General features: G+C 68.6%; 161 protein-coding genes, 1 tRNA gene and 1 pseudogene (1 of these 163 running past the window's edge). 68 read left to right on the top strand and 95 right to left on the bottom strand.

The genetic code is table 11. The annotated features are described in order from the left end of the window. Nucleotides 1-9: 9 nt before the first annotated feature. Nucleotides 10-216 carry a cation transporter gene (locus AB0I19_RS13140; RefSeq protein ID WP_357148093.1) on the top strand — a complete coding sequence of 69 codons (207 nt, stop codon included), beginning with the start codon at nucleotides 10-12 and terminating at the stop codon, nucleotides 214-216. A gap of 42 nt (nucleotides 217-258) precedes the next feature. Here AB0I19_RS13140 and rsmA read toward each other — a convergent pair whose 3' ends face one another. The 5 genes from rsmA to AB0I19_RS13165 form a co-directional block, all read right to left on the bottom strand. Continuing rightward, on the bottom strand, nucleotides 259-1,128 hold the full coding sequence (gene rsmA / locus AB0I19_RS13145; protein WP_357148096.1) for a 16S rRNA (adenine(1518)-N(6)/adenine(1519)-N(6))-dimethyltransferase RsmA: 870 nt from the start codon (nucleotides 1,126-1,128) through the stop codon (nucleotides 259-261). Between the two features lie 34 nt (nucleotides 1,129-1,162). Next, nucleotides 1,163-2,305: a lipase family protein gene (locus tag AB0I19_RS13150; protein WP_357148098.1), complete on the bottom strand. Its 1,143-nt coding sequence runs from the start codon at nucleotides 2,303-2,305 to the stop codon at nucleotides 1,163-1,165. Between the two features lie 61 nt (nucleotides 2,306-2,366). Beyond that, complete coding sequence (locus AB0I19_RS13155) at nucleotides 2,367-3,497, bottom strand: alpha/beta fold hydrolase (RefSeq protein ID WP_357148595.1); 1,131 nt, start codon at nucleotides 3,495-3,497, stop codon at nucleotides 2,367-2,369. 116 nt (nucleotides 3,498-3,613) lie between these two features. After that, entirely contained in the window at nucleotides 3,614-4,741 is a 1,128-nt protein-coding gene (locus AB0I19_RS13160; protein ID WP_357148101.1) for a transglycosylase family protein, read from the bottom strand. Between the two features lie 173 nt (nucleotides 4,742-4,914). Further along, nucleotides 4,915-5,748, bottom strand: a complete 834-nt coding sequence (locus AB0I19_RS13165) for a TatD family hydrolase (protein ID WP_357148104.1) — start codon at nucleotides 5,746-5,748, stop codon at nucleotides 4,915-4,917. Between the two features lie 22 nt (nucleotides 5,749-5,770). Between AB0I19_RS13165 and metG the strand changes: the two genes are divergently transcribed. Then, nucleotides 5,771-7,336, top strand: a complete 1,566-nt coding sequence (gene metG / locus AB0I19_RS13170; RefSeq protein ID WP_357148107.1) for a methionine--tRNA ligase — start codon at nucleotides 5,771-5,773, stop codon at nucleotides 7,334-7,336. Nucleotides 7,337-7,387: 51 nt separating this feature from the next. On the opposite strand, the gene rsmI is transcribed toward metG, so the two are convergent. Beyond that, nucleotides 7,388-8,215, bottom strand: a complete 828-nt coding sequence (gene rsmI, locus AB0I19_RS13175; RefSeq protein WP_357148110.1) for a 16S rRNA (cytidine(1402)-2'-O)-methyltransferase — start codon at nucleotides 8,213-8,215, stop codon at nucleotides 7,388-7,390. A gap of 150 nt (nucleotides 8,216-8,365) precedes the next feature. Here rsmI and AB0I19_RS13180 point away from each other — a divergent pair, with 150 nt between their 5' ends. Continuing rightward, entirely contained in the window at nucleotides 8,366-9,961 is a 1,596-nt protein-coding gene (locus AB0I19_RS13180) for a phospholipid carrier-dependent glycosyltransferase (protein WP_357148113.1), read from the top strand. A 4-nt stretch (nucleotides 9,962-9,965) separates the two neighbouring features. Here AB0I19_RS13180 and AB0I19_RS13185 read toward each other — a convergent pair whose 3' ends face one another. Together AB0I19_RS13185 and arcA are read right to left on the bottom strand one after the other, a co-directional pair. Continuing rightward, nucleotides 9,966-10,322 (bottom strand): GntR family transcriptional regulator, encoded by a 357-nt coding sequence (locus tag AB0I19_RS13185; RefSeq protein WP_181696698.1) that lies wholly within the window; start codon nucleotides 10,320-10,322, stop codon nucleotides 9,966-9,968. Then, nucleotides 10,322-11,557, bottom strand: a complete 1,236-nt coding sequence (gene arcA, locus AB0I19_RS13190) for an arginine deiminase (RefSeq protein WP_067485485.1) — start codon at nucleotides 11,555-11,557, stop codon at nucleotides 10,322-10,324. Before arcA ends, AB0I19_RS13185 begins: the two co-directional genes overlap by 1 nt. A gap of 121 nt (nucleotides 11,558-11,678) precedes the next feature. Here arcA and soxR point away from each other — a divergent pair, with 121 nt between their 5' ends. Both soxR and AB0I19_RS13200 read left to right on the top strand, forming a co-directional pair. Further along, entirely contained in the window at nucleotides 11,679-12,164 is a 486-nt protein-coding gene (gene soxR, locus AB0I19_RS13195; protein WP_067485487.1) for a redox-sensitive transcriptional activator SoxR, read from the top strand. 32 nt (nucleotides 12,165-12,196) lie between these two features. Then, a complete protein-coding gene (locus AB0I19_RS13200) occupies nucleotides 12,197-12,949 on the top strand; it encodes an isocitrate lyase/phosphoenolpyruvate mutase family protein (protein ID WP_357148117.1) in 753 nt (250 codons plus the stop codon). Nucleotides 12,950-12,964: 15 nt separating this feature from the next. Here AB0I19_RS13200 and AB0I19_RS13205 read toward each other — a convergent pair whose 3' ends face one another. The 6 genes from AB0I19_RS13205 to AB0I19_RS13230 all read right to left on the bottom strand — a co-directional run bounded on the left by AB0I19_RS13205 (nucleotide 12,965) and on the right by AB0I19_RS13230 (nucleotide 20,363). Then, nucleotides 12,965-14,092: a glycosyltransferase gene (locus AB0I19_RS13205; RefSeq protein WP_357148120.1), complete on the bottom strand. Its 1,128-nt coding sequence runs from the start codon at nucleotides 14,090-14,092 to the stop codon at nucleotides 12,965-12,967. A 78-nt stretch (nucleotides 14,093-14,170) separates the two neighbouring features. Further along, a complete protein-coding gene (locus AB0I19_RS13210; RefSeq protein ID WP_357148123.1) occupies nucleotides 14,171-15,139 on the bottom strand; it encodes a GAF domain-containing protein in 969 nt (322 codons plus the stop codon). Beyond that, nucleotides 15,140-16,957, bottom strand: a complete 1,818-nt coding sequence (locus AB0I19_RS13215; RefSeq protein WP_067485939.1) for an EAL domain-containing protein — start codon at nucleotides 16,955-16,957, stop codon at nucleotides 15,140-15,142. It lies immediately after the preceding gene. A 68-nt stretch (nucleotides 16,958-17,025) separates the two neighbouring features. Continuing rightward, nucleotides 17,026-19,173 carry an Rv1355c family protein gene (locus AB0I19_RS13220; RefSeq protein WP_357148126.1) on the bottom strand — a complete coding sequence of 716 codons (2,148 nt, stop codon included), beginning with the start codon at nucleotides 19,171-19,173 and terminating at the stop codon, nucleotides 17,026-17,028. A gap of 309 nt (nucleotides 19,174-19,482) precedes the next feature. Continuing rightward, on the bottom strand, nucleotides 19,483-19,923 hold the full coding sequence (locus AB0I19_RS13225; RefSeq protein ID WP_067485474.1) for an AraC family transcriptional regulator: 441 nt from the start codon (nucleotides 19,921-19,923) through the stop codon (nucleotides 19,483-19,485). After that, entirely contained in the window at nucleotides 19,920-20,363 is a 444-nt protein-coding gene (locus tag AB0I19_RS13230; protein WP_067485472.1) for a GyrI-like domain-containing protein, read from the bottom strand. The genes AB0I19_RS13225 and AB0I19_RS13230 overlap by 4 nt, the downstream gene beginning before the upstream one ends. Nucleotides 20,364-20,545: 182 nt before the next feature. On the opposite strand from AB0I19_RS13230, the gene AB0I19_RS13235 reads away from it, so the two are divergent. Further along, a complete protein-coding gene (locus AB0I19_RS13235; RefSeq protein WP_357148129.1) occupies nucleotides 20,546-22,723 on the top strand; it encodes a hypothetical protein in 2,178 nt (725 codons plus the stop codon). Here the strand turns inward: AB0I19_RS13235 and AB0I19_RS13240 are convergent. Next, nucleotides 22,716-23,642, bottom strand: coding sequence for an alpha/beta hydrolase family protein (locus AB0I19_RS13240; RefSeq protein WP_167353258.1), 927 nt, complete (start codon nucleotides 23,640-23,642; stop codon nucleotides 22,716-22,718). The genes AB0I19_RS13235 and AB0I19_RS13240 overlap by 8 nt on opposite strands. Before the next feature lie 291 nt (nucleotides 23,643-23,933). On the opposite strand from AB0I19_RS13240, the gene AB0I19_RS13245 reads away from it, so the two are divergent. Further along, entirely contained in the window at nucleotides 23,934-25,424 is a 1,491-nt protein-coding gene (locus AB0I19_RS13245) for an MDR family MFS transporter (protein ID WP_357148133.1), read from the top strand. 60 nt (nucleotides 25,425-25,484) lie between these two features. On the opposite strand, the gene AB0I19_RS13250 is transcribed toward AB0I19_RS13245, so the two are convergent. After that, nucleotides 25,485-26,114, bottom strand: a complete 630-nt coding sequence (locus AB0I19_RS13250; RefSeq protein ID WP_357148136.1) for a hypothetical protein — start codon at nucleotides 26,112-26,114, stop codon at nucleotides 25,485-25,487. Nucleotides 26,115-26,264: 150 nt separating this feature from the next. On the opposite strand from AB0I19_RS13250, the gene AB0I19_RS13255 reads away from it, so the two are divergent. After that, nucleotides 26,265-29,408: a BTAD domain-containing putative transcriptional regulator gene (locus AB0I19_RS13255; protein ID WP_357148139.1), complete on the top strand. Its 3,144-nt coding sequence runs from the start codon at nucleotides 26,265-26,267 to the stop codon at nucleotides 29,406-29,408. On the opposite strand, the gene AB0I19_RS13260 is transcribed toward AB0I19_RS13255, so the two are convergent. Both AB0I19_RS13260 and AB0I19_RS13265 read right to left on the bottom strand, forming a co-directional pair. Continuing rightward, on the bottom strand, nucleotides 29,392-30,168 hold the full coding sequence (locus AB0I19_RS13260; RefSeq protein ID WP_357148142.1) for an ABC transporter permease: 777 nt from the start codon (nucleotides 30,166-30,168) through the stop codon (nucleotides 29,392-29,394). The genes AB0I19_RS13255 and AB0I19_RS13260 overlap by 17 nt on opposite strands. After that, on the bottom strand, nucleotides 30,165-31,109 hold the full coding sequence (locus AB0I19_RS13265) for an ATP-binding cassette domain-containing protein (protein WP_357148145.1): 945 nt from the start codon (nucleotides 31,107-31,109) through the stop codon (nucleotides 30,165-30,167). Before AB0I19_RS13265 ends, AB0I19_RS13260 begins: the two co-directional genes overlap by 4 nt. Before the next feature lie 142 nt (nucleotides 31,110-31,251). Here AB0I19_RS13265 and AB0I19_RS13270 point away from each other — a divergent pair, with 142 nt between their 5' ends. Then, nucleotides 31,252-31,728, top strand: coding sequence for a GtrA family protein (locus AB0I19_RS13270; protein ID WP_357148147.1), 477 nt, complete (start codon nucleotides 31,252-31,254; stop codon nucleotides 31,726-31,728). A gap of 8 nt (nucleotides 31,729-31,736) precedes the next feature. On the opposite strand, the gene AB0I19_RS13275 is transcribed toward AB0I19_RS13270, so the two are convergent. Both AB0I19_RS13275 and AB0I19_RS13280 read right to left on the bottom strand, forming a co-directional pair. Then, the gene (locus AB0I19_RS13275) at nucleotides 31,737-32,585 is read right to left on the bottom strand and encodes an SDR family NAD(P)-dependent oxidoreductase (protein ID WP_357148150.1); all 849 of its coding nucleotides are present in this window, start codon (nucleotides 32,583-32,585) and stop codon (nucleotides 31,737-31,739) included. A gap of 159 nt (nucleotides 32,586-32,744) precedes the next feature. Continuing rightward, nucleotides 32,745-34,706, bottom strand: a complete 1,962-nt coding sequence (locus tag AB0I19_RS13280) for an AfsR/SARP family transcriptional regulator (RefSeq protein WP_357148152.1) — start codon at nucleotides 34,704-34,706, stop codon at nucleotides 32,745-32,747. Nucleotides 34,707-34,760: 54 nt separating this feature from the next. Between AB0I19_RS13280 and AB0I19_RS13285 the strand changes: the two genes are divergently transcribed. Further along, nucleotides 34,761-35,630, top strand: a complete 870-nt coding sequence (locus tag AB0I19_RS13285) for an alpha/beta hydrolase (protein ID WP_357148155.1) — start codon at nucleotides 34,761-34,763, stop codon at nucleotides 35,628-35,630. A gap of 188 nt (nucleotides 35,631-35,818) precedes the next feature. On the opposite strand, the gene AB0I19_RS13290 is transcribed toward AB0I19_RS13285, so the two are convergent. From AB0I19_RS13290 to AB0I19_RS13300, 3 genes and pseudogenes are all read right to left on the bottom strand, one after another. Next, complete coding sequence (locus AB0I19_RS13290) at nucleotides 35,819-36,262, bottom strand: hypothetical protein (protein ID WP_357148619.1); 444 nt, start codon at nucleotides 36,260-36,262, stop codon at nucleotides 35,819-35,821. Then, nucleotides 36,259-36,645, bottom strand: a complete 387-nt coding sequence (locus AB0I19_RS13295; RefSeq protein WP_357148622.1) for a hypothetical protein — start codon at nucleotides 36,643-36,645, stop codon at nucleotides 36,259-36,261. Before AB0I19_RS13295 ends, AB0I19_RS13290 begins: the two co-directional genes overlap by 4 nt. A 73-nt stretch (nucleotides 36,646-36,718) precedes the next feature. After that, nucleotides 36,719-37,009, bottom strand: a pseudogene (locus AB0I19_RS13300) (NmrA family NAD(P)-binding protein); the annotation flags it as partial. Between the two features lie 137 nt (nucleotides 37,010-37,146). On the opposite strand from AB0I19_RS13300, the gene sigJ reads away from it, so the two are divergent. Next, complete coding sequence (sigJ, locus tag AB0I19_RS13305; RefSeq protein ID WP_357148158.1) at nucleotides 37,147-38,058, top strand: RNA polymerase sigma factor SigJ; 912 nt, start codon at nucleotides 37,147-37,149, stop codon at nucleotides 38,056-38,058. Between the two features lie 69 nt (nucleotides 38,059-38,127). Here sigJ and AB0I19_RS13310 read toward each other — a convergent pair. From AB0I19_RS13310 to AB0I19_RS13330, 5 genes are all read right to left on the bottom strand, one after another. Beyond that, nucleotides 38,128-38,200 (bottom strand) — tRNA-Ala (locus AB0I19_RS13310). Between the two features lie 87 nt (nucleotides 38,201-38,287). Further along, nucleotides 38,288-39,283: a gephyrin-like molybdotransferase receptor GlpR gene (gene glpR / locus AB0I19_RS13315; RefSeq protein ID WP_357148161.1), complete on the bottom strand. Its 996-nt coding sequence runs from the start codon at nucleotides 39,281-39,283 to the stop codon at nucleotides 38,288-38,290. Between the two features lie 136 nt (nucleotides 39,284-39,419). Next, nucleotides 39,420-40,070 (bottom strand): GNAT family protein, encoded by a 651-nt coding sequence (locus tag AB0I19_RS13320; protein ID WP_067485934.1) that lies wholly within the window; start codon nucleotides 40,068-40,070, stop codon nucleotides 39,420-39,422. A 12-nt stretch (nucleotides 40,071-40,082) separates the two neighbouring features. Continuing rightward, nucleotides 40,083-41,342 (bottom strand): gephyrin-like molybdotransferase Glp, encoded by a 1,260-nt coding sequence (glp, locus tag AB0I19_RS13325; protein ID WP_067485931.1) that lies wholly within the window; start codon nucleotides 41,340-41,342, stop codon nucleotides 40,083-40,085. 46 nt (nucleotides 41,343-41,388) lie between these two features. Further along, on the bottom strand, nucleotides 41,389-42,315 hold the full coding sequence (locus tag AB0I19_RS13330) for a UTP--glucose-1-phosphate uridylyltransferase (RefSeq protein ID WP_067485930.1): 927 nt from the start codon (nucleotides 42,313-42,315) through the stop codon (nucleotides 41,389-41,391). Between the two features lie 87 nt (nucleotides 42,316-42,402). On the opposite strand from AB0I19_RS13330, the gene AB0I19_RS13335 reads away from it, so the two are divergent. The 3 genes from AB0I19_RS13335 (at nucleotide 42,403) to AB0I19_RS13345 (ending at nucleotide 44,132) form a co-directional block, all read left to right on the top strand. Next, nucleotides 42,403-42,990, top strand: coding sequence for a 5-formyltetrahydrofolate cyclo-ligase (locus tag AB0I19_RS13335; protein WP_357148598.1), 588 nt, complete (start codon nucleotides 42,403-42,405; stop codon nucleotides 42,988-42,990). 81 nt (nucleotides 42,991-43,071) lie between these two features. Further along, on the top strand, nucleotides 43,072-43,380 hold the full coding sequence (locus AB0I19_RS13340) for an FmdB family zinc ribbon protein (protein ID WP_357148164.1): 309 nt from the start codon (nucleotides 43,072-43,074) through the stop codon (nucleotides 43,378-43,380). 86 nt (nucleotides 43,381-43,466) lie between these two features. Continuing rightward, nucleotides 43,467-44,132: an SAF domain-containing protein gene (locus AB0I19_RS13345; protein WP_357148167.1), complete on the top strand. Its 666-nt coding sequence runs from the start codon at nucleotides 43,467-43,469 to the stop codon at nucleotides 44,130-44,132. Nucleotides 44,133-44,227: 95 nt separating this feature from the next. Here the strand turns inward: AB0I19_RS13345 and AB0I19_RS13350 are convergent, their stop codons facing one another. The 9 genes from AB0I19_RS13350 to AB0I19_RS13390 form a co-directional block, all read right to left on the bottom strand. Further along, nucleotides 44,228-44,896, bottom strand: coding sequence for an MspA family porin (locus AB0I19_RS13350; RefSeq protein ID WP_067641774.1), 669 nt, complete (start codon nucleotides 44,894-44,896; stop codon nucleotides 44,228-44,230). A gap of 62 nt (nucleotides 44,897-44,958) precedes the next feature. Beyond that, a complete protein-coding gene (locus AB0I19_RS13355; RefSeq protein WP_357148171.1) occupies nucleotides 44,959-45,627 on the bottom strand; it encodes an MspA family porin in 669 nt (222 codons plus the stop codon). A 407-nt stretch (nucleotides 45,628-46,034) separates the two neighbouring features. After that, complete coding sequence (locus AB0I19_RS13360) at nucleotides 46,035-46,694, bottom strand: MspA family porin (protein WP_357148174.1); 660 nt, start codon at nucleotides 46,692-46,694, stop codon at nucleotides 46,035-46,037. A 66-nt stretch (nucleotides 46,695-46,760) separates the two neighbouring features. Next, the gene (locus tag AB0I19_RS13365; RefSeq protein WP_357148176.1) at nucleotides 46,761-47,438 is read right to left on the bottom strand and encodes an MspA family porin; all 678 of its coding nucleotides are present in this window, start codon (nucleotides 47,436-47,438) and stop codon (nucleotides 46,761-46,763) included. 524 nt (nucleotides 47,439-47,962) lie between these two features. Beyond that, a complete protein-coding gene (locus tag AB0I19_RS13370) occupies nucleotides 47,963-48,154 on the bottom strand; it encodes a hypothetical protein (protein ID WP_067485436.1) in 192 nt (63 codons plus the stop codon). A gap of 4 nt (nucleotides 48,155-48,158) precedes the next feature. Further along, complete coding sequence (locus tag AB0I19_RS13375; protein WP_181696798.1) at nucleotides 48,159-48,701, bottom strand: MogA/MoaB family molybdenum cofactor biosynthesis protein; 543 nt, start codon at nucleotides 48,699-48,701, stop codon at nucleotides 48,159-48,161. Then, nucleotides 48,701-49,975: a trypsin-like peptidase domain-containing protein gene (locus AB0I19_RS13380; protein WP_357148179.1), complete on the bottom strand. Its 1,275-nt coding sequence runs from the start codon at nucleotides 49,973-49,975 to the stop codon at nucleotides 48,701-48,703. The genes AB0I19_RS13375 and AB0I19_RS13380 overlap by 1 nt, the downstream gene beginning before the upstream one ends. Before the next feature lie 88 nt (nucleotides 49,976-50,063). Continuing rightward, a complete protein-coding gene (locus AB0I19_RS13385) occupies nucleotides 50,064-51,521 on the bottom strand; it encodes a HAMP domain-containing sensor histidine kinase (protein WP_357148182.1) in 1,458 nt (485 codons plus the stop codon). A gap of 9 nt (nucleotides 51,522-51,530) precedes the next feature. Beyond that, nucleotides 51,531-52,217 (bottom strand): response regulator transcription factor, encoded by a 687-nt coding sequence (locus AB0I19_RS13390; RefSeq protein WP_067485428.1) that lies wholly within the window; start codon nucleotides 52,215-52,217, stop codon nucleotides 51,531-51,533. Nucleotides 52,218-52,452: 235 nt separating this feature from the next. Between AB0I19_RS13390 and AB0I19_RS13395 the strand changes: the two genes are divergently transcribed. The 6 genes from AB0I19_RS13395 to AB0I19_RS13420 all read left to right on the top strand — a co-directional run bounded on the left by AB0I19_RS13395 (nucleotide 52,453) and on the right by AB0I19_RS13420 (nucleotide 58,535). Further along, a complete protein-coding gene (locus tag AB0I19_RS13395) occupies nucleotides 52,453-55,656 on the top strand; it encodes an ATP-binding protein (RefSeq protein ID WP_357148184.1) in 3,204 nt (1,067 codons plus the stop codon). Further along, nucleotides 55,653-56,057, top strand: coding sequence for a roadblock/LC7 domain-containing protein (locus tag AB0I19_RS13400; RefSeq protein WP_357148187.1), 405 nt, complete (start codon nucleotides 55,653-55,655; stop codon nucleotides 56,055-56,057). Before AB0I19_RS13395 ends, AB0I19_RS13400 begins: the two co-directional genes overlap by 4 nt. 6 nt (nucleotides 56,058-56,063) lie before the next feature. Next, a complete protein-coding gene (locus tag AB0I19_RS13405) occupies nucleotides 56,064-56,435 on the top strand; it encodes a DUF742 domain-containing protein (RefSeq protein ID WP_067485423.1) in 372 nt (123 codons plus the stop codon). Beyond that, complete coding sequence (locus AB0I19_RS13410; protein WP_225278646.1) at nucleotides 56,416-57,042, top strand: ATP/GTP-binding protein; 627 nt, start codon at nucleotides 56,416-56,418, stop codon at nucleotides 57,040-57,042. The genes AB0I19_RS13405 and AB0I19_RS13410 overlap by 20 nt, the downstream gene beginning before the upstream one ends. Then, on the top strand, nucleotides 57,035-57,814 hold the full coding sequence (locus AB0I19_RS13415) for an MHYT domain-containing protein (RefSeq protein ID WP_067641782.1): 780 nt from the start codon (nucleotides 57,035-57,037) through the stop codon (nucleotides 57,812-57,814). The genes AB0I19_RS13410 and AB0I19_RS13415 overlap by 8 nt, the downstream gene beginning before the upstream one ends. A 496-nt stretch (nucleotides 57,815-58,310) precedes the next feature. Beyond that, the gene (locus AB0I19_RS13420; RefSeq protein ID WP_067485421.1) at nucleotides 58,311-58,535 is read left to right on the top strand and encodes a hypothetical protein; all 225 of its coding nucleotides are present in this window, start codon (nucleotides 58,311-58,313) and stop codon (nucleotides 58,533-58,535) included. Nucleotides 58,536-58,659: 124 nt separating this feature from the next. On the opposite strand, the gene rpmF is transcribed toward AB0I19_RS13420, so the two are convergent. The 3 genes from rpmF to AB0I19_RS13435 are packed head-to-tail and all read right to left on the bottom strand — an operon-like array spanning nucleotide 58,660 to nucleotide 60,407. Continuing rightward, nucleotides 58,660-58,836, bottom strand: coding sequence for a 50S ribosomal protein L32 (rpmF, locus tag AB0I19_RS13425; RefSeq protein WP_067485420.1), 177 nt, complete (start codon nucleotides 58,834-58,836; stop codon nucleotides 58,660-58,662). A gap of 3 nt (nucleotides 58,837-58,839) precedes the next feature. Then, complete coding sequence (locus tag AB0I19_RS13430; RefSeq protein WP_225278644.1) at nucleotides 58,840-59,106, bottom strand: type B 50S ribosomal protein L31; 267 nt, start codon at nucleotides 59,104-59,106, stop codon at nucleotides 58,840-58,842. Beyond that, nucleotides 59,103-60,407, bottom strand: coding sequence for a GTP-binding protein (locus AB0I19_RS13435; protein ID WP_357148191.1), 1,305 nt, complete (start codon nucleotides 60,405-60,407; stop codon nucleotides 59,103-59,105). The genes AB0I19_RS13430 and AB0I19_RS13435 overlap by 4 nt, the downstream gene beginning before the upstream one ends. Nucleotides 60,408-60,511: 104 nt before the next feature. On the opposite strand from AB0I19_RS13435, the gene rpmB reads away from it, so the two are divergent. The 5 genes from rpmB (at nucleotide 60,512) to AB0I19_RS13460 (ending at nucleotide 62,022) form a co-directional block, all read left to right on the top strand. After that, the gene (gene rpmB / locus AB0I19_RS13440) at nucleotides 60,512-60,748 is read left to right on the top strand and encodes a 50S ribosomal protein L28 (RefSeq protein WP_067485415.1); all 237 of its coding nucleotides are present in this window, start codon (nucleotides 60,512-60,514) and stop codon (nucleotides 60,746-60,748) included. 8 nt (nucleotides 60,749-60,756) lie between these two features. After that, entirely contained in the window at nucleotides 60,757-60,927 is a 171-nt protein-coding gene (gene rpmG, locus AB0I19_RS13445) for a 50S ribosomal protein L33 (RefSeq protein ID WP_011211511.1), read from the top strand. Continuing rightward, a complete protein-coding gene (rpsN, locus tag AB0I19_RS13450) occupies nucleotides 60,927-61,232 on the top strand; it encodes a 30S ribosomal protein S14 (RefSeq protein ID WP_357148194.1) in 306 nt (101 codons plus the stop codon). The genes rpmG and rpsN overlap by 1 nt, the downstream gene beginning before the upstream one ends. Nucleotides 61,233-61,264: 32 nt before the next feature. Next, entirely contained in the window at nucleotides 61,265-61,522 is a 258-nt protein-coding gene (gene rpsR / locus AB0I19_RS13455; protein ID WP_067485410.1) for a 30S ribosomal protein S18, read from the top strand. 68 nt (nucleotides 61,523-61,590) lie between these two features. Then, on the top strand, nucleotides 61,591-62,022 hold the full coding sequence (locus AB0I19_RS13460; RefSeq protein WP_357148198.1) for a hypothetical protein: 432 nt from the start codon (nucleotides 61,591-61,593) through the stop codon (nucleotides 62,020-62,022). Between the two features lie 56 nt (nucleotides 62,023-62,078). Here the strand turns inward: AB0I19_RS13460 and purH are convergent, their stop codons facing one another. From purH to sucC, 6 genes are all read right to left on the bottom strand, one after another. After that, complete coding sequence (purH, locus tag AB0I19_RS13465) at nucleotides 62,079-63,644, bottom strand: bifunctional phosphoribosylaminoimidazolecarboxamide formyltransferase/IMP cyclohydrolase (protein ID WP_067641783.1); 1,566 nt, start codon at nucleotides 63,642-63,644, stop codon at nucleotides 62,079-62,081. Then, nucleotides 63,641-64,297 carry a phosphoribosylglycinamide formyltransferase gene (gene purN / locus AB0I19_RS13470; protein ID WP_357148601.1) on the bottom strand — a complete coding sequence of 219 codons (657 nt, stop codon included), beginning with the start codon at nucleotides 64,295-64,297 and terminating at the stop codon, nucleotides 63,641-63,643. The genes purH and purN overlap by 4 nt, the downstream gene beginning before the upstream one ends. Before the next feature lie 56 nt (nucleotides 64,298-64,353). Further along, entirely contained in the window at nucleotides 64,354-65,853 is a 1,500-nt protein-coding gene (locus AB0I19_RS13475; RefSeq protein ID WP_357148201.1) for a DUF6350 family protein, read from the bottom strand. 116 nt (nucleotides 65,854-65,969) lie between these two features. Further along, nucleotides 65,970-67,001, bottom strand: coding sequence for a DUF5336 domain-containing protein (locus AB0I19_RS13480; protein WP_357148204.1), 1,032 nt, complete (start codon nucleotides 66,999-67,001; stop codon nucleotides 65,970-65,972). Between the two features lie 201 nt (nucleotides 67,002-67,202). Further along, entirely contained in the window at nucleotides 67,203-68,120 is a 918-nt protein-coding gene (sucD, locus tag AB0I19_RS13485) for a succinate--CoA ligase subunit alpha (protein WP_067485390.1), read from the bottom strand. Nucleotides 68,121-68,132: 12 nt separating this feature from the next. Beyond that, entirely contained in the window at nucleotides 68,133-69,299 is a 1,167-nt protein-coding gene (gene sucC, locus AB0I19_RS13490; protein WP_357148207.1) for an ADP-forming succinate--CoA ligase subunit beta, read from the bottom strand. Nucleotides 69,300-69,813: 514 nt separating this feature from the next. Here sucC and AB0I19_RS13495 point away from each other — a divergent pair. Together AB0I19_RS13495 and AB0I19_RS13500 are read left to right on the top strand one after the other, a co-directional pair. After that, nucleotides 69,814-70,881, top strand: coding sequence for a M23 family metallopeptidase (locus tag AB0I19_RS13495; RefSeq protein WP_357148209.1), 1,068 nt, complete (start codon nucleotides 69,814-69,816; stop codon nucleotides 70,879-70,881). Nucleotides 70,882-70,937: 56 nt separating this feature from the next. After that, nucleotides 70,938-72,317, top strand: coding sequence for a DUF1731 domain-containing protein (locus tag AB0I19_RS13500; RefSeq protein ID WP_357148212.1), 1,380 nt, complete (start codon nucleotides 70,938-70,940; stop codon nucleotides 72,315-72,317). Here AB0I19_RS13500 and pcrA read toward each other — a convergent pair. Next, nucleotides 72,314-74,911, bottom strand: coding sequence for a DNA helicase PcrA (gene pcrA / locus AB0I19_RS13505; protein ID WP_357148215.1), 2,598 nt, complete (start codon nucleotides 74,909-74,911; stop codon nucleotides 72,314-72,316). The genes AB0I19_RS13500 and pcrA overlap by 4 nt on opposite strands. Nucleotides 74,912-75,246: 335 nt before the next feature. Between pcrA and AB0I19_RS13510 the strand changes: the two genes are divergently transcribed. Beyond that, the gene (locus tag AB0I19_RS13510) at nucleotides 75,247-75,540 is read left to right on the top strand and encodes a chorismate mutase (RefSeq protein WP_133733847.1); all 294 of its coding nucleotides are present in this window, start codon (nucleotides 75,247-75,249) and stop codon (nucleotides 75,538-75,540) included. Between the two features lie 95 nt (nucleotides 75,541-75,635). Here AB0I19_RS13510 and AB0I19_RS13515 read toward each other — a convergent pair whose 3' ends face one another. Further along, nucleotides 75,636-77,093, bottom strand: a complete 1,458-nt coding sequence (locus AB0I19_RS13515) for an NAD-dependent succinate-semialdehyde dehydrogenase (RefSeq protein WP_357148218.1) — start codon at nucleotides 77,091-77,093, stop codon at nucleotides 75,636-75,638. Nucleotides 77,094-77,396: 303 nt separating this feature from the next. Here AB0I19_RS13515 and pgi point away from each other — a divergent pair, with 303 nt between their 5' ends. After that, nucleotides 77,397-79,037, top strand: a complete 1,641-nt coding sequence (gene pgi, locus AB0I19_RS13520; protein WP_357148220.1) for a glucose-6-phosphate isomerase — start codon at nucleotides 77,397-77,399, stop codon at nucleotides 79,035-79,037. On the opposite strand, the gene AB0I19_RS13525 is transcribed toward pgi, so the two are convergent. The 4 genes from AB0I19_RS13525 to AB0I19_RS13540 form a co-directional block, all read right to left on the bottom strand. Then, nucleotides 79,006-79,554, bottom strand: coding sequence for a potassium channel family protein (locus AB0I19_RS13525; RefSeq protein WP_357148223.1), 549 nt, complete (start codon nucleotides 79,552-79,554; stop codon nucleotides 79,006-79,008). The two genes, pgi and AB0I19_RS13525, sit on opposite strands and share 32 nt — an antisense overlap. A gap of 94 nt (nucleotides 79,555-79,648) precedes the next feature. Then, a complete protein-coding gene (locus AB0I19_RS13530; RefSeq protein WP_357148224.1) occupies nucleotides 79,649-80,308 on the bottom strand; it encodes a nucleoside/nucleotide kinase family protein in 660 nt (219 codons plus the stop codon). 242 nt (nucleotides 80,309-80,550) lie between these two features. Further along, complete coding sequence (locus AB0I19_RS13535; RefSeq protein ID WP_357148227.1) at nucleotides 80,551-82,179, bottom strand: acyl-CoA dehydrogenase family protein; 1,629 nt, start codon at nucleotides 82,177-82,179, stop codon at nucleotides 80,551-80,553. 17 nt (nucleotides 82,180-82,196) lie between these two features. After that, nucleotides 82,197-82,802 carry a TetR/AcrR family transcriptional regulator gene (locus AB0I19_RS13540; RefSeq protein ID WP_067641793.1) on the bottom strand — a complete coding sequence of 202 codons (606 nt, stop codon included), beginning with the start codon at nucleotides 82,800-82,802 and terminating at the stop codon, nucleotides 82,197-82,199. Between the two features lie 64 nt (nucleotides 82,803-82,866). Between AB0I19_RS13540 and AB0I19_RS13545 the strand changes: the two genes are divergently transcribed. Together AB0I19_RS13545 and AB0I19_RS13550 are read left to right on the top strand one after the other, a co-directional pair. Continuing rightward, nucleotides 82,867-83,655 (top strand): crotonase/enoyl-CoA hydratase family protein, encoded by a 789-nt coding sequence (locus tag AB0I19_RS13545; protein WP_357148230.1) that lies wholly within the window; start codon nucleotides 82,867-82,869, stop codon nucleotides 83,653-83,655. Continuing rightward, nucleotides 83,655-84,932, top strand: coding sequence for a hypothetical protein (locus tag AB0I19_RS13550; RefSeq protein ID WP_357148233.1), 1,278 nt, complete (start codon nucleotides 83,655-83,657; stop codon nucleotides 84,930-84,932). The genes AB0I19_RS13545 and AB0I19_RS13550 overlap by 1 nt, the downstream gene beginning before the upstream one ends. A gap of 28 nt (nucleotides 84,933-84,960) precedes the next feature. Here the strand turns inward: AB0I19_RS13550 and AB0I19_RS13555 are convergent, their stop codons facing one another. After that, nucleotides 84,961-85,650, bottom strand: a complete 690-nt coding sequence (locus AB0I19_RS13555; RefSeq protein ID WP_357148235.1) for a TetR/AcrR family transcriptional regulator C-terminal domain-containing protein — start codon at nucleotides 85,648-85,650, stop codon at nucleotides 84,961-84,963. A 139-nt stretch (nucleotides 85,651-85,789) separates the two neighbouring features. Next, nucleotides 85,790-86,479 carry a pyridoxamine 5'-phosphate oxidase family protein gene (locus AB0I19_RS13560; protein WP_357148238.1) on the bottom strand — a complete coding sequence of 230 codons (690 nt, stop codon included), beginning with the start codon at nucleotides 86,477-86,479 and terminating at the stop codon, nucleotides 85,790-85,792. Between the two features lie 46 nt (nucleotides 86,480-86,525). Between AB0I19_RS13560 and AB0I19_RS13565 the strand changes: the two genes are divergently transcribed. The 3 genes from AB0I19_RS13565 to AB0I19_RS13575 all read left to right on the top strand — a co-directional run bounded on the left by AB0I19_RS13565 (nucleotide 86,526) and on the right by AB0I19_RS13575 (nucleotide 89,687). Further along, nucleotides 86,526-87,941: a PLP-dependent aminotransferase family protein gene (locus tag AB0I19_RS13565; RefSeq protein WP_357148241.1), complete on the top strand. Its 1,416-nt coding sequence runs from the start codon at nucleotides 86,526-86,528 to the stop codon at nucleotides 87,939-87,941. A 70-nt stretch (nucleotides 87,942-88,011) separates the two neighbouring features. Further along, complete coding sequence (locus AB0I19_RS13570) at nucleotides 88,012-88,257, top strand: DUF2630 family protein (protein ID WP_067485911.1); 246 nt, start codon at nucleotides 88,012-88,014, stop codon at nucleotides 88,255-88,257. Next, complete coding sequence (locus tag AB0I19_RS13575) at nucleotides 88,254-89,687, top strand: NAD(P)/FAD-dependent oxidoreductase (protein WP_357148244.1); 1,434 nt, start codon at nucleotides 88,254-88,256, stop codon at nucleotides 89,685-89,687. Before AB0I19_RS13570 ends, AB0I19_RS13575 begins: the two co-directional genes overlap by 4 nt. Here AB0I19_RS13575 and AB0I19_RS13580 read toward each other — a convergent pair whose 3' ends face one another. Then, the gene (locus AB0I19_RS13580; RefSeq protein ID WP_357148246.1) at nucleotides 89,688-90,557 is read right to left on the bottom strand and encodes a DNA-formamidopyrimidine glycosylase family protein; all 870 of its coding nucleotides are present in this window, start codon (nucleotides 90,555-90,557) and stop codon (nucleotides 89,688-89,690) included. A 14-nt stretch (nucleotides 90,558-90,571) separates the two neighbouring features. Next, the gene (cobF, locus tag AB0I19_RS13585) at nucleotides 90,572-91,312 is read right to left on the bottom strand and encodes a precorrin-6A synthase (deacetylating) (protein ID WP_357148248.1); all 741 of its coding nucleotides are present in this window, start codon (nucleotides 91,310-91,312) and stop codon (nucleotides 90,572-90,574) included. 45 nt (nucleotides 91,313-91,357) lie between these two features. Between cobF and AB0I19_RS13590 the strand changes: the two genes are divergently transcribed. The 6 genes from AB0I19_RS13590 (at nucleotide 91,358) to AB0I19_RS13615 (ending at nucleotide 95,560) form a co-directional block, all read left to right on the top strand. Continuing rightward, the gene (locus tag AB0I19_RS13590; protein WP_357148251.1) at nucleotides 91,358-92,161 is read left to right on the top strand and encodes a thymidylate synthase; all 804 of its coding nucleotides are present in this window, start codon (nucleotides 91,358-91,360) and stop codon (nucleotides 92,159-92,161) included. After that, nucleotides 92,158-92,649 (top strand): dihydrofolate reductase, encoded by a 492-nt coding sequence (locus tag AB0I19_RS13595; protein ID WP_357148254.1) that lies wholly within the window; start codon nucleotides 92,158-92,160, stop codon nucleotides 92,647-92,649. Before AB0I19_RS13590 ends, AB0I19_RS13595 begins: the two co-directional genes overlap by 4 nt. Nucleotides 92,650-92,756: 107 nt before the next feature. Continuing rightward, on the top strand, nucleotides 92,757-93,083 hold the full coding sequence (locus AB0I19_RS13600; RefSeq protein WP_067485336.1) for a cupin domain-containing protein: 327 nt from the start codon (nucleotides 92,757-92,759) through the stop codon (nucleotides 93,081-93,083). A 34-nt stretch (nucleotides 93,084-93,117) separates the two neighbouring features. Next, the gene (locus AB0I19_RS13605; RefSeq protein ID WP_357148257.1) at nucleotides 93,118-94,167 is read left to right on the top strand and encodes a Dyp-type peroxidase; all 1,050 of its coding nucleotides are present in this window, start codon (nucleotides 93,118-93,120) and stop codon (nucleotides 94,165-94,167) included. Nucleotides 94,168-94,181: 14 nt separating this feature from the next. Beyond that, a complete protein-coding gene (locus AB0I19_RS13610; RefSeq protein WP_357148260.1) occupies nucleotides 94,182-94,979 on the top strand; it encodes a family 1 encapsulin nanocompartment shell protein in 798 nt (265 codons plus the stop codon). A 56-nt stretch (nucleotides 94,980-95,035) separates the two neighbouring features. Then, the gene (locus AB0I19_RS13615; protein WP_357148262.1) at nucleotides 95,036-95,560 is read left to right on the top strand and encodes a PH domain-containing protein; all 525 of its coding nucleotides are present in this window, start codon (nucleotides 95,036-95,038) and stop codon (nucleotides 95,558-95,560) included. 1 nt (nucleotide 95,561) lies between these two features. Here AB0I19_RS13615 and AB0I19_RS13620 read toward each other — a convergent pair whose 3' ends face one another. Continuing rightward, a complete protein-coding gene (locus tag AB0I19_RS13620; protein ID WP_357148265.1) occupies nucleotides 95,562-96,560 on the bottom strand; it encodes a DJ-1/PfpI family protein in 999 nt (332 codons plus the stop codon). Between the two features lie 121 nt (nucleotides 96,561-96,681). Here AB0I19_RS13620 and AB0I19_RS13625 point away from each other — a divergent pair, with 121 nt between their 5' ends. After that, nucleotides 96,682-97,503 (top strand): alpha/beta hydrolase, encoded by an 822-nt coding sequence (locus tag AB0I19_RS13625; protein ID WP_357148268.1) that lies wholly within the window; start codon nucleotides 96,682-96,684, stop codon nucleotides 97,501-97,503. Between the two features lie 35 nt (nucleotides 97,504-97,538). Here the strand turns inward: AB0I19_RS13625 and AB0I19_RS13630 are convergent, their stop codons facing one another. Further along, nucleotides 97,539-98,198: a helix-turn-helix domain-containing protein gene (locus AB0I19_RS13630; RefSeq protein WP_357148271.1), complete on the bottom strand. Its 660-nt coding sequence runs from the start codon at nucleotides 98,196-98,198 to the stop codon at nucleotides 97,539-97,541. 217 nt (nucleotides 98,199-98,415) lie between these two features. Here AB0I19_RS13630 and AB0I19_RS13635 point away from each other — a divergent pair, with 217 nt between their 5' ends. The 4 genes from AB0I19_RS13635 (at nucleotide 98,416) to AB0I19_RS13650 (ending at nucleotide 103,718) form a co-directional block, all read left to right on the top strand. Next, nucleotides 98,416-99,945 (top strand): amino acid permease, encoded by a 1,530-nt coding sequence (locus AB0I19_RS13635; RefSeq protein ID WP_357148274.1) that lies wholly within the window; start codon nucleotides 98,416-98,418, stop codon nucleotides 99,943-99,945. Nucleotides 99,946-100,228: 283 nt separating this feature from the next. After that, nucleotides 100,229-100,963 carry a DUF1989 domain-containing protein gene (locus AB0I19_RS13640; protein ID WP_357148603.1) on the top strand — a complete coding sequence of 245 codons (735 nt, stop codon included), beginning with the start codon at nucleotides 100,229-100,231 and terminating at the stop codon, nucleotides 100,961-100,963. Further along, nucleotides 100,960-101,577: an urea amidolyase associated protein UAAP2 gene (locus AB0I19_RS13645; protein ID WP_067485316.1), complete on the top strand. Its 618-nt coding sequence runs from the start codon at nucleotides 100,960-100,962 to the stop codon at nucleotides 101,575-101,577. The genes AB0I19_RS13640 and AB0I19_RS13645 overlap by 4 nt, the downstream gene beginning before the upstream one ends. Then, nucleotides 101,574-103,718: a 5-oxoprolinase/urea amidolyase family protein gene (locus AB0I19_RS13650; protein WP_357148277.1), complete on the top strand. Its 2,145-nt coding sequence runs from the start codon at nucleotides 101,574-101,576 to the stop codon at nucleotides 103,716-103,718. Before AB0I19_RS13645 ends, AB0I19_RS13650 begins: the two co-directional genes overlap by 4 nt. A gap of 9 nt (nucleotides 103,719-103,727) precedes the next feature. Here AB0I19_RS13650 and AB0I19_RS13655 read toward each other — a convergent pair whose 3' ends face one another. Continuing rightward, nucleotides 103,728-103,895: a hypothetical protein gene (locus AB0I19_RS13655; RefSeq protein ID WP_357148280.1), complete on the bottom strand. Its 168-nt coding sequence runs from the start codon at nucleotides 103,893-103,895 to the stop codon at nucleotides 103,728-103,730. Between the two features lie 214 nt (nucleotides 103,896-104,109). Between AB0I19_RS13655 and AB0I19_RS13660 the strand changes: the two genes are divergently transcribed. The 4 genes from AB0I19_RS13660 to AB0I19_RS13675 are packed head-to-tail and all read left to right on the top strand — an operon-like array spanning nucleotide 104,110 to nucleotide 110,970. Further along, complete coding sequence (locus AB0I19_RS13660) at nucleotides 104,110-104,511, top strand: hypothetical protein (protein WP_357148283.1); 402 nt, start codon at nucleotides 104,110-104,112, stop codon at nucleotides 104,509-104,511. Further along, nucleotides 104,511-105,131 (top strand): hypothetical protein, encoded by a 621-nt coding sequence (locus AB0I19_RS13665; RefSeq protein WP_357148286.1) that lies wholly within the window; start codon nucleotides 104,511-104,513, stop codon nucleotides 105,129-105,131. The genes AB0I19_RS13660 and AB0I19_RS13665 overlap by 1 nt, the downstream gene beginning before the upstream one ends. Before the next feature lie 2 nt (nucleotides 105,132-105,133). Continuing rightward, the gene (locus tag AB0I19_RS13670) at nucleotides 105,134-110,587 is read left to right on the top strand and encodes a putative T7SS-secreted protein (protein WP_357148289.1); all 5,454 of its coding nucleotides are present in this window, start codon (nucleotides 105,134-105,136) and stop codon (nucleotides 110,585-110,587) included. After that, nucleotides 110,587-110,970: a hypothetical protein gene (locus AB0I19_RS13675; RefSeq protein ID WP_357148292.1), complete on the top strand. Its 384-nt coding sequence runs from the start codon at nucleotides 110,587-110,589 to the stop codon at nucleotides 110,968-110,970. The genes AB0I19_RS13670 and AB0I19_RS13675 overlap by 1 nt, the downstream gene beginning before the upstream one ends. Nucleotides 110,971-112,023: 1,053 nt before the next feature. Here the strand turns inward: AB0I19_RS13675 and AB0I19_RS13680 are convergent. Then, nucleotides 112,024-112,491, bottom strand: a complete 468-nt coding sequence (locus tag AB0I19_RS13680) for a MarR family transcriptional regulator (RefSeq protein WP_357148295.1) — start codon at nucleotides 112,489-112,491, stop codon at nucleotides 112,024-112,026. Between the two features lie 107 nt (nucleotides 112,492-112,598). Between AB0I19_RS13680 and AB0I19_RS13685 the strand changes: the two genes are divergently transcribed. Then, nucleotides 112,599-113,738, top strand: coding sequence for a GDSL-type esterase/lipase family protein (locus AB0I19_RS13685; protein WP_357148297.1), 1,140 nt, complete (start codon nucleotides 112,599-112,601; stop codon nucleotides 113,736-113,738). Here the strand turns inward: AB0I19_RS13685 and AB0I19_RS13690 are convergent. After that, nucleotides 113,735-114,733, bottom strand: a complete 999-nt coding sequence (locus AB0I19_RS13690; protein WP_357148300.1) for an NAD(P)-dependent alcohol dehydrogenase — start codon at nucleotides 114,731-114,733, stop codon at nucleotides 113,735-113,737. The two genes, AB0I19_RS13685 and AB0I19_RS13690, sit on opposite strands and share 4 nt — an antisense overlap. Nucleotides 114,734-114,817: 84 nt before the next feature. On the opposite strand from AB0I19_RS13690, the gene AB0I19_RS13695 reads away from it, so the two are divergent. Beyond that, nucleotides 114,818-115,459: a TetR/AcrR family transcriptional regulator C-terminal domain-containing protein gene (locus tag AB0I19_RS13695; protein ID WP_357148303.1), complete on the top strand. Its 642-nt coding sequence runs from the start codon at nucleotides 114,818-114,820 to the stop codon at nucleotides 115,457-115,459. Nucleotides 115,460-115,503: 44 nt separating this feature from the next. Here AB0I19_RS13695 and AB0I19_RS13700 read toward each other — a convergent pair whose 3' ends face one another. Next, nucleotides 115,504-115,989 carry a pyridoxamine 5'-phosphate oxidase family protein gene (locus AB0I19_RS13700; RefSeq protein WP_357148305.1) on the bottom strand — a complete coding sequence of 162 codons (486 nt, stop codon included), beginning with the start codon at nucleotides 115,987-115,989 and terminating at the stop codon, nucleotides 115,504-115,506. Between the two features lie 253 nt (nucleotides 115,990-116,242). On the opposite strand from AB0I19_RS13700, the gene AB0I19_RS13705 reads away from it, so the two are divergent. Beyond that, a complete protein-coding gene (locus AB0I19_RS13705) occupies nucleotides 116,243-117,124 on the top strand; it encodes a LysR family transcriptional regulator (RefSeq protein WP_357148308.1) in 882 nt (293 codons plus the stop codon). A gap of 83 nt (nucleotides 117,125-117,207) precedes the next feature. Here AB0I19_RS13705 and AB0I19_RS13710 read toward each other — a convergent pair whose 3' ends face one another. The 3 genes from AB0I19_RS13710 to AB0I19_RS13720 all read right to left on the bottom strand — a co-directional run bounded on the left by AB0I19_RS13710 (nucleotide 117,208) and on the right by AB0I19_RS13720 (nucleotide 165,602). Then, the gene (locus AB0I19_RS13710; protein WP_357148310.1) at nucleotides 117,208-160,950 is read right to left on the bottom strand and encodes a non-ribosomal peptide synthase/polyketide synthase; all 43,743 of its coding nucleotides are present in this window, start codon (nucleotides 160,948-160,950) and stop codon (nucleotides 117,208-117,210) included. Between the two features lie 406 nt (nucleotides 160,951-161,356). Next, nucleotides 161,357-162,106, bottom strand: a complete 750-nt coding sequence (cobM, locus tag AB0I19_RS13715) for a precorrin-4 C(11)-methyltransferase (RefSeq protein ID WP_357148312.1) — start codon at nucleotides 162,104-162,106, stop codon at nucleotides 161,357-161,359. Between the two features lie 28 nt (nucleotides 162,107-162,134). Beyond that, nucleotides 162,135-165,602 (bottom strand): Ig-like domain-containing protein, encoded by a 3,468-nt coding sequence (locus AB0I19_RS13720; protein ID WP_357148315.1) that lies wholly within the window; start codon nucleotides 165,600-165,602, stop codon nucleotides 162,135-162,137. 244 nt (nucleotides 165,603-165,846) lie between these two features. On the opposite strand from AB0I19_RS13720, the gene AB0I19_RS13725 reads away from it, so the two are divergent. Both AB0I19_RS13725 and AB0I19_RS13730 read left to right on the top strand, forming a co-directional pair. Continuing rightward, complete coding sequence (locus tag AB0I19_RS13725; RefSeq protein ID WP_357148318.1) at nucleotides 165,847-167,052, top strand: TerD family protein; 1,206 nt, start codon at nucleotides 165,847-165,849, stop codon at nucleotides 167,050-167,052. 92 nt (nucleotides 167,053-167,144) lie between these two features. Beyond that, on the top strand, nucleotides 167,145-167,864 hold the full coding sequence (locus tag AB0I19_RS13730; RefSeq protein ID WP_357148321.1) for a DUF3105 domain-containing protein: 720 nt from the start codon (nucleotides 167,145-167,147) through the stop codon (nucleotides 167,862-167,864). Between the two features lies 1 nt (nucleotide 167,865). Here the strand turns inward: AB0I19_RS13730 and AB0I19_RS13735 are convergent, their stop codons facing one another. Then, nucleotides 167,866-168,291: a PPOX class F420-dependent oxidoreductase gene (locus AB0I19_RS13735; RefSeq protein ID WP_067641819.1), complete on the bottom strand. Its 426-nt coding sequence runs from the start codon at nucleotides 168,289-168,291 to the stop codon at nucleotides 167,866-167,868. Between the two features lie 83 nt (nucleotides 168,292-168,374). Between AB0I19_RS13735 and AB0I19_RS13740 the strand changes: the two genes are divergently transcribed. Continuing rightward, nucleotides 168,375-168,737 carry a hypothetical protein gene (locus AB0I19_RS13740; RefSeq protein ID WP_357148324.1) on the top strand — a complete coding sequence of 121 codons (363 nt, stop codon included), beginning with the start codon at nucleotides 168,375-168,377 and terminating at the stop codon, nucleotides 168,735-168,737. Nucleotides 168,738-168,785: 48 nt separating this feature from the next. On the opposite strand, the gene AB0I19_RS13745 is transcribed toward AB0I19_RS13740, so the two are convergent. Beyond that, nucleotides 168,786-169,379 (bottom strand): TetR/AcrR family transcriptional regulator, encoded by a 594-nt coding sequence (locus AB0I19_RS13745; protein WP_357148327.1) that lies wholly within the window; start codon nucleotides 169,377-169,379, stop codon nucleotides 168,786-168,788. Between the two features lie 90 nt (nucleotides 169,380-169,469). Here AB0I19_RS13745 and AB0I19_RS13750 point away from each other — a divergent pair, with 90 nt between their 5' ends. Genes AB0I19_RS13750 through AB0I19_RS13780 form a run of 7 tightly spaced genes read left to right on the top strand, consistent with a single transcriptional unit; the run spans nucleotide 169,470 to nucleotide 178,907 of the window. Then, nucleotides 169,470-171,077, top strand: coding sequence for a carboxyl transferase domain-containing protein (locus tag AB0I19_RS13750; RefSeq protein WP_357148330.1), 1,608 nt, complete (start codon nucleotides 169,470-169,472; stop codon nucleotides 171,075-171,077). Between the two features lie 5 nt (nucleotides 171,078-171,082). After that, on the top strand, nucleotides 171,083-173,275 hold the full coding sequence (locus AB0I19_RS13755) for a biotin carboxylase N-terminal domain-containing protein (RefSeq protein WP_357148332.1): 2,193 nt from the start codon (nucleotides 171,083-171,085) through the stop codon (nucleotides 173,273-173,275). After that, nucleotides 173,272-174,432 (top strand): acyl-CoA dehydrogenase family protein, encoded by a 1,161-nt coding sequence (locus AB0I19_RS13760; RefSeq protein ID WP_357148335.1) that lies wholly within the window; start codon nucleotides 173,272-173,274, stop codon nucleotides 174,430-174,432. The genes AB0I19_RS13755 and AB0I19_RS13760 overlap by 4 nt, the downstream gene beginning before the upstream one ends. Further along, complete coding sequence (locus tag AB0I19_RS13765) at nucleotides 174,429-174,908, top strand: MaoC family dehydratase (RefSeq protein ID WP_067485249.1); 480 nt, start codon at nucleotides 174,429-174,431, stop codon at nucleotides 174,906-174,908. The genes AB0I19_RS13760 and AB0I19_RS13765 overlap by 4 nt, the downstream gene beginning before the upstream one ends. After that, nucleotides 174,905-175,720, top strand: coding sequence for a CoA ester lyase (locus tag AB0I19_RS13770; RefSeq protein ID WP_357148338.1), 816 nt, complete (start codon nucleotides 174,905-174,907; stop codon nucleotides 175,718-175,720). Before AB0I19_RS13765 ends, AB0I19_RS13770 begins: the two co-directional genes overlap by 4 nt. A 19-nt stretch (nucleotides 175,721-175,739) precedes the next feature. Further along, nucleotides 175,740-177,683 carry an acetoacetate--CoA ligase gene (locus AB0I19_RS13775; RefSeq protein ID WP_357148341.1) on the top strand — a complete coding sequence of 648 codons (1,944 nt, stop codon included), beginning with the start codon at nucleotides 175,740-175,742 and terminating at the stop codon, nucleotides 177,681-177,683. Nucleotides 177,684-177,695: 12 nt separating this feature from the next. Then, complete coding sequence (locus tag AB0I19_RS13780; RefSeq protein ID WP_357148343.1) at nucleotides 177,696-178,907, top strand: helix-turn-helix domain-containing protein; 1,212 nt, start codon at nucleotides 177,696-177,698, stop codon at nucleotides 178,905-178,907. 37 nt (nucleotides 178,908-178,944) lie between these two features. Here the strand turns inward: AB0I19_RS13780 and AB0I19_RS13785 are convergent, their stop codons facing one another. The 8 genes from AB0I19_RS13785 to mftA form a co-directional block, all read right to left on the bottom strand. Further along, nucleotides 178,945-179,169: an MbtH family protein gene (locus AB0I19_RS13785; RefSeq protein WP_067485237.1), complete on the bottom strand. Its 225-nt coding sequence runs from the start codon at nucleotides 179,167-179,169 to the stop codon at nucleotides 178,945-178,947. Next, nucleotides 179,166-181,709, bottom strand: a complete 2,544-nt coding sequence (locus AB0I19_RS13790; protein WP_357148346.1) for an AMP-binding protein — start codon at nucleotides 181,707-181,709, stop codon at nucleotides 179,166-179,168. The genes AB0I19_RS13785 and AB0I19_RS13790 overlap by 4 nt, the downstream gene beginning before the upstream one ends. Then, a complete protein-coding gene (locus AB0I19_RS13795; RefSeq protein ID WP_357148349.1) occupies nucleotides 181,709-199,810 on the bottom strand; it encodes a non-ribosomal peptide synthase/polyketide synthase in 18,102 nt (6,033 codons plus the stop codon). Before AB0I19_RS13795 ends, AB0I19_RS13790 begins: the two co-directional genes overlap by 1 nt. Before the next feature lie 433 nt (nucleotides 199,811-200,243). Continuing rightward, nucleotides 200,244-201,614, bottom strand: coding sequence for a GAF domain-containing protein (locus AB0I19_RS13800; protein ID WP_357148352.1), 1,371 nt, complete (start codon nucleotides 201,612-201,614; stop codon nucleotides 200,244-200,246). 105 nt (nucleotides 201,615-201,719) lie between these two features. Then, on the bottom strand, nucleotides 201,720-203,099 hold the full coding sequence (gene mftG / locus AB0I19_RS13805) for a mycofactocin system GMC family oxidoreductase MftG (protein ID WP_357148354.1): 1,380 nt from the start codon (nucleotides 203,097-203,099) through the stop codon (nucleotides 201,720-201,722). 10 nt (nucleotides 203,100-203,109) lie between these two features. Continuing rightward, nucleotides 203,110-204,507: a mycofactocin biosynthesis glycosyltransferase MftF gene (mftF, locus tag AB0I19_RS13810; protein ID WP_357148357.1), complete on the bottom strand. Its 1,398-nt coding sequence runs from the start codon at nucleotides 204,505-204,507 to the stop codon at nucleotides 203,110-203,112. Between the two features lie 142 nt (nucleotides 204,508-204,649). Next, a complete protein-coding gene (mftC, locus tag AB0I19_RS13815; protein WP_357148606.1) occupies nucleotides 204,650-206,140 on the bottom strand; it encodes a mycofactocin radical SAM maturase in 1,491 nt (496 codons plus the stop codon). A 2-nt stretch (nucleotides 206,141-206,142) separates the two neighbouring features. Beyond that, nucleotides 206,143-206,247, bottom strand: a complete 105-nt coding sequence (mftA, locus tag AB0I19_RS13820) for a mycofactocin precursor MftA (protein WP_357148360.1) — start codon at nucleotides 206,245-206,247, stop codon at nucleotides 206,143-206,145. A gap of 163 nt (nucleotides 206,248-206,410) precedes the next feature. Here mftA and mftR2 point away from each other — a divergent pair, with 163 nt between their 5' ends. Next, nucleotides 206,411-207,049: a mycofactocin system transcriptional regulator MftR2 gene (mftR2, locus tag AB0I19_RS13825; RefSeq protein WP_067485219.1), complete on the top strand. Its 639-nt coding sequence runs from the start codon at nucleotides 206,411-206,413 to the stop codon at nucleotides 207,047-207,049. Between the two features lie 47 nt (nucleotides 207,050-207,096). After that, nucleotides 207,097-208,152: a ferredoxin--NADP reductase gene (locus AB0I19_RS13830; protein ID WP_357148362.1), complete on the top strand. Its 1,056-nt coding sequence runs from the start codon at nucleotides 207,097-207,099 to the stop codon at nucleotides 208,150-208,152. On the opposite strand, the gene AB0I19_RS13835 is transcribed toward AB0I19_RS13830, so the two are convergent. The 5 genes from AB0I19_RS13835 to AB0I19_RS13855 form a co-directional block, all read right to left on the bottom strand. Continuing rightward, nucleotides 208,149-208,889 (bottom strand): DNA alkylation repair protein, encoded by a 741-nt coding sequence (locus AB0I19_RS13835; RefSeq protein WP_357148365.1) that lies wholly within the window; start codon nucleotides 208,887-208,889, stop codon nucleotides 208,149-208,151. The genes AB0I19_RS13830 and AB0I19_RS13835 overlap by 4 nt on opposite strands. 80 nt (nucleotides 208,890-208,969) lie before the next feature. Next, a complete protein-coding gene (locus AB0I19_RS13840) occupies nucleotides 208,970-209,734 on the bottom strand; it encodes an aspartate/glutamate racemase family protein (RefSeq protein ID WP_357148368.1) in 765 nt (254 codons plus the stop codon). A gap of 41 nt (nucleotides 209,735-209,775) precedes the next feature. Continuing rightward, nucleotides 209,776-209,985, bottom strand: a complete 210-nt coding sequence (locus AB0I19_RS13845; RefSeq protein WP_356985920.1) for a hypothetical protein — start codon at nucleotides 209,983-209,985, stop codon at nucleotides 209,776-209,778. A gap of 108 nt (nucleotides 209,986-210,093) precedes the next feature. Beyond that, a complete protein-coding gene (locus AB0I19_RS13850) occupies nucleotides 210,094-211,290 on the bottom strand; it encodes an FAD-dependent oxidoreductase (protein ID WP_357148371.1) in 1,197 nt (398 codons plus the stop codon). A 121-nt stretch (nucleotides 211,291-211,411) separates the two neighbouring features. After that, on the bottom strand, nucleotides 211,412-212,896 hold the full coding sequence (locus AB0I19_RS13855) for an MFS transporter (protein WP_357148374.1): 1,485 nt from the start codon (nucleotides 212,894-212,896) through the stop codon (nucleotides 211,412-211,414). Nucleotides 212,897-212,998: 102 nt separating this feature from the next. Here AB0I19_RS13855 and AB0I19_RS13860 point away from each other — a divergent pair, with 102 nt between their 5' ends. Further along, complete coding sequence (locus AB0I19_RS13860; protein WP_357148377.1) at nucleotides 212,999-213,895, top strand: helix-turn-helix transcriptional regulator; 897 nt, start codon at nucleotides 212,999-213,001, stop codon at nucleotides 213,893-213,895. Nucleotides 213,896-213,922: 27 nt separating this feature from the next. Here the strand turns inward: AB0I19_RS13860 and AB0I19_RS13865 are convergent, their stop codons facing one another. Then, nucleotides 213,923-214,375: a MarR family transcriptional regulator gene (locus AB0I19_RS13865; RefSeq protein WP_357148379.1), complete on the bottom strand. Its 453-nt coding sequence runs from the start codon at nucleotides 214,373-214,375 to the stop codon at nucleotides 213,923-213,925. A 99-nt stretch (nucleotides 214,376-214,474) separates the two neighbouring features. Between AB0I19_RS13865 and AB0I19_RS13870 the strand changes: the two genes are divergently transcribed. Beyond that, the gene (locus AB0I19_RS13870) at nucleotides 214,475-214,993 is read left to right on the top strand and encodes a nuclear transport factor 2 family protein (RefSeq protein ID WP_357148382.1); all 519 of its coding nucleotides are present in this window, start codon (nucleotides 214,475-214,477) and stop codon (nucleotides 214,991-214,993) included. 37 nt (nucleotides 214,994-215,030) lie between these two features. Here the strand turns inward: AB0I19_RS13870 and fusA (AB0I19_RS13875) are convergent, their stop codons facing one another. Then, nucleotides 215,031-217,109, bottom strand: a complete 2,079-nt coding sequence (gene fusA, locus AB0I19_RS13875) for an elongation factor G (protein WP_357148385.1) — start codon at nucleotides 217,107-217,109, stop codon at nucleotides 215,031-215,033. 260 nt (nucleotides 217,110-217,369) lie between these two features. Here fusA (AB0I19_RS13875) and AB0I19_RS13880 point away from each other — a divergent pair, with 260 nt between their 5' ends. Further along, nucleotides 217,370-217,798: a PPOX class F420-dependent oxidoreductase gene (locus AB0I19_RS13880; protein ID WP_357148387.1), complete on the top strand. Its 429-nt coding sequence runs from the start codon at nucleotides 217,370-217,372 to the stop codon at nucleotides 217,796-217,798. 151 nt (nucleotides 217,799-217,949) lie between these two features. Here the strand turns inward: AB0I19_RS13880 and AB0I19_RS13885 are convergent, their stop codons facing one another. The 8 genes from AB0I19_RS13885 to hppD all read right to left on the bottom strand — a co-directional run bounded on the left by AB0I19_RS13885 (nucleotide 217,950) and on the right by hppD (nucleotide 225,724). Further along, entirely contained in the window at nucleotides 217,950-218,762 is an 813-nt protein-coding gene (locus AB0I19_RS13885; protein ID WP_357148390.1) for an alpha/beta hydrolase, read from the bottom strand. Between the two features lie 149 nt (nucleotides 218,763-218,911). Continuing rightward, a complete protein-coding gene (gene tuf / locus AB0I19_RS13890) occupies nucleotides 218,912-220,102 on the bottom strand; it encodes an elongation factor Tu (protein ID WP_067485177.1) in 1,191 nt (396 codons plus the stop codon). A gap of 114 nt (nucleotides 220,103-220,216) precedes the next feature. Further along, the gene (fusA, locus tag AB0I19_RS13895; RefSeq protein ID WP_067485174.1) at nucleotides 220,217-222,319 is read right to left on the bottom strand and encodes an elongation factor G; all 2,103 of its coding nucleotides are present in this window, start codon (nucleotides 222,317-222,319) and stop codon (nucleotides 220,217-220,219) included. Between the two features lie 33 nt (nucleotides 222,320-222,352). Further along, complete coding sequence (gene rpsG / locus AB0I19_RS13900) at nucleotides 222,353-222,823, bottom strand: 30S ribosomal protein S7 (protein WP_067485171.1); 471 nt, start codon at nucleotides 222,821-222,823, stop codon at nucleotides 222,353-222,355. Nucleotide 222,824: 1 nt separating this feature from the next. Continuing rightward, a complete protein-coding gene (rpsL, locus tag AB0I19_RS13905) occupies nucleotides 222,825-223,199 on the bottom strand; it encodes a 30S ribosomal protein S12 (protein ID WP_056814220.1) in 375 nt (124 codons plus the stop codon). Between the two features lie 272 nt (nucleotides 223,200-223,471). After that, nucleotides 223,472-224,029 (bottom strand): DUF3558 domain-containing protein, encoded by a 558-nt coding sequence (locus AB0I19_RS13910; protein ID WP_357148394.1) that lies wholly within the window; start codon nucleotides 224,027-224,029, stop codon nucleotides 223,472-223,474. Next, nucleotides 224,026-224,550 (bottom strand): DUF3558 domain-containing protein, encoded by a 525-nt coding sequence (locus tag AB0I19_RS13915; RefSeq protein WP_357148397.1) that lies wholly within the window; start codon nucleotides 224,548-224,550, stop codon nucleotides 224,026-224,028. The genes AB0I19_RS13910 and AB0I19_RS13915 overlap by 4 nt, the downstream gene beginning before the upstream one ends. A gap of 31 nt (nucleotides 224,551-224,581) precedes the next feature. After that, nucleotides 224,582-225,724 (bottom strand): 4-hydroxyphenylpyruvate dioxygenase, encoded by a 1,143-nt coding sequence (gene hppD / locus AB0I19_RS13920; protein ID WP_357148400.1) that lies wholly within the window; start codon nucleotides 225,722-225,724, stop codon nucleotides 224,582-224,584. A gap of 131 nt (nucleotides 225,725-225,855) precedes the next feature. Between hppD and AB0I19_RS13925 the strand changes: the two genes are divergently transcribed. Then, nucleotides 225,856-226,404, top strand: coding sequence for an Lrp/AsnC ligand binding domain-containing protein (locus AB0I19_RS13925; protein ID WP_357148403.1), 549 nt, complete (start codon nucleotides 225,856-225,858; stop codon nucleotides 226,402-226,404). 81 nt (nucleotides 226,405-226,485) lie between these two features. On the opposite strand, the gene AB0I19_RS13930 is transcribed toward AB0I19_RS13925, so the two are convergent. From AB0I19_RS13930 to AB0I19_RS13950, 5 genes are all read right to left on the bottom strand, one after another. Next, nucleotides 226,486-227,160, bottom strand: a complete 675-nt coding sequence (locus AB0I19_RS13930; RefSeq protein WP_357148405.1) for a GntR family transcriptional regulator — start codon at nucleotides 227,158-227,160, stop codon at nucleotides 226,486-226,488. 103 nt (nucleotides 227,161-227,263) lie between these two features. Continuing rightward, nucleotides 227,264-228,253: a 2-oxoglutarate and iron-dependent oxygenase domain-containing protein gene (locus AB0I19_RS13935; protein WP_357148407.1), complete on the bottom strand. Its 990-nt coding sequence runs from the start codon at nucleotides 228,251-228,253 to the stop codon at nucleotides 227,264-227,266. Between the two features lie 11 nt (nucleotides 228,254-228,264). Continuing rightward, a complete protein-coding gene (locus tag AB0I19_RS13940) occupies nucleotides 228,265-229,425 on the bottom strand; it encodes a nitrate ABC transporter substrate-binding protein (protein WP_357148410.1) in 1,161 nt (386 codons plus the stop codon). Between the two features lie 11 nt (nucleotides 229,426-229,436). Continuing rightward, nucleotides 229,437-230,285 carry an ABC transporter permease subunit gene (locus AB0I19_RS13945; RefSeq protein ID WP_357148413.1) on the bottom strand — a complete coding sequence of 283 codons (849 nt, stop codon included), beginning with the start codon at nucleotides 230,283-230,285 and terminating at the stop codon, nucleotides 229,437-229,439. Further along, nucleotides 230,285-230,686 carry the 3' portion of an ABC transporter ATP-binding protein gene (locus tag AB0I19_RS13950; protein WP_357148609.1) on the bottom strand. The gene runs 384 nt beyond the window's last position, so the window shows 402 of its 786 coding nt (coding positions 385-786); its start codon lies off the right edge, out of view; it ends in the stop codon at nucleotides 230,285-230,287. The genes AB0I19_RS13945 and AB0I19_RS13950 overlap by 1 nt, the downstream gene beginning before the upstream one ends.

Raw genomic sequence — 230,686 nt, forward strand, 5'->3', positions numbered from 1 at the left:
GAGTCGGCCATGGCCACCACCACTTACACCGTCACGGGGATGACCTGCGGACACTGCGTGAGCTCGGTCAAGCAGGAGATCGGCAAGATCGACGGTGTCACCGGCGTCGACGTCGACCTGGCCAGCGGACTCGTGCGCGTCGACAGCGCGAACGAGGTGTCCGAGGCCGAGGTGGCCGCCGCCGTCGACGAGGCGGGCTACGAACTCGCCCGCTGACCCTGCTGTGGCCCGCACCGACGGGGTGCGGGCCACAAGGGTTCAGCCCTGAGCGGCCAGTTTCACGAACGCGGCGGTCTCGAGGGTCTCGCCACGCGCCGTCGGATCGATACCCGCGGCGACGAGCCTGCGCTCGGCCTCGACGGGCGAACCCGCCCAGCCGGACAGCGCCGCCCGCAAGGTCTTTCGCCGCTGGGCGAAGGCCGAGTCGATCACCTCGAACACCCGCCTGCGATGCGCGTCGTCCATCGGCCACGGCGGTTCGGCATACCGATCGATGCGGACCAGACCCGATTCCACCCGCGGCACCGGCCAGAACACCTGCGTACCCACATGACCCGCGCGCCGGACCTTGCCGAAGAACCCCGCCTTGACGCTCGGCACCCCGTACACCCGGTTGCCCGGTTCGGCGGCGAGCCGGTCGGCCACCTCGGCCTGCACCATCACCAGCGAGACCTTGATGCTCGGCAACTCGGCGAGCAAGTGCAGCAGCACCGGCACGGCCACGTTGTACGGCAGGTTCGCCACCAGCGCGGTCGGTTCGGCGGGCAGCTGATCGGCGCGCACACGTAGCGCGTCGGCCTCGACCACCCGCAGATTCCCGACCAGGCCGGGGGCGCGATCGGCGACGGTTTCGGGCAGGTAGTTCGCGAGCACCGGGTCGATCTCCACGGCGACCACCTGGTCGACCACATCGAGCAGGGCAAGCGTCAGCGAGCCGAGACCGGGGCCGACCTCGAGCACCGTGTCGCCGCGACCGACGCCCGCCGCGGACACGATGCGCCGCACCGTGTTCGCGTCGTGGACGAAGTTCTGCCCGAGCTGTTTGGTCGGTCGCACGCCGAAGCGTTCGGCCAGCGTACGCACCTCGGCGGGACCGAGCAGCGCGGCGGATTTCTCAGGTTCGGGCACTGCTAGAACTTACCAACCTCGCCGATCGGGCAGCTCAGCGCTGTGGCGGGGCGGCGTTGACCCGGGCGAGGAAGGCATCGATGGCATCGAGCTGCGCCGGTGTCACCGAGCCGTGTGTGCCGGTGCCGGGCAACACCTGGTGGTCCACTCCGTTCACGGCGAACTGAGCGACCAGCGCCGCGTGCAGCGGGGACGGGACGATCGTGTCGGTGACATTCATGGTCAGCAGGATCGGCGCGTCGTAGCCGCTGGTCGGCAGGGCCATGTAGGCCGCGAGGGCGCCGCGCAGCGGTTCGATCGGGCGGACGAACATATCGCGCGAGGTCATCCCCTTGGTCTCGGCGACGATCGTGTCGAGGCACTGGCCCGCGGCCGCGTCGATGACGGCCTTGCCACGCGGCGTGAGGTAGGAGTCCACGTCGAGTTCGGGGTGGGTGGCGCGCAGACCCGCGAGGATGCTGACGAGGAAGATCGTGCTCCCCGGCGGTCCCGGCACGTCCGGTCCCATGAACGGCAGGACCTTCTCGACATCGGAGGCGGCATCGATGGCGACCGTGCCCCGGAAATCGAGTTCGGGAGCGTAGGAGGACTGGACGTGAGCCGAGCTCAGCGCCGCGTGCCCGCCCTGTGAGGTACCGACCACGCTCCACGTGCGCGACAGGTCGGGTTCGGCGGCGCGGGCCGCGCGGATCAGATCGATGGTCGCGGTCGCCTCGCTGCGCACCTCGAGATACGGGTGCGGACCGGTGTCGAAGCGGCCCAGGCCCAGGTAGTCGGGCGTGACGACGGCGAAGCCCTGCTCGACGAAGCGTTTGATGAGCCGGTCCTCGGCCGCGCGCTGCGCCGGGAACGGCGCGGTTTCCGGGTCGGCTTGACCGCCGCAGCCGCGGCCGGAGCCGGAACTGCCGTGGTCGTAGGCGATGATCGGCCAGCCGGTGGCGGGTGCGTCACCGCTCGGCAGGAACAGCGCACCGCTGGCCGGGCGGGCGACGCCGGCGGAGTCGGTCATCCAGTACTCGATGGACGAGCCGCGATCCAGGCCGTGCCAGCCCGCCGCCTCGGCCTGGGCCGAAATGAGCGAGCCGGGCGTTTCGGCGGACGCGGGAGCCAGACCGGCGAGCAGCGCGGCGGAGGTCAGGGCCGCGACAACGGCCGCTCTGATCGGCTTGTCAGACATGGACTCGTCTCTCCACCAGGGGATCATGAACTTGGACGAGTGTACAGATAGCGGGTGGGGATCAGCGTGCTCGAGCCAGGAATTGATCGATAGCCACCCACATCGCCGGGCTCAACTGGGTATGACTCCCCGTGCCGACCACCGTCTCGAATGCCACGCCGCCCGCGGCGAACTGCGCCGCGAGCGCCGCGTGCAGCGGGGACGGCACCGTCCGGTCGGTGGCGTTCACCAGCAGCAGGATCGGTGCGTCGTAACCGCTGGTCGGCACGGCCATGTAGTCGGTCATCACCGAGCGCAGCGGTTCCTCGCCGAGCGAGCGCGACAGCAGGTCGCCGAGATAGAGATCGGTGACCCGGTCGTCGATGGCGTCCTGGCACAGCGTGCCGATCTCGTCGAGCACCTGCCGACCGAGCGGGCTGAGGTAGCTGTCGACCTGCGCCTCCGGCCGGGCCGCACGCAATCCGGCGAGAATGCTCGCCGAGAAACCGAGGGTGCCGCCGCTCACGCGGTCCGGGTTGCCCGGGCCGAGCAACGGGGCGACCTTCTCCACATCCGAGGCCGGGTCGACGGCGATGGTGCCACGGAAATCCAGCTCCGGCGCGTAGCTCGCCTGCCGGTGCGCGGTGGCGAGCGCGGCATGCCCACCCTGCGACATCCCCGATGCCAGCCACACCGGCGAGAGCTCCGGACGCACCGACCGGGCGGCGCGCAGCAGGTCGAGCGTGGCGGTCGCCTCGGTATCGATGTCGAGGTACGGATGCGGCCCGGTGTCGAACCGACCGAGTCCCAGATAATCCGGGGCAACCACCGCGAACCCGCGCGACACCACGTGCCGGATGAATTCGTCTTGCCCCACTTGCGATTCCGGCCACGGCGCCCCCGCCGGATCCGATTGCCCACCACAACCGGAACCGAGCCCGGTGGTGCCGTGGTCGTAGGCGACGATCGGCCACCCGCCCTCGGGCGCGGTGCCGTCGGGCAGATACAGCACGCCGCTGGCCGGCTGGGTCGCCCCACCGATTCCCCTGGTCGAGTAGTCGATGACCTCGGCGTTCAGGCCGCGCAGCACCGCGGGCATCACGGCGAGCACCTCCCCGGGCGACTCCGCGCGCGCACCCGGCGCACCGACTCCGAGTCCCACCGAAACAGCCACCGCCGCAGCCGCGCATCGCATCGCCGAAACACCGCGCATCTCAACCACCCGTCGACTCGTCCGAAGCCGACCCCACCGCACGAGCACAGCAGACCCGGCGAAACGAGAGCACGCTACCCCACGGCAATCCCCCGCCGTGACAGCGACTTACCGGATCAGCTGAGGCCGAGGCGGCCGGTGCAGGCGGGCCAGGCGCCCCAGCCCTGGCGGGCGCGGGTCACTTCGGCGATGGCGATCTGTTCCTCGCGGGTGGCCAGGTCGGCGCGGGGGGCGTACTTGAGGCCGCCCTGGCGTTCCCAGGTGCTCTGGTCGAACTGGATGCCGCCGTAGTAGCCGTTGCCGGTGTTGATCGACCAGTTGCCCGTCGACTCGCACTTGGCCAGCGCGTCCCAGATGTCGCCGTCGCGGACCGGCGGCACCTCGGTGCCCGGCTTGGCGCCCTTGCGGATGGTCTTGGGCTGGGCGGGGGTGATGACCTTCGAATTGGTCTGCACGCGATGGGCTTCCACACCGTTGATCATGGTCACCGCGAAGGTCGCCTCGTGCAGGCCGGGCGCACCGGGGTTCTCCACGACGGTGCGGCTCATGTTCATCGTGACGTCCTCGATCACCTGCTCGGCGGGTTCCAGCGGCAGGGTCTCGGTGCGCTCCTCGATACGCTGACGGGTGACGGTGACCTTCATATCGCCGGTGAGCGGGGTGCTCGCTGCGGGCTCGGCGAAGTCCTGGTCTTTGAGCGGGATGCCCGCGGCGGTGAGGAAATCGCCGACGGTCGGGGCGGCCAGGCGCACGTCGACCGGTTCGCCACCACCGTCGACGACGGTGACGGTGCGCGGGGTGTACACGCTCAGCGCGGCACCGGCCAGCGGCAGCTTCTCGGTGCGAGTGGGCACCACGTGGGTGTCGGCCGGGATCTGCATCTGCGCGAGCGCCTCACCGGCGGTGATGCCGGTGGTCCACACCTTGCGTTCGGCGCCGTCGACGATCACCGTGATCTCGCGGCCGCGGTTGAGGGTGATGGTCGCGCCGTCGGACACCTTCGTGCCCGCCGCCGGGCGGACGTCGTCGTGTTCGGTGATTTCGTAGCCCGCGTCGTCGAGGATCGCGCGCACATCGCGCGACATCGTGGTGAGCTCGACGCGTTCTCCGTCGACCACGATCGCCACCGTCTTGTGGTTGACGATGGCCATCGAGGCGCCGACGAGCAACACCAGCAACAGGGCCGCCGCCGCCGCGTACAGCAGCGGCGAGCGGGACGAGTTGATCCGTGCGAAAGCCGACATGGTTACGGAACGATAACGAGCATGTCGACGTGGGACAACAGGGTGCCGCCCGATCAGCGGGACCACACATCACGATTCGATATAGACATCGCAGGTAGATAACGAATCCGACACACAAATGTGAGCCGAAACACGTTTATTGTCGAGACCCCTGGCGGGTCCGCGAAGCGGACTTATCGGATGCGATAGAGCCTGCGGGCATTCGCCGTCGTGATCTCGGCCAACTCCGCCGGATCCTGCTCACGGATCTCGGCCAGCGCGCGCACCGTGTACGGCAGGCAATACGACTCGTTCGGCGCCCCGCGATACGGATGCGGCGTCAGATACGGCGCGTCGGTTTCGACCAGGATCTGATCGTCGGGCACCAGCTGGGCCGCCTCCCGCAATTCGTGCGCGTTCTTGAAACTCACCGTTCCCGAGAAACTGAGCACATACCCCTCGGCCACACACGCCTGCGCCATGTTCGCGTCCGAGGAGAAGCAGTGGAAGATCACGGTGTCGGGGGCGCCCTCGTCGAGCAGCACCGTGAGCAGGTCGTGGTCGGCCTCGCGGTTGTGGATCATCAGCGGCTTGCGCACCCGTTTGGCCAGGTCGATGTGCCAGCGGAAGCCCTCGATCTGGGTCTCGATGTCGGCGCAGCCGTCGAGTTTGCCCGGCCAGTAGTAGTCGAGGCCGGTCTCACCGATCGCGACGACGCGGGGGTCGGTGGCGAGGTTCTCCAACTCGGCCATGGCCTTGTCGTCGAGAGCGTTCGCGCGGGTGGGGTGCAGCGCGACGGCCGCGTACACGCGCGGGTCCCAGTGCGCGGCCCGAACCGCCCACTGCGCGGCGGCGAGGTCGTCGGCGACCGTCACCACATGGCCCACACCGACGGCGGCGGCCCGGTCGACGATCGCGGTGGTCGAGGCGGCATCGGTCGCACCGCAGGCGTCGAGGTGGGTGTGCGCGTCGATCAGCGGCGCGAGCGGTGCGGGAGGAGGCGGAGCCGGACGATTCTGGTTTGCCACGCGGATTACAGTAGTTGCCATCATGAGCGAGCGAAGCGAGCAGCAGCCGGCCTTCTACATCACCACGGCCATCGCCTACCCGAACGGTGCACCGCATATGGGGCACGCGTACGAGTACATCTCCACCGACGCGCTTGCCCGCTTCAAGCGCCTCGACGGCTTCGACGTGTTCTTCATGACCGGCACCGACGTGCACGGCCAGAAGATGCAGCAGACCGCGGCCGCCGAAGGCGTTCCGGTACAGGAACTCGCCGCCCGCAACTCCGACGTGTTCGAGGCCATGGACAAGGCCCTCGACGTCTCCTTCGACCGCTTCATCCGTACCACCGACGAGGACCACAAGGCCGCGAGCGTCGCCATCTGGGAGCGCATGCTCGCCAACGGCGACATCTACCTCGACAACTACTCCGGCTGGTACTCGGTACGCGACGAGGCGTTCTACACCGAGGAGGAGACCACCCTCCTCGACGACGGCACCCGCGTGTCCACCGAGACGCAGACCCCGGTCACCTGGACCGAGGAGTCGAACTACTTCTTCAAGCTCTCGCAGTACCAGGACAAACTGCTCGAGCTCTACGAGACGCACCCCGAATTCATCGCCCCGGCCACCCGGCGCAACGAGATCGTGAGCTACGTCAAGGCTGGGCTGAAGGATCTGTCGATCTCGCGCACCACCTTCGACTGGGGTGTTCCGGTACCAGGTCATCCCGATCACGTGATGTACGTGTGGGTCGACGCGCTCACCAATTACCTGACCGGCGTGGGCTTCCCGGATACCGACTCCGAGCGGTTCCGCAAGTTCTGGCCGGCGAACGTGCACATCATCGGCAAGGACATCACCCGCTTCCACACGGTGTACTGGCCGGCGTTCCTGATGTCGGCGGGGATCGAACTGCCGGAACGCGTGTTCGTGCACGGGTTCCTGTACAACAAGGGCGAGAAGATGTCGAAGTCGACGGGCAATATCGTCGACCCGCTCGAACTGGTCTCCACCTACGGTCTCGACCAGGTGCGCTTCTTCCTGCTGCGTGAGATCTCCTACGGCCAGGACGGCAGTTACAGCAACGAGGCCATCGCGGGCCGCATCAACAGCGACCTGGCCAACGAATTCGGCAACCTGGTGCAGCGCAGCCTGACCATGGTCAACAAGAACTGCGACGCCAAGGTCCCCACGCCGGGCGAATTCACCGCCGACGACCGCGCCCTGCTCGACCGCGCGGCGGGCCTGCTCGACAAGTGCCGCACCGAATTCGACGCCCAGCAGATGCATCTGGCCCTGGAAGCCGTCTGGCTCACCCTCGGCGAGACCAACCGCTACTTCTCCGCCAATGCCCCCTGGGCCCTGCGCAAGTCGGGCACCGAGGAAGACCTGGCCCGCATGGCGACGGTCCTCTACGTCACCCTCGAGGTGGTCCGCATCGTCGCGATCCTGGTCCAGCCGGTGATGCCCGGCTCCGCCGCGAAGATCCTCGACCTCCTCGGCCAGGAAGCCCGCACCTTCGCCGATATCCCCAACTCCCTCGTCCCCGGCACCGACCTCCCGGCCCCGGAACCGGTGTTCCCCCGGTACGTGGAGCCGAAGGAGTAGATTCAGAACAACTGCGGCGCACCCGATCTCGGATGCGCCGCAGTGTCGTCTTCACTCGGCAGAGCGGGCGGCGAGTACGGCGTCGTAGAGTTCGCGGCGGGAGGCGCCTCGGCCTGCCGATACTTCCGCGCAGGCGTCTTTGAGGCGCATACCGCTCGCGACGAGGGTTTCTACTTCGTCGACGAGTTGGGCCGGTTCGGCCGTAACCGGTTGGGCGCCTTCGAGAACCACGGTGATTTCGCCGCGCGCACCGTCTACCGCCCATTCGGCGAGTTCGCCGAGGGTGCCGCGGACGACCTCTTCGTAGGTCTTGGTGAGTTCGCGGCAGACTGCCGCGCGGCGGTCGGGGCCGAGGACGGTGACGGCGTCGGCGAGGCAGTCGGCTAGTCGGTGGGGTGCTTCGAAGAAGACACAGGCGCGTTGTTCGGAAGCCAAGGTGCGCAACCACTCCCGGCGCTGGCCGCCTTTGCGCGGTGCGAAACCGTCGAAGCAGAACCGTTCGACCGGCAGGCCCGACAGGGCGAGCGCGGTGGTGACGGCCGACGGGCCGGGCAGGCAGGTGACGGGCAGGTCGCGTTCCACGGCGGCGGCCACCAGTCGATAACCGGGGTCGCTCACCGACGGCATGCCCGCGTCGGTCACCAGGAGCACCGTGAGCCCGCTCGCGATGTCGTCGAGCAGGGCGGGGATGCGGGCGGTCTCGACATGGTCGTAGAAGCTGACGACGCGACCGGTGATCTCCACCCCGAGCGCTTTGGCGAGCGATCTGGTGCGGCGGGTGTCCTCGGCGGCGACCACATCGGCCGTGCCGAGCGCGTCGCGCAGACGCTGCGACGCATCGCCGATATCGCCCATCGGGGTTGCCGCTAGGACCAACACGGTGGGGTTCCGCCTCTCCGGGAGTTCGGCCGCAGGCGGTGCGTGCGGCGCGCGGTGCCAGTGGATGGCGCGACGCCCATTCTGTCAGGTGACCCGGTCCCGACCGGTGTCGGCTCGGCCCGAGTCGGTGGCACCGCCTACGATCGGGGCGTGATCCCGGTGACCGAAGCCCGTTCGACGCGCCCGGTGTCGGCCGTGGTGAGCCCGGTGCCACTGCGACCCGCCCCCGATTTCGGGCCGCTCGACACCGCGCGGGGCTGGGCGGTCACCCTGGTGCTCACGGTGATCGCGGGCATCACCCGCTTCCTGAACCTGAACTATCCGACCGACGCGCGCACACCGGTTTTCGACGAGAAGCACTACGCCCCGCAGGCCTGGCAGATGGTCACCGGCGGCGGAGTCGAGGACAACCCCGCCTACGGCCTGGTCGTGCACCCCCCGGTCGGCAAACAGTTCATCGCCCTCAGCGAGGCCCTGTTCGGCTACAACGCCTGGGGCTGGCGCGGCACCGCCGCCCTGGCGGGCACCGTGCTGGTGCTGCTGGTGATCCGGATCGTGCGCCGGATGTCGCGCTCCACCTTGATCGGCGCGTTCGCGGGCATCCTGCTCATCGCCGACGGCCTGACCTTCGTGTCCTCGCGCATCGGCATGCTCGACATCTTCATGGCGTTGCTGGTCACCGCCGCGTTCGGCTGCCTGATCGTCGATCGCGACGAGGTGCGTGAGCGGATGGCAGCCGCCGACCTGGCCGGTCGCGTCGGGCTCACCGACTGGGGACCACGGCTGGGGGTGCGCTGGTGGCGTTTCGGCGCCGGTGTGTTGCTCGGTCTGGCCTGTGGAACCAAATGGTCGGGCATCTACTTCATCATGTTCTTCGGGCTGATGAGCGTGGCGTTCGACGTGAGTGCCCGGCGCGCGTACGGGGTGCGCAGGCCGTGGGTCGGCACGCTGGTGCGCGATGTGGGGCCGGCGCTGTACGCCCTCGTCGTCATTCCGCTCGTGGTGTACCTGTCGTCGTATTGGGCGTGGTTCGCCAGCGAGACCGGGACCTACCGGCACGCGGTCGGCAATCAGATCGGCACCGGTGGGGCGTTCGCGTTCCTGCCCGACGCCCTGCGCTCGCTCTGGTACTACCAGGGCGAAACCCTCGACTTCCATTCGACTCTCACCAATTCGGCGGGCAATCACCACCCGTGGGAATCCAAGCCGTGGACCTGGCCGATGGGTCTGCGTCCGATGCTCTACTACTACGCCGATGGCACCGTCACCGGTTGTGGCGAGGCGCAGTGTGTGAAGGCCGTGATGGCCATCGGCACCCCGGCGCTGTGGTGGCTCGCGCTGCCTGCGCTCGGCTGGATGATCTGGCGCAGCGTCACCCGGCGGGACTGGCGGTACGCGGCGGTGCTCGTCGGGTACGGCGCCGGTCTGCTGCCCTGGTTCCTCACCCTCGACCGGCAGATGTACTTCTTCTACGCCGTCGTGCTCGCCCCGTTCCTCGTGATGGGTGTCGCGCTTGTCCTCGGCGACATCCTCGGTTCGTCACGGCCGGTGGGGATACCGCGCAGCCCGAGGGGCACCTACCTGCCCGCCCCGGTCGACGAGCGCTATGCCCTCGGGCTGCTGATCGTCTCCATCTACCTGGGCCTGGTGATCGCGAATTTCGTCTGGCTGTGGCCCATTCTCACCGGGATGCCGATCAGCCCCGCCACCTGGCAGGACCACCTCTGGTTACCGAGCTGGCGCTGACACCTCAGCCGAGCGCGCGGTGGACGAAGTCGATGGCATCGCTGTCGGTGAGGCCGAGCCTGCGGATGGTCGTCACGTATTCGACGGCGGCGCGGCCGGCGATATCGCGGGTCGGGTCGCCCGACGACGCGATGAAAGAGCCCTGGCGGCCACGGGTTTCGAGGACACCGTCGGCCTCGAGTTCGCGGTAGGCGCGGGCGACGGTGTTGGGTGCGATACCGAGGTCGGCGGCCAGCGCCCGCACGGTGGGGATCTTGGTGCCCGCCGTGAGCGTGCCCGCGCGGACCTGTTCGATCACCGCCATGCGCAACTGTTCGTAGGGCGGCTGGGTGGAATCGGCGGACAGCTCGACGTGGAACATCACACCTCGTCTCGGGACAGCGGGCAGGACATGCATCGGGGGCCGCCGCGCCCGGACCCCAGCTCCGAACCCTGGATGGTGAGCACCTCGATCCCCGCGTCGGTCAGGCGGGAGTTGGTCATCTCGTTGCGTTCGTAGGCCACGACGACGCCGGGGGCGAGCGCGAGGGTGTTGTTGCCGTCGTCCCACTGCTCGCGTTCGGCGGCGGGCCCGTCGCGGCCGGTGTCGATCACCCGCAGGGTCGGGATGCCCATCGCGGCGGCAGCGGCGGGCAGGAACGGTTCGGGGCCGCTGATGCTGATGCGTTCGGTGTCACCACGGCCGGCGAAGCCGTCCTCGCGACGAATCGTGAACGCCTGCAAGGTTTCCCGGACGCCGGGGTACATCACCACCGCATCGGTGTCGACCATGGTGCACACGGTGTCCAGGTGCATGGTCGCGCGGTTCTGGGCGATCGGCACCACCAGCACGGTGTGCGCGAGGTCGTCGTCGAAAAGACTGCGCGCCAACGCTTCCGCACCGGCGGGCGTGGTTCGCTCGCCCACGCCCACCGCGACGACACCGGGAGCGAGCAACAGCACATCACCGCCCTCGATGGGGGCCGTGTGCGATTCGTAGGCCCGGCGCACGCCGAGGAAACGAGGGTGGAAGGCGTAGACGAGGTCGGTGATGGAGGTTTCGCGACTGCGCGCGGGCAGGGCAAGCGAGGTGATCGCCACCTTGGGACCGACCCAGAACGACGAGTCGCGGGTGAACAGCAGGTTGGGCAGCGGGTCGATGACGAAATCGGCACCGTGATGCATCCGCCGCACCAGCGACGTGGAGTCGGGACCGAACGGCAGTTCGTCGAAAGTCATTCCGGCCATGAGGATATCGGCCAGTTCGGGGGCCTCGACCTTGCGGAGTTCGGCGGCGAGCTGGTCGGCGAGATCGTGGCCGAGCCTGCGCGCGTCGACGGCGGCGGAGATGCCCTGGATACGGGCGGCGCCGCTGGTCGCGAGTGTTTCGGTGAGCAGGTCGGCGAGCAGCAGCACCTCCACGCCGCGCCCGCGCAGGACGGCGGCGAAGGCGTCGTGTTCCTCCTGGGCGCGTTCCACCCAGGGGATGCCGTCGAAGAGCAGCTGATCGTTGTTGCTCGGGGTGAGCCTGCGCAGCTCATCGCCGGGCCGGTGCAGCAGCACCGTGCGCAATGTGCCGACCTCGGAGGTGACAGCCAGGCGCGAGTCCGTTCCCATGCCGAAACCGTAATGCGAGCGGGGCGCGCCTGCCAGGAGGACCCGCACCGAGTCACCCCGTTTTCGTACACCACACAAGTACCTCAAGTATGGTTGAGGTGAAAGCGGGAGGAGACAGGAAATGACGACGGCCGATTGGCAAACGAAGGAGCTGACCCCCGGGCAGCTCTCCGAGCGTAGTGGAGTTGCAGTGTCCGCGTTGCACTTCTACGAACGCGAAGGTCTCATAACGAGTCGTCGAACCAGTGGCAATCAACGCCGCTACGCACGCGAGACGCTGCGGCGGGTGGCGTTCATCCGCATCTCCCAGCGCGTCGGCATCCCGCTCAGCGATATCCGCTCCGCGCTCGACCGGCTGCCCGAGGGCCGCACACCGACCCGACGCGATTGGGAGGCCGTGTCGACCACCTGGCGTGCGGACCTCGACGAACGAATCACCCAGCTCACGCGACTGCGCGACAATCTCACCGGTTGCATCGGCTGCGGCTGCCTGTCGCTGGGTTCGTGCAAGCTCGTCAACGAACACGACCGCCTCGGCGCGGAGGGGCCGGGCGCGCGCGTGCTCGATGTACACCTGAACTGTCCACCGAAAAGTGGCTGCGCCTAGCCACTGCCGCACGGCTGGGGCATCATCGCGGTATGACTTCACTCGAGACCCGCGCCAAGTCCCTGCTCGCGCTGCACCGTCCCGGCGATCCGGTGGTCCTGCCGACGGTGTGGGACGCCTGGTCGGCGAATGTCGCTGTGAATGCAGGTTTTTCGGGACTGACGATGGGCAGCCATCCGGTCGCGGACTCGATCGGGCGCCCCGACGGTGAGGGGATGAGCTTCGACGAACTGCTCGCGCGTGTCGCGCAGGTGACCGCCTCGGTGGAGGTGCCGGTGTCGGTCGACATCGAATCCGGGTACGGCCTCGAACCGTTGCAGCTCATCGACGGCCTGCTCGGGGCGGGTGCCGTCGGCCTCAATATCGAGGACACCGTGCACAGCGAGGGCAAGCGGCTGCGCGAGGCCCAGGAGCACGCCGACCTGGTGCGCGGCCTGCGCGAGGCCGCCGACGCCACCGGCGTGCACGTGGTCGTCAATGCCCGCACCGACCTGTTCCTGCGCCAGGACGGCGAGGAATCCGACCGCGTCGACCGCGCCATCGCCCGCCTGACCCTCGCCGCCGAAGCGGGCGCCGACGTGCTCTACCCCGTCGGCCGCCACAGCGACGAAACCCTGCGCCGCCTCACCACCGAACTGCCGCGCCCGGTCAACGCGATCGGCCAACCCGGAACTCCCGCCAAGGCCTATTTCGCCGAGCTCGGGGTAGCCCGGATCAGCTTCGGCCCCTTCCTCCAGGCGGCGCTCGCCACCGAAGCGACCCGTCTGCTCGAGACCTGGAAGTAGTCCGGCTGAGGTAGGTCAGCGGTTCAGGACCGCGAGCATGCCTGCCACCGCTCGCGGCCAGGTGAATTGTTCGGCGCGGTGGCGGGCGGCTTGGCGACGGTCGGTGGTCGGCATGGCGAGGACGTCGGTGACGGCTCGGGCGAAAGCTCGGGGGCGGTCGGCGGCTACGGCGCCGCATTCGGCGGTGATGATGTCGGCCAGGGCCGAGGAGCGGCTGGCCACGACCGGGGTGCCCGCGGCCAGGGCCTCCAGGGCGGCGAGGCCGAAGGTTTCGTGCGGGCCGGGGGCCAGGGAGACGTCGGCGGTGGCGAGCAGGGTCGCCACCTCGGTGCGGTCGCTGATGAAACCGGTGAAGTGCACGGCCGGTTCGCCGCCGGGTAAGGGCGGCAGGGTGCGGGCGCGGCGTTCGAGGGATTCGCGGCGGGGGCCGTCGCCCGCGACGACCAGACGGGTCGGCATGCCCGCACGGTGCAGGGCGCCGATCGCCTCGATGCTGCGGTCCACCCGCTTCTCCACCGACAGCCGCCCGCAGTGCACGAGCAGTGGATAACCGTCCACGCCGAGGTCGGCACGGAGCTGCCGGTCGCGCTTGCGTGGGCTGAACAGGTCCAGGTCGACGCCGAGCGGGACGAGTTCGACATTGGGGGCGCCGATCCGCTGGAACTCCTCGCGGGCGAAATCGGTGGTGCACACGACCATGTCGTAGTCGTCGGCGGTGCGCCGGTTGGCGACGTCGGCGCAGCGCCGGGCGGCGGGCCCGGGGAGCACCTGACCGAGCAGCCGGTCGAGCCGTTCGTGCGAGATCATCACGCTTGTCACGCCGCGCCGTCCGGCCCACCGCCCGAAGCCGCGCAGGGTCAGCCGGTCGGACACCTCGAGCACGTCGGGCCGCAGCCCGGCGAGTACGTCGGCCACCGCCCGCGGGTCGGCCGCGCGGTAGCCGCCGGTGAACGGAATACCGAAGGCGGGCAAGGTGATTCGCAAAGCCCCGGTGGACAGCACTTCCTCGCTGCGGCGCGGGCCAGGCACGATCAGCACCACCTCGTGCCCGGCGGCCACATACCCTTCCCCCAGGTGGTGCAGCGCGGTGCGCAACCCACCGGATCGTGGGCCGTAGAAATTCGCTAGCTGCACGATGCGCACATGCCGATGGTCCAGCCGTCCGGGTTACTCGCGGCTCCTGCCCGTGGAATGGCAGGTGAACACCCGTGAAAGAGCCGCTTAACCCGTTTCGCCGTCGAGCGAGGGCCGGACCCGGAGCAATCCGTGCCCGGTGGCGGCCGTGGTGACCGTCGCCAGCTCGGCATGCGCGCGGATCCACTCGCCCTCGGCGAAGCGCACCCGCAGCGTGAGCCGCCGCGTCGTGTCCGGAGCGTGCACCAGCTCGGCACAGGCGGCACGCAACGCGGTCAGATCGGTGGGGTCGATGGTCGGTCGTTCGACGGCCCAGCGATCCAGCGGCGGCGGTGGCTCAGCCACCCATTCGTAGATGACGCCGCTGGCGAGCAGGATCAACCCGGCGCCGACATCAACTCCCTTGGACACGGCGCGCAGCATCGCGACCTCGAGGTCGACCGTTTCGCCGCCGAGTTCGGGGACGGCGTGCATCAATCCGCTCACCCGGCGCAGCTCCGGCCGGGCCCGCGCCACCATTTGGAACCGGCGGACCTGTTCGTCGTCACCGAGCACGTCGACCGCTCCCTGCCAGCGCCCGCCTGGCTCGAGGGTGCTCGCCATCGCGAAATAGTCGACCCGGCCGTCGAAACGGACCATGCGCCCGAACGCCTCGGGCGGTGTGCGCACCACCCGCACGGCCGCTGGCTCGCGCGCGAAGATCAGTTCCTCCAGACCCGGCCCGTGATGGGCGAGTTCGGTGCGGGCGTCCCAATCCCAGGCGGCGACATGACGGCGTGGCGGCACGGGTGCGTCGGCCGGCCCGATCCAGACCTGGACGCCGTGTGTCCCGCCCAGTGCGCACCGCACGGGTTCGACGAAAACGACGGTGTCGCCCAGACGCGCGGATTCCCCAGCGCGTACCGCATCACGCAGCAGTTTGGCCTTGGCGGGGCCGATCGCGCGTGACCAGCGTTGTGGGGCGATCCATTCCCTGACCCGCGCGTTGTCGGCGACAAGAGCCGGTTCGAGATCCTCGGTGAGGGTCTCGACCAGTAACCACCCGTCGGCGGGCATTCAGCTGGGTGCCACGCCGCGTCCGGCACGTGGGAGATCGAGATCGAGCGGAATACGCCCCTCCCGAAGCTGAACCTCGACCTCCTCGGCGGGCATCGGTCGTGCGATCAGGAAGCCCTGGGCGCGATAGCAGCCGAGACCGACAAGGGTCCGGGCCGCCATGGGGGTCTCCACACCCTCGCCGACCACGCCGAGCCCGAACGAACCGGCCAGGCCGATAATGGATTTCACGATGGCGAGGTCGTCGTTGCTGTCGCCGAGGCGCTGCACGAAACCCCGGTCGATCTTCACCGCGTCCACCGGCAGGGCCTTCAGGTGCGACAGGGAGCTGTAACCGGTGCCGAAGTCGTCGATGGCGATCTGCACGCCCATCCGCTTGAGCCCGCGCAGGGTCACCCGGGTGCGCACGAGGTCTTGCACGACAACGTGTTCGGTGATCTCGAGGCACACCGAGCTGCCGTCGATCTCGAACAGGCGGAGAATGTCCTCGATCCGCTCGACGAAATCGGCGCTCACCAGCTGCACCGGCGACACATTGATCCGGATGACGACATTGGCCGCCAGGCCACGCCGCCGCCAGTCGGCGAATTGGGAACAGGCCGAACGGATCACCCAGCGGCCGAGCTCGCCCGCCAGGTTGGTCGCCTCGGCCACCGACACGAACGCGCCGGGCGGTAACAGGCCACGGGTGGGATGCTGCCAGCGCACCAGCGCCTCGAGCGCGACGATCCGGCCGGTGCGCAGGTCGACCTCGGGCTGGTAGTGCAGGATCAGCGACCCGTCGGAGACCGCGCTGCGCAGGTTCAGCTCCACATCGTCCTGGAGTTCGAACTGCGCGCGCATGGCGTCGGTGAACACCGCGACGCCGTTGCCCCCACCGGATTTGGCGGACAGGAGCGCGTGGTCGGCTCGGCGCAGGACATCCGACACCGAAGTCTCGCCCGGAATGCCCAGCGCCACACCGACACTCACGCCACGGCTCACCGACTCCTGGCCCACCGAGACCCGGCGCCCGATGAGTTGCTGAATGCGCGCGGCCTCGAGTTCGGCGGCGACCGCGTCCATCGGTTCGGCGGGCACGATCACGAATTCGTCGCCACCGAGGCGGGCGATCATGTCGTCGGGCCCGAGGTTCTGTTTCAGCCTGCGGGCGAGAGTGCGGATGAAATTGTCGCCCGCGCTGTGGCCGAGGAAATCGTTGAGGGCCTTGAGCCGGTCGAGATCGAGAAAGAAGGTGGCGACGGGGCCCGGGTTTTCGGGCGCGAGCCTGCGTTCCATGTATTCGAGCAGGGCACGCCGGTTGGCCAGGCCGGTGAGATCGTCGTGCAGGGCGATATAGCGCAGTTTCTCCTCGGCGACCACGCGCGCCTGCAGTTGCGCGAACAGGGCGGCGATCGCCTTGAGGACATTGAGTTCGCGCTTGGTCCAGGTGCGGTCGCCCATCTTCACGAAGCCGAGCACACCGGTGGACTCACCCCGCGAAACCAGCGGCACACAGGCCATGGCGACCTGCGGGATGCCGGAGGATTTGCGGATCGTTTCCTGGTAGTCCTCGCTGTCGTTACCGGGCCGAACGATCAGCGGTTCGGTGGCGAATTCGAGAGCGCGGAATACCGAGTCGGCCTTGTCGAACTCCACCACCCGTAACGGGTCGGGCACCGGCGTATCCGCGCGCTGCGGCCATTCGGCGACGAGCACGGTGGCGCGGCGGGTGCGGTCGGTATGGCGCAGATAGCTGAAATCGACGTCGAAATGTTCGACGAGTGCGGCGAGCACCCGCTCGCTCGCCGCCACCATGGTCGTGGCGTCGACACCCATCAACTCGGAGGCGACCTCGGTCACCAGTGAGTCGAGCGATTGCCGATGCACGCTGTCTCCGATCCGCGCTATCCGTCGTTCCTACTGCCAGGCACCGGCAACCGTCGACTGCGAACGCTCGCAGCGGCGGCGTAGCTCAGACGAAGAACCAATGCCACGTTCTCATCCTCAGAGATTTCCATGACGTCCAGGAAACGCCTCTGAATGCTGGCAAGTGTATCTGTGAACTCGGGAGAAACGCGGCGCAAATCCTCGGGCCGGTTCGCGTACAGGAACACCGGAGACACCGGCTGCACCGCCAGCCCCAGCAGTTGCGCCCGCAACCAGACCTTTTCGACGGCGGCACCGGCCCGCGCGTAGTCCGCGAGATCCGGTGCGCCGCCGCCGCGTTTCCGGAACCCGACGGTGACGAGCGCGGAACTCGACCGCACCCGGTCGACCGTGAATTCGCCGAGCGCGGTGCCCGCCGACCACTCACGCAACCGGGCCATCACATCGCTGCGGCTGCCGACCTGGAGTTTCGCGAGTTCGTCCGGTGCCGGGTCGAGGGTCCGCACGTCGATGCCGGTGCGGATATCCTCGCCCGGCCAGCGCAATTCGGCGTAGAGCTGCTGGTGCAGCTGCGGGGTGAGATAGCGGACGCGATCGCTGGCACCGAGCAGATCCGCGACCTCGGCGAGGCGTTCGCGCCCGGTGATCGCATGCACGATCGCTTGGTCGCCCGCTGCTCGCGCGAGGGCGGGCAGCACCGAATCCGGGAGGTCGGCGGCGTTGCCGAGGCGCCGGTTGGTGTGGCGCGCGCAGGCGAGCGGGTAATCGGCGGCGAGCTCGGCGTCGGTGCCGGGACGCAGTCGCAGGCGGGCGATCAGGGGTGCCGACGGGTCGTCGACGAGCAGTTGCGTGTCGCTGAGCAAACCGTGAGCGGCGGCCGCCGCCGTGGCGTTGTACAGCGCGGCACCGACGGCGACCGCGCTGCCGCGCAGGTCGACGTCCATCGCCGTCGTGTCCGTCGGATCGAGGGCGATCTCGATGAGCTCGTCGTCGCCGCGCAGGATCCACGGCTGCACGTTGCCGCCCGAGGGCGCGCGCTGCGCGCAGGCGAGGATCGTGCCGATGGTGTCGGTGGGCGGTGGCTCGTCGTCGAGTTCGGTGGCGTGGTCGTCGGCGTCGTCGTCGAGGTAGCCGGGTTCGGCGAGCGAATCCAGGGCGGCTTCGAGGTCGATGCGTGTTCGGCCCGACGACAGCTTCGTCCCGAGTCCGATCCGGCGGACCGCCGCGCTGACGATCGCGGCGCCCAGCTGCACCTCACCACCCAATTGTGGCCAGGTGGTGATGGTTTCGCCGACCTCGGCCAGGCTGGCGGCCATGCGCGCGGACAGCTGGGCCGGGTCGAGGATGCGCAGCACGTGGGGCGCCTTGGACCTGGTGTCGAGACCGGCGAGCTGGGCGCCGGTGGTCGCACCGAGCAGACCGTGGAAGGGTTCGCGGCCGGGTTCGAGGTCGTAGCGCTCGACGTCGAACAGGCCGCGGTCGTTGGTGTCCATCAGCAGCGGGATGCGCCTGCGGCGGGCGGCTTCGCGGACCGCGAATTTGATGTCGAGCGAATCGCATTCCTCGACGACGAGGGAGAGCCCGTCGAGGAATTCGTCGGCGGTCTCGGTGAGCACACCGGTCTGCCAGATCTCCACCGGCAGGTAGGGGTCGAGTTCGGCGATGCGGCGGGCGGTGACCACCGCTTTGTTCACGCCGACGTCGAACAATCCGCCCGGGACCCGGTTGAGGTTCGACAGCTCGATGGTGTCGAAGTCGGCAAGGCGCAGCAGCCCGCAGGTGCCCTCGAGGGCCAGCGTGTAGGCCACCGAATGGCCGACGCTCTGCCCGACGACGCCGACGCGCAGTTCCCGCAGCCGCCGCTGTTCGTCGCGGGTGAGCTTGTTGCGGTTGCGGTCCGAGCGGATCGCGGTGAAGGCATCGGGCCCGAGCACGGCGACGAGCGCGTTGCGCCACGGGTAGTGCACCCACCGTTCCTCGCCGGGGTCGAGCCCCGGGGGTGGACCGGTGAGCTGATCGAGTTCGGCGCGCAGTCCGGCGCGCAGGTCGACGGTCTGGATGCCAGGGATGTCGGCGAGCTGCCGCAAGGTTGCCCGGTCGGTGGGGTCGCGCGGATCGAGCAGACGTGGCCGGTAGTCCGCCGTCTGTGGTGCTTGTTCGTTCATCTAGCGATCGACCCCACGAAAACGTGCCGTCGCGACCGCGGTGCTGTGACGGTGAATCCGCCGCAACCGCGTTTCGCCGCATGCTGCATCGACAGCCATCGGGTTCCTACTCCATGCTTCACGCCCGCAAGGGGTCGGCGTCCCATAGATGCCGACTGGTGCAGTATCCGTCATCGGTTACGAATCCACCAGACAAGTGGCTAATTTCCCGGAAACCTTCTGAGCCAGTTGAAATAACCGCAGGTCAGAAGCGGTTAGGGTGCACTGAGTAAATTTTCGCAGACCGTACGGTCCGAATGCAGCTACCCGTCAGTTATCGACTTGGATCGAGACGAACAGTTCCACGTCGGTCGGCCCGTGCCAGACCTCGATCTCCTCGCGGTAGGCGCGCGAGATCTCGGCGGAGGCGGTGGCGTCGTCGACCTGGGCCCACACGTCCTCGACCGGGTCGTGGTAATCGCCGTTGGGCGCGAAGCGGGCGTAGATGCCCTTGGGGACGCTGACCATCAGGTCACCGACGGGCACCTCGTCGGGCGTGGCGAATTCGCGGGCGACCAGGGCGTTCCAGTTGCCCGCCGGGTCCGGCACGTAAACGGTGTGCAGCGGTTCGCGCCCGCCGGGACGGTCGCGCAGCCGGTCCTTGAGGAACTCGATCAGATCGCTGTTGGAGACCTTGAAGCTGGGATGCACGCGCGGCACGGCGAGGCCGCCGTAGAGCGCCCCGCCGCGGACCACGATCGTGTAGGTCATCGCGGATCGACCGCCAGGTACAGGTCGATCTTGTACGCGTGCGGGTAGCACTCGAAATCGCCGGTGAAGGTGCGTTTGATCTGGTTGTGTTCCTCGGCGTAGGCGATCTGGGTCCACAGATCCGTCATCACCTGGGGAAAGTTACCGACCGAGGAGAAGCGGGCGTAGGCGCCGCGCGGGAGCCGGGCGGCGAGATGGCCACGGGTGACCTGATCGAGCGAATCGCACTGATAGCCGACGATCTGGGTGTTGTAGGTGCCGAGCTCGCCGCTGAAATCGGTGTAGGCGCTGGCCAGTGGCCCGCCGAGATCCTGGTGCAGGACCGCCGACCAGGCGGCTTCGAGGTCGTGGTCGCGCAGCTTACCGAGTGCGCGTTTGGGACTGCGGACCGGCAAACCGGCCACCCAGGTCTCGTCCCGCTCGACGATTTCGAACTGCATTGATGACTCTCTCGAAGGTCGGCACGGTTGCGCCATGCTATCAACATCGGTCGACCCCACCTAACCACAGCTGAGCTGGTCAAACGTCCATCACCACGCGGGGCATTGTCCGATTCACCTCCATGCCCTAAGCTCCCGCGCTCGTGTGGGTACGCGCGGCGCTCGAAGCGCGAAAACAAGTGATGCGGTGGGCAGGACTTGTCGTTGTCGCGGTCCTGGCGGGGTACATCGCGGTGTTGCTGGGCGACGCGCGCCATTTCTACACCGACGATACCGAGGCCCAGTACGTGCCCATGTGGCAGCTGCTCGGCGCCGAACTGCGCGCCGGCCGTTTCCCGGCGATGGTCCCGTGGGAATGGATGGCGGGCAACTACAGCCTCGAGGAGGCCGGGCTCTACAACCCGGCCCAGCTGCTGGTGTATCTGCTCGCGCCCTCGTTCGACGATCTGGCCGGTTACGCCACGGCCGTGAAGTTCGTGTTCTCCGCGATCGCGGCGCTCGGCGTGTTCCGTATCTGCCTGGCCTACGGTGCGCGGGCGCCGTGGGCGGCACTGGCCGGTGTGGCGTTCCCCTTCAGCGGCTGGTTCCTGTTCTTCGACGAGGCGAGCTGGTTCACCTCCCAGACGGGCACCGCGTGGCTCGTGCACGCCTGGGCCTCGGCGGTGCTCTACGCGCGCAAACGATCCGGCCCGATCCCGCTGTTCGTGTTCCTGTACCTGGCGCTGACGATCCAATACGTCTTCCCGGCCGTCGAAGCCGCGCTGATGATCGTGGCCGTGGCCGCCGGGGAGTACCTGTATCAGCGCAAGTGGGTGCCGGTGCTGCGGATGCTGACCGCCGCCGGTCTCGCCGCGCTGGCCTCGCTGATCGCGAATCTGCCGCTGCTGCTGTCGTCCCAGGCCACCTGGCGCGGCGACGTCTCCACCATCCACAACGATCCGTTCCTCACGGTGCCGTGGTCGGAATCGCTCAATGCCAGTCTGCCCAGCACGGTTCCGGCGTTCACCGCGTGGTGGGGGCATGTGCAACCACTGCCGATGGTCTACATCGCGTGGTTCGTGATTCCGGCGCTGGCCTTCATCGATTGGAAGGCGGCGGCGAAGTCGGCGAGCGAGTGGAGCGGCATCGCCCTGTTCGCGGTGGCGACGCTGATGTGGACGGCGGGACCGGGCGCGATCGGGCCGCTGCGCTGGCCCGCGCGGGTGCTGCCGATGCTCGCCATCGCCGTGCTCGTGCTCGTCTGCGTTCTGCTCAGCAGGTACGGGGTGTTCGCGTCGTCGCGGCGGCGGTACGCGGCGGCGGGCGCGTTGATCGGGCTGCTGTTCATCCGATCCTTCTCGGCCGCACCGGAACTCCTCGTCCGGCATGTGCTCGCGGTCGTCGCGGTCGTGGCGATGGGAGCGGGCGCGCTGTGGCTCGCGCGTCATCGTGGCGTGGCAGCGGCGGCGACGGCGATGATCGCCGCGACCATGCCCATCGCGTTCGCACAGGTCGCGGCTGCTCCGGAAACCCCACTGTCCTACGGGTTCCCGGAGCGGCGCTCGGAGATGCTCGCCGCCTTCCCCGATTTCGGCGGGCGCACACTGCAATTGGCCGATCGCATCGCGGTGCGCGACGAGGAACGCACGCTCGCGGGCACTTACGGATCGATCGCGCTCGGTAGCTATGCCAAGAACATGGGCCTGCAGTACGTGAACGGGTACACCCCCGTCGGGCACGCCGCCTTCGCGGGACTGCTGTGCATGGCATGGGACGGTGGCACCTGCCCGGACGCCTATCGCCGGGTGTTCGCCGTCGAACCGTCGACCGACACACCGATCGTCGACCTGATGCGACTGGATCGCGTTGTGCTGCAACGCGCGCAGTACCCGGACGCGGGCGAGAAACCCGCACCGCCGGGCTGGGCGTTCGTCCGCTACCCCGGCCACGAACACCAGATCTGGGTGCTGGAACGCGTGAATCCGCTGCCCTCCCCCGGCGACATGATCGCGCACGAATCCGGTGTCCACGCCACGGTGATGCCGGAGGCCGGACTCACCAACCGCGCGACCGTCTCATCCGGCACCGGCGGACGGATCGTGTTCTCCCGCCTGGCCTGGCCCGGCTACACGGCCACCCTCGGCCCGAGCGAGATCCCGACCCGCGCGGTGGCCGGCACCTTCCTCGCCGTCGACATTCCGCCGGGCACGCACAATGCCGAACTCACCATCACCTGGCGACCGCCCGGCCTGTCGATCAGCCTCACGGCGGCGCTACTGGCCGTGCTGGGGATCGCGGCACTGCACTGGTGGTACCGGCGCGAGGACGAACCGGCGGTCGAGGAACCGGCCGCCGAACGCCCCCGCGTCGCGGTCAGCTGATCGCGGCGGCCAGGTGCGGCCAGGCTTCGTGCAGGTCGGCCTCGAACTGACCCCAGGTGTGCGAACCGGTCGGCCGGTGCACGTGCACGGCCGGGATACCCAGCTGGGCGAGGCGTCCGGCGAAGGCGGCCGTGCAGGCGCCCGCGATGGTCTCGAGCGGCGGCATCGGCAGACCGCGGTCGGCCGCGCCCGGTGCGCCCGTCGCGGCGGCGAGGAAGATCGACTTGCCCGCGAGGCGACCGGCATTGGCGAAGACGTCGTGCTCGCGCCAGACGGGTCCGCCCGGAACGCCCCACATGTTGCCCGGGTTGCCGCCGCCCCGCACGGCCTGGGCGCTCGCCATCGCGATGCCCATCGGGTCGGCCGCCCACGGGCATCCGCTCAGCGCCGCGACCGCCGAGAACCGCGGGCCGCCCTGGATCGCCAGATCCAGCGCCGACGCCGCGCTCATGGACACGCCTGCGATGGCGTTGCGTCCGTTGGTGCCCAGCGCGCCGTCGATCACGCCGGGCAGTTCCTCGGTCAGGTAGGTCTCCCACCGCACGCGCCCGACCGCTGGATCGTCGGAGATCCAGTCGGTGTACAGGGTGAACGCACCGCCGACCGGCATCACCACATTGACGAACTTGTCGGCGAAGAAGTGCCGCACATCGGTGTTGTCCCACCAGGAGATGCCGTCGGCGCCGCCGCCCGCACCCGTGAGCAGGTACAGCGTCGGCGCACCCGCGCCTGCCGCCTTGATCACCTTGTTCTGCACGACCCGCCCCATCGCGGGCGAGTACACGTCGATCTGGGCGGCCCGGCCGCCCAGCGGCACCTCCCCCGTCACATGAGCCCCCGGATCGGCTGTCGCCCGGCCTCCACCGACAACAGCAACGATCGCGCACACCACAGCAAGCCACAACCTCGATGTAGTCACCGATCCGGTATACCCCCTGCCTCCGGGTTCGACACGGAAACACACGCGCTCGGCCGACAGCGCGACCGGATGGTGACCAGGGTCACTGCGTCCTGGACGTATGTCCTGTGAGGTGCTGGTGAGCTGCTGTTTCCGCCGATAGCCGAGCACTCGGCGCCCGGAAAACCAGATGATTTGTGTCGGTGGTGACCGGAATACTTGCCCGCGCCCGATGAGTTGGACCGACGGCCCCCGTCTTCTTTCTTGTGGTGCCCGCACACCCGCCGTTCCCCGCCCCGGAGGTTTACCCGAATGCCAGCCGATATATCCGCACCTGCCGCGAAGGAGCGGACGCCAACTGTCATCCGGGTCCTGGTGCTCGCGACCTTCGTCGTGATCCTCAACGAGACCATCATGATCAACGCGATCCCCCGCCTGATGGAGGATCTGAAGGTCACCGAGGTGGCCGCGCAGTGGGTGTCCACCGCGTTCATGCTCACCATGGCGGCGATCATCCCCACCACCGGCTGGTTCCTGCAGCGGGTCACGACCAGGACGGCCTACGCCACGGCGATGGCCACCTTCATGGCAGGCACCGTGCTCTCGGCCGTCGCGCCGACCTTCGCCGTGCTGCTCATCGGCCGGATCATCCAGGCCGGTGGCACCGCGGTGATGATGCCGCTGCTGATGACCACGCTGATGACCGTCGTCGCGGAGAAGGATCGCGGCCGGGTGATGGGCAACGTCACCCTGGCCATCTCGGTCGCGCCCGCGATGGGTCCGGTCGTGTCCGGGCTGGTGCTGCAGATCAGCGTGCCCCAGATCGACTCGTGGCGACTGCTCTTCGTGCTGATGCTGCCGATCACCGGCATCGTCACCTGGCTGGGTCTTCGCCAGCTCGAGAACGTCGGCGAGCCGGAGGCCGGGGCCATCGACCTGCTCAGTGTCGCGCTGGCGGCGCTCGGTTTCGGTGGGCTGGTGTACGGGCTGAGCAAGTTCCACGGTGACGACTACACGACCGCGATCACGATCGTCGCCGTCGGCCTGGCCATGATCGCCGCGTTCGCGCTGCGTCAGATCCGGTTGCAGCGCACCGGCACCCCGCTGCTCGACCTGCGTGTGCTGCTGGCGGGCACCTACACCAAGGCACTCGTGCTGATGTCGGTCGCGTTCCTGGCGATGATGGGTTCGATGATCCTGCTGCCGCTGTACCTGCAGAACCTGCGGCACCTGAGCCCGTTGGAAACCGGTCTGCTGGTGATGCCGGGTGGTCTGGCGATGGGTCTGCTCGGGCCGACCGTCGGCAAGCTGTTCGACAAGTTCGGTGGGCGCGTGCTGGTGATCCCCGGCTCGATCGGCATCACCGTCTCGCTGGCCGGCTTCACCCAGATCTCGACGGATATGCCCTACTGGCAGCTGCTCGGCCTGCACATCCTGATGATGGTGTCGCTGGCGGCCACGTTCACCCCGGTGTTCACCCTCGGCCTCGGCGCCCTGCCGATGAACCTGTACTCGCACGGCAGCTCGATGCTCGGCACCCTGCAGCAGGTGGCCGCGGCCTTCGGTACCGCGCTGGTGGTCACCGTGATGTCGGCGCGCAGTACCTCGCTCATCGACGCGGGCACCGACCCGGCGACGGCCGGCCTGGACGGTATGCGCCTGGCCTTCGGTGTCTCCGCCGTCCTCGCGCTGATCGTCATCGCGATGGCGGTGCTGCTGCCCGCTCGCGCGGCGGCCGACCCGCACGCCGCCCCGGCGGTGCAGGACGCCGAAGAGGAAACCCCGGAGCTGGTCAAGAACTGACCTGGTCCCAGCGAAGCCCCCGTTCCTCGTGGACGGGGGTTTCGTCGTTCTCCCGGCCGGTCAGGCCGCGGGACGGATGATGATGTCGCCGACGGTGTTCCGTGCGTGCAGGCGCACCGACTCACCGTTCGGTGCGACCGGCACGATCGTGTTGCGCACCGCGCCGACGGTCGCCTCGGTCTCGAGCTGCACGGCGGTGCCGGGGCGGATGCCCACCTCCAGCTCGCCCATGGAGGTCTCCACCCGGATCTCGCCGCTGGTCACCTCGCCGATGCGGATGTCGCCCTTGGCGACCTTGGCGGTGACCGGTCCGGTGGGGCGTTCGAGGACGATGTCGCCTAGGGAGATCGTCAGGTCGCAGGCGCCGAGCGCACCGTTGCCGCGCAGCTGTCCGACTCCGGCAGTTCCGGTGAGATGTGAGCCGGTCGGCACCTCGATGGTCAGCTCGATCGACGGGTTACCACCGAACGGGCTGTGGGTGCGCCAGCTCTTGGGCGTCACCACCGTGAGCTTGCCGTCGGCGAAGTTCACCTCGGTCTGTTCGGCGACGCGCACGTCGCCCTTCTTGCCCGGATCGGACGGCGCGACGGTGACAACGGCGTCGGTGCGGTCGGAGGCGATGACGGTGACGCCTGCCGACAGGACATCGACGCTGACGGTGACCGGTTCGGTGGTGGCGAAGGTGTACATCGGGTGCTCCTCGGTGGATCCGTTCGGTTGATGACCATACTGTCGCGACCGGCGCTGACACGAGGCTGACACCACCCTGACGCACCCGGGGACACCCTATCCGGACAGGCGACCAGCTGTGGTGGGCATCGCCCGGTCACCCGGTGCACAATGGGCGACGTGCAGATCGGAATGCTCGGGCCGCTGGAGATCCGGACAGCAGACGGTGGATCGATAGCGATACCCGGCGCCCGACTGCGGGCATTGCTCATCGCCCTCGCGCTGGAACCGGGCCGCGCCGTTCCCAAGACCCGGCTCGTCGACCTGATCTGGGACGAACAACCTCCGGCCGACGCCGCGAATGCCTTGCAGGCGCTGGTTTCCCGGCTGCGCAGACTGCTGCCCGACGGTTCACTCGAGGTGCAGGCGGGCGGGTACCGTCTCGCCGTCGAATCCGGCGCCGTCGACGCGGTGCGCTTCGAACGGCTGCTCGACGAAGCGCGCGGCACCGACGACCCGCGTCAGGCCGAACTGCTGCGCGAGGCACTGGAACTCTGGCGCGGCGAGCCGCTGCAGGATGTCGCCGACAGTGCCCCGTTCGACCCGGTGGTCACCCGTTTCCAGGGGCTGCGCCTGGCCGCGATGGAGGACCGGTACGAGGCCGAGGTGCGGCTGGGTCGTGGCCCGGAGGTCGTCGCCGAGCTCACCGAAGTCGTCGCGCGGCATCCGGTTCAGGAGCGACTGGTGGCCGCGTTGATGCGCGCGCTCGGCGCGGCGGGTCGCGGGGCCGAGGCGCTGGTGGTGTACCAGCGCACCCGCGAGGCGCTGGCCGACGAACTCGGCGTCGACCCGTCACCGGAGCTGTCGGAGCTGCACGTCGCGCTGTTGCGCGGCGAGGTCGGTGCCCGGCCCGCGCAGCGCTCGACGAACCTGCGCGCCGAGCTCACCAGCTATATCGGCAAGCACGGCGACATCGCCGTGGTACGCGAACTCCTTGCGACACACCGGCTCACGACGATCACCGGCCCCGGTGGCTCGGGCAAGACCCGGCTGGCGGTGGAAACCGCCCGCACCATGCTCGACGACCTCCCCGAGGGCGCGTGGCTGGTGGAACTCGCCGCCACCGACGCGAGCGGTGACCTCGCCCAATTGGCCTTCGCGGCACTCGGCAGGCGCGACGCGCTGATCGGCGACACTCCGAACGCCGAACCGATGGACCGGCTCGTCGCCGCCATCGGCGACCGGGAGACGCTGCTGATCCTCGACAACTGCGAGCACGTGATCGAGGCCGCCGCCACCTTCGCCCACCGGATCCTCGGTGAGTGCACGGGTCTGCGCATCCTGGCGACGAGCCGGGAACCGCTCGGCATCACCGGCGAGGCGCTGTGGCAGGTCGCGCCGCTCACGGTGCCGAGGGAGAACGCCGACCCGCAGGCGATCGAGTCCTCCCCCGCCGTCGTCCTGCTGCGCGACCGTGCGGGCGCGGTGCGCGGCGACCTCGGTTCCGACGCAACAGCTTTGGCGACCATGGCCCAGGTGTGCCGGGCCCTGGACGGTATCCCCCTCGCGATCGAGCTGGCGGCGGCGAGGCTGCGCACCATGTCGCTCGAGCAGCTCGCCCACCGCCTCGACGACCGGTTCCGCCTGCTCACCGGCGGCAGCCGCACCGCGATCGCCCAGCACCGCACGCTCCGCGCGGTGGTCGACTGGAGTTGGGAACTGCTGTCGGACGCGGAGAAGACCGTGCTGCGCAGGCTCGCGGTGTTCTCCGGCGGCGCGAGTCTCGAAGCGGCCGAACAGGTCTGCGCCGACGGTGCGGTGGTGCAGGACTGGGAGGTGCTCGAACACCTCACCACCCTGACCGAGAAGTCGCTGCTCACCGTCAGCGAGAATCCGCAGCCGCGTTACCGCATGCTCGAGACCATCAAGCAGTACGCCGCCGAACGCCTCGACGAGGCGGGCGACGCCGAATCCGCACGCCGAGCGCACATCTCGCACTTCATCACGCTGGCGGCCACCGCCGAACCGCACCTGCGCCGCGCCGAGCAGCTCGACTGGCTCGCCGTACTCGAGGCCGACCACGACAACCTCGCGGTCGCCATGCGCACGGCCCTCGCCGCCGCCGACGCCGATGCCGCGATGCGTCTGGCCGCCGCGGCGGGCTGGTACTGGTGGCTGGCCGGGTACAAGGGCGAGGGCACCGAGTTCGTCCTGGCCGCCGCCGAACTGTCCGGCGACGTGGACGACGGGACACGGGCAACCGTGTACGCCCTGGTCGTGCACTTCCTCAGCGGCGGGCGCAGTGGTGAACACGAGGTCGGTGAGTGGATCCGCAAGGCCAACCGGTACGGCCGCGACAGCCGGGGCGGACATCCCGCGCTGCGGTTCACCGGTGCGCTGGAGCGCATCCTGGCCGGTCCCGAGCACTATCTGCCCGCGTTCGAATCGCTGCTCGCCGACGATGATCCGTGGGTGCGCGCACTGGCCCGGCTGCAACTGGGCAAGCTGCGCACCGTGCTCGGCCATCCGGGTCGTACGGCCGACGAACTGCTCGAGCAGGCGCTCGCGGAATTCCGTGTCATCGGCGAGCGCTGGGGGATGTCGTTCGCGCTGACCGAGCTGGCCAACCGCACGGCCATGCGCGGCGAATTCGATGCCGCCTGCGCGCTTTTCGACGAGGCGATCGCGGTGGTCACCGAGGTCGGCACGCTCGAGGCCGTGGTGCGGATGCGCGCACGCCAAGCCCAGCTGTACTGGCTGCTCGACGACACCGAGGCGAGCGAGGCGGCGCTGGCGCACGCGCAGGAGTGCGCGGACCGCACCGGCTGGCCGACCTCGCTGGCCGAGGTCGCGCTCGTCCGGGCCGAATTGGCCAGGTGGAGTGGCGAACCCGTGCTCGCGCAACAGCAGATGGAACTGGCACAGAAACTGCTCGGTGACGAGGCCGGGCAACCGGTGGTCAGCGCCATGGCACACGATCTGCGCGGTTATCTCGCCGCCGATCTCGACGAGGCACGTACCAGCCACCGCGCGGCCTTCCAGGCCGCATCGAGCGCCGGTCACGCGGCGCTGCTGGCCCAGATCCTCGTCGGGATCGCGGATCTGGCCTTGCGCGCCGAACAACCCGAGCAGGCCGCCCGCCTGCTCGGTGCCGCCACCGTCACCCGTGGTGTGCCCGACCTGTCGCTGCCCGACGCGGCCCGCATCGAGGAGCAGACACGCCGAAGCCTCGGCGAAGCGGATTTCGCCGAGGCGGTGGCTCGTGGGTCGGAGTCGGATGTCGCCGAACTGGTCGAGCTCACACTCGCTTGCTGAAGGTCGAGCGCGACCACACATAGCCGATCACCGCGAAGCCCGCACACCAGGCGAAGGCGGCGACGGTGTGGCCGCCCGACGGCGTACCGGCCAGGAAACCGCGCACCGATTCGATGATCGGGGTGAAGGGCTGGTACTCGGCGAACTGCCGCACACCGGGCCCCATCTTCTCGGCGGGCACGATCGCGCTGCTCAGGAAGGGCAGCATGAGCAGCGGAACCACCGACATGCCCGCGGCCTCCGGGGTCTTGGCGGCCATGCCGAGGGCGACGGTGAGCCAGGCGGCGGCGAAGGCGGTCGCCAGCAGTACACCGAGCGCGCCGAGCCACTGCACCGCGCTCGCCGGTGAACGGAACCCGAGCGCGAAACCGACGCCGAGCACGGCCGTCAGGGCGATCACATTGGTGACGATGCTCGCCGCGACATGCCCGGTGAGGACGGCACCGCGCGACACATCCATCACCTTGAACCGGTTGATGACGCCCTTGGTCATGTCCGAGCTCACCGACACCGCCGTGCCGGACAGGCCGTAGCTGATGGCGAGCATGAGCATGCCCGGCACCGCGTAGTCGATGTAGTTCTCGCCGACATCGAAGGCGTCACCGAAGACATAGACGAAGATCAGCATCATCATCACCGGCATCAGCGCGGCGTTGAAGATGGTCACCGGGCTGCGGGTGATGTGGGTGGAGTTGCGCCGCAACATAACCGACGAATCGAACAGTGCGCCGGTCAGCGGGTTGGACGTGGTGGTGCTCATCGGGCTTCGGCCTCCTGGGTTGCGCGCCCGGTGAGGGCGAGGAAAACATCGTCGAGATCGGGGGTGTGGATGGAGACCTCGTCGGCCTCGAGGTCGTGGGCGGCGAGCCGATCCATCAGGGCGCGAAGGTTTTTCGTTCCGCCGTCGCCGGGGACGCTCAAAGTGAGCGAGTCCTCGTCGGGAACCGAGTCGGCCAGGGCACGGGCGGCGGCAGCGAGTTCGACGGCACCGCTGAAGCGGAACTCGATGTGGCTGCCGGGAATTCGGCGCTTGAGTTCGCTCGCGGTACCTTCGGCGACGATGCGGCCCTGGTCGAGCACCGCGATCTTGTCGGCCAGCTGATCGGCTTCCTCGAGGTACTGGGTGGTGAGGAAGATCGTCACGCCCTCGTCGGTGAGTTCACGCACCATGTCCCACATGGTGCGGCGGCTGCGAGGATCAAGGCCGGTGGTCGGTTCGTCGAGGAAGATGATCCGCGGCTTGGTCACCAGCGTCATCGCCAGATCGAGCTTGCGGCGCATACCGCCGGAGTAGCTGCCCGCCTGCTTGTTCGCCGACTCGACCAGGTCGAAACGCTCGAGCAGATCGGCGATCACCCGTTTGCCCGCGGCACCGCGCAGGCGGTGCAGGTCGGCCATCAGCCGCAGGTTCTCCGCACCGGTGAGCAGGTCGTCGACGGCGGCGAACTGGCCGGTGACGCCGATGGCCTTACGGACCGCCTTGGTCTCGGCCGTCAGGTCATGGCCCGCCACCCGTGCGGTGCCCGCGTCGACCTGAAGCAGCGTGGTGAGCACATTGACAGTGGTGGTCTTGCCCGCGCCGTTCGGGCCGAGCAGGGAGAAGATGCTGCCCGCTTCGACGGTGATGTCGATGCCGTCGAGAACCTTCTTGTCCCCGTAGGACTTCCGCAGCCCCGAGGCGGCGATTGCTGTGCTGTTCATGCCGGCAACCATCGCCGGGCAGGCTGACACCGGGCTGACGGCGACCTGACACCTCCCCTGACACACATCGGTTTCATGCGTGCGCGATGTCTGTCAGTGCGGCGTCAGGTCCGCGTCAGCGTTCCGGGCGACCGTACTTTTCGTGAACAGCATCGCCATCGCCCCGGTCTTCGGTCCCCTCGTCGTCCCCGCGCCGGACTGGTCCCGTCTGTACGCCTGGGGCCGCCGGTTCGCACTCGGCGACCACGCCGTGGCTCAGCTGCTGCGCTTCGCGGTGGTCGGGGGCGTCAGCAACATCGCGTACGTGCTGCTGTTCATGGCCTGCACCGGCCTCGGCCCCCTCACCGCCAATGTCGCGGGCTCCGTGGTGAGCACGGTGATAGCCAACGAACTGCACCGCCGCCTCACCTTCCGCACCACCGCCGTCCCCTGGTTCACGGCCCAATATCAGGGCGGCGGCCTCGCGCTGATCGGCCTCGGCGTCACGACAGTCGCCCTGGCCGCCCTCGAATCCTTCGCCCCCACCCTCGGCGACCTCACCCAGGCCGGCGCCATGCTGGCGATCATGGCCGCCGTCGGCATGGCCCGCTTCCTGAGCCTCCGCTACCTGGTCTTCTGATCCCCGGCTCAGATACCGGCGGCTCTGACGACAGCGTCGGTGAGGCGCGGGGAAAGAGCCGACATCAGTCGCAGCACTCCGGCATAGACGGGGTACAGCTCGACCGGCTGATCCCGGACGGCGGTGAGTACCCACCGCGCGGCCTGGTCGGGGGTGAGGGCCGCTCGGCTGTCGTACTCGGCGGTGGGACTGATCATCGGAGTGCGCACGAGCGGGAAACCGATGGTGGTCACCTTGATACCGGTTCCGTGGCATTCCGCGCCGACACTGCGGCCGAAGGCGGCGAGGGCTGCTTTGGAAGCGTGGTAGGCGCTGAACTTCGGCATCACCCCGGCGGTGGTTCCCCAGGTACCGATATTGATGATGTGGCCGCGGTTCACCAGGCGCAGCGCGGGCAGCATCGCCAGCGTCAACCGGACGGGCCCGAAGTAGTTGACCGCCATGGTCCGTTCGTAGTCGTGAGCCCGTTCGGCGGCGTCGAGCGCCGTGCGCCGGATCGAACGTCCCGCGTTGTTGATGATGATGTCCGGAACCCCGAACAGGTCGAGCACCGTCGTGGCCAGTGCGCCGACCTGATCGGCGTCCGTCATATCGCACGGCACCGCGTGCGCGCTCCCACCCGCGGCGGCGATGTCGGCGCAGACCTGATCGAGCCGCTCCCGATCGCGGGCGACGGCGACGACAAGGGCACCGTGGCTCGCCAACAGGTGCGCGGTGGTCTCACCGATCCCCGACGACGCCCCGGTCAGCACGACAACTTTCCCGCTGAGGTCGACCGGCCCCGAAAGAGCCGCACCCAGCACGGATTTGGCGGTGGGTGCGGGATTGAGAAGAACCTTCGTCACGGGATTGTTCATCACGCCTGCCCTGGTTCGGAGATGAGTGGGGGCCGACTGCCTCGCAGCGACTCTCCAGCGAATCGACCGAATGCCAAGTTACCGGCGAACTGCTGCGATTTGCCCCACGAAGGGGTGCGCATTCTCGGGGGAGGCGCCGTCGCCGGGGGTGCGAGGCAATCAGTTCCGGGCTGCTTCCAGTTCCGCGAGGTAGTCGGTGACGGGGCCGGCTGTAAACAAACCGCCTGCCGCGCCTGCGAATTCGGCGGCCGCGGGTAGCAGGGCGGTGTGGGCGCGGGCGATGGTGTCCTGGTCACCGACCAGCAGTGCGGCGCGGCCGAGGACGCACCAGAGTGCTTCGGCGTGCGGATCCCTCGGTGGATCAGGGAGGCCGCGCAGGGCGAGGCGCGCGGCTGCGAGGTCGCCGGATTCGGCCAGGAGCAGCGGCCGGATCCACGGCTCGGCCGGGCCCCACTCCGTGCCCGGCTCGGGCCGGAACGAGCGGTGGTGTTGCAGGTGCAGACCGAGCAGGGCCAAGGGCAGCAGTCCGTCGGCCAGCCCCGGCATCCCGGACCCCGGCAGGAGTTCGGCGGCGCGCTGATATGCGGACCGTGCCTGGTCGAAAGGCTCGGTGACCGCCGTGCGCAGGGCTCGATACCAGGTGGTGAAGACACCGACCAGCGGCAGGTCGTGCCGGGCCGACAGCTCGTCGACCGCTCGCGCGTGAGTGTCGGCCAGCTTGAGATCGATTGCGGCGGAAGCGGATTGTAGGTTCATCAGGTGACCGAGGACGGCGGTCCGTACCATGCCGTGCTCCTCGCCGAGGGCCAGGAGACGCTCTCCGAGTACGGCACGTTCGGCGGACAGACCGGTGCGGGCGAAGCTCTGCATGTAAGCACCGTTCAAGGCATAGGCCAGCAATGGCGCATCCCCCATTTCGCGCGCCAACCGTTCGGCTTCGCGGGCGGCGCGTTCGGCGCGCGGTCCGGCGTCGACCCCGCGGGACTCCACCGCGATCGTCGCCAGCAGTCGGCAGCGCAGCACGGCGGGCCCGTCCGATATCGCGGCGAGCGCGCGTTCGGTGCTGCGGACCAGCGACCGGGCCCGGGCCGGGTCGTCGGAGCGGGGCCACACGGCGGGGACGTCGTAGGCGCCGATCACGCGCGCGGTCAGGATCGGGTCGCCGAGTTGCTCGGCGGCGGTGACGGCCGCGGCCCGATGCCGCTGTGCCGCATCGAGTCCCGCACCGCCGGTGACGGCCAGGTCGCGCATCAAACCGACCGTGGATTCGAGCCGGACGCGGTCGGAGACGGTGCTGTCGTAGGCGGCGGTCGCCTGCGCCCACAACCGGGCCGCGTCACCGGTGCGATCCAGGTAGCCGGCTTGGCGCAGGACGTCTTGTTCCAGCCGGGCCAGGCGAGGACCGGGTTCGAGACCGAGGTGGTCGCGCAGCATCGCCCGCGCGCGCCGCAGCACCGTGAGGGCGTCGGCCTGCCGACCGGAGCGATACAGCGCGAGCACCAGCAGGTGCCAGGCGTCTTCCCGCCACGGGTGTTCGACGACGTGCGCGTCCAGGTCGGCTACGGCGGCGGCCGTGTCACCGAGTTCGATCCGCGCCGCGGCCAGTCGCTCGACCGCGAGCGAGCGCAGTTCGGTGAGCCGGCTGCGCGGCGCCACCGCCCACGGCGCGTCGCCTGCTTCGGCGTAAGCGGGTCCGCGCCACCAGCTCAGCGCTTCGCTCAGTCCGGTCACCACCCGGGCAGGCGGGGCGTCGCCGAGCGCTTCGACCGTGTGGGCGAAGCGCCACACGTCCACCGCGTCGTCGGGCAGGCGCAGCGCGTAGCCGGGCCCTTCGGTGACCAGCACCCGTGCCGGGGTGCGCGGGGCACGCTCGGGCTCGAGGCCCCGGCGCAACGCGGCGACGAAGGTGCGCACCGTGCCGACGGGATCGCGGGGTGGTTCGTCCCACAGGTCTGCCACCAGCACGTCGACCGGAACCACCCGGCGGTGGGCGGCGACCAGTCTGGCCAGTACGGCACGCTGGCGCGGCCCACCGAGCGCGACCGGCGCACCGGCCTCGTCGAGCGCCCGCACCGCCCCGAACACACCGATCTCCACCCGACGTACCGTACCGACGCTCATCGGTTGCTCATTCGCGGCACGCACTCTTGACCGGACCGAACGAATGGAGCAACCATGACTTTCCCCCACTTCGAGACCCACATCGTCGAGGTAGCCGACGGGGTGCGACTCTCGGCGGCCGTCGGCGGATCAGGGAGCCCGATCGTGCTGCTGCACGGTTTCCCACAGACCCGTCTGATGTGGCGGCACGTCGCCGCCGACCTCGCGACCGAACACACCGTCATCTGCCCCGACCTGCGTGGTTACGGCGCGAGCGACAAGCCGCTCGACGACGGCGACACCTACAGCAAGCGCGTCATGGCCGCCGACATCGTGGCGCTGGCCCGCGCTCTCGGCCATGATCGCTTCGCGCTGGTCGGGCACGATCGCGGTGCGCTGGTGGCCTTCCGGGCCGGACTGGATCACCCGGCGGTCATCACCCACCTCGCCTGCTTGGACGTGTTGCCCACCCTCGACATGTGGGATGCGCTGCACGGGACCGCAGGTGCGGTCGGCTTCCACCTGTATCTGATGGCGCAGCCGCCGGGTCTGCCGGAACGGATGATCGCGGCCGCGGCCGACGACTTCTTCGGCTACTTCCTCGACGCCTGGACCCTCGATCCACAGACCCTCCCCGCGGAGGTCCGTGACGCCTACCTGGCCGCGTGCCGGGCAGCGGTCCCGTCCATCGTCGCCGACTACCGCGCCTCGGCCACCGTCGATGTCGACCACGATCGCGCCGACCGAGCAGCGGGCAACACCCTCACCATGCCGGTCACCGTGCTGCAACAGGACTGGGGTGCCGCCCTCGGCTACGACGCCACCGCCCTCTGGAAAGCATGGGCCCCGGACCTGCGGCATCGCACGGTCGAGGCAGGTCACTTCATGGCCGAACAGGATCCAGCGCTGGTTGCCGCCGAGATCCGTGCGCTGCTGACTCGTTGACTCCGAGCGAGGCGCCACCGGACGTTTCGGCGCACCGTGGACTGACGGACCCCGAGTCGAGTCCGCCTGGCCTCGGTGTGGACCGGTGGTAGCCGCCCCGGACGATCGGTGGCCACAGCACTCCGCCGAGGGAACCGAACACAGCCGACCCGTCACGAGCCTGGCCTGAACAGCACCACCGCCGTCGACTAGTCCTCCGCTACTTCTTCCTTCGGGCGGCCGTCCCAGTCTGGCAAGCTGAGCAGGAACAGGATCAGCGAGATCACCGCTCCGACAGCAAGAATCACGAGCAGCAGGTTCGCGTTCACAGCGGAGGTGTGGGCCGTGAGGTGTGCTCGGTAGCGCAGGTGAATCACAAGGTGCGCGACCGACCACACCGCGTACGAGGCCGTTCCGCTGCGCACGGCCGCCGGGCTCGCGACCACCGCCGATGCCGCGAGCGGAACGGCCAGTGCCAGATTCATGGCCCCGTAGTCGAGCAACAGGTGTGGGTTGTACTGCATGCCGAGATTCACCCAGGAGAGCGAAAAGAACCATTCGGGGACGGCGAGGATCACGACTCCCAGGCCGGCGGAGACCAGGGCGAAGAACAGGAGCCCGCCGCGTACCACCCGCTCCCGCGCGCCCGTCACCGCGACACCCGCTCGCGCAGGAAACTCTCGAAGGTGACGGTGCCCCGGGGGTTGTCGGGTACGAGATTCCACCCCTCCGCGTAGCCGCGCGCGATCTTGCCCGGCAGACGAGGCGACAGAATCGGCCGCCGCCGATGCACGACCGAGCGGTGGATCCGTGCCAGTTCGCGCAGGCTGTGGATCCGCGGCCCGCCCAGATCCGGCGCACGGCCCCCAGGTGGGTGGATGGCCAGCTCCGCCAGGTGGTCTGCGACCGTGCCGATATCGACGGGCTGGAATCGGAACCCGTCGGGAGCGAAGGTGACCGGCAACCACCGCTGCACATCGAAGATGGTGGCCAGCAGATCGTGGAACTGGGTGGCCCGCAGGTTCGTCCACGGCAACCCGCTCCCCCCAGATCACCCGTTCCGCCGCGAGTTTGGCGCGGTAGTAGGGCAATGGGATCCGGTCCACACCGACGATCGAGATATTCACCAGATGCGGCGCGCCGCCTGCACGGCTGATCGCAGTGACGAGCTGACGGGCCGCCGCCACATCATCGCGGCCGTAGGTGGTGGCGCAGTGCACGATCACCTCCACACCCTCGACGGCCTCCGCGAGCCCGGCGCCCGTGCGCAGATCCCCGACCGCACGCCCCCTGCCAGGTGTGCGGCTGAGCACTCGAATCTCGCGCTCCCCGTCCGCCAATCGTTCGACCACGGCCCGGCCCAGTTTCCCGGTGCCACCGGTGACCAGCACTGTGTTCATCTCGACCTCACTTCCAGCGGACGGTCCGCGTTCACCGGTTCAGAACCGGGCACGTCTCTGGAATGTGACAGGCCGGCAGAACTGTGACGCACTCGCAAGCCCTGGCGGGCGGCCTGTTTCGCATAATCTCGCAAGCGATGGATTCGCCGGAAACCGCCGACGCCCGCCGAGCGTCGATCTTCGAAGAGCATCGACCGCGCCTGTTCGGGCTGGCCTATCGCCTGCTCGGCTCCGCCGCCGACGCCGACGACGTGGTGCAGAGTGCCTATCTGAGCTGGCACGGCGCCGATTGGGTCGAGACTCCCGGTGCGTGGTTGTCCAAGGTGGTCACGAATCTGTGCCTCAACCAGCTCACGTCCGCGCGGGCGCGCCGCGATTCCTATCCGGGCCCGTGGCTACCCGAGCCCGTCCTCACCGATTCGGGTGTACTCGGTCCGCTGGAGACGGTCGAGCAGCGTGAGTCCGTGTCCATGGCGTTCCTGGTGCTGCTGGAGCGACTCACCCCCACCGAACGCGCCGTCTTCGTGCTGCGCGAGGCATTCGGCCATTCGCATGCCGAGATAGCCGACATTCTCGATATCGACGCCGCGCACTCACGTCAGCTGTACCACCGCGCCGGGGCGCATCTAGCGGGCGAGCGTAAGCGTTTCGATGCCGACGAGTCCCGGCATCGACGGATGGTCACCGAATTCCTGGCCGCCGCCACCACGGGCAACGCCGCACGACTGCACCGCCTGCTGGCCGAGGATGTGGTGGCCTGGACCGACGGCGGCGGCGCGACCGCGGCTCGTCGTCCGATCCTGGGCCGCGAGCGTGTGCTGCGCTATCTGATCGGTGCGGGCCGTCGCCTCGAGGCCTCGCGGATCACCGTCGACACCGCGATGATCAACGGCGAACCGGCCGCGCTCGCCTTCGACGGCGACCGCCTCGCGGCCGTCCTCACGTTCGAGCTCGTGGACTCGCGGATCGTGGCCGTTCGCATGATCGTCGCCGAGGCGAAGCTGGCCTTCGCCGCCGCGGCTCTCGATGGAGCAGTGCCGAATAGCTGAGACTGGCGGAAACGGCAGAAGGGGTGTCGCGGATAAGTCCGCGAGACCCCTTCTGCCGTAGCAATACTGTGGAGCTAAGGGGAATCGAACCCCTGACCTTCTCGATGCGAACGAGACGCGCTACCAACTGCGCTATAGCCCCGTGCGGCTCTGGCGAACCGCGCTGTGACACTGTATCAGGCGGTGCGGCCGGATACCGAATCGGTGTGCTGACCTGCTGTTCTGCCGGTTATTCGCCGACGGCTCGACCGAGGTCGGTGACCCGGTGGCGTAGGGCTCGGGCGGTGGCGGGGTCGAAGGTTTCGAGGTGTTCGAACATCGGGTCCTCGTCGTCGGTGTCGAGCAGGGTGGAGCGGCGGCGCAGGGCGCGGGCGGTGTCGCGGTCCATGGTGCGGCGCGTGGTGGCCGCCTCGGGGGTGGCGGTGGTGGTTTCGCGGGTGCGGCCGCGTGCGAGGCGGGCCATGCGGCGGCGCCGGATCTCCTCCTCGACGTGCACCTGCTTGCGCAGGTACGCCAGGTAGCCGGCGAGTACGGCGGCGGACAGGCCGCAGGCCCACCAGAACATCGAGTTCAGCAGCAGACCGAAGGCCGCGAACAGGATGACGGCGACGATGAGGCCGAGCACCGCGCGCTGGCGGAAGCTGTAGCGGGCGGCGCGGGCGATGGCGTCGGCCTCGGGGTCGTAGCCGCCGCGTCCGCGCCGCGACGGCACGAAGTCCTCGTCGTCGTCGACGGCGGCGGGTTCGGGCAGGTCGTCGAGGCGGGCGGGTGGTGCGGGTGGGATGCGCGCCGAGACCGGCGCCTCCTCCACTACGGCCTCGACCGAATCCGGTTCGGCCGCTGTGTTATCGGCCTCGGTGGCGGTGAGTTCGGCGTCGTTGTCGGGTTCTTCGTCGGGGCCGTGCTGGATGTCGTCGAGTTCTGCTGTGACGGTGGGCTTTTCGTCATCGCCTTCGGTGACGGGCTCATCGGTCGTCATCCGATCCTCCGAATCGGTACGGTGGGGGCGCTTGGTCAGCACACGGGGGCGATAGTCGGGGTCACTCTCGTGTCCGCCCGCCGCCCCGATGCGAATCCGTCGTTCGGCCCCGCCACGGTGCAGCACGCGCGTGGCGAGTGCGGCGTCGGTGGTGCGGCGGATCCGGGGATGCCGGTCCGCGAGGATCGGGAACAGGACGAATACCCACAGAACGACCAGTCCGATCCACAGGATCGAATTAGGCATCGCGGTCATCACCTCCCGTCCCCGCCAACGTGTTGTCCATCCGTGGACGCACTACCGACGTCCGTAGGTTAATTCGGGCACGCGCGCCCGTGTGGCAGGCGCGCCGTGCACACCTGCCACATGAGTAACAGAATTTTCACGGCAGCGCCGCTCGACCCTCCCTGACCAGGCGATCTACGACGGTGCCCATGACCTCTTCGACAGTCAAGCCCACCAGCAGGTGATCACGCCAGGCGCCGTCGACGTCGAGGTAACGACGCAGCAAACCCTCTTCCCGGAACCCGACGTTGCGCAGAACGGCTTGGCTGGCAAGGTTTTCCGGCCGCACTGTGGCTTCCACCCGGTGGAGGCCGACCGGCCCGAAGCAGTGGTCGAGCCCGAGCCCGAGCGCCGCCGTCGCCACCCCTTGGCCGCCCAGATCCTTGGCCACCCAGTACCCGATCCAGGCCGACCGCAGCGCCCCACGCACGATATTGCCGATGGTGAGCTGCCCGCTGAACTGCCCGTCGACCTCGATGACCAGCGGAATCATCGCCCCGCGCCGCGCCTCGGCCTTCAAGCTCGTCCACAGCGACGGCCAGTTGGAGGCATGATTGCGCGCCTCCCAACTGCCGCGGCCGGTCGGTTCCCACGGTTCGAGGTGGTCGCGGTCGCGCAGCCGGATCCGGCTCCAGGCGGCCGCGTCGCGAAAACGCACCGGCCGCAAGGTGACCTGGCCGCCCGCCACGATCACCGGACCGAGACGAGCAGGCCACCCGGGATGCTGACCGGCCCGGAAGACGTTCATGGACTCCACTTCTCAGCCGCGCTGCGCCAGGAACGCGACCCGCACCTCGTCACCGGTGCGGAAATCGGTGTCGTCGGGTTCGACCACGATCAGGCTGTTGGCCTCGGCCAGCGTCGCGAGCAGGTGCGAGGAGCCGCCGTTGCCGTTGCCCAGCGGCTGCACCAGATAGTCACCGGTGGCCTCGTCGCGCAGCAACTGGGCGCGCAGGTAGCCCTTGCGGCCCGGCATCGAGGTGATGGGAGTGATGGTGCGCGCGTTGACGATTCGCCGCATCGGCTGACGCCGCCCGAGTGCGATGCGGATCAGCGGCCGAACCATCACCTCGAACACCACGAGCGCGCTCACCGGGTTCGACGGCAGCAGGAAGGTCGGCACCTCGTCGCGCCCGAGCCGGCCGAAGCCCTGGACGGACCCGGGATGCATGGCCACCCGGTCCACTTCGAGCTCGCCGAGTCCGTCGAGCGCCTCGCGCACCTGCTCCGAGGCCCAGCCGCCGACCGCGCCCGCGATCACCACGACCTCCGAGCGCACCAGCTGACCTTCGACCACATCTCGCAGGCGGCGCGGGTCGGCGCTGACGATGCCCACCCGGTTCACGTCGGCGCCCGCGTCACGTGCGGCGGCGGCCAGTGCGTAGGAGTTCACGTCGTAGACCTGGCCGGGGCCGGGTGTGCGGTCGATATCGATCAGCTCGCCACCGATGGAGATCACCGACAGCCGGGGGCGCGGATGCACCAGCACCTTGTCCTGGCCGACGGCGGCGAGCAGGCCCACCTGGGCCGCGCCGATGATGGTTCCGGCGCGAACCGCCACGTCACCGGGCTGTACGTCGTCGCCCACGCGGCGCACGTAATCGCCGGAGCGGACCGGTTCGAACACCTTGATCCTGGCCCGGCCGCCGTCGGTGAAATCGACCGGGAGCACCGCGTCGGCCAGCGTCGGCATGGGCGCGCCGGTGTCGACGCGCACCGTCTGCCTCGGTTGCAGACGGATCGGCTGACGCGAACCCGCGACCACCTCACCGACCACCGGCAGGGTGAGGTCGATGAGTTCGCCCTCTTCGTCGCGCACCTCGGCACCGGCGGCGCTCACATCGACACTGCGCACCGCGTAACCGTCGATGGCGGCCTGGTCGAAGCCGGGCAGCGGCCGCTCGGTGACCACGTCCTCGGCGCACAGCAAACCCTGGGCCTCGGAAATCGCCACCCGGACCGGCCGGGGCGCGACCGCTGCCGCGGTGACCTTGATCAGCTGATCCTCAACCGAGCGCATCGAGCTCCTGTGTGTATCGGCGACGGCTTCGCCGGTTCCCATCGTTTTACGCGACCGGCGCTTGCGGGTCCCATTCCGGGCTGAGCCGGAACTTCAGCCACTCGCGCAGTTGCGGCCCGTATTCGTCCCGCTCGAGGGCGAAATCGACGGCAGCTCGAAGATAACCGCCCGGGTTGCCCAAATCGTGGCGCGACCCACGATGGACGACCACATGGACCGGGTGATCCTCGGCGATGAGCAGGGCGATGGCGTCGGTGAGCTGCAACTCGCCGCCCGCGCCGGGCTCGATACGGCGCAGGGCGTCGAAGATCGCGCGGTCGAGCAGGTAGCGACCGGCGGCGGCCAGCGTCGACGGCGCGTCGGCCAGGTCGGGCTTCTCGACCATGCCGCGCACCCGGAGCACATCGGCCTCCGCGCCTTCGGCCAGGTCTTCCACGTCGAACACGCCATAGGCGCTGACCTGCGACTTCGGCACATCGATCGCGCACAGCACGGTGCCGCCGCGCTCCCGACGGACCCGGCTCATCGTCTCGAGCACGCCGCACGGCAGCACGAGGTCGTCGGGCAGCAGCACCGCGATCGCGTCCTCGTCGGCGTCGAGGACGGGCTCGGCCTGGGCGACGGCATGACCGAGACCGAGCGGCTCCTCCTGCACCACGGAGGTGACGTCGAGCAGGCCCGGCGCCTTGCGCACCTTCTCGAGCAGCGCGAACTTGCCGCGCTCGGCGAGGGTGCTCTCCAGGACGAGGTCCTCGACGAAGTGGGCGACCACGCCGTCCTTGCCCGGCGAGGTGACGATCACGAGGCGGTCGGCACCGGAATCCGCGGCCTCGGCGGCGACCAGTTCGATGCCGGGCGTGTCGACTACCGGCAGCAGTTCCTTGGGCACCGTTTTGGTCGCAGGCAGAAACCGCGTTCCGAGTCCGGCCGCGGGGACAACCGCAGTGCGGAAACCGGAAGTCTTGTCTGTCATGCGCATACCCTATCCATTCAGCGTGCCGTCCGATCGCCCGTCGCGACGATCCGGCGTCGGCAAGAGCTTAGGGTGGTCGCTGTGGAGATGCCCGGTGAGCGCACGAAATATGCGTGGCGACGTGAGATCCTGGCCACCCGGGCCGCCGTGGGACCCGCCGAACACGCCCGTGAGGCGAGTGCCCTCGCGGCCACCGCGGCCCTGCTGGCCGGGGCCGATGAGGTGGTGTGCGCCTACGTGCCGACGAAGACCGAGCCGGGCGATCTACGCATGCTCGATGCGCTGCGAGAGCGCGGCGCCACAGTGTTGCTGCCCGTCACCGGAGAGCCGGGACCGCTGAGCTGGGCGCGCTACGCGGGCGCCGATTCGCTGCGTCCCGCGCGCTACGGCCTGCTCGAACCGATCACCGAGACGTTGCCGCCACCGGTGGTCGCCGAGGCAGCCACGATCCTCGTCCCGGCGCTCGCGGTCGATCGGCGCGGTGTGCGCCTCGGGCGCGGCGCCGGGTACTACGACCGCACCCTCGGCCTGGCGAGTGCGGGCGCACGGTTGATCGCGGTGGTCCGGGACGTGGAGCTGGTGGTCGAGTTGCCCGAGGAACCGCACGACCATCGGATGGGCTGGGCGTTGACGCCCGAGGCGGGCCTGAGCGAGCTGAGTGATCCCCGCGCGTGAGCGGCGGAATGAAAAGGCGATTGGCGAGGTTGGCAGTGTCGGCGGTAGAGTGCTAGATCGACGAGACTTGCGGAGGATCCTGTGCCAACTTATTCGTACGCGTGCACCGAGTGTGACAACCGCTTCGACATCGTTCAGTCCTTCTCCGAGGATTCACTGACGGAATGCCCGCAGTGCACGGGGAAGCTGCGGAAGCTGTTCAACTCGGTCGGGATTGTGTTCAAGGGCAGCGGTTTCTACCGCACCGACAGCCGTGGTGGCGCGTCCACCGCGAGCGAGCCGGCGAAGTCCTCGGACGGCAACGGCAGCTCCTCGTCGAGCGGGTCGTCCGCGAGCGGGTCGACCTCGAGCGCCGCCGCTCCCGCCGCCGCTCCCGCCGCCGCGAGCTGAGCGAAAAGTTCTCCACACCCCCGAGTTGTCCACAGGCGGGCTTTTCGCCGTTGTCGGTGCTGTCGCCGCGTTCCTAGGCTTCGGGCATGACTCGCAGCCTTGCCGACCTGGGACGTGGCAGCTCCTGGCGCTTCGCCCTCGGTAATCGCCCCGCCTGGGCCGATGCCCTGCTGGCGCGGCGCATCGTTGCCGCCGCGCTCGCCGTTGTCGCCGTCGTCCTGTTCGTGCGCGGCGACCCGGGTGGGGCACGGCAACCGGTGGTGGTCGCCGCCCACGATCTGTCACCCGGACGGGTACTCACCGCCGACGATGTGCGGGTCGATCACCACGAAAGCCGAACTCTGCCCACCGGTTTCGCCGCCGACACCGCTCCCCTGCTCGGTGCGACCCTCACCGGCGCCATGCGCGCGGGTGAGACGTTCACCGATCTGCGGGTGGTCGGCCCTCGCCTGGCCGCGGCTGCGGCGGGCACCGACGACGCCCGCATCGTCCCGATCCGATTGGCCGATTCGGCGGTGGCCGAGGTGCTGCGCGCGGGCGACCGCGTGGATGTGGTCGGCGTCGACGACGTCGGCGGGTCGGGTACCGACGCACCGGCACGCACTCTGGCGAAAGATGCCGCGGTCGTGCTCGTCACCGCGACCGCCGATCGACGAGCGGAGCGGGTGGTACTCGTCGCGCTGGCCACCGAGTACGCGACCGCGGTGGCCGGAGCGTCCTTACGCACGGCGCTCACCGTGGTGTTCCACTGACGCTCCGACAATGAGCGCGATGCCGCCGAACACCGAACCTCGGACCGCGCAAGGGAATTGGGGGCCGCCCGGAAGAGAGCGGCCCCCGACCACGATCAGCCGAGGCTGAAGGGCTGACCCCACAGCGTCACCCAGCTGATGACATTGTCGGTCTCGACCTCCACACTCACGAACGAGCGCGCCTGCGCGTACCCGCCGCAGCCGGACAGGCCGATGGTTTCGTCGGCCCAGGTCACCGAGCCGTTGGAACCCTTGAATTTGTTGTTCTTGGAATGCGATTCGTTGCCGTAGTCGTCGGCCTTCTCGAGATCGAGCACGTAGAACGACTGCGCCTGGCCCGGGCCGAGCGACAGTTCACCACCGGTGCCGATGCCGGCGGAAGGATTGCCCTGGTCATCGACCGCACCCTCGCCCTCTCCGCTCACACCACCACCGGCGATGTTCACCTGGCAGCCGACGGTGTAGCCGGGGTAGATCTTGCCGCCCGACGCGTCACCACCACCGGACACCGACACCTGGGCACTACCCGACACCCACGCGTTGCGGTGCACCGGAGTCGAACCCATCGACGGACTGATGGTTGCCGATTCGCCGACCATCTTGATGTTCACGACGGTGCCGTCCGACAGCGTCTTGGTGATCTCGCCGCCGGGCAGCGGCACGAAGGTGTCGGCATGGGCGGCGCCGACGGAGAACAGCCCGATGGTGCAGGACACGGCGGCAGCCACGCCCGCCGCCCGCGTCATACTCTTGCGATTGATCATCTCAGTAGACCCCTCGAGGGTGAATTCGATCGAGCTGGCAGGATTTTCGGCGGTCGTCCGGCTCAGCCGATGCTGAACGGCATGCCGTAGAGCGTGGTCTTGGAGTAGTGGTCGCCGATGATCTCGACCACCGTGTACGCGCGGGCCTGGGCGTAACCGCCGCAGCCCTGCACCTGGATCTCGGCGTCCTGGTAGTCGATGGCGTAGACGCCGGGCTTGGTGATGTCCTTCGAACTGATCTGCGCGAACGCGACCTCACCCGGGCCCAGGTTGAGCCCGATCGAACCACCGGCGCTGACGCCACCGGTGCTCACGCCACCGGACACACCGGCACCGATCGCGTCGTCGGCGATGCTCACCTGGCAACCGACGATGTAACCGGTATTGAGCTGCGAAGTGCCGTGGGTGGACGAATTATTGGAGCCGGGACGACCGGACGGACCATTCCACGGCCCGGGCTCGCCCTCGGGTGTCTGCTGGACGTCGGCCACGACGCTGCCGCTCACCCAGGCCACCCGGCCCGCGCCGTTGGCGGCGAGCGAGGGCGAGATGGTCGCCTTCTCGCCCACGCGGGTGATGCTCAGACCGGGGCCTGCCTTATGACCGTCGGGCAGCGGCACGAAGGTATCGGCGTCGGCGGCACCGGCCGACAGCAGGCCGATCGACACCGCCACCGCGGCGCCTGCGCTCCAGGCACCGCGACGCACGCGGTTGGTGCGGTTCTCGCTCATTGTTCCCCTCGAGGTGTACGCAAGATCGACCTCGACCGTCGAGGTCGCTATCTGTGATGCGCCCGGACCCGGCTGTACAGACAGCCATGCCGGGAGGTGGATCGAGAAGCCGGCGATCGCCGAACGGCGCGAGCTCAGCCGAACGGCGAACGAAACGCGGATGAATTCGACCGTGAGTACGGTCGATTCGCAACAAACATAATGAGAGCCCTTGGCTATGTCCAGCGAACGCCGAAAGGGCCCGTGCACACGCACGGGCCCTTTCGCTTACCGATCAGCTGATCTCGCACCAACATGGGTAACTCGCCGGGGACGGGCTGACCCCGCCACCATCCTGGTCTGGCCGCCGACGCAAGCCTCCCCGCGCCCAGGTCTGGCCTGAATTCGCGGGGAGGCGGGACAACAGATCAGCCGAGGCTGAAGGGCTGGCCCCACAGGGTGACCCAGCTGATCACATTGTCGGTCTCGACCTCGACGCTCACGAAGGCACGAGCCTGCGCGTAGCCGGCGCAGCCGGACAGGCCGATGGTGGTGTCCGACCAGGTCACCGAGCCACTGCCGTTCTTGAACTTGTTGTTCTTGCTGTGCGATTCGTTGCCGTAGTCGTCGGCCTTCTCGATGTCGAGAACGTAGAACGACTTCGCCTGGCCGGGGCCGAGCGAGAGCTCGCCGCCGGTGCCGATGCCACCGGAGGCGTTGCCTTCCCAGTCGGATTCGACCGAGCCGTCACCGGAGACACCGCCACCGGCGATGTTCACCTGGCAACCGACGGTGTAACCCGGGTAGATCTTGCCGCTGCCACCGTCGGAGACGCTGACCTGGGCGCTACCGGAGACCCACGCGTTGCGGTGGACCGGGGTGGAACCCATCGACGGGCTGATGAGCGCGGACTCGCCGACCAGGCTGATGTCGACGACGGTGCCGTCCGACAGCGTCTTGGTGATGTGGCCGCCCGGCAGCGGCACGAAGGTATCGGCGTTGGCCGCGCCCGTGGAGAACAGGCCGACAGCCACGGTGGCCGCGGCGCCGACGCCCGCCATCCGCGCCATGAACTTACGGTTGATCATAGGATTTGTCCCTCGAGGAGTGAGATCGCCGTAGCGAGAAGAGGATTCGTACAGGCTCGAGCGATGTCAGCCGATGCTGAACGGCGCGCCGTACAGGGTGGTCTTCGAGTAGTGGTCGCCGATGATCTCGACCACGGTGTAGGCCCGGGCCTGCGCGTAGCCGGCGCAGCCCTGGATCTCGATTTCCGCGTCCTGGTAATCGATCGCGTAGACGCCCGCCTTGAGGATGTCCTTCGAGCTGATCTGCACGAACTTGACCTCACCCGGGCCGAGGTTCACGCCGATCGAACCGCCGGCGCTGACGCCACCGGTGCTCACGCCACCGGACACACCGGCGCCGATCGCGTCGTCGGCGATGCTCACCTGGCAACCGACGATGTAGCCGGTGTTCAGCTGGGAGGTGCCGTGGGTGGAGGAGTTGTTGGAGCCGTCGCGGCCACTCGGGCCGTTCCAGGGGCCCGCCTCGCCCTCGGGGGTCGCGGTGACGTCGGCGATGGCCGAGCCCGAGACCCACACGACGCGACCTGCGCCGTTGGCCGCCATCGACGGCGAAATCAGGGCGTGCTCGCCGGTACGGGTGATGGTCACCCCGGGGCCTGCCTTCTGACCGTCCGGCAACGGTACGAAGGTGTCTGCGTTGGCGGCACCGGTCGACAGCAGGCCGATGGCCATGGCGGCCGCGGCAGCGCCGACGCCCGCGGCACGGGCGCCGCGGCGCACACCGGTGGTGCGGTTCTCGCTCATACTTCCCCTCATCAGTGTTCTCTAACAGCCGGTCTCGACTTTCGTGACCGGACGGGTGGACCTCACAGGCCCAGCTCAGTGTGTCGCCCCTTTGTTGCCGTTACGTAACCGACTGTTATTTCGGCGATACGGCCGGGGTCGGCGGAGCTACCCGAGGGTAGGGCTGCACCGGATGTTCAACGCACAGAAGTTGAGTACTGCGGGGACCGATTGTGGTGGGTCTGGATGGCGAACATTAAACGCTGCGTTCTAGTTCCAGCAACCGTAGAGTTCGTAAATTTCACTGTGACACCCGGCACAAGTTCATACATCGCCACATGCTTTGACATGCATAAATGCCCTGAGCTTCGGGTTTGTCAAGTGGGATGAACAGCTCCGCTTCCCGGACCGCAAACCGTCGCTTATACGACAAAGGACCACACATGAAGTGTGGTCCTCGGAAAATGTGGCCGCTTCGCAATGGGTTAATACTGGATTAACCCCGGTTGGCTATCACGTAGCGGGAAAGGCAGATAACGGGGCGGTCACCCGTGGTGCGGCGGTATTTGAGAACGCAGCCACTCGTCGTCATCGGAACCGCGCGAACCGTCGCCGCGCTCGTCAGCGGTGGTTTCGGGCAGCACATCGCCGAAGATCCGCGCGAGCCGGGCCGCCTCGGCGGCCTTGCGCCGCGCGGCCTCGCGCTCCTCGGGCGATGTGCTGTCCGACGCGTTCATCGAATCACTCGTCCAGACCGGAGAGTTCGCCGATCACCCGGCTCGCCAGCGGGCCGAGGGTGGCCATCCCGTCGCGCACCGCCGAGCGGGTGCCCGGCAGGTTCACCACGAGGGTGCTGCCGGAAATGCCGGAGACCCCACGCGACAGACCCGCGTCGAGCGACCCGGCCACGCGGCCCGACGCGCGCAGCGCCTCGGTGATGCCGGGCAGTTCCCGGTCGAGCACCTGGGCGGTGGCCTCGGGGGTGACATCACGCGGCGACATACCCGTACCGCCGACCGAGATCACCAGGTCCACACCGCCGATGACGGCGGTGTTGAGCGCGTTGCGGATCTCGACCTCGTCGGCCTGCACGGTCACCGAGGCGTCGACCAGGAAGCCCGCTTCGTTGAGCAATTCGGTGACGAGCGGGCCGAGCGAGTCGACGCCGCCGTGCGCCGTCCGGTCGTCGACGACCACTACAAGTGCCCGCCCTGCCACGGGAGCATCGATGTCCATGGTCATCACCGTAGCGCCTACGCACGACAGTGCCGCGTTCGATCGCATCATCGGCCGCTCTCCGCCGCGGCGGCCGTGAGCGTGACGTCCACGGTCTCGGCGTTTCCGCCCTGTTCGTCGGTGTAGGTGATCTTCACGGTGTCTCCTGGCTGGCGGGAACGGACGGCGGCGATCAGCGCGTCGCCGGAATCGATGGGCCGGTCGTCGAGGCGGGTGATGATCGCGCCCGCGGGGATGCCCGCCTTGGCGGCGGGCCCGTCCGGGGTCGCCTCGAGCACCCGGGCGGCCGTGTCGAGCGGACGCAGTTTGATCCCGATCTGGGCGTAGGTGGCCTTACCGGTCTTGATGAGTTCGTCGGCCACGCGGCGCGCCTGGTCGACCGGGATGGCGAAGCCGAGGCCGATGGATCCGCTCTGCGCGCCCGTCATCTCACCGCCGAGACTGGCGATGGCGGTGTTGATGCCGATGAGCTTGCCCTGGCCGTCGACGAGGGCGCCGCCGGAGTTGCCCGGGTTGATCGCGGCGTCGGTCTGGATCGCGTCGATGACCGGGTTCACCTGGCTCGGTGTGCCCTCACCGCTGGTCGAGACGGGCCGGTTGAGCGCCGAGACGATGCCCGTGGTGACGGTGCCTGCCAGGCCGAGCGGCGAACCGATCGCGATCACCGGCTGGCCGACCGCGAGTCCGTCGGAGGTGCCCAGTTCGATCGGGGTGAGGCCGGTCTTGTCGGCCTTGATGACAGCCAGGTCGGACACCGGGTCGGCGCCGATCATGGTGGCGGGCGCGGTGCTGCCGTCGCTGAACACCACCTCCATCTTCGCCCCCGATCCGGCACCCGCGGCGACGTGGTTGTTGGTCAGGATCAGCCCGTCCGAGGACAGCACGACCCCCGATCCCTCACCGGAGGCGCGGGTGCCCGCGACCTTGATCATCACCACGCTGGGCAGCACCCGCTGCGCCACCGCCTGGGTCGACCCGGCGGGCGCGTTGGCGGCGTTGTTCACCTCGGGTCGTGGCGCCTCCAGCGCGTTGGTCACCGGCGCCGGATCGGAGTCGGCGGCGAGCACGCCGACCACACCGCCGACGCCGCCGCTCACCAGCGCCAGCGCGGTGGCTCCCGCGATCAACCCGAGCCGCAACGGCTTTCGCGGGGCCGCGGGCGGGGCGGTGTAGGGCTGCTGGGGGTACGGCTGGGGTCCGTAGCCGTGCTGCGCGGGCCCATACGGGTGGCTACCCGGCACGGTGGCGGGGTGATCCGCCTGTCCCGGGCCGTGGCCGCCGAGGGGGTGGTCGGCGGGCCGCTGCTGGGGATCGTCGTTCATGGTCACCTTCTCTCACGCTTGCCGACAAGCTTGGCGACGGCTACTGAGAAGCGCCTGAGACCGGCCCGTCAGTTGCCCGAGACTCGGTTCACGACGCCTCGTCCGGTTCCACTGCCACGGGCGCCGCCTCACCGGGCAGGACGATGCGGACCAGGGCGCCGCCCCGATCGGAGGTGTCGATGGCGATGGTTCCGCCGTGCTTGGTCACCACCTGTTTCACGATCGCGAGGCCGAGCCCGGAACCGGGCATCGACCTGGACGCGGTGGTCCGGTAGAAGCGTTCGAACACCAGCTCGCGTTCGCCCGGCGGAATGCCGGGACCCGCGTCGGCGACGGCGAGTTCCAGCAGTCCCGGGCCCGCGGGGCGCATGGTGATCCGCACGACCGCGTCGGGCGGGCTCCACTTGGCCGCGTTGTCGAGCACATTGAGCACCGCGCGTTCCAAGCCTGCCTCGTGGCCGTAGACGAACCACGGGCGCAGGTCGGCGACGAAGGTGATGCCCGCGCGACGCCGCCGCGCGCGTTCCAGCGCCCGCTCGGCCACTTCGCCGAGATCCACCCGCTCGTAGACGGTTTCCGGGGCGTCCTCGCGGGCCAGGTCGACGAGGTCGCCGACGAGCGTCGACAGCTCCTCGATCTGGGCGACCACGTCGGCTCGCAGCTCGACCATGTCCTCGTCGGGCACCCGTGGCGCACCCGGCCTGCTGGAGGCGATGAGCAGTTCCATATTGGTGCGCAGCGAGGTGAGCGGGGTGCGCAGCTCGTGTCCGGCGTCGGCGACCAGACGGCGCTGCCGGTCACGGGACTCGGCCAGGGCGCGCAGCATGGTGTTGAAACTCTCGGTGAGCCTGGCCAATTCGTCGTCGCCGGTGACCGGGATGGGGGTGAGGTCGTCGGTGCGCGCGACCCGCTCGGTCGCGGCGGTCAGGCGCGCGATCGGGCGAAGACCGGTGCGGCCGACGGCGGTACCGGCCGCGGCGGCGAGCACTACACCGCAGGCGCCGACGACGAACAGCAGCCACGCCAGCCGGTCGAGCACCTCGCGGGTGCGGTAGAGCTTCTGGGAGATGATGAGCGTGGCGCCGCTGTGCGTGCGCGCCGCAAGGACGCGCTGGTCACCGACGGTGCGCAGCGAGGAGTTGAGCTTGCCGTCGGCCACCGCCAGCTCCTGAGCGCCGACCGGCGGAATCGTCTGCTGCGGCGGCATATACGGCTTGTGATCGGCATAGATCAGCGCGACGCCGACCTCGTTGGAGTACAACCCGGCGAGCACGATCGACTGGAACCCGATCGACTCGAAATTGTTGTTGATCATGGTCGCCGCACGCGCCTCGAGCTGGGCGTCGACATCGGCGTAGAGGGCGCGCGCGACCATCGCGTAGGCCGCGATCGAGGTGACGGCCACCGCGATCAGCACCACCGAGGCGGCAAGCAGGGTGACCCGCCAGCGCAGCGACACCGAGCGCGTGAGCGGCATCGGTGGGCGCATCTCGCCGGGGTCGAGCGGTCGGCCGAGGCCGGCGACCACCGGTTCCTTGTGAGCCATGCCCGCGGCCTAGGGAGGGGTCTCGCGCAGCACGTACCCGACGCCGCGCACGGTGTGGATCAAGCGTTCCTCGCCGTCGGCCTCGGTTTTGCGCCGCAAATAGCCGATGTAGACCTCGAGCGCGTTGCCGGAGGTGGGAAAGTCGTAACCCCACACCTCTTCCAGGATCCGCCCCCGGGTGAGCACCCGGCGGGGATTGGCCATCAACATCTCCAGCAGCGAGAACTCGGTACGAGTCAAGCTGATCGAACGTTCGCCGCGCGAAACTTCGCGAGTCACCGGGTCCAGCGACAGATCAGCGAACACCATCGCTTCGGATGCTTCGCCGAGATCGGGTGCCCGCCTGCGCAGCAAAGCGCGTAAACGCGCGAGCAATTCCTCCAGCGCGAAAGGCTTCGGCAAATAATCGTCGGCACCCGCATCGAGCCCGGCCACGCGTTCGGAGACCGAATCGCGCGCGGTCAAAACGAGAATCGGCAGATCATCGCCGGTACTGCGCAGCCGGCGGCACACTTCCAGGCCGTCCAGACGGGGCATCATCACATCCAGAACGAGCGCATCGGGCCTGGCTGTTGTGACTTTCTCCAAAGCGTCCATGCCGTCGACGGCCAGGTCGACGGTGTAGCCGTTGAAGCTCAGTGATCGGCGCAGTGATTCCCGCACCGCACGATCGTCGTCGACAACCAGAATGCGCATGTGCTCAGTTTGCCGTCAGCGACTGAGAACGTACTGAGAGGGTGGCGGTGGTCGGCGTTGCGTCAGCACATATTCGGCGATTTCGGGCCGTCCTGCCCGGATTGCCGTTGACCACCCGGCACGGTATCTTTCCTGCGATAAAAGAAGACCTTCAGTTGGTTCTGCGCTCGCATCGGTCCGCGACCTCCCCCGCGCGGGCCGGGGTCACACGTGGAAGCAGAGGCAACGCACGCGGATGGAACCTGCATCGCGCTCCTGGCAATTCAGCCTGTCGAACTGGTCGGTAACGCGCAAGGTCGGTGTGGTTCTCGTGCTGCCGGTGATGCTCGCGACCACGTTCGCCGTGCTGCGCATCAATGCCGAACTCGAGACCATGACCCAACTCGGTGCGGCGACCGAACAGGCCGCCGTCATCCGGCCCGTCGTCAAATTCGCCACCGCCACCGAACAACTCGCCGTTGCCGCGACCGCCAACTGGGGTGCGATCGCCGACCCACAGACCGACGCCGCGCTCACCACCTACGACCAAGCCCTCGCCGAGGTACAGAGCGCGCTGCGCATGGCGAGCATCGATCGGGCCGTCGCCGACGAACTCACCGCCGCGACCACCACCGGCGCCACGCTGCGCAATACGGTGCGCAGCGGTTCGCCCGCGATGGTCGGCGAACAGACCGACGAGATCGGCGAACGCATCGGCAACGCCCTCGCCAAGACCCCGGTGGTCGAGGACTACGTCGTGCAGCGCTACTTCCTGCAGCTCACCGCGCTGCACCAGGCGCGGCGGGTGCTCACCCGGGAACGCACGCTCGTCGTGTCGCCCGACGCGGGAACGAGCCAGAGCGCTCGCGCGCGAATGCTGGTCGAGCTCGGTTCCGAGCAGACCATGATCAAGACCTACGCGATGATCCTGCCCGGCAACGCGGGCAGCATGGCCTCGCTGCTCGACGCGGTCCAGACCAGGATCAGCGTGTTCAGCCAGAACAACGGCGACCCGACGACCAACGCGGCGGTGCTCAACACCCTGCAGGTCAGCGCCGACACCTACGCGGCGACCATCTCCGGTCTGCTCGACGAGATCGACAAGACCCTCGACCTCAACACCTCGAACGCCCAGACCGCCGCGCTGCGTGAGGCCACCCTGGTGCTCGGCATGCTGCTCTCCGGTCTGGCGCTGGCGCTCGCGGTGGCGCGCACGCTGGTCGTGCCGGTGCGCAGGCTGCGCCGCGACGCGCTCGAGGTGGCGCACGTGAAGCTGCCCGACGAACTCGCCGTGGTGCGCAGCGGCGGCGCGACCCCCGAGATCGCGCCGGTTGGTGTGCACTCCACCGACGAGATCGGTCAGCTCGCCCGCGCCGTCGACGAGATGCACGAGCAGGCCCTCAACCTGGCCGCCGACCAGGCGCGGCTGCGCCTGCAGATCGGCAACATGTTCGAGACGCTGTCGCGGCGCAGCCAGTCGCTGGTCGAGCAGCAGCTCGCGCTCATCGAGGAACTCGAGCACGACGAGGACAACCCCTCGCGCCTGCAGACCCTGTTCCGCCTCGACCACCTCGCCACCCGCATGCGCCGCAACGGCGACAACCTGCTCGTGCTCGCCGGTACGGCGCTGCGCCGCGGTCATCTGCCGCCGGTCCCCCTGTCGGACATGCTCTGGAGTGCGGTGTCGCAGGTGGAGGACTACCAGCGCGTCGAGATCGGGAATGTGCCCGACGGCGTGGTCGCCGGTGAGTCGGCCGTCGACATCGAGCACCTGCTCGCCGAGCTCATCGACAACGCGCTGCGCTACTCGCCGCCGAGCACCTCGGTGGCGGTGATCGTGGGCCGGGCCGTCGACGGTGGGTACCTGATCGAGATCACCGACCGCGGCCTCGGCATGTCGGCCGATGATCTGCGCACCACCAACGAACGCCTCGCCTCCGGTGGCGAGGTGACCATCGAAACCGCCCGCCGGATGGGTCTTTTCGTGGTCGGCAGGCTCGCCAAGCGGCACACCATCACCGTGAGCCTGCGCCGCACCAACGGTTCGGCACCGCAACCGGGCATCACCGCGAGCGTGCATCTGCCCAGTGCGCTCGTCGCTCCCCCGCCGCCCTCGTCGGGTCCGGCCACCGGGCCCAATCCGCTGGTGTCGACCGGACCGAATCCGCTTGTCCCGTCGGCGCTCACGGCCGCCGACATCACCGGACCCAATCCGGTCATGCCGGTCGGCGCACCGAATCCGCTGAATCCGGTGGCGAACCCGCTGGTGCCGCCGCAGTACGGTTCGACCACCGGCGCCTACGACGCGAGCGAATACCGTGCGCCGCTCACCAAGGCAGGTTTGCCGCAACGGGTTACGTCGGCAGCGCCGGAATCGGAGCCGATCGAGGAGACGCCGAGCGGGCTGTGGGCCGAACACCCGGTCGAGGACCTACCCGAGCCGAAGGCCGAGTCCACCGGGCTTCCCCAGCGCACCCCGTCGGCGTCCTGGCAGGTTCCACCGCCTGTCCGGCCGACCACGGGTCCGCCGACGGCCGCCTGGCCCCTACCGACCCGCAACCGCTCCGACGAAGCGCCGCAGCACGATTCGAACGGGCGTCCGGCGCAGGGCCCGGCCGCTCCCGTTCGCCTGCAACCGCTCGGCGGCGCTCGCACCGATGCGGTCGACCCGCGCTCGCTCGACAGCGGTCCGGCCTCGCCCGACCCGCGGCCTTCCGAGGGTCGCCGCGACCCGGCCGACGCGACACCGTCGGCCCTCCCACAACGGTCGAGCGGCAGCCGCGCCGACACCGACGACGCGACACAGCGATCCCACCCGGGACCACTCGACGATCGCCGCGATCCGGCGCCCTCGGCCGATCTCCACCGGTTCGACGGCAGCGGCTCGAACTCCGGCACGGACACGGCCCGGTCGGCCGGCCTCCATTCGCTCGACGGCAGTGGCTCGGACGACGACCGCTCCGAGGAGAACCCGTCCGCCGTCGTGCAACCGGTCGACGAGCAGCCCGCGCGCCTCCAGCCACTCGACGAAGCACCACCCGAGTCCACCGAGCCCGTCGAGGACACCGCTGCGGACCCCGTGCCCACCTCCTCGACCAGGTTGCAGCCGGTCAACGGTGAGGCGCCGACACCGATCTATCAGCGCATGGTTTCCGAGTGGCTCGTCGAACCTTCCACAGCCGCAAGCGAATCCGCGTCGAACGGGGCATCATGGAGCTCCCCCGGCGACGCGGGATGGACGGCGGCGGCCAGTGCGGACAAGCCACCGACCTCCGCACGCACCTCCGGTGGACTGCCGATCCGTAAACCGGGCGCACAGCTGGTGCCCGGCGGACTGGCACCGGCCGAGGAAGCGGGCGCCCGCGATCCCGAGGAGATCCGCAACAACTTGACCCGACATCTCAGCGGCGTCCGCAGTGGCCGTGCCGAGATCCAGTACAACGACGGAGGCCTCGAATGAGCAACGCGCACCCCACAGACGAGAATCTGAACTGGCTGGTCGCCCGCTTCACCCGGGACGTGCCCGGCGTCTCGCACGCGGTGCTGGTCTCGGCCGACGGGTTGCTGCAGGCGACCAGCCCGCATCTACCCGCGGACCGCGCCGAACAACTCGCGGCGGTGACCGCGGGCCTGGCGAGCCTGTCCGCCGGTGCGGCGCAACTGTTCGACGGCGGCAAGGTGATGCAGTCGATCGTCGAGATGCAGCGCGGCTACCTGCTGGTGATGAGCGTCGGAAATGGTTCGCACCTGGCGGTTCTGGCCAACAAGAGCCATGACATCGGCCGTATCGGCTACGAGATGGCACTGCTCGTCGACCGGGTGGGCTCGGCGGTCACCGCCACCGCCCGCTCCGCCGGCTGAGGTGAGATGTCGAGCCCGTACGGATCCGAAATCCGGCCGACCACACGTGTCAGGCCCTACGCCCTGACCGCAGGCCGCACCGAACCCGCGATCGCGCTGCCGCTGGAGGCGGTCGTGGAGACGGTTTCCTATACCGCACACCTGGAATGGCCCGCAGGCGATCTACGAAGTGAGATAGTGCGCCTGGCCACACATCGCCTCTCGGTCGCCGAGATCGCGGCATACCTGTCACGCCCACTGGGTATGGTCCGGGTGATGATCGGCGATCTCGTTGTGGGCGGGATACTTCGAGTGCACTCGACGCTGACCGAGCAGGCGAGCTACGACGAACGCCGATCACTGATGGAGAGGACTTTGCGTGGACTCCGTGGCCTCTGAGGGCGCACCGCGCCAGCAGGCACCCGAGCAACGGGTCGCCTCGACGAAGATCGTGGTGGCGGGCGGTTTCGGCGCCGGGAAGACGACCTTCGTCGGCTCGGTGTCGGAGATCGTTCCGCTGCGCACCGAAGCGATGGTGACCCATTTCTCCGACGGCATCGACGATCTCGCCGAGACGCCGGAGAAGGAGACCACCACCGTCGCGATGGACTTCGGCCGCATCGTGCTGCCGGGCAACCTGGTGCTCTACCTGTTCGGCACGCCCGGCCAGAAGCGGTTCTGGTTCATGTGGGACGACCTGATCCGCGGCGCCATCGGCGCGGTGGTGCTGATCGACACCCGCAGGCTGGAAGACAGCTTCGCCGCCGTCGATTTCTTCGAGGCGCGCGGGCTGCCGTTCCTGATCGCGGTGAACCGTTTCCCGAACGCCCCGCGTTTCCCGATCGCCGAACTGCGCGAAGCGCTGTCGGTGCGCGAGGGCATCCCGATCGTCGACATCGACGCCCGCAACGCCGTCGAGGTGCGTCAGGCGCTGGCGGCGGTGACCGAATACGCCATCGCCCAGCTCGAGCCGCAGCAATTCGAGGGAGCTGGCAGGCGTGGTTGATCTGCTCGCGACCGGCGCGGAGGTGTTCGGTCGCGGTACGGGCGTGGCGTGGCTGGCTTTCGATCTGTCGGCCGTCGGCGCGGTCGTGGCGTTCGCGTGTGTGCGTCATGCCAAGTACTCGGTGCGGTTCCGCATCGTGTGGCTCACGATGGCCGCCGTCTCGCTCGGTGGCGTCGGCCTGTGGCTGGCGAATTCGGTCGCGCTGCTCGGCATTCATGTCGAGGGCAGCGCGGTGCGCTACAACCTGGCCCTCGGCACGGCCTCGGCCGCCATCGCGGTGATCGCCGTGTTCGCCGGATTCCTGATCGGCGGGCGCAGGCTGGATCTGCCTCGCCTGGTGATCGGCGGGCTGACGATGGGGCTGGGTGTCGGTCTGTCGACGTATCTCACCCTGGACGCGCTCGCGGTGCAGGGCACCGTGAAGGAGTCGCTCGGCCTCATCGGGCTCGTGCTGCTGATGTCGATGGCGCTGTGCACGGGCGTGCTGTGGGCCGGTCAGACGGTGCGGTTGATCGCCCTGCGCGTGGTGCTGTCACTGCTGTTCGCCGTCGGGGTCGCGGCGCTGTACTACACGGCGGTCGGCGCGCTGGAATTCGACGTGAACTCCGGCGCTCGCATGCCCGACGGGCTGCAGCTGTTCGACCTGGTGTTCCCGATGTTCGTGCTCGGTTCGCTCGGCCTCACGGTGCCCATCACGGCGATCCTGGTGGCGCCCGATCGGCGCGAGGCCATCGAGGCCGCCGAGAAGGCCGAAACCGTCGGTGCGCGATAACTGGCTAACGTCCGGTTTGCCGGAATCTTTACCGTCTTCCGCCCCGCTGCCCGAATGCGGCCCCGCGGTGGTGGATTCGGGCGAAAACCGCCCCTGAAGTGGCGATGAGCGGGTTCTCCTTGGTAGGAGAACCCGCCCTCCCGCACGAGAGTACATACCCGTGCAGGACTCCGCATCAGTGATTCAGGAATTTTCCTGTGCCGAAAAACAAACCCCGAGTTGGTATCTGGGCGTTCAGCAATCGTTCGGCAAGCTTTCCCGGGCGGCAAGTCCACGTGGCATGCGTCACAGCGGTAACCGGGCGATTGCCCCCACCTTCTGGACAAGCCTTTGACCAGGCATTACAAGCGCCCAGTAAGCCCCCTGGACACCAGGCTTCCCAGCTCACACGGCAGACGGTGCGTTAGGCCCACATCCTGGCCTCGCGCGGGTTATCGTCCCCGCAGGGCGCTTTCGTCTCGCCCGGCACATCCAAGGTTCGTTCGAAGGAGTTCGCATGGCCGTCAACGTGGTGCTCGACAAAGTTCTCGACAAGGAATACGAGAACAAGACGCTGAAGGAAATTCTGTCCGCGCCGCCGTCGGCCCTCGCCGGGCTGGCCGCAGGTGTCGATCAGCAGCTGCTCGACGCGCTGAAGATCAAGACCATCGCCGACCTCGGCACCAACAAGTACATCAAGCTCGCCGTCGCACTGGTCGCCCTCGCCGAGCAAGAAGGCTGAGAAGTAACCGGCTGACATGGCAACGGCCTGTCGGGGTTCACACCCCGGCAGGCCGTTGCATTTTGTCCGATACCCCGCTTCGGGTTGTCCCCTCCGAACCGGCTCTCGAACACCTCACAGAAGGTCAGGAGATCCGCGCGGGATCGATCAGGCCCTTCCGTACGGCACCAACGATACGACGTGGCACCCGATATTCGACACCCGCCACGGTCACCGGGACGAGTTGTGGCGCCTCGGCCTTCCACTGCGAACGCCTGCTCCTGGTGTTCGAGCGCGACATCCTGCGCTTGGGAACCGCCATGCCTCAGCCCTCCTTGCCCGGGCGCGAACGCTTGCCGTAGCGGCGCTCGAACTTCTCCACCCGGCCCTGGGTGTCGAGATTGCGCGCGGTGCCGGTCCAGAACGGGTGCGAATCCGAGGTCACGTCGACGGTGAGCAGTGGGTAGGTGTTCCCGTCCTCCCAGTCGACGGTCCGGTCGCTGGTGGCCGTGGACCGGGTCAGGAACTTCTTGCCGGTGTTCGCGTCCTCGAACACGACCGGGTGGTAGTCGGGGTGGATGCCCGCTTTCATGCCGTTTCTCCTCTCGGGTTGGTGCGCTCGCTCGCCGTGGCCGGGGCCTCGGCGGGGTCGGCGCACGGGTCTTCGTGCCATTCGCCGAAGGGGTCCTCCCACAACGCGACCCGCTCGGGGGCGCGATCGACGAGCAACAGTTCGTCGTCCTCCACCAGCGCCCAGTGCAGGGCGTGCCGGATCTCGGCGGGGTCGGCGTCGTGGGCGAGGATCACCAGCGACACATCGCGGTCGCCGAATCGGTCGTCCCAGCCGAGCGCCGCCATCGCGCGCCGCGCCGGATCGACCTCGGCCTGCTCCTCGGGCGTCATCGCGGCCAGCCACTTGCCCGCCCCACCGACGCGCAGCCCACCGCCCGCCGACTCGAGCCACACCACCTGGTCGGGCTGGGTGGCCAGCCAGATCCGGCCGCGTGCCGTGACCACACCGTCGAAGAGCACATCGAGGGCGTCGTGCAGCCGGGCCGGATGGAACGGTCTACGGGCGGCGAACTCGATGATCGATACTCCGCAGTCGGTGCTCAGCGGCGGCTGACCGCGCAGCAACGGTGCGTGGGCGTCGAAGATACGGCCGCGCCGGGCATCGTCGGGCACGCGGGTGAGCAGCGCGCCCACCTCCACGGCGTCGAAGCCGGACAGGTCGGGAAGCCAGGCAGTCGGTGCGCCGGGCGCCAGCCGGGTGAGCACCGCGTCGAGGCGTTCGCGGTCGAGGGGTTCCACACCGTCGGCGAGCACCACGAGCGCGTCGGCGAAGTCGACCTGGCCGACGGCCACCTGGGCGACGGTTCGTTCGTCGTCGGCCGAGGCGAGACCACGGTCGGCCAGCGCCTCGTCACCCGTGGCATCGGCGAGCCACTGGTTGCCGTCGACGCAGGTCAGCACGGCCTCGATGCGCACATTCCGGCCGGCGGGGCCGTCGACCCGGTCGGCCACACCGGTCACCTCGACGGTCTCGATCGCGTGGCACAGTGCCTCGGCCTCGATGGCCGGGTCGAGGGCCAGCACGATGCGCCGCACCGGCTCGCGGGCGGCGAGGGTGCACAGCATCGGCAGCAGATCGGCGCGCAGCGTGCACGACACGCAGCCGTGGGCCAGTTCGAGCACCGTGGTTGTCACGTTGCCCGCGGTGCGCACCGTGCGCCGGACCACGCCCTCGCGCAGTTCGGCGAGGTCGTGGTGCACGACGACCGTGCCCGCGTCCTCGCTCAGCACCGCCGCGATGTGCTCGACGCCGGTCATGGCGGGTCCGGCGAAACCGGCCAGCAGCACCACGGGTGTTCTCCGGTCGGACTGGTCAAGCACCCGGTACCCCTTTCGATAACGATTTTCATTTACTTCAGGGGCAACGGTACAGTGCGGAATAAGCATTGTCGAAAATGGTTGTCATAACCGTGGAGGGAGGTCGCATGTCGGCCCACTGCCAGGTCACCGGACGCAAGCCCGGCTTCGGAAAAGCCGTCTCGCATTCGCACCGGCGTACGAACCGCCGCTGGAACCCCAACATCCAGCGCAAGACCTACTACCTGCCCAGCGAGGGCCGCCGCGTCACGCTGACGGTCTCCGCCAAGGGCATCAAGACCATCGACCGCGACGGGATCGAGGCCGTAGTGGCCCGCATCCGCGCTCGCGGCGACAAGATCTAGGAGCACCCATGGCCTCGAAATCGACCGAACTGCGGCCGATCGTCAAACTCAAGTCCACCGCGGGTACCGGCTACACCTACGTCACCCGCAAGAACCGCCGCAACGACCCCGACCGGATGGTCCTGCGCAAATACGACCCCGTCGTGCGCAAGCACGTGGACTTCCGCGAGGAGCGCTGATGGCGAAGAAGTCGAAGATCGCTCGTAACGAGCAGCGGCGCGTGATCGTCGAGCGCTATGCCGCGCGCCGTACCGAGCTCAAGGAGATCATCCGCAAGCCGAGCACCGGCGACGACGAGCGCGCCGCGGCCCAGGCCGAACTGCGCGCCCAGCCTCGCGATGCCAGTCCGGTACGATTGCGCAATCGGGATGCAGCCGATGGCCGGCCACGCGGTCATCTCCGCAAGTTCGGGCTCTCCCGTATACGTGTGCGCGAGATGGCCCACCGGGGCGAGCTCCCTGGGGTCCACAAATCGAGCTGGTAGACACCCACTGATCTCGTGAGAAGGAAAATCCCATGGCAGTGAAGCGAGCACCGTCCAAGAAGGCACGCGCCGAGCAGGGCCGCAAGCCGAAGAAGAACCCGCTGATCGCCGCGGGCATCGAATACGTCGACTACAAAGACGTCAACCTGCTGCGCACCTTCATCTCCGATCGCGGCAAGATCCGTAGCCGCCGCGTCACCGGCCTGACCCCGCGCCAGCAGCGTCAGGTCGCCGTCGCGGTGAAGAACGCGCGCGAGATGGCGTTGCTGCCGTTCACGACCACCAAGTGAGCTCGTGACAGACGGCCCCGGAGCTGGTGCTCCGGGGCCGTTTTCGTGCCGTGGCTAGGGTGGACGCCATGACACCGCTGTCGCGCCGCTTCGCCCTCGTCGCGAGCCTGGCCGTGCTGTTCGCACCGGCCTGCGCGAGTTCCGGGGACACCACACCCACCTCGGCACCCACGAACACCCGCCCCGAGAGCACCGGTCCCGGTGTCGGCCGGCCGTTCACCGCCGACCCGAACCTGGTCGACCCACGTCCGCTGCCGTTCACCGCGTGGCGCCGGGTGGGCGAGGCAACCATCGCGGTCGACTTCCAGACCGGCAACCCCCAGTGCAACGTCGTCGACGCCACCGTCACCGAAACGGCCGACACGGTCACCGTCGCACTGCGTGCCGGCACCCCCGCCGACGCCGTCGGGCGGATGTGCACGATGGAAGCGGTCCTCGGCACGCTGGAGATCACCCTCGACGCGCCGCTGGGCTCCCGACAGGTCGTCGACGCGGCTTGAAACGGCAACGGGTGCCGCACCGTGACGGCGCGGCACCCGTTGCGGGACAAGCGAACTCAGTGCGCGAAGTGACGCGCCCCGGTGAGGTACAGCGTGACGCCCGCTTCCTTGCACAGTTCCACGGTGTCCTTGTCGCGGATCGAACCACCCGGGTGGACGATGGCGCGCACACCCGCGGCGACCAGGATCTGCGGGCCGTCGGAGAACGGGAAGAAGGCGTCCGAGGCGGCGACCGAACCCTTGGCCCGCTCCCCCGCCCGCTCCACGGCGAGCTTGCAGGAGTCGACCCGGTTCACCTGGCCCATGCCGACGCCGACAGCGGCGCCGTCGTCGGCCAGCAGGATCGCGTTCGACTTCACGGCACGGCAAGCGCGCCAAGCGAATTCGAGGTCGGCCAGCGTTGTGGCGTCGGCGGGATCACCGGCGGCGAGGGTCCAGTTGGCCGGGTCGTCGCCCGCGGCGTCGAGCACGTCGCGGTCCTGCAGCAGCGCACCGCCGCTGATCGGACGCAGTTCCACACCCTTGCGGCGCGGCGGCTCGGCGACCAGCACGCGCACATTCTTTTTGCGCTGCAGCACCTCGACGGCACCCGGCGCGTAACCGGGGGCCACGATCACCTCGGTGAAGATCTCGGCGACCTGCTCGGCCATCTCGACGCTCACCTCACGGTTGGCGGCGATCACGCCACCGTAGGCACTCACCGGATCGGTGGCGTGCGCCTTGCGGTGGGCCTCGGCGATATCGGCGCCGACGGCGATGCCGCACGGGTTGGCGTGCTTGATGACCGCGACAGCGGGCTCGTCGAAGTCGAACGCGGCGCGCCAGGCGGCGTCACCGTCGGTGTAGTTGTTGTACGACATCTCCTTGCCGTGCAACTGCTGCGCCTGCGCGATGCCGACGGTGCCGTCGTTGCTGGTGTACAGCGCTGCGGCCTGGTGCGGGTTCTCGCCGTAACGCAGCACCGCGGCACGCTCCCACGAACCGGCGACCCAGCTCGGGAACTGCTCCGTCTCGGGCTGCACGGCGGGCACGGCGACCGAGCCCATCCAGCTCGCCACGGCCACGTCGTAGTTCGCGGTGTGCTGGAAGGCCTTGGCGGCCAACGCGGTCCGCTCGGCGAGGGTGAAGCCGCCCGACTTCACGGCCGCGAGCACGTCGTCGTAGTCGGTGACGTCGACGACCACACCCACCGACGGGTGGTTCTTGGCGGCGGCACGCACCATCGACGGACCGCCGATGTCGATCTGCTCCACGCACTCGTCCACACCGGCGCCGCTGGCCACGGTCTGGGTGAACGGGTAGAGGTTGACCACCACGAGCTCGAACGCCTCGACACCGAGCTCGGTGAGCTGGTCGAGATGCTCGGCGCGGCGGGTGTCGGCCAGGATGCCTGCGTGCACGCGCGGGTGCAGCGTCTTCACGCGGCCGTCGAGGGTCTCCGGGAAACCGGTCAGGTCCTCGACCCGGGTGACCGGAATGCCCGCCTCGGCGATCTTGCCCGCGGTCGAACCGGTCGACACCAGCTCCACGCCCGCGGCGTGCAGTCCGGTGGCCAGCTCGACGAGCCCGGTCTTGTCGTAGACGCTCACCAGCGCCCTGCGGATCGCCTTACGTTCACTCACCGGTGTGCTCGCTCATCTGGTATCTCTGCCTTTCGTCCGTCGGAGACAATGCCTCGCGTCGCGACGGCGGCGATGACCTGCGCCAGCAACCGTCGCTCGACAACCTTGATGCGCTCGTGCAGCGCGGCCTCGTCGTCGCCGGGCAGCACGTCGACCGCCTCCTGCGCGAGGATCGGGCCCGTGTCGACCCCGCCGTCGACCAGGTGCACCGTGCAGCCGGTGACCTTGGCGCCGTAGGCCAGCGCGTCACGCACACCGTGCGCGCCGGGGAACGACGGCAGCAGCGCGGGATGGGTGTTGATAAAGCGGCCGCCGAAGCGTTCCAGGAACGCGGGGCCGACGATCTTCATGAAGCCTGCCGAGACGACCAGGTCGGGTTCGAACGCGGCGACCGCGTCGGTGAGCGCGCGGTCCCAGGCGGCTCGGTCGTCGAAATCCTTGACCGCGACCCGGAAGTGGTCCACGCCCGCGGCCTCGGCGTGTTCGGTGGCCTGGCATACCCGGTCGACACCGACGGCGACGATCTTCGCCGGGTAACCGGGTTCGCGGGCGGCGGCCAGCAGTGCGTTGAGCAGCGAGCCGGTGCCCGAGGCGAGGACGACGACGGTGGCCGGGGTCCGTGCGGGCTTCCACTGGGCAAACGAGGACGTCAGCGCTCTACTCCTGCGTGTGGTCGGGTGGCGGCGATCGACAATGCGCCGGGTCGAGCTTAACGACCGGTGTCCCCGTCACCCTCCGGCAGGTCCGGCTCCACCACCTCGGCGTCGACGATGTCGTCGGTCGGTGGGGTCGTCGAGCCGGGGGCGGCGATGCTCACCTCGGGTTCGTCGTCGATGTCCTCGACGAGTTCGGCGTCGACTTCCACGGCCGGGTCGGCGGGGTATTCGTGGTCGTCGTCGGCGTAGTCGTGATCGTCGGCGTAGTCGTCGTCTTCGTCGTCGTCCTCGTAGTAGTAGTCGTCGTCCTCGTCGTAGGAGTAGTCGTCGTATTCGACGGCCGGTGCGAGGAAGCGGCGGGCGAAGACCATGCCGACGAAGCCGCCGAAACCGAACCAGGTGACCATCAGCACGACCAGCATCAACAGGTCGGGCCCCACCCAACCGACGGCGCCGAGCTGACCGCTGCTCAGGATCGCCAGGATCAGGAAGGTGAGGGTCGACAGGCCGGCACAGGTGAGCGTCGCCCACGGCGCACCGGGGCGATCGTCGCTCGTGCGGCCGAGTTCCACGCCGCCGAGCACGCCGACGGCCAGCGGTACGAGCAGCAGCACCGGCCACCACGCGGCGGCGGGGCCGGTGGGCAGCGGGATCAACGCGGGGATCGGCGGCACCTGTCCGGCGCTCACACCGAACAATCCCACCGATCCGATCCCGAACTGCACCGCGGCACCGCTGAGCATCCCGGCGGCGCCGACGATCACGTTCGGCACGTAGAGCAGCGAGAGCAGGGTCATGCCGAGCACATCGGCCACATCGTGTGCCTGCTGATAGGTCTCGCCGACACGGGACAGGTGCGTGCAGAACGAGATCACCGTCGCCAGCGCCGCGCAGCCGAGCATGCGCAGCACGGTGCGGCGCGCGGCGCGCGCACCGAGTACCGCCCACTCCGGGATTCCCACGGGGAGCAGCGCGCACAGCGAATCCCAGGCGCGGGTGCAGATCCCGGCGGCAGCCGCGGCCAGGTACAGCACCAGCACCCAGCCGAAAGCGGTGACGACGCCGGGCGGTTCGAGTGGCGTGACGCCCGCGGCATCACCGACAACGGCCAGGCACACCGAGGTCATGACGAGCGGCCCGGCGAGTACGGCGGCAGTGAGCCAGCCCAGGTCGACCGGCGTCGGCCGGTTCGGTACGGCCCGTGCGCATTCGCGGGCGGCCAGCCATACCAGCACGACGGTCGGTACCAGCGGCAGCAGACCGAGGGTGGTCCGGCCGACGGTGAGCGGAATCTGATGAGCCGCAAGCCAGGTCGCCGCGACCGCGCCCGGCGCGCTGGTGAGCTCGGTGCCCGAGGTGAGCATCACCAGCAGCACCACGACGATCATGGCGGTCAGCGCGCAGATCGTCGGCCGGGCGGCGACGAGCAGCAGGGCCCGCGCCCGGTCCGGTGGCAGCGACCACCAGGCGGGTTCCGGGCCGGCGGGTGCGGCGGTGGTCTCCCCGCCGCGTGACCCGGAGGTCCGGCGCACGAGGGCGTTACGGGAGCTCATGACAATTCAGCGTGGCAGCTTCCCCGGCGAGCGCGGGTCAGGCGCGCCGCGAGCCCACAGGCACACCTGTGGGCTCGCGATCGAAACCTGGGGCCACAACCAGCCGTCGGTTTTTCCTACTTCTGGTCGTCGCTGGGACGGAACGCGGTGGTCGCGTCGGCCGCCGGGTCGGCGTTCTGCTCGCCGCCGAACGGCTGACTCTGCCCGGGCTGCGGAGCCGAACCCTGCTGGGCACCACCGTAATTGGGCGCACCGAACGGCTGACCGGTCGGCTGGCCACCGAAGGTCTGGGTGGCACTCTCATCGGGACGCGGCTGCGCCTGCGGGGACCCACCGTAAGGCTGCTGCTGCGGCGCGGCGCCGTACTGCTGGCCGTAGGGCGACTGCTGCTGCGGCTGACCGTAACCCTGCTGCTGACCCGGCTGACCGTAGGACGGCTGCTGTGCCTGCGGCATCGACGGCGAACTCTGCTGGCCGTAGGGCGACTGCGTGGGGTACTGCCCACCGGTCGAGGCCTGGCCGTAACCACCCTGACCGAAGGACTGCTGCTGACCCGGCTGGCCGTATCCCTGCTGCCCGTAACCCTGCTGGCCGTACTGGCCGCCGTACTGACCCGGCTGCTGCGGCTGCGCGGGCTTGGGCGCAGGCGGCTTGATGATGCCGAGCTGGAACAGCAGCGCGACCACGAGCAGAACGGTGACGACGAACGCGAAGACCGAGACGACGAAGGCGCCCCACTGCAGTTCCGCGCTCTCGATGCTGATGAGCGCCACCACGATGCCCACGAATCCGGCCGCGGCGAGAGCGACGGCCACGGGGAGGTTGTTCAGCTTGGGCAGCAGCGACAGACCGGCCACGATCGCGGCGGCCAGGATCAGCGCCGCGTAACCGCCCGCACTGGAATCGAACATGCTGCTGGTCTCGGTTTTCGCCCCGAGGGAGAAACCGATGAACGGTGCGAAGCCGAGCAGGAAGGTGACAACACCGAGTCCGGTGGCCGCGGCGGTGAGGATGAAGGGCAGCCCCTTGGCACCGGCGTCGTCCACGGACGCTGACGCAGCCGCGGCGGCTCCGGTGCTCGGGCCCTGGGTGGGCGCGGCGGGTGTCGCGGGTGCGTTGTACCCGGAGCCCCCTGTCGGGTAGGACATGTCGTCGTCTCCTTGTCGAGTCGTGCGCATCGGTCGCGTCGAACTGACTGGTGCCTGATCCGATACCTGACGCTACTGCACGCCACGCCCGCGGTCATCACCTACCGATGCAGGCTGTGGATAAACCACCGCCTGGGGATGAATCGACGAAGGCCGCCCAGGCTAAACCTGAAAGCGGCCTTCGACAGTGTGATTTGCGGATTACGCAGAGGCGATGGACGCCTTCTCCAGGATCTCGCGAGCGAGCGCGGCGGTGGCGGACGGCGTCTTGCCGACCTTCACACCCGCTGCCTCGAGCGCTTCCTGCTTGGCCTGCGCGGTGCCACCACCACTGGACACGATCGCGCCCGCGTGGCCCATGGTCTTGCCCTCGGGGGCGGTGAAGCCCGCGACGTAGCCGACGACCGGCTTGGTCACGTTGGCCTTGATGTAGGCCGCGGCGCGCTCTTCGGCGTCGCCACCGATCTCGCCGATCATCACGATGATCTTGGTCTCGGGGTCCTTCTCGAACGCCTCGATGGCGTCGATGTGGGTGGTGCCGATGACCGGGTCGCCGCCGATGCCGATCGCGGTGGAGAAACCGAAATCGCGCAGCTCGTACATCATCTGGTAGGTCAGGGTGCCCGACTTCGACACCAGGCCGATCGGGCCCTTGCCGGTGATGTTGTTCGGGGTGATGCCGACCAGCGCCTCGCCGGGGGTGATGATGCCGGGGCAGTTCGGGCCGATGATGCGGGTCTTCTCGCCCTTTTCGACGTTGTAGGCCCACGCGTAGGCGGAGTCCTGCACCGGGATGCCCTCGGTGATGACCACGAGCAGCGGGATCTCCGCGTCGATGGCCTCGATGATGGCGTCCTTCGAGAAGGCCGGGGGCACGAACGCGATGGAGGTGTCGGCGCCGGTCTTCTCCATGGCCTCGGCCACCGAAGCGAACACGGGCAGCTCGATCTCGTTGCCGTCTTTGTCCGTGTGCTTGACCGTGGTGCCGGCCTTGCGCGCGTTGACGCCACCGACGACGTTGGTGCCCGCCTTCAGCATCAGCGCGGTGTGCTTGGTGCCCTCGCCGCCGGTGATGCCCTGGACGATGACCTTGTTGTCCTTGTTCAGGAAGATGGACATGTTCGCTGTTCCTTACTTCGCTGCGGCGAGTTCGGCAGCCTTGTCGGCGCCCTCGTCCATGGTCTGGGCCAGCGTCACCAGCGGGTGGTTGGCCTCGGCGAGGATGCGGCGACCCTCTTCGACGTTGTTGCCGTCCAGGCGAACGACCAGCGGCTTGGTTGCCGCGTCACCGAGCACCTCGAGCGCGCCCACGATGCCGTCGGCGACCGCGTCGCACGCGGTGATGCCACCGAAGACGTTGACGAACACGCTCTTGACCTGCGCGTCACCGAGGATCACGTCCAGACCCGCGGCCATCACGGAAGCCGAAGCGCCGCCGCCGATGTCGAGGAAGTTGGCCGGCTTCACGCCGCCGTGGTTCTCGCCCGCGTAGGCGACGACGTCCAGGGTCGACATGACCAGACCGGCGCCGTTGCCGATGATGCCGACCTCACCGTCGAGCTTGACGTAGTTGAGGTCGTTCTCCTTGGCCTTGAGCTCGAGCGGGTCGGTCGCGTCGACGTCGGCGAACTCGAGGTGGCCGGGCTGACGGAACTCGGCGTTCTCGTCCAGGGTGACCTTGCCGTCGAGGGCGAGGATCTCGTCGTTCGGGGTGCGCACCAGCGGGTTGACCTCGACCAGCGTGGTGTCTTCCTTGGTGAAGACCTCCCACAGCTTCTGGATGGTCACGGCCGCGGCGTCGAGCACCTCGGCGGGCAGGTGGCCCTTCTCCGCGATCTCGCGGGCGAAGGTCAGGTCGACACCCTTCACGGCGTCGACGGGGATCTTGGCCAGACGCTCGGGGGTCTTCTCGGCGACCTCTTCGATCTCCATGCCGCCCTCGACCGAACACATGGCCAGGTAGGTGCGGTTGGAGCGGTCGAGCAGGAAGGAGATGTAGTACTCCTCCGCGATGTCCTTGGCCTCGGCGACCAGGAGCTTCTTGACGATGTGGCCCTTGATGTCGAGGCCGAGGATGTTCTGCGCGTGGGTGAACGCGTCTTCCGGGGTGGCGGCGTACTTCACGCCACCCGCCTTGCCGCGACCGCCTACCTTGACCTGCGCCTTGACCATGACCGGCTTGCCGATTTCCTCGGCAATGGCGCGTGCTTCTTCGGCCGTGTCGCAAACACGACCCTCGGACGAAGGCACTCCGCGCTTAACGAAGAGCTCCTTCGCCTGATATTCGAAGAGATCCATGTACTCACCGTCTCGTCTGCGTTGCTATGACAACGTCTTTGTTGGCGGCCCGACTTGCCGTAGCGACTGGTTGCAGGTCGCTCGAGGGGTCAGCTAGCGGGTCGGTCGGACTCTAACTAGTCACGGGGAGGGCTAAACGACCACATTCATCCTAAGTGGCGCAGGTCACGACGGGTGCGGGGAGGTCACCAAAACCGCTGGCCAAGGCTACTGGTGAGTAGTTTTTCGGTGCCGTGGCAGGTCGGAACACCTAAAGGGGGAACGCCCCGCCATCTACTACGTTATGTCGTCGATCGACCTCACCCGAAGTGTCGCGAATCGGTGAGTTATTCTGCAGCATTACGGTGACGAATCTCACAGACAAGTGTAGGTTCTCGACCAGCGCTTGCCACTCTGCAATCGCTTCGTTACCGTCAATGCGGTCGATGTCACAACCAGGTCACGACAACCAGGTCACGACTGGCAGGTCAGGACTGAGGAGGACGACAAGCTTGAGGAACGTCAGGCGTAGCCGATGAACCACCGCTCCACCTTCCCAGTTGAAGATCGCAACAGCTCAGGCCGCCGTTACCGGTACGCCGACGAGTTCACCTCGCACCCGCGAAGCCCCCGCGCCGCCGCGCCACAGCCGCAGCAGCCTGCCTGGCCGAGCACCGATTCCTGGCACACCGAGAACTCCTGGTCCGGAAACGACGCCTGGTCCGACAACGCCGCGTGGACGCCCGCCGAGGACGAATGGACCGCCGACGAGTCGGGCTCCTACGACTCCGGCACCTACGAAACAGACTGGGCCCCCGCCGAACCCGAGACCCCGGCACCAGAACCGCGTCGCGCCGAGCGGCGTGGCGGCGCCCACCGCGTGCCCGCACCGCCCACCGCGCTGAAGGGCCGCGCCGCCGTCATCGCCGTCGCCGCGGGTGCGGTCGTCGCGGCCGGTCAAGCCGCCATGGCCTCCCCGCAGCAGCCCGACACGGGCGTCGACTACGAAGCCGCGGGCCAGATCCACGAGATCGCCGCCCAGTCGATGAGCACCACCGAGGTCGCCGACCACGTCACCGGCTCGTCGCCGCAGGTACTCGATGCCACCGCCGTGGCCGACAGGAGCCACTTCGACGACATCCTCGCCAAGGGCCAGAAGTTCGCCGAAGACCTGGCCGCCCAGGAGTCCGCCAAGCTGCGGCCCCTGTTCGCCAAATTCACCACCGGTAACTACACCTCCGGGTTCGGCGCCCGCTGGGGTGTACAGCACCTCGGCATCGACGTGGCGGGTCCGATCGGCACCCCGATCTACGCGGTCGCCGACGGCACCGTCATCGAAGCGGGCCCCGCCTCCGGTTTCGGCATGTGGGTGCGCATCCTGCACGACGACGGCACCGTCACCATCTACGGTCACATCGACACCGCGACGGTCTCGCAGGGTGAACGCGTGATGGCAGGCGACCAGATCGCCACCATGGGCAACCGCGGCTTCTCCACCGGCCCGCACGTGCACTTCGAGGTGTGGCAGAACGGCACCGACAAGATCGACCCCATCCCGTGGCTCGCCACCCGCGGCATCAGCCTGGGCGCCCAGCGCGACTGAGGACGGGTGACCAGCAGCACGGTTCCGCTTTCCCGTTAGCGGGGTAGCGTTTTCGTATGGCTGGTACGACGAAGTACACGCAGTTCATTGCCCTGCCACCGGAATCGGTGTGGGCAGTGCTGGGGGACCCGACGCAATGGTCCGAGTGGAATCCGGGCGTGCGCGCGGTGCGGATGCACGGGCCTGTCGCCGTCGGGGCGACCGGTGACTATGTGCCCAACGGGAAACGCGCCGCGCGCGTGCACGAGCGGTTCGGCGCCCCGTTCACCGTGACAACTCTTGTGCCCGAACGTGAGCTGACCATCGAGCAGCCCGAACCCGCCGGGACCATGGTGCTCACCTGGCGGCTCGAACCGCGCGCGGGCGGAACAGAGGTCACTCAGGAACTGCGCTTCAGCGGTGTGTCCGCAGCGGCGATGCGGGCGGCGGCCGGACCGTTCATCGAAACCGGTGCCCGCGTGAACTTCTCGCGCCTGGCCCGGCTCGCCGGTCTCGTCCCGGCCGACGACGCCCTGAACGTGGTGATCGCCGGTGGCACCGGAGCGCTCGGCGTGCGGATCGCCGCCGACCTCACCTGCCGTGGTCAGCGCGTCACCCTGCTAACCCGGCGCCGCAACCCCGGAATACCGTTCCGGCAGACCGAATGGGACGGCCGCTCGGTCGGCGCCTGGGCCGCGGAACTCCGCGAACCCGGCCGGATCGCGGTCGTCAACCTGGCGGGCAAACTCGTCGACTGCAGGCCCACCGAACGCAATATCGCCGAACTGCGCAGCAGCCGCGTCGATTCCACCACGGCACTGGTCGCCGCCGCCCGCACCCGTGACACCCCGGTCGACTACTGGGTGCAGGCCAGCACCACCGCCATCTGGTCGGACGCGGGCGAAACACGCTGCACGGAAACAACACCCGTGCCCGAAGGACTACCGCAGATGACCGGCGTCGCCGAGCCGTGGGAGCAGGCATTCGACCCGGCCCAGGCCGAACACTGGACCATCCTGCGCACATCGATCGTGCTCGACCCAGACGCCCCGGCGCTCAAACGCCTGAGCCAGCTCACCAAGGCCGGGCTCGGCGGACGGGTCGGCCCCGGCGACCAATGGTTCAGCTGGATCCACATCGAGGACTGGCTGCGCATCGTGCGTGCCTGCCTCGGCCTCGATCCCGAAGTGAGCATCCCCGACGGCATCCTGGTCGCCGCCACCGAGAACCCGGTCCGCAACGCCGAACTCATGGCGACCCTGCGCCGAACCCTGCATCGCCCGGCGGCCCCGCCGACGCCGAAAGCGATCCTGTCGGTGGGCGCCGTCGTGCTGCGCTCGGATCCGGCACTCGGTCTCACCGGCCGTCACGCCACCTCGGAGGTGCTGCCGAAAACCGGCTTCACCTTCCGCTACCCCACCCTGGACAAGGCCCTAACCGACCTGCTGCCGAATTAGAGCTTGACGATGGTCCGGCTGAATTGGGGGATCAGCCGGATCTTTCCGGCGGTGCCGAAGTCGATGGTGACGGTCGCCAGTGGGCCGACGCCGTCGGCGGCGACCACCCGGCCCAAGCCGTACTTGTCGTCGGTGACCCGGTCGCCCACGGCGAGAACGAGGTCGGTGTTGTTGCGCTTCACCGCACCGCCGGGCGCCGGCCTGCGGGTGCCGGTGCCGCCGCGCACGCCCGGCCGCTGATCCCAGCCGTCGCCACGCGTCCAGTCCCGGTCGAACCCGCTGTCCTCACCGCGCCTGCGACCGCGCTGTACCGGCGACACCACCGGTTCGAGCCTGCGCCAATCCAGCAGATGCTGCGGAATCTCCTGCAGGAAGCGCGATTCCGGGTTCGACACCGGCTGTCCCCAGCCCGACCGGACCACGGCACGCGACAGGTACAGCCGCTGACGGGCGCGGGTGATGCCCACATACGCCAGCCTGCGTTCCTCGGCCAGCTCGTTCGGATCGCCGAGCGCCCGCATGTGCGGGAACTGCCCGTCCTCCCAGCCGGTCACGAAGACGACCGGGAACTCCAGGCCCTTGGCGGTGTGCAGGGTCATCATGGTGACCACCCCGGAGCCCTCGTCCGGGATCTGATCGGTATCGGCGACCAGCGACACCCGTTCGAGGAACGCCGCGAGCGAACCGGGTTCGGGTTCACCGTCGCCCACCTCGGGCAGCAGCCCCTCCTCGCGCGCGGCCTCGGCGTTGTTGAACGCCTCGGAACTGAATTCGCGGGCGACACTGACCAATTCGTTGAGGTTATCGAGGCGGGCGCCGTCCTGCGGGTCGTCGGACGCCTCGAGTTCGGCGCGATAACCGGTGCGGTCGAGCACCGCGTCGACCACATTGCCCACATCAGGATATTCGCTGTCGGCGCGCTGCCCGGCCGCCCGGATCTCGTCGAGCAGGTCGAGGAAACCGGCGATGGCCCGCTGCGCACGGGTATTGAGCAGCGCCACCTTGCCGTCGGCCGCGTCGCGCAGGGCCGCCGCGAAACCGATGTCGCGCTGCTCGGCGTGCACCGCGACACAGGCCTCGGCACGGTCACCGATGCCACGGCGCGGGGTGTTGAGGATGCGGCGCAGGCTCACGGCGTCGTCGGGGTTCTCCAGCACACGCAGGTAGGCCACCACATCGCGCACTTCCTTGCGCTCGTAGAAGCGGACACCGCCGACCACCTTGTACGGCAGCCCCATGCGGATGAAGATCTCTTCCAGCGCACGCGAATTGTTGTTGGTGCGGTAGAACACCGCCACATCGCCGTAGGTGGCCTCGCCCGCGTCGACCAACCGGTCGATTTCCTTCGCGACGAACGAGGCCTCGTCGTGTTCGTTGTCGGCGACGTAGCCGGTGATGAGCTCGCCCTCACCGGAATCGGTCCACAGCTTCTTCTCCCGCCTGCCCTCGTTGCGGGCGATCACGGCGTTGGCCGCCGACAGGATGTGCTGGGTGGAGCGGTAGTTCTGTTCCAGCAGAATGGTTTCGGCATCGGGGAAATCGCGTTCGAATTCCTCGATATTGCGGATGGTCGCGCCGCGGAAGGCGTAGATGGACTGGTCGGCGTCGCCGACGACGCACAGCTCGCTGGGCGGCACCTGCTCGTCGCCGGAATCGCCGTGGTGGCCCACAAGTTCGCGCACCAGCACGTACTGGGCGTGGTTGGTGTCCTGGTACTCGTCGACGAGGACGTGCCGGAACCGGCGCCGGTAGTACTCGGCCACCTGCGGGTGGTTCTGCAGCAGCGCGACGGTCTCACCGATCAGGTCGTCGAAATCGAGGGCATTGGCCGCGCGCAGCCGCTTCTGGTATTCGCCGTACACGCGGGCGACCAGCGCGGGCAGTTCGGTGTCGTCGGCCTCGGCGTCGCGGGCGGCCTGTTCGGGCCCGATCAATTCGTTCTTCAAATTGGAGATGGCCGTCGACAGCAACCGCGCCGAATATTTTTTGGTGTCGATGTCGAAATCGCGGCTGATCATCGTGAGCAATCGGCGCGAATCGTCGGCATCGTAGATGGAGAAATTCGAATTCAGACCCGGCAGCAAAGCCGCCTGCATGCGGAGAATACGCACACAGCTGGAATGGAAAGTCGACACCCACATGCTCGCGGCGCGGGGACCGACGAGCCCGGCCACCCGCTCCCGCATCTCGGCAGCAGCCTTGTTGGTGAACGTGATGGCCAGGATCTGTCCGGTCTGCACTCCGCGTGCGGCGAGCAGGTAGGCGATGCGGCGGGTGAGCACGGCCGTTTTGCCCGAGCCCGCTCCCGCCACGATCAGCAGCGGCGAACCGGCGTGCACCACGGCGGCGCGCTGCTGCGGGTTGAGCCCGTCGAGCAGCCGCTCGGTTTCCTCGGCGCGCCGCTGTTCGCGCTCCTTGCGGCGCTGTTCCTGCTCGGCGCTGTGCCGGGCCGCCGCCTCGGCCAGACCGCTGCGAGCCGCACCACCGCCACCGCCGTCACCCTGCGGTGCGGCGGTGCTGTCTGATGCCGCGACCGGGGTGTTCGGCGCGGTGGACGACGTTTCGTCTGCGGAGGGAGCGACCGTGATATCCATCGTCTGTCCACGCTACCGGCGGGCACCGACAAGCGGCCAACCGCCGTCGGCGCGGCCACCGGCGGGCAAACCGCGAGTGAACCGGATGACGACCGGTCTCGTACCCACCCGTGTGAATGTTCTCAGCGGATTCACAAACACAACTGTTTTGCATACCTACCGACCCGTGGCAGACTGGGCCGGGTGGTCAGCGCTGCTTCGCCTGTCCGGATCGGCAATCGATCCGATATCGTGGCGGCAGGCGCCCAGCCGGAAAGTTTTTCAGGGTGAAGGAACAGATCGGTAACACGACGTCCGTATCGACCGATCCCAGTTCTGACACGAGGAGATGAATGATGAGCACCCCTGCTACAACCGCCGGGTCAGAGGCGGCACTGCCGCAATCGGAGGCGGAGATCGAGAAGCTTCGCCTCGAAATCGACGAACTCGACGCCACCATCCTCGCCGCGATCAAACGCCGGAGCGAAATTTCGCGGATCATCGGGCGCACCCGGATGGCCTCTGGGGGGCCCCGGCTGGTGCACAGCCGTGAGATGAAAGTGCTCGAACGCTTCAGTGAGCTCGGCCAGGAGGGTCACACCCTCGCCATGCTCCTGCTCCGCCTCGGTCGCGGACGTCTCGGCCGCTAGGTCGAACTCGAACCACGCGGCGGTCGTCCAGATCGCCGCTCACGAAAAGCCGCCCCGGGTGCGACAACATCCCCGGGGCGGTTATTTTTTTTCGCTCAGGTGAGGGCGATGTACTTCGTGTCCAGGTATTCCTCGATGCCCTCGGTCCCGCCCTCGCGGCCGAAGCCCGACTCCTTGACGCCGCCGAAGGGCGCGGCCGGGTCGGAGATGACACCCCGGTTCACGCCGACCATCCCGGTCTCCATCGCCTCCGACACACGAAGCGCACGATCCAGGTCGCGGGTGTAGACGTAGCTGACCAGCCCGTACTGCGTGTCGTTGGCGGCGGCGACGCCCTCCTCCTCGGTGTCGAAAGCGACGATCGGCGCGACCGGACCGAACACCTCCTCGCGCAGGATACGGGCGGCGGGCGGCACGTCGGCGAGCACGGTGGCCGGGTAGAACCAGCCCGGCCCGTCGGGGGTCTCCCCGCCCAGCAGCAGCTTCGCGCCGGTGCTCACCGCGTCGTCGACGAGTTCGGCGACGGTCTCGCGCTGCTCGGCGCTCACCAGCGGGCCGAGCGTCGTCGACGCGTCCGTCCCCGGCCCGAGCACCACCGATTCGGTCATCGCGGCCACCAGCTTCTCGGTGAATTCCGCGACGACACCGCGCTGCACGTGGAACCGGTTGGCGGCCGTGCACGCCTCCCCGCCGTTGCGCAGTTTCGCCTGCATGGCACCGGCCACCGCGCTGTCGATGTCGGCGTCGTCGAACACCACGAAGGGCGCGTTTCCGCCCAGTTCCATGGAGGTGCGCAGCAGCCGGTTCGCCGACGACGAGACCAGCTTCTTGCCCACTTCCGTCGACCCGGTGAAGGTGAGCTTGCGCAGGCGCGGATCGTCGATCAGCGGGCCCGTGACGGCACCGGAACGGCTGGTTGTGACGACCGACAGCACACCGTCGGGCAGTCCGGCCTCGCTGCACAGGCGGGCCAGCGCGAGCATGGTCAGCGGCGTCGCCGAGGCGGGCTTGACGATCATCGTGCAGCCGGCGGCCAGCGCCGGACCGATCTTGCGGGTGCCCATGGCCAGCGGGAAATTCCACGGCGTGATCGCCAGGCACGGTCCTACCGGTTGCTTGGCGACCATGATCCGCCCCGTGCCCGACGGCGCGTGCAGATACCGCCCGTGCACCCGAACCGCTTCCTCGCTGAACCACCGGAAGAATTCGGCGCCGTAGCGCACTTCGTTGCGGCTCTCCCCGAGCGCCTTGCCCATCTCGAGCGTCATCAGCAACGCGAACTCCTCGGCCCGCGCCGTGAGCTCGGTGAACACCGCCCGCAGGATCTCACCGCGTTCCCGCGACGGCGTTTCCGCCCACTCCCGCCCGGCCGCCACCGCCGCGTCGAGCGCCCGCATCGCGTCCTCGGGGGTCGCGTCGGCGACCTCGGTGATCACCGACCCGTCGGCCGGATTGTGCACGGGAAATGTGGCCCCACCGGTAGCCTCCACCGGCCCCGACCCGATCCACAAACCCTTTGGTACGAACTCGATCACGTCCCGTTCAGAAACCATGCCCCCACCCTATGCCGACCCCCCGTCCGAGAAGCCGCCAAACGCCACACGAATAACCCGGAAGGACCACCCGAACCCACCCTCGGCCGCCAACTCGAATGCCGCCATAACCGCATCCCCAGCCCCGTACATCCCGACCTCGAGGAGGGATCGCCGACGAAGTCGGCGGTCCGCGGCCGTCCCGACGATCAGGTGCCGTTGCGTACGCGACGAAGGAGCAAGCAACGGCGCCTGATCGTCGGGACCGGCGGGGCCGCGAACTCGAGCGCGCCAGCGCTCCGATAACCCAGTACTCTCGGGCGGGTGAGCAGCGACATCACCGCGTCGGCGGCCTGGCAGGCACTGCAAACCAATCACCGCACTGTCGCACCTCTGCATCTGCGGCAGTTGTTCGCCGAGGATCCGGCGCGCGGCCGGGAGTTGACCGTGCAGGTCGCCGATCTACACATCGACTACAGCAAACATCGTGTGACCCGCGAAACCCTGCGTCTGCTGGTGGATCTCGCGCGCGCGGCCGGGGTGCCGCAGCGACGCGACGAGATGTATTCCGGCAAGCACATCAACACCTCCGAGGACCGCGCGGTAGGGCACATCGCGTTGCGCCTGCCGGTGGGCGAGCAGCTCGACATCGACGGCACCGACGCCGATGCCGCCGTGCACGACGTGCTGCGCCGGATGGGTGAGTTCGCCGATTCGGTGCGCTCGGGTGCGTGGCGCGGGGCGACCGGTGAGCGCATCACCACGGTGGTCAATATCGGTATCGGTGGCTCGGATCTCGGGCCGGACATGGTGTATCGCGCGTTGCGGCACTATGCCGATCCGGAGATCGAGGCCCGGTTCGTGTCGAATGTCGACCCGGCCGATCTGGTGTCCAAGCTGGCGGGTCTCGATCCGGCGCGCACGTTGTTCATCGTCGCGTCGAAGACGTTCTCCACCTTGGAGACGCTCACCAATGCGACGGCGGCGCGGCGCTGGCTGGTCGCGGCGCTCGGTGAGGACGCGGTGGCCAAGCATTTCGTCGCGGTGTCGACGAACGCGGAGCGGGTGGCGGCTTTCGGTATCGACACCGCGCACATGTTCGGTTTCTGGGATTGGGTCGGCGGCCGCTACTCCGTGGATTCGGCGATCGGTCTCTCGGTGATGGTGACCATCGGCAAGGAACGGTTCGGTGAGTTCCTCAGCGGAATGCACGCCGTCGACCGGCATTTCGCGTCGGAGCCGTTGGAGTCGAACGGTCCGGTGCTGCTGGCGATGCTCGGCGTCTGGTATTCGAACTTCTTCGGTGCGGAATCGCGTGTGGTGCTGCCGTATTCGAACGATATGGCGCGGTTCCCCGCGTATCTGCAGCAGTTGACGATGGAGTCCAACGGCAAGTCGGTGCGCGCCGACGGCACTGCGGTCACGTCGTCGACGGGTGAGATCTTCTGGGGTGAGCCGGGTACCAACGGCCAGCACGCCTTCTATCAGCTGCTGCACCAGGGCACCCGGCTGATTCCGGCCGATTTCGTCGGTTTCGCCCGGTCGACCGACGACCTGCCGACCCGCGACGGCACCGGCAGCATGCAGGACATCCTGATGAGCAACCTGTTGGCGCAGACCAAGGTGCTCGCGTTCGGCAAGACCGCCGAGGAGATCGCGGCCGAGGGCACCGATCCGAAGCTGGTGCCGCACAAGGTGATGCCCGGCAATCGGCCGAGTACCACGATCATGGCGCCGGAGCTCACGCCGTCGACGATGGGTCAGCTGATCGCGCTGTACGAGCACCAGGTGTTCGTCGAGGGCATCATCTGGGGCATCGACAGTTTCGATCAGTGGGGTGTGGAGCTGGGCAAGCAGCAGGCGCTGGCCCTGATGCCGTTGCTGAGCGGCTCGGAAAACCCTGAGTCGGTGGGTGACTCGTCGACCGACGCGCTCATCGAGTGGTATCGCGCGCGGCGGCGCTGACCTCGTTCGCGGCGCGGATCCGGCTGGTGACGCTGGTGGTGACGATGGCGAGCAGGGTGCCGAGCACCACCAGGTCGAACACGATCTGCACCATGGTCACGATGCGGGCGGCCTGGCCGATGGCGTGGATGTCGCCGTAACCGATGGTCCCGAGGGTGACCAGCGTGTAATACAGTGCGTCGGTCCGGGTCTCGAGCCCGGTGAACTGGTTCGGGTGTAGCTGCTGCATGCGGTAGTAGACGAGCGCGAACACCACGCACACGATGCACAGCACGAGCAGCACCCCGTCGACCCGCTCCCCCAGCGCGGTCGACTCCTCGAGGAGGTGCTCGATCCGCTGCCAGACGAGCCAGCCGAGTCCGGCGACGCTCGCGACGAAGGCGACGACGCCGACGACCTGCCCCGGCCACGCGTCGAGTTCGAACACCCACCCCACCGGAACGCTGTAGTACAGCAGCAGCGCGCAGACCGCTGCCGCGCCGTTGCGGACCGCGTGCACGGGGACTCGTCGCTTCATCAGTCCATGATTGCGCCGAGTCCGCCGCTTTCCGCGCGACACACGCCCGGCGTGCCGCGGCAGGCAAGCGATGCCGCGCGGCGAAGGAAGGCGGTCAGGCCAGGGCGTAGCCGCGGCCCGTCGCGATCAGGACGCGATCCGCGCGGCTTCGGGTGGCGGCGATGAGGTCGGCATTGCGCAGGTCACTGTCCATCACTTTCACCCGCGCCTCATCCGGGGTGCGTCCGCCCGCGGTGTGCCGGTCGAGCAGGCGTTCGGTGAGCACCTGCCGTGGCGCGTCGAGATACCAGCATTCGTCGAGCAGTCCGCGTACCGGTGCCCAACCCGGTACATCGGTAAGCAACAGGTAGTTCCCCTCGACGACGACCACGCGCTCGTCGCGCACCACCACACCACCCTCGGTCGGTTCGTCGACGGCCCGGTCGAACAGCGGCCACGGCACCGGTTCGCCGACGGGTGTCTCCCGCAGCAGGCGAAGATCGGCGACGAACGCGTCCGCGTCGAAGGTGTCGGGCTCGCCTTTGCGGGCCAGCGCACCCCTGGCTCGCAGCACGTTGTTGCGCAGGTGATAACCGTCCATCGGCGCGACGACCGCCATGCGCCCGAGACAATTCAGCTCGTGGCAGAGACGCTGCGCGAGAGTCGATTTACCGGCTCCCGGCGGGCCCGCGATGCCGAGGAGAAACCGATCCGCGCGCGCCGGCACCAGCCCGGCGAGGTTACCTGCCGTCAACACATCGTCCGCTCGAGCCACGCGGTCACGGTACCGTCGGCCCGGCCATGCGAAGGATCGGCCGGGCCACACCGCTGCCCCCGGACAGCACTGGCGGATACCACTCGACCGCACCCTGCCGGTTCGTGAATCGGGTGAGTTCGAGCATTCCGCAGCGGCAAGATGCGTGCACCAGCGGCTGGGTGCGGGCACCCGACCGGACCGCTCGCAAAGAAACGCGCGTCACCCTCGGGTCGCGATGACCGGCACCGCGCGGCGCCGCCTCAGTGCGTATCGACGAACCCTCGTTCGAGAATCGCACCGGTATCGACACCCACCGGCAAGGTGCCGTACGCGATCCCCCAGTCGCCGCTCAGCCGGGTCGCGCAGAACGCATCGGCGACGGCCGGATGACCGTGGCGTACCAACTGCGCACCCTGCAACACCAGCGCCATCAACTCGACCACCCGGCGCGCCCGGTACTCGATATCGGACAGGTCGGTGAGTTCCTTGCCGACCCGGTCGATGGCGTCGTCGAGACGCGGGTCCGCGCCACGAGCCAGCCCGACCTCGGCGAAGTAGGCCTCGACGGTCTCCGGCTGACGCCCCATGGCGCGCAACGCATCCAGCGCCGCCACATTGCCCGACCCCTCCCAGATCGACATGAGCGGCGCCTCCCGGTACAGGCGCGGCATCCCCGATTCCTCGGCATACCCGTTGCCGCCGAGGCATTCCAGCGCTTCGGCGGCGTGCGCGGGCGCCCGCTTGCACACCCAGTACTTGGTGATGGCCAGCGCGATCCGGCGCAGCGCCGCCTCGGCCGGGTCGCTGCCCGCGCGGTCGGTGGCCCCCGCCAGACGCATCATCACGGTGGTCGCCGCGTCGGATTCGACGATCAGGTCGGCCAGCACGTTGCGCATGGCGGGCTGGTCGATCAGCTTCGCGCCGAACGCTTCTCGGTGCCTGGCGTGATGCACGGCGGTGACCGCACCGACCCGCATGCCGGTGGCCGACCCGATCACGCAGTCGAGGCGGGTCATATTGACCATCTCGATGATCGTCTTCACCCCGGCGCCCTCGGCGCCGACGAGCCACCCGGTGGCGTTCTCGTATTCGATCTCGGAGGAGGCGTTCGACTTGTTGCCGAGCTTGTCCTTGAGCCGCTGGATCCGGATCGGGTTGCGGGTGCCGTCGGGCAGCACGCGCGGCAGCAGGAAGCACGACAGCCCGCCCGGTGCCTGCGCGAGGGTGAGGAACATGTCCGACATGGGCGCCGAGGTGAACCATTTGTGCCCGACGATGCGGTACGAACCGTCCGATTGCGGTGTGGCGGTGGTGGTGTTGGCGCGCACGTCCGAGCCGCCCTGCTTCTCGGTCATCGACATGCCCGCGATCAACCCGGCTTTCGTCGAGGGCTCACGCAATCCGAAATCGTAAGTGCGCGAGCCGAGCAGCGGCTCGAAGCGGGCGGCGAGTTCGGGGTTGTGACGCAGCGCGGGCACCACCGCGTAGGTCATCGAGATGGGACACATGTGCCCGGCGTCGGCCACACCCCAGGTGTAGAACTTGGCCGCGCGGGCGGTGTGCGCGCCGGGGCGCTCGTCGAGCCACGGGGAGCCGTGCAGGCCGTGCGTGACCGCCACCTTCATCAGGTCGTGCCAGTGCGGATGGAACTCGACCTCGTCGACGCGGTGTCCCCACCGGTCATGGGTGTGCAGCACCGGCGGGTACTCGTTGGCCAGCCTGCCCCACTCCTGAGCGGCGAAACCACCTGCGAGAGCGCCGAGTTCACGTACCTCGGCCTCGGCCCAGCCCGCACCTTCCCGGTGCAGGCCCTCGATGAGCGCGGGATTGCGGGAGGCGTCGAAGGGGACGAGCGGTGGTACCTGATTGAACACGTCATGGGTGATCACGGCGGAACTCCTTAGGGCTACAACGATTCCGGGCGCGCACCGAGCGCTCGAACGGCGAAAGCGACCAGCTCGGGAACGACGGACTCGGCGGGCGGGGCCGTGGCGAGGGGACCGACCAGCACCTCCCCGATGGCGCCGACGAGCGCGGCGGCGGACAGGTGCGAATCCTGCGGCGGCAGCGCGCCTTCGGCGACGCCGTGGGTGATGGCCGCTTCGAACGAAGCGGTGAAGGCGCGGCGGAATTCCAGGCGTTGCACGTCGACGGCGGCGTCGACGGGTTCGGCCAGCAATACGTAGGCGAGTCTCGGATTCTTGAGCGCACGCCCGGCGAAGGTCTCCACGGCCGCGCTGACCCGCTGCATCACGTCGCCCTCGGCGACCGCCGCGCGCACCGCGGCGACCTCGCGGGCGACCACCTTCTCGAACACGGCCGACACCAGCGCGGCCTTGTTCTCGAACTGCTTGTACACCGTGCCGGTGGCGATACCCGCCTCGGCGGCCACCGCGGCCATCGACAAGCCGGCGAACCCGTCGCGCGAGAGCACGGCCGTCGCACCCTGCACGATCAGCGCACGTTGCGCGTCGAGCCGGGCCTGCACGGCCGGCGTCCTCCGGTACACCATGCGAAGAAGTGAACCATTGATTCACCTCTTCACACAAGGGTGGGTTTCGTCGTATGGTCGAGCTATGAGCTCAGGTCCCGCGTCCGATTCGGTGCGTGTCGAGAAGGTGGGGCCGGTCACCACGGTGATTCTGAACCGCCCCCACGCCCGCAACGCCGTCGACGGGCCGACGGCTCGCGCCTTGGCCGAGGCTTTCCGCGCGTTCGACGCCGACCCGACCGCCTCGGTGGCGGTGCTGTGGGGCGAGCACGGCACGTTCTGCGCGGGCGCCGATCTGAAATCGCTCGGCACCGACCGCAGCAACCAGGCGACGCCCGACGGTGACGGACCGATGGGCCCGACCAGGATGCGGCTGTCCAAACCGGTGATCGCCGCGGTGTCCGGGCACGCGGTAGCCGGTGGGCTCGAGCTGGCACTGTGGTGCGACCTGCGGGTGGCCGAGCAGGACGCCGTGTTCGGCGTGTTCTGTCGCCGCTGGGGTGTGCCGCTCATCGACGGCGGCACGGTGCGTCTGCCGCGCATTGTCGGCGAGGGGCGGGCGCTGGACATGATTCTCACCGGTCGGCCGGTGAGCGCGCCCGAAGCGTTGCAGATGGGGCTGGTCACCCGGGTGGTTCCCACCGGGGATGCGCGCCGGGTGGCCGAGGAACTGGCCGGGCAACTCGCGGCGCTCCCACAAACCTGCCTGCGTTCCGACCGCGAATCCGTGTACGACCAGGTCGGTCATTCCGAGGACGAGGCGCTGCGCATCGAATTCGCGCACGGTGTCAAGGCTCTCGCCGACGGTGCGCTGGAGGGTGCGGCCCGCTTCGCCGCGGGCGCGGGCAGGCACGGCGCCGCCTCCACGTCGTAATGGACCGCCTGACCGTTGTCGACGAGATCTTCCTGCGTACCCATCGGGGCATGGGCACGCCGATCGCCCTGCAGGGACTGTGGCGAACGCCGGACACGATGGATCCGGCTCTGCTGCAGCAGATCCACCACGAGCTGAGTCGTGGTCAGCTGGGCCGCAGAGTTGTCCGCGCCCGCGTCCCCGGCGCCCGCCGTGCCTGGCAGCCCACCGTCCGTGCTCACCCGCTCGACTACCTCGCGGCCGATGCCCACCGTGCCCTGAGCGAGGGGGAAATCTTGCCGTGGGCCGACACGCTCGGCGCCGACCTCGATCCCGAGTTCTTCCCCGGTTGGCGGTTGTCGGCGGCGCCTCTGGCAGACGGCGGAACGGTTGTCGCACTGACCTGTTCACACGCCCTTGCCGACGCACGAGGACTGATCCACGCCGTCGCGCTGGCCTTGCGGTCGTTGAACGGCACACCTGCGGGACATGCGTCGATCGCGGTCGCCTCCACCGCACGACACCAGCACCGCGAACGGTCCGCGGACGAATCCCGTTCGGACTGGGCCGATGCTCGGGCGCAGTGGGCGACGGTGCTCGGTGGGACCGCGCGCGCACTGCGGAACGGAGTTCCCCGACCGCCCGAGACCATCGCTCCCCCGGCGGATCCAGGTCGCACCGTCCGCAGCTCCCTGCTGGCTTTCGATGCGGGACAATGGGATTCCGTCGCAACGGAAGCCGGTGGCACGCCGAACAGTCTGTTCATCTACCTGGTCGCGAACATTCTGTGGGAGAACGGCTTCGGTGACGACACCATCACCGCGAGCCTGCCCGTGGACACCCGCGACGAACCACGCGTGGACAACGACCTCGCCGTGACCGAGATCCGGATCGACCGGGCCGACACCCCGGAAACGATTCGCGTCAAAGCCCGCGACGCCTATCTACGCCGCATGTCGGCGCCGGCCGGGCTGCCCGAGGAAATCCTGCAGGTACTCCCTGATCGCTTGGCGTACAAGCTCAGCAAAGGTGCTGGTGAGCGCGACATCCTGTGCTCGAATATCGGCACAATGCCCGACGCCCTGAGCACCGTCGGCCCGCACGAATGCACTCGCGTGGCCGCCCGCGCGATCCATCCGGGCATCACGGATTTTCCACGTACTCGCCTCTCGGGTTACCTCTCGCGCCTCGCCGACACCTACACGCTGGCGCTCGTCAGCTTGGACACACACGAATCACTCACTGCGGCTGCGGATCGCGCGCTGTCGAAGGCCGGGTTGTCCGCCGACACCTGGTGAGATCGCATGGCCGCCGGGTCGCAGCAACTCATTTCGCCGTCATACCCACGAGCAGAACCCTCAGCCCCCAGACGAATTGGTCGACGGATGTCCACGCCGCGATCTCGTCCACATGCGCGGCGGTACGCGTCCAGCGATCCACGTCCAGGTCCCTGAGCTGCTCGCGGCGCCGCGCGATCCGTTCCGAATCAGTTGGCAGCGGCGGTATTCCGTCGGTCTCCGCGATATCGAGCGCCGTGGAACCGAGGATGTAGACGAGCACCGCGTACACCCCGTGCGCCCGCATCTGCGTATGCAGACCGCCGCGTGCGAAGCAGGCGAACAACGCCTCCTCGATATCGCGTGCGGCAGGTCCGTCCGCCGCCGGACCGTCGTGCGGACCCGACATCATCAGCACCGCGACCGCCGGATGCTCCCACAGCCGCGACCGCATACTCAGCGCCAACTGGATCACCGCCGACACCCACTCGACACCCCGGTCGTAGAGCGGCCCGAGCCGCACCTTCGAGAGCACGCGTTCGATGGCGGCCCGTTCCAGCCCGCTGCGATCGCAGGCCAGCGCGGCCGGGTCGACACCGAGTCGCCCGGCCACCGCCTCGACCGTGAGCGCACCCGCCCCACCCTCGTCGAGCACTGCCAGGGCCGCGTCCACCACCCGATCCTCGGTGCACGACAACTGTTCGGGCGGCTCGCCCCCGCTGAGCGGACTCGACGGCATAGGCCGGACTGTACCGAGCGCGCGCCCGCCCACCGAGGTGCCACGACGAGCGAATCGCACGACTCCATCGCCGCACTGCGCGACCTGATCGAATCACCGACGTCCGTCCGCAGCGGCCTGTGGAACGTCGACCCCTTCCCTACCGAAGCGCGACCGGCATTGCCGAATCCACGCGGTCGGCGACTCCGGCGGGCACCTCGATCCCCGGTTCCAGGTCCGCCGACGGCACCGGCGCTCCCCATACCTGCCGCAGCGGTAGCTCCCCGGCCCACACCCCACCTGCGGCGATGTCGTCCTCGTCGTCCTTCGGCCCGCCGGTCCGGACTTTCACCGACGCCTCGGTGAGGTCGAGGGCCAGCACCATCGTTGCCGCCATCTCCTTGCGGCTGGGCGGACGGACCCGGTCCCAGGACCCGGGCGCGGCATGCTCGACGATCACGCGCAGCGCTTCGAGACGTTCGTTCTCGTCGGTGACGAGTTCGGCCCGCCCACGCACCACCGCCGACCGGTAGTTCATCGAGAAGTGCATGGCGGAGCGGGCATAGATCAGGCCGTCGACGTGGGTCACGGCGATGCTGATGTCGGTGCCGATGGCGGCGCGCATATTGCCCGCGCCGGTGGAACCGTGCAGGTAGATCGTGTCGCCCGCGCGGCCGTACACGGTCGGCAACACCACCGGCGAACCACCGAGCACCACTCCCAGGTGACAGATCAGCCCTGCGTCGAGCACCGCGTCCAGTTCGGCCCGGTCGCTGCGGGCGCGTTCCTTGGCTCTGGTCACCGTGGTGCGCGGGCTCGGGGACAGCGGCGTTCTGGTGTGCGTGCTCATAAGATGAGCATCGCCGCACGATTGGCCCTCGCACAGGTCCAATTCGATGCGGGAACAACAGTCCAATCCGAGGTGGGCGATGCTCGACGACTTCCCGATCCCGCTCGACCGCTCCGCCGCCGAACCCCTGTCGGTGCAGGTAGCCGAGGCCCTGCGCACCGCCGCGACCACCCGCGTCCTGCGCGTCGGTGACCGGCTTCCGCCCTCGCGCGCCCTCGCACAACGGCTGGGCGTGAGCCGGGCCGTGATCGCCGCCGCCTACGACCAACTGCACGCCGAGGGCTGGCTCACCGGTCGACGCGGCTCCGGCACCTACCTGAGCACCGACCCCGCGACAGCACCGCCGAGCACCGTCGCGAGGAAGGGCGTCGAGAACGAACCGACCCTGCTCGACCTCGCCGCGGGCGCACCGTGCATCGAGGCCCTCGACCGCGCGGCCTGGCGCCGCGCGTGGCGCTCGGCCGGTGACCGCACACCCGAGGCCCGCAAGGATCGGGCGGGCGAGCCGGGCTATCGCGATGCCGTCGCCGAGCATCTGCTCCGGCATCGCGGGCTGGCCGCGGGGGCGGCATCGGTGGTACTGGCGACCGCGGGCACGAGCACCGCCGTCGGCGAACTCGCCGCGGCCCTGCTGCGTCCCGGCGACACCGTGGCCATCGAAGACCCCGGCTATCTGCGCGCGGTCGGCGCGTTCCAGGCCGCGGGAACGACGGTGCTCCCGGTGCCCGTCGACGCGCACGGACTGTGTGTCGACCGCATTCCGCCGGGTGTTCGCGCCGTGTATTGCACACCGGCACATCAGTTCCCGATGGGTGCGCGCATGCCCGCCGGGCGCCGGGTGGAACTGGTCGAATTCGCCCGCAGCACCGGCACTCTGGTCATCGAGGACGACTACGACGGCGAATTGCGCTACGACACGGCACCCTTGCCCCTGCTGGCGGCGATGGCGCCGGACGTGGTGGTCCACCTCGGCACCACGAGCAAGATCATCGCCCCCACCCTCGGTGTCGGCTGGCTCGTCGCTCGTCCCGACATCACCGAGGCCGTCCTCGCGCACCGCGCCCGCATCGGTAGTTCACCGAGCCCGGCCGGCCAACTGGTGCTCGCCGAATTCGCCCGCAACGGCGACCTCGCCCGGCATCTGCGTCGCCTGCGCCGGGTGGTCCCGCCCCGGCGCGCTCTGCTCGTCGGTGAGCTCGCCGACCGGGGCCTGCCGGTCCTCGGTGACGACGCCGGGTCGCATGTGGTCGTCGAACTGCCCGACGCCGCCGCCGAGGCCGCCGCGGTCGATGCCGCCCGAAGCCGCGGTGTGCTGCTCGACGGGCTGGCCCGCCACCACCTCGCCACGCCGCACAGGTTCGGTGTCGCCCTCGGCTACACGGCCCTGACCAGCACCGAATTGGCCCGGGCGGTCCCGATCGCGGCCGACTGTCTCGCCGCCCATGTCACCCGGCGGTCGTAGCATGGACCAGGACCCGCGCGGGTCGCGGTTCGCCCGGCACTACCCCTCCGAGAATCGAAGTGGTGAGCACATGACCGATCAGGACATCCTGGCCAAGATCAAGCAGTTGGTCGACGAAGAACACGAACTGCGGTCCAAGGCGACGGCGGGCGAGATCGACCCGGTCAGCGAGCGCAAGCAGCTCGCCCAGCTGGAAGTGATGCTCGACCAGGCCTGGGATCTGCTGCGCCAGCGCCGCGCCCGCGCAGGCGCCGACGCCTCTCCCGAAGACACCCAGATGCGCTCGCCGCGTGAGGTCGAGGGTTACTTGCAGTGACCGACGAGTACGACGTCATCGTGATCGGTGCCGGCCCGGCGGGCGAGAACGCCGCCGCGTACGCCATCGCCGGCAGCGACCGCACCGCCGCGCTCGTGGAACGGGAACTGTTCGGCGGCGAATGCAGCTACTGGGCGTGCATTCCCAGCAAGACACTGCTGCGCACAGGCGCCGTGCTCGATCTCGCCGCCGGGTTGCCCGGGCTGACGGCGAGCGGCCCGGAGGTGGCCGATGTGCTGGCCCGCCGCGACACCTTCGTCCACCACCGCGACGACACCTCCCAGGTCGACTGGGCGAAATCGGCGCGCATCGACCCGATCCGCGGTGCGGCCAGGCTCGCCGGGGAGCGGCGGGTCGAAGTGCACACCGACGCGGGGGTACGGGAACTGCGTGCCAGGCACGCCGTCGTGATCGCGACCGGAACAACGGCCGCGATTCCCGACACCCCCGGTCTGCGCGACGCCCTGCCCTGGACCTCGCGCGACGCCACCAATCTGACGGTCGTACCGCGCCGGGCCGCGATCGTCGGCGGCGGTGTCGTCGCGTGCGAGGCGGCGACCTGGCTGATCGAACTCGGCGCGGCCGAGGTGACCATGCTGGTGCGCGGTGACCGGCTGCTGCCACGGGTGGAGCCCTTCGCCGCCGATCTGGTGCTGCGAGGTCTGCGCGACAAGGGCGTCGACGTTCGCCTGAACACCGAGCCGCTGATGGTGTCGCGCCGCGATCCCGCCGATACCGGGGTCGGCCACATCCACGGCGGCCCGGTCACGCTGGTGCTCGACAACGGTGAGCTGGAGGCTGACGAGCTGGTCGTCGCGACCGGTCGCGCACCCGCGACCGACGAACTCGGCCTGGATACCGTCGGCCTGTCGGCAGGCTATCTCGACGTCGACGATCACCTGACTGTCCGCGACGTTCCCGGTGAATGGTTGTACGCGGTGGGCGATGTGAACCACCGTGCGGCACTGACACATATGGGCAAATACCAGGCCCGCGTCTGCGGGGATGTCATCGCCGCTCGCGCTCAGGGAAAGCCGCTGGACAAGAGCCGCTACACAGCCGGTGCCGACCACGAGCAGATTCCCCAAGTCGTCTACACCGCACCGGAACTCGCCGCCGTCGGCCTCACCGAACAGCAGGCCCGTAAGGCCGGATACGCGGTCGACACCGTCGAAATGGATATCTCGGTAGCCGGTTCCGCATTGTCGCGCGACGATTTCCACGGCCGCGCGAAGATCGTCGTCGATACCACCGAGAACTGCCTTCTCGGCGCCACTTTCGTCGGCCCCGACATGGGCGAACAATTGCACGCCGCCACCATCGCGGTGGTCGGACGGGTGCCGCTGGACACCCTGTGGCACGCGGTACCCGCGTTTCCCGCGGTCAGCGAATTCTGGTTACGGCTGCTGGAAACCTGGCGGGACCGCTGACTACTTGAGCAACCGCGACATCCGCCGGTCGGCGAGCACCTTGCCGCCGGTCTGGCAGGTCGGGCAGTACTGAAAAGAGCGCTCCGCGTAGGACACCTCGCGTACGGTGTCGCCACACACCGGACACGGCTGCCCGGTCCGGGCGTGCACCCGCATGCCGGATCGCTTCTCGCCCTTCAATCGGGCCGCGTCCTGCCCGGTCGAACGGTCGACGGCGTCGAGCAATACCGAACGCATCGCCGCGTACAACTGCGAAACAGTTTCTGCGGGCAACGTTTTCGTATTCGCGAACGGCGAAACGCGGGCGGTGTGCAGTATCTCGTCGGAATAGGCATTGCCGATCCCGGCGAGCAGGGTCTGATCCACCAGCGCGGTCTTGATGCGCTGCGATGTGCCACGCAGCAGGGCCGCGAATTCGTCCTCGGTCACCGCGAGCGCGTCGGGACCGAGCCGGGCGATGCCCGGAACCGACTGCGGATCCTCCACGACATACACCGCGAGACGTTTCTTGGTTCCCGCCTCGGTGAGGTCGATGGCGGGTGTCGCGCCTTCCGGAGTGAAGAAATGCACGCGCAGGGCGAGCGGACTCTTACCGCCGGGCTTGGGCGGCAACGGATTCGGTTCGTCGACCCACCGCAACCAACCGCCACGTGACAGGTGGGTGATCAACCACAACCCACCACAATCCATTCCGAGAAACTTGCCCCACCGGCCCGCACCGGTCACGTCCCGGCCGGACAGCGCGGTCACCGGCGGATCGAAGGTCTTCACCGCACTCAACGCGGCCACGTCGACGCGACCGACCACCGCGCCGACCGCATGATCCCGGAGGAACTGCGCCAACGCCTCTACCTCGGGTAACTCGGGCACAAAGGCCAGTCTAGCTATTCGGAACGCAACAGGTAGACGTCCATGATCCAGCCTTTTTCGGCGCGCGCTCGCGCACGACGCTCGAGAATGGATTTCTCCACCTCGCGCAGATTGCCTTCGATCAATATCTCGTCGGGCATACCGAGATAGGCGCCCCACCAGATGTGGATATCGTCGCCGGGCACCTCGGTGAACGAGCATTCGCCGTCGAGCATCACCACCGTCGAACCCGGGCCGAGACCTTCTTCGCGCAGTTTGCGACCCGTGGTGATGTGCACGGGTTCACCGATGCGGTGCAGCACCACCCGGTGGGCGGCGGCCAGTGCCGCGACGCTGGTGACGCCGGGGATCACCTCGTAATCGAACCGAACCCGCCCACGGTCGAGCACCCGCTCCACCATGCGCAGGGTGCTGTCGTAGAGGGCCGGATCACCCCAGACGAGAATCGCGCCGTCGCCGTCCACCTGCTCGAAGGCCTCTTCCAGCAGCACCGCGCGCCGTTCGTGCCAGTCCTGCACCACACCGGTGTAGTCGGCGGGTGCGCGGTCGCGTGGCGGGTCGGCGATCTCGAGCACCCGGTGCGGGCCGTCCACGTATTCGCGCAGGATCGCGGTGCGCACGTCGACGAGTTCCTGCTTCTCGGCGCCCTTGCCGATCACGAAGAACGCCTCGGCCCGCCGCATGGCCTTGACTGCCTGCATCGTCACCTGGTCGGGGTCGCCGGCACCGATACCGATCACGTAGAGCTTGCGCATACGCGCAGAGCTTGCCAGGTGCGCACAGCAGTAGAATCGGCAGGCGTGGCCACCCCTGATACGCAGTACGAAGATCTGCTCCGGCGCGTGCTCGAACACGGCACGCCGAAAGCCGATCGGACCGGCACCGGCACCCGAAGCATCTTCGGCCATCAACTGCGCTACGACCTGGCCGAGGCGTTTCCGCTGATCACCACCAAGCGGGTGCACCTGAAATCCATCGTCTACGAGTTGCTGTGGTTCCTGCGCGGCGACTCCAATGTGTCGTGGCTGCGCGAGCACGGTGTCACCATCTGGGACGAATGGGCGGATGCGGACGGCGAGCTCGGCCCGGTGTACGGCGTGCAGTGGCGTTCCTGGCCGACACCCGACGGCACCCACATCGACCAGATCGCCCAGGTGCTGCACACCCTGCGCACCGACCCGGATTCGCGCCGGATGATCGTGTCGGCGTGGAACGTGGCCGACCTGGACAAGATGGCGCTCGCGCCCTGCCACGCCTTCTTCCAGTTCTATGTCGCCGACGGCAAGCTGTCGTGCCAGCTGTATCAGCGCAGCGCCGACCTGTTCCTCGGTGTGCCGTTCAATATCGCCAGCTACGCGCTGCTCACCCTGATGGTGGCCCAGCAGACCGAGCTGGAGCCGGGCGAGTTCATCTGGACCGGTGGCGACGTGCACATCTACGACAACCACGTCGACCAGGTGCGTGAACAGCTCGCCCGCGAGCCCTACCCCTTCCCCAGCCTGCACCTGCGCCCGGCCACCAGCCTGTTCGACTACACCTACGACGACATCGAACTGTCCGGGTACCAGCACCACCCGGCCATCAAGGCGCCGGTGGCGGTGTGAGCAACCGCATGATCGGCCTGATCTGGGCGCAGGCCAACGACGGTGTGATCGGCGTCGACAACACCATCCCGTGGCGGCTGCCCGAGGACATGGCCAACTTCCGGGAGACGACCACCGGCCACCCGGTGATCATGGGCAGGCGCACCTGGGACTCCCTGCCCGCCGCCTTCCGGCCGCTGGCCGGTCGACGCAATATCGTCGTCACCCGCCAGTCCGACTGGGCCGCCGAGGGCGCCGAACGCGCCGCCTCACTGCCCGACGCGCTGGCCATGACCGGCACCGCCGACACCTGGATCGCGGGTGGTGGCGAGATCTACCGCCAGGCGCTGCCGCTGGCGACCACGCTGCTGGTCACCGAGATCGACACCACCGTGGCAGGCGATGCTTTCGCCCCGGTCATCGGCGCGGAATGGCAGGCACCGGATACCCCGTGGCGCACCGCCGAAAACGGCCTGCGCTACCGCATTCGGCACTACGTCCGGCAGTGACAACACGTCGCTAACGGTCGCGGCAAAACGCCCGAGCGCGGGTGTGATGTCGGGCATACTCCCAGGCGAAGACCTGCCCGCGAGAAGCCTGCGAAAGGCGCGTTCCCATGGACAAGAAATCGCTGACCGCGGTGGCCCGTCAACAGCTGAAGCTGGCGGCCACCTCGACGAGTGGTCGGAGTTCGCAAACCCTCATCGGCGGCCACACCCACGCCCTGCGCCAGACCGTCGTCGCGCTGGCCGAAGGGCAGAGCCTGGCCGAACACGACAATGCCGGCGACGCGACGATCCAGGTCCTCACCGGCACGCTCGTACTGATCGCGGGCACCGACGAATGGAAGGGCTCGGCAGGCGATCTGATCGTGGTTCCGCGCGCCCGCCACAGCGTCAAAGCCATCGACGACGTGACCTTCCTGCTCACCGTCGCCAAATAAGTACCTGTCGGTACGGCGTCGTACTCTGGACGCCATGGGTGAGCCACAACCGATTCTCGATCCACTGTCGCCTGCCGCGCTCTTCCTCGTCGTCACCATCGACGAGGGCGGCGAATCGGTGGTGCGCGATGTGCTCGCCGATATCAACGGTTTACGGCGATCGGTCGGATTCCGGGTGCCCGGCGAGGGCCTGAGTTGCATCACCTCGATCGGTTCCGCCGCGTGGGACCGCCTCTTCGCCGGGCCCAAACCGGCTGAGCTGCACGAGTTCCCGGGATACAACGGTCCGGTGCACAGCGCGCCCGCCACCCCCGGCGACCTGCTTTTCCACATCCGCGCCGAAACCCAGGGCCCGTGCTTCGAATTGGGCATGGTGATCGCCGAACGACTGCGTGGCGCGGCGACGGTCGTCGACGAGGTGGTCGGGTTCCGCTACTTCGAACAGCGCGACCTGCTCGGCTTCGTCGACGGCACGGAGAACCCCGAGGGTGGTGCCGCGGCCGCCGCGGCCCTCATCGGTGCCGAGGACCCCGAATTCACCGGGGGCAGTTACGTGATCGTGCAGAAGTACACCCACCCGCTCGACCAGTGGAACGCCTTGTCGATCGAGGAGCAGGAGCGGGTGATCGGGCGCACCAAGCTCGGCGACTACGAACTGCCCGACGACGTGAAGCCCGCCGATTCGCATGTGGCGGTGAACACCATCGTCGACGACGACGGCACCGAACGCCAGATCGTCCGTGCCAACATGCCTTTCGGCTCGGTCGCCGACGGCGAGTTCGGCACCTACTACGTCGCCTACGCCGCCACCCCGAGCGTTACCGAGCGGATGCTCGAGCGCATGTTCCTCGGCACCGAGGAAGCCGCCTACGACCGCATCCTCGACTTCTCCGTCGCGGTGACCGGCACCCTGTTCTTCACCCCGACCGTCGATTTCCTCGACGATCTGCCCGACGCGCCCGCGAACATCGCCGACGAGGCGGAATCCGGACCGTTGCCCGAGATAATTCCGGTGGAACGGGCAAATACCTCCGCAGCGGGTTCCGACGGCGCCCTCGCCATCGGCTCGATGAAAACTCGATGAGAAGGAGTATCCGAATGAACAACCTGCATCGCGAACTCGCGCCGATCACCGACGAGGCCTGGGCCGAGATCGAGGAGGAGGCCACCCGCACGTTCAAGCGCAATATCGCCGGACGCCGGGTCGTCGATGTCTCGGGCCCGCACGGCGTCGGCTACTCGGCGCTCAACCGCGGCAGGCTCACCCCGATCGACTCCCCCGACGACGGTGTGCAAGCACACCAGCGCGTCGTGCAGCCGCTCGTGGAACTCCGGGTGCCCTTCACGTTGAAGCGCTCCGAACTCGACGACATCGAACGCGGCGCCCCCGACGCCGACCTCGACAACCTCAAAGACGCCGCCCAGAAGATCGCCTTCGCCGAAGACCGCGCGATCTTCGAGGGCTACGCCGCCGCGGGCATCACCGGTATCCGCGCCGCCGCCTCCTGCACCCCGATCACGCTGCCGAGCAATGTGGTCGACATCCCCGACGCCATCTCACGTGCCCTCACCGGGCTGCGCCTGGCCGGTGTCCAGGGCCCCTACTCGGTGCTGCTCAGTGCCGACCTCTACACCAAGGTCAGCGAAACCTCCGACCACGGCCACCCGATCCGCACCCACATCGAGCGGCTCATCGACGGCGAGATCATCTGGGCACCGGCCATCACCGGTGGTTTCGCCCTCACCACCCGCGGCGGCGACTTCGAACTGGCCATCGGCCAAGACCTGTCGATCGGCTACCTCAGCCACGACGCCGAGACGGTCCAGTTGTACTTCCAGGAAACGTTCACCTTCCTGGTCGAGACCTCCGAGGCAGCGGTATCGCTCGGGTCGTGAGCCCGATCGCGTGACCGGCGCTAGGGTTGGCCACGAATCGTGAGAGGGAGGTCCGCATGGCCGACGTGCGTGCCGGGGTCGTGCCCGCGAGCAGGAGCCTGTTCTACTGCCTGATCGGGCTGCTGGTCACCATCGGGATCGCCGGGCTGGTGGTGGCGATGTTCGGCGCCAACCGGGTGGTGACCGGCCTGCTGGTCGGCGCCGTCGGCGGTGTGGCGGCGGGTGTCGCGCTGTTCGTCCGCGATGTCGTCGAGCTCACCGAGCACGGCATCTACGTGCGGACCCCGTTCCGGTCGGCCACTGTGCCGTGGGACCGGGTGGTTGCCGGGCGGTTCACCCTCGACGAACGCGGTCGCTGGGCACTGGCCCTGGACCTCACCGAGAACGGCGACGAACTCGTGCTGCTCTCGATCCCACCGGTCATGGGCCCGGTCTCGGGCGCCTACGACATGCGCAAGCGGGAACAGGTGAACGAGATCCGGGAGATGTTGCGAGCCAAGCGGATTCCGATCACGGTACTGCCCGAGATCGCCGCCGCCCTCAACGAGCACTGGCAGATCGCGCCGCCGACCTCCCGCTGACTCAGGCGCTGAGCCCCGAGGTGAACCGCCGCCGGTAGTCCGACGGCGACACACCGAGCCGCGCGATGAAGGTGCGTCGCAGCGCCTCGGGGCTGGTGAAGCCCGCGTCGGCGGCGGCCCGTCGCACCGAGCTGCCCGCCTCGAGCTGGGCGCGGGCCAGATCGAAGCGCATGTTCGCCGCGTATTCGGCCGGGCTTAGCCCGACCTCCTCGGTGAAGAGCCGGGTGAGGTGGCGTGGGCTCACGTTCACGTGGCGGGCGAGTTCCTGCACGCTGTGCCGTCGTGACGGGTCGTCGGCGATCAGGTCCGTCACCGCGCGCACCGGGCCCGGCGGTAGCGCCACCGCGCGCAACGGTGTCGAGAACTGTGCCTGCCCGCCGGATCGCTGGAGGTAGACCAGCAGACCCTGGGCGACCTGACGGGCCACGGCGCTGCCGAGGTCCTCGGCGACCAGCGCGAGCGCGAGGTCGATGCCCGCGGCGACGCCGGCCGAGGTCGCGATATCGGCCTCGCGGACGAAGATCCGATCCGCCAGCACCTCCACCCGCGGATACCGGCGGGCCAGCTCGGGGGCGAACTTCCAGTGCGTTGTCGCGCCGCGCCCGTCCAGCAGCCCGAGTTCGGCGAGCACGAACGCACCGCTGCAGATCGATACCACCCGCCTGCTCCGCGCGGCGAGCACACGTGCCGCGTCGAGTAGTTCAGGACGGACGAACTGGGCCGGGCGCACCTCGCTGCCCGGCACGACAAGCGTGTCGAGCGCCAGCACATCGGCGGCCGCCGCATCCACAGCAACTCCCCCGCCGACCGAGGTCTGCACGGGCGCGCCGGTGGGTGAGAGCAGCACGATCTCGTAGGCATCGGCGAACTGATTCGCCTCGACGAACACCTCGGCCGGGCCGACGTAGTCGAGCGCCTTCACCCCGTCGAACAGGAGAAACCCGATACGCCGTGTCCCAGTAGATGTGTTGTGGCGTGGGCGATCCGGGGCTGCAGACATAGCCACAAATCTACTGTTCGTCCGAAATAGCGGGATTCGCGGCCGTTCGGGTAGGCGACAACCCACCCGCGCTCGACAACTATGAGCAACCTATCCATCCACCTCGTTCGACAGGATCGCCATGCCCTACTTCACGACATCCGACGGCACCGAGATCTACTTCTCCGACTGGGGCACCGGGCAGCCCATCGTCTTCAGCCACGGCTGGCCGCTCAGCTCCGACGCCTGGGCGCTCGAGCGGAAGACCTTCGCCGACGCCGGTTTTCGCGTCATCGCCCACGACCGGCGCGGACACGGCCGCTCCTCGCAGCCGTGGCAGGGCAACGACATGGACACCTACGCGCGTGACCTCGCCGAACTCGTCGAGTCGCTCGATCTGCGCGACGTGATCGTCGTCGGGCATTCGACCGGTGGCGGCGAGGCCGTGCGCTACGCGGCGCGCCACGGCCGGGACCGGGTCGCCAAGGTCGTCACCATCGGCGCGGTGCCGCCGATCATGGTGGCCACCGAGGCCTACCCCGACGGTCTGCCCATGTCGGTGTTCGACAACATCCGCGCCGGGGTGCTGGCCGACCGGTCCAACTTCTACCAGGAGCTGGCCCCGTCGTTCTTCGGCTTCAACCGCGAGGGTGCCGCCGTGTCCAAGGGCGCCATGGACGACTTCTGGCGGCAGGGCATGCTCGCGGGCATCCAGGCCGCCTACGAGTGCGTTGCCGCGTTCTCGGCGACCGATTTCACCGAGGACCTGCGGGCACTCGAGGTACCGATCCTCATCGCGCACGGCGACGACGATCAGATCGTGCCGATCGCGAACTCGGCGCACAAGTCGATCGAGCTGGTGAAGGACGGCACGCTGAAGGTGTACCCCGGCGCGCCGCACGGCATCTTCGGTGCCTACCAGCAGGAGCTGATCAGCGACATCCTCGCGTTCATCAAGGGCTGAGAGTTTCCGGCGCGGCCTCGCGTCGCGCCGGTCACTCAGTCCGACAGACGGTCGAGCAGTGCGTCGGCGGCCGCTCGCACCGTATCCATCGCCCCGTGGTGACCGACGATGCGCACGATCGCATCCGGGATGACGCGCTCGGCCTCCTCGCCCGCGGCCCCTTCGTCGGACCTGATGGCGATCACCGTCTCGACCAACCGGAACGGCAGAATCCGCGCATCGTCGGATTGCCCTGCCGCAGCACAGGATTCGGCGGCGAGACGCTCGTAGTGTTCACGCAGTTCGTCGCGGCGGCGACGGAAGGCGCCGAAACGTTCGGTGCGCAGTTCCGGCAGCAGGTACAGGGCGCCGAGATTCCAGCGCGCGCCGCGCAGTTGGCGCACATCGAACAGGGCGAGCGCGTAGAGCTTGGTCGTGGCGTCCTCGGGCTCGGCGTGTAGCTTGTGCGCCAATTCCACCGGGCCCGCGACGGTTTCGGCGAGCAGTGCGTCGAGGATGTCGTCCTTGGCCGCGAAGTGGTGATACAGCGAGGCCTGCCGGATGCCGACCGCGTCGGCGACCGCGCGGGTGGAGGTGTTGGCATACCCCTTGGTGGTGAACAGCTCCGCCGCGGCGTCGAGGATTTCCGCGCGCGGCGTCGTCCCGCGCCGACGGCGCTGTTCCAGCCGGGGGCGCCCGGGTCCGAGGTTTGCCACGTCGTCGATTGTGTCACCGGTGCGTCACCACTCCCGCAATGGGCACCTCACCAGGTGCGATGCGGGACCGTTCAATTTCTGTCATTCGACAGAAACGTAGGCAACACAGAAGTTACGGCACGCCTCGGAGTCGATACACGCACGACACCGTTCGAGCGATCGCGAGCGCAAAACTATCGACTGATAGATATTGGCCGCACCGCCGAAGGACTCCGATATGGCCACGACGCTCGCCACCCCAGCCCCGCCCGACGCCGCGCGCGACGGCGCCGACCTCGCCCAGTTCGGCTACGAACCCGTCCTGCACCGCAAGCTCGGGCGCTACGCGTCCTTCGCGGCGGGCTTCTCGTTCGTCTCCATCCTCACCACCATCTTCCAGTTTTTCGGTTTCGGCTATTCGTTCGGCGGTGCCGCGTTCTTCTGGACGTGGCCGCTGGTTTTCGCCGGGCAGTTCCTCGTCGCCCTGAACTTCGCCGAGCTCGCCGCGCGGTATCCGATCTCGGGCTGCATCTATCAGTGGTCGCGCCGGTTGGCCGGTGGCCTCGTCGGCTGGTTCGCCGGCTGGATGATGGTGATCGCCCAGGTGGTCACCGCGGCGGCCGCCGCCATCGCCCTGCAGGTGGTGCTGCCCACGATCTGGAGCGGCTTCCAGATCATCGGCTCCGACACCGCGCTCACCTCACGCGACGGCGCGATGAACGCGGTGCTGCTGGGCAGCGTGCTGCTGGTGATCACCACCACCATCAACGTGATCGGGATCGATCTGATGGCGCGGATCAACTCGATCGGGGTCACCATCGAGATCGTCGGTGTGCTCGCCATCATCGGGCTGTTCTTCGCGGGCTCCGAACGCGGTCCGGCCGTGGTGATGCAGACCGATCAGGCCGCGCCCGGTCCGTTCTGGGCCGCGTTCCTGATCTCGGGCCTGATGGCGGCGTACGTGATGGTCGGATTCGATTCCGCCGGTGAGCTTTCCGAGGAGACGAAGAATCCGCGCCGGGTCGCCCCGCGCACGATTCTGCTCGCGCTGTCGGTGTCGGCGCTCGGCGGTGGGCTCATGCTGCTGGGCGCGCTGATGGCGGCGCCGAGTCTCACCGACGGCGAATTGGCCTCCGGTGGACTGGCTTACGTCATCATGGCCAAGCTCGACAGTCCCGCCGGGTCGGTGCTGCTCGGCTGTGTCGCGGTGGCGGTGGTCGTGTGCACGCTCGCGATTCAGACGGCCGGTTCGCGGTTGATGTTCTCGATGGCACGTGACGGCAAGCTGCCCTTCGCCAAGGCTCTTTCCACCGTGCATCCGAGGTTCGGTACGCCCGTGTGGCCCGCCGTGGTGATCGGTGCGCTCGGCATCGGGCTGCTGGTGCTGAACCTGGGCAACCCGGCCATCTTCGCCACGCTGGCCAGTGTGTGCATCGTGAGCCTGTATCTGGCCTATCTGCTGGTCACGGTGCCGCTGCTGGTGCGGCGGATCAAGGGTTTGCCCGCGCCCGAGGACAAGACGTTGTTCACCCTCGGCCGCTGGGGCGTTCCGGTCAACGCGTTGGCGGTGGTGTGGGGCATCGCGATGGTGATCAACCTGGCCTGGCCGCGACCCGAGGTGTACACGCCCGCCGGTGGTAGCTGGTGGCAGTTGTGGGCGGGACCGCTGTCGGTCGGCGTAATTCTCGCCGTCGGGGCGGTGGTGTACCGGGTCGTGGTCACCAGATCCGAGGCGGTCGAACCGGCGGTCGCACCAGCTCCCGCCTGAGCGCGTGGATCAAGATCACCACGCTCTGGTGGCGGCATCGCCCGAGAAGCCGACGCCACCAGAGCGTGGTGATCAATCGACCAGCACCTCAGCCCTGCCGGTGGCCGCCACAACCCGGACGCTGCGGTGCAGAGGACGACGAATCACCCAGTCGATCAACCGTTTTGCCGAGAAGTCTCGGCCTGCATGTACGGAGGAGATCCTGATGACGACTACCCCATCCGCAGACGCCGCGCGGACTCAGGACACCGCACCCACGCCCGCCCTTACCGAGGAAATCGCGATAGCCACCGGATCCACCGACGGCGCACGGGCCCACGCGCGGGCCCAGGCTGCGGCGGCCACGATTGCCCGCCCGGAGATACCGCCGGGCGTCGAACCCACTCTGGCGCTGCGTATTCCGTCCGGAGGCTATGCGAATGTCGTCCTCGGCCGCGGAACGAGGGTTCGCTTGTCCGACCCCGCCGGGGCCGCGTGTGCACATCTGTTCCTGCTGCGCGCCGAATCGCCCTGGGAGCGCTTGAATGTCGCCGACACCGTGAAGGTCCCGTGGCAGGCGTATCTGAGCGCCGGTCATCCACTGTTGTCGGATCAGGGGCGCGTGTTGGCCACCGTACTCACCGATACCTCCGGGCACCACGACACCCTGTGCGGTCCGACCGGCGAAGCCCGCCACCAGCTGCACCTGGCCGCGGCCAAGCAGGGGCTCGAGCCGCGCGATGTCGGACCGTCGATCGCCTTGTTCCGCGGGGTGCGGGTGGGGGCCGACGGTGCCCTCACGGCGACCGGCAACGGTCCGGCGGGCGGGGCGATCGACCTGTTCGTGCATCTTCCGGTGACCCTGCTGGTCGCCAATGCGGCCCACCCGCTCGACGATCGCCCTACCGGCGACCTCGATCTGATCGCCTGGGCCGCAGACACTTTCGACTCACCGAACGACGACCCCGAGTACCGACGGGCCGTGGAGAACACCGAGGCCGCGTGGGCGGCCGCACAGCACACGGAGGTTCCGGCATGACAACGTCCACCCGAACCGTCGTCCTGGACGAGACTGTTCCGGCGCGGGCGCCGTGGTCGGCGATCGTCCGGGCCGGTGAGCAACTCGAGATCATCGACCTGCACGGCAACCAGGCCGTCGACTGCCTGCTGTACTCGGCAGCCGACCACACCGACCGCTACAGCGCCCAGGCAACCATCGCCGCCCAGCGCAATATCTTCCTCACCACCGGCAGTGTGCTGCGCACCGAACGCGGCACCGCGCTGATGACCGTGGTCGCCGACGAGGTCGGTAACCACGACACCATCGCGGGTGCCTGTTCCCAGGAATCCAACACCCTCCGCTACGGCCACCACACCCGCCACCAGCACGCCTGCGTGGAGAACTTCCTCACCGCCGCCCTCGAATGGGGCCTCGGCAAGCGGGATCTGGTGTCCAACATCAACTGGTTCATGAATGTGCCCGTGGAGGCGGACGGCACGCTCGGCATCGTCGACGGGTTGTCGGCGCCGGGCAAGAAGGTGACCTTACGCGCGGAGATCGACACCCTCGTCCTGGTCTCCAACTGCCCCCAGATCAACAACCCGTGCAACGGATTCGATCCCACACCCGTCCGAATGGTGGTGACCCGATGAGCCGCACCGTCATGGATTCCAGTGTCACCGCGGCCCCGACCGAAGCCATCTTTCCGACCACGGGTGCCGATGCCGTCCAGGTCTCGAAGTCGGCGCCCGCGTCGGACACCGACACCGCAGACCAGGAGCCGACCGTCCAGCGACGGATCGGGGTCGTCCGGCCCGGAATGCAGACCACCGTGCAGGACTGGCCGGGACGAATCGGCTACTGGCACATCGGTGTTCCGCCGTCCGGGCCGATGGACGACCTCTCGTTCCGGCTCGGTAACCGGGTGCTCGGCAACGCCGAGGGGGCGGCCGGGCTGGAATGCACGCTCGGCGGACCCGCGTTGCGGTTCGGTGCGGCGACGTGGGTGTGTGTCACCGGAGCGGTCGCGGAGGTGCGCGTCGACGGTCGTCCGGTCGAGCAATGGCGCACGGTCGAGGTGCCTGCCGGTGGCGTGCTCGACATCGGGGCGATCCGTGGGCCCGGGATGCGGACCTACGTGCTGGTGTCCGGTGGTATCCAGGTCGAGCAGTTCCTCGGCAGTGCCGCGACGTTCACCCTCGGCAAGTTCGGTGGCGGCACCGGCGCTGCCCTGCGCGCCGACGACACTCTCGAGCTGGGCGAGCCGAGAACCCGCCTGGCCGCCGCCGTCCCCATGACCGACATCCCCGCCTTCGGCAGGCGCTGGGAACTGGCCGTCACCGAAGGACCGCACGGTGCACCGGAGTTCTTCACCCGCAAGGACTTCGACACCATTCTCGGCACCGACTACGAGGTGCACTTCAACTCCGACCGCACCGGTGTACGCCTGATCGGCCCGAAACCGGAGTGGGCGCGCACCGACGGCGGCGAAGCGGGACTGCACCCGTCGAACATCCACGACAACGCCTACTCGATCGGCGCGCTCGACTTCACCGGTGACACCCCCATCCTCCTCGGCCCCGACGGACCGAGTCTCGGCGGTTTCGTCTGCCCGGTGACCGTGGTTGCCGCCGACCGATGGAAACTCGGCCAGCTCACTCCGGGCGACACCGTTCGTTTCGTGGCGATTCGTTCCGAGCACGCCGCTCCCGCAAGGTCATTGGGATTGCTGCGGCGCGCGTCGTTGGGCACGGTCGTCTCGGCGGGACGCGACGGCGACGACGGCGTCTTGCGCCGCACCGAAGCCGACGACGAAACCAGCGTGACCTACCGACGCCAAGGCGACGACGGTGTCCTCGTCGAATACGGCACCCTCACCCTCGATCTCGGCCTACGAGCCCGCGTACACGCCCTGCACCAGCACCTCATCGCCCTCGGCGCGCGCGGCGTCCTCGAACTCACCCCCGGCATCCGCTCGCTGCAGATCCGCGTCGACCCAGCCCTGCTTCCCATCCCGACGCTCCTCGACCTGCTCACCGAAGCCGAAGCGCAACTCCCGAATTCGGATCAGCTCGTCGTCCCGAGCCGCACCGTCCACCTCCCACTCTCCTGGGACGACCCGTCCACCCGCGAAGCGATCACCCGCTACATGCACGGCGTCCGCTCCGACGCCCCCTGGTGCCCGTGGAACATCGAATTCATCCGCCGCATGAACGGACTCGCCTCCGTCGACGACGTGTACCGCACCGTCTTCGACGCCGAATACCTGGTGCTCGGCCTCGGCGACGTCTACCTCGGCGCCCCCGTCGCCACCCCCACCGACCCCCGCCACCGCGTCGTCACCACCAAATACAACCCCGCCCGCACCTGGACACCCGAAAACGCCGTCGGCATCGGTGGCGCCTACCTGTGCATCTACGGCATGGAAGGCCCCGGCGGCTACCAGTTCGTCGGCCGAACCACCCAGGTCTGGAACCACCGGGTAAGACCGTCCGGCACGGCCGGACCCGGCGTCGACCGGTTCGCCGAGGAAGCCGAAACACCATGGCTGCTCCGGTATTTCGACCGCATTCGCTGGCACCCCGTGGAAGCGGACGAGTTGCTCGACCTGCGCGCCGACTTCGCTGCGGGGAAGGTGGCGATCACCGCGCAGGACGGAGAATTCCGCCTCGCCGACTACCGGCGCTTTCTCGCCGACAACGCCGACTCGATCACGACATTCCGGTCCTCCCAGGCCGAGGCGTTCGACGCCGAACGCCAATCCTGGCGCACCACAGGCGAACTCTCAGACTGAGGTTCCGGTTCAGAGCCCGTACTTGCGGACGAAATCCTCGGTGACGTCACCGACAGGAAACCCGTGGTCGGTCGCCTTGGTGTCGGTGGCGGTTTCCTCGATCAGCCGCTCGGGCTCAGCGGGCAGATGACGCCACCGTGCTCGCGGATCGGATTCTTCGGCAGGTTTGCTGGTCATCGTCCCTCCCAGGTCCTCACATTCAGGATAGGCCAGCAGGCTCCGTTGTCGCGGTCGCTGACGGGTTGATTGCGTCGCGGCAGATGTGGAGGGCCGTGACCAGGCCGTCGAGTTGGGTGGGGGTGACGCCGGTGACTGACGGCACGGTGGAGGTGGCGCCGTTCGTTCGCTACCGTGGGTCCCTGATTTGTCCGAGGGGAGATCGGGAGCGGACATGACGATGGTCGAGGTCGATTCAGCGCGCCTGCGTTCGGAGATCGCCGCCTTCTACGCCGGATTCGGCGTGCCGAACGCACTGACGGCGGCGTTCGACGCGTCGACGCTGCTGGTGCCCCTGGTCGGCCCCGAAGACCGGGTCTTCACGATGGAGTCCGGCGGGGTTGCGTGGTTGTGCGCATTCACGGGTCTGCCGGAGTACGCGCGGTTCATGAGTGCCCGCGGTGTGGTCGCGGATCAGGAGTACCGGTTCCACACCTTCCTCGGTCGACGTCTGCGTGAGTTCGCCGAGGGGCAGCAGGAGCCGACCGGTGTGGCAGTCGACATGTCGGGTGCGGCGCCGATGGTATTCCCGCCGGTCGTGACGGAGGAACCATCGCCCGAAGGTGGGCGTCGCTGATGTCGGATCTGAATGTCGATCCGGCCCTGCTCACCCAGGCCGCGAACGGGATCAACACCATCATCAGCGAGCTCAAAGAATTCGGTATCGAGGAGACCGCTGCGACCGGTCGCGGGTTCGCGGAGCTGACGATGTCGGCGATGGAAGCAGGTAAGGCGAATGTACAAGCCTCCTTCGAAACGTTCGCCGAACGCTGGTCGTGGGGTGTACGGGCGTTGGTGCAGTCGGGTAACGCGATAGCCGAGATTCTCGACTTGTCCGCAGGTCGTTACCACCTGATCGACGACCAGGTCTCTACTTCGTTCAAGCAGATGTTCACCCACCTCGCGGGGAATCCGCATCTGAGCAAAGCGGAGATCGAGGCGATGGACTGGGGCGAGGTGTTGTCGAACAACACCTGGAATCTCGCCACCCAAGCCGACTACAGCGCGGATTCTTTCGGCAAAGCGTTCTCGCATATGGGTGACAACGTCTCGACGTTGGGGCAGGTGGGCGAGTACCTGGTGTCCGGTGACACGCCTGATCAGAGCGGTTTGGGCAGCATGTTCCTGCCGGATACCGGTGTCGCGGCCAAGGTCGCGGAAATTCAGCAAGCAAAGCAATCCGCCGGGGGGCAGTAGCTATGGGTATCGGCGATTTCATCAATGATCTCGGTGACTCCATCGAAGAGGGTCTCGAGTCCGCGACCGAAAAGGTCGGTCAGGCCTACAACTCTGCGTTGGACACGTGGTCGGGCGCAGCGAAAGCGGTTGGTGCGGACGGGTTGTCGGAGTGGCTCGACGACGCGGGCGACAAGATCGTCGACGCCACCGGTGGCGCGGTGCCGGAGAAGGAGCTCGGCGAAACCACCGATCCGAAAGAGCTGATCCGCGGTGAGCCGGCCAAGATCCGAGAGGTTGCCGAACAACTCGGTCAGATCGGGACGGCGATAGACCAAACCGGTGACGCTCTCCGAAAGATCGATGTCTCCGACTGGACCGGTGACGCATCCACGGCATTCCATGAGGAATTCGCCAAGCAGCCGAAGCTGTGGTGGGACGGCGCAGATGCGATGGGCAAGGCCAAGGGCGCCCTGGAAGCCTGGGTGCACGAGGTCGAGGCCGCACAGACCAAAGCCGCCGAGGCGATCGCGAAATGGCAAGCCGCCGACAATGAGGAACGCGACCGGAAAAACGAGTGGAACGCCAAGTCCGACGAGGATCGCAAGGACAAGAGCCTGACCGACACATGGACCGCCATGCGCGACGAGGCCCGATCCATCCTCAACGGCGCTCGTACACAACGGGATAATGCGGCGAACACGGCCGTCACGGCGATTACCGCCGCCACGGAGACCGCGCCGCAAGAGCCGCCTTTCCTGTCTCGTTGGGGAAGCAATTTCGAAGACCTCGGCGCGATGATGGAGCACGCACAGGCAAATATCACGACCGGGCTGCTGACCTCGCTGACCGGCCTGGTGCAATTCGTGCGGTCGGTCAATCCGTTGGATTTGTACAACGCGACGCACCCCGCCGAGTACATGTCGAAGATGTCGGACATGAGCACCGGGATGCTCTTGGCGGCCGCCGATCCGAAAGCGACTGCCTCCGCGATGCTCGCCGGGTTCAAGGCGAACCCGACGGAGGCGCTCGGCGCGCTCACCGGTGATGCCCTGACGACCCTCGCGACCGGTGGTGCCGGTGGCGCAGCGAAGCTGACTGCCAGCACCGTGAACCGGGTGACCGATGTGGCTGACGCTGGCAATACCGCCCGCAACGTCCTCGACAACGCCGCCGGGGCAGGCGGGCGAAACGCGCCCGAGGCGCCGTCCGCGCCTGCCCAGTCGGTTGCCGATCCCCCGGACAATCCCTCCGCACCGGCAACGAACCCCGCGGCCACTGTCGGCGATCCACCGGCAGCCAACCCGCCCGCCACGCCCGAAGCTCCCGCCGCGAACCCGGCGGGCACCTCTCCTGACGCGCCACCGACCAACCCAGCCGCGCAAGCGGGCGACCCGGCCCCCACCAACCCCGACGGGCAATCGGGCGAGCCTGCTGTGGCGAACCCCGCTGACAACCCGTCGACCCTCACCGGCGATTCCACACCCGACAACAATGGCCCCGAGAACGGGAAGCCGGAACCCCCGGCCTCGGCGTCACCGGACAACGATGCCTCCGAAAACGGGGCACCGAACACAAACACCACCGACGAATCCCTCTCGGGAAAACCAACTCCCGATTCCGAGGGTTCGGCGCCGGACCCCGAATCCGCGCCCGCCGCGTCACCGGACGGCGATTCCACGCCCACCAACGGCGACGCGACCGACCAGGACGGTGACAGGGCACCGGAGGCCAACCGCCCCGGCCACCCCGACGGCGACTCCTCCGGAGACACAGACCCGGGTAGTCACAGCGACACAACAGACCAGCAGAACAACAACACCGATCCGAGAGTTCGTTCAGACCAGGACAATGGCGGTGCCGGTGAGCCCAGCGCGGGTAATACCGCGCAAGAGGACGGACCGGCCAGCAACAGTACCGACGAACAAACGCCCAAGGTCGGAGACCCGGTCAACCCCGCGACCGGCGAATTCCTCCTTCCACTTACCGATCTCGATCTGCCCGGCGTCCTTCGGCTGGTGTTGAAACGCGCCCACCATTCCAACTACCGCTTCGGCCGCTGGTTCGGCCCTTCTTGGTCGACCACCTTGGACATGCGGGTGGTCGTCGAAGAGGATTGCGTCACGGTCGTATTCGAAGACGGCATGTTGTTGCCTTACCCGCATGCCGAGGTCGGTGTCGGTGTCGAACCGATCACCGGTGGTCAACGCTGGAAACTCACTCGCACCGAAGCCGGTGGCTATCGGTTGTGGGATCCGGATCGGGAACTGGTGTGGCATTTCGCTCCCGAGCCCGTGCTCGGCGGCATCGATACGCTCCTCGGCAATTTCGCGATCTCCGCGATCACCGACCGTCACCACAACCGAGTCAGATTCCACTACAACAGTAATGGAGACCCGACCGAGGTCACCTCCTCCGGTGGCTACCGAGTACTTCTGGATACAGCCAACGGTCGCATCAACTCGATCACCGTGGCGGGCGAAGTCGACGGGATCGAAACTTTCACCGGTGTAAGCGAATTCGGCTATGACAACGGTGAACTGACTGCGGAAACCAACGGAGTCGGCGGAACCATCCGCTACACCTACGACGAACACCACCGCATGCTGTCGTGGACGGACTCCAACGGCAGCTGGGTCGTCAACATCTACGACGACGCAGGCCGCGTCATCACCCAGCGCGGCGCCGACGGTGTGTTCAACGCGGATTACGAATACCTCGAACTCGGTGACGGCACGGGTCGTCTCACCCGGCTCACCGACTCCCGTGGCGGTGTCACCGGCTACGGATTCGACAACGACCTACGCCTGCGCGACTTCCGCGCTGCCGACGGCGGCCGCCGTCATATCGACTACAACACCGCCCGTAAACCACTGAAGGTCACCGAACCCGACGGTGCGATCACCCGCTACGAATACACCTCTGACGGTGACGTAGCAAAGATCATCCGCCCGGACGGCACCGATATCACCGTCGAGTACGCCTATGCCAACCGTCCCACCGCCATCTCCCAGCCAGACGGCACGACCGTGCATCGAGAGTGGGACAAAGCAGGCAACCTCGTCGCCATCATCGATGCCGCCGGCGCCCGCACCGAATACAAACACCATCCCTGCGGGGCGGTCAGTGAAGTACGTGACCCGGACGGGGCCGTCACCCGTATCGACGTCGACGCGGCAGGTCTGCCGGTCACCATTACCGATCCCTACGGCGCGACTACCGAAATCCGCCGCGACCCCTTCGGCCGTCCCGTCGAGGTCACCGACCCACTGGGTCAGACGACCCGCTACGAGTGGACGCCCTCGGGTCGCCCCGCCCGGCGGATCGACCCCGACGGCTTCGCCGAAACCTGGACCTACGACGGCGAGAACAATCTCCTCACCCACACCGACCGCAACGGCGGCGTCACTCGCTACACCTACGGCGGCTTCGACAAAGTCTCCACCCGCACCGACCCCGACGGCTCGACCACCCGCTACCTCTATAACACCGAACGTCAGCTCATCGCCGTCATCAACCCGCTCGGCCAACGCTGGACCTACGAATACGACCTCGCGGGCCGGCTGATCACCGAAACCGACTACACCGGCGCCACCACCACATACACCCACACCATCACGGGCCGCGTCGCGACGGTCACGCCCGCCACCGGTGTCACCCGCCACCACCGCTACGACATCCTCGGCAACCTGACGTCTATCACCGCCGACACCGGCGAATTCCTCTCCTACACCCACGACCCCGCGGGCCGCGTCCTCACCGCCGTCAACGGCACCGACGAAACCATCACGCACACACTGCGATTCACCTACACCCCCACCGGCCAAGTCGCCACCCAACAACTCGACGACCAACCACCCCTGGTCAACGACTACGACCACCGCGGCCGCCGCATCCGCCGCACCACCCCCACCGGCTCCGTCACCACCTGGCGCCACAACACCCTCGGCCAGGTCATCGCCCTCCACGCGGACGACACCGAGATCTCGTTCAACCACGACCCCGCAGGCCGCCTCACCGGCTGGCGCGTAGGCGAAGTCCAAGTCGACCGAACCTTCACCCCCACCGGCAACATCGCCACCCAACAAGTCACCGGCTTCCCCGCCGAAGAATTCACCCTCGACCTCGGCGACTTCGGCCCTTCGACCGCAAACCGCCCCGCCCCCTTCACCATCCGCCGCGACGACTACACCTACCGCCCCGACGGCTACCTCACCCACCACACCACCACCCGCCCCGACACCACCCCCACCCACGCCACCTACACCCTCGACCCCATCGGCCGAGTCAACACCATCACCCGCGACAACACCCTCACCGAAGCCTACGAATACGACCCCCTCTCCAACATCACCGCCAGCCTCCCCCTCTTTTCACCCGACCCCGCCGAACCAGCCGCCCCCCAGCGAATGGAAGGCCGCGAATACCACAACAACCTCCTCGTCCGAGACGGCCGCAACCACTACTACTACGACCCCGCCGGCCGCCTCATCCGCAAAGTAACCACCCGAATCTCCCGAAAACCCGCCGTCTGGCACTACCGCTACAACGCCTTCGACCAGTTGACCGACGTGTACACACCAGAAGGTGAATGGTGGAAGTACACCTTCGACGCACTCGGCCGCCGAATCAGTAAGCAAGGCACCATTGACTCCGGCACCTCGTTCAGCAGCCGCGTGGAGTACACCTACGACCGAATGAGCCTAATCGAACAGCGGACATCGGGAACGGTGACTCAATGGCAGTACGAGCCAGGAACGTATCGACCTCTATCTCAGTGCGAGAAATCCGAACCCACGCTGGGTGATGGCGAACTTTTCGCCGTCATTTCAGGGAAATCGGGTCTGCCGACCGAGTTGCTGATGCCAGCGAATGGCGTGATAACTGGCACAACAACCACAGATCTATGGGGAAGGACTACTTGGAACGGCCCTGCCCGGTCACCACTGAGATTCTGCGGCCAATACTATGATGCCGAAACCGGCTTGCACTTTAATTTTGCCCGTACCTACGATCCCAACTGCGGACGCTTCCTTACAACTGACCCACTTGGACTAGACCCGTCTCCCAATCCTTACAGCTATCCATACAATCCGACGCGGTGGACCGATCCGCTCGGTCTCATGCCAGATGCGGGGTGCGAAGGTGCCGACCATGCAAAAGCGAACGCGCCAGTCCTAGAGCAAGAGCACAATCATCCCAAACCAGTGAAACCCATCGATGTGCCCGCGCGGTGGGACGAATTTCTCGGTCCCGGCGAGCACACAAACCTCCATCCGCGCACCGGCCTTCCCGATCCAAACAGAGTCGTCTCAGAAGACGGAACCCGCAGCATCCGGTTCGGTAACCACGAAATGGGCAGCAAGCCAACCAAACTTCACTATCACGAAGAAACATGGACCTATAATCCCACCGCAAACGCATGGCACCTCGACAACCGAGTTGTTCGGGTGCCCTTCCCGAAAGGAGCATGGTAATGCTGGTAACCCTGCTGACCACCATGCCGACCGGCACGTCCGGCATGGTCAGGTCACACGGCGGCGAATGGCCCGCAGTGTGGGTTGGCACGAGCCCGGGGGTCGCTGGTGTCCAGTACGACGTGGAGATAGAGGTGGATGATGAACACTCAAGAATTGAAGTGTGTGACTCCAATTCCCCTAGAGTGGGGATTTATCTACAGGATGATGGACTTAAAGTCTGCGGCACCGTCAGGACCGTATACGAGGACGGGATCATTGCCCTAGACCTCAAGCCAGGAAACCTTCTGCTTGAAATCCAAAGCCAATCCAGCGAAATGCACGTAGGCCAAGTAGTTTGCGTTTCCCCGAGTGTGATTTCCCTATTTCCGACCGGCATCTGATATTGGCAGCCGTTCGGATGAACCGGGAGAACTGACGACTGGCGGCAGAGGGAGATTCCGTGGGCCGTCGGACCGGATATCCCGAAACCTTGGCAATTCACCACGACATGAGACACGCTTTTAGGGCTGGGTCCAAACCCTCCAAGCATCCGTTCGACCCACTGGACTTCACCCGATAGGTTGAGCGCGTTGATTAACTGATGGTTCTGGGCTAACTCCAAGTAGTTTCTTCCAAGCCCCATGTGGCGAGCCCCACTTCCCTCATCAAGAACTGCTATGGGCGTTGTTCACGTCAGGCGCAACAGAGGTGGGAGGGCTAAAAATGCAATCATCTACGGAATGGCGTAATGAAGTTCAACGATGACTGGAGAATACGTCGCGCGGCAAATTGCGCGACAGAGCCGGACAGACTCCCCATTCTCGCCGAATCATAGCTACACGTATTCATCAGGCGTTAGGCGGGCATGGCATATAGTGCAACACTTGAGGTTGTTGAGATTGTCCCTCGCGAAAACTCAGCGACAGAGTGTATCGTTCGCTGCTTAAGCGGGACGGTTGAACCGGGCGATCATGTGGTCCGCATCGAAGGGCCTGATACAGCGGTGCCCACTGACATGGTGGTCTTGCGCATCCTTCGATACGGTCGAGAGTGCGATCTCCTCGATGCGCCGCACAACGCTCTAGTACTCCTGTCCGGAACTGCACCTGAGGAGCTCCTCTCAGCGCTGCGGTTGATTCTCTCACGGTAACCGTCGGAATTAGGTGGACCGGGCTGCCGAGGCCACCCGCAATCTTGCTCGCACAGAATTCAACTGTCGACTACAACTGATGTCTGCACATCGCCGGTGGAAGCTGCGCCGCAACGACACGGACGGACTCTGGGACGAAATGCGGCGCGCAGGGCGAGTAAGCCGCAGCCTTCACTGTCGCTACTCGAGGGCAGTTGCGGAACATCCACGATTGCAACGGTGGATTGCCTCGCCGAGCTGATCGAGCTGTCGCTCGGTCATCGGTGCATTCATCGTCGACGCCGCTTTTGCGTTCAGCGAGACATCACTCCCCGATGGCGGTTGCTGACGGGTTGGTTGCGTCTCGGAGGATGCGGAGGGCGGTGGTCAGGCCGTCGAGTTGGGTGGGGGTTAGTACGTCGATGAGCCAGGTGTCGAGGGCTGACAGATAGTCGGGGAGGACTTCTTCGAGGCGGTGGAGGCCGGTGGGGGTTAGGGACGCGTAGGCGATGCGGCGGTCGGTGGGGTCTAGTTGGCGTTCGACGAGGTCGGATTTTGTCAGGCGGTCGACCAGGCGGGTGACGCCGCTGGTGGAGAGTTCGGTTTGGGCTGCCAGGTCGGACATGCGTAGGCGGCGGTTGGGGGATCGGCCAAGGCGGAGCAGGGCGTTGAGGTCGAGGCCGGACAGGCCGTGGGCGTGCCAGGTGGGTTCGAGCTTTGCGATGAGTCCGCTGTGTGCCTCGAAGAGCAGGCCGGAGATGGTCAGCCGTGGGTCGTCGAACAGTTCGGACATGTGCAGCACTCTAGTCGATGTTTGCTGTGGGGATTGTTGACATGAGGAATATCTCCGGGTAGACCTATGCGTACGCAATATTCCGCGCAGCAAGTATCGGAGTGGTCATGCAGAACAACTGGGTCGCCGGGTTCCGGAACGGTGTCATCAGCCCCGATGAGCAGATCAAGCTCGCTGAATCACGCGAGTTCGCGGACGAGACGGTGCGCCATGTCCTGCACATGGCCGGCGGCGGTACGGCGGTGAGGGTGCGGCTGACCAACCGGTACGGCGTAACGCCCCTGCGCATCGGCGCCGCTCGGGTGGCGCTGCGTAAGGCCGGCTCGGCGATCGACTCCGACGCCGATCATGAGATTCGCTTCGGTGGTGATCCGAGCGCGGTCATCGAGCCGGGTGCGGATCTCGTGAGCGATCCCATCGACCTGCCCGTTACCGCTGGTCAAGACCTGTTGCTCAGCCTGTACCTGCCTGAATCGACGGGTTTGGCGACGTTTGCACATCAACCGGGCGAAATCTCCTATCTCGTCACCGGCGACCGGACCTCTGATGTGGAACTCCCCGATGCGCAGGAAGTCCCGTTCCGGTTCTTCGTCACCGGCGTGGACGTTCTCGACGCCACCCCGCCGCCGATCGCGGTGGCGTTCGGCGACTCCTGGTTCGAAGGGGTCGGTACTACCGTGAGCGCCAACCGTCGGTCCGTCGATGTCCTCAACGACCGACTCACTCATGGATGGGTGGTCAACAATGGCATCGCGGGCAACCGGCTGACCGCCGAGGAGATCGGTGAATCCGGTATCTCACGGTTCGATTCCGATGCCATCGAGGTTCCCGGGGTCACCGACATCCTGGTGAATTTCGGCATCAACGACCTGATTCTCGGTGCGATGGGCGGGCAGCCCTCGGCGACCGCCGACGAACTGATCGCCGGTTTCACCGATCTCGCGAACCGCGCACACGCCGCGGGACTACGCATCCACGTCGCCACTATCGGTCCCTACGCCGGCTGCGTCTATCCCGGCATGCCACTCGTGGAGACACAGCCCACCCGCCACGCGGTCAACGAATGGCTGCGCCGGACAGACATTTTCGACTCCGCCTTCGATGTGGACCGCGCCGTGGCCGACCCCGCGCGCCCCGACTTCATCCGCCCCGAATTCGACAGCGGCGACGGTATGCATCTCAACGACGCGGGCGCCGCGGAGATGGCGCACACTGTCGACCTTGGCGCCCTCTTCCGCGCGGACTAGGGCACGGTGAGGACGGTTTTGCCCGAGGCGTGCCCCGCCTGCAACGCCTGGACCGCTAACGGTGTGTCGGACAGAGCGAACCTCCGTTGGATCACCGGCCGCACCTGCCCTTGGGCGACCAATTCAGCCAGGTAGGCCAAATCGGCGGCAGCGGGTCGCATCAGGAGTGGTTTGAGAGTTCGGCGGGTGAAGAGGTTGACGATGAGGACCGAACCGAACCAGCGGATCGGGCCGAACCAGTTGCCGCCCGGTGCGCCTGCCGAGGAGATGAAGACACCTTCCGGGGTGAGGGCGCGGCGGCAGTCGCGGAGTTTCCGGTTGCCCGCGAGGTCGAAGATGATGTCATAGACCTCGCCGGTGGCGGCGAAATCGGTGGTGGTGTAGTCGATGACGGTGTCGGCGCCGATTTCGCGGACCATCTCGATGTGGCGTGTGCTGCAGACGGCGGTCACATGGGCGCCGAGCGCTTTCGCTATCTGCACCGCGAAAGTTCCCACACCGCCGGATGCGCCGTTGACGAGCACCCGATGTCCCGGTGCGATCTTGCCGATATCGCGTAAACCTTGAAGCGCGGTCATGCCCGAATCCGGGATGGCAGCAGCTGTTTCCATATCCAGACCGTCAGGTACCAGGGCGAACGCGTGGGCACCTGCTCGGACGTATTCGGCGAACGCACCACCAGGCACTTCCCCGAAAACCCGGTCCCCTACTCGAAATTCGGTGACCCCCGAACCGACGGCGACAACCTCGCCGGCCAGGTTCTGGCCGATCATCCGATGCTTCGGTCTACGAAATCCGAACCCCAGCCGAATCAAATAAGGTGTGCCGCTGAGCAAATGCAGGTCGCCGCTGCACAGCGAGGCCGCCTGTACCCGGACAACCAGCTCCCCCTCACCGGGCACCGGCCGGGGCACGATTTCCGTGCGCAGCACTTCCCCACCGCCGTAGCGCGGTGCCACCCATGCCGTCATCCGGTCGGTATCCACATCGGTCATGAACGGCCCCTCCTTCGCACTTACAGCGTAAGTCGCTGACCTCAGACGCTACGCTTACGCCGTAAGTAGGTCAAGGAGGAAAACATGCCGCCACGTACCCCGTTGAGCAGGGAACGAATCCTGCGGGCGGCGATCGCCCTGGCCGATGCGGAGAGCCTCGACGCACTGTCGATGCGCAAGCTCGCCAAGGCGCTCGGCGTCGAAGCCATGTCGCTGTACAACCATGTCGCCCACAAGGAGGACATCCTCGACGGGCTCATCGACCTGGTGGTCGAGGAGATCTACGTGCCCGTGGCGGGTGGTGACTGGCAGGAAGAACTACGCCGTCGCGCGATTTCGGCCCACGAGGTCCTGCTCCGGCACCGATGGGCCACTGGCCTGCTCGGCTCGCGGGTGAATGTCGGCCCCGCGATGCTGCGCTATGTCGAAGCGACCCTGGCCTGCCTGATCGCCGCGGGCTTCACCTACGAACAAGCCGACTGCGCCTGGAACGCCCTCGACAGCCACATCTACGGCTTCACGCTCCAAGCCATCAATTTCCCCCTCGACCCCTCCGAATACGCCTCGTCCGCAGAGGAATTCCTTCCACTCATCCCGACCGAAACGCATCCGCACATGCACACTCTGGCCTCGCTCGTCATCGACGGAAAGCATTCGGGTACAGCTGATTTCTCCTTCGGATTGAACCTGCTTCTCGAAGGGCTCGCCGGCCTGCTCCGTCGCTGACAACCCGGGTCCACCCCGACGATCGCCGGGGTGGATCGCCGAATTCACTGTTTAGCAGCGGGCTTCCAGATCCTGCTGCGCAGATCCACACCACGAATGACCTGCACCCGCCACGGCGTCAACCGCAGCACATGCAACCGCGGATCACTCGGTGAGTGCCAGAAGGCACCGAGGTTGTAACCGGCGCCGCGTGGGCTCGTCTCGCGATACAGGCGCCACACATGAGCTTTGACGTCCACGTCGTCGACCCATTCGGCGTGCGCGTCGACCGCGACGGAATTGTTCCTCGGCTCCCAGTACGAAAAGCTGGTGTACGGGTTGCCCGCGATATGAGCCGCCTTGACTCGGGTCTTGAAGGTGGCCAGCCAGCCGAGCGGTTGCCCGTCGACCACCTCCCAGACGGGAATGAGCACCCGGGTGCGTGGCCGGTCCTTCGCGTCGACGGTGACCATCGTCGCCGAGACGATCGCGCCTACGTAAGCGTTGAATTCCTCCTCGATCGCGGCGAAGGAGTCCACTGTGATCGTCATGCCGTCACCCGCACCGGCGAGCGAAGACCGAAGACCATGACCAGCGCACCGAGACCCGGCAACATCCCCCACACGCGACCGCTCATGCGGTCGCTGTCGGCTTCTGACAGAACCATTTTTCATCCGTTCCTCGACACGCGGCCACCCTTGGACAGGTGGCAGTAATCAAGCTTCGACCAGCGGTGATGCCGAGAACAACGGTAAAGTTCTAACGCGTCGGTTAGGCAGACTAACCGATCATGGAGGGTGGTAGATGGACTGGCAAGAGCTCGAGGCTTTCCGGATTCTCGCGCAGGAGCTGCATTTCGGGCGGACCGCCGAGCGGCTGCACCTGTCCCGCGGCCGGGTGAGCCAGCTGATCAAAACACTCGAGCACCGCATCGGCGCGCCGCTGTTCGACCGCACCAGCCGCCGGGTCTCGCTCACACCGATCGGCAGGCGTCTGTTCGCCGATCTGGAGCCGCATCACCTCGGCATCGTGGCATCGCTCGCGCGGGCCACCGACGCCGCACGCGGTATCGGCGGCACCCTGGCAGTCGGGTTCTCCAGTCCCTTGGCCGGCGAGGCGATCCTGCGGATCGCGGACGCGTTTCGCACCGACCATCCCGACTGCGAGGTGGTGGTCTGTGAGGTTCAGCTGTCGGATCGCTACGGCCCGTTACGCGAAGGCGACCTAGATCTGGCTCTCATCGAATTCCCCGTCGACGAACCGGATCTCGTCTCCGGGCCCGCGATCTTCTTCGACCAGCGGGTCCTCGCCGTGTCGACCGGACATCGGCTGGCCGACCGCGACGCGGTGAATGTCGAGGATCTGAAAGGTGAAACCAGCATCACGATCGCTGGTCTGCCGCAGTACTTCCTGGACGAATTCATTCCGTCGCCGTCGGACGGCACCCGACCGATCGAGGCCGCCACGTCGTGGCAGGAACTGCTCACGCTGGTCGCGGCGGATCGCGGTGTCGCGGTATGCGCGGCGCAAGGCGCCGACTACTACGCCCGCCCCACGATCACGTATCTCCCGTTCACCGACACAGCACCGGTCGCCTACGGACTCGTCTGGCGCAGCAGCGGCGAAACAGCCATGGTCCGAGCCTTCACCCAGACCGCCGTCGCGACCTCGAAAACCGTGCGCTGACGCCACTTCGAGCAAGATCATCACGGCTCTGGTGGCGGCCGCCTCTCGGCAACGCCGCCACCAGAGCGTGGTGATCAAGTGTCCTACTCGGCGACGATCACCGTCACCTCGCCGTCGGCGGCGTCGATGGCCTCGCCTGCCACCACGAACCAGTGGGTGACCTCGCCGTCGGCCAGGTCGTCTTCGACCGAGCCTGCGGGCAGGACCGACAGGGCGCCCGCGGTGGCCGAGACCAGGAATTCCTGGATGGCGGCGGGGCCGGAGGCGTGGGTGGTGTAGGTGGTGCATTCGTAGTCGATGCCGTGTTCGTCGCGCAGGCGTTCGGCCAGGGCGACGGCGTCGGACTGGGTGAGCACCGTTGTGGTGTCGCCGGCGACCTGGACGAAGGCCGGGTGGTCTTCGGCCAGGGGGCGGATGCGGTCGGCGTAGGAGACGGGATGCGCTGCGGCTGCGGCGATCTCGTCTTCCACGTCGGGCAGGACCAGCCATTCGCCTGCCACCCCCGCGACCGGGGCCGCGCTGACGCCGAACGCCGCACCGGCGGCGGCCAGTTCGACTCCGGTCAGGTCGCCCGCAAACAGCACCGCGGCACCGGCCTTCTGCACCGCCCAGGCGGCGAGCACCGAATCCACGCCACGCGGCAGCGACACGGCGACCACGTCGCCCGGACCGGCACCGCGCGCGATGAGCACGCGGGCCAGCTGCGAGGACTTGCGATCCAGTGCGCTGTAGGCGATTTCGCTGTCACCGCGCAGCAGCGCGGGTGCCTGCGGGTCGGCTTCCACGACCTCGGCCAGCACCTTGGCCACCGTCTGCGCGCCGACACCGGTCACCGCGGCGGGCGCCGAACCGGCCGCTGTCACACCGGATTCGGCGAGCAGCTTGGCGCGTTCGGTGGCATCGAGGATGTCGATGTCACCGACCAGGCCCGTCGGGTTCTCGAGCAGTTCGTCGAGCACCCGCAGCAACCGGGCGGACAGGGTGCGGACCTCGTCCTCGGTGAAGGTGCTGCGCAGGTAACGCATGGTGATCTCGATGGTCGACTCGGCCATCACCACCAGCGTGAGCGGGTAGTGGGTGGCGTCGTCGAGGCCGACACCGGTGACCTGCATGCCGTCGATCGAGCTCGCCGCGGTGACGGCGTCCTTGTCCATCGGGTAGGACTCGAACACCAGCAGCGTGTCGAACTGCGAACCGGCACCGGCCACCCGCTGGATGTCGGACAGGCCGACGAAGTGGTGGCTGAGCAGTTCGGCCTGCTCGGACTGCACCTTCTGGGTGAGCTTCTCCGCCGTCATCCGGTCGTCGATCTGGATGCGCACCGGCAGGGTGTTGATGAACAGGCCGACCATCGACTCCACGCCGGGCAGCTCGGCCGGACGACCGGAGACGGTGGCGCCGAACACCACGTCGTCGCGGCCGGTGAGGCGCCCGACGACGATGCCCCACGCGGTCTGCAGCAGCGTGTTCACGGTGACACCGAGCTCGCCGGCGAACTTGCCGAGCGCGCGGGTGCGATCGTTGTCGATCTCGACGACGACCTTGTCGATCTCGAAGCGCTCCTCGGTGCGCGGCGGCGGCGCCAGCTGGGTGGGTCCTTCCACCCCGGCCAGCGCGTCGGCCCAGGCCCGCAGCGACACTTCGCGATCCCAGCCCGAGAGCCAGGACAGGAAGTTGCGGTAGGACGCCACGCGCGGCAGGGCGGTGAGGTCGCCGTGCACCGCGTAGAGCACGAGCAGGTCGCGCATGAGCAGCGGCATCGACCAGCCGTCGACCAGGATGTGGTGCACCGTGATCGACAGGTGCGCCTTGTCCTCGGCGGTCTTGAACAGACCGAAGCGGATCAGCGGCGCGGTCGCCATGTCGAACTGGTTGGCGCGGTCGGCGGCGAGGAGCTGCTGCATGCGCGGCATGCGCACGTCCTCGGGCAGCTCGGTCAGGTCGACCTCACGCCACGGCACCTCCAGCTCGCCGAGCACCACCTGCACCGGCTGACCGGCCGAGTCGGTGACGAAGGCGGTCCGCAGGTTCGGGTAGCGGTCGAGCACGCCCTGGGCGGCCTTGCGCAGCCGCTCGGCATCGAGGGTGCCGGTCAGGTCGAGCACGGCCTGCACGGTGTACACGTCGACGGTCGCCGAGCTGATCATGGCGTGGAACATCAGGCCCGCCTGCAGCGGCGAGAGCGGCCACACCTCCGACAGCGCGGGGTACTCGCGTTCCCACACATCGAGATCGGACTGTTCGACGCGCACCAGCGGCATGTCGGACGGGGTGAAACCGCCCGCGTCGGACCGCTGCGCGTGCGTGGCGAGCGCGGTGAGCGCGGCCACGAACAGATCGGCGAACTCCTGTGCCCGCTCGGCGGTGAGCAGCCCGGTCGGGAAGGCGATGTTCGCGCCGAGCTGCGGGCCCTCGTCGCCGTCGTCGACGATGGCGTTGATGTCCAGCGTCGCGTTGGCCGGCATGTCGAGGTCCATCTCGGCGTCGAGCTGACCGAGGTCGGCCACCGGGATCCAGCCGAGTTCTGCGAGTTCGGCGGGGATCTCGCCCGTGCCCGCCCGGCCCAGGTAGTTGAAGCTGATCTGGCCGACGCTCGGCAGATCCGAACCCTGCTCGGTCAGGTACTTGAGCATGCCGTAGCCGATGCCCTTGTCGGGCACCGCGAGCATCTGCTCCTTGACCGACTTGATCACGTCGCCGAGCACGGCGCCACCGGCGAAGGCGTCGTCGAGGTCGGCGCCCGCCAGGTCGAGACGCACCGGGAAGGCGGTGGTGAACCAGCCGACGGTGCGCGACAGGTCGGCACCGGCGACGATCTCTTCCTGGCGGCCGTGGCCCTCCAGCTTGATCAACGCCGCGGTACCGGATTCGTCTCCGCGCCAACGGGATACGGCCAACGCCAAAGCGGTGAGCAGACCGTCGTTGACACCGCCGTGGTAGAGGCCGGGGATCGCGGTGAGGACCGCGTCGGTGACCTCCGGCGACAGGGTGACCTGCACCCGGTCGACGGTCGCGAAGGTGTCGACCTTCGGGTCGAACGGACGCGAACCCAGCAGCGGGTCGGGCGTGGTGGACACCTCACGCCAGAACGGCAGTTCCGTGCGACGGTCCGCGGCCTGCTCGACCAGGCTGTGCGCCCAGCGCCGCATGGACGTGCCGTTAGCGGGCAGGTTCACCGGCTGACCGGCCGCGATCTGGCCCCAGGCCATGCCGAGGTCCGGGATCAGGATGCGCCAGGACACACCGTCGATCACGAAGTGGTGGCCGACGATCAGCAGGGCGTCGCGACGGCGCGGGCTCTGTGTCGGCGCGCCGAAGGCGAACCACACGAACTGCACCATGGCGGCACCGGCCGGGTCGAGGCGACCCATGGCCTGGTCGTACTCGGCGCTGGCCAGGGCGGACAGTTCCTCGTCGGTGATGTCACCGGACACCTCGACGCGACGCACCAGGGCGCTCACATCGACCGCGCCCGGCGCCAACGCCTCGAACTCCCACCCCTTCTCACCGCGCGCGACCCGCGAGCGGAGCACATCGTGGTGGTCGAAGACCGCACCGATGGTGGCGTGCAGCACCTCTTCGGAGATGTTCTCCGGCAGGCGCAGCACCATCGACTGGGAGAACCGGTCGTAGGTGGAGCCGCTGCTGAGGATCTGGCGCATGATCGGCAGCATCGGGATGTCGCCGACACCGCCGCCGGGCAGCTCCTCGAGCACGATCTGCTCGGTGTCGCCCGCGAGCACCGCGATCTCGGCCAGTCCGGCCACGCTGCGCTTCTCGAACACGTCGCGCGGCTTGAACAGCACGCCACGGTCCTTGGCCCGCGAGACCAGCTGGATGGACAGGATCGAGTCACCGCCGAGGGCGAAGAACGAATCGTCGAGGCCCACCGCGTCGACACCGAGCACCTCGGCGAAGACGGCGGCGATGATCGCCTCGATATCGCTTGTCGGCGTGCGGAACTCGCGCGGGGCGAGCACCGGCTCGGGCAGGGCGCGACGGTCCAGCTTGCCCGCGGGGGTCAGCGGGATCTCGTCGAGCACCATCACCGAGGCGGGCACCATGTGCGCGGGCAGCTGCTGCGCCACGAACTCGACCAGGGCGGCGGGTTCGACGGCACGGCCGGGGACCGGGCGCACGTAGGACACCAGGATGGTGGCGCCCGCGTCGGTGGTGCGGCCGATGGTGGCCGCGAAATCGACGTCGTCGTGTGCGGTGAGCACGGCGTCGATCTCACCCAGTTCGATGCGGAAGCCGCGGATCTTCACCTGGAAGTCGTTGCGGCCCACGTATTCCACGACGGGCTGGCCGTTGACGGTGCGCCAGGCGACCACGTCACCGGTGCGGTACAGGCGCGAGCCCGGTTCACCGTAGGGGTTGGCCACGAAGCGTTCGGCGGTCAGGCCGAGGCGCTCGTGGTAGCCGCGTGCCAGCGGCACGCCACCCAGGTACAGCTCACCGGACACACCCTCGGGGACCGGATGCAGGCGGCTGTCGAGGACCAGCACGGTCGCGCCGGCGATCGGGCCACCGATGTTCATGGTGTCGCCGGGCAGCAGTGCGTCGGACAGGTTGGTCGCGATGGTCGCCTCGGTGGGGCCGTAGGCGTTGTAGAACCGGTGGTGCGCCGGATCGGTGCCCGCGCTGTGCCAGTTCGCCACCAGGTCGACCGGCGCCTTGTCGCCACCGACGATCAGGGCCTCCAGCCCGGCCAGTGCCGACGGTTCCATCGACGCCGCGACGAGCGGGGTGAGGAACACGTGGGTCAGGCCCTGGCCGACGATGATCTCGGCCAGTTCCTCACCACCGACCACGCCGACCGGCGTGATCACCAGGGTGCCCGCCGACCCCACGGCCAGCAGGAACTCGAGGATCGACGCGTCGAACGACGGCGAGGCGAACGCGAGGGTCCGCGCGTCCTTGCCGAGCCCGAACTGCGCCACCTCGGCGGCGGCGAAGTTGGCCACACCGGTGTGGGTGACGACGACGCCCTTGGGCAGACCCGTCGAACCCGAGGTGTAGATCATGTACGCCGTGTTGTCCGCGCGGACGGTTCCGCGACGGTCCGCGTCGGTGATCGGCTCGGCCGACTGCGCGGCGACCTGCGTGTGCAGTGCCGCGTCGTCGAGGACGAACCAGTCCCCCAGCGCGGGCGCGGGCAGGTGATCGACCTCGGCCGACACCGTAATGCCAAGGGCTGCACCCGAATCCGACATCATGTGCGCGATGCGCTCGGCCGGGTACTTCGGGTCGACCGGCAGGAACGCCGCACCCGACTTGACAACCGCCCAGATGGCGAGGGTGGTTTCCAGCGACCGCTGCATGGCGATGGCGACGACCGTCTCCGGTGCGGCGCCGCGCTCGATGAGCACCCGGGCCAGACGCGAGGACGCGGCGTCGAGCTCGGCGTAGGTCAGCGAGCGGACATCGCCCGATGCCACCGGCTCGTCCGCCGACGTGCGCGACGCGAGCGCGCCAACACTTGCGGACGCGATGGTGTCGGCATCGACCTGCGGTGCGGCAGTGAGCGCCCGGAGCAGGCCCGTGTCGACCCACTCGGGGGCGACGATCGCCTGACCGGTCGGGTTGGCCGCCACAGCCTGGGCCAGCAGCTCGGGCAGCGTGCTCGTGGCGAGCGCGGGACCACCTGTGCGGGTGAGCAGTTCGGTGCGCTCGACGCTGTCGAGTAGTTCCAGATCGCCCACCGGAGTGGTGGTGTCGGCGACGACCTCGGCCAGCAGGCGACGGAATCGCTGCGCGAACTTCTCCACCGTCGACTGATCGAAAAGAGCACTGGCGTAGGAGAACTCGGCGTAAGCACCGGCCTCGTCACCTGCCCCGGCCTCGCGGACGGTGAGCAGCAGGTCGAACTTGGCGGTGTCGACGTCGAAGTCGACCGCCGAGACCGAAAGGCCGGGCAGTTCGAAGCCCGCGTCGGGCAGGTTCTCGAACGACAGCGCCACCTGGAACAGCGGGTGCCGCGCGGTGGAGCGCTCGGGGTTGAGCAGTTCGACCAGGCGCTCGAACGGGATGTCGGCGTGGGCGAAGGCGGCCAGGTCGGCCTCCTTGGCCTGGGCCAACAGGTCGCCGAAGCTCTGCTGGCCGCCGACCTGCGTGCGCAGGGCGAGGGTGTTGACGAACATGCCGATCACGTCGTCGAGCTCGGCCTCGCCACGACCGGCGATCGGGGTGCCGATGACGATGTCCTCGGTGCCCGACAGGCGCGCCAGGAAGATCGCGAGCGCGGTGTGCACGACCATGAACAGCGTCGCGTTCTGCTCGCGGGCGATGGCGGTGAGCCCGGCGTGGACGTCACCGTCGATCGGGAACAGCACCCGGCCACCGGCGAAGGACTGCGTGCTCGGACGCGGCCGGTCCAGCGGCAGGTTCAGCTCGTCGGGCACACCGGCCAGGGCGCGCTTCCAGTACGCGGCCTGCTGGGAGAGCAGGCTGTTCTCGTCGGTCTCCGAGCCCAGCACCTCGCGCTGCCAGATGCTGAAGTCGGCGTACTGCACCGCCAGCGGCGCCCAGCCGGGCGCCTCACCTGCCGCGCGGGCGGCGTAGGCGATCATCACGTCGCGGGTCAGCGGACCCATCGACCAGCCGTCGGCGCTGATGTGGTGGGCCACGAATACCAGGACGTACTCGCCCACCTCGACAGCAGAGTCGGCCGTTGCGGACGAACCACCGTCGCCGGCGTTCACGGAAACCGGCGACACGACCCGCATCAGCTTGGCGCGCAGCGGAACTTCGTCGATCACGTCGAAGCCCGCGGTGATCAGTTCGGCGATCTTGTCGCGAACCTGGTCGGGCACAACGTCTTCCGGCGTCAGATCCGGCACATTGCCCTCGACCGGCAGGATCACCTGGTGCGGAGTGCCGTTGGCCGACGGGTACACCGTGCGCAGGGTTTCGTGGCGGGCGAGCACGTCGGCGACGGCGAGCTGCAACGCCTCGACATCCAGCGCGCCCGACAGGCGGACGGCCACCGGGATGTTGTTCACCGAGGAACTGGTGTCGAACTGGTTCAGGAACCACATGCGCTGCTGAGCCAGCGACAGCGGCACCTGATCCGGTCGCGGTGCGCCGACCAGCGCGCGACGCCCACCGGCGCCCGCACCCTGCTCGACCTTCACCGCGAGCCCGGCCACCGTCGACGCCTCGAACAGCAGGCGCACGGGCACCCGGCTGTCCAGGGCGGCACCGAGGCGGGCCGCGACCTGGGTGGCCAGCAGCGAGTTGCCGCCGAGGGCGAAGAAGTCGTCGTCGGCACCGACGCGCTCGACGCCGAGGACGTCGGCGAACACGCCCGCCACGATCTCCTCGATCGGGGTGGACGGTGCGCGGAACGCCTGGGCCTCGAACTCCGGCTCCGGCAACGCCTTGCGGTCGAGTTTGCCGTTCACATTGAGCGGCAGCGCGTCGAGCACGACGAACGCGGCGGGCACCATGTACGACGGCAGGCTCGCGGCCAGCGTCGACTTCACCTGTGCCACATCCACATCCGCACCGACCAGGTACGCGACCAGACGGTCACCGGTGCGCGGATCGGACTTGGCGATGACGGCCGCCTGCGCGATCTCCGGCAGCGCGAGCAGCGCGGCCTCGATCTCGCCGAGCTCGATACGGAAGCCGCGGATCTTCACCTGGAAGTCGGTGCGGCCCCGGTAGTCGAGTTCGCCGTTGTGCCAGGCCACCAGGTCACCGGTGCGGTACATGCGGGTGCCGGTACCGAACGGGTTGGCCACGAAGCGGTCGGCGGTCAGATCGGCGCGGCCGAAGTAGCCGCGCGCCAGCTGGGCGCCCGCGAGGTACAGCTCACCGGCGACACCGTCGGGCACCGGGCGCAGCCGCTCGTCGAGCACGTAGACCTGGCTGTTCCATTCGGGCGAACCGATGGACACCGAGCCCTGGTCGGCCGCGTTCACCCGGTGCGAGGTGATCGAGACCGCGGCCTCGGTGGGGCCGTACAGGTTGAACAGCTCGGTGCGCGGGAACGCGGTGCGGAACCGCTGCGCCAGCGAACCGGGCAGCGCCTCACCGATGGCGAGGACCCGCCACAGCGAATCCGGCATGCCGGCAGCCAGCAGCGCGTCCAGCATCGACGGCACCACGTGCAGCGTGGTGACCCACTCGCGGATCATCAGCTCGTTGAGGTAGGCCGGGTCGCGATGCCCGTCGGGCGCGGCGATCACCAGGCGACCACCGCACACCGCCGCCGACCAGAACTCCCAGACCGAGAGGTCGAAGGTGGCCGCGGTCTTGAGCAGCACCGCGTCGGCGGCGTCCATGCCGAATTCGACCAGCTTCCACTGCAACTGGTTGGCGATGGCGCCGTGCGGCACCGCGACACCCTTCGGGCGACCGGTCGAACCGGAGGTGAAGATCACGTACGCGGTGTTGTCCGGGCGCAGCGGCTCGGTGCGCTCGTCGTCGGAAACCGGTGCGGCGCTGAGGCTCTCCAGTGCGAGTTCGTCGATACGCACGACCGGTGCGGCGTCGGTGGTGAACTCGTCGTTGGTGAGTACGCAGACCGGTGCCGCGGTGGTGAGGATGTAGTCGGTGCGCTCGGCCGCCTGATCGGGGTCGACCGGCACGTACGCGCCGCCGGACTTGGCCACCGCGTACATCGCGACGATCAGATCCACCGAGCGGCGCATGGCGAGCGCCACCCGTGCCTCCGGGCCGACACCGAGCGAGATCAGGTGGCGCGCAAGGCGGTTCACCTTCGCGTCGAGTTCGGCGTAGGTGAGCTGGTTGCCGTCGTCGGTGACCAGGGCGGTCACCTTCGGATCGGCGGCCACGGTGGCGTCGAGCAGCGAGACAAGGGTGGCCTCGGTGTCGACCGGGTTGGCCGTGTTGTTGCGGCCGTCGAGCAGTTCGGCACGCTCGGCCGGGGCGAGCAGTTCGATATCGCCAACGGCGGTGCGCGGCGTGGTGACGATCGCCTCGAGCAGGCGCTCGAAGCGGCGCAGGAATCCCTCGACCGTGGCGCGGTCGAACAGATCGGTGGCGTAGGTGAGCAGACCCGAAATGCCTTCGGGCTCACCGGTTTCGTCGTAGACGTCGCTGATGATGAGGTGCAGGTCGAACTGCGACAGGTTGCTGTCGATATCCAGGCCCGCGACCGTCAGACCCGGCAGTTCAAGGGTGGCGCGGCTGAGGTTCTGGAACGACAGACCCACCTGGAACAGCGGGTGCCGCGCGGTGGAACGCACCGGGTTGAGCACCTCGACGAGCCGCTCGAACGGCACGTCGGCGTTGGCGAAGGCGGCGATGTCGTCTTCGCGCTGGCGGGCCAGCAGGTCGGTGAAGGCCTCACCGCTGTCGACCTTGGTGCGGAACACCAGGGTGTTGACGAACATGCCGATCATGTCGTCGAGCGCGGCCTCGCCACGACCGGCCATCGGGGTGCCGATGGCGATGTCGTCGGTGCCGGACAGGCGCGCGAGCAGCACCGCGAGGGCGGTGTGCACGACCATGAACAGCGTCGCGCCCTCCCCACGGGCCAGCTCGACGAGCGCGCGGTGGGTCTCGGCGCTGATCCGCACGTCGACCTTGCTGCCCGCGAAGCTCTGCACGGCCGGACGCGGCCGGTCGGCGGGCAGGTCGAGCTGGTCGGGCAGCTCGGCGAGGGCCTGCTTCCAGTAGGCCACCTGCTTGCTGGCCATCGAGTCCGGATCGTCCTCGTTGCCGAGCAGCTCGCGCTGCCAGATGCTGTAGTCCGCGTACTGCACGGGCAGCGGTGCCCAACCGGGTTCGGAGCCTGCGGCGCGGGCGGCGTAGGCGGTCATCAGGTCGCGGGTCAGCGGGGCGACCGACGAGCCGTCACCGGAGATGTGGTGCACGACCATGGCCAGGACGAAGTCGTCGCTGTCGGCCACCCGGAACAGGGCGACCCTCAGCGGCACCTCGACGGTGACATCGAAGATCGTCGACAGCAGCTCGCCGACAGCGGATTCCACCTCGTCGGCGGCGACGGTGCGCTCGAGCAGTTCCGGCGCGGCCTGCGCGGGCGACAGGATCACCTGTGCCGCACCGGCTTCGGTCTGCGGGTAGACGGTGCGCAGGATCTCGTGGCGGCTCACCAGGTCGAGGATCGCGGCGCGCAGCGCGGCCACGTCGAGCTCACCGGACAGGCGGACCGCGACGGGCACGTTGTAGGCCGCCGACTGGGTGTCGAAGCGGTTGAGGAACCACATCCGCTGCTGGGCCAGCGAGAGCGGGATGTGCTCCGGACGCGGACCGGCCTTCAGCGCCTTGCGGTCACCGGTCTCGGCGTGCTGCTCGATGCGGTGCGCCAGCGCGGACACGGTCGACGCCTCGAACAGCAACCGCACGGGGATGCGGGTGTCGAGAGCCTCGCCGAGGCGGGCGGCGACCTGCGTGGCCAGCAGCGAGTTGCCGCCCCAGGCGAAGAAGTCGTCGTCGAGACCGAACCGCTTGTCCTCACCCAGGCGCAAGACCTCGGCGAAGGTGGCGGCCACGAGCTGCTCGCTCGGGCTCACCGGCGCGCGGAACACGGCCTTCTCGACCTCGGGTTCCGGCAGCGCCTTGCGATCGAGCTTGCCGTTGGCGTTCAGCGGCAGGGCGTCGAGCTGCAGGAACACGGTCGGAACCATGTAGGACGGCAGCTCGGCGGCCAGCGCGTTACGCAGCGCGACCTTGTCGATCTCGCCCGCGTCGGCCACGACGTAGGCGACGAGTCGATCGCCGACCACCGGATCGGTGTGGGCGAGCACGGCCGCCGCCGAGATGGTGGGCTGACGCAGCAGCGCCGCCTCGATCTCACCGAGTTCGATACGGAACCCGCGGATCTTCACCTGGAAGTCGGTGCGACCCCGATAGTCGAGTTCGCCGTCGGCGTTCCAGGCCACCAGGTCGCCGGTGCGGTACATGCGCTCGCCGGTGGTGGAGAACGGATCGGCGACGAAGCGGTCGGCGGTCAGGTCGGCGCGGCCGTAGTAGCCGCGCGCCAGCTGGGCACCGGCGAGGTACAGCTCACCGGAGACACCGACCGGAACCGGACGCAGACGCGAATCCAGCACGTACACACGGCTGTTCCACTCCGGGCCACCGATCGACACCGACACCTGATCGGCATCGGTCACCGCGTGACTGGTGATCGAGACCGCGGCCTCGGTGGGGCCGTACAGGTTGAACAGCGCGGCCGTGTTCGCGGTGCGGAAGCGCTGCGCGGTCGCGGCGGGCAACGCCTCACCGATGGCGAGCACCCGGCGCAGCGTGCGCGGCAGCGCGGCACCGGACTCGGTGAGCAGCGCGTCGAGCATCGAGGGCACCACGTGCAGCGTGGTGACGCCGGTGGACCGCATCAGGTCGTTGAGGTAGGCCGGGTCGCGGTGGCCGTCGGCGGTGGCGACCACCAGGCGGGCACCGGCGACGGCGGCGGTCCAGAACTCCCAGACCGACAGGTCGAAGGTGGCCGCGGTCTTGAGCAGCACCGCGTCGTCGGCACCGATGCCGAATTCGGCCGTCTCCCACAGCAACTGGTTGACGATCGCGCCGTGCGAGACCGCGACACCCTTGGGCTTACCGGTGGAGCCGGAGGTGAAGATGATGTACGCGGTGTTCGCGGGCACGAGCGGACGCCCGGTGATCGTCTCGGCACTCAACGCGCTCAGGTCGAGGTCGTCCAGGACGACCACTTCGGCCGCCGCCGTGTTGAATTCGGCACTCGCCGTGGTCAGCACGACAGCCGGTGCGGCGGTTTCCAGGATGTAGTCGGTGCGCTCGGTCGGCTGATCGGGGTCGATCGGCACGTAGGCCGCGCCCGTGCGGGCCACCGCGTACATCGCGATGATCAACTCGGCGGAGCGGCGGATGGCCAGGGCAACCCGGTCCTCGGCGCCGACCCCGCGCTCGATCAGGTACCGCGCGAGGCGGTTGACCTCGGCATCGAGCTCGGCGTACGTCAGCGTCGTGAAGCCCTCGGCTTCCGCCTCGTCCACGACCAGGGCGATCGCGTTCGGAGTCGCCGCCACAGTCGCATCGAGCAGCGACACCAGGGTGGCGTCGGTGTCGACCGGGTGCGCGGTGTCGTTCCACGCGGTGACGATCCGCTCGGCCTCCGGCTCGGCGAGCAGGTCGATGTCGCCGACCGGGACGCTCGCGTCGGCGGTGACGGCGTCGAGCACCCGCACGAAGCGGTCGGCGAAGCTCTGCACCGTCGACTCGTCGAACAGGTCGATGGCGTAACCGAATTCGGTGACCAGCTGGGCCGGTGCGCCGTCGTCGGTGTAGCGGTCGTACAGGGTGACGTGCAGGTCGGTCTTGGCCAGCTGCGAGTCGTAGTCGACCGGGCTCACCGTGAGACCTGGGAGTTCGAAGGTGGTCTCGGCCAGGTTCTGGAACGACAGACCGATCTGGAACAGCGGGTTGCGCGCGGTGGAGCGCACCGGGTTGAGCACCTCGACGAGGCGCTCGAACGGCACGTCGGCGTTGGCGAAGGCTTCCAGGTCGCGTTCGCGCACGTCGGCGAGCAGCTCGGCGAAGGAGGCGCCGGAGTCGACGGCGGTGCGGAAGACCAGGGTGTTGACGAACATGCCGATCAGGTCGTCGAGTTCACGCTCGCCACGACCCGCGATCGGGGTGCCGACGGCGATGTCGTCGGTGCCCGACAGACGCGCGAGCAGCACGGCGAGCGCGGCGTGCACGACCATGAACAGCGAGGCGTTGTTGGCGCGGGCCAGGTTGTGCAGGGCGGCGTGCCGGTCGGGGTCGATCTCGAAGCGGATCGCCTTGCCCTGGAACGACTGCGCGGGCGGGCGCGGCCGGTCGGCGGGCAGTTCGAGCTGGTCGGGCAGGCCGGCCAGCGCCTCGGTCCAGTACGCGACCTGCTTGGCGGCCAGCGATTCCGGGTCGGATTCGTCGCCGAGCACCTCGCGCTGCCACAGCGCGTAGTCGGCGTACTGCACCGGCAGCGGCGCCCACTGCGGCGCCTCGCCCTGGGCGCGGGCCACGTAGGCGGCCATGATGTCGCGCGCCAGCGGGCCCATGGAGGAACCGTCGGCGGACACGTGGTGCACGGTGAACGCGAGCACGTAGTCGGTCTCGCTCAGTTCGAACAGCGCGACCGCGAGCGGCACCTCTCGGGTGACGTCGAAGGTCGTCATCGCGAATTCGACGACGGCGCCGAGCAATTCGGACTCGTCGACTTCGATGTGGTGTACCTGCGCGCTGATCTGCGAGTTCGGCAGGATCACCTGGCGCGGGCCGTCGGGCGAGGCCGGGTAGACGGTGCGCAGCATCTCGTGACGGGCGAACACGTCGCCGATGGCCTGCTCGAGCGCGGGCACGTCGAGGTCGCCGGTGAGGCGGACCGCCAGTGGGATGTTGTCCACCGCGGAGGTGGAGGTGTCGAACTGGTTGAGGAACCAGTACCGCTGCTGGGCAGGCGAGAGCGGGATGACCGCGGGCCGCTCCCCCGCCTTCAGGCGCGGGCGGGCGCGGCCGGAACCGGCGTTGTGCTCGGCGCGGGCGGCCAGTGCCGACACGGTCGAGGCCTCGAACAGGTCGCGGACCGCGAGCTGGGTGTCGAGGGCGGCGCCGATGCGGGCGGTGACCTGGGTGGCCAGCAGCGAGTTGCCGCCGAGTTCGAAGAAGTCGTCGTCGGCACCCACGCGGGTCACGCCGAGCACGTCGCCGAAGGTGCCCGCCACGATCTCCTCGATCGGGGTCGAGGGCGCGCGGAACACCTTGGTCTCGAACACCGGCGCGGGCAGCGCCTTGCGGTCGAGCTTGCCGGAGGCGTTGAGCGGGAAGGCGTCCAGGATCACGAACGCCGTCGGCACCATGTACGCGGGCAGGGCGCTGCCGAGTTCGGCGCGCACCGCGTCGATGTCGACGGTGGAACCGGCCGACGGGATCAGGTAGCCGACGAGCTGGTCGCCGAGGCGTTCGTCGCCACGGACCACGACCACCGACTGGGCGATCGCGGGCAGTGCGGTGAGGGCGGACTCGATCTCGCCGAGCTCGATGCGCAGGCCACGCAGTTTCACCTGGAAGTCGGTGCGGCCCAGGTACTCCAGCTCGCCCTGCTCGGTCCAGGTGACGAGGTCACCGGTGCGGTACATGCGGGCGCCGTCGGTGCCGAACGGGTCGGCGACGAAGCGGTCGGCGGTGAGATCGGGGCGGTTCACGTAGCCGCGGGCCAGTTGCACACCGGCGAGGTACAGCTCACCCGCGACACCGACCGGGACCGGGTGCAGGCGCGAATCCAGCACGTACACCTGGGTGTTGAACACCGGCGCACCGATCGGCACCGAGGTGGTGTCGGCGTCGGTGACCTCGTGGAAGGTGACGTCGACCGCGGCTTCGGTCGGTCCGTACAGGTTGTGCACGGCCGCACCGGTGAGGGCGCGCATCCGCTGGGCGGTCGGCGCGGGCAGCGCCTCACCGGAGGCGAAGACCAGGCGCAGGCTGTCGGCGCGGCCGTCGTCCTCGGCGAGTTCGGCCACGAACACCGACATCATCGACGGCACGAAGTGCGCGGTGGTGACGGCCTCGGCGGCGATGAGTTCGGCCAGGTAGGCCGGGTCGCGATGACCGTCCGGCTTGGCCACGACCAGGCGCGCACCGATCTGCAAGGGCCAGAAGAACTCCCACACCGACACGTCGAAGGTAGCGGGCGTCTTCTGCAGCACCACGTCGTCGGCGGTCAGGCCGTACTGCGCCTGCATCCACACCAGACGGTTCACGATCGCGGCGTGGCTCACCGCCACACCCTTCGGGCGACCCGTCGAACCGGAGGTGAAGATCACGTACGCGGTGTTCGACGGACGCAGCGGGGAGGTGCGTTCGGCGTCGGTGACCGGCGCGTCCGAGTACCCGGCCAGGTCGAGGCTGTCGATGTGCAGCGCGGTGGTCGAGCCGGCGTCGAATTCGTCACGGGCCGTGGTCAATACGCACACCGGTGCCGCGGTCTCGAGCACGTAGTGGGTGCGCTCGGCCGGGTGGTCGGGGTCGAGCGGCACGTAGGCGCCACCGGCCACGCTGACCGCGTACATGCCGATCACCAGGTCGAGCGAGCGGCGCATACCGAGCGCGACCATGGTGTCCGGGCCGACACCCTGGGCGATCAGATGCCGGGCCAGGCGGTTCACCCGGGCGGTGAACCCGGCGTAGGACAGAGTTGTCCCCTCGAAGGTGAGGGCAGGTGTGTTCGCGCTGGTCGCGGCCTGTGCCTGGAACATCGACACCAGGGTCGCGGCCTGATCGACCGGGTGCGCGGTGGCATTCCAGTCGGCGACGACCCGGCGCTTTTCGACCAGTGCCAGCAGCTCCACGTCACCGATCGGGCGGGTCGGCTCGGCGACGACCGACGACAGCATCCGCACCAGGCGCTTGGCCAGGGCTGCGATGGTGTCGGCGTCGAACATGTCTGTCGCGTAGGCGAACTCGGCGGTCATGCCGTCGGCGGAACCGTCGGCGCGGTAGCGGTCGGTCAGGTTCAGGTGCAGATCGAACTTGGCCGTCACCACGTCCAGCGGCACGCCCGCGACCTCGAGGCCGGGCAGTTCGAAGGAAGCCTCGCCGGTGTTCTGGAACGACAGCATCACCTGGAACAGCGGGTGGCGTGCCTGCGAACGGGCCGGGTTGAGGATTTCGACGAGCCGCTCGAACGGCAGGTCGGCGTGACCGAACGCGGCCAGGTCGTGCTCCCGCGTGGCGGCGAGCAGCTCGGCGAACGACTGCGCCGGGTCGACCGTGCTGCGCAGCACGAGGGTGTTGACGAACATGCCGATGGCGTCGTCGAGCACCGCTTCACCACGGCCCGCCACAGCGGTGCCGATGGCGATGTCGTCGCTGTTGGACAGGCGCGCGAGCAGGGCGGCGAACGCGGCGTGCACCACCATGAACAGGCTCGCGCCGTGTTCGCGGGCCAGCGCGTTGAGGCTGTGCGTCAGTGCCGGGTCGATCGAGAACTCGTGCACCCCACCGCGGTTGGAGGCCACGGCCGGACGCGGGCGGTCACTCGGCAGATCCAGCTGGTCGGGCAGCCCGGCCAGGGTGTTCGACCAGTAGGCCACCTGCTGGGCGATCATCGACGACGGATCCGACTCCGAGCCGAGGGTTTCGCGCTGCCACAGCGCGAAGTCGGCGTACTGCACGGGCAGCGGCGCCCAGCCCGGTGCCTCGCCGCGCGAGCGGGCGGCGTAGGCGATCATCACGTCGCGGGCCAGCGGACGCACCGACCAGCCGTCGCCGGAGATGTGGTGCACCACGAAGACCAGCACGTGGGTGTCGGGGTGCGAGCCGTCCATGGAACCGGCCACGCGCAGCAGTTCGGCGCGCACCGGGACCTGGGCGGTCACGTCGAAGCCGGCTAGCACGAGTTCGCTGATGCGGTCGCGGATCTCGTCTTCGCCGATGGTGATCGGGTCGATCGTGATCGGCACCTGCGCCGCGGGCAGCACGACCTGCACGCCCTGGCCGTCGGCGGTTTCCGGGTAGACGGTGCGCAGCACCTCGTGCCGCTCCACCACGTCGGCCACGGCCTGGCGCAGCGCGTCGACATCGAGGTCACCGGTCAGACGGACCGCGAGGGGGATGTTGTTGACGCCGGTTGCGCTGTCGAACCGGTTGAGGAACCACATGCGCTGCTGGGCGAGCGAGAGCGGCACCTGTTCCGGGCGCGGCCCGGCGACGAGCTCGCGGCGGCTGCCGCTACCCGCGTGGGTTTCCACCTTGGCGGCCAGCGCCGAGACCGACGGCGCTTCGAACAGCACCCGAACCGGGACCCGGGTGTCGAGTGCGGCGCCGAGGCGGGCGACGACCTGGGTGGCGATGAGCGAGTTGCCGCCGAGGTCGAAGAAGTCGTCGTCGCGGCCGACCGGCTGGTCCTCGGACAGGCCGAGCACCTCGGCGAAGGTGGCGGCGACGATCTCCTCGATCGGGGTGCTCGGCGCACGGAACTCGCGGGCCTCGAACACCGGGTCGGGCAGGGCACGGCGGTCGAGCTTGCCGTTGGCGCTCAGCGGCATCTCGTCGAGCACGACGAACGCGGCCGGAACCATGTACGACGGCAGTTGCGCACCGAGATGCGCACGCAGCGTTTCGGTGTCGACGGTCGCACCCGCCGAGGGCACGACGTAGCCGACCAGCTGATCGCCGGTGCGGGCATCCGAACGCACGATCACCACGGCCTGGCCGACGGTGGCGTGCGCGGTGAGCGCGGCCTCGATCTCGCCGAGCTCGATGCGCAGACCGCGCAGCTTCACCTGGAAGTCGGTGCGGCCGAGGTAGGTGTTCACACCGTGCTCGTCGCGGCGAACCAGGTCGCCCGTGCGGTACATGCGGGCGCCGTCGTCACCGAACGGGTCGGCGACGAAGCGGTCGGCGGTGAGGTCGGGGCGGCCGAAGTAGCCGCGGGCCAGCTGGGAACCGGCCAGGTACAGCTCACCCGCGACCCCGGCCGGGACCGGGTGCAGGCGGGCGTCGAGCACGTAGGCCTCGGCGTTCCACACCGGCGCGCCGATCGGGACGGCGCCGTCGACCTGGTCGGCGACCGGGCCGTGCGTGGCGTGCACGGTGAACTCGGTGGGGCCGTATAGGTTGAACAGTTCGGCGTCGCTCACCCGCCGCAGCGCGGCCACGGCGTCACCGGTGAAGGCCTCACCGGCGATCAGCAGGGCGCGCAGTGAGGACAGAGCTCCGCCCTCGACCGCAGCCGCATCGATGCTGCCCGCGAAGACGGTGAGCATCGACGGGACGAACGAGGTCATCGTGACCCGTTGCGCCGCAATGACATCGGCGAGGTACTGCGGGTCGCGGTGCCCGTCAGGGCTCGCAACGACCAAGCTGCCGCCGGTGCTCAGCGGACCGAACAGCTCCCACACCGACACGTCGAAGGTGGCGGGCGTCTTGAACAGCACCACGTCGTCGGCACCGATGCCGTATTCCGCGGTGATCCAACGGATCTGGTTCACCACCGCCGAGTGCGGCACCGCCACACCCTTCGGGCGACCGGTGGAACCGGAGGTGAAGATGACGTAGGCCGGGTGCTGCGGGCGCAGCGGCGCGATGCGCTCTGCATCGGTGACCGGGGCGTCGGAGTAGGCGGACAGGTCGATCGCGTCGACGACCAGTGTGGTCGGCTCGTCGACGGCGAAACCGTCGCGGCTCGTGGTCAGGACGACCACGGGATCGGCGGTTTCGAGCACGTAGGCGATGCGGTCGGCGGGCTGGTCCAAGTCGAGCGGGACGTAACCGCCGCCTGCTTCCTGCACCGCGTACGCCGCGACCACGAGGTCGATGCTGCGGCGCAGGCCGAGGGCGACCAGCTTCTCCGGGCCGACACCGGCCTCGATCAGGCGGTGCGCCAAACGGTGTGCGCACGAGGCGAATTCGGCGTAGGTGAGGGTTTCGCCGGTGGCGGGGTCGATGAGGGCGACCGCGTTCGGGGTGGCCGTTGCCTGGCGGGCGAACTCGTCGACGAGGGTCCCCGCGCCGGGCAGCTCGCGGGCGGTGTCGTTCCAACCGCGAACGGCCAGTTGCACCTCAGCGGCATCCAGCAGCGGAATGTCGCCAACGGCGCGGTTCGGGGTGGCCGCGATGGCATTGAGCAGGCGGGTGAAGCGGGCACCGAAGCGGTGCATGGTCGACGCGTCGAACAGGTCGGTCGCGTAGATCAGCTCGGCGACCATGCCTGCGGTGTCACCGGGCTTCTCGGTGAGCACCACCTGCAGGTCGAACTTGGCGACATCGATCGGCAGGTCGACACCACTGGCGGTGAGGCCGGGCAGTTCGAGGCTGGTCTGGCCGGTGTTCTGGAAGGCCAGCATCACCTGGAACAGCGGGTGGCGCGCCTGCGAGCGGGCCGGGTTGATGATCTCGACCAGCCGCTCGAACGGCAGATCGGCGTGGCCGAACGACGCGATGTCGCTGGTGCGGACCTGGGCGAGCAGCTCGCTGAAGCTCGCCGCGCCGTCGACCTCGGTGCGCAGCACGAGGGTGTTGACGAACATGCCGATCAGGTCGTCGAGGGCGCGTTCGCCACGGCCCGCGATGGGCGTGCCGATGGCGATGTCGGACTCACCGGACAGTCGCGAGAGCAGCAGAGCCAGGGCCGCGTGCGTGACCATGAACAGGGTGGCACCACGGGTGCGGGCCAGCTCGGCGAGCGCCGCGTGGGTGCGGGCGTCGATCTCGAAGGTGTGGGTGGCGCCGCGACCGCTGGCGACCGCCGGACGCGGCCGGTCGGCGGGCAGGTCGAGCTGCTCGGGCAGGCCGCGCAGGTGCTCGCTCCAGAACGAGATCTGCTCGGTGATCACCGACGCGGCGTCGTCCTCGTCGCCGAGCACCCCGCGCTGCCAGAGCGCGAAGTCGGCGTACTGGACCTCGAGGGGTCGCCAGGCCGGTTCGGCGCCTTCCACGCGGGCGCTGTAGGCGGTCATCACGTCACGGGTGAGCGGGCCCATGGAGAACCCGTCGGCCGAGATGTGGTGCACCACGAGGGCGAGCACGTGTTCGGTGGGGCTCACCTCGAACAGGGCGGCGCGGAACGGCACCTCGGCGGTGACGTCGAACGCGGTCAACACCAGCTGCGAAAGACGCTGCGGCAGTTCGGCTTCGGTGGTCTCGATCGGGGCGAGGTCGGGGATGACCTTGCCGGTCGCGACGATCACCTGATGGGCGGCGCCGTCGGCTTCCGGGTAGTAGGTACGCAGCGACTCGTGGCGGGCCAGCACGTCGGCGACGGCCACCTGCAGTGCCTGGCGGTCGAGCAGACCGGACAGGCGGACAGCGGCGGGGATGTTGTCCACAGCCGACTCGGGGTCGAAGCGGTTGAGGAACCACATGCGCTGCTGGGCCAGCGACAGCGGCACCCGCGCGGGGCGCTGCTGCGGGACCAGCGGGGCGCGCCGCTCGTCACCGGAATGCGTCTCGGCCCGCGCGGCCAGCGCGGCGACCGTCGACGCCTCGAACAGTTCGCGCACGCCGATATCGGATTCCAGGGCGGCCGACAGGCGCGCGGCGACCTGGGTGGCGGTGAGCGAGTTGCCGCCGAGGGCGAAGAAGTCGTCGTCGAGGCCGACCCGGTCCAGGCCGAGCACATCGGCGAAGGTGGCGGCGACGATCTCCTCGACCGGGGTGGTCGGCGCGCGGAACACCGCGGCCTCGAACACCGGGGCGGGCAGGGCCTTGCGATCGAGCTTGCCGGAGGCGTTGAGCGGGAACTCGTCCAGGACGATGATCACCGACGGCACCATGTAGGCGGGCAGGTTGTTGCCCAGTTCCTCGCGCGCGTCCTCGATGTCGACCGTGCGGCCGACGGCGGGGATGACGTAGGCAACCAGCTGGTCGCCGGTGTGCTGGTCACTGCGGACAACCACCACCGACTGGGCGACCTCGTCGAGGCCGGTGAGCGCGGACTCGATCTCGCCGAGCTCGATGCGCAGACCGCGCAGCTTCACCTGGAAGTCGGTGCGGCCCAGGTATTCCAGCTCACCGTGTTCGGTCCAGGCGACGAGGTCGCCGGTGCGGTACATGCGCTCGCCGTTCTCACCGAACGGATTCGCGACGAAGCGGTCGGCGGTGAGGTCGGGGCGGGCGACGTAGCCGCGGGCCAGCTGGGTGCCCGCGAGGTAGAGCTCACCCGCGACACCGACCGGGACGGGCCGCAGGCGCGCGTCGAGGACGTAGACCTCGGTGTTGAACACCGGGGCGCCGATCGGCACGGTGTCGGTGTCGGTGTCGACGACCTCGTGGAAGGTGACGTCGACCGCGGCCTCGGTGGGTCCGTACAGGTTGTGCAGTGCCGCACCGGTGAGTTCGCGCAGGCGGTGCGCGGGCTTGGGCGGCAGCGCCTCACCGGAGGCGAACACCATGCGCAGCGAATCACACTGCGCGGCAGCGGCATCCGCGACGAACACCGCGAGCATCGACGGCACGAAGTGGGTGACGGTGACACCCTCGGCCGCGATGATCTCGGCCAGGTAGGCCGGATCACGATGACCGTCCGGCTTGGCCACGACCAGGCGCGCACCGATCTGCAAGGGCCAGAAGAACTCCCACACCGACACGTCGAACGTGGCAGGCGTCTTCTGCAGGACGACATCGGCCTCGGTCAGGCCGTACTGCGCCTGCATCCACACCAGGCGGTTCACGATCGCGCCGTGGCTGACGGCAACACCCTTCGGACGACCCGTCGAACCCGACGTGAAGATCACGTACGCGGTGTTCGACGGACGCAGCGGGGAGGTGCGTTCGGCGTCGGTGAGGCGAGTGTCCGCGTAACCGGACAGGTCGAGCAGGTCGATGCGGACCTGCGCGGTGTCGATCTCCAGATCGGTACCCGAGGTGAGCACACACACCGGATCCGCCGTCGCCAGAATGTATTCCGTGCGCTCGGCCGGATGATCGGGGTCCAGCGGCACGTAGGCGCCACCGGCCACGCTCACCGCGTACATGCCGACCACCAGGTCGAGCGAGCGGCGCATGCCGAGGGCCACATAGGTTTCCGGGCCGACACCACGGTCCACGAGCCAACGGGCCAGGCGATACACCTGTGCCGCGAACTCGGCGTAGGACAGACTCGTCCCCTCGAAGGTGAGGGCGGTGGCCTGCGGGGTACGGGCCAGCTGCGCCTCGAACATCGAGACGAGGGTGGCGCGCTGATCCACCTCGTGCGCGGTGGCGTTCCACTCGCGCACGACGAGTGCGCGTTCGGCGGCGTCGAGCAGTTCGATATCGCCCACGGCCACCGTCGGTTCGGCGGTGATCGCGGTGAGCACGCGGATCAGGCGCTCGGCGATGCGATGCACCGTGGCGGCGTCGAACAGGTCGCTCAGGTAACCGGCGCGGATGCGCAGCTGGGTGTCGAGCTGGCCGATCAGCGAGAGCGGGTAGTGGGTGGCGTCTGCCGCGTCCAGGCCGGTGACGGCCATGCCGTCGATGTCGGCGGCCTGGGCCTTGATGCCGTCGGCGTCGACCGGGTAGGACTCGAAGACCACCAGCGAGTCGAACAGGCCACCGATCCCGGCGGCCGACTGGATCTCGGCCAGGCCGATGTAGTGGTGGTCGAGCAGGTCGGCCTGCTCGCCCTGGGTGCGGGTGAGCACGTCGCGCACGGATTCGGCGGCGTCGAAGCGGACGCGCACCGGCACGGTGTTGATGAACAGGCCGACCATCGACTCCACGCCCGACAGCTGCGCGGGACGACCGGAGACGGTGGTGCCGAAGAGCACGTCGTCGCGACCGGTCATCCGGCCGAGCACGATGGACCACGCCACCTGCAGCACCGTGTTCGGGGTGACGCCGAGGTCGGCGGCCAGCGCGACCAGGCGGCCGGTGGTGATCTCGTCCAGATCGAACAGGTACTCGTCCGACAGGGCGGTGATCTCGCGGCTCGCGTCCGGGCGGGCGAGCAGCGTGGGCTCGGTGACCCCGCGCAGCGCGTCGGACCAGACGGCCACGGAGGCCGAATGGTCCTGCTGGCCAACCCATTCCAGGAAGTGTCGGTAGGAGCGGACGGCGGGCAGCGCGCTCGCGTCGCCGTGCAGGGCGTAGAGCGCGAGCAGGTCGCGCATCACCAGCGGCATCGACCAGCCGTCGAGCAGGATGTGGTGGTTGGCCACCACGAAACGCCATTCGTGCTCGCCCACCTGGATCAGGGTGAAGCGGATGAGCGGCGGCTCGGCCAGGTCGAAGCGGGCGTTGCGGTCGGCCTCGACGAGGTCGGCGAACTCGCCCGTTTCGGTGCGGTCGTGTTCGGCCCAGACCACGCGGGCGTTGTCGAGGACGATCTGGACGGCGTTGCCGTCGTGATCGGTGACGAACGCGGTCCGCAGGGTCTCGTGCCGGTCGAGCAGCGCCTGGGCGGCGGCGCGCAGACGGGTGGCGTCGACATGACCGGTGAGTGTGAGCACCGCCTGGGCGGTGTAGACGTCGACCGAGCTCGCGGCCAGGCGGGCGTGGAAGAACAGGCCGGCCTGCAGCGCGGCCAGCGGCCACACCTGGGTCAGCTCGGGGTAGCGGCGCTCCCAGACGTCGATATCGCGCTGGGTGGCGCGCACGAGCGCGAAGTCGGACGGCGTGTGGCCGCCCGCGTCGGCGGAATTGGCGTGCCGGGCAACGGCTTCCAGCGCGGTAACCCACAGGTCGGCGAATTCACGGACCTCGGCCTCGCCGAGCAGGGTGCTCGGGTAACCGATATTGGCGCTGAGCTTGTCGCCGACGACGATCGCGTTGACGTCCAGCGGTGCCATGGCTGGCATGTCGGCGTCATAGGCGCCGCCGAGGGAGGCCAGCTCCGCGGCCGGGATCCAGCCGAAACCGCGCAGCGCGTCGGGGACATCGCTGTCGGCGACCCGGCCGAGGTAGTTGAAGCTGATCTGGCCGGGCAGCTCGGTGGGCAGTTCGGCGGCGGTGTCGGCGTTCATGTACCGCAGCAGGCCGTACCCGATGCCCTTGTCGGGCACAGAGAGCAGCTGTTCCTTGACCGCCTTCACGGCCTGGCCGATCGCCGGACCACCGGCCAGGGCGGCGTCCAGATCGATGCCGGTCAGGTCCAGGCGCACCGGGAAGATCGCGGTGAACCAGCCGACCGTGCGGGACAGGTCGGCACCGGGCGCGATCTCTTCCTCGCGGCCGTGGCCTTCCAGACGCACCAGCAGGGCATCGTTCGAGTCGGTGACGCGACGCGAACGCCACTTGGCGGCGGCCAGCGCGAGCGCGGTGAGCAGACCGTCGTTCACGCCGCCGTGGAACAGGGCGGGCACGGTGGTGAGCAGGGCCTTGGTGACCTCGGCGGACACCTCGACCGGCAGCTTCTCGATCACACCGGAGACGTCGACGGCCGGGTTCATCGGCCGCTCGGTGAGCAGCGGGTCCGGCGTTTCGACGACCTCACGCCAGAAGTCGAGCTCGGCGAGGCGGTCGGGGTTGCGTGCCTCGTCGGCCAGGGCGTGCGCCCAGGCACGCATCGACGTGGCGGGGGCGACCAACTCCGGCTGCTGGCCCGAGGACAGCTGACCCCAGGCGGAGACGAAGTCGGGCACCAGGATTCGCCACGACACACCGTCGACGACGAGGTGGTGAGCCACCACGATCAGTCGTCCGGCCCGGCGCGCCGCCGATGCGGTGCCGGGCAGCGAGATGGTCGGGGCCACCGGCTCGGTGGGCTCCAGCCACACGAAGCGCACGACGACACCGGCGGCGGGATCGAGCCGGTCCAGGCTCGCATCGAGTGCGGCCGAAGCGATCTCGAACAGTTCGGCGTCGGAGACGTTCGGGTCGAAGGTGGTGTGGTCGATCAGGGTGTCGGCGTCCACGCTGCCCGTGGGGGCGGTGGTGACGACCCAGCGGCCGTCGACCTGGTGCAGACGCGAGCGCAGCATGTCGTGGCGGTCGACGACCGCGCCGACGGTGGCCGCGATCCCCGCCCGGTCGATGCCGACGGGCAGCTCGAGGGCCATGGTCTGGTTGAACCGGTCGAACGAACCCGACCGCTCGGCCATGAACCGCACCACCGGGGTCAACGGCATCTCACCGACGCCACCGCCGGGCAGCTCCGCCAGGGTCACGGCGGAAGCCGCTGCCACATCGGCGGTTTCGGCGACCGAGGCCAGACCGGCGACGGTGCGCTGCTCGAACACGTGGCGCGGGGTGAACAGCACGCCGCGGGCCTTGGCCCGGGAGACGAGCTGGATGGAGACGATCGAGTCGCCGCCCAGGGCGAAGAACGAGTCGTCCACACCGACGCGCTCCACGCCGAGGACCTCGGCGAACACCTCGGCGATGGTCTGCTCGATCGGGGTGCGCGCGGCCCGGAAGGAGACCTCGGTGGCGAACACCGGCTCCGGCAGGGCCTTGCGGTCGAGCTTGCCGACCGGGGTGAGCGGCACCCGGTCGATCACCATGATCGACGACGGAACCATGTAGGCGGGCAGGCGTTCCTCGACGTGCGCGGTGAGCGCGGCCACGTCGATCGAACGGCCCGGCGCGGCAACGACATACGACACCAGCGAGACGGCGCCCGCGGTGCTCTTGTGGCCGAGAGTGACGGCGAAGTCGACCGTGTCGTGCGAGGCGAGGGCGGAGTCGATCTCGCCCAGTTCGATGCGGAAACCGCGGATCTTCACCTGGAAGTCGGAGCGGCCGACGTACTCGACGGTACGTTCCGGCGTCCAGCGCACGACGTCGCCGGTGCGGTACATCCGCTCCCCCGGGACGAACGGGTCGGCGACGAACCGGTCGGCGGTCAGGCCGGGGCGGGCGTGGTAGCCGCGCGCCAGCTGGATGCCCGACAGGTACAGCTCACCCGCGACACCCACCGGAACGGGCTGGAGCTGGGCGTCCAGGATCAGCGAGCGCATGCCGCGCGTGGGGCCACCGATGGTGACCAGTTCACCCGGCACCAGCGCATCGCTGATGTTCGTCATGATCGTGGTCTCGGTCGGACCGTAACCGTTGTGGAAGGCACGAGTCGTGCCGTCCGCCAACGGAACCGCCCACTTCGACACCAGATCGGCGGGCACCGCTTCACCACCGGCGACCAGCACCCGCAGCGAATCCAGGCCGCTCGGGTCGAAGGTCGCCAGGGCGGCGGGGGTGATGAAGGCATGGGTGACCCGCTCGGCGCGGATCAACTCGGACAGTTCGTCACCGCCGTACACACCCGGCGGGACGACCACCAGCGCACCACCGCGCGCCAGGGCGAGCAGCAGTTCCAGGATCGACGCGTCGAACGAGGGCGAGGCGAAATGCAGTGCGCGCGTGGACGAGTCGAGGTGGTAGCGCTGTGCCTGCTCCTCGCCGAAGTTGGCGAGGCCGGCGTGGGTGACCACGACGCCCTTGGGCACACCGGTGGAACCGGAGGTGTAGATGACGTAGGCGGGCTGCTCGGGGGTGGTTGCCCGGACCAGCTCGTCGTCGGCGATCGCCGACCCGTCGTAGGACGCCAGATCGAGGTCCTCGAGCACCAGCCAGCGCGCGGATTCGGGCAGCCCGTCACGCACGGAGGCGACGGTGAGGCCGAACGGCGAACCGGAGTCGGTGACCATGTGCGCGATGCGGTCGGCCGGGTAGGTCGGGTCGACAGGGACGAACGCGGCACCGGTCTTGGCGACGGCCCAGGCGGCGAACACCGAGTCGGCCGAACGCGGAACGGCGACGGCGACGAGATCTTCGGCGCCGATGCCTTCGGCGATGAGCAAGCGCGCCAAGCGGTTCGAGCGCTCGTCGAGCTCGGCGTAGGACAGAGTTGTCCCCTGGAACACGACGGCATCGCCGGTCGGGTTCGCCGCGGCGGCGTCGGCGAGCAGGCTGCGCAGGGTGCGGGCGGGCACCGGCGGAGCGCCGACGCGGAACACCAGGTCGGCCCGTTCGGGGGCGTCGAGCACGTCGATCGCGCCGATGGTCACCGAGGCGTCGGCGGCCACAGCCTCGAGCACGCGTTCCCAGCGGGTCGCGATGGTGTCGACCGTCGCCTCGTCGAACAGTTCGGTGGCGTAGTTCAGTGACAGCGCCATCCCGCCGTGGCCGGGTTCACCCAGCTCGGACAGGGTGAACTGGAGGTCGAAGCGGGCGACGCTCTCGTCGAGATCGAGCGCCGACACGGCGAGACCGGGCAGTTCCAGGGTGGTGCGGTCCAGGTTCTGGAAGGCCAGCATCACCTGGAACAGCGGGTTGCGGGCCTGCGACCGCTCGGGTGCGAGCAGTTCGACCAGGCGCTCGAACGGCACGTCGGCATTGCCGTAGGCGTCGAGGTCGGTCTTGCGGGCCTGCTCGAGCAGGTCGGTGAACGACTCACCGGGGCGCACACCGGTGCGCAGCACCAGGGTGTTGACGAACATGCCGACGAGGTCGTCGAGGGCCTGCTCGCCACGGCCGGCGATGGGGGTGCCGATGGCGATGTCGTCGGAACCGGACAGCCTGGCCAGCAGCACCGCGAGCGCGGTGTGCATGACCATGAACAGCGAGGCACCCTGACGGCGGGCCACCTCGTCGAGGCGGGCGATCAGCTCGGGCGAGAGCTCGCGATGCACCGAAGCGCCGCGCAGCGAGGCGACGGCCGGGCGCGGGCGGTCGAAGGGCAGGGTCAGTTCGTCGGGGACTCCGGCGAGCTGACGCTGCCAGTAGGCCACCTGACGCGCCATCAGCGAGTCGCTGTCGTCCTCGGTGCCGAGGACGGCGCGCTGCCAGACGGCGAAGTCGGCGTACTGCACCGGCAGCGGCGCCCAGCCGGGCGCGGTGCCCTGGGCACGAGCCGTGTAGGCCAGCATCACGTCGCGAGTCAGCGGCGCGATGGAGAAACCGTCGGCGGCGATGTGGTGGACCACCACGACAAGCACGTGCTCGTGCTCGTCGACGCGGAACAACCGGGCGCGCAACGGAACTTCTTCCGCCACATCGAATCCGGTGGAGACGAACTCGGTGACGGTCTCGAAGAGCTGGTCGGCGGCGACGGTGACCGGGCGCAGATCCAGCGAAACACGTTCGGCAGCAACGACTTGCTGCACCGGAGTGCCGCCGTGCTCGGGGTAGCGGGTGCGCAGCGATTCGTGCCTGCGCACGAGGTCGGCCAGCGCCAGCGACAGTGCCTCGACGTCGAGGTCGCCGGTGAGGCGGATCGCGACCGGCAGGTTGTAGGCCGAGGAGGTGGTGTCGTACTTGTTGAGGAACCACATCCGCTGCTGGGCGAACGACAGCGGGATCAGTTCGCCGTCGGTGCGTTCGCGGGCCACGAGCGCCGCGCGGGCGGTGCCGCCGGTGTGCGATTCCACCCGGGCCGCGAGGGCTTCCACGGTCGACGCCTCGAACAGGGCGCGCACGGGCACCGTCGCACCGAGCGCGGCGCCGATGCGGGCGACGACGCGGGTGGCGATCAGCGAGTTGCCGCCGAGGTCGAAGAAGTCGTCGTCGACGCCGACCCGGTCCAGGCCGAGCACGTCGGCGAACACTGCGGCCACGGTTTCCTGCACCGGGGTGACCGGGGCACGGAAGGCCCGCGCCTGCACCGCCGGGGCGGGCAGGGCACGGCGGTCGAGCTTGCCGTTGACGGTGAGCGGGATCCACTCGAGCCGCACGAGCGCGGCCGGAACCATATAGGCGGGCAGCTGCTCGGCGGCGCCGGTGCGCACGGCGTCGAGATCGGGCTCGATGTCGGCGTCGGCGACCACGTAGGCGACGATGCGCTGGTCACCAGGGGTGTCCTCACGCACGATGACCGCCGCCTGGGCGATGCCGGGCTGGGCGAGCACGGCGGCTTCGATCTCACCGAGTTCGATGCGGAAACCACGCACCTTCACCTGGTCGTCGGCGCGGCCGAGGTATTCCAGTTCGCCGAAACGGTTCCAGCGCGCGAGGTCGCCGGAACGGTACAGCCGCGAACCTGCTTGGTTCGGGCCCGCGAGGGGGTTGGCGACGAAGCGGGTGGCCGTCAGGTCGGGTCGGCCCAGGTAGCCGCGCGCCAATTGCGGTCCCGCGACATACATCTCACCCGCGACACCCACCGGGACAGGCCGCAGACGCGAGTCGAGCACGAACACGCTCAGGCCCGCGATGGCTCGGCCGACGACCGAACCGGCCGCCGCCGCGATGGTCTTCGCGTCCAGCGCGCGGAACGACACGTGCACCGTGGTCTCGGTGATGCCGTACATGTTCACCAGCGTCGGCGACGAATCACCGTGGCGAGCAACCCAATCCGACAGACGGCGCAGCTCGAGCGCCTCACCGCCGAACACGACGTAGCGCAGGGCGAGCGGATCGAGACCTGGTCCGGCGTTCCGGTCGGCCTCGGCCAGCTGGTAGAACGCCGACGGCGTCTGGTTGAGCACCGTCACCTGCTCCACCCGCAGCAGTTCCAGGAACTGCTCGGGCGAACGCGAGGTGTAGTAGTCCACGACGATCAGCGAGCCGCCGAACAGCAGCGGGCCCCACAGCTCCCAGACGGAGAAGTCGAAGGCGTAGGAGTGGAACAGCGTCCACACGTCGCGCGGGCCGAAACCGAAATCACGATCGGTATTGGCGAACAGCCGCACCACATTCCGGTGCGCCACGGCGACGCCCTTGGGGCGGCCGGTCGAGCCGGAGGTGTAGATGACGTAGGCGACATTGTCCGGCGACAGCGGCGCGAGGCGATCGGCATCGGTGATGGGCGCGTCGTCGGCGTCCTCCACATTGCCGGTCTCCACGGCGAACCCGTCGAGGACCACCGAGGGCAGATGCGCGGGCACCGTCACCTGGACGGTGGAGTCGAGCACGACGCTGGTCGGGCGCGAATCCTCGAGCACGTAGGCGATGCGCTCGGCCGGGTAGGTCGGGTCGACCGGCACGTAACCGGCACCGGTCTTCACCACCGCGAGCAGGGCGACGACCAGATCCAGCGAACGCGGCAGGATCACCGCGACCAGCGACTCCGGACCCGCGCCGTCGTCGATCAGCCTGCGCGCCAACACATTCGCGCGCCGGTCGAGCTCGGCGTAGGTGAGCGATTCGACGCCGAACTTGGCGGCGATCCGGTCCGGGTAGGCGGCAGCGGCCGCGTCGAACAGGTCGACGAGGGTGGTGTGCCGGTTGCCGAACAGCCCGCGCCGGTAGCCGGCGGGGGTGCTGGCATCGTGCACCACGGGCAGGGCGATGGCGTCGGCGCCCGAGGAGACCCAGCGCTGGGCGACATCGCGCTGTTCGGCCTCACCGAGCAGGTCGATGTCGCCGACGATCACGTCCGGGTTCTCGGCCACCGTGCGCAGGATTCGGACCAGGCGGTCGCCGAAGGCGGCGACGGTCTCGGCGTCGAACAGATCGGTGGCGTAGTTCCAGGACATGGCGAGCGAGCCGTCGGCGGCTTCACCCACGGTGAGCTGCACGTCGAACTTCGCTGTGCCCGGGTCGAAGTCGACCACGTCGAGGTCGAGACCCGGCAGCGCCACGGTGCCGGTGTCGGCGGCGGTGGCCGCCTCGAAGGTGAGCGCCACCTGGAACAGCGGGTGGTGCGCCTGCGAGCGGGTGGGGCTGAGCACCTCGACGAGCCGTTCGAACGGCACGTCGGCGTTGGCGAAGGCCGACAGGTCGACCTTGCGGACCTGCTCGAGCAGGTCGCCGAAGCGCCCGCCGAGGTCGACCTCGCTGCGCAGCACCAGGGTGTTGACGAACATGCCGACCAGGTCGTCGAGCGAACGCTCGCCACGACCGGCGATCGGGGTGCCGATGGCGATGTCGGTGCTGTTGGACAGTCTCGCGGCCCAGGTGGCCAGGGCCGCGTGCATCACCATGAACAGGGTGACGCCACGGGCGCGGGCGATCTCGGTGAGCGCGCGATGCAGCTCGGCGTCGATCGAGAAGCGGTACAGGTCACCGGCATTGGTCGCGATCTCGGGACGCGGCCGGTCGGCGGGCAGTTCGATCTGGTCGGGCAGGTCGCGCAGCTGCTCGGTCCAGTAGGCGAGCTGACCGGCGGCGACCGAATCGGGATCGGACTCCTCGCCGAGCACCTCACGCTGCCACAGCGTGTAGTCGGCGTACTGCACCTCGAGGGGCGCCCAGGCAGGCACCTCACCGCGGGCGCGTTCGGTGTAGGCGACCACCACGTCACGCAGCAGCGGACGCAGCGAGAAACCGTCACCGCTGATGTGGTGCATCACCAGGACGGCGACATGCGTGCGCTCATCGATGCGCAGCAGGCTCGCGCGGAACGGCACCTCACGGGTGACATCGAACTGGACGCTCGCCAGCTCGACCACGCGGGCGACGACATCCTCGGCGGCGACCGGCTGAGCGGGCAGCGCGAAACGGACCTCGTCGACGGGCAGGATCTGCTGGTAGCCCGCACCCTCGATCTCGGGGTAGAAGGTGCGCAGCGACTCGTGCCTGGCCATCACGTCGGCGATGGCGGATTCCAGTGCGGCCGTGTCGAGTTCGCCGGTGAGCCGGACGGCGATCGGAATGTTGTTGACGGCGGTGCGGTTGTCGAAGCGGTTGAGGAACCACATCCGCTGCTGGGCCTGCGACAGCGGGACCAGCTCGGGACGCGGACGCGGGGCAAGCGGCACACGGGCGCCACGGCCGGACGCGGTCTCCACACGGGCCGCGAGCGCGGCGACGGTCGGCGCCTCGAACAGCGCGCGCAGCGGCACCTGGGCGTCGAGGGCCTCCGACAGGCGCGCGGCGACCCGGGTGGCCACCAGCGAGTTGCCGCCGAGTTCGAAGAAGTCGTCGTCGAGGCCGACCTGGCCCGCGCCGAGCACCTCGGCGAAGGTGGCGGCGACGATCTGCTGCACCGGGGTGACCGGAGCCTGGAACACCCGCGCGGCGAACACCGGGGCGGGCAGCGCCTTGCGGTCGAGCTTGCCGGAAGCGTTGAGCGGGAAGGCGCTCAGCACCATGAACGCGGCGGGCACCATGTACACCGGCAGTTCGGCCGACAGGGCGGCCTTCGTCGCGTCGGTGTCGACACTCTGCCCGGTCTCCGGGATCACGTACGCGACCAGCTGGTCGCCGGTGTGCTCGTCGGCGCGCACCACAACGACCGCCTGCGCGATCTGCGGCAGCGCGGTGAGCGCGGACTCGATCTCACCGAGTTCGATACGCAGACCACGCAGTTTCACCTGGAAGTCGGTGCGGCCCAGGTATTCCAGCTCGCCGTCGGGGGTCCAGGTGACGAGGTCGCCGGTGCGGTACATGCGCTCGCCGGGGGCGAACGGGTCGGCGACGAAGCGGTCCATCGTGAGGTCGGGGCGACCGACGTAGCCGTGGGCCAGCTGCACGCCCGCCAGATACAACTCACCCGCGACACCGACCGGAACGGGTCGCAGCCGCGAATCCAGCACGTACAGCCGGGTGTTGAACACCGGCGCGCCGATCGGCACGGTATCGGTGTCGGCCTCGGTGACCTCGTGGAAGGTCACGTCGACCGCGGCCTCGGTCGGTCCGTACAGGTTGTGCAGCGCGGCACCGGTGAGTTCGCGCAGGCGCTGGGCGGTCGGCGCGGGCAGCGCCTCACCGGAGGCGAACACATTGCGCAGCGAAACACAGTCGGCGGCAAGCGGTTCGGTGACGAACACGGCCATCATCGACGGCACGAAGTGCACCGTGGTGACCTGCTCGGCCACGATCAACCGGGCCAGGTAGGCCGGGTCGCGATGCCCGTCGGGCTTGGCGACCACCAGGCGCGCACCGACCTGCAGCGGCCAGAAGAACTCCCACACCGACACGTCGAAGGTGGCGGGCGTCTTCTGCAGCACCACGTCGTCGGCGGCCAGACCGTAGGCGGCGTGCATCCACACCAGGCGGTTGACGATGGCCGCGTGGCTGACCGCGACGCCCTTGGGGCGACCGGTCGAACCGGAGGTGAAGATGACGTAGGCGGTGTTGCCGGAGCGCAGCGGGCGATGCCGGTCGGCGTCGGTGACCGGCTCGGCCGAGTGGCCGGACAGGTCGAGCTGATCGATGCGCACCTCGCGACCGGCGGCCGCGGGCAGGCTCTCCCCGGAGGTGAGCACGCACACCGGCTGCGCGGTGTCGAGGATGTGCTCGATGCGCTCGGCCGGGTGATCGGGATCCAGCGGCACGTACGCGCCACCGGCGGCCGACACCGCGTACATGCCGACCAGCAGGTCGATCGAGCGCCGCATGCCGAGGGCCACATACGATTCCGGGCCGACACCGGCGTCCTTGAGCCAGCGGGCGAGCTTGCGCACGCGGACCGCGAACTCGGCGTAGGACAGACTCGTCCCCTCGAACGTGAGAGCCGTCGCGTCGGGCGTGCGCGCGACCTGCGCCTCGAACAGCGCGTTGAGGGTGGCCGGGTCGTCGTCGCTCGGGGTGCTCAGTGCCGCGTCGACCGCGAACTCGGTGTCGTTCCACCGATCGAGCACCAGCGCGCGCTCGGCATTGTCGAGCAGTTCGATGTCGCCGACGGGGGCGGTCGGATCGGCCACGATCGCACCGAGCACACGCAGCAGGCGGGCGCCGAAGGTGGCGGCGAACGCGGCGTCGAACAGGTCGGTGGCGTAGACGAGTTCGGCGTCGAGGTGACTGTCGTCGTCGGCCGGGACCTCGCTCAGCGCGAGCTGCAGGTCGAACTTGGCGGTGTGCTGGTCGATGCCCAGCTCCGACACGGTCAGACCGGGCAGCTCCAGAGTGGTGCGGCCCAGGTTCTGGAACGACAGCATCACCTGGAACAGCGGGTGCCGCGACTGCGAACGGGCCGGGTTGAGCACCTCGACGAGGCGCTCGAACGGCACGTCGGCGTGGGCGAAGGCGGCCAGATCGTTTTCGCGCACCTGGCCGAGCAGCTCGGTGAAGGTGACGCCGGGGTCCACCTCGGCGCGCAGCACCAGGGTGTTGACGAACATGCCGACCAGGTCGTCGAGTGCCTGCTGGCCACGACCGGCGACCGGGGTGCCGATGGCGATGTCGGAGGTGCCCGACAGTCGCGCGAGCAGCACGGCGAAGGCGCTGTGCACGACCATGAACAGGGTGGTGCTGTGCTCGTGAGCGACGCGGTTGAGGGCGTCGACGAGTTCGCCCGGCACCTCGAAGCGGTGCGTGCCCGCCTGGTAGCTGGCCTGCGCGGGCCGCGACTTGTGGCCCAGGCGCAGCTCGTCGGGCAGGTCGGCCAGCGCGGTGCGCCAGTGGTCGAGCTGCTCGGAGATCAGCGAGGTGGGGTCGTTCTCGTCGCCGAGGACCTCGCGCTGCCACAGCGCGTAGTCCACGTACTGCACGGCGAGCGGCGGCCAGCCGGGCTCGGCGTTGGCGGTGCGGGCGACGTAGGCGGTCATCAGGTCGCGCACCAGCGGGCGCAGCGAGAAACCGTCGGAGGCGATGTGGTGGACCACCATCACCAGCACGTGCTCGCGTTCGCTCAGCTCGTAGACCCGAAGGCGCACCGGCGGATTCGCGGTGACGTCGAAACCGCGGCGGGCGAACTCGTAGAGCGAGGTCGCCATGTCGGTCTCGTCGGCCTCGACCAGTTCCACGTCCGGAATGGCGGCCGCGGCGGCGAGCACCTTCTGGTAGGCGGTGCCGTCGTGGGACGGGAAGACCGTACGCAGCGACTCGTGGCGGGCGATCACGTCGGCGACGGCCCCGCGCAGCGCGGGGAAGTCGAGCAGGCCCTGCAGGCGCACCGCGACCGGGATGTTGTAGGTGCCGGTGTCCTCGGCGTCGAAGCGGTTGAGGAACCACATGCGCTGCTGTGCCAGCGACAGCGGCGGGTACTCCGGACGCGGGCGCGCGGTGAGTTCGGCGCGCAGACCGCTGCCCGCGTGCGATTCCACCCGCGCGGCGAGCGCGCCGACGGTCGGCGCCTCGAACAGGGTGCGCACGCCGACCTCGGCGTCGAGCGCCTTGCTCAGGCGGGCCGCCACCTGGGTGGCGACCAGCGAGTTGCCGCCGAGGGCGAAGAAGTCGTCGTCCACGCCCACGCGCTCGGCGCCGAGCAGGTCGGCGAAGATCTCGGCGACGATCTCCTCGATCGGCGTCGAGGGCGCACGGAACACCTTGGCCTCGAACACCGGCGCGGGCAGCGCCTTGCGATCGAGCTTGCCGGAGGCATTGAGCGGGAACGCCTCGAGCACGACGAGCGCCGAGGGCACCATGTAGGCGGGCAGCTCGGCGGCGAGCCCGGCCTTGACGGCGGCCACATCGAGAGCCGAGCCGTGCTCGGGCACCACGTACCCCACGAGCTGATCGCCGGCGTGCGCGTCGGCACGGACGACGACGACCGACTGCGCGACACCGGGCTGGGCAAGCAGCGTCGCCTCGATCTCGCCGAGCTCGATGCGCAGGCCGCGCAGCTTCACCTGGAAGTCGGTGCGGCCCAGGTAGTTCAGTTCACCGTCGCGGGTCCAGGTGACCAGGTCGCCGGTGCGGTACATGCGCGAACCGGCGGGACCGTAGGGGTTGGCGACGAAGCGGTCGGCGGTGAGGTCGGCCCGGTTGAGGTAGCCGACGGCGAGCTGATCGCCCGCCAGGTACAGCTCACCCGCGACACCGGAGGCCACAGGGTGCAGGCGCGAATCCAGCACGAACACCTTGGTGTTCCACACCGGACGGCCGATCGGCACCGACTCCACATCGGCGTCGACGACCTCGTGATAGGTCACGTCGACGGCGGCCTCGGTGGGGCCGTACAGGTTGTGCAGGCGGGCACCGGTCAGCTCACGCAGGCGCTGCGCGGTCGGCGCGGGCAGCGCCTCACCGGAGGCGAAAACCTGGCGCATGCGCACCGCGTCGCCGTTGCCGTTGTTGCCGAGGGTCGACACGAACACCGACAGCATCGACGGCACGAAATGCGCTGTGGTGATGGACTGTTCGGCGATGATCTGCGCCAGGTACACCGGGTCGCGGTGACCGTCGGGCTTGGCGACCACCAGGCGCGCACCGGTCTGCAGCGGCCAGAAGAACTCCCACACCGACACGTCGAAGGTGGCGGGGGTCTTCTGCAGCACCGCGTCGGTGGCGTCGATCGGGTACTCGTGCTGCATCCACAGCAGCCGGTTCACGATCGCGGCGTGGTCGACGGCGACACCCTTGGGGCGGCCCGTCGAACCGGAGGTGAAGATGACGTAGGCGGTGTTGCTGTCACGCAGCGGACGCACCCGCTCGGCGTCGGTGATCGGGGCACCGCTGAAATCGGCGGGCGCCTCGATGTTCTCGACGGCGTGCACGGTGACGCCCTCGGCCTCGAAACCGTCGCGACGGCTGGTGAGCACCAGCTGCGGCTCCGCGGTCTCGATGATGTGGCCGATGCGGTCGGCGGGCTGATCGGGGTCGAGCGGCACGTAGGCCGCACCCGTCTGCAGCACCGCGTACATGGCGACGACGAGTTCGGTGGAACGCCGGATGGCAAGGGCCACATGCGAACCCGGGCCCACACCGTCGGCGATCAACCTGCGGGCGATGCGGTTGGCGCGCTCCTGCAGCTCACGGTAGGTCAGCTGTTCGGCTTCGAAGACCAGCGCGACCGCGTCGGGGGTGCGCTCCACCTGGGCGTCGAACAGCGAGACCAGGGTGGCGTGCGGCACCGCGTGCGCGGTGTCGTTCCAGTCGACCAGGACCTGCGCGTGCTCCTCGGGCGCGAGCAGGTCGATGTCGCCGACCGGCACCTCGGGGTCGGCGACGATCGCGGCGAAGATGTTGTCGAGGCGGCGGGCGAACGCGGCGACCGTCGATTCCTCGAAAAGGTCGAGCGCGTAGGAGAACTCGGCCGACATGCCGCCGACCTCGCCGTCGGTGTCCTGCACCTCGGTCAGCGTCAGCTGCAGGTCGAACTTGGCCAGCTGGGCGTCGTAGTCGATACCGCTCACCGAAAGGCCGGGCAGCTGCAGCGAGGCCTGTTTGGTGTTCTGGAACGACAGCATCACCTGGAACAGCGGGTGCCGCGCCTGCGAACGGGCCGGGTTGAGCACCTCGACGAGCCGCTCGAACGGCACGTCGGCGTGGGCGAAGGCCTGCAGGTCGGTCTCGCGGGCCTGGTCGAGCAGGGTCGCGAAGGCGGTGGCGCCGTCCACCTCGGTGCGCAGCACCAGGGTGTTGACGAACATGCCGACGAGATCGTCGAGCGCCTGGTCACCACGACCGGCCACCGGGGTGCCGATGGCGATGTCGGACGATCCGCTCGAGCGCGCGAGCAGCACCGCGAGGGCGCTGTGCATCACCATGAACAGCGAGGCGTTGTAGCGGCGGCCCAATTCCATCAGGGCACGCTGGGTTTCGCCCGCGATCACGAAGCTGTAGGTGCCGCCGCGGTAGCTGGCGGCGGGCGGACGCGGGTGATCGGCCGGGAGCACCAGCTCGTCGGGCAGATCGGCGAGTTCGCGCTTCCAGTAGTTGATCTCGGAGGAGATCAACGAGGTCGGGTCGTCCTCGGAGCCGAGCACCTCGCGCTGCCACAGCGCGTAATCGGCGTACTGGACCGGCAATTCGGCCCAGGTCGGCGCCTCCCAGGAGGTGCGCGCGGCGTAGGCCATGATGACGTCGCGCGAGAGCGGCGCCATCGACCAGCCGTCGGCGGAGATGTGGTGCACCACCATGCCGAGCACGTATTCGGAGTCCGAGATCTCGAAAAGCCGTGCGTGCAGCGGAACTTCGCTGGTCACGTCGAAGGCCATCGAGGCCAGGTCGATCAGGTGATCGATGAGGTTTTCCTCGGTGACCCGGTACGGGGTGAGGTCGGGCACGATCTGGGCGGCGTCGAGCACCACCTGCACCGGGCCGTTGCCGGAGTCGGGGAACACGGTGCGCAGCGACTCGTGCCGGTCGATGACATCGATGACGGCCACCTGCAGCGCCGCCACGTCGAGGTCACCGGACAGGCGGATGGCCACCGGGATGTTGTTGACCGCCGAGGCGGTGTCGAAGCGGTTGAGGAACCACATGCGCTGCTGAGCCAGCGACAACGGCACCTGCTCGGGCCGCTCGCGCGCCACCAGGGCCTTGTGGGCGCCGTCGCCCGCCTGCGATTCCACGCGCGCGGCCAGGGCGGCCACGGTGGACGCCTCGAACAGCATCCGCACCGGAACGCGGGTATCGAGGGCGATGCCGACGCGCGAGACCACCTGGGTGGCGATCAGCGAGTTGCCGCCGAGTTCGAAGAAGTCGTCGTCGACGCCGATGCGCGGCAGATCGAGCACGTCGGCGAAGACCTGCGCGATGATCTGCTCGATCGGCGTTGTGGGAGCACGGAATTCGCGCACCTCGAACACCGGGGCGGGCAGGGCACGGCGGTCCAGCTTGCCGTTGACGGTGAGCGGGATGGCGTCGAGCTGCACGAACGCCGAGGGCACCATGTAGGCCGGGAGCTGGTCGGCGGCGAACCGGCGGACCTCGTCGAGGTCGAGCTTGTGCGATTCGGCGACGACGTAGGCGACGATGCGCTGGCCGCCGGGCTGGTCCTCGCGCACGATGACCGCGGCCTGCGCGATCTCCGGGTGCGACAGCACAGCGGCTTCGATCTCACCGAGCTCGATGCGGAAGCCACGCACCTTCACCTGGTCGTCGGCGCGGCCGAGGTATTCGAGCTCGCCGAAACGGTTCCAGCGCGCGAGGTCGCCGGAACGGTAGAGGCGTTCGCCGTCGCCCATCGGGCTCGCGACGAAGCGGGTGGCGGTCAGGTCCGGGCGACCGAGGTAGCCGCGCGCCAACTGCGGTCCCGCGACATACATCTCACCCGCGACACCCACCGGCACCGGGCGCAGACGCGAGTCGAGCACATACACGCTCAGACCGGCGATGGCGCGACCGACGATGGAACCCGAAGCGGCGGCGATGGTTTCGGCATCGAGCGCGCGGTACGACACGTGCACCGTGGTCTCGGTGATGCCGTACATGTTCACCAGCGTCGGCGACGAATCACCGTGGCGGGCGACCCAATCCGACAGACGACGCAGCTCGAGCGCCTCACCGCCGAACACCACGTAGCGCAGGCTCAGCGGCTCGACGCCGGGACCGGCATTGCGGTCGGCCTCGGCCAGCTGATAGAAGGCCGACGGGGTCTGGTTGAGCACCGTCACACGCTCGGTGCGCAGCAGATCCAGGAACTGCTCCGGGGAGCGCGAGGTGAAGTAGTCGACGACCACCACGGTGCCGCCGAAGAGTAGCGGACCCCACAGCTCCCAGACGGAGAAGTCGAAGGCGTAGGAGTGGAACAGCGTCCACACATCGTCGGGGCCGAAACCGAAATCACGATCGGTGTTCGCGAACAGTCGCACCACATTCCGGTGCGCGACGGCGACGCCCTTGGGGCGACCGGTCGAGCCGGAGGTGTAGATGACGTAGGCGACATTGTCGGGCGACAGCGGTGCGCGGCGGTCGGCGTCGGTGATCGGTGCGCCGTCGGCGTCGTCGAGTTCACCGAGCACCAGTACGGGCAGGTCGTCGGACAGCTCGACCTCGGAGTCGGCGTCGATGACAACGCTCGTCGGACGCGAGTCCTCGAGCACGTAGGCGATGCGCTCGGCCGGGTAGGTCGGGTCGACCGGTACATAACCGGCGCCGGTCTTCACGACCGCCAGTAGCGCGACGACCAGATCAAGCGAACGCGGCAGGATCACCGCGACCAACGACTCCGGGCCCGCGCCGTCGGCGATCAGCTTGCGCGCCAACGCGTTCGCGCGCTGGTCCAGTTCGGCGTAGGTGAGCGACTCGTTGCCATAGCGGGCCGCGACATTGTCCGGATGCGCCGCGACGGCGGATTCGAACAGGTCGACCAGGGTGATCTCCCGGTCGGCGAACCGACCGGTGCCGCCGTCGGGGGCGAAACTGACCCACTCGCGCGACACATCGAGGCGTTCCTGCTCGCCGAGCAGATCGATGTCACCGACGGCCACCGACGGGTCGACGGTGATCGCGCGCAGGATCGACAGCAGCCGGTCGATGAACGACTGCACGGTCTCGGCGTCGAACAGGTCGGTCGCGAACTGCGCGACGGCCGCGAGGCCCTGCGGGGCACCACCGCTGCTGTGCTGTTCGGTGATGGTCCACTGCAGGTCGAACTTGGCGATCGCGACCTCGAGCTCGTCGGCGCTGACCGTGAGACCGGGCAGCTCCAGCTCGCCGTGCGCCATCTCCTGGAACGACAGCATCACCTGGAACAGCGGGTGGCGTGCCTGGGAGCGGGTCGGGTTGAGCACGTCGACGAGACGCTCGAACGGCACGTCGGCATTGCCGAACGAGGCCAGGTCGGTGTCGCGGGTGCGGGCCAGGAAATCGGCGAACGACAGGCCGGGATCCACGTCGGAACGCAACACCAGGGTGTTGACGAACATGCCGATCAGGTCGTCGAGCGCCTGCTCACCACGACCGGCGATGGGCGTGCCGACCGCGATGTCGCGGGTGTTGGACAGCCGCGACAGCAGCACCGCGAGCGCGGCGTGCAGCACCATGAACAGCGTGACACCCTTGGCACGGGCCAGTGCGATCAGGTCCGCGTGCAGCTCGGGGTCGATATCGAAGGCCAGCTGCGCGCCACGGAAACTCTGCTGCTGCGGGCGGATCCGGTCGGCGGGCAGGTCGAGCTGGTCGGGCAGGCCGTCCAGCGCCCGGCGCCAGTAGTCGATCTGGCGGGCCGCGATGGACTCCGGATCGGACTCCGAGCCGAGCAGCTCACGCTGCCACAGCGTGTAGTCGCGGTACTGCACCGGCAGCGGTTCCCACGCCGGGGCCAGTCCCGCCGCGCGGGCGAGGTAGGCGGTGGCGACATCGCGGGCTAGCGGGCCGAAGGAGAAACCGTCGGCGGCGATGTGATGAACGACGAAGGCGACCGCGTATTCCGGTGTGCCATTGGTGGTTCCGCCGGTGACCCGGTAGATCCGCACCCGGATCGGCAGTTCGAGGGTGACGTCGAAACCCCTCGAAGCGAAGTCGACCAGCTCGGCGGGCAGCTCGGCCTGATCGATCGAGGACACGGTGATGCCGAGGTCGAACTCGTCGGCACCGAGTACCCGCTGGAAGCCGCCGTCGGCATCGGGGAAGATCGTGCGCAGCGACTCCTGGCGCACCACGACGTCATTGAGCGCCGCGATGAGCGCGTCGACCTCGACACGGCCCTTCATCTGCACCACGAAGGGCAGGTTGTAGGTGGGCGCGGCAGGGTCGAACTGGTTGATGAACCACATCCGCTGCTGAGCAAGCGACAGCGGCACCCGATCCGGATGCTCCTGGGCGACCAGCGGCGGGCGAGACGAGATCTCGGCGGGCGCAACGGCTTCCGCCCGCGCGGCCAGACCGGCGACGGTCGGGGTCTCGAACAGGGCGCGCACGCCGAGCTGGATGCCGAACGCGGCGCCGATACGGGCCACGACCTGGGTGGCGACCAGCGAGTTGCCGCCGAGTTCGAAGAAGTTGTCGTCGGCGCCGACCCGTTCCTGGCTCAGCACATCGGCGAAGATGCCCGCGACGATCTGCTCGGCGGCGGTACGCGGAGCACGGAAATCGCCTGCGGCGGCGGTGAACACCGGCTCGGGCAGGGCTTTGCGGTCGAGCTTGCCGCTGGTGTTGAGCGGGAACGCGTCGAGCACCATGATCGACGCGGGCACCATGTAGCTCGGCAGCTTCTCGGCGACGAACCTGGTCAGGGTCGCCGGGTCGGCGGACTGACCGGGCGCGGGCACCACGTAGGCCACCAGCTGCTGACCGGTCGCGGTGTCGACCACGAGCACCGCCGCCTGGCTGACGCTCGGATGCGCGAGCAGGTCGGTCTCGATCTCGCCGAGTTCGATGCGCTGACCACGGAACTTCACCTGGAAGTCGGTGCGGCCGATGTACTCGAGGACGCCGTCGCTGTTCCAGCGCACCAGGTCACCGGTGCGGTACATGCGCTCGCCGGGGCCGCCGACCGGGTTGGCGACGAAGCGGTCCGAGGTCAGGTCGGGGCGGCCGCGGTAGCAGCGGGCCAGCTGACGACCGGCCAGATACAGCTCACCCGGTGCACCGATCGCGGCCGGACGCAGCCGCGAATCCAGCACGTAGACTTCGACATTCCATTCGGGGATACCGATCGGCACCGTGACGGTGTCGGCTTCGGTTGCCTCCCAATAGGTTACGGAGACGGCGGCCTCGGTGGGGCCGTACAGGTTGTGCAGACCGGCGCTGGAAATGGCGCGCAGACCGGCGGCGGTCTCCGGCGGCAGCGCCTCACCGATCACGAAAACCGCACGCAGCGAAGCACATTGGGCGGCGGTGGCGTGCGAGACGAAGACGGTGAGCATGGACGGCACGAAATCCGTCACGGTGACGCCGTGGCGTTCGATCATGTCCGCGACGTACAGCGGGTCGCGGTGTCCGTCAGGCGAGGCGATGACCAGCTTGGCGCCGACCATCAGCGGCAGGAAGTAGCCCCACAGCGACACGTCGAAGGTGGTCGCGGTCTTCTGCAGGTACACGTCGTCGGCGGTCAACCGGTACTCGTCGAGCATCCACAGCTCTTGGTTGACGATCGCGTGGTGGGTGACCGCGACGCCCTTGGGCCGACCGGTGGAACCCGAGGTGTAGATGACGTAGGCGGTGTTGTCCGGGCGCAGCGGGGCGAGCCGGTCGGCATCGGACACAGGTGTGGCGTCGAAACCGGTGGTGTCGAGTCGATCGATCTCCACGCGCGCGACATCGGCGGGCAGGTCGAGCTCGTCACGGCTGGTGGTGAGCACGCAGACCGGTGCCGCGGATTCGAGGATGTAGGCGGTGCGGTCGGCCGGGTGATCCGGGTCGATCGGCACGTACGCGCCACCGGCACGCAGCACGGCGTGCATGCCGATCACCAGCTCCAGCGAGCGGCGCATGCCGAGGGCGACGAGGGATTCCGGGCCGACACCGTCGGCGATCAGGAAACGCGCGAGCCGGTTCACCCGGTCGGCGAACTCGGCGTAGGTGAGCGTCTCGCCCTCGAAGTCGAGGGCGATGTTGTCGGGGGTGCGCTGGACCTGGGCGTCGAGCAGGGCGGGCAGCGTGGTCGCGGGGACCTCGTGCGCGGAATCGTTCCACTCGGTGAGCGAGCGTTCCAGTTCCTCGGCGCCGGTGACGGGCAGCGCCCACACGGGCAGTTCGGCGTCGGCGGCGAGGAAGCGGTCGAAGAACTCGAGGAAACGGGCGTGGTGGGTGCGCGCTTCCTCGGCCGAATACAGGTTCGGGTTGGTCTCGAAGTCGATGTGGGAGCGGGTGCCGCCGTGCGACTGGTAGAAGTTGACGCCCATGTCTTCGATGGACCCGGTGGACAGCACGTTGAGCGTGCCCTCCATGTCACCGAAGCGCAGCTGGTTGTCGAACAGCATGATGTTGACCCACGGGCCGAAGAACTCCGTGGAGACCATGCCGTCGCCCGCCGAATCACGGCGGATGTCCTCGTGCCGGTAGCGCTGGTGACGCAGCGCGCCCGACACCTCGGTGGTGACCGAACGCAGCAGCTGGGCGACCGTGGTGTCGTGTCCGACGCGCAGGCGCAGCGGCACGATATTGGAGGTCGCGCCACCGGAGCGGCGCATGGTCGCGGTGGTGCGGGCGGTGACCGGCAGGCTGAGGATGACGTCCTCGGTGCCGGTGATCTGGGCCAGGTAGGCGGCGAAGCCGGCGATCAGCAGCGGGGCGGCGGTGCTGTCGTGGCGGGTGATCGCGGCGGCGAGCAGGTCGTCCTGGTCCTGCGACAGCGCGGCGCTCGTGATGTCGTTGACCGGCGACGGCGGCGCCGACCGACCGGTGAGGCTGCTGCCCTCCTCCAGGCCCGCCACACGCTGGGCCCAGTGCTCCTTGTCGGACTGGAAGCGGGTGCTGTCGCGGTAGGCGATCTCGGACTCGTAGAGCGAGCGCAGATCGGCGGCCTTGTTCGGCGGGGCCGGGATGCCGGTGACCTCGGCGGTGTAGAGCTGTGCCGTGCGGTTGACGAAGTTGTTGGCGCCGAAACCGTCGAGCACGATGTGGTGGACGCGGGCGTACCAGTACCAGCGCTCGTCCTCGAGCTGCAGCGCGGCGGCCTGCACCAGGCGGTCGCGAACGATGTCGAGCGGGCGGCTGTACTCGGCGCGCATCCACTCCGCGGCGGCGGCCTCCGGGTCGGCCTCGCCACGCAGATCGACATAGATCAGCGTCGCGTCCTGGGTGGGGTCGATGGTCTGCATCGGCTCGCCGTCGATCTCGACGATGCGCAGCCAGCCCGATTCGAGGTCGGTGGCGGCACCGGCGCTCGCACGCTCGAGCGCGGCCACATCGAGGCGGCCACGCAGGTCGACGTACTGGGCGATATTGATCGGCACCAGCGGGTCGACGTGCTGCGCGTACCAGATACCCAGCTGTGCGGGCGAGAGCGGGAAGTACTCCGAAGAGCCTCCACGTCCGTCACCAGTTTCGCCGTTTCCGCCGAAATCCAGCCGGTCCAACCCAAACCTCGCTTCCGGAACACCCGTTCCAGGCGCTCCCCGACGACACCGGAACGCAGACGCCCAGCCAGAACCAGCGGTGGCGCCTGCGTCTCGGGTTCAATTCTCGAAATCAATCAGGCAAAAAATGTCCATAGGCACTATCTGTCGGCTCAGCCGATCTCGTTACATGGCCGAGACCATGCTTCGGACCGTCCGGCCGACCGCGCCGGTGTGCTCGTCGCAAACCATCGCACCAATCTACCGGTGCCGCTGCCCCGCAACCAACCACCTCCATAGCTGGCGGGCATCGACCCAGGTAGATCCGTCGCACCCGGTTTGCTGACTGTTCCGTGCACCTCACATCCCGACTCTCGCGGTCGTGCGCGCGAGCGATTGAGTGATGGGTCACATGCCCGAGTTCGGATCACTCACCGCGCTGACGGGCCGGGTCGTAGAGGTGTGACTGGGCGCAGGTGGCTGGGATGTTCATCGCACGGCCGACGAGGATGACGGCGGCTTGGCGCAGGCCCGCCGATTCGACCTGGGCGGCGATGTCGGCGAGGGTGCCGCGCAGGACCAGTTGTTCGGGCTGACTGGCTCGGTAGACGACGGCGACCGGGCAGGTGGAGCCGTATTCCTCGGCGAGTTCGTCGGCGAGGGTTGTGATCCTCGTGATGGCCAGGTGCAGCACGAGGGTGGCGCCGGTGGCGGCGAAGTTCGCCAGGGCCTCGCCCTCGGGCATCTTCGTCGAGCGGGCCTGGGTGCGGGTCAGGACCACCGACTGCACCACCTCGGGAACAGTGAGTTCGGTGCCGAGGATCGCCGCGGCCGCCGCGTAGGCGGGGACGCCGGGGGTGATGTCCCAGGGGACGCCGTGCGCGTCGAGGCGGCGGGTTTGTTCGGTGAGTGCCGAATAGATGGACGGGTCGCCCGAGCACAGGCGGGCGACGTCTTTATTCGCCTCATGCGCCTGCACGAGGTGGGCGGTGATCTGGTCCAGGTCAAGGCGCTGGGTGTCGATCAGTTCCGTGCCGGGCGCGCAGTGGGCCAGTACCTCGGGGTCGAGGTAGGTCCCCGCGTACAGGCAGACCGGGCTGTCGCGCAGGAGGTTCACCGCGCGCACCGTGAGCAGGTCGGCAGCGCCGGGGCCCGCCCCGATGAAATGCACCGTCATGGCAGCAGCGTAGAACGCCGAGAAGGTCTCAGCTCATTCGCGCCCGCACGAAGGTCGAGGCGAGGTGCAAGTTGTCGGCCGGGTTCATATCGGTGCTCGCACTCGACGCGTGCAGGAACGAGGTGATCAGCGCCAGGCGCTGTGGCGCTTCGAGGACGACGGTGAAGGTTCGCGTCTCGCCCGCTTCGAGGGTGGGGAGCCGGAATCGCACATGCGTTTGCCGCACCTCACCGCCGCCGGGATCGACCAGGCGGTGCCAACCCTGGGTCGAGAGCCGGGCTTCGACGTCGGCGGCTTGTCGTCCGCCGACATTGGTGACGGTGACGGTCGCGGTCACCCGTTGGCCGGGGTCGGCGGTGCGGGGTAGGTCGAGGTGCACGCTGACGTCGGCGGGATGGTCGCCCGGCGAACCGCCGACCTTCAGCACCCACAGTGTCATCGTGCCGCGGCTGGGCGCCACACCGGAGTCCGTGTCGCCCGAGTAGTCGGCGGTGATCAGATGGGTGCCGAAGCCCAGGTGGGAGACGTCGACATCGCGGGCGATGGCGAGCCCGGCGTCGACCGGGACGGGTGTGCCGAGTGGCTTGCCGTCTGCGGAGAACTGGACGGTGCCGGTGTCGAGTTCGCCTGCGGGATCGCGGATGACCGTGGCGGTGAGGTCGAGTTGCTCGAAGTAGGTGACCGGGTTGTGACTGGCACTCACCTTCGTCGTCGAGGTGGCGATGTACACGGTGAGTTCGGCCCGGCCGGTCGACTGTTCGTAGACCTCGTCACCGGAATAGTGCGCCTCGATCGTGCCCGAGCCGACCCGCAACGGCGGCGAACTCGCCGTGCCGTCCGGGCCGAGGGTCACCGGATCGCCCAGTGCGGAACCGTTCTGGGAGAACTGAATCCCGCCGGTGGGTTTCGGCGCGTCCGGCTTCGGCGTCGGCACGGTGACGGTGGCGCCGACGACCGCACCTGCGAGTATCGGCGGTGGCGGGAGGGTCAGATGGACCTCGGTGGGCACCTTCACCGACTGCACCAGCACCCCGACACTGCCGAAGACCGGTGCGAACACCCTGGTCGGGTCGTCGGCCAGGTAGGTCGCGAGCACGTGGTGGGTGCCGGGTCGCAGGCCGTCGATCGGCGGCAGCGTCGCCACCCCGTCGACCAGCTCGATCGGTCCCGGCGTCGCGACACCGTCGATCTCGAAGCGCACATGCCCGGCGGGTGTCCCGAACGCCGGTGTGGTTCCCGGCTTCTGGCTCACCTTCGCGCTGAAGCCGACCGGTTCACCGACCTGGGCGATGTGGTTCGGCGCGGTCGTTGTCACCTCGATCTCGGTCGGCACCTGGTCGTCGTGCAGCCGGAACACCGCGCCGCCGATCAGGTGGGCCGGATCGTCGGTGGCCGACGCGTCGACCAGGAAACCGCCGGGCAGTTCGCCCTGCCGCGTCGCGGGCAGCGCGGTCAGGTTCACCTGGGCGTAGCCGTCGGCGTCGGTGGTCGCCTGGATCGTGTCGCGGCCGTTGTCGAACACGGCGGCGGGCGGCTGGCCGGCGGGCATGGCGAAGGTGATCGACTTGCCCGCCTGCGGTCCGTGGATCGCGTCGACGAAGCGCACCCGCAGCGGTTCGGCGAACCGCTGTCCCGAGTAGGCGCTCTGGCTGTTGCCGGAGATCAGTTCCACCCGACTGCGTTTCGACGGGATCGGGACGATCAGCTGGACCTTGCCGTCGTTGAGCCGGTCCCGATTCCCGTGACTGCCGTCGGGCCCGTTGTAGAAGTGCGGTGGCTGGTTCGCGACGCTGTCGACGATCGACTCGCCGCCGCCCCCACCGCCACCGCCGCCGTCGTTGCCGTCCTGCGCGCCGTGGCCCTTGCCGCCGCCGTGACTACCGCCCCCACCGCCCCCGCCCCCACCGCCGGTGGAACTGCCGGTGGCGTGGCCGCCGTGCACGCCACGCTCGCTGCCGCCCTCACCGCCGAAGCCGCCACCGAAGCCGCCACTGGTGCCGTCGCCGGGCTGGGGACCGCCGTCGCCACCATCGCCACCATCGGCGCTGAAGCCGTTGCCCCCGCCACCGCCACCGCCCCCGGCGACGATGATCGGCCGGTTGTCCGAGGACGGTCGCGTGCCGCAGTCGGCGGCGTTCTGGCTCACCGCCGACGCGCCACCACCGCCTGCCCCGCTGTAGGACGCGCCGGAGTCGGCGGTGCCGCGCGCCCCGCCGGTCCCGTATCCCCACCCGCCGCCGGGCCCGCCGTAATGCCCGACATCGATCTTCAGCTGTTTGCGTTCCTGCACCGCGATCACCGCCTGCACACCGCTGCCCGCGCCACCGGTGCCCACATCGCCGAAGTCGTGGCCGCCGCCCGCGCCGGACCCGCCGAGCACGTCGGCGAAGATCTCGTCCACGCCGTCGCCGACGCAGTAGTACTGCGCGGATTCGCCGTGCACACCGAAAGTCGTCGTGCGGACACCGTCGGCCGAGGTGAGGAACAGGACGTAGCCGTCACCGGAGACCGACGCGGTGGTCACGCTCGCCTTCGAAAGGCTCGGTGACGCATACGAAGTCCCGCCGCCACCACCCGCGCCACCGGCGCCCGGCGCGGCGTGCGGTCCGTGCGTGATCGGTGTCTCCGGTGCGGCCGCTCCGCCGCAGCCGCCGCCCTGTCCGGCACCGCCCAGGTAGCCACCGCCCCCGCCGCCCCCGCCACCACCGCCGCCGGTCTTGTCGAAGGTGTGGCCCACACCGCCCGCGCGGGTGCCGCCGCAGGTCAGACCGCTCGGCGTGGTGCCCGCCGGGTTGTTCTCCCCCGCTCCGCCGGTCCACGGCGGGCCTTCCTGCCAGCCGACCGCCGCGCTGCCGTCGCCACCGTCACCGCCGTCGCGACGGGAGCCGCCACCGCAATAGAAGAACGTCGAATCCTGCACGGGCGACACGGAATAGCAGTCCGGGGCGTTGCCACCCGCGCCGCCTCCGCCGCCCGCGACAAGCACGGGCTCATTGTCGGGCCCGAGCACGGCCGACGCGCCGCCACCACCACCACCGTCCCAGCCGCTCGAGTAGACCGTGCCGAAATTCGTGAGCTGATCGACCGCTTCACCCCTGGCACCACCGGAGGCGTACGGCGAGAAGCCGCCGTTCTCGCCACCCGCGCACCCGACCTGGACCTGAAACTCCTGCTGCGGACTCACCCGCAGCCCACCGCTGACCTGGCCGCCGAGCCCGCCGATGCCGGTGAAGTTCGGGTTCGGCGTCTGGCCCTGTCCACCGACGGCCTCGATGTAGAGGCTCGTCGTGCCCGGTGGGACCCGGTAGGTCTGGGTTCGGGCGCTGCAATAGAACACGTCGATCGACAAGCCGGATTCGGGATCCTCGAAATGGTCGGACGTGCGCGGGGCGGACGGGCCCGGCGGCTGGGACGACGCGTGCGTCGCGGTGCCGAGCACGAGCACCACACCGAGAAGCGTGGCGACCCACGCCTGGGCCGCAGTCCGTCCGGCCATGCCAGAACTCCGTTCGCCGGCCTCGTTGCTACGAAACTTGTCGAAACGGTAGCCCTGGTTGTCGCCTCAACCTGCCAGCGACGCGCGCATTCCTGCTGGTCATCGTGGTTGTCGATGGGTCAGGCATGGGAAGGATCCGGGTTCCCGTGCGCTCGCTCGGCTGGATGCCCGCCGGGCACGGCAGTAGGTTCGGTGGCGACGAAGGCCGTTGCGACGACGGGCTCCCGATGAGTTGAGGTAGACCATGGAGTTGTCCAAGGGCGCGAACGCACCGGTGCCGTCGAGCGAGGTGCGGATCACCGTGGCGGCCGACACGGGAGCCGATCTCGCCGCCCTGTTGCTGACCGCCGCCGGAAAGGTGCGCTCCGACAGCGATTTCGTCTTCTACAACCAACCGGTCGCACCGGGCGTCGAGGTCGTCTCGGCCGAGGCCGTCCGTGTGTCGTTCGGCGCGGTGCCCGCCGAGATCGACCGGATCGCCTTCACCGCCAGCCTCGACGGCACCGGACCCGCCGATTGGGGCCGGGCCGGACCGCCCCGGATCACGGTGACCGACGAATCGACCGGCGCCCTGCTCGCCGCGTTCACCCCGACCGGACTCGGGCCGGAGACCGCGTTGATCGCCTGCGAGCTGTACCGGCGCGGGGACGGGTGGAAGGTCCGTGCGGTCGGTCAGGGATACGCGCAGGGGCTGGCGGGTATCGCGACCGATTTCGGCATCAGCGTCGATGACGAACCGGCCCAGGAATCGGCAGCCGGGGCGCAACCCTCGTCACCCGCCGAGGTTCAGCCTGCCCCACCGGCCGAGGTTCGATCGGCGCCGACGACCTCTGAACCACCGCGGTTCGGACGCCCGACGGTCGACCTGTCGAAAGGGCATGTGACCCTGCGCAAGAGCGAAACGGTGTCGCTCACCAAGGCCGGTGCACCGCCACTCGCCCGGGTGCGAATGGGCTTGGGCTGGGACCCGGCGACCCACGGCACCAAGATCGACCTCGACGCCTCCGTCATCGCCTACGACGACCGGGCCAAGAAACTCACCAACGTCTGGTTCCTACGACGCGAGGCATTCGACGGCGCCATCAAACACTCCGGTGACAACCTGACCGGCCACGGTGACGGCGACGACGAGGTCATCACCGTAGACCTGACGGCCCTTCCCCTGGAGGTCTACGCCCTGATCTTCACGGTCAACTCCTTCGCGGGCCACAAATTCGATCAGGTCGGCCGCGCACACTGCCGTCTCCTCGACGACCACACCGGCTCCGAACTGGTCCGCTTCGAACTGTCCCAGGGCGAACCGACCACGGGCGTCTTCCTCGCCATGCTCGCCCGCGCCGCACACGGCTGGAATATGACCGCGCTCGGGGAGTATTCGAAAGGCGCGACCGTGCGCAAGATGGTCGACCCGGGCAAGCAGTTCGTCTCGACCAGTCGTTCCAACACCTGATCACACCGCCGGAGCCGAGTCCACGGCGGTGTGGGCGGACTGCCAGTAAGTTCGTCTCGGACGGCGAGCGCAGGCACGACGAGGAGGGTCCCATGCGGGTACGGAACAGAGTGAGCGCGTGCCTGCTGGCGGTCGCGTCGGTCGCGCTGGCCGGTTGTGGTGACGATGCCGTCAAAGGTCATCCGACGACCGCCGTGGACAGCTTCGCGCCTTCCGAGGACAACCAGGACCCGGCGAAGGACATCCCCGGTGTCGTCACCGCCGAATACCCGCTCGGCAATCATGTGCCGAGCACGCAGCGGGTGGCGTACACGTCGATCCCGCCGATGGGTGGCACGCACGATGCGGTGTGGGCGGCCTGCGACGGTGTGGTCTATCCCGAGGGCATCCGGACCGAGAACGCGGTGCACGCGATGGAACACGGCGCGGTGTGGATCGCCTACAACCCCGCGCGGGTGAGTGCCGACGATCAGGCGACGCTGCGAAACAAGGTGCAGGGCAGGACATACACCTTCATGTCGCCCATCCCGAACATGGCCGATCCGATCTCGCTGCAGTCGTGGGGCCACCAGCTCGTCCTCGACAGCGCGACCGACGCGCGCGTCGACCAGTTCATCACCGCCCTGCGCAACAACCCTTACACCACACCGGAACCCGGCGCTTCCTGCAGCAATCCGATCTTCGACCGCGATCCCGCGCCGTACGACCCGTCCACTCCCGGCCCGGACGCCGCACCGATGGACAACGAGCCCGTCTTCCCGACCGAAGTACCCGTCCTCCCGCCCGAACCGGATGTGCCCGCGCCCCGCTGACCTACCCGGTCATGTCGAAATGCGCGATGACCTTCGTCGGCCGCACCCGCACCACCAGCTCGCCGGGAACCCCGTTGCGCTTGCCGAATTCCTCGGCTCGATCCGCACCCATGTACCGGGCGGCGATCGCGGTCGCGGTCCGCACCAGCTCCGCCGGATCCTCCGACAACTCGACCGTCCCCTGCACCTCCACCAGCCCATAGGGCGGTTCTTCCAGGTCCACACACATCGCAACCCGGGGATCCCGCGCGAACGCCCGCCCCTTCGCGGTCTCCTTCCCGGTGTTGAACACCAGCTCATCACCTTCCACGATGAACCAGATCGGCGTCACCAAGGGCCGCCCGTCCTTGGCCGTGAACGCCACCTTGCCCGTCCGTGTGCCGTGGGAAAGGAACTCTCGCACCTGAGGATCCGTCAGGGAAGTCATGGGCCCAGCGTAGGCCCCTCCCCCGCCGCCACCCAGGAACCCGCGAGGCCTGTCGCTCCGCGCTGGAGGGGCAGACTGGGCGGATGGACCAGCTGATCGTCGTCGATGCGGCCAACGTCATCGGTTCGCGCCCCGACGGGTGGTGGAAGGACCGTGCCGGTGCCGCCCGGCGATTGCTCGCCCAACTCGCCGGGCTGGGCAACACCGCCGATGTGATCGTGGTGCTCGAAGGTGCCGCGAAAGCAGGCGCGGATGTGGCCTCCGCCCCGCTGAAAGCCGTTCTCGCCGAAGGGTCGGGCGACGACGCGATCGTCGAGGTGGTCGCCACCGCGGACTACGACACGATCATCGTCGTCACCGCCGACCGGGAGTTGCGCGCGAGGGTTGCAGCGCATGGCGCCGAGACAGTCGGCCCGAGCTGGCTGTGGACCCGCATCGCGGAGTAGTCAGCGATGTACCCGACCGTCCGCACGCAACTGATCCGGTCGGCTCTCTCAGCCGGCCGTCAGTGCGGCCAAGACCATCTGCCGCAGCACCGGTCTGGCTCGGGAAGCACTCGCAGCCGACGCGCTGTGAGGTGTGGAGTTGATGAGGCCGAAGGCGGCGTGGGCTTGGATTCGGGCGGTTTCCTCCGCGAGGGCGGGGCGCAGTTCGCGGAGGACTTCTACCCAGACTTCGACGTACTGGCGCTGGGTACGGCGTAGGACTCGGCGTTCGGGGGTGGGGACCTTGTCGAGGTCGCGGTCCTGGATGCGGATGAGTTCGGGGTTGCCGAAGGCGAAGTCGAGGTGGAAGTCGACCAGGCCGGCGAGGGCTTCGGCGGCCGTCGACGATTCGGCGACCACCGCGCGGCCGCCGGCGAGCAGATGCTCACTGATGCCGACGAGCAGTTCGACCAGCAGTGCCTCTTTGTTCGCGAAGTGCCGGTAGACGGCGGGTCCGCTGATGCCGACGGCGGCGCCCAGGTCGTCGAGGCGTACACCGAGGAAACCCCGGTCGGCGATCAAGCGAGCGCCTGCCGTGAGCAACTGTTCCCGGCGCTGGGCCTTGAGCTGCTCGCGCCGGGTCGCCTGGACGGGTTCGGCCACCGGCGCTCCTTCCACCTCTGGACAACTTGGTTAATCAACATTAACCTGAATTTCAGTTATTGGCGATTAACCGGATGGCAGGATGGCCCGATGACGGTGACACACGACCTCGGCAATGACACCGAGGCCGCCACGAGCAATCGAGACGCGCACCTCGCCCTGGTGGCGGACCTGCGGCAACGGCTGGCCACGACCGCGCTCGGCGGCCCGCAGAAGTCGCGCGAACGCCACGTCGCCCGGGGCAAGCTCCTCCCCCGCGACCGCATCGACGAACTGCTCGACCCGGGCAGCCCCTTCCTCGAGCTGGCGCCGCTGGCGGGCAACGGCATGTACGACGACGAGTGCCCCGGCGCGGGCGTGATCGCGGGCATCGGCCGGATCGCGGGCCGGGAATGCCTGGTGCTGGCCAACGACCCGACGGTCAAGGGCGGCACCTACTACCCGATCACGGTGAAGAAGCACCTGCGCGCCCAGGAGGTGGCCGCGCAGAACAACCTGCCGTGCGTGTACCTGGTCGAGTCCGGCGGCGGGTTCCTACCCCGCCAGGACGAGGTGTTCCCCGACCGCGACCACTTCGGCCGCATCTTCTACAACCAGGCGAACATGAGCGCGCGCGGCATCGCGCAGATCGCGGCGGTCCTCGGCTCCTGTACCGCCGGCGGCGCGTATGTGCCCGCGATGGCCGACGAGGCCGTGATCGTGCGCGACCAGGGCACCATCTTCCTCGGCGGCCCGCCGCTGGTGAAGGCGGCGACCGGCGAGGTCGTCACCGCCGAGGAACTGGGCGGTGGCCTGCTGCATTCGCGCACTTCCGGCGTCACCGATCATCTCGCCGACGACGACCGCGACGCGCTGCGCATCGTGCGCAATATCGTCTCGACCCTCGGCCCGCGCCCCGAGGCCCCGTGGGAGGTGCTGCCGAGCACCCCACCGGCCAAGCCCGAGGACGAGCTCTACGACGTGGTCCCTGTCGACCCGCGCACGCCGTACGACGTGCGCGAGGTGATCGACCGGATCGTCGACGGCGAGAGCGGTTTCCAGGAATTCAAGGCCGAGTACGGCAAGACCCTGGTCACCGGTTTCGCCCGCATCCACGGTCATCCGGTCGGCATCGTCGCCAACAACGGCGTGCTGTTCAGCGAATCCGCCATGAAGGGCGCGCATTTCATCGAACTGTGCGACAAGCGCAAGATCCCGCTGCTGTTCCTGCAGAACATCACCGGCTTCATGGTCGGCCGCGACTACGAGGCCGGTGGTATCGCCAAGCACGGCGCGAAGATGGTCACCGCGGTGGCATGCGCGCGGGTGCCGAAGCTGACCGTGGTGATCGGCGGTTCCTACGGTGCGGGCAACTACTCCATGTGTGGGCGCGCGTATTCGCCGCGCTTCCTGTGGATGTGGCCGAACGCGCGTATCTCGGTGATGGGTGGCGAGCAGGCCGCCTCGGTGCTGGCCACGGTGCGCGGCGACCAGCTCGACAGCGCGGGCAAGCCCTGGTCGGCCGAGGATCAGGAGGCGTTCAAGGCCCCGATCCGCGAGCAGTACGAGACCCAGGGCAACCCCTACTACGCGACGGCGCGCATCTGGGACGACGGCGTGATCGCCCCCACCGACACCAGAACCGTGCTCGGACTTGCCCTTTCGGTGTGTGCGCAAGCGCCACTCGAACCCGTTTCCTACGGCGTCTTCCGGATGTGAGCGACATGCTGAACAAATCCCAACCCGTCGAATTCGACACCGTCCTGGTCGCCAATCGCGGTGAGATCGCGGTGCGCGTCATCAAGACGTTGCGTGCCATGGGCATTCGTTCCGTCGCGGTGTACAGCGACGCCGACAAGAAGGCGCGCCATGTGCGCGAGGCCGACGTCGCGGTGCGACTCGGCCCGGCGCCCGCGCGCGAGAGCTACTTGTCGATCGAGAAGGTCGTCGACGCCGCTGTGCGTTCCGGCGCGCAGGCGGTGCACCCGGGTTACGGCTTCCTGTCGGAGAATTCGGCGTTCGCCGCCGCATTGGCCGATGCGGGCATCGTCTTCCTCGGACCGCCCGCCAAGGCCATCGAGGTGATGGGCGACAAGATCACCGCGAAGAAGACGGTGACGGCTTTCGGCGTTCCGGTGGTCCCCGGCATCGCCGAACCCGGCCTCACCGACGACCAATTGATCGCCGCCGCAACCGATATCGGCTACCCCGTGCTGGTGAAGCCGTCGGCCGGTGGTGGTGGCAAGGGCATGCGCCTGGTCGAGCGGCCTGAGGACCTGCCCGCCGCGCTGGTGAGCGCCCGTCGTGAAGCCGGTGCCGCCTTCGGCGACGACACCCTGTTCCTGGAGCGTTTCGTCACCCGGCCACGGCACATCGAAGTACAGGTGCTGGCAGACGCTTTCGGCAATGTGGTGCACCTCGGTGAGCGCGAGTGCAGCTTGCAGCGCAGGCATCAGAAGGTCATCGAGGAAGCACCCTCGCCGCTGCTCGACGCCGCCACCCGGGCGCGGATCGGCACCGCGGCCTGCAATACCGCGCGCAGCGTCGACTACGTGGGCGCGGGCACCGTGGAGTTCATCGTCTCCGCCGACCGGCCCGACGAGTTCTTCTTCATGGAGATGAACACGCGACTGCAGGTGGAACACCCGGTGACCGAAATGGTCACCGGCATCGACCTGGTGGAATGCCAGGTCCGGGTGGCCGCCGGGCAGAAGCTGGCGCGCACCCAGGACGAGATCCACCTGGTCGGGCACGCGATCGAGGCCCGTGTGTACGCCGAGGACCCGGGCCGCGGCTTCCTCCCGACCGGTGGCACGGTGCTCGCCCTGTCCGAGCCGGAAGGCGAAGGCATCCGAGTGGATTCGGGGCTGTCCGTGGGAACCGTGGTCGGCAGCGACTACGACCCGATGCTGTCGAAGGTGATCGCTCGCGGCAACACCCGCGCCGACGCGCTCGCCGCGCTCGACCGGGCGCTGGAACAGACGGTGTTGCTCGGTGTCACCAGCAATATCGAGTTTCTGCGCTTCCTGCTGGCCGACGACGATGTGCAGGCGGGTCGCCTCGACACCGCACTGCTCGACCGCCGGGTCGCGGACTTCGCCCCCGCCGAACCCACCGATGACGAATTCATCGCCGCCGCCACGTATCACTGGCTGCGGCGCTGGCCGAAGCCCGATGCCGACCTGTGGTCGATTCCGTCGGGCTGGCGACTCGGAACGCCGGCGCCGACCGCGATCCGGCTCGCTTCGGGCGATCAGGTGCGCCACGTATTCATCACGGGCACACCGGATTCCGCGCGTGTGTGGCTGGCGAACGACGACACCACTCCATCGGGCGCGCGACAACACCGAGGCGATACCCAACTCCCAGCCGCGCCACAACACACCGGCACGACGCAGCACCCCGGCGACCCGGTAACGACCGTCGGAACACACTCGGAGGAGCCCGCGGATCCAGGGACCAGCTCACTGACCGGCGCCCTGCTCGACGACGGCCTGGTCTTCACCATCGACGGCCTGCGCCGCAAGGTGCGGGTGGCCGAGGCCGACGGCCAGCTGTGGGTGAGCGGCAACGGACGCGTCTGCGTGCTGCGCGAGGTGGCGGAGGCGAGTGTTCGTGGCGATGCCGCGCACGTCGGTGACGCCGAAATCCGCAGCCCCATGCCGGGTTCGGTGATCGCGGCGCCGGTCGCGAGCGGTGCGACGGTCGCCGTGGGCGATCCGGTGATCGTGATCGAGGCCATGAAGATGGAGCACACCCTCACCGCGCCGGTAGCGGGCACGGTGGAGGTGCTCGCCTCGCCTGGCACCCAGGTGAAGCTGGACCAAGTGCTGGTGCGTGTCGTCGCCCATCCCGCCGAAACCGACGCCGCGAACACGGCCGACGCCGACATCGAACGTGAAGGAACCACCGCATGACCGACTACCTGTCCACCGGTTCCCTGCCGGAGGAATACCGTCAGCTGGCACTCACCGTGCGCGACTTCGCCCAGCAGGTCGTCGCCCCGGTGTCGGCGAAACACGATGCCGACCACAGCTTTCCGTACGAGGTCGTGGCAGGCATGGCCGACATGGGCCTGTTCGGCCTGCCGTTCCCCGAGGAGTTCGGCGGCATGGGCGGCGACTACTTCGCCCTGTGCCTCGCGCTGGAGGAACTCGGCAAGGTCGACCAGAGCGTGGCCATCACCCTCGAGGCGGGTGTGTCGCTCGGCGCCATGCCGATCTACCGGTTCGGCAACGACGACCAGCGCGCGGAGTGGTTGCCCCAGCTCACCAGCGGGCAGGCGCTGGCCGGTTTCGGCCTCACCGAGCCCGACGCGGGCAGCGACGCCGGTGGCACCAGGACCACGGCCGTCGAGGACGGTGACAGCTGGGTGATCAACGGCAGCAAGCAGTTCATCACCAACTCGGGCACCGAAATCACCCGCCTGGTCACCGTCACCGCGGTGACCGGCAACAACGGCGGTAAGAAGGAGATCTCCACGATCCTCGTGCCGACCTCGACGCCGGGTTTCGTGGCCGAGCCCGCCTACAACAAGGTGGGCTGGAACGCCTCCGACACCCATCCGCTGAGCTTCACCGATGTGCGGGTGCCGCGCGAGAACCTGCTCGGTGAGCGTGGTCGCGGTTACGCCAACTTCCTGCGCATCCTCGACGAGGGCCGCATCGCCATCGCCGCCCTCGCGGTGGGTGCGGCACAGGGTTGTGTGGACGAGAGCGTGCGGTACGCGGGCGAGCGGCAGGCGTTCGGTCAGGCCATCGGCCGCAACCAGGCCATCGCGTTCAAGATCGCCAGGATGGAGGCCCGCGCCCACACCGCGCGCACCGCCTACTACGACGCGGCCGCCCTCATGCTGGCGGGCAAACCGTTCAAGAAGCAGGCCTCGATCGCGAAGATGGTGGCCAGTGAGGCGGCGATGGACAACGCCCGCGACGCCACCCAGATCTTCGGCGGCAACGGGTTCATGAACGAATACCTCGTCTCCAGGCACTACCGTGACAGCAAGATCCTGGAAATCGGTGAGGGCACAACGGAGGTGCAGCTGATGCTGATCGCAAGGGAGCTCGGACTGTGACCGAGAAGCGTGTGGTGCAGCGCGGCCTGTGGTTCGAGGAGTTCGAGATCGGCACGATCTACGAGCACCGGCCCGGCCGCACCATCACCGAGGCCGACAACGTCCTGTTCACCACCCTCACCATGAACACCCAGGCCCTGCACCTGGACGCGGCGTTCGCCGACGCCCAGCCACCGTTCAACCAGCGGCTGGTGAACTCGATGTTCACGCTGTCGACGCTGGTCGGTCTCTCGGTGGCCCAGCTCACCCAGGGCACCCTGGTCGCCAACCTGGGCTTCTCCGAGATGACCGTGCCCGCCCCGCTGTTCCACGGCGACACCATGTACGCCGAAACCCTGGTCACCGGCAAACGCGAGTCCAAGAGCCGCCCCGGCGAGGGCATCGTGAGCCTCACCCACACCGCGCGCAATCAGAACGGCGTGGTGGTGGCGACCGCGGTCCGGCAGACCCTGGTCCGTAAGGCGCCGACCACATGAGCGCCTGGCAGCCGACGGGCCCGGCGTGGTTGTTCTGCCCCGCCGACCGTCCGGAACGCTTCGCCAAAGCCGCCGCGGCCGCCGACGTGGTGATTCTCGACCTCGAGGACGGTGTGGCCCCCGCCGACAAGGCCGCCGCTCGGCAGGCATTGCTCGACACCCCACTCGACCCGCAGCACACCGTGATCCGCGTGAACGCCGCGGGCACCGACGACCACCTCGACGACCTGGCCGTCCTCGCGAAAACCGACTACCGGCGGGTGATGCTGCCCAAGTGCGAGTCGGCCGAGCAGGTGCGCAACCTCGCCGAGTGCGAGGTGATCGTGCTGGTCGAATCTCCGCTCGGCGCGGTGCGCGTCGCCGAAACGGTGCAGGTGGACAACGCCATCGGGGTGATGTGGGGCGCGGAGGACCTGATCGCCGGGCTCGGCGGCAATGCCAGCAGGCACGCCGACGGCAGCTACCGCGACATCGCCCGGCACGTGCGTTCCACCAGCCTGCTCGCCGCCAAGGCGTTCGGCCGGTTCGCGCTGGATTCGGTGTATCTGAACATCAAGGATCTGGACGGCCTGGCGGCGGAAACGCTCGACGCGGTCGCGGTCGGCTTCGACGGCAAGGTCGCCATCCACCCGAGTCAGGTTCCGGTGATCCGCGCCGGGTACGCGCCTTCCGATGCCGAAACCGACTGGGCGCGAAGGGTTCTCGCCGAAGTTCCGAACCACCGTGGCGTATTCGCCTTCGAAGGGCGCATGGTGGACGCACCGGTATTGCGTCATGCCGAGCAGATCGTGCGCCGCGCCGACCTGTCCTGAACCGAGGAGGACCACGCCAGTGCAACCACAATGGGTACCGACCGACGACGACATCGCGGCTGCCCGGATCACCGATTTCGCCGCGTTCGTCACCGCCCGCACCGGCGTCTCCTATCCGGACTACCGAGCCCTGTGGCAGTGGTCGGTCGACGACCTCGAGGGGTTCTGGCAGGCGCTGTGGGACTACTTCGAACTCGGTGAGACGGCGGGCGAGGTCCTCGGTTCCCGGGAAATGCCGGGGGCACAGTGGTTTCCGGGCACCCGATTGAACTACGTCGACCAGATCATCCGGATGGCCCAGTTCGGCAGGCCCGCGATCATCGCCCTGCACGAGGACGCCGAACCGCGCGAGATCCTGTGGTCCGACCTCATCGAGCAGGTCACCGTCTTCGCCCGCACCCTGCGCGAACAGGGGGTCGACGCGGGTGACCGGGTGGTGGGTTATCTGCCCAACATCCCGGAGGCGGTCGTCGCCTTCCTCGCGACCGCGAGCATCGGCGCGGTGTGGAGCGCCTGTGGACAGGACTACTCCGCCAAGGCCGCGCTCGACCGGCTCGGACAACTCGACCCGACGGCGCTCGTCACCGCCGACGGCTACCGTTTCGGCGGCAAGGACCACGACAAGCGAGCCGATATCGCCGCGCTGCGAGAAGGGCTGCCCGGTCTGCGCGCGACCGTCGTCGTGCCCCAGCTCGGTCTCTCGGTGCCGGACGCACTGGCCTGGGCCGACACGGTCACCGACGAGAATTTCGGCATCATCGAAACCACCCCGGTCGATTTCGACCATCCGCTGTGGATCGTGTTCTCCTCCGGCACGACGGGACTGCCCAAGGGCATCGTCCACGGCCACGGTGGCGTGCTGCTCGAGCATCTCAAAGCGGTTGCGCTGCAATCCGATATCGGCACCGATGATGTCTTCTTCTGGTACACCAGCCCGAGCTGGATGATGTGGAACTTCCAGGTCGCCGGGTTGCTGGCAGGCGCGACCATCGTCACCTACGACGGCAGCCCCACCGCGGGCGGCCCGGATGCGTTGTGGCGCATCGCCGCCCAGGTCGGTGCCACCGTGTTCGGCACCAGCCCAGGGTATGTGCTCGGCTGCATCAAGGCCGGCGCCGTGCCGCGCACCGATCACGACCTGTCCGCCCTGCGCACCGTCGGCATCACCGGTTCGGCGCTGCCGGAGACGAGCGCACTGTGGCTGAGCGAGAACGTCGGCCCGCGTGTGCAGGTGAGTTCGATCAGCGGTGGCACGGATGTGGTGTCGGCCTTCGCCGGTGGCGCACCGACCGTACCGGTGTGGCCGGGTGAGCTGTCGGCACCGTATCTCGGGGTGGCTCTCGACGCGTTCGACGAACAGGGCAAGCCGGTGCGCGGCGAGGTCGGTGAGCTGGTGGTGACCCAGCCGATGCCGTCGATGCCGGTCCATTTCTGGCGCGACGAGGACGGAAAGCGTTACCGCGACGCCTATTTCGACACCTACCCCGGCGTGTGGCGCCACGGCGACTGGATCACGCTCACCGAGCACGGCAGCGTGGTGGTGCACGGACGCTCCGACTCCACCCTCAACCGGCACGGTATCCGCATGGGCAGCGCCGACATCTACCAGGCGGTCGAGCAGTTCCCGGAGATCGCCGAGGCCTTGGTGATCGGCGCCGAACAGCCCGACGGCGGCTACTGGATGCCGCTGTTCGTCGTGCTCGCGCCCGGCGCCGAACTCACCGACGACCTGAAGACCCGGATCAATGCCGCCATCCGGAGCGAGGTCTCGCCCCGGCACGTGCCCGACGAGATCCGCGAGGCCCCGGGCATTCCGCACACCCGCACCGGCAAGAAGCTCGAGGTGCCCATCAAGAAGCTCTTCCAGGGCGCCGATCCGGCTCGCGTCGTGGAACGCAGCGCGGTCGACGACCCGGCACTGCTCGACTGGTATGCCCGGATCACGCCCTCCGACACCGTTTAATACACTTCGGGTATGAATGTCGGCGAGTCTCGTGTGGCACGTGGGTCGGTAGTCGATGGTGTGCGGCGCAGGCCGAAGAATCGGCGGGCGCAGATCGCGGCCACCTCGGCGGCGGCGTTCGGGGCCGCCGGGTATCACGGGGTGAGCATGGAGGACATCGCGGCCGCGCTCGGCATCAGCTCGGCCGCGCTGTACCGGCACTACCCAAGTAAGTACGCGTTGTTCCGGGAGGAATTGCTGCGGGTCGGCCAGGCTTTCACCACGGCCGTCGAGGTACCCGCCGAGGTCCGGTCGGCGCCGGAACGGTTGCGGCACAGGCTCGCCGGGCTCATCGGCGCCACCCTAGAGAACCGGGCGACCGTCACGCTGGTGCGCTGGGAGGGGCGCTATCTCGAGCCCGCCGACCGAGCGGTTCTCGATCGGCAGCAGAGTTCGGTCCTCGCCGGGTTCGACCGTGAACTCGCCGTCCTGCGTCCGCAACTGAGTGCCGAGGAACTACGGCTGATGTCCACGGCCATGTTCGGCGTGGTCACCAGCCTCGCCGACCACCACGCCGCGCTTCCCGCGCGGGCGGTGCACAAGCTGCTCGGTTCGGCGTGCATGTCGTTGCTCGACTGCGAACTTCCGCCTGCCGCAACGGCTTCCGAGCAGTCAGTGCGGGCACAGATCCCCGCCGCATTCAAACACGAACTGCTGCTGCGCAAAGCGGTCGAGTTGTTCCACGAGCGTGGCTACCCGAACGTGAGTGTGGAGGACATCGCCGCCGCCGCCGGGCTTTCCGCCGCTTCGGCGGTCTACCGCTTCTACCGTGGGAAGAGCGACATCCTCGCCGCCGCGTTCCGCCGCGCCGCCGACCGGGTGTCCGGCGCCATCGGTCCCGCCGTCGCGAGCACCCCACACAGTGCCGCCGCCCTCGATGTGCTGATCGACCAGTTCGTCGCCGACACCTTCGACGAACGCGCCCTCGCGGTGGTCTACTACGCCGAATTCGGCCACGTCCCCGCCGAAGAACGCGCCGTCCTGCGCAATATCCAGCGCCTCAGCGTCCAGGAATGGGCCCGCCTCGTCCGCGAGGTCCGCCCCGCCCTCACCCCTGCCGAGGCCCGCTTCCTCGTCCACGCCGCCTTCGCCATGGTCATCGACCTCGGCCAATCCTTCGGCAACACCCCCGTGGCCGGTCGCGCCCGAGTCGGCTTCCTCATGCGCCGGGTACTGCTCGGCTAGTCGTCCCGCCGAAGCCGTGCCTGGGACGGAGACGGGCCTACTCGGGGCGGGGGTCGTTGGCCATGGCGGCGATGAGGGAGTTGGGGCGCATGTCGAGCCAGTGGGATTCGACGTAGTGCAGGCACGAGGTGCGGGGGGCGGCGCCGAAGGCTACCGTCCAGCCGCCGGGGACGGCGGCGAAGGTGGGCCAGAGGGAGTGTTCGCCTTCGGAGTTCACGAGGACGTAGAACTGGGCGTTGTCGTCGTCGAACGGGTTGGTCATGGGAGTGCCTTCCTGGTGGGGTTGGTAGTGCCGAGGCGGACCAGAGCGGCGGTGGTTCCGTCGATTTCCCAGCGGGCTCGTTCGCCGGTGCGGAACATCCGTTCGCCGGGAATGCCGAAGGGGTTGGCGACGAAGCGTTCGGCGGTGACGGTCGGGTCGTCGCGGTAGCCGCGGGCCAGTTGCGCACCCGACAGATACAGCTCACCCGCGACGCCCGGACTGGTCGGGCGCAGTCGCGCATCGAGCACGTAGACGCGGCGGTTCCATTCCCGCACCCGGACCGGCGGGGGTTCACCCGAGTCGGCGCGGGGTCCTTCGGGGTAGGTGAGCGTGACGGTCGCTTCGGCGCGACCGTAGTCGTGGTGCAGGTGCGCGGCGGAGACGGCGGCGAAGTCGCGGATCTGCGCGGCGGAGAGCGGGGCGCCGAGAACGACGGCGCTGCGCAGGGTCGGCACGCCGTCGGCGACGCCGGTGAGGTGCTCGGTGAACTCGGTGAGCCGCTGCGGGGTGAAGTCGGCGGCGGTGATGCCGTAGGTGGCGATCAGGTCGGTTAACCGGGCCGGATCAGGAGGTTCGGTGAGGACAACGGTGGCGCCGACCCGCAACGGCAGCACATATCCGTGCCATTCGGTGGCCTGGTGCAGGTACACGTCGCGGCCGGTGAGCCCGTGCCTGCTCTGCATGGCGGTGATCCGGTGCACCGCCGCGGCGTGGCTCACGGTGACGCCCTGCCCGGCGCCGCGCGGGTACAGCACGAAGGCCGGATGCTGCGGGAGTACGGGCGCGCGCCGCTCAGCGGGCGTGATGGGTTCGTCGGAGTAGTCCGACAACGTCACGTCGTCGATCACCACCCGCGGAATGTCGTACACCGCAGTGTGTTCACGCCCGGCCACGGTGACGATCAACGCGGGACCGACGACCGGCGGCAGCACCCCGGCCTCGACCGGCACCACCGCGCCACCCGCCTTCAGCACGGCGTACACGCCGACGACCAGCTCGATCGAGCACGGAATATCCACCAGCACCGGGCATTCCGGCCCGATGCCGAGCGCGGTCAGGTGCCGGGCGAGCTGATTGGTCCGCCGGTCGAGGTCACCGTAGGTGATGATCGAACCGGAACCCGCCGCGTGGACGACGGCCGGATCGAAAGGCGTCGCGGCGGCCTGGGCTTCGAACTCGTCGAGCAGGAGTTCACCGGGTAGCCCGCCGCGTGCCGGGACGACCGCGTACCGGTCGGCGCGATCGTCCACCCGCCCGACGTATTCGAGTTCGGCAGCCCACCCCTCCCCCGGTGGCCTGCGGCGCACCAGGTCGCCGGTGGCGAACATGCGGTCGTCGACGGGTCCGATGGGATTGGCGAGGAAGGTGGCGGCGGTCGCCTGTCTGCCGAGGTAGCCGCGCGCCAATTGCACGCCGGAGATGTACAGTTCGCCCACTTCACCGTCGGCGACGGGCTCGAGGTGTTCGTCGAGAACGAGCAGTTCCACGTCGTCGGCGGCGCACCCGAGTGGCACCACTTCGAGGTCGGCGCCGGTCACCTCGTGGGCGACGACCTCGCCCGCGGTTTCCGGTCTGCCGTACACCTGCCACAGGGTGGCGCCACTCACCGAACGCAGGGCCGCGGCGGTTCTCGCCGGGAGGGTCGCACCTCGGGCCAGTACCACGCGTAGCGAGTCGAGCAGTTCCTCGGCGTCGGGTAGCTCGGTCAGTTCCGCGAGCTGGACCGGGTCGAATGCGGCTGTGGTCACGCGGGTTTCGGCGATAGCCTCGGCGAGGTTGTCGCCGACCGGCAGTACGAGTGCCGCGCCCGATTGCAGGGCGAGCAGGAGTTCACCGATCGCGGCCTGGGAGCCCAGCGGTGCGTGCCACAGCACGGAATCGCCAGCCCCGATGCCGCACATGCGGTACCGCCAGACCGAATTGGCGTGTGCCGCACGGTGTCCGATGACGACGGCGGTCGAGGCGGTGGGGTCGACGACGAGGTAGGCGGGATTGTCGGCACCCGGGCCCGGAAGGGCACGCGAACCTTCAGCGGGAGGGTTGTCGGCGCCGGTCAGCACCTGAACCGAAATCGTCTGTTCGGCACCGTCTTCGGTGGTCGATTCGGTGTCGAGACCCGGGTCGGCGGACGTGGGAACGGTCCCGGTGAGCAGCAGGGTGGGCGCCGCCAGCGCAAGGGTGCGGGCCCGCAGGTCGGCGGATGCGTCGGGATCGAGCAGAACGAAGGCCGCCCCCGAGGCGATCACGGCGTGCACCGCCACCACCAGTTCGGCGGAACGTGGCAGGCACACCGCGACCGTGGTCTCGGGACCGGCATCGCGTTCCACCAGCACCGCCGCCAGCTCCTCGGCGCGGTCGGCGACCTCGGCGTAGGTGAGGGCGCGTTCGCCGTCGACGACAGCGAGCGCATCGGGGTCGTCGGCGACCTGGTCGATGAATGCGGCGAGCAGGGTCGCCGGGTCACGCCCGTCTTCGTTCGGGAGCTCACGCCCCAGCGTGTCGAACGGGACGGCGGCCGTGACCGAATTCGTGTGCGACATCAGAGTTGTCCTTCCGAGTCGTCAGCCGACCCCGCCCCGGCGATCACCGCGGCGGCATCGGTCACCAGTGTGTGCAAAGTGGTGGCTAGACCCGCCGCGCCGAGGGCGCCGAGCACACCGGGCACCAGCCCGGCCAGCGCGACGTTGATCAGCGCTTCGGGTTTCATCTTCGCGCCCATAGACCGGCTCACGGCGGTGAGCTTGGCGTCGAGCTCGGCGAAGGAGATGGCGTGCTCGCCGTGGACGAATGCCACGGTCGCCGGCGCCACACGGGCCGCCGAGCCGATCAGGCTCGGCAGGTCGGCGGTGGTCGGTGCGGTGGGTGCCTGCTCGGCGTCGGTGCGCACGTCGATGGCCCGAACCACCACGGCGGGATCGGCGGCGACGGCGGCGAGCACCTTGCGGAATCGCTCGGTGAGCACCCGGATGGTCTTGTCGTCGAAAAGGTCTGTGGCGTAACCGAAATGCATGTCGATGCCGTCGAGTTCGCCGTCGGCGTCGTAGCGCTGCACGGCGGTCAGGTGCAGGTCGAACTTGGCTTCGGTCAGGCCCGGATCGAGCGGCTGCACGCGTAGGCCGGGTAGGTCGATGCTGCCCGGTGGCATGTTCTGGAAGGTGAGCATCACCTGGAACAGCGGCGTGTAGGCGCCCGATCTGGTGCGCCCGAGCGCGTCGACCACCTGCTCGAACGGGACATCGGCATGCGCGATGGCGGCCAGGTCGCGGCGGCGGGCCTGGGCGAGCAGGTCGGTGAACGGGGCACGGGAGTCGACCTCGGTGCGCAGCACGACGGTGTTGACGAACATGCCGACGAGATCGTCGAGTTCGCGCGCGCCGCGACCGGCGACGGGGGCACCGACGGTGATATCGCTGCTGCCCGACTGCTTGGCGAGCAGCACGGCGAGGGCGCTGTGGACGACGGTGAACAAGGTGGTGTTGTTGCTGCGCGCCACCTCGTCCAGGCGTCGGGTCAGCGCTGAATCGACCGCGAATTCGCAAGCGGCGCCGTGCATCTCGCGCCGTGTCGATCTGGGGCGGTCGGTCGGGAGCGACAGAAGTTCCGGTGCGCCCGCGAGCTCCTGCGACCAGTACCGCAGCTGCTGGGACAGCACGCTGTCCGGGTCGTGCTCGTCACCGAGCACGGTGCGCTGCCAGACGCTGAAGTCGCTGTACTGGATTTCCAGTGGCGCCCAGCCTGGTTCGTTGCCCTGTGCGCGATCGACGTAAGCGCGCACCAGGTCCCGGGTCAGCGGTGCGATCGAGTAACCGTCGCCACTGATGTGGTGGACGACGACGACCAGGACGTGCTCGTTCTCGCCAAGTCTGTAGAGCGCTACGCGAACCGGCGGTGCGGCGGTGATGTCGAACGGCTGGGCGACCAGGGCGGCGATCCGGGCCTCGACGTCTTCGGCGGCGACCGGGATGGGCGTCAGGTCTACCGACGTCGACCACGCGGGCAGTACCTGTTGCACCGGTCCGTCCGGGGTGTCCGGGTACCGGGTGCGCAGGCTCTCGTGGCGGGCGAGCAGGTCGGCGATCGCGGCCTGCAGAGCGGCCAAGTCGAGTTCGCCGGTGAGGCGGATGGCGGCGGGGATGTGGTATGCCGAGGACTGCGGGGACAGCTGGTGCAGCACCCACATGCGCTGCTGCGCGGGTGCGAGTACGGCGGGTCCGTACTCGGTGCGCCGGGTGAGCGGCGGGCGTGCGCCCGTACGCTCGGCGGCGGAGAGCCGCTCGGCTAGGGCGGCGACGGTCGGTGCCTCGAAAACGGCCGCGACCGGCACCTGGGCGCCGAGTGCCGCACCGAGCCGGGCGGCGAGCCGGGTCGCCATCAGCGAGTTGCCGCCGAGGGCGAAGAAGTCGTCGTCCAGACCGGCGCTCGGGCAGGCGATCACCTCGGTGAAGACCTGTGCGACGAGCTGTTCCAGCGCGGTGACCGGTGCGCGGAAGGCCGCCTCGGTGAAAGCCGGTTCGGGCAGCCGGGCTCGGTCGACCTTGCCGTTGGCATTGAGCGGCAGGCTGTCGAGCACCACCACGGTGGCGGGGACCATATAGGCGGGCAGGTGGCCCGCGAGTTCGCCACGCAGGCGCGACGCGATGGTCTGCTCGCCACCGGGTGTCAGGTCGGCGACCGCCGCGTAGGCGATCAGGCGGGTGCCCGCACGGTCGTCGTCCTTGGCGATCGCGACCGCCGCACGCACGTCGGTGCAGCGCAGCAGTGCTGTTTCGACCTCACCGAGCTCGATCCGGAAGCCACCGATCTTGACCTGGAAGTCGGCGCGTTCCAGGTATTCGAGGGTGCCGTCATCACGCCAGCGGACGATGTCGCCGGTGCGGTACATGCGCGTCCCGGCCCGCTCGAAAGGATTGGCGACGAAGCGATCGGCGGTCAGGGCGTAGCGGCCGTGGTAGCCACGAGCCAACTGCGCGCCGGCCAGATACAGTTCGCCCGCCACCCCAATCGGCACGGGGTTGAGTCGGGTATCCAGCACGTACACCGCGCTGTTCCACTCGGGCGAACCGATCGGAACCACATGCGAAGGGTGCTGCGCGACTTCGTACTCCGTAATCGACACAGCGGCCTCAGTGGGGCCATACAGATTGTGCAGGCGAGCCGAGGTGCCGGACGCCAGGAACTGGGTGGCGGTCGCGGCCGGCAGCGCTTCACCGATGGCGAGGACCGCGCGCAGCGACAGAGGCAGGGTCGTTGCGGTCGGGACGTCGACATCGGCACTGGCGAGGAGCATGCCGATCAGTGATGGGACGGCGTGTAGCACCGTGACGCCGTAGCGGGTCATGGTGTCGCGCAAACGATCTGGTTCTCGTTCGTCGCCTGGGCGGGTGACGATCAGTGCGCCACCGCTGGTGAGGGGGGACCAGAATTCCCAGACCGACAGGTCGAAGGTGGCCGGTGTCTTCAGCAGGACACGGTCGGTGCCGGTCATGGTGAAACGGTCGTGCAGCCAGGCCAGCTGGTTGACGACGGCCGCGTGCGGGACGGTGACACCCTTGGGCAGGCCGGTGGAGCCGGAGGTGAAGATGACGTACGCGGGGTGCTCCGGGCGCAGCCGGGTGATGCGCTCGGCATCGGTCAGCGGCTCGTTCGACACCTCCTCCAGCGCACGATGATCCAGCTCGAAGACGGGCACGTTCACCGCGACGGGCACACCGTCCGCGACGGTGGTGAGCACACACATCGGTGCGGCGGTCTCGATGATGTAGGCGATGCGGTCGGCCGGGTGGTCGGGGTCGATCGGCACGTACGCGCCACCGGCACGGACCACCGCATGCATGGCGATCACCAGGTCGAGCCCTCGGCGCATGGCGAGCACCACGGTGCGTTCCGGGCCGACGCCTTCCGCGATGAGCAGGCGGGCGATGCGGTTCACCCGGGCGTCGAAGGTGCGGTAGTCCAGGGATTCCCCGGTATCGGCGTCGATCAGGGCGGTCGCGTCCGGGGTCCGCTCCGCTTGCCGGGCGCCGATGTCGGCCAGCGTGGCCGGGGCGACCGGGTGGGCGGTGGCGTTCCATGTCTCGAGCACACGAGCGCGGTCGGCGCCGAGCAGGTCGAGGTCGCCGACGCGGGTTTCCGGTGCGGCGGTGACGGCTTCGAGGATGCGGTGCAGCGACCGGGCGAACCGCTCGGCGGTGGTGTCGTCGAACAGGTCGGTCGCGTAGCCGAGCACCATGTCGATGCCCGCGGGTGACCCGTCGGCGGTGTAGTTGTCCAGGGCGAACAGGTGCAGATCGAATTGTGCGACGCCGGAATCGAATTCGATGTCGGTCACAGTGAGGCCGGGCAACTCCAGGTTTCCGCGATCGTGGTTCTGGAAGGAGTAGCCGACCTGGAACAGCGGGTGCCGGGCGGTGGAGCGGGCCGGGTTGAGCACCTCGACCAGCCGTTCGAACGGCACATCGGCGTGGGCGAAGGCGGCGATGTCGGCGGCGCGGGCCGCGGTCAGCAGCTCGGTGAACGGCGCCGCGGGCGTCACCGGGGTGCGCAACACCAGGGTGTTGACGAACATGCCGATGACCTCGTCGAGTTCGGTCTCACCGCGACCGGCGGTCGGGGTGCCGACGGCGATGTCGCCGGTGCCGGAGAGCCGCGCGAGCAGGGCGGCGAAGGCCGCGTGCACCACCATGAACAGGGTGGCGCCGTGCGTGCGGCCGAGCGCGGCGAGCCCGGCGTGCAGGTCGGCGTCGACGGTGAAGGCCACCTTGTCGCCGCGCAGGCTCTGCCGGGCCGGGCGCGGACGATCGGTCGGCAGCGCCAGCTGATCCGGAAGGCTCGCGAGCTGTCGCTGCCAGAAGGCGAGTTGCTGGGCGGCAACCGATTCGGGGTCGCTGTCGTCGCCGAGGAGTTCGCGCTGCCAGAGGGCGTAGTCGGCGAACTGGACGGCGGGCGGTGTCCAGCCGGGCGCGGTGTCGGCGAGGCGGGCGGTGTAGGCGCGCATCAGGTCAGCGACGAACGGTGCGATCGACGAACCGTCGGCGGTGATGTGATGCAGGACCGCCGCCAGCACGAACTCGGACTCGCCGAGGCGGAAGAGCCGCAGGCGGACCGGGATTTCGGCGGTGACATCGAAGGTGGTTTCGGCCAGCTCCCGAACAGCCTGCGGCAGAGACTCATCGGTGATCTCCACCGCGACCAGCGCCGGGATGGCTCCGGCCCGCGCAGGAGCCGAATCGACGGTCGCGGCTGCGACGTGATCGGCCGCCGGGGCAACGCGGGTCCCTACCACTTCGATCGGCCCGGCGGTTGGGAGCCCGTCGGCGGGGGTGATCGCTTGCGCGGCGGGGACGATGGACTGAATGGGGGTGCCGTCGACCTCGGGGTAGATGGTGCGCAGGGATTCGTGCCGGGCGATCAGATCGGCAACGGCCGCTCGGAGGGCGGGAATGTTCAGGTCGCCGGTGAGGCGGAGGGCGAACGGGATGTTGTAGGCCACCGAGGTGCGGTCGAAGCGGTTGAGGAACCACATGCGCTGCTGGGCGGGCGAGAGCGGCAGGCGGTCGGGGCGTGCCCGGCCGACCAGGGCGGGACGGTCCACCTTCGCCTGGGCATCCACGGCGGCGGCCAGGTCGCCGACGCGCGGCGCCTCGAACAGGGTGCGCACCCCGACCCTGCGGTCGAGTGCCGCGCCGATGCGGGCCACGGCCTTGGCGGCCAGCAGGGAGCTGCCGCCGAGGGCGAAGAAGTCGTCGTCGGCGCCGACCTGCTGGTCACCGGCGCCGAGCACCTCGGCGTAGACCGCGGCCACGATCTCCTCGGTGACGGTGGCGGGCTTGCGGTACACGGTGGTCTCGAAGACCGGCGCGGGCAGCGCGGCCCGGTCGAGCTTGCCGTTGACCGTCAGCGGAATCCGCTCGACGGGCACGACCGCGGCCGGAAGCATGTGCTCGGGCAGTGTGCGCGACAGTTCCTGGCGCAGCGCCGAGGCATCGATGTGCGCGGTGCCCGGCACGAGGTAGGCCACGATCCTCGGCTCGTCGACGATGTCCGTGCGCACCAGCACCGCGACTTCGCGGGGCGCCGCCGAGCTGTTCAGCAACGCCGCCTCGATCTCACCGAGTTCCACCCGGAACCCGCGCAGGCTCACCTGCTGGTCGGCACGACCGAGGTACTCCAGGTCGGCGCCGTCGCCGGTCGCCTTCCAGCGGGCCAGGTCGCCGGAACGGTAGGCGAGCGAACCGGGCGGACCGTACGGGTCGGCGACGAAGCGGCTCGCGGTCAGGCCGGCACGGTTCAGGTAGCCGCGCGCCAACTGTGGGCCGGACACGTAGATTTCACCGGGCACGCCCGCCGGAACGGGACGCAGCCGCGAATCGAGGACGCGCACGGTGAGTCCGGCGATGGCGCCGCCGATCACGCTGGCCGAGCCGGTGTCCGGGGTGATCTCGCGGTAGGACACATGCACGGTGGTCTCGGTGATGCCGTACATATTCACCAGTCGAGGCGCGTGCGGATGGCGGGCGAACCAAGCATCCAGTCGCTGCGGTTCCAGCGCTTCACCGCCGAAAATCACCGCGCGTAGCGCGAAATCGGCGAGAGCACCCTCGGCGGCGATGGCTGGGGCGTCCAGATCGGCGGCGATGAGCTGATAGAAGGCGGACGGGGTCTGGTTGAGGACGGTGACCTGTTCGCGGATCAGGAGTTCGCGGAACTGCTCTGGTGAGCGGGAGGTGTAGTAGTCGACGAGGACGATCGAGCCGCCGTGCAGCAGGGCGCCCCACAGTTCCCAGACCGAGAAGTCGAAGGCGTAGGAGTGGAACATCGTCCACACATCCGACGGACCGAACGCGAACTTTGCGGCCGTATTGTCCAGCAGCGCAAGCACGTTCGCGTGCGGTACCTGCACACCCTTGGGGCGTCCGGTGGAACCGGAGGTGTAGATGACGTAGGCCGTGTGCGCGGGTGCGAGCGTGGCGCGGCGGTCGGCGTCGGTGAGCGGTTCGGCACCGAAGTCGGCCAGGTTGCCGCAGTTCGGGTCGATCACCGGCCCGCCGAACCAGTCGCGCGGCAGACCGGTCTCCGCGTTGGCGACGGCGCACAGCGGGCGGGCGTCGTCGAGGACGTACTCGATGCGGTCGGCGGGATAGTTCGGGTCGATCGGCAGGTAACCGCCACCGGCCTTCAGCACCGCGAGCAGCGCGACGGTGAGTTCGACAGTGCGCGGAAGAGCGACGGCCACCAGCGTTTCCGGGCCGACACCTGCCGCGATGAGCCGCCGGGCGAGGCGGCTGGACCAGGCATCGAGCTCGGCATAGGTGAGCTGCCGTTCCCCCGCCTTCACCGCGACGGCCTGCGGATCGATGAGGGCGGCGCGGGCGAACCGGTCGACCATGGTGTCGCCGGTGTCGGCCACCGCGGCCTCGACGCTCGCCCAGTCGTACAGGGTGCGCTGCTGTTCCTCGGCGCTGAGCAACTGGATGTCGCCGACGACGACGGTCGGGTCCGCGACGACAGCGGCCAGCACCTGGGTGAAGCGGCGAGCGAGGACGGCCACGCTGGATTCGTCGAACAAGTCGGTGGCGTAGGCGATTTCGATCGACATGCCGTCGGCGCGTCCATCGATGTCGTCGGATTCGCGCAGGGTGAACTGCAGGTCGAACTTCGCGACGGCGGCGTCGAAATCGACGGGGGCCGCGTGCAATCCGGCCGCGTCGAGTGCGGGAACGGTGAAGTTCTGCAGGACGAGAGCCACCTGGAACAGCGGGTGCCGGTTGCGGGCCCGTGCCGGGTCGACGGCCTCGACGACCTGCTCGAAGGGGACGTCGGCGTGGGAGAGGGCGTCGAGGTCGCCCGCGCGCACGGCATCGAGGGTGGTTTCGAACTCGGCGCGCGGGTCGACCTGGGTGCGCAGGACGAGGGTGTTGACGAACATGCCGATCAGGCCGTCGATGGCGGCCTCACCGCGACCGGCGACCGGGGTGCCGATGGCGATGTCACCGCTGCCCGACAGCCGCGCCAGCAGCACGGCCAGCGCCGCGTGCACGGTGCTGAACAGGGTCGCCTCGTGCTTGCGGGCCAGTTCCCGCAGCTCACTGTGGAGATCGGAGTCGATCTGGAACCGGTGCACACCGCCGCGGAAGCTCGAATCGGCCGGACGTGGCCGGTCGGTCGGCAGTTCCAGCTGTTCGGGCAGACCGGCGAGGGTGCGCTGCCAGAAGGCGAGTTGGGTGTGGGAGAGCGAGCCGGGGTGGGCGGGGTCGCCGAGGGCCTCGTCCTGCCAGAGGGCGTAGTCGGCGTACTGGACCGGCAGTGGCGACCAGGTGGGGGCGATGCCGTCGCGGCGGGCGGCGTAGGCGGTCATCAGGTCGGTGGCCAGCGGGCCGAGGGAGAAACCGTCGGCGGCGATGTGGTGAACGACGAGGACGAGGACGTGCGCGTTGTCCGTCGCGAACAGTGTTGCGCGGAACGGGATCTCGGTGGTCAGGTCGAAGCGCACCGCGGCGCATGCCAGCAGTCGGGCGGGCAGTTCCTGCTCGGTGACCGGCTCGGGTGTCAGCGCGAGCGGGGCGGGACCGGCGATCCGCTGCTCGGCACCGTCAGGGCCTTCGGGGTAGCTGGTTCGCAGGGTTTCGTGCCGGTCGATCACATCGGCGAGGGCCGCCTCTAGCGCGGCGATATCGAGGTTGCCGGTGAGGCGCAGGGCAACCGGGATGTTGTCGACGGCGTCGCCGGGACCGTCGGCGTCGGCGAGGAAGCGATTGAGGAACCACATGCGCCGCTGCGCCGGCGAAAGCGGAATGTGCTGCGGGCGTGCACGAGTCGTGAGCGCCACCCGACCGCCGGTGCCGCGCAGCGCCGCGCATCGTTCGGCCAGTGTGTGGACGGTCGGCGCGTCGAAGAGCAGACGCACGGGGACCTGGGTGTCGAGGGCGGCACCGAGCCGGGCCACGACCTGGGTGGCGGTGAGCGAGTTGCCGCCGAGGGCGAAGAAGTCGTCGTCGAGACCGACCTGCCGATCGGCCGGGAAGCCGAGCACGGCGGCGAAGGTGGCGGCGACGATCCGCTCCACCTCGGTCGACGGCGCACGGAAAGCCGCGGCCTCGAAAACCGGTGCGGGCAGTGCCTTCCGGTCGAGCTTGCCGGAAGCGTTCAGTGGGAATTCGTCGAGCACCACGAATGCCGACGGGACCATGTAGGCCGGGAGGGTGCGAGCCAGCGTCGACTCGACGACCTCGAGATCCGGGGCGCCGACGAGATAGCCGACCAGCACGTCGTCGCGGACCAGAACCGCAGCCTGGGCAACCTGGGGCACCCTCGACAGCGCTGCTTCGATCTCACCGAGCTCGATCCGGAGTCCACGCAGCTTGACCTGGAAATCGGTGCGGCCCAGGTACTTCAGCTCGCCACGTGCGAAGCGCACCGGCGCACCGGCCACGTCTTCTCCGGCGAGGGTATCGGTGTCGGCCGAGGAATCAGCACCACTCGTGCGGGCGTCGATGTGCGACACACTCACTGCCGGGTCATCCTCTGCGAGGACCGTCCAGCTCACCAGATCGCCGGTGCGGTACATGCGCTCGCCGGGGGTGAACGGGTTGGCGACGAAGCGGTCGGCGGTGAGGTCGGGGCGACCCGCGTAGCCACGGGCCAGCTGAATGCCTGCCAGGTAGAGCTCGCCGGGGACACCGGGCGGGACCGGGCGCAGGCGGGCGTCGAGGATGTAGACCTGGGTGTTGTGGACCGGGGCGCCGATCGGGACGGTGACCTCGTCGGCGTCGACGACCTCGTGGTAGGTCACGTCGACGGCGGCTTCCGTCGGGCCGTACAAGTTGTGCACAGCTGTACCGGTGAGCTCGCGCATGGCCTGGGCGGGCGTCGGCGGCAGCGCCTCGCCCGAGGCGAAGACCAGCCGCAGCGACGCGCACCGGGGAGTGGTGAGTTGCCCGGCCGTCGGAGCGATGTCGGCACCCAGCGCGCCGACGAACACCGTGAGCATCGAGGGGACGAAGTGGGCGACGGTGACGGCTTCGCGGTCGATGAGATCGGCGAGGTAGGCCGGGTCGCGGTGGCCGTCGGGGGCAGCGAGGAGGAGACGGGCGCCGATCTGCAGCGGCCAGAAGAACTCCCACACCGAGACGTCGAAGGTGGCGGGTGTCTTCTGCAGGACGGTGTCGGCGGGGGTGAGGCGGTAGGCGTCCTGCATCCAGATCAGCCGGTTGACGATCGCGGCGTGCGAGACGACAACCCCCTTGGGCTTGCCGGTGGAGCCGGAGGTGAAGATCAAGTAGGCGGCATTGTCCGGGGTGAGGGTGGCGAGGCGGTCGTCGTCGGTGACCGGGGCGGCCGGGTAGTCGGTGGTGTCGACCTGATCCAGGTCGAGGACGACAGCGCGCTCGGCACTGGCCAGATCGAGACCGTCCGCCTCGCGGGTGAGCACGCACACCGGGTCGGCGGCGTCGAGCACCTGCGCGATGCGCTCGGCGGGGTGGTCGGGGTCGAGCGGCACGTACGCCCCGCCTGCGGTGAGCACCGCGTACATGGCGACCACCAGGTCGGTACCGCGGCGCAGCCCGAGGGCAACCGTGCGGTCGGGGCGTACGCCGATCGAGATGAGCAGGCGGGCGAGGCAATTCACCCGCTCCCCGAATTCGGCATAGGTGAGGGACCGACCCTCGAATGTCACCGCGGTCGCACCCGGCGTCCGGGCGGCCTGCGCCTCGAACAGCGAGACCAGGTTCGCCCCCTCGATCACCGGGAACGCGGTGTCGTTCCAGGTTTCGAGCAGCAGGGTGCGCTCCGCGGCGCCGAGCAGGTCGATGTCGCCGATCACGACGTTGGGATCGGCGCTCACCGTATCCAGCACCCGTAGGAGGCGGGTGCTGAAATCTGTGACGGTCCGCGCGTCGAACAGGTCCGTGGCGTACTCGAAGCGGGCGAGCAGGCCGTCGGAGGTTTCGCGCAGCGTCAGGTGCAGGTCGAATTTGGCTGTGTTGGTGTCGATCTCGATCTCGGTGGCGGTGAGGCCCGCGAGTTCGAGTTCGGTCCGGGTGGTGTTCTGGAAGTCGAGCATCACCTGGAAGAGGGGGTGGCGTGCGGTCGAGCGTTGTGGGTCGACCACCTCCACGAGCCGGTCGAAGGTGACGTCGGCGTTGGCGAGTGCGCGCAGGTCGGCGTCGCGGACGGTGCCGACGAGATCGGTGAAGGTGGCATCCGAGGGGACCCGGGTGCGCAGCACGAGCGTGTTGACGAACATCCCGACGAGCCGGTCGAGGGCCTGGTCACCGCGACCGGCCACGGGCGTGCCGACCGAAATGTCTTGCTGGCCCGAGAGTTTCGCCAAAGTAGCGGCGAACGCGGCGTGCAACACCATGAACAGCGATGCGTGGGACTCGGTCGCCAGCGCGCGCAGGCGGTCGGTGATCGTCGCGGGAATCGAGAAGGCGTGGCGGGCTCCGCGACCCGATGCCACGGCCGGACGCGGACGGTCGGTGGGAAGTGTCAGCAGGTCGGGCAGGTCCGCGAGTTCTGTTGTCCAGAAATCGATCTGACGGGCCATCGGCGACGACGGGTCGTCCTCGGCGCCCAGCGCATCCCGCTGCCAGAGCGCGAAGTCGGCGTACTGCACGGGCAGCGCGGTCCACTCCGGGGCGGTGCCCGCGCGGTGGGCCGCGTAGGCGAGCATCACGTCGTGGGTGAGCGGCGCCACCGACCAGCCGTCGGCGGCGATGTGGTGCACCACGAGCACCAGGACGTGCTCGTCGGCGGCGGTGCGCAGCAGGCGCAGGCGGACCGGCGGCTCCTGATCCACCGCGAACGGCACGGCGGCGAGCGCGCGGACGCGATCGTCGAGCGTCGCGGGATCGATGTCCTCGGGCTCGAGGGCGACGGAGAACCGATCGAGAACCTGCTGGAACGGGATACCGTCGACGGCCGGGTAGCGGGTGCGCAGAGTTTCGTGCCGGGCGATCACCGCGTCAACTGCCGCGGCCAGCGCGGCGTGGTCGAGATCGCCGGTCAGGCGGATGGCGGCGGCGATATTGTCGGCCGCCGACTCCGCGTCGAACTGGTTGAGGAACCACATCCGCTGCTGCGCGTAGGACAGCGGAATCCGCTGCGGACGTTCACTCGCGACGAGTGCGGGCAGCGCGACGGTCTGCTCCGAACCGGCCAGGCGGGCGGCGAGCGCGCTGACGCTCGGCGCTTCGAACAGCATCTTCAACGGCACACCGGCACCGAGCGCGGCGCCGAGCCTGGACACGACCTGCGTGGCGACCAGTGAGTTGCCACCGAGAGCGAAGAAGTCGTCGTCCGCGCCGACCAGCTCCACGCCGAGCACGTCGCCGAACACCTGAGCCACCACGGTTTCGGTGCCAGGCGCGGGAGCGTGGAATGCCTTCGCCGCGAATACCGGCTCCGGCAACGCCCGCCGATCCAGCTTCCCGTTCGGCGTCAACGGCAACGCATCGAGCACCACGAACGCCGACGGCACCATGTGCGCCGCCAGCCGTCCACGCAGCGCTTCGGCGATCCTCTCCGGGAACGCTTCGGAGCCCTTGTCCAACGGTGTAGCCGGCACGAGGTAGGCGACGAGCTGGTCACCGCGATGGGCATCGCGGCGGACCATCACGACGGCCTGGCGAATCGCCGGGTCGGTGAGGAGGGCGGATTCGATTTCGCCGAGTTCGATCCGGAACCCGCGCAGTTTCACCTGGTCGTCGTTGCGGCCGACGTAGACGAGGGTGCCTTCCGGGGTCCAGCGGACCAGGTCGCCGGTGCGGTACATGCGGGCGCCCTGCTCCCAGGGGCAGGCGACGAAGCGGGTGGCGGTGAGGGCGGCGCGGTCGCGGTAGCCACGGGCGAGCTGGGCGCCCGCCACGTACAGCTCACCGGTGACTCCCGCGGGCACCGGGCGGAGCCTGCTGTCGAGCACCCACTGAGCGATGCCACGCAGCGGTGTGCCGAGGGTGAGTGGGGTGTCGGCGGTGAGGGGTGCGCTGATGTTGGTGGCGACGGTGGTCTCGGACGGGCCGTAGGCGTTGACGAACACGCGGCCCACCGGACCCTCGGTCCAGCGCGCGACCAGCTCGGGCGGGCACGCCTCGCCACCGACCATCACCATGCGCAGGTGCTCGAGCCGGGCGGGATCGAGCACGGCCAGCGCTGACGGCGTCATGAGCGCGTGTGTGACCCGCTGCTCCGAAAGCAGGTGCGCCAGTTCGTCACCGACGTGCCGACCGGGCTCGGCGATCACCAGGGTGGCGGCCGAGTTCACCGCGAGCAGGAACTCCATCACCGAGATGTCGAACGACGGTGAACCCACCTGCAGCACCCGCGCGTCCGGCGAGCCGACCATGCGATCGGTCTCCTCGGCGGCGAATCCGGCGATCCCGGCCTGGGTCACCAGCACGCCCTTGGGCAGACCGGTGGAACCGGAGGTGTAGATGACGTAGGCGAGGTGCTCGGCCCGCAGCGGACGCACCCGGTCGAGATCGGTGACGGGTTCGCTGGAACGCGAGGCGCATTCGGCCATAAGTTTGAGCTCGTCGAGGGCCAGCCATTCGATCGAGGCGGGCAGCGCGGCGGCCGACCCGTCGACGGTCAGACCCAGGCGCGCGCCGGAATCGGTGACCATGTGGGTGATCCGGTCCAGCGGGTAGCTCGGGTCCACGGGCAGCCAGGCCGCACCTGCCTTCGCGACCGCCCACACGGCCAGCACCGATTCGATGGAACGCGGAATGCCCACGGCAACAACGTCGTCCGGTTCGACGCCCGCATCGATGAGCACCCGGGCCAGTCGCGACGAGGCCCGCTCGAGCTCCCGGTAGGTGAGGGTGCGGTCGCCGTCGGTGACGGCCTCCCGCTCCGGGTCGGCCGCGACGGCGGCGGCGAGCAGGTCGGGCAGCAGACCGGTGGCGGTGACGGGTGCGCCACGCAGGCCGGTGAGCCGGGCCTGTTCTTCCACCGACAGCAGCGGCAGGTCGCCCACGGCGGTTTCCGGTGCGGCCGAGGCGGCGGCGAGCAAACGCACGAAGCGCGCACCGAGGTCACGGATATCGGTTTCGTCGAACAGATCGGTGGCGTACAGAGCGACTGCCTCGATGCCATCGGCCTCGCCAGTGGCGGAACGCTTTTCGGCCAGGGTGATCTGCAGATCGAACTTGGTGATGTCGAGTTCGATCTCGTGCACGGTGACCGGCGAGCCCGCCAACTCGAAGGTGGTGTCGAGCACCGCCTGAAAGTTCAGAGCCACCTGGAACAGCGGGTGGCGTGACTGCGAGCGCGCCGGGTTCACCACATCGACGAGCCGGTCGAACGGCACCGTGGTGTGCGCGAACGCGGCCAGGTCGGTCTCGCGCGTGTGCTCGAGGGCGGCCGCGAAACTCGCGGCCGTGTCGACCTCGGTGCGCAACACGAGCGTATTGACGAACATGCCGATCAGGTCGTCGATAGCCCGGTCACCGCGGCCCGCGACACCGGTGCCGACGGCGATGTCGGTGGTGCCCGACAGGCGGGCGAGCAGCACGGCCAGCGCGGTGTGCAGCACCATGAACAGCGAGGCGCCCGCCTGCTGTGCCAGTTCGGTCAGCCTGCGGTGCAGGTCGGTGTCGATGGTGAACTCCACCCGCGCACCGCGCATGCTCGGTTCCACCGGACGCGGCCGCGCCGACGGCAACTCGAGCTGGTCGGGCAGTCCCGCCAGAGTGCGTTCCCAGAAGGCGATTTCGCGTGCCGCGAGCGAGTTCGGGTCGCTCTCGGCGCCGAGGAGCTCACGCTGCCACAGGGTGTAGTCGGCGTACTGCACGGTCAGCGGCGACCAGTCGGGGTCGACGCCGTCGGTGGCGGCGCGGTAGGCGGTGAGCACATCGCGGACGAGCACCTGCAGCGAAACACCGTCCGCCGCGATGTGGTGCAACACGACGGCGAGCACGCATTCACCGTCACCCGCCGTGACAGCGCGGCCGACCGCGTTTTCATGACGGGCTTCGACGCCGAGTTCGTCGGATCCCGTGTGCGGTTCGCCTCGCGCGGCGGTGTCGGCAACCACGAACACCTGCGCGCGGAACGGCGCCTCGCGCTCCAAATCGAAACCGGTGGAGGCGAATCGGGTGAGCTCGGCATCCAGATCTGCGGCGTTCACCTCGGTCGGCGCACCGATGCGCACCAGCCCGGACGGGCACACCACCTGCTCGGCCACCTCGCCCGCCGTATCGACAGCCGGGAAGACGGTGCGCAGGGCCTCGTGCCGGTCGACCACGGATTCGAGCGCGCTCAGCAGCGCAGGGAGATCCGCAGTGCCGCGCAAACGCACCACGAAGGGCATGTTGTAGCCGGGCGCGGCCGGGTCGAACCGATTCAGGAACCAGATGCGTTGCTGTGCGGGGGAAAGCGGAATCGTCGACGGGCGCGGTCGGGCGGCGAGAACCGGCAGCTGGGCGCTCACACCGGCGTCGGCGCGCTCGGCGATCACCGCGGCCAGCCGCGCCACCGTAGTGGCGCCGAACAGGTCGCGCACCGTCAGACCGCAGCCGAGATCGGCGCCGAGGCGCGCCGCGACCTGGGTGGCGACGAGGCTGTTGCCGCCGAGCGCGAAGAAGTCGTCGTCGCGGCCGATCCGCTCGAGGCCGAGCACCTCACCGAAGACCCGCGCCACCGTCTCCTCCATCGGCCCGGCGGGCTCGGTGTAGGCGACGACGGTGCGAGCGGGAGCGGGCAGCGCCTTGCGGTCGAGCTTGCCCGAGGCGTTCACCGGCAGCTCGTCGAGCAGCACGAACGCGGCGGGAACCATGTAGGCGGGCAGGGCGCGCAGGGCGGCCTCACGCAGCGCGTCGACGGTGACCGCACCGGCCTCGGCCACCACATACGCGACAAGTTGTTCGCCGACACCCGCGTCGTCACGCACGACGACAACCGCGCGCGCGGCACCCTCGACGCCGTCGAGGATCGCTTCGATCTCACCGAGTTCGATGCGCAGGCCACGCAACTTCACCTGGAAGTCGGTGCGGCCCAGGTATTCCAGTTCACCGTTGGTCGTCCAGCGCACGAGGTCGCCGGTGCGGTACATGCGTTCGCCCGCCGCCGCCGGGTCGGCGACGAACCGGCCCGCGGTGAGCTCGGGACGGCCGACATAACCCCGGGCGAGCTGTACCCCCGACAGATACAGCTCACCCGGAGCCCCGACCGGAACCGGCCGCAGCCGCGAGTCGAGAACATGGAGCCGGGTATTGAACACCGGCGCGCCGATCGGCACCGTCACCCGGTCGGCGTCGGTCACCTCGTGGAAGGTGACGTCGACGGCGGCCTCGGTGGGACCGTAGAGATTATGCAGCCGGGCCCCGGTGAGCAACCGCAACCGCTGCGCCAGCGGGGCGGGCAGCGCCTCACCCGAGGCGAAAACCAGTCGCAGCGACCCACGTTCGGCGATCTCCTGCTGGGCGAGGAAGGCCTCGAGCATCGACGGCACGAAATGCGCGACGGTGACGCCGTATTCGCCGATCACCCGACGCAGGTAGGCGGGATCGCGGTGCCCGTCCGGCTCGGCGAGCAGCAGTGTGGCACCGATCTGCAAGGGCCAGAAGAACTCCCACACCGACACGTCGAAGGTCGTCGGCGTCTTCTGCAGCACGGTGTCCACGCCGTGCAGGCGGTAGCTGTGCTGCATCCACACCAGCCGGTTCACGATCGCGGCGTGCTCGACGGCCACACCCTTGGGCAGACCGGTGGAGCCGGAGGTGAAGATGACGTAGGCCGGATGCTCCGGCCGCAGCGGGGCCGTGCGGTCCGCATCGGTGAGCGGCTCATCGGCGTACCAGCTCAGGTCGATGTCATCGACCGCGAGCACCGGCACGTCGGTGGCGACGACTTCCTCTCGCGTTGTGGTGAGAATCGCGGCGGGAGAGGCGGTTTCGAGAATATGGGTAATGCGGTAGCCGGGGTGGTCAGGATCGATCGGCACGTACGCCGCACCGGCGGCGAGCACCGCGTACATGGCGACCACCAGGTCGGCGGAACGCCGAATGCTCAGCGCCACCAGCGATTCCGGTCCGATACCCTCTGCCCGCAGCCGTCGTGCCAGCCGGGCGGCCCGCTGCGACAGTTCGCGATAGGTGAGCGCCTCGCCGGAACCGGCCATCCGGACAGCCACGGAATCGGGCGTGCGCAGAACCTGCGCCTCGAACATCGCGGGCAGGGTCGCCGACGCCACTTCGCGCTCGGTGAGCACGGCCGTCACATCGAAGCCGGTGGCGTTCCAGATCTTGGTGCTGACCTCGAGTTCCAGCTCGGTGGCCACCTCGACGGCGCCGACCGGAGTATCCAGGTCGACCGCGGTCAGCCGCTCCAGGAAGCGCAGGAAACGGCAGTGATGCCGGGCCAGCGAATCGGCGTCGTAGAGGTTGGGGTTCGCCTCGAAATCGACATGCACCCGGTCGTGATCGCCGTAGTACACATTCAGGCTCAGATCCTCGATCGGCCCCGTCGACAGCACCCGGTAGCGCCCGGTGGTGTTGCCGAGCAGCAGGCTGGTGCGGAACAGCATGAAGTTCGCGAGCGGACCGAACAGCGCGCGCCGGGCCGGGCGACCGTCGTCCTCGGCGTCGCGGCGGATGTCCTCGGCGCGGTAGCGCTGGTGGCGCAGCGCACCGGCCACCTCCACCCGGGCCGCGCGCAGCAGCTCGCCCCAGGTGGTGCTCGCCCCGGCCGCGCCGGTCGGCAGGCGCAGCGGAACGATATTGGACAGCATGCCGGCCGAGCGCCGCATGACAGCGGTGGTCCGGGCCGTAACAGGCAGGCTCAGCACCGCGTGCGGCCGGTCGGTGAGCCGGCCGAGGTAGGCGGCGAACGCGGCGAGCAGCACCGCAGACAGTGTCGAATCATCGCTGGCGGCAATGGTTTCCAGACGCTCCACCAGTTTGTCGGTGAGCCGTCCGCCGGTGACCAGGTTGATCGCCGAGCGCGGCGCGGTGCGCGGGTCGAGCGCGGTCGGGCTGTCCAGGCCCGCGATACGCTCGGCCCAGTGCTCACGATCGGCGGCGAAGCGAGTGCTCTCGCGGTAGCGCTGTTCGCCCTCGACGAGTTCGGCGAGGTCACCCGGCACCACCCGCGACGGCTCGAAGTCGAGCATCCGGGCGGTGTAGAGTTCCGCGATGCGCTGCGACAGCGTGAACGCGCCGTACCCGTCGAGCACGATGTGGTGTCCCCGCAGGTACCAGAACCAGCGCTCCGCACCCACCCGCAGCACCGCGCCCGCGACGAGGCGGTCGGTGAGCAGGTCGAGCGGGGCGCCGAATTCCGCGCGCATCCACTCCTGGGCCGCGGCGACGGGGTCGTCGTGGTGGCGCAGATCGATCAGCGGGAGCTCGCTCTCGATCGGGAGCGAGTGGTCGACCACCTGATACGGAACACCATCGCGCTCACCGATCCGCACCAGCGGCGAACCGTAGGTGTGTGCGGCCTCGGCCGTAACCGCTTGCAGCACATCGGGATCCAGCTCCCCGGTGATGTCCACGTACTGGGCGATGGTGATCGGCACGTCGGGGTCGAGCAGCTGCGCGTACCAGACCCCCAGCTGAGCGGGGGTCAGCGGGAACGGTGCCGACGCACCCTCCGCTTCCTGCGGTCGCGCGCTGAACCCACCCAACTCCGTACCGTGCACCAGAGCCTCCTCGTATCGCGAAAAAACAGCAGTCCGAACGTTTTCGGGCAGCACGAAGACACCTGAGGTACCTCGTGGTCGCCGATGGGTCCGGCCAAGAGCGCGATGGGCACAACGCCACATCCGCGCAGATCCCCGACAGATCATGTGGACGAGAGCGGCGATCCACCTCGGATCGCCTGCGGCGGCGGACAGATCGTCGGCCGCGGTTGGTCTAGCTGTTGATCGTTCCTCCAATGTCGCCTACATCACATGGCGCCTGTCCATGCAGTGCCGACACTAGGCGTTCAGTTAATAAAAAGGAACTTATTCCGATAAAAAAGTCAGACGGGCGTCCAGTCGGTTTCCGGAGCTGGGCACGACCTGGCCATGAGTGTGCGCTCCAACACATCGACTACAGATATGTGAGCTAGCACACTTTCAGAACCGGAGACTAGGAGCCGAAACGTTGCATCTGCGTTGCATCGGCACCGAGGCGCCGATCGAGCACCCGGATCTTGGCTTCGATCTGCGCATACAGGGGTGAATCGCGATCGACCGTCGCCCGATAGGCAGCCCAGGCTGCGGCATCGTCGCGCCCCTCCTGACCCGCGGTCCACCGGCGCAGCACGGCCGGGTCGGCCGAGGCGAGCACCGCGGTACGCAACCGCACCCGCAACTCGTCGCGGAGGTCGCAGATGCCCGGCGCCGAGGAACGCGGCAACACCGGACCGGCGTACAACCGTAATGCGGATTCGATATCACCGGAATCCAGCGCGGCCCGCAGCGCCTCCACATCGGTTGCGACATGCACTTGTAAGCGGTATGGGCGCGAGGCGACCACCGTCGCGCCGACCACCGCGCGCAACCGGGACATGGCGGCGCGGATCGTGCCGTTGTCCAGATCGGTGTCGTCGAGCAGCAGCGCGAGATGATCCGAACCGAGACCCTCGGGATGCTCGGTGAGCAACAGCAGGATCTCGGCATGACGTTGCGACAGCGGTACCCGCTCCCCCGCCACGCTCAAGTGCGGTTGCCCGAGCCCGAGCACATCGAGCGCCAACCTGGCCTGTTCGGGTTCGGCCGCCGAGTCGCTTCCGCGTACCGAGGTGGTTTCGCCTCGGCCCGCCCGCATGGCTCGCAGCACCAGATCCATCTCGGCGGCGGTGGCGGCGGCCTTGACCAGCGCGAGGATTTCCGGCTTGGCCACCCGCATCCCGCCGGCAATCATCAGCACCCCGACCAGCCTGCCGTCCGGCTCGTGCACGGGCGCCGCCGCACCGGTGATCTGGTGCATGCGGTGCAGGAAATGTTCGGGCCCATGGATCCAGGTGGCCCGGCCGGTGCGCACGACGAGGCCGACGGCATTGGTGCCGATGCGCCGTTCGCTGAGGTCGTCGCCTTCGCGCAGACCGATCTCGGCGGCCGCGGCGACCTGGTCGGGATTACCGTGCACGCAGAGCACACGGCCGAACTGGTCGGCGACGGTGACGATGAGCCCCGCCCGCGCCGCGTCCTGGACCAGCAGTTTGTCGATCAACGGCATGAGGGCGGCGATAGGGTGGGCATCGCGATACCGCACCAGGTCCGCGCCGCGCAGACCGCGGCCGTCGACCATATCGGTGGGATCGATCCCACCGCGTACGCTGCGTAACCAGGACTCGAGAACGAGCGGACGCAACAGACCGGCCAGCTGGGTCAGCTGTTCACCACCGGCACTGAGAAAACCATGGGCCTGTGCGGCATAGGCTTCCAGAGCACCGAGCTGCGCGCCCGCCTCCGTAGCCTGCCGTGGGGGCCGCCCACCTGCAAGATTGCTGACCATTTGCCTTTCTTTCCCGCTACAAACTGTACCGGGCAGTTATCGGGCCAAACGCCAGAAGTGCGGGTTTGTCCCGCAGGTCACATTGTGCTACCAGATGTCACTCCGTCACACCGTGTAGCACGCCGCTATGGCTGCGGCGAGCGTCACTACCGTGGCCTGTGGGCCCCGCGTCAGCGGCACCGGGACGACCGAAAGGTCGGCAATACTCAATCCTTCGATTCCGTGCACGTGACCGAGCTCGTCGACGACCGATTGCTCATCGTTCGCCGGACCCATCCGGCAGGTGCCGGACAGATGCTGGGACGTCCCACTATTGGCACGTAGCCAGTGGTCGTCGACGGGCCCGAACCTCAGGTCGAACAGTTCGCACGCCAGCTCGACGCCCGTGCGCAGGTTTGCCCGGTCCGCCGCGGTGAGCAGCCTGCTCTGATCGATATGGACCGGCACGGTGGGGTCGGCCGAACGCAACGTCAGTTCGGCGGCGCCGGTCGGCCGCATGTGCGCCACCCCGAGCCTGCGCACACCGGGTGTGAACACAGGTGTGTACGGCCGGAATTCGAGGTCGTCGTGTTCGAGCACGTACTCGAGGGCGACGGTCGACGCGGCCGGTTCGGGTCCGGAGAACTCCACGCCGATCTCGGGATGATCGGTGCACCACGACCCGACGGGGGCGGGCCGGACCACCGGAATGCCGAGTGCGCGCAGTTGCCGCTCGGGTCCGATGCCCGAACGCAGCAGCAGCGCGGCCGATTCCACGGCGCCCGCGCAGAGCACGATCCGGTCGGCGTCGGTGCGTCCGTGTTCGTGGCCGCGCACCCACTCCACACCGACGGCCCGGCTGCCGTTCATGACCAGGCGCGTCACCGTCGTTTCCCCGACGACGGTGAGGTTGGGCCGGTCGAGGACCGGATACAGATGGGTGATGCCCGGTCCGGCGCGCCGGTTTCCCGAGATCGCGAGCGGTACCCGTCCGAAGCCGTCCGGTGCGTCGAGTGCGTTGAGGTCGGCGACCTCGCGCAATCCGGCGGCCGCGCATCGTTCGGCGAATTCGGCGCTGAACGGAGTGGGATCGGTGGTCCGGACAACCGGGATCGGCCCGTCGGTGCCGTGGCCGGGATCGGTGCCGTGATCCAGGTCGTTCTCCAGGCCCCGGAAGAACGGCAGCAACGTGTCGAAGGTCCATCGCTCGCTGTTCCAGTCCGTGAAGCCCGCGGCGGGCGGCCGGATGAAATAACTGCCGTTGATCGCCCCTGATCCGCCGATCAGCTTGCCACGCACCAGGTTTCCCGCGTAGCGCCAGAGCACCGCCGACTCCGGTCCGACCGGGAGATGGCCGGGGTCGAGCAGTTCGGCGGGAATGTCGGCCGTTGCGGGCCACACCTGTCCCGCCTCGAGCACCAGCACCGTGTGGGCCGGGTCGTCACTGAGCCGAGCCGCGAGCACACACCCCGCCGAACCGGCCCCGACCACCAGCGTGTTCGGCAACGCGGACAGCTCAGTTCGGCGGAACGTGCGGCTTCAGCGCCTCGAAGCTGCGTGCCCGGATGACGCCGAGCCACAGCCCGGTGCCGTAGGCGACATCGTCGAGCCGCTTGTAGGCCACATAGCGCAGCGGATCGAGGCCACCGGAATCGCGGTGGGTGAACCAATCGGCCAGTCCGTCGGCCAGTGCCATGGTGACCGCGATCTTCCTGATCCGCTTCGAGGCGAGTACCGCCAACAGCGTCACCGGCCAATAGTCACGACACATCGCCGAGGCCAATCGCCAGAGCCCGGCGAAGAATCCGCGCGCCAGATACACCGCCGCGATGCGCGTGGGATTGTCGAGTTCGGCGAACACCCGACGCATCCGGACCAGCGCCGTCGCCAGGGTGACCAGCCCGCCGAGCAGCCCCCATTTCGACAGGGTGGCGAACAGGATCGCGGCGAGCACCGTCCACTTCGGCACGCTCAGCGGCGAGACCATTTCCCCGTGCCGCTTGCCCAGCGGCGCGGCGCCCGTGCCGTAGAACAGCTTTCGCGTGAACCAGGCCCGGAACTCGACCCGGTGGTCGTGGGCGACGTGGGCGGCCGGTTCGTAGCGCAGTCGCCAGCCTGCCCGCTCGAGCCGCCAGCACAGGTCGACATCCTCGGCCACCTGCATGGATTCGTCGAACCCACCCTCGCCGAGCAGTGCCGCGCGCCGGGCGAGCAGTGCCGCGCTCGGCACGTACGACACGATGCCGCGCGCGTGCACCGCGGCCTCGCGCCTGCCCAGATCCAGCGAGGAGCGGGTGTGTTCGTAGCGAGCCAGCGCGTTGGACTCCGAATCCAGGGCGACGATGCGCGGGGCGACCAGCGCCACCTGCGGATCGCTGAAATGCCCGAGCATCACCTCGAGCCAGCCGCTGCGCGGCACCACATCGGAGTCGAGGAATGCGACGAAACCCGTTGACGCCGCCCGCAACCCGGCATTTCGGGCGGCGGCCGGGCCGAGTGGTCGCTCGTGACGCAGCACCGTCACCTGACCGCGCCCCGGCCGGGGCGGGATGCGCACCGGTTCGTCGGAACCGTCGTCGACGACGATCACATTGTGTCCGCGCAGTGAACCGAGCAGCCGCACGAGTCCGTCGGCGTTGTTGTAGAGCGGGACGACGACCGTGACGTCGTCGGGTGAGGGCAGCAGCCGGGGTCGCGGGTTGGCGACCCCGGAGTCGAGGAGTCTGCGGGCGACGATCGCGGACTTGGTATCGGTGACCTCGAGGTACCCGTCGCCGATCAATTCGGCGGCCTCGGGTGCCAGGCGCAGCATCCGTGCGGGCGATCCGCCGATCAGGATCCGACCCCCGGAAAATGCGCGTACCCGTGGATCGATCCGTACCCCGAAGCCGTCGGGCAGACGATCATGGCGCATTCCTCGCATGCTATTCGCACTTGGCCCGCCAAACATCATCACCCCAGAAAAAAGGAAGAAACTCCGCTCGAAATGCCGCTCCGACCGCTTAGTTGACGTGTCGAGCAAGATCGGCAGCGCACCGCTGGCAACCGCGACGCGACTACCCGAGCGGACTCTCGTTGCACGCCTTGGCCGGTGGCTGACGCACGGTCAGTGGCAGCGACACCCGGGTGCGGGCACGCACCGGCCGCGAGTGGTCCACCGCCGGGCGCGGAACGACGCGGCCCGGTGCCGACAACGCCGCCTCCCCGTACCCCTGCACACACTCCGGGTCGGGTCCGTTGGCGGGCAGACCGGTGAAGAATTTGGCGGCCATGCATCCGCCACGGCAGGCGTCGTAGTGGCTGCACTTGGTGCAGGCGCCGCCGTCGACCGGCTCGCGCAGTTCGGCGAACAGTTCGGCGTTGGTCCACACACCGTCGAAACCGCCGTCGGTGAGGATGTTTCCGGCCTTGAACCGGTCGTGGATGGCGAACGGGCAGGCGTAGACGTCGCCCACCGGGTCGACCAGGCAGACCACCCGGCCCGCACCGCACATGTTCAAGCCCGGCAGGGCCGAACCGAAGGCCGACAGGTGGAAGAAGGAGTCGCCGGTGAGCACGCCCTCGCCGTTGCGCACGAGCCAGTCGTAGAGCTCGCGCTGCTGTTCGGGCAGCGGGTGCAGCTCGTCCCACACGTCGGCGCCGCGGCCCGACGGGCGAAGCCTGGTCAGTCGCAGAGTGGCGCCGTAGCGGTCGGCGATGGCCTTGAATTCGTCGAGCTGGGCGATGTTGTGGCGGGTCGCGACCACCGAGAGCTTGGCGTCACGGAAGCCCGCGTCGGCCAGGTTCGCCAACGCCTTGATCGCGGTGTCGTAGGAGCCGGGACCGCGCACGGCGTCGTTGACCTCGGCGGTGGCGCCGTCGAGGGAGATCTGCACGTCGACGTAGTCGCTGGCGGCCAACCTGGCAGCGACCTGCTGGTTGATGCGAACCCCGTTGGTGGAGAACTTGACCCCCACGTGGTGGGCCGTGGCGTAGTCGACCAGCTCCCAGAAGTCCGGGCGCACGGTCGGCTCACCGCCACCGATGTTGACGTAGAAGATCTGCATGCGCTCGAACTCGTCGATCAGCGCCTTGCACTGCTCGGTGCTCAGTTCGTTCGGGTCGCGGCGACCCGACGACGACAGGCAGTGCACGCACGACAGGTTGCACGCGTACGTCAGTTCCCAGGTGAGACAGATCGGCGCGGCGAGACCGGACTCGAAACGGTCGATCAGCCGTCCGCCCTGCGGGGCGCCGACCGGGGCAGGCGGGCTCGCTTCCACCGGTGTGACCGGACCCGGTGCGGGCACGATCATGTCGGTGCGGGCCAGCTGGTCGAGCGCCTCGACATATGCCGTCGAAGCGCTGAAGCCCTTGGCGTGCAGCACTTCCCGCACGGAATGGTGCGCGGGCAGCGACCGGACCACGTCGACCAGCTCGCGGCTCTTGAGGAACGAGAGCTTGCGGGTGCCGAAGTGGTACAGCAGCGCACCGAAGGACTCCGGACGCAAGGAGACCCGGGGATGCAGCGCCCATCGGGCATCGAGATCGAGCACGCCTGCCGCCATGGTCAGTACACGCCGCACATGCCGTCGATGCTGACCTCTTCGATCAGCGTCTCGGCGATCAAGTCCTCGCCGGTGTCCTCGTTCGTGGGTGCCGGGTTCTCGGCCATGACTACCTCCCATGTGTTGACGGTCACTCGCGACTTTAACGTCAGTCACTGCCATAAAGGCGGGATTCGGAAAAACTCACCGGACGGGCCACGACATCTAGACTTCCGGGAGCAGGACGGAAGGGGCCCGAGAGCCCAGCGGCAGTAGAGGTGAGGCAGAGGCTTGCGTAACCACGGTGGGGTCGGCAGCGGCGCGAATTCGACACTCTCGGAAGCGGAGATCGTCGAGGCGGCGCTGCGCGTAGTACGCGAGGACGGCGTGGAGAAGCTGTCCATGCGCAGGCTCTCGCGTGAGCTCGGGGTGTCGCCGATGGCGCCCTACTACTACGTCGCCGACAAGCGCGAACTCCTCGACCTGGTCGCCAGCGCGGCGCTGGTCGGCGTGCGCAAGCCGCCGCGCGAGTCCGGCCCGTGGCAGGTACGCCTGCGCGATCTGATCGATCAGATAGACGATAAACTGCGCAGGCATCCCGGCCTGGGCGACATCCTGCTCGAGCAGATGCTCGGCAAGCAGCTCGACCTGATCGAAGCGGTGATGGAAATCCTGTTCGACGCGGGATTCTCCGATCGCAACGTGCTGGCCGCCTACGCGACCATCCACACCTACCTGTTCGGCCGCAGCAGGGTGAATCCGCGCGACCGCTCCGCCCCCGCGGACGTGCTGCTGCCCGAAGCGGTGGCCCGTGCCACGAAGTACATGTCCGACCTGCGCGGCAAGTACTCCTACGACTTCGGGATGGAGGTGCTCGTGGCCGGGCTCGAGGCGCAGCTTGCCCTGCAGGCGCGTCCGGACTTAGCATGAAACTGAAACACGTTCTAGTTTTGGCTAGATCTGCTTGAGAGGACGACATGACCACAGTCGAGGTTCCGCACGGCTCGCGCTCGGTGGTACTGCGGGTCGCCGCAGTCATCGCCGAAACGACCGACACCCGCTCCGTGGTCTTCGAGGTGCCCGACGAGCTGCGCGAACGGTTCGCCTACCAGCCCGGGCAGTTCCTCACCCTGCGCATCCCCAGCGAGCTCACCGGTTCGGTGGCCCGCTGCTACTCACTGGCCAGTTCGCCGTTCACCGACGACCTACCCAAGGTGACCGTGAAGCGCACCGAGGGCGGCTACGGGTCGAACTGGCTGTGCGACAACATCAGCGCAGGCGACGAGCTGGAAGTACTCCCGCCATCGGGCGTGTTCACCCCCCGCGACCTCGACACCGATCTGCTGCTGTTCGCGGCGGGCAGCGGCATCACCCCGGTCATCTCCATCCTGAAGTCGGCGCTCGCCCAGGGCAGCGGCAAGATCGTGCTCGTCTACGCCAACCGCGACGCCGGCTCGGTGATCTTCGCCGACGAGCTGCGCGAACTGGTCGGCAAGTTCCCGCAGCGGCTCAGTGTCATCCACTGGCTCGAACCGCTGCTCGGCCTGCCGACCGCCGACATGCTCGCCCGCCTGGTGAGCCCCTACACCGCGTACGAGGCGTTCATGTGCGGGCCGAAACCGTTCATGGACCTCGTGCACACCGCGCTCGCCTCGCTCGACGTGCCGCGCAGCCGCACCCACGCCGAAATCTTCAACTCGCTGGCCGGTGACCCGTTCGCCGACCACGCGCCCGCCGAGGTGTCCGAGGAGGAGGCCGCCGACGCCGCAACCGTCGAGGTGGAGCTCGACGGGCAGGTGCACGAGCTGAGCTGGCCACGCAAGCAGACGCTGGTCGACATCATGCTCGACAAGGGCCTCGACGTGCCGTACTCCTGCCAGGAAGGCGAATGCGGGTCCTGTGCCTGCACGGTGCTGGAAGGCAAAGTGGAGATGGAGAATTCGGAGATCCTCGACCCCGAGGACATCGAGAACGGCTACATCCTCGGCTGCCAGGCCCGGCCGGTCACCGACCACCTGAAAATCCAGTTCTAGCGCATCGCCCGATACGCGGCGCGCTGTTCCTTGTCGAGGTGTTCGGTCGCGTAACTCAATGCCGTGCGGCCCATTTCGCGTGCGTGAGTGTCGAGGAAGTCGGTGAGCAGCGCGGCATCGACCTTCTTGCCGAGCTCGCGCAGCATCCAACCGAGGGCCTTCTGGATCAGGTCGCGGTGGTCGTCGAGTAATTCTTCGGCCAGGGCGAGAGTGGTTGTCGCGTCACCGGCGCGGATGAAGGCGAAGGTCGAGAGCAGGGCCACTCGGCGGTCCCAGAGTGAATCCTTGTGCGCCAGGTCGAAAAGCAGGGTGCGGTCTTTGTCGAGCAACCAGGCGCCGAGGATGTATTCGGCCGACGAGTCGACCAGATCCCAGTTGTTGACGCGACCCCTGGATACGGCGGCCAGGTAGCGGTCGACGATCTCCTCGCGGGTCTTGTCGTGGCGGGTGCGTGGTTTCGACGCGGTGGCGAACTTCGCGTCGAGAACGAGCAGGGCGACAAGGCGTTCCTCGTGGATCGGGCTGTCGAGGAGTTCGTCGACCTCGTCGAGGGGTAAGGCGGTGAAGCGTTTGGCGACGTTTCTGCTCGACGGCACGCGGACGCCGAGGAAGACATCGCCCTCGCCGTATTCACCGGGGCCGGTTTTGAAGAAGCGCTGCAGGTGTCGCGCGTCGGCCGGGTCGGCGTGTTCGGCGAGCGCGGCGCGTACGTCGTCGGCGGTGGGAGCCTCGGTCACAACGCACCTCCAGGGTCGGTTATGCGCATTCAACACCACAGGACACCCTGCCCGGTCACCGCACCACCCGGACCGGAACGTCAGAGGCCGACGGCGCCCAGCAGGCGGCCCGACTCGAAAGTCGCTGCGCTGGTAGGCAATTCCCCTGGTTCACCGCTGGTGCGGACGATGACCGTTCCGGTGCCGGTGGTCGGCCTGCCGAGCTCGTCCATCTTGCGGACGGTCTGGGCGGCGACGGCCTGGGCGCTGTCGAACAGGCGTACACCGTCCGGCAATGCGGCGACGATGGCGTCGACGACCAGCGGATAGTGGGTGCAGCCGAGCACGACGCCCTCCACATCGGCGGGTGTGCGAGCGGCGGCATCGGCGATCGAGGCGTTGATCGCGGGCACGTCACCTCGGTCGATGGCGTCGGCCAGGCCGTGGCAGGCCACCCCGACAACCTTCGCATCGCCACCGAAGCGGGCGATGAGGTCGGCCTGATAACGGCTGGCCGTCGTCGCCGCCGTCGCCCACACCGCAACCGAACGGCACTGCGCCGCAGCGGGTTTGATCGCCGGAACCGTGCCGATCACCGGCACCGAGTCCCCCACCTCCGCGCGCACCTGAGCCAACGCCGTCACACTCGCCGTATTACACGGCAACACGATCACCTCGGCCCCCAACCCCAGCGCCTGCCGCGCCGTCGCCAGCACCCGCTCGACCACCCACTGTTCCGGCTTGGGCCCCCACGGCGCGCCCTCGGGATCGAGCAGCAGCAGCAGATCCACATCGGGTCGCAGTTTGCGCAGCCACGCGGCCGTCGGCAACAAGCCGAGACCCGAATCGATAAGCGCGACGATCACGGGTCCACCGTATTACAGGCCCGCGAACGCCCCCGTCCCGCCTACAGCAACTCGACCTCGTCGAACCCGACGGTCAGCCGATGCCGGTCCTCCCGCAGCACCCCGCCCTCACGGTGCGTGGTGCCCACGGCGAACTCCAGCCCGAGCGTCGACCGCCCGGTGTCGACGGACTGGACGACAGCACAGATACCACCGAACGGGCCGTGCGAAAAGACGACCACGTCACCGGGTGCATACTCAGAAATCCCCACGGCGCCAGAGTAATCCGATTCGCGTGCCGGAACCCGAGTCATTTGCCTGCGCTCGGCGGCACCGCCAGTGATCCGTGCCCCACCGGCAGTCCGCCACACGCCTCAGGATCAGGACGTAGCAGCCAGCAGATCGGCCACCGGCGTAGGCGCGGCCAACTTCGCCCGCAACTTCATCACCTGGGCCGTCATCCCCGCCCCGAGCACAGCGGTGAGAATCCCGTCCCTGGAGTAGTACGCGAGAAACTTGTGCCCGTCTTCGGACACGACAGTGACCTCGTCCGCCGGATCAGGCGTACCGAGGGCCTGAATCTTGACGTCGTACTGATCGCTCCAGAAGTACGGCACCCGCGCAGCCGTCGGTGTCGCGCCGCCGAGCAGCGCGGTAACCACCAGCTTCGCTTGCTCACCCGCACTGGTCCAGTGCTCGACCCGCTTGCGAATGTCACCGTAACGCCAGGCAGCCACGTCGCCGACCGCCCAGACGCCCTCAGCGGACGTACGCCCCAGCTCGTCGGCAAGCACACCCCCGCCCGCCGTCGGGTCGGCCAGTTCGATACCGGAACCGGCCAGCCAGTCGGTGGCGGGCACGGACCCGATTCCGATGACCACCAGGTCGGCATCGATATCGGAACCGTCGCTGAGCAGCGCGCCGCGCACGTGCCCGTCGACGTCCACCCGAAGCGTGTCGACGCCGACGCCACAGTGCAGGTCGACACCGTGGTCGCGGTGCATACGCGCCACGTACCCACCGATCTGCTCGCCGAGTACCGATGCGAGCGGGGCAGGCTGCGGTTCGACGAGGGTCACGTCCTTGCCCGCGGCGCGGAAGCTCGCGGCCAGTTCGCAGCCGATGAATCCGGCGCCGACGATGAGGGCGCGCTGGGCGGCGGCCAGGTCGGTGCGCAGGGATTCGGCGTCGTCGTGGGCGCGCAGTACGTGTACGCCCGTCACCTCCTCCACCCCGGGCAGGCGGCGGGGGCGCAGGCCCGTGGCGATGACGAGCTGGTCGTAGGCGATGGTGTCACCGTCGGCGAGGGTGAGGGTGCGCGCGGCGGTGTCGACTCGGGCGACAGCGGTGCCGAGGCGCAGCTCGATGTTCTTCTCGGCGAAGAACTCCGGCGGGCGCAGAGTGGTGTCGTCGGTCTCGCCACGCACGAACTGCTTGGACAGCGGTGGGCGATCGTACGGTGGCCGCGCCTCGTCCCCGACGAGCAGCACACCCCCCTCGTACCCGGCTCGGCGTAATTCCTCGGCGGTGCGCAGGCCTGCCAGGCCCGCTCCGACGATGACGATCGGCGCGCTCATATATTTCGTCCTTCCCTCTCGCTTGTTTGTACCAGTGCGCCGGTCGGGAGTGTGGTTCACGTCGCATTCGCTCGGCGATGTGATGCCCCGGGCAATCGGAGCCTCGCCGATGGTTGCTTCGTCAGAGACCCACCGGAGCGGGTTGCGTGATCTCCACATCCACTGGACGCGAGCGCAGCACGCGCAGCGCGACCAGCCCGAGGAGCGCGTGCAGCACGGCGGCGGCCGCGGCGACGACATGCAGCCCGTCGACGAACGCCGATCGCGCGTCGGCAGCAGCGGCTGGAAGGAGATCGGGCAGGTCGAGGGTCGCACCGAGGGTGGGCGCCAGGTCGGGACCGCCGATACGGAAGACGAGCGCGGCCAGGGAACCGAACAGGGCGATACCGAGAGCATTGCCGAGTTCGTTGCCGGTTTCGGCGAGCGCGGCCGCCGACCCCGCGCGTTCGGCCGGGACCGCCGCGACCGCGATATCGGCGACCACACTGAAGGAGATGCCGTAGCCGATGCCCGCCACGGCCGTCGCCGCGATATACCAACCCGCGCCGGTGCTCGTGCCGGTCGGCAGCAACAGCAGCAGGCCCGCGACGATGGTGAAATGCGCGGTGACGAGCGCGGCCGACCGGCCGATCCGGGCGGCGATCGCGGGGGTGACGACGGCGGTGACGGTGAGGACCACGGCCCCGGGCACCGCGAGCAGCGCGGCATCGGTGACGGTGAGGTCGAGTACGGACTGCAGATAGATGCCGCCGAGATAGGCGGTGGCCGACCATGCCGCCAGCGGGAGGAAGCCGGTGACGATCGCGATCGTGAACACGCGATTGCGGAACAACGCGAAGTCGATCAGCGGGTTCGCGATCCGACCCTGCCTGCGTCCGAACCAGCCGAGCAGCATCGCACCCACCAAGCCGGCGCCCGTGGCCGAGAGCGAAATACCCTCCGCAGCTGTGTGTTTCACCGCGTACATGGCGAGCAGCAGACCCGCCGCCGAGGTAGCCACACTCGCCACGTCGATACGGCCGGCCACCGTGGCCCGCACCTCGCCGAGCAGGATCGGCGCGAGCATCAGGAACAACAGCACCACCGGCACATTGATCAACAGGACCGAACCCCACCAGAACCGGCTCAGCAGCTGACCCGCGACGATCGGTCCGATCGCGAATCCGGCGGCGAACGTGGCCGCGAAAATGCCGATGGCCTGTGCGCGGCGCTTCGGGTCGGTGAACAGGGTGCCGAGCACGGCCAGCGCCGACGGCAACAGCGTCGCCCCGGCCACGCCCATCAGCACGCGGAACGCGATCAGCGATTCGGGGCTGGTGGCGAAGGCCGCACCCACCGAGCCGAGACCGAACATCGCGGCGCCGATCAGCAGGAGCCGCTTGCGCCCGTAGCGGTCGCCGATGGTGCCGAAGGCGATGAGCAGGGAGCCCACCGCGAAGCCGTAACTGTCCAGGATCCACAGGCTCTGATCGGCAGACGGGGACAGCGCGCCGGTGATCGCGGGCATCGCCAGGAACAGCACCGAACCGTCCATCGCGACGAGCAGAACCGGACCGAGGACCACCAGCAGGCCCAACCACGCCCGCACCGGAGAAGCAATGTTCATGTCACCGAATCTGGGCCCTACCGTGCACGGCAACCAGACCCGGCGATGGGTACACCCGGCAGGGATACCCACGAGCGCGCCGGGCTCCCTACGATCGGGAAAATGGAGCTGGAAAGCCTCGGCGTATTCCTCAAAACCCGCCGCGACCGCATCACCCCAGCCGACCTCGAGCTGCGCACCTACGGCGCGACCCGCCGGGTACCCGGGCTGCGCCGCGAAGAACTCGCGCAGCTGGCGGGCGTGAGCGCCGGCTACTACACCCGGCTCGAACAGGATCAGGCGGGCACGGCTTCGCCGCAGGTCATCGACGCCCTCGCGCGGGTACTGCGGCTCGATGCCGCCGAGACCGCACACCTGCACAACCTGGCCGGACGACCGACCACACCACGACTCACCCGCGACGAACCCGAACGCGCCCACCCCCGCGTCCTCGCCCTACTCGACGCGCTCGGCGACACCATGCCCGCCCTCGTCCTCGGCAGGCGCGGCGACGTGCTCGCCTGGAACCACAGCGGACACGCACTCTTCGCCGAACACCTCGACTTCGCCGCCCCCGCCGACCCGGTCGAGCGCCCGTCGATCCCACGCCAATTCTTCCTCGATCCGCTCACCAGGGACCTGCATCGCAACTGGGACGAACTCGCCCGCATTCACGTCGGTTACCTGCGGCTCACGGCGGGCCGCTACCCCACCGACGCACGCCTGGCCGAACTGATCGGCGAATTGACCATGCGCAGTACGGAATTCGCGACACTGTGGGCCGAGGGCGAAGTCGCCGACTGCACCGTCGGCACGATGCGACTACAGCATCCGACGGTCGGCAGCGTGGATGTGGACTATCAGGTGTGGTTGCAGCCCGACAGCCCCGACCACCGGCTCGAGGTCTACACCGCCCGCGACGAGGCCTCCGCCGACGCCTTGCATCTGCTGCGCGGGGCACCGGCTGCGCGTCGGCCCACGACACCGGAAGACCAGGCCTTCACGGGCGAGCACCGCTGATCGAACAGCACCGTCGCCGGGCGGGCTTCACCGCCCCGCGTGGTCGTCCAGCACGCGGCTGAGCAGACCGACGAGCTGGTCGCGTTCGCCCTCGGACAGCGCGCCGAGTAGTTCCTGCTGGGCGGCGCGCAGCTTGCCGTCGAGGTCGGCGAGGTGGGTGGCGCCCGGCTCGGTGATCGTGACGATATTGCGGCGCCGGTCCTCGGGGTCGGGGGTGCGGTCGACGAAGCCGCGCCCGGCCAGGTCGTTGAGCGCACCGACGATATCGCTGCGGTCGATGCCGGTGCGCCTGCCCAGCTCGGCCTGGCTGGCGGGACCGAACTCGGCCAGGGTGGCCAGCAGCGCGAAGTGATGCCTGCGTGAACCGGTGTCGGCGAGGGCGCGTTCGGCAGCTCGGTCGGCCAGCACCGCGACCTGGGTGAGCAGTCGCGTCGGCATCCCACGCAGCCTGGCCGCCGCCTGCGCTCCCGTGAGTTCCATGGCCTCATCGTATCAAGCACTTGTTGGTCACACCCACGAATGTTATCGTTGGTCTCACCTACATTGGTGTTACCAACAATCAAGCCGAAGGCTGGGATCATGCCCGAAATCCGTTACCTCCTACCGATCCTCGCGCTGCCGACCGCGCTGGTCGCCACCGCCTGCACCGACTCCACCGAGCAACGACTGCGTGAGCTGGAAGACCGCAACGAGATCCACGCCCTCGTCGACAATCTCGCCGCAGCACTGGAAGAAGGACGATTCGACGCCTTCGCCACCATCTACACCCCCGACGTGACCGCCAAATCGCCCGGCGGGGAGGCCACCGGGCTCGACAAGGTCATCGCGCTCGCCGGCCGCAACCACTCCGACCAGCAGCGCTCGCCGCACTACATCAGCAATGTGCGCATCGAACTCGCGGGCGATCGGGCCCAGGTCCGGGCGAACTCGCTGTTCGCGTTCGTTCCCAGCGCACCGACCCCCGGCCGGGTAGCCCCCGAACCGTTCTACGCCGGTGGCGGCACCTACCGATTCGATGCCGTGCGCACGCCCGACGGCTGGCGCTTCGCCCGCGTGGAAACCGCGCCCCTGTGGACGGTCGGCACCCTGGCGCCCTGAATCGGTGGCGCCTGAGGAGACGCCACCGACATCCTGGTCAGCTGCTCGCGATGATCGACTTCGCGACCTCGGGTGGGACCGGGGCGTAGGAGTCGAACGTCATCGAGAAATTCGCTCGGCCACGGGTTTTCGAGCGAAGATCGCCGATGTAGCCGAACATCTCCGACAGCGGGGTCAGCGCGCGGACGACGTGGGCGCCGCCGCGCTCGCCCAGCTCGGTGATCCGGCCACGCCGGGTGTTCAGATCACCGATCACCTCGCCGACGTACTGCTCGGGCATGACGACCTCCACGGCCATCATCGGCTCGAGCAGCACCGGCTTCGCGCGCGCCACCGCCGCGCGCACCGCCGCCGCACCGGCCAGCCGGAACGCCAGATCCGAGGAATCCTGCACGTGGGCAGCGCCGTCGATCAGCGTCACCAGCACGTTCACCAGGGGGAAGCCGGCGAGCGGCCCAACCGCGAGCGCGTCTTGCGCGCCCGCGTCGACCGCGGGGATGTACTCCTTCGGCACCCGCCCACCGGTAACCTGGTTGCGGAATTCGTAGACGGCGCCGTCGTCGGCCACGTGCGGGGCCAGCGCGATCGCCACCTTCGCGTACTGCCCGCGTCCACCCACCTGTTTGCGGTGGGTGTACTCGAGCAGATCGACGGGAGCGGTGACGGTCTCGCGGTAGGCCACCCGTGGTTCGCCGATGGTCGCGTCCACCCGGAACTGTCGTTTCAGCCGGTCGACCAGGATTTCCAGATGCAGCTCGCCCATGCCGCCGATCACCGTCTGTCCGGTTTCGGCGTCGACATGCACGGTGAACGTCGGGTCCTCGTCGGCCAGGCGAGCCAGGGCGGCGCCCAGCTTGTCCTGGTCGGCGCGAGTCCTCGGTTCGATCGAGAGCGACAGGACCGGGTCGGGGAAGGTCATCGACTCCAGCACGATCGGGTCGTGCCGATCGCACAGGGTGTCGCCGGTGCGGGTGGCTTTGAGGCCGATGACGGCACAGATCTGACCCGCCCGCACCCGATCGATCGCGATCTCGGTGCTCGCGTGCATCTGGAACAGTTTGCCCAGGCGCTCCTTTCGTCCGTTCGTCGAATTCAGCACGGTGGCACCGGGTTCGGCGGTGCCGGAGTACACGCGCAGATACACCAGCCTCCCGAAGAACGGGTGCGCCGCGACCTTGAACGCCAGGGCCGCGAACGGCTCGGCGATATCGGGAGCGCGGTGCACGTGTGTTCCTTCCATCGAGAAGCCGTGCACGGCAACAGCATCCACCGGCGACGGCAGGTAGTCGACGATGGCGTCCAGCAGCGGTTGTACGCCGATATTGGCCAGCGCCGAACCGCACAGCACCGGGTAGGCCGTGGCGTCGAGCGTCATCCGCCGGATCGCGGCTTTGAGAACGTCGACAGCGATCGGCTTACCGGACAGGTAGCTTTCCAGCACGTCGTCGTCGGCTTCGGCGGCCGTCGCCAGCAGTGCTTCTCGATGCTGGATCGCCCTGGCCCGCAGCTGTTCCGGTATCTGGACGGTCTCGTAGCGGGCACCGTTTCCGGTGTCGCCGCGCCAGCGCTTCGCGGTCATGTCGACCAGGTCGATCACGCCCTCGAAGTCACGTTCGGCGCCGATCGGCAGCTGGATCACCAACGGGCGAACACCGAGTCGTTCCGCGATGGTCCGCACAGTGAAGGCGAAATCGGCACCGAGCTTGTCCATCTTGTTCACGAAACAGATGCGGGGCACACCGTAGGTGTCGGCCTGGCGCCACACCTGCTCCGACTGCGCCTCCACACCCTCCTTGGCGTCGAACACCGCGACCGCGCCGTCGAGCACCCGCAGCGTGCGCTCCACCTCGGCGGTGAAGTCGACGTGGCCCGGTGTGTCGATGACGGTGATCTGGTGCTCGGCCCATTCGCAGGTGGTCGCCGCCGAGGTGATGGTGATGCCGTGCTCGCGCTCCTGCACCATGTGGTCCATCACGGCGGTACCGTCGTGCACCTCACCGAGAGTGCGAATCACGCCGGTGTAGAACAGGATTCGTTCGGTGATCGTGGTCTTGCCCGCGTCGATGTGGGCGGCGATGCCGATATTGCGTAGGCGGGCGAGGTCGGTTCTGGTCATGGGAGGCTCCCGGCCGAGTCGGTTTCAGAAATCGACGCTCGCCGGTGAGGCGCTCCGGGGGACGGCACGGGCGTCGGGTCACGCGGCGCCGCCTCGGCGCCACACGGATCCGATGCGAACTAGAACCGCGACTGCGGACGTACCGTAAACATGGACTCTTTGTACGCGGCCCGATCCGGGATTGTCGACAGGTTTTCCGCGCGGGCATAAACGCAGGTGCACAACGGTTCGTCAGAACACACCGACAACAGGAGTGGCCCATGTCCGAACAGTTCGATCCGCACGCCCTGCTCGCCGAGGCGAAGATCGGTGTCCTCGCCACGATCAAAGCCGATGGCAGACCGCAGCTTTCACCGGTGACTCCCTACTACGACCGCGAGGCGGGCGTCATCTACGTCTCGATGACCGAGGGCCGCGCCAAGACCGCGAACCTGCGCCGCGACCCACGCGCCGCCCTCGAAGTGGGCAGCGCCGACGGCTGGTCCTGGGCAACCGCCGAAGGCACCGCCCAGCTCACCGGCCCCGGCACCGACCCACACGGCCCCGAGGTGGAAGCCCTCGTCGCCTACTACCGCGCCGCCGCGGGCGAGCACCCGGACTGGAACGAATACCGCGAGGTCATGGTGTCGGACCGCCGCGTCCTGATGACAATGGCGGTCGAGCATGTCTACGGAGCCAAGGTCCGCTGACACAGAGCTCTCAATGAATTGCCACAGTCGATCGGTACGGTCGAGACCACATTCCGTAGCTGTCGCTCGCCGCGGCGAGCGCGGCGGTGTCACGGTTCGGGTACACCTCGACGAGCGGTGAAGACCGTTCGCCGGATGCCTCGACCCTCGGTTACGTTGCTGATTCCAGGAATTCGGTGACTTCGGGAGCGAAGCGTTCGTGTTTGATCGCGCCCATGTGAGTGGTGCCGGGGTAGATGTTCAAGCGGGAGTCGGGGATGCCCTCGGCGGTCTGGTGGAAGATCGACTGGGGGTAGAACTCGTCGCGTTCGCCGCCGATCACCAGGGTGGGGGCGGTGATGTCGGTGAGGCGGTCGGTGACGTCGAAGGCGTCTTCGGCGCGGACGAACGCCAGGGTGTCGGCGGGGTTCTTCGGGCGCATCAGCGGGTCGGCGAGCCAGGCCACCGCACCGACCAGGCGGGCCTTCACCGGCGACTCGATACCGACGGTCGCCATGTGCTGGAGTGCGCGTTTCCCTTCGGCGGCGGCCGTCGCGTACTTCAGCTGTGAGGCGCGAGCGGGCTCGGGCAGCCTGCACCCCGACGACGCGATCACCAGCCTGCGCACCGACGACGGATGATCGGCGGCCAATTGCAGGGCTACCGACCCGCCCGAGGAAATCCCCAGCACATCGACGGGCTCCCCGAATTCTTCCCGCAAAGCCTCCGCGTGGTCGCGCGCGATATCGGCCATCGACGTCTCCTCCGCCATCCCCGGAGCCCGATTCACCGCGTACACCCGGAAGTTCCTGGCCAGCGGCGCCAGCGTTTTCACCTCACTGGCCCGCATCCACCCGCTCGGGTTCGTGTGATCCGGCGTGAACCACCGCAGGAACACCAACGGCCGCCCCTCCCCGAACGCGAAATACGGCAACCCGTGCCCGAGCTCCCCCTCGACAACCTCGAACCCCTTCACCACAACCACGCCGCCTCCATTCACCGGAACACCTGAACCAGGAACGCTACCCACCACCGCCCCCCTGAGCGATGACCCCAAAGGTAGTGCCCCCGGAAACGCCGAACGGCGCCGCTCCCGAAGGAGCGACGCCGTTGCGGTGTCAGTAAGTCAGAGACTCACTTGATGATCTTCGTGACGCGACCGGCGCCGACGGTGCGGCCACCCTCGCGGATCGCGAAGCGCAGGCCCTCGTCCATGGCGACCGGCTGGATCAGCTTGACGGACATCTCGGTGTTGTCACCGGGCATGACCATCTCGGTGCCCTCGGGGAGGGTCACAACGCCCGTCACGTCCGTGGTACGGAAGTAGAACTGCGGGCGGTAGTTGTTGAAGAACGGGGTGTGGCGACCGCCCTCGTCCTTCGACAGGATGTACGCCTGGCCCTCGAACTCCGTGTGAGGAGTGGTGGTGCCCGGCTTCACGACGACCTGGCCACGCTCGACATCTTCGCGCTTGATGCCACGAACCAGCAGACCGACGTTGTCGCCGGCCTGGCCCTGGTCGAGCAGCTTGCGGAACATCTCGATACCGGTGACGGTGGTCTTGGTGCTCTTCTCGCGGATGCCGACGATCTCGACTTCCTCGTTCACGTTGATGATGCCGCGCTCGACACGACCGGTGACGACGGTGCCACGACCGGTGATGGTGAACACGTCCTCGACCGGCATCAGGAACGGGAGCTCGGTCTCACGGACCGGGTCCGGGATCGAGTCGTCGACGGCCTTCATCAGCTCGACGATCGACTCGGCCCACTTCTCGTCACCCTCGAGGGCCTTGAGGCCGGAGACGCGCACGACGGGGGCATCCTCGTCGAACTCCTGCGACGCCAGCAGCTCGCGGACCTCCATCTCGACGAGCTCGAGGATTTCCTCGTCGTCGACCATGTCCGACTTGTTCAGCGCGACCAGGATGTAGGGCACGCCGACCTGACGGGCGAGCAGCACGTGCTCGCGGGTCTGCGGCATCGGGCCGTCGGTGGCGGCGACCACGAGGATGGCACCGTCCATCTGGGCCGCACCGGTGATCATGTTCTTGATGTAGTCGGCGTGACCCGGGGCGTCGACGTGCGCGTAGTGGCGCTTTTCGGTCTGGTACTCGACGTGGGAGATGTTGATCGTGATACCACGAGCCTTCTCCTCCGGCGCCTTGTCGATCTGGTCGAAAGCGAAGCTCTCGTTCAGGTCCGGGTACTTGTCGGCGAGCACCTTGGTGATGGCCGCAGTCAGCGTGGTCTTGCCATGGTCGACGTGACCGATGGTGCCGATGTTGACGTGGGGCTTCGTCCGCTCGAACTTCGCCTTCGCCACTGTTGTCCTCCTGGACTAGTTAGTGCGTGCTTTTTTGCAGCAGTGCGGTTAATAAGGGGGGTCGTGCTGACGCCCGGTTGCCGCGGCCAAGCGTACAAGGCCGCGGCAAGCGAATTACTCGCCGGTCGCCTTGGCGATGATCTCCTTGGACACGTTGGCCGGAACCTCCGCGTACTGGGCGAACACCATGGAGTAGTTCGCGCGACCCTGGGTCTTCGACCGCAGGTCACCGATGTAGCCGAACATCTCCGAGAGCGGAACCAGCGCCTTGACGACACGGGCACCACTGCGTTCCTCCATGGCCTGGATCTGGCCACGGCGGGAGTTGAGGTCGCCGATCACTTCACCCATGTAATCCTCGGGTGTGATGACCTCCACCGCCATGAGCGGCTCGAGGATCACCGGACCGGCCTTACGGGCCGCTTCCTTCAGGGCCTGCGAACCCGCGATCTTGAACGCCATCTCCGAGGAGTCGACGTCGTGGTACGCGCCGTCGAGCAGGGTGACCTTCAGGTTCACCAGCGGGTAGCCGGCGAGCACGCCGTACTGCATGGCGTCCTGGGCACCCGCGTCGACCGACGGGATGTACTCACGGGGCACGCGACCGCCGGAGACCTTGTTCTCGAACTCGTAGTGCGCACCGTCTTCGCCGACGAAGGGCTCGACCGCGATGATGACCTTCGCGAACTGGCCGGAGCCACCCGTCTGCTTCTTGTGCGTGAACTCGAGCTTCTCGACCGGCTTGGTGATCGTCTCACGGTAGGCCACCTGCGGCTTACCGACGTTCGCCTCGACCTTGAACTCGCGCTTCATGCGGTCGACGAGGATGTCGAGGTGGAGCTCACCCATACCGCCGATGACGGTCTGGCCGGTCTCCTGGTCGAGCTTCACCGAGAACGTCGGATCCTCGCGCGCCAGCTTCTGGATCGCGGTGCCGAGCTTCTCCTGGTCGGACTTGGTCTTGGGCTCGATGGAGACCTCGATGACCGGGTCCGGGAACGTCATCGACTCGAGGACGACCTGGTTCTGCGGATCCGAGAGGGTGTCACCGGTGGTGGTGTCCTTCAGACCGATCACGGCGTAGATGTGACCCGCCGAAGCGGTGGTCACCGGGTTCTCCTTGTTGGAGTGCATCTGGAACAGCTTGCCCAGACGCTCCTTCTTGCCCTTGGTCGAGTTCACGACCTGCGAGCCGGAGTCCACCTTGCCCGAGTACACGCGGATGTAGGTGAGCTCACCGAAGAACGGGTGCACCGCGATCTTGAACGCCAGGGCCGAGAACGGCTCGTCGACGTTCGGCTTGCGGGTCAGGATCTCGTCTTCCTTGCCGGGCACGTGGCCGGTGGTGGCCTCGACGTCCAGCGGGGAAGGCAGGTAATCGATGACCGCGTCGAGCATGGGCTGCACGCCCTTGTTCTTGAACGCGGAACCGCACAGCACCGGGTACAGCTCGGAGTTGACGGTCATCTTGCGGATGGCGCCCTTGATCTCCTCGACGGAGAGCTCCTCGCCACCGAAGAACTTCTCGAGCAGCGCCTCGTCGGACTCGGCGACGGTCTCGAGCAGCTCCTGGCGGTACTGCTCGGCCTTGTCCTTGAGGTCGGCCGGGATCTCGACGACTTCGTACTCTTCGCCGAGCTTGGTCTCGCCCTTCCAGACCTTGGCGTTGTTCTCGACCAGGTCGACGATGCCCTCGAAGTCGTTCTCGGCGCCGATCGGCAGCTGGATGACCAGCGGCTTGGCACCGAGACGGTCCTTGATGGTCTGCACGGTGAAGTAGAAATCAGCGCCGAGCTTGTCCATCTTGTTCACGAAGCAGATACGCGGCACGTCGTACTTGTCGGCCTGACGCCACACCTGCTCGGACTGGGGCTCGACACCCTCTTTGCCGTCGAACACCGCGACCGCACCATCGAGCACGCGCAGCGAACGCTCCACCTCGACGGTGAAGTCGACGTGCCCGGGGGTGTCGATGATGTTGATCTGGTTGTCTTTCCAGAAGCAGGTGGTAGCGGCGGAGGTGATGGTGATACCACGCTCCTGCTCCTGCTCCATCCAGTCCATCGTGGCCGCGCCGTCGTGAACTTCACCGATCTTGTACGTGATGCCGGTGTAGAACAGGATGCGTTCGGTCGTGGTGGTCTTGCCCGCATCGATGTGGGCCATGATGCCGATGTTGCGGACCTTGTTCAGGTCGGTGAGCACGTCCTGTGCCACGAAATTCTCCCTTTTAAGTGACGGGCCGGACTATCACCAGCGGTAGTGCGCGAAGGCCCGGTTCGACTCGGCCATCTTGTGGGTGTCCTCGCGACGCTTCACCGCGGCACCGAGGCCGTTGCTCGCGTCGAGGAGCTCGTGGGCGAGACGCTCGATCATCGTCTTCTCACGACGGGCGCGGGAGTAGCTGACCAGCCAGCGCAGCGCCAGGGTGTTGGCGCGGCCCGGACGGACCTCGACCGGCACCTGGTAGGTGGCGCCACCGACGCGGCGGGGCTTCACCTCGAGGGCGGGCTTGACGTTGTCGAGCGCGCGCTTGAGGGTGACGACCGGATCGGTGCCGGTCTTCTCGCGCGCCTGCTCGAGGGCACCGTAGACGATGCGCTCGGCGGTCGACTTCTTGCCGTCCAGCAGAATCTTGTTGACCAGCTGAGTGACCAGCGGGGACCCGTAGACCGGGTCGTTGATCAGCGGACGCTTGGGTGCGGGGCCCTTGCGTGGCATATCAGCTCTTCTCCTTCTTGGCGCCGTAGCGGCTGCGGGCCTGCTTGCGGTTCTTCACACCCTGGGTGTCCAGCGAGCCACGGATGATCTTGTAGCGGACACCCGGGAGGTCCTTCACACGACCGCCGCGGACGAGCACCATGGAGTGCTCCTGCAGGTTGTGGCCTTCACCGGGGATGTACGCCGTGACCTCGATCGCGCTGGTCAGGCGAACGCGCGCGACCTTACGGAGCGCGGAGTTCGGCTTCTTGGGGGTGGTGGTGTACACGCGAGTGCACACGCCACGACGCTGCGGGCTCCCCTTCAGGGCCGCAGTCTTGGTCTTGGTGACCTTGTCGCGGCGACCCTTGCGGACCAGCTGGTTGATGGTTGGCATAGACCGGCTTTCCTTATTGGTGATTGCGGTAGCGGAACACGTGTCTTCAGTTCATCGAGCTTTCACTCGCACGTCCGACCGTGTTTCCGTTTACCCGCGGTCGGGCGTGTCGCGCGCAGCTCAGGGCCCTTTTTCTGGGCACGCTGGAACGTATCAGCCGCTCTCGCTGGCCTACGTTCACGCACGAACTTGCCCGTAGCAATCCGGGCACAGCGGTCCACGATACGCGCCCGCCCGAACCGGGGTCAAAGCGGGGTCGTGCGTCAAGGCTTCTACCTGGCCAGATCCAAGGTCAGCTCCACCAGCTTCTGCGCTCCCGCGCACGGATCCGGATGGGCCGAGCCCGGCCGGTAGTTGATCCACCAGCCGATGACCCCGACATCGGCGGCCGGCGCGGTGACTCCGCAGGAGTCGTTGTCGCCCGGCCTGCGCACCTGCAGGGCCCTGCGACCCTGCACCGTGATGTCACCGGTGAGGTACCCCAACTTCTCGTTGGTGGTCTTCTCGTTGTTCAGCGTACCCATCTCGTACCAGTTGAGGGTGGCCATGGCCGAGCCACCAGGTGCGTCGTCGATGTCCCACATGCACACCGCGCCGCTGAACGAGGTCTCGACCATCTGGGCGTTGCCGACGATCTCCCCGATCTTGGCTATCTCGACGACCTCGCATTCGCGCAGCAGGTTGTCGAAATTGGTGTTCACCTTTTCGCCGCCACCCCGCTCCTCCTCCGGGGCCGGGCGGGCATTGCCATCGATCTTGCCGCCGCAGCCCGCGAGGGTGACGGCGAGCAGCAGCGTCGCCGCGGCGGTCGCGATCCTGGTGGCGCTCATCGCAACCGTCCTACGGTCAGCTCGGCCAGTTTGCGCGCGCGATCGCACGGATTGCCCGCGGAGGCGAAAGCGCCGTCGGAGATGGACCATTCGAAGAAGTCGTCGTCGAGCTGCACCGCGAAATCGCAGATGCCCCCCGGGTCCAGGGCCTGGAAGCCCGGGCGACCGTTCACGTCGACGCGCTCCGGTTCGCGGCCGACGCTGGACACCCAGGCCCGCTCGCGATCGATCGGGCTGCCGCGATACGACGCGAATGTCACACTCGGCGCGTACAACCCGGCCGACTGCCAGTTGCACCCGGTCGAGTTCTTGTACACCCGCGTGATCTGGGACAGCCCGGCCAGTTGGCGCACCTCGTCGTCGGTGACGTGCCCGCACTCGCCGACGAAGGGCCCGAGCGAGGCCACCTTCGGTGGTGGCCGTTTCGGGCCGGTCGGCGAATCGGAGTCGCCCCCCGATCCGCACGACGACAGCACGACAGCCAGGGCCATGCCGGTGATGATCGCCGAGGGGATCCGCATGCCTTGAACTGTAGTGCGTGCGCGGACCCGCTCACAGGTTCCCGCGGGCCGCCTGTTCCCGTTCGATGGCCTGGAAAAGGGCTTTGAAATTGCCTTTTCCGAAGCCGAGTGAGCCGTGTCGCTCGATGAGTTCGAAGAACACGGTCGGGCGATCGGTGACGGGACGGGTGAAGATCTGCAGCAGGTAGCCGTCTTCGTCCCGGTCGACGAGGATGCCGCGCCGCTGCAGTTCCTCGACCGGGACGCGGACGTGGCCGATGCGGGCACGCAGTTCGGGGTCCTCGTAATAGGCATCGGGGGTCGGCAGGAATTCGACGCCCGCGGCGCGCAGGGCGTCGACGGTGGCGAGGATGTCACCGGTGGCCAGGGCGATGTGCTGCACGCCCGGTCCGCGATAGAACTCGAGGTACTCGTCGATCTGGGAACGCTTGCGGCCCACCGCCGGTTCGTTGAGCGGGAACTTCACCCGGTGGTTGCCGTTGGCGACGACCTTGCTCATCAGCGCCGAGTACTCGGTGGCGATATCGTCGCCGACGAACTCGGCCATATTGGTGAAACCCATGACGCGCCGGTAGAAGTCGACCCAGCGGTCCATCATGCCCATCTCCACATTGCCGACCACGTGGTCGATGGCCTGGAAGATCCGCGGGCCCGCGCGGTGGGTCGAGGTGCGCGCGATATAGCCGGGCAGATACGGGCCCGCGTAGCCGGAGCGGTCGATCAGGGTGTGCCTGGTCTCGCCGTAGGTGGCCAGGGCGGCGGAGCGCACCGTGCCGAATTCGTCGCTCTCGTCGTGTGGTTCGACCAGGATCGTCGCACCGTGCTCGCGCGCCCAGGTGACGCACCGGTCCACGTCGGGGACCTCGAGGGCGATGTCGACCACGCCGTCACCGTGCCGGTCGTGATGGGCGACCAGCGGACTGTCCGGGTCGACCGCGCCCTTCACGACGAACCGCGCTCCCCCGCTGCGCAGCACGTAGGCCTTGTGGTCGCGATTGCCGGTCTCGGGGCCAGCGTAGGCCTCGAGCCGCATCCCGAAGGCCGATTGCAGGAAGTGCGCGCACTGGGTGGCGTTGCCGACAACCCACACCAGCGCGTCCCAGCCGGTGACAGGGAACGGATCGACACTGTCGTCGTGCTCGATCAGCCCGACGAGCTGCTGCTCAATGGTCATGACCTAGGAAAACGCGCCACCCGTGAGCTAGGCAACAACACCGCTCGCGCCTGGTCATGCTGACCAAAGTTGATACCTCACGCTGTCGGATGGTGGACAATTTGAATAGCACCCGAGGACGGAGGTCTGGCATGCGCACACCCGCGAAACTGGACGAACTCGACCTGGCGATCCTGTCGGCCATGCACGAGTTCCAGAAGGCCGGAATCCTGGAACTCTCGCGTCGCACGAAGGTGGCCCGCGCGACGGTGCAGGCCAGGATCAACCGGATGGAGGAGGCCGGGGTGATCGCCTCCTACGACCCCCAGATCGATGTCACCGCGGCGGGTTTCGATGTGCAGGCGTTCGTCACCCTGGAGATCGCCCAGGGCGCGCTCGACACCCTCACCGCCGAACTCGACGCGATCCCCGGCGTACTCGAGGCCTACGCGACCACGGGTTCCGGCGACGTGCTCTGCCGCATCGGCGCCGACTCACACGCCGGTCTACAGGCCGTGCTGCTCAGCATCGACCGCACCAGCGCGGTGGTGCGGTCGCACAGCGTGATCGTGCTGTCGACGGTGATCGAACGGCGCACGCTCCCCCTGCTGCGCACGCTCACGCCTGCGGGTACCGCGAAGGCGCCCGCCTACCGGGATCGCCGCGTCGGACAGTCGGACCCCCGCGCCACGGACCGATAGGGCGGACTCGAAACCGCCGGCGCCGCGGCGGGCTCGGGCCATCGTCGATGGATGACGCGCCTTGGAACCGGCTCAGGCAAGTCAGTGCCGGGAGAGGCGGGTCATCAGGCCGTGGACGTGCGCCTCGGCGGCGGCGCGGGCCGATTCGGGGTGGCCTGATTCCAGGGCTTCAAGGATGCGGCGGTGTTCACGCAGGGCCACGCGACGGTTGCGCGCGGAGCACCACAGGTCGCCTCGGTACAGGTGCGCCTGCGCTTCCAGACGCGTCAATTCGTCGGCGAGGCACCGGTTTCCGGATGCGTCGCGGATGAAGCTGTGGAATTCCAGGTCGAGCTGGGCGTCGCGGGCCGCGTCGGTGGCGTCGTCCAGGTTGGTTTCCTGGGCGGCGATGACGGCCGCGAGCTTGTCGAGGTCGGCATCGGTGAGGCGGGTGGCGGCCGTGGCGGCGGCCAGGCCGTCGAGGACGGCGCGGACCGCGAGTACCTCGCGGATGCGGTCGTCGTCGACGGCGGCCACCTTCGCGCCCGCGTGCGGTGTGCTCACCGCGAGACCCTCGTAGATGAGCTGCTGCACGGCCTCGCGCACCGGGCTGCGGCTCACCCCGAGCCGAGTCGCGAGCGCGGGCACGCTGAGCGGGCTGCCCGGGGCGAGTTCACCGGAAAGGACCAGCTGTCTGATCCGGCGATGCACCGACGGGCCGAGCAGTGAGGTGCCGTCGCCACGCTCCGCTTCCGCCTCCGGGCGCTGACCGCTCATGCTCTGCACATCCGGCATGCTCGGGCGCCCTCCGTGGCCACGCTCCGCTTCCGCCTCCGGGCGCTGACCGCTCATGCCGTGTCCCTTCCGTTGTCTGCGCCGATTATCCCTGCGGCCGGTAGTTGGCTCGTACACGCTGGGTGAGGAAATCGGCCGCGGTGACCGGTGGGTACTTGCCGCCGGGTCCCTGGATGATCGCGTCGCGGTCGGCCTGGGCGAAGTAGGCGATGCTGTAGCGCTCGCCCTGGTATTCACCCTCGCCGGGGCTGCGGACGCGGTGGAAGTTCGACGGCAGCAAGTCGTCGCTCCAGCGGGTGAGCATGTCACCGATATTGCAGGTGATCAGGCTCGAGGACGGGGTGATGGAGGTCCATTCCTGTTCGGCCATCTCCTTGCCGGGACACACCTGCAGTCCGCCTTGGCCGTCGCGCTGGAAAAGCAGGGTGAGGCAGTCGAAGTCGGTGTGCGCGCCTGCCCGCCAGCGGCCGGGAACGCCGCGCAGCTCCTCGGGCACCGCGAAGTAGTGCAGCAATCGCAGTGCGCTCTGGTAGTCCGGCGATGCGGGATCGTGTGCGGCGGTGAAGTGTTCGCGCGCCAGTCCGAGCCGGTCGGCGAAGCAGGACAGCACCCGCATCGCCACCTCCCAGGCGCGATGCTCGAAATCCAGGACGCGCGAACGGAATCCGGGCAGCTCGGCCTCGCTCGGCCAGAGCCGGTCCATGTGCGGCCGCGTGACCTGATACGACTCCTTCTGATCGGGCACTCCGATGGACGGGCGCACCTGGCTCATGCTCTCCCAGCCGGCGTTGTGTTCCTTCACCAGCGGATACTTGCCTTTGACCTCCTCCGGCAAGGCGAAGAACTCCGCTGTGGCACCGAACATCTCGTCGATCAGAGCTTGCGGGATGCCGTGTCCGGAGAGCTGGAAGAAGCCGATCTCGGTGGCCGCCGCCCACAGTTGGTCGGTGATCTCGGCGCGGCGATTCTCGAAATCGGTGAGATCGACGACGCGGATCTCACGGGCGGTTTCCTTTCCGAGGCCGCCCATCCGCTTCTCGCGCGAGACCTCGGACAGGTCGTAGCTGGTGCTCATGGAATGTCTCCTTATCCGGTGACGGAGATGGACGGGTCGAGGAATTCCTTGGTGACGAGATCCGATGCCCGCAGGCCGGACGGCACATTCGATCCACCCGCGCGCAGGATGGGCGCGAACTCGTCGATGATGCGCTGCACGCGGGCCTCGTCGAAGCTGCCGAGCACACCGTCGCTGTCGTTGCCGATCAGGCCGCCGTCGATCAGTGCCTTGGAGCCGAACGCGGCGAGTTCGGCACTGTACGGGCTGAGCTTGGGATTCTGCTCGACGACATCGACGACCACCTCGTCGACATGCGTCGAATCGGCCCGGAACTCGGCGGTGGCCCGCTGGATCATCGGCACCAATTTCTGCAGGCAGGGCCGCAATTCGGCGAGTTTGTCCGCCCGGACGTTCACCGTGCGGGCGTATCCCTCGTAGCCGACGTCCTTGAGCAGCTGGTAGCGCACGGGCTTGTTCCAGGCGCGCACCTCGTGTTCGTAGGTGTAGGGCTCGGCGTTGACGAAACCCTGCTGCGCGAACGACGGATCGGTGACGAACCGGGACGGCGAATTGTCGTAGGAGGCGTCGATCTGTTCGGATTTCACCAGGCCACGCGCCACCAGCCAGTCCGGGTACAGCTGCCCCTTGGACACCACGATCGGCTTGCCGGACCGGCCGATATCGGCGATCCCCTGCCAGCCGGGATTGGTCGCCGGATCCCACATCAGCATCTGCGGGCTGTTGCGCAGCAAGGTGGTGACCGCCACGATCGGCTGCTGCCCGGCGGCGGCGATGGCGTGCTCGGAGTGGGCGAGGCCGAGAGTGATGCTCTCGTCGACGTACATCTGCGACGGCACGGTCTGGAAGCCGATGGCCGGTCCGCCCGCCCGGATCTCGAGTTCCACCCCGGTGTCCTTGCCCGCGGTGACGAGCGGACCGGTGATCTTGTTGTTGTCGGCGTCGACCGTGTAGCCGGGACCGAGCAGACCGAAGATCGGGCCGGAGTCGGTTTCCGGTGCCCATTGCAACTGCACGACAACGGTCTCCGGGCAGACACCGGCCAGCCGTTGTTCGGCGGGTGCGGGTTCGAGGGCGACGGCGGTGTCCTCACCGGTTTCGCCGGAACAGGCGGCGAGGGTGAGCGCAAGGGCCGCGATACCGAGGCGGTGCAGGGGACGTGCGTTTTTCATGGCGGTTCCTTCTAGTGGGCCGAGTCGTGCCAGCGGCCGACGCTGACCTTCTGGATCAGCGTGAAAACGGTGAACACGAGCACCCCGAACAGGGCGGCGAGCAGGAGCGCGCCGATGAGGTCCTCGGATTGGAGCCGGGCGCGGTAGGTGTCGAGCAGGGTGCCGATGCCGGGTTTGCCCTGCGCGAAGAACATGTCGCCGATGATCGCGCCGGTGACGGAAAGCCCTGCGGCCGTGCGTAAACCGGTCAGGGTGGATGGCAGGGCGGCCGGTAGTTGCAGGGACCAGAGCCTGCGCAGGCGCCCGGCGCGGCCGAGGGTGAACAGCTCGCGCAGGTTCGCGTCGACCGATTTGATGCCGAACAACGTCATCGCGATGATCGGATGAATGGCGATGAGCACACAGACCGTGGTCCGCGCGGCGAAACCGTAACCGAGCCACAGCCCGATCAAGGGTACGACGGCGAGCACCGGAATCGCCTGCAGCACCACGGCATACGGATAGACGACGTTTTCGATCGGTTTGGCCTGGCTCATCAGCACCGCGATGGCGACACCGAGCACGGCCGAGATCAGCAGCCCGGTGAGCGCGACCCGCGCGGTCACCGCCAGCGCCTCACCCATCACCTCGAGCTTCTTCGGGTCGGCCAGCGACTCGGTGAACACCACATGCGGTGGTGGCAGCAGGAAGCGGCGACCTTCACTGAGTACCAGCATCGACACGGCGTACCAGGCGGCGAGGGCAAGGGTGATCGAAATAGTCGGCGCGGCAAGGGTCTTGGCGATCTTGCGCACGCGTGCGGTGGACAGCTCGGCCCCCGGCTTCGCCGGTACCACGGCCCGGGCGGCGATACTCACCATCAGGCAGCCTCTTTCAACGAGTGCGACACGCGCGCGACGAGTTCGGTGAAGGTGGGATCGAAGCGCAGTTCACGGTCGCGTGGGTAGGGCAGGTCGACGTCGATCACCTCGTGCACCCGCCCCGGCCGCGCCGACATCACCACCACCCGCGACGCGAGAAACACCGCCTCCGCCACGGAGTGTGTGATGAACAGGGCGGTGAAGGCGTTGTCGCGGTAGAGGCGGAGCAGTTCCTCCTGCATGGTCAGTCGCGTCATCTCGTCGAGCGCGCCGAACGGTTCGTCGAGCAGCATCAGGCGCGGCTCGAGCGCCAGCGCCCGGGCCAGCGAGACCCGCATCCGCATACCGCCGGAGAGCTTGCGCGGCAGGGCATTCGCGAAGTCGGCCAGCCCGACCGCCTC

It is taken from the genome of Nocardia sp. NPDC050413 (assembly GCF_040655475.1).
GTDB classification, from domain to species: Bacteria; Actinomycetota; Actinomycetes; order Mycobacteriales; family Mycobacteriaceae; genus Nocardia; species Nocardia coubleae.

What these genes read in the sequence shown, in the direction of transcription:
- arcA (WP_067485485.1), bottom strand. Translation starts at nt 11,557, where the DNA reads ATGGGAACGGACTCGCGCCTGGCTGTCACCTCCGAGGTCGGCACATTG.
- AB0I19_RS13495 (WP_357148209.1), top strand. Translation starts at nt 69,814, where the DNA reads ATGAACCACCGCTCCACCTTCCCAGTTGAAGATCGCAACAGCTCAGGC.
- AB0I19_RS13660 (WP_357148283.1), top strand. Translation starts at nt 104,110, where the DNA reads ATGACGATGGTCGAGGTCGATTCAGCGCGCCTGCGTTCGGAGATCGCC.
- AB0I19_RS13870 (WP_357148382.1), top strand. Translation starts at nt 214,475, where the DNA reads ATGCCCGAAATCCGTTACCTCCTACCGATCCTCGCGCTGCCGACCGCG.
- AB0I19_RS13480 (WP_357148204.1), bottom strand. Translation starts at nt 67,001, where the DNA reads ATGTCCTACCCGACAGGGGGCTCCGGGTACAACGCACCCGCGACACCC.
- mftC (WP_357148606.1), bottom strand. Translation starts at nt 206,140, where the DNA reads ATGGCGGCAGGCGTGCTCGATCTCGATGCCCGATGGGCGCTGCATCCC.
- AB0I19_RS13695 (WP_357148303.1), top strand. Translation starts at nt 114,818, where the DNA reads ATGCCGCCACGTACCCCGTTGAGCAGGGAACGAATCCTGCGGGCGGCG.
- AB0I19_RS13725 (WP_357148318.1), top strand. Translation starts at nt 165,847, where the DNA reads ATGGAGTTGTCCAAGGGCGCGAACGCACCGGTGCCGTCGAGCGAGGTG.
- AB0I19_RS13650 (WP_357148277.1), top strand. Translation starts at nt 101,574, where the DNA reads ATGAGCCGCACCGTCATGGATTCCAGTGTCACCGCGGCCCCGACCGAA.
- AB0I19_RS13140 (WP_357148093.1), top strand. Translation starts at nt 10, where the DNA reads ATGGCCACCACCACTTACACCGTCACGGGGATGACCTGCGGACACTGC.
- AB0I19_RS13375 (WP_181696798.1), bottom strand. Translation starts at nt 48,701, where the DNA reads ATGCGATCGAACGCGGCACTGTCGTGCGTAGGCGCTACGGTGATGACC.
- AB0I19_RS13220 (WP_357148126.1), bottom strand. Translation starts at nt 19,173, where the DNA reads ATGAACGAACAAGCACCACAGACGGCGGACTACCGGCCACGTCTGCTC.
- AB0I19_RS13525 (WP_357148223.1), bottom strand. Translation starts at nt 79,554, where the DNA reads ATGAAGCGACGAGTCCCCGTGCACGCGGTCCGCAACGGCGCGGCAGCG.
- rpmF (WP_067485420.1), bottom strand. Translation starts at nt 58,836, where the DNA reads ATGGCGGTTCCCAAGCGCAGGATGTCGCGCTCGAACACCAGGAGCAGG.
- AB0I19_RS13865 (WP_357148379.1), bottom strand. Translation starts at nt 214,375, where the DNA reads ATGGAACTCACGGGAGCGCAGGCGGCGGCCAGGCTGCGTGGGATGCCG.
- AB0I19_RS13225 (WP_067485474.1), bottom strand. Translation starts at nt 19,923, where the DNA reads ATGACCTACACGATCGTGGTCCGCGGCGGGGCGCTCTACGGCGGCCTC.
- sucC (WP_357148207.1), bottom strand. Translation starts at nt 69,299, where the DNA reads ATGGATCTCTTCGAATATCAGGCGAAGGAGCTCTTCGTTAAGCGCGGA.
- AB0I19_RS13915 (WP_357148397.1), bottom strand. Translation starts at nt 224,550, where the DNA reads ATGCGGATCCCCTCGGCGATCATCACCGGCATGGCCCTGGCTGTCGTG.
- AB0I19_RS13460 (WP_357148198.1), top strand. Translation starts at nt 61,591, where the DNA reads ATGACACCGCTGTCGCGCCGCTTCGCCCTCGTCGCGAGCCTGGCCGTG.
- AB0I19_RS13360 (WP_357148174.1), bottom strand. Translation starts at nt 46,694, where the DNA reads ATGATCAACCGTAAGTTCATGGCGCGGATGGCGGGCGTCGGCGCCGCG.
- AB0I19_RS13670 (WP_357148289.1), top strand. Translation starts at nt 105,134, where the DNA reads ATGGGTATCGGCGATTTCATCAATGATCTCGGTGACTCCATCGAAGAG.
- rpmG (WP_011211511.1), top strand. Translation starts at nt 60,757, where the DNA reads ATGGCCTCGAAATCGACCGAACTGCGGCCGATCGTCAAACTCAAGTCC.
- AB0I19_RS13280 (WP_357148152.1), bottom strand. Translation starts at nt 34,706, where the DNA reads ATGAGCGTCGGTACGGTACGTCGGGTGGAGATCGGTGTGTTCGGGGCG.
- AB0I19_RS13380 (WP_357148179.1), bottom strand. Translation starts at nt 49,975, where the DNA reads ATGAACGACGATCCCCAGCAGCGGCCCGCCGACCACCCCCTCGGCGGC.
- rpsL (WP_056814220.1), bottom strand. Translation starts at nt 223,199, where the DNA reads ATGCCAACCATCAACCAGCTGGTCCGCAAGGGTCGCCGCGACAAGGTC.
- AB0I19_RS13680 (WP_357148295.1), bottom strand. Translation starts at nt 112,491, where the DNA reads ATGTCCGAACTGTTCGACGACCCACGGCTGACCATCTCCGGCCTGCTC.
- AB0I19_RS13210 (WP_357148123.1), bottom strand. Translation starts at nt 15,139, where the DNA reads ATGCCCGCCGACGGGTGGTTACTGGTCGAGACCCTCACCGAGGATCTC.
- AB0I19_RS13785 (WP_067485237.1), bottom strand. Translation starts at nt 179,169, where the DNA reads ATGACCAACCCGTTCGACGACGACAACGCCCAGTTCTACGTCCTCGTG.
- rpsR (WP_067485410.1), top strand. Translation starts at nt 61,265, where the DNA reads ATGGCAGTGAAGCGAGCACCGTCCAAGAAGGCACGCGCCGAGCAGGGC.
- AB0I19_RS13370 (WP_067485436.1), bottom strand. Translation starts at nt 48,154, where the DNA reads ATGAACGCGTCGGACAGCACATCGCCCGAGGAGCGCGAGGCCGCGCGG.
- soxR (WP_067485487.1), top strand. Translation starts at nt 11,679, where the DNA reads ATGACGACGGCCGATTGGCAAACGAAGGAGCTGACCCCCGGGCAGCTC.
- AB0I19_RS13275 (WP_357148150.1), bottom strand. Translation starts at nt 32,585, where the DNA reads ATGAACAATCCCGTGACGAAGGTTCTTCTCAATCCCGCACCCACCGCC.
- AB0I19_RS13200 (WP_357148117.1), top strand. Translation starts at nt 12,197, where the DNA reads ATGACTTCACTCGAGACCCGCGCCAAGTCCCTGCTCGCGCTGCACCGT.
- AB0I19_RS13930 (WP_357148405.1), bottom strand. Translation starts at nt 227,160, where the DNA reads ATGAGCGGTCAGCGCCCGGAGGCGGAAGCGGAGCGTGGCGACGGCACC.
- hppD (WP_357148400.1), bottom strand. Translation starts at nt 225,724, where the DNA reads ATGACCATTGAGCAGCAGCTCGTCGGGCTGATCGAGCACGACGACAGT.
- AB0I19_RS13830 (WP_357148362.1), top strand. Translation starts at nt 207,097, where the DNA reads ATGACCACAGTCGAGGTTCCGCACGGCTCGCGCTCGGTGGTACTGCGG.
- AB0I19_RS13635 (WP_357148274.1), top strand. Translation starts at nt 98,416, where the DNA reads ATGGCCACGACGCTCGCCACCCCAGCCCCGCCCGACGCCGCGCGCGAC.
- AB0I19_RS13230 (WP_067485472.1), bottom strand. Translation starts at nt 20,363, where the DNA reads ATGCAGTTCGAAATCGTCGAGCGGGACGAGACCTGGGTGGCCGGTTTG.
- AB0I19_RS13395 (WP_357148184.1), top strand. Translation starts at nt 52,453, where the DNA reads ATGGAACCTGCATCGCGCTCCTGGCAATTCAGCCTGTCGAACTGGTCG.
- AB0I19_RS13405 (WP_067485423.1), top strand. Translation starts at nt 56,064, where the DNA reads ATGTCGAGCCCGTACGGATCCGAAATCCGGCCGACCACACGTGTCAGG.
- AB0I19_RS13390 (WP_067485428.1), bottom strand. Translation starts at nt 52,217, where the DNA reads ATGCGCATTCTGGTTGTCGACGACGATCGTGCGGTGCGGGAATCACTG.
- mftA (WP_357148360.1), bottom strand. Translation starts at nt 206,247, where the DNA reads ATGGCCGAGAACCCGGCACCCACGAACGAGGACACCGGCGAGGACTTG.
- AB0I19_RS13430 (WP_225278644.1), bottom strand. Translation starts at nt 59,106, where the DNA reads ATGAAAGCGGGCATCCACCCCGACTACCACCCGGTCGTGTTCGAGGAC.
- AB0I19_RS13720 (WP_357148315.1), bottom strand. Translation starts at nt 165,602, where the DNA reads ATGGCCGGACGGACTGCGGCCCAGGCGTGGGTCGCCACGCTTCTCGGT.
- AB0I19_RS13935 (WP_357148407.1), bottom strand. Translation starts at nt 228,253, where the DNA reads ATGAGCACCAGCTACGACCTGTCCGAGGTCTCGCGCGAGAAGCGGATG.
- AB0I19_RS13265 (WP_357148145.1), bottom strand. Translation starts at nt 31,109, where the DNA reads ATGAACAGCACAGCAATCGCCGCCTCGGGGCTGCGGAAGTCCTACGGG.
- AB0I19_RS13500 (WP_357148212.1), top strand. Translation starts at nt 70,938, where the DNA reads ATGGCTGGTACGACGAAGTACACGCAGTTCATTGCCCTGCCACCGGAA.
- AB0I19_RS13570 (WP_067485911.1), top strand. Translation starts at nt 88,012, where the DNA reads ATGACCGATCAGGACATCCTGGCCAAGATCAAGCAGTTGGTCGACGAA.
- AB0I19_RS13690 (WP_357148300.1), bottom strand. Translation starts at nt 114,733, where the DNA reads ATGACCGATGTGGATACCGACCGGATGACGGCATGGGTGGCACCGCGC.
- AB0I19_RS13565 (WP_357148241.1), top strand. Translation starts at nt 86,526, where the DNA reads ATGCGGGAACAACAGTCCAATCCGAGGTGGGCGATGCTCGACGACTTC.
- AB0I19_RS13700 (WP_357148305.1), bottom strand. Translation starts at nt 115,989, where the DNA reads ATGACGATCACAGTGGACTCCTTCGCCGCGATCGAGGAGGAATTCAAC.
- AB0I19_RS13350 (WP_067641774.1), bottom strand. Translation starts at nt 44,896, where the DNA reads ATGATCAATCGCAAGAGTATGACGCGGGCGGCGGGCGTGGCTGCCGCC.
- AB0I19_RS13400 (WP_357148187.1), top strand. Translation starts at nt 55,653, where the DNA reads ATGAGCAACGCGCACCCCACAGACGAGAATCTGAACTGGCTGGTCGCC.
- AB0I19_RS13770 (WP_357148338.1), top strand. Translation starts at nt 174,905, where the DNA reads ATGAGCGCCTGGCAGCCGACGGGCCCGGCGTGGTTGTTCTGCCCCGCC.
- mftF (WP_357148357.1), bottom strand. Translation starts at nt 204,507, where the DNA reads ATGCGCCATGATCGTCTGCCCGACGGCTTCGGGGTACGGATCGATCCA.
- pcrA (WP_357148215.1), bottom strand. Translation starts at nt 74,911, where the DNA reads ATGGATATCACGGTCGCTCCCTCCGCAGACGAAACGTCGTCCACCGCG.
- glpR (WP_357148161.1), bottom strand. Translation starts at nt 39,283, where the DNA reads ATGCCTAATTCGATCCTGTGGATCGGACTGGTCGTTCTGTGGGTATTC.
- AB0I19_RS13475 (WP_357148201.1), bottom strand. Translation starts at nt 65,853, where the DNA reads ATGAGCTCCCGTAACGCCCTCGTGCGCCGGACCTCCGGGTCACGCGGC.
- AB0I19_RS13185 (WP_181696698.1), bottom strand. Translation starts at nt 10,322, where the DNA reads ATGTTCCACGTCGAGCTGTCCGCCGATTCCACCCAGCCGCCCTACGAA.
- AB0I19_RS13605 (WP_357148257.1), top strand. Translation starts at nt 93,118, where the DNA reads ATGGGTGAGCCACAACCGATTCTCGATCCACTGTCGCCTGCCGCGCTC.
- AB0I19_RS13705 (WP_357148308.1), top strand. Translation starts at nt 116,243, where the DNA reads ATGGACTGGCAAGAGCTCGAGGCTTTCCGGATTCTCGCGCAGGAGCTG.
- rpsN (WP_357148194.1), top strand. Translation starts at nt 60,927, where the DNA reads ATGGCGAAGAAGTCGAAGATCGCTCGTAACGAGCAGCGGCGCGTGATC.
- AB0I19_RS13320 (WP_067485934.1), bottom strand. Translation starts at nt 40,070, where the DNA reads ATGAACGTCTTCCGGGCCGGTCAGCATCCCGGGTGGCCTGCTCGTCTC.
- AB0I19_RS13260 (WP_357148142.1), bottom strand. Translation starts at nt 30,168, where the DNA reads ATGAGCACCACCACGTCCAACCCGCTGACCGGCGCACTGTTCGATTCG.
- AB0I19_RS13750 (WP_357148330.1), top strand. Translation starts at nt 169,470, where the DNA reads ATGACGGTGACACACGACCTCGGCAATGACACCGAGGCCGCCACGAGC.
- rpmB (WP_067485415.1), top strand. Translation starts at nt 60,512, where the DNA reads ATGTCGGCCCACTGCCAGGTCACCGGACGCAAGCCCGGCTTCGGAAAA.
- AB0I19_RS13420 (WP_067485421.1), top strand. Translation starts at nt 58,311, where the DNA reads ATGGCCGTCAACGTGGTGCTCGACAAAGTTCTCGACAAGGAATACGAG.
- AB0I19_RS13545 (WP_357148230.1), top strand. Translation starts at nt 82,867, where the DNA reads ATGAGCTCAGGTCCCGCGTCCGATTCGGTGCGTGTCGAGAAGGTGGGG.
- metG (WP_357148107.1), top strand. Translation starts at nt 5,771, where the DNA reads ATGAGCGAGCGAAGCGAGCAGCAGCCGGCCTTCTACATCACCACGGCC.
- AB0I19_RS13385 (WP_357148182.1), bottom strand. Translation starts at nt 51,521, where the DNA reads ATGGCTCACAAGGAACCGGTGGTCGCCGGCCTCGGCCGACCGCTCGAC.
- AB0I19_RS13285 (WP_357148155.1), top strand. Translation starts at nt 34,761, where the DNA reads ATGACTTTCCCCCACTTCGAGACCCACATCGTCGAGGTAGCCGACGGG.
- AB0I19_RS13540 (WP_067641793.1), bottom strand. Translation starts at nt 82,802, where the DNA reads ATGGTGTACCGGAGGACGCCGGCCGTGCAGGCCCGGCTCGACGCGCAA.
- AB0I19_RS13860 (WP_357148377.1), top strand. Translation starts at nt 212,999, where the DNA reads ATGGAGCTGGAAAGCCTCGGCGTATTCCTCAAAACCCGCCGCGACCGC.
- AB0I19_RS13850 (WP_357148371.1), bottom strand. Translation starts at nt 211,290, where the DNA reads ATGAGCGCGCCGATCGTCATCGTCGGAGCGGGCCTGGCAGGCCTGCGC.
- AB0I19_RS13510 (WP_133733847.1), top strand. Translation starts at nt 75,247, where the DNA reads ATGAGCACCCCTGCTACAACCGCCGGGTCAGAGGCGGCACTGCCGCAA.
- AB0I19_RS13665 (WP_357148286.1), top strand. Translation starts at nt 104,511, where the DNA reads ATGTCGGATCTGAATGTCGATCCGGCCCTGCTCACCCAGGCCGCGAAC.
- AB0I19_RS13215 (WP_067485939.1), bottom strand. Translation starts at nt 16,957, where the DNA reads ATGGGTGTCGACGCCACGACCATGGTGGCGGCGAGCGAGCGGGTGCTC.
- AB0I19_RS13620 (WP_357148265.1), bottom strand. Translation starts at nt 96,560, where the DNA reads ATGTCTGCAGCCCCGGATCGCCCACGCCACAACACATCTACTGGGACA.
- AB0I19_RS13150 (WP_357148098.1), bottom strand. Translation starts at nt 2,305, where the DNA reads ATGTCTGACAAGCCGATCAGAGCGGCCGTTGTCGCGGCCCTGACCTCC.
- AB0I19_RS13855 (WP_357148374.1), bottom strand. Translation starts at nt 212,896, where the DNA reads ATGAACATTGCTTCTCCGGTGCGGGCGTGGTTGGGCCTGCTGGTGGTC.
- AB0I19_RS13780 (WP_357148343.1), top strand. Translation starts at nt 177,696, where the DNA reads ATGAATGTCGGCGAGTCTCGTGTGGCACGTGGGTCGGTAGTCGATGGT.
- glp (WP_067485931.1), bottom strand. Translation starts at nt 41,342, where the DNA reads ATGCGCTCGGTTGAGGATCAGCTGATCAAGGTCACCGCGGCAGCGGTC.
- AB0I19_RS13610 (WP_357148260.1), top strand. Translation starts at nt 94,182, where the DNA reads ATGAACAACCTGCATCGCGAACTCGCGCCGATCACCGACGAGGCCTGG.
- AB0I19_RS13160 (WP_357148101.1), bottom strand. Translation starts at nt 4,741, where the DNA reads ATGTCGGCTTTCGCACGGATCAACTCGTCCCGCTCGCCGCTGCTGTAC.
- AB0I19_RS13760 (WP_357148335.1), top strand. Translation starts at nt 173,272, where the DNA reads ATGACCGACTACCTGTCCACCGGTTCCCTGCCGGAGGAATACCGTCAG.
- AB0I19_RS13625 (WP_357148268.1), top strand. Translation starts at nt 96,682, where the DNA reads ATGCCCTACTTCACGACATCCGACGGCACCGAGATCTACTTCTCCGAC.
- AB0I19_RS13925 (WP_357148403.1), top strand. Translation starts at nt 225,856, where the DNA reads ATGCGCACACCCGCGAAACTGGACGAACTCGACCTGGCGATCCTGTCG.
- AB0I19_RS13685 (WP_357148297.1), top strand. Translation starts at nt 112,599, where the DNA reads ATGCAGAACAACTGGGTCGCCGGGTTCCGGAACGGTGTCATCAGCCCC.
- AB0I19_RS13255 (WP_357148139.1), top strand. Translation starts at nt 26,265, where the DNA reads ATGGGCGACGTGCAGATCGGAATGCTCGGGCCGCTGGAGATCCGGACA.
- AB0I19_RS13940 (WP_357148410.1), bottom strand. Translation starts at nt 229,425, where the DNA reads ATGAAAAACGCACGTCCCCTGCACCGCCTCGGTATCGCGGCCCTTGCG.
- AB0I19_RS13615 (WP_357148262.1), top strand. Translation starts at nt 95,036, where the DNA reads ATGGCCGACGTGCGTGCCGGGGTCGTGCCCGCGAGCAGGAGCCTGTTC.
- AB0I19_RS13645 (WP_067485316.1), top strand. Translation starts at nt 100,960, where the DNA reads ATGACAACGTCCACCCGAACCGTCGTCCTGGACGAGACTGTTCCGGCG.
- AB0I19_RS13235 (WP_357148129.1), top strand. Translation starts at nt 20,546, where the DNA reads ATGCGGTGGGCAGGACTTGTCGTTGTCGCGGTCCTGGCGGGGTACATC.
- AB0I19_RS13335 (WP_357148598.1), top strand. Translation starts at nt 42,403, where the DNA reads ATGCCCGGTGAGCGCACGAAATATGCGTGGCGACGTGAGATCCTGGCC.
- sigJ (WP_357148158.1), top strand. Translation starts at nt 37,147, where the DNA reads ATGGATTCGCCGGAAACCGCCGACGCCCGCCGAGCGTCGATCTTCGAA.
- fusA (WP_357148385.1), bottom strand. Translation starts at nt 217,109, where the DNA reads ATGACCAGAACCGACCTCGCCCGCCTACGCAATATCGGCATCGCCGCC.
- AB0I19_RS13345 (WP_357148167.1), top strand. Translation starts at nt 43,467, where the DNA reads ATGACTCGCAGCCTTGCCGACCTGGGACGTGGCAGCTCCTGGCGCTTC.
- AB0I19_RS13600 (WP_067485336.1), top strand. Translation starts at nt 92,757, where the DNA reads ATGGACAAGAAATCGCTGACCGCGGTGGCCCGTCAACAGCTGAAGCTG.
- AB0I19_RS13550 (WP_357148233.1), top strand. Translation starts at nt 83,655, where the DNA reads ATGGACCGCCTGACCGTTGTCGACGAGATCTTCCTGCGTACCCATCGG.
- cobM (WP_357148312.1), bottom strand. Translation starts at nt 162,106, where the DNA reads ATGACGGTGCATTTCATCGGGGCGGGCCCCGGCGCTGCCGACCTGCTC.
- AB0I19_RS13250 (WP_357148136.1), bottom strand. Translation starts at nt 26,114, where the DNA reads ATGTACACCTTCGCCACCACCGAACCGGTCACCGTCAGCGTCGATGTC.
- AB0I19_RS13330 (WP_067485930.1), bottom strand. Translation starts at nt 42,315, where the DNA reads ATGACAGACAAGACTTCCGGTTTCCGCACTGCGGTTGTCCCCGCGGCC.
- AB0I19_RS13655 (WP_357148280.1), bottom strand. Translation starts at nt 103,895, where the DNA reads ATGACCAGCAAACCTGCCGAAGAATCCGATCCGCGAGCACGGTGGCGT.
- sucD (WP_067485390.1), bottom strand. Translation starts at nt 68,120, where the DNA reads ATGTCCATCTTCCTGAACAAGGACAACAAGGTCATCGTCCAGGGCATC.
- AB0I19_RS13355 (WP_357148171.1), bottom strand. Translation starts at nt 45,627, where the DNA reads ATGAGCGAGAACCGCACCAACCGCGTGCGTCGCGGTGCCTGGAGCGCA.
- AB0I19_RS13740 (WP_357148324.1), top strand. Translation starts at nt 168,375, where the DNA reads ATGGACCAGCTGATCGTCGTCGATGCGGCCAACGTCATCGGTTCGCGC.
- AB0I19_RS13730 (WP_357148321.1), top strand. Translation starts at nt 167,145, where the DNA reads ATGCGGGTACGGAACAGAGTGAGCGCGTGCCTGCTGGCGGTCGCGTCG.
- AB0I19_RS13555 (WP_357148235.1), bottom strand. Translation starts at nt 85,650, where the DNA reads ATGCCGTCGAGTCCGCTCAGCGGGGGCGAGCCGCCCGAACAGTTGTCG.
- rpsG (WP_067485171.1), bottom strand. Translation starts at nt 222,823, where the DNA reads ATGCCACGCAAGGGCCCCGCACCCAAGCGTCCGCTGATCAACGACCCG.
- AB0I19_RS13560 (WP_357148238.1), bottom strand. Translation starts at nt 86,479, where the DNA reads ATGAGCACGCACACCAGAACGCCGCTGTCCCCGAGCCCGCGCACCACG.
- cobF (WP_357148248.1), bottom strand. Translation starts at nt 91,312, where the DNA reads ATGCGCAAGCTCTACGTGATCGGTATCGGTGCCGGCGACCCCGACCAG.
- AB0I19_RS13515 (WP_357148218.1), bottom strand. Translation starts at nt 77,093, where the DNA reads ATGGTTTCTGAACGGGACGTGATCGAGTTCGTACCAAAGGGTTTGTGG.
- AB0I19_RS13880 (WP_357148387.1), top strand. Translation starts at nt 217,370, where the DNA reads ATGTCCGAACAGTTCGATCCGCACGCCCTGCTCGCCGAGGCGAAGATC.
- AB0I19_RS13155 (WP_357148595.1), bottom strand. Translation starts at nt 3,497, where the DNA reads ATGCGCGGTGTTTCGGCGATGCGATGCGCGGCTGCGGCGGTGGCTGTT.
- AB0I19_RS13365 (WP_357148176.1), bottom strand. Translation starts at nt 47,438, where the DNA reads ATGAGCGAGAACCGCACCACCGGTGTGCGCCGCGGCGCCCGTGCCGCG.
- AB0I19_RS13755 (WP_357148332.1), top strand. Translation starts at nt 171,083, where the DNA reads ATGCTGAACAAATCCCAACCCGTCGAATTCGACACCGTCCTGGTCGCC.
- AB0I19_RS13790 (WP_357148346.1), bottom strand. Translation starts at nt 181,709, where the DNA reads ATGTCGCACACGAATTCGGTCACGGCCGCCGTCCCGTTCGACACGCTG.
- AB0I19_RS13800 (WP_357148352.1), bottom strand. Translation starts at nt 201,614, where the DNA reads ATGGTCAGCAATCTTGCAGGTGGGCGGCCCCCACGGCAGGCTACGGAG.
- AB0I19_RS13945 (WP_357148413.1), bottom strand. Translation starts at nt 230,285, where the DNA reads ATGGTGAGTATCGCCGCCCGGGCCGTGGTACCGGCGAAGCCGGGGGCC.
- AB0I19_RS13735 (WP_067641819.1), bottom strand. Translation starts at nt 168,291, where the DNA reads ATGACTTCCCTGACGGATCCTCAGGTGCGAGAGTTCCTTTCCCACGGC.
- AB0I19_RS13910 (WP_357148394.1), bottom strand. Translation starts at nt 224,029, where the DNA reads ATGAGCGCCACCAGGATCGCGACCGCCGCGGCGACGCTGCTGCTCGCC.
- AB0I19_RS13675 (WP_357148292.1), top strand. Translation starts at nt 110,587, where the DNA reads ATGCTGGTAACCCTGCTGACCACCATGCCGACCGGCACGTCCGGCATG.
- AB0I19_RS13245 (WP_357148133.1), top strand. Translation starts at nt 23,934, where the DNA reads ATGCCAGCCGATATATCCGCACCTGCCGCGAAGGAGCGGACGCCAACT.